Raw genomic sequence first — 228,540 nt, 5'->3', positions numbered from 1 at the left:
TCCTGGCCGGACGTGCCGGGCCGGGCGCGGGCAGCCCCGGCTGCGCATCGGCCGATGGAGCGCGCACGCCATCGGCGGCGGATGACGACTGGCCAACAGGAGCGACAGGTTTCACGCGCCACGCCCAGTCTGCTCTGACACGGCGCCGCACGGCGCATGCGCCGCACGGCACCCGATGCCCGGCCGCGCGCCATCGCGCTTGGGCATACGCGGGCCGAAGCCCGGCCGGGCCCGATGGCGGTGCCTCACGTCTTGAGCACGGCCAGCGTGGTGCTGGCCTCCAGTGCCCGCATGCCCGCTTCGCCGATCCGGTTAGCGCCGACATTGAGCGTGGCCAGCCGGGTGTTGTCGGCCAGCGCCAGCGCGCCCGGGTCTCCGATCCAGTTGGCGCTGGCATCCAGGGTGACGAGCGTATCGTTGGCAGCCAGGGCCTGCGCACCGGCATCCCCGATCCGGTTGCTGCCGATGTCCAGCGCGGTGAGCGTGGTGCTGGCCGCCAGCGCTCGCGCCCCTGCCTCCTCGATGCCGTTGTTGGCGACACTCAGCTTGACGAGCGTGGCATTGGCGCCGAGGGCCCGCGCCCCCGCGTTGCCGATACCGTTGTTGCCGATGTCGAGCTCGGTGAGCGCGGCACTGGCTGCCAGCAGCGCCGCGCCCGCGCTCCCCAGCGCATTGCCGCAGACGTTGAGGCTGGTGAGCCGGGGATTCGCGGCCAGCGCCTCGGCCCCCCCGACCCCGATCTCGTTGTAGCACAGGTCCAGTCGGGTGAGCGTCTGGCTGGCGGCCAGTGCCCGGGCGCCCTCGGGGCCGATCCCGCAGTCGCCGGCATCGAGTTTGTTCAGCTTGGCGCTGCCGGCCAGCGCCCGCGCGCCCGCATCGCCGATCCTGTTGTCGCTGATATCGAGCTTGGTCAGCCCGGCGCAAGCAACCAACGCGCGCGCGCCGGCGTCACTGATCCCGTTGCGGCCGACATTGAGCGAGGTCAGCTTCGGGTTGGCCGCCAAGGCAGCGGCACCGTCGTCGCCGATCGCGTTGCGGGAGATGTTGAGCACGGTCAGCGTCGGGTGGCTCGCCAGCAGCCGCGCGCTTTCGGCATCCAGCCCGCAGCCGCTGACATCCAGCCGTTCCAGCGGCAGCGCCAGCAGGCGGGCGATCCCGACGGACGTGATCGGGCCCTCGCATCGGCTCAGGTCCAGCGCCGTGAGGGAAGCCGGCAACCTCTGCAGGTAGGCATCCGTGAAATGGCCGACGAGCGTCAGCCGATTCAGCTCTAGGCAGCCGGCCACGGACGGCGGCCTTTTGCCGCTGTCCCGGTGCGTGATGGTCAGTTGCGGGATGCTGGCCTCGGCGCCCATCTTCACCGCCCGGCTGACGGCGCGCAGGCTTTGAATGTCCGCGGGCTTGGTGCCGCGCGCGATTTCCGTCCAGATCTCCGGTGGAAAGAATGGCACCGGCGGTGCCACCCACCGCGCCCGCAGGCGCGCCAGGCCCCGCAGGATCGATGACCCAGCCGGCGCCCGGGCCGGCCTTGCCGGCTGGGACGCAGGCGCGCCCGCCTGCGGTGCCGATGTCGAAGCCTGCGCGCTGTCGGCGACGGACGTTGGCCGCCAGCCGGCCCAGAAGTGGTATCCCATTGCGAGTCGCGAGTCCGGAATGAAAACGGCAGCGTAGGTATGGCCCCGGGGTCGGCTGTCACCGGAAACGAAGCCCTGCCTCCGGCAGCGAACGGCGAAGCGATGCCGCCCGCCGCCGCCGCGTGCCGGTCACGTCCGCTTCACGTTGCCGGGCCAGGGCTGCGGGCCGGCTCGGCCCGCCTGGGGCCTAGTGCGCCGCTTCCAGGTCCGCGATCGTCGCGGCCAGGAACCGCGCCGCCTCGCCGCCGGTCACCACCCGGTGGTCGAAGGTCAGGCTCAGCGGCAGCACGCGGTGCACCGCCGGGGCGCCGGCGGCCGCCACCACCTGCTCGTGGATGCGGCCCGCGCCCAGGATCGCCACGGTCGGCGGCACCACCACCGGCGCCGCGTACTTGCCCGCGATCATGCCGAAGTTCGACAGCGTGATGGTGTTGCCGCGCAACTCCTCCGGCGGAATCTTGCGTGCCCGGATGTCGGCGCGCATGCGGTCCAGCCCGGCGCGCAGATCGGCCGCGTCGCGGTGCGCGACATTGCGCAGCACCGGCACGAACAGCCCGTCCGGCAGATCGACGGCGATGCCGAGGTCGATCTTCTCCAGCACGTGGCGCCGCCCCGCATGCCCGTCGAACCAGGCGTTGAGCCCCGGCTCGGCGCGGCAGCCGGCCACCAGCGCGCGGATCAGCCGGATGGTCACATCGGTGCCGGGCGGCCAGGCGTGGATGTCGGCATCGTCAATGACGGTGGCGGCGGCCACTTCGCTCTGCGCGCGCGCCATGTTCTGCGCCATGGCGCGCCGCACGCCGCGCAGCACCTCGGGCGGCCCCAGTTCGGAGAACACCTTGGCCACGCGCTCGACATCCGCCGCCGTGATGACCCCGTCCGGCCCCGAGGGCGTCGCCATCGACAGGTCCACGTCGAGCTTGCGCGCCAGCGCCCGCACCGCCGGCGTCGCCTTGATGCCGCCGGCGGCCGCCCCGGGCGCGGCGGCCAGCACGGCCGGCGCCTCCCGCACCACCTGTTGCCCGACCTGCATCTGCCCGACCACGGTGCCCGCATCCGCTTCACCGCCGCCCGCCCCTTCGAACGCGACCAGCGGCGCGCCCAGGTGCACGATGTCGCCCGGCTGGCCGAACAGCCTGGCGATGCGGCCGGCCTGCGGCGACGGGATCTCGACGATGGCCTTGGCGGTCTCGACCGAGACCAGCGGCTGATCGGCCTCGACGGTGTCGCCGGCCTGCACGTGCCATTGCACGATCTCCGCCTCCTGCAGCCCTTCGCCGAGATCCGGCAGTTTGAAGACGATCATCGTCAGGCGGCCTCCAGGGTCTTCCTGACCGCGGCGAGGATGCGCTCGACGCCGGGCAGGTATTGGTTCTCCAGCCTGGGCAGCGGCATGACCACGTCGTAGCCCGTCACCCGCTGTACAGGCGCCAGCAGCGAATACAGCCCGTGCTCGGCCAGGTTGGCAGCGATCTCCGCACCGAAGCCCGACGTGCGCGGCGCCTCGTGCACGATCACGCAGCGCCCGGTCTTGGCCACCGAGGCCAGGATGGTTTCCATGTCGAGCGGCTTGAGCGTGGCCACGTCGATCACCTCGGCCAGCACGCCGTCCTGCGCGAGCTGGTCGGCGGCGGCCTGCGCGGCCTGCAATGCTCCGCCCCAGCTCACCAGCGTCACGTCGGTGCCGTCGCGCAGGGTGAAGCAGGTGTCCAGCGGCAGCGCCTCGCCGTTGTCCTCCACCGGCTGGCGGAACACGCGGTACAGGCGCGTCGGCTCGAAGACGATCACCGGGTCCGGATCGCGGATGGCCGCCAGCAGCAGCCCGTATGCCCGCGCCGGCGACGACGGAATCACCACCCGCAGCCCCGGCATGTGCGCGAACAGCGCCTCCGGGCTCTCCGAATGGTGCTCCGGCGCGTGGATGCCGGCGCCGCACGGCGAGCGGATCACCAGCGGGCACGACAGCCGCCCGCGCGTGCGATGCCGCAGCCGGGCCGCGTGATTGAGCACGTGGTCGATGGCCGGATAGATGAAGCCGCTGAACTGGATCTCGACCACCGGCCGCAGCCCCATCGCCGCCATGCCGATGGCGGCGCCGGCCAGCGCGGTCTCGGCCAGCGGCGTATCGATGACGCGCTCGGCGCCGAAGCGTGCCTGCAGCCCGACCGTGGCGCGGAACACCCCGCCGTTGACCCCGATGTCCTCGCCCAGCAGCACCACTGACGGGTCATGCTCCAGCGCATGCGCGAGCGCCAGGTTCACCGCCTCGACCAGGTTGACGTCAGCCATGGCCGCCCTCCCCGCCCTGCGGCGCAAAGGCCAGCGCCATGGCGCGCTGCGCCTCCAGCGCGCGCGGCAAGGCGGCATACAGGTGGTCGAACATCGCCGAGGGGCCGGGCTGCCCGACCGCCAGGTACGCCGCCACCGCCTCCTCCACCTGGGCATAGCAGGCGCGGCCGAGCTGCTCTTCCTGGGCCTTGTCCCAGGCACTCAGGCGCATCAGGTAGTTGCGCAAGCGCAGGATCGGCTCGCGGGCCCAGGCCTGCTTGACGCTGTCCGGATCGCGGTAGCGCGTGGCGTCGTCCGCCGTGGTGTGGTCGCCCAGCCGGTAGCTGAGCGCTTCGATCAGCGTCGGGCCGCCGCCCGAGCGGGCCTTGTCGAGGGCGTCCTGCGCGGCCTGCCGCACGGCGATCACGTCGTTGCCGTCCACCTGCCGCCCGGCGATGCCCGCGGCGATCGCCTTCTGGGCCAGGGTCTGCGCGGCGGTCTGGCGGCTGCGCGGCACCGAGATCGCCCACTGGTTGTTGTTGACGATGAGCACCAGCGGCGCGCCCCACACGCCGGCCAGGTTCATCCCTTCATAGAAATCGCCCTTGGAGGTGCCGCCGTCACCGAACACCGCGACGGCGACACGCGGCTCGCGGCGCAGCTGGAACGCGTAGGCGGCCCCCGCCGCGTGGCAGACCTGGGTGCCGATCGGCACGCAGTTCGGGAAATCTTCGCGCACCGCGGCAAAGCAGCTGCCGCGCTCGTCGCCGCCCCAGTACAGCAGGCTCTCGGCCATGCTGACGCCGCGCAGCAGCTGCGCGCTGTGGTCGCGGTAGGACGGGAACAGGACGTCTTCGGCCCGCATGGCGCTGGCCACGCCCACGCCGATCGCCTCCTGGCCGACCGACGAGGCAAAGGTGCCGAGCTTGCCGGTGCGCTGCAGCGCGATGGCCTTGGTGTCGAACGCGCGCGTCAGCACCATGGCGCGATACAGCGCGAGCAGGGTCGGCACGTCTTGCGCAAACGCCGGCAATGGCTGGACCGGCTGGCCCTCGGGGTCAAGGTACTGCGTGTAGTCGATCTGAAAGCTGCCGACCGTGCTCATGACTGCAGCCCCCTTTGTTCTTCTTGGGAAGGGGCGCGTGCGGCGTCACCCGCGCGCGTCTGGTTCAACACTAGACGCTTCGCGGGCGAAAACAAGTCGGGCGTAGCCCTGCCCTGGGCGGATGCCCGGGGGCGCCAGGGCCGGCGGCCGGAACGCCACATCCTGCGGGCCGATGCCTCGAAGCACCGGGCATCGCAGCCCCGGCTGTTGAACACCATTCAGACCGGAACTTCCGGAGGGCGCCCTGTCGGGTGACTTGCCCAGAGTCCCGCGTGCAACAAGGTCGGGATCGTCCGGCGGCAACTGAAATACCGCTGGCAGCGCTCCGTCACCTGGACCCCGGAAACCATCGACGCGGCGCCGGCCGACCTGCCTGCCGGTTGTCAGCCAATGTCTCATGAACGCGGTTCTTCGCTGTTTGTATTCGAAGTTTCGTCGCTCGCATTGCAGCCCGATAACGGAACCTTTTTCCGACGGACGTGCTCCACGCTGAGACCGAATTATTTTTCCGGCGAATTGGGCCGCTTTTACCTTGTGTGTGAAATACGAAAACAAAGAGCGACTAGATGAGTGAAAAAAATACACAGCCAGATGCAGTCGTGTACCCGGGGCGCCGCCATTTTCTGGCGCGGACACCGATCTGGTCAGCGAGCACACTGGTATTGCCGCTTGCAGGATGCGAAAGCAGTCTCGCGCAGGAAGCACAAAATGCGGAATACACCATCGATGCATCGATTCAGTCGCCAAACCAGGATTCGCGCGTGCGCACGCTGGTATTGCACTACACCGCCGAATCGCTCGCTGATTCCATCGCATCGCTGACCGATCCACAGAAGCAGGTCAGTTCGCACTACCTCGTACCGGATGCCGCCAATGGCGGCGAGCGGTTCCGAATCTATTCACTCGCGCCGGAATCGCGTCGTGCATGGCATGCCGGCGTGAGCTACTGGCAGGGCGAGCGGATGCTCAATGCGAGTTCCGTCGGCATTGAGGTGGTCAATCTCGGTTTTCCCGCGCAGGACGGAAACGCACCCCTGATGAATCGCCGCTGGTATCCGTACCCCGATGCACAGATTGCAGTGGTCGGCCGACTTGCGGCTGACATCGTCGCGCGGCACGCAATCTTGCCGCGGAAAGTCGTCGGCCACGCCGATATCGCACCTGGGCGCAAGCTGGATCCGGGCCCCCTGTTCCCGTGGAAAACGCTGTATGAACAGTTCGGGATCGGCGCATGGCCTGAAGCGGAAGCCATCCACTATTACCAAAGCCATCAGCCGTTCCGCGGCAACGTCGCCGAGCTGCAGGCGAAGCTGCTCGCCTATGGCTACGACACGCCGCAGACCGGCGTGCTCGACACGCAAACCATCAACGTTGTTGCCGCCTTCCAGATGCATTTTCGGCCCGACCGATACGATGGCGCGCCGGATATCGAAACCGCGGCGATCCTCGATGCCCTGCTGGAAAAATATGTCCGCCGCGGACGACGCGCGCAGCAACGCCAGGCGGTGCCCGGACAGCTCAGCCCCCGGGGTGAGAAAGGCGACGATATGTGGCCCACGCCAGACACGACCGGGCAGTCGAGCTCACCATCCTTTTAAAACCGGAACGGCGTCATTTTGGAGAACCGGGCGATTGGATCACCACCAGCCGAGATTCCATGGCATTTCAGGCTTGAATCCGCGCAGAGCGTCAAAGCCCGGAGAGGAATGCGCACGCAGTTCGAAGTCGGCCGAGCACGCCGCGCGCAAGCCCTTGATCCAGCTCGGGCGCGGGTATGGCCGGTGGCCTGTGGACACCGGCCAGGGCCTGCATCAATCGATCAGGCGCCCGTCCGGCTCGAAGAACGGGTGCGGGCCGTCGAACGTGCCCACGTAGGCCAGATGGCTCACCAGGCCCTGCCCCGGCACCCAGGCGTGCACCCGGTAGGCGGGCGGCTCCATGACGAAGCCCGGCGCGCCCTCCGGATCGAGATCCAGCGCCACCTGGTGCGCCGGCGACGGGCAGGTCGACGCCACCGTGCCCGCGAAGCGCACGTCGATGGCGCGGTGCAGGTGCCCGCACAGGATGCGCTCGACGTTGCCGGCGGCGCGCACGATCTGCGCGAAGGCGGGGATGTCCTCGGCGGCCAGCGACTGCACGTCCATGTGGCCGATGCCGGTGGCGAACGGCGGGTGATGCATGGCGATCACCACCGGCCGCGCGGGCTCGGCTGCCAGCGCATCGTGCAGCCAGTCCAGCCGCGGCACGCCGAGCCGGCCGCCGGGGGCGCCGGTATCCAGCGTGTCCAGCACGATCAGGCGCACCTCGCCGATGTCGGTCCAGTACTGGAAGGCCTGTGGGTCCCGCGCCTCGGCCGGGATGGGGGCGAGCCAGTCGGCGAAGGCCTCGTGCGCGGCCGCGCGGGCATCGTGGTTGCCGAGCACCGGCAGCATGCGGATGCCGGCGGCGTCGAGCGGCGCCAGCAGCGCGCGCAGGTGCGCGTATTCGTCCGGCGCGCCGGCGTCGACCAGGTCGCCGGTCAGCACGATGGCATCGGGGCGCGCGGGCTGCGCCAGGATGTGCGCGACGCAGCGCGACAGGTAGGCGGCCGTATCGACGCGCCGGTAGGCCAGGCGGCCGGGCGGCTTGATGTGGAGGTCGGTCAGTTGCAGGAAGTGCATCAGGCTTGCAGGGTCAGGAGGCGGTCGGCGGCAATCTCGATGCCGACCGCGTGGCCCGGCGCGAACTGCTGGCGGCCGGGCACATCGATGAACAGCGGCGCGTTCGACACGCCCGCCACGCGCACGCGGGTGCGGAAACCGAGGAACACGGCGGATTCGACCACGCCCTTGAGCGCGGCCTGGGCCGGATCGGCCAGCACGGCATCCTCCGGCCGGAAGAACAGCGCATCGGCCGCGCCACCGCCCGCCGGCACCGCCACGCGGCCGCCGGCGCAGACGAACGCGCCGCCCTGCCGCTCGCCGTCGAGCCGGTTCATGATGCCGATGAAATCCGCCACGTGCCGGTTGGCCGGCTGGAAGTAGATCTCGCGCGGTGTGCCGATCTGGGCGATGCGGCCGGCGTCCATCACGACGATGCGATCCGCCAGGGCCATGGCCTCTTCCTGGTCGTGCGTGACGTAGACGGTGGTGATGCCGAGGCCGCGCAGCAGGCGGTCCATCTCGGCCCGCACGGATTCGCGCAGCTTGGCGTCGAGCGCCGTCAGCGGCTCGTCGAGCAGCAGCACGCGCGGCTCGGGCGCCAGCGCGCGGGCCAGGGCCACGCGCTGGCGCTGGCCGCCGGAGAGCTGGCCGATGGCGCGCTCGGCGTAGGGCGTCAGGTGCATCATGTCCAGCAGCGCATCGGCCCGCGCGCGGATCTGCGCGTCGGACAGCCGGTTGCGCCGGCGCTGGATGCGCAGGCCGTATTCCACGTTGCCGCGCACGCCCAGGTTGGGAAACAGCGCATAGTTCTGGAACACCATGCCGACGCGGCGGCGCTCGATCGGGTGCGCGGTGACCTCCTCGTCGCCAAAGCGGACGCTGCCGCCGGCATCGGGCGCCTCCAGCCCCGCGACGATGCGCAGCGTGGTGGTCTTGCCGCAGCCGGACGGGCCCAGCAGCACCAGCGTCTCGCCGGCGCCGATGTCGAGGTCGAGCGGGTCCAGCACGCGCTGGCCGCCGAAATGCTTGCCGCAGCCGCGCAACCGGATCGGCACGGGGGCGAGATGCAGGGGTTCGGGACTCGGTTCGGTACTCATCGGGAAGGGTTTCCGTTGGTCGTGCGCAGGCCACCGAAGCGCTGCATCAGCACCAGCAGCGGCACGATCATGACGAAGAAGATCAGCGTGTAGGCGCTGGCGATCTCCAGCCGCATCGACGCATAGGTATCGGCCAGGCCCACCGGCAGGGTCTTGGTCTGCGGGGTGTGCAGCATCCAGGTCAGGTTGAACTCGCCCACCGACAGCGTCACCACCGTCAGCGCCCCGGCCAGGATGCCGGGCCGCGCATTGGGCAGCACGATGGTGCGAAAGCGCTGCCAGAACGTCGCGCCCAGGCTGGCCGCGCCCTCCTCCAGCGTCTTCAGGTCCTGCGCGGCGCAGACCGCCGCCACCGCGCGCACCATGAACGGCAGCGTGAACACCACGTGCCCGCAGACGATGAACCACACGCTCTCGCGGAACGCACCCACGCCGCCGTACGCGATGATCAGGCCGAGCGCAGTCGCCAGGCCCGGCAGCGCCACGGGCAAGGTCAGGCACTCCTCGACCAGGCGGCTGGCGCGGCTCTGGCGGCGCGCCAGCACATAGCCGGCCGGCACGCCCGCCGCCAGCACGATCGCCAGCGTGCACAGCGCCACCAGCAGCGACATCCAGATCGACGCGTGATAGGTCTCCCACACCTGGGCGACCCAGTCGAAGGTCCAGCCGCTCTTGAAGCCGCGGATGTAGTTGCGCGTCAGCCCCACGGCCATCGACAGCGCCACCGGCACGATCAGGAACAGGCACAGCAGCAGCGTCACCAGCCACTGCGCCATCGGCAGCAGGCGCTTCATGCCGCGGCTCCCGCCTGCCCGCCGCTGGCCACGCGGGCCGCCGCCAGCACCAGCCACGTCACCGCGCCCAGCACCACCGACAGCGCCGCCGCCATGGCCATGCCGGCGTTGAGGGTGAATTCGGTGTAGATCGTCATCGGCAGCACGTCAATGTCGGTGGCGAGCGTGAAGGCGGTGCCGAACGCCCCCATCGAGGTGGCGAAGCAGATCGCGCCGGAGGCGATCAGCGCGGGCGCCAGCCCCGGCACCAGCACGTCGCGCGTCACCTGCCACGACGACGCGCCCAGCGAGCGCGCCGCCTCCTCCAGCGAGCGGTCGAGCTTTTCCGCCGCCGCCATCACCGTCAGCACCACGCGCGGGATGGAGAAATACAGGTAGCCGAGAAACAGCCCGCCGATCGAATAGGCGAACACCCATTTCTCGCCGGCCAGCCGCAGCGTCAGGTCGCCCAGCAGGCCCTGGCGCCCGGCCAGCAGGATCACCATGAAGCCCACCACCACGCCGGGAAACGCCAGCGGAAAGGTCAGCATGGCCGTGATCAGCCGCTTGCCCGGCACCGCGTGGCGCACCAGGAACAGCCCGGCGACGCTCGACAGCACCAGCGTCGCCAGCGTCACCGCCGCCGACAGCACCACCGTCGAGACCAGGCTGCCCAGGTAGCGCGGCGTGGTCAGCGCGGCGGTGTAGGTGGCCAGCAGCCCCTCGCTGCCGCTCACGCGCAGCAGCGCCGCCATCGGCAGCAGCCAGAAGGCGCAGAACAGCGCGACGGCGGGCGCGAGCAGCGCCGCCCGCCACCGCGCGGGCAGCACGGCGTCGTCCGGCAGCGAGCGTGCGGCGGCGGCCATGCTCAGCGCACCTCGTCCAGGTAGCGCGTGCCGAAGGCCTGCTGGCGCGCCGCCATCTGGTTGAAGTCGACCGTCTTCACGCGGGCGTACTCGCTGGCCGGCAGGAAGCGCGCGGCGGCCTCCTTCGACATCGCGCCGGCGCGCACCGGGCGCAGGTAGGCGTTGGCCCACAGCGCCTGGCCTTCATCGGAGAGCACGAAGTCGAGCACCTTCTTCGCATTGTCCGCATGCGGCGCGCCGGCCACCAGGCTCATCACGTACGGCACCGCGATCGAGCCCTCCTGCGGGATCACGAATTCCACGTTGGCGTGGTCCTTGTACTTGGCGCGGTAGGCGTTGAAGTCGTAGTCGAGCAGGATCGGGATCTCGCCGGCCACCACGCGCGCGTAGGCGGTCTGCTTGGGCACGATCGGCGCGTTCTTCTTGAGCTGCTTGAACCAGTCGATGCCCGGGCCGAAGTTGTCGAGCGTGCCGCCCAGCGCCTGGTTGACCGCCACGGCGCCGACATAGCCGACGAAGGCGCTGCTCGGGTCGAGGTAGCCGACCATGCCCTTGTACTCGGGCTTGAGCAGGTCCTTCCACGAGCGCGGCACCGGCTTGCCTTCCAGCGCGTCCTTGTTGACGAAGAAGCCCAGCGTGCCGGAGTGGATCGAGAAGAACGCGCCGTCCGGGTCCTTCATGCCGGCCGGGATGTCGTCCCAGTGCTTGGGCTTGTAGCCGGCGACCAGGCCCTTCTCCTTGGCCTGGTAGGCCGAGGTGATGCCCAGGTAGGCCACGTCGGCCACCGGGTGCCCCTTCTCGGCCAGCATCTGCGCGATGGCCTGGCCGGAGTTCTTGTTGTCGAACGGCACGGCGATGCCGGTCCGGTTCTTGATGGCCTGGATCTGGCCGGCCCAGTCGGCCCATTCCGGCGGGCAGTTGTAGCAGATGGCGACCTGCTGGCCCGCGGGTTGGGCATGCAGCGGCGCCGCCATGGCCAAGGCGCCGGCCGCAACGAGGCCGCATGCACGCAGCCAATGGATCAGACGTTTCATCGAGACGCTCCTTGCGTATCAGACGTGGGGAAAAAACCGGTGGAATCGGAATCTGGATCGGCCGACGTGGCGGGCGCCTCGGCCAGCGTGCCGCCGGGCAGCAGGCGGTGCGGCAGCGTGATCGGCGGCACGGTCTCGCCGGCGATGCGCCGGGCCAGCGCCTGGGCCGCATCGATGCCGATCTGCCGGTGCGGTTGCGCCACCGTCGCCAGCGTCGGCGACAGCCACTGGCCCATCGCCAGGCCGTCGAAGCCGATCACGCTGAGGTCTTCCGGCACGCGCAGGCCGCGCGTGCGCAGTGCGCCGATGGCCAGCAGGGCCAGCCGGTCATTGCTGCAAAACACGGCGGTGGGCCGCGGCGCGGCCAGCAGGCGGTCCAGCTCGGCGCTTGCCAGGGCTTCCGCGTTGAAGTCGATCTCGACCGGCGGCTGCGCGGCGATGCCGGCGGCCTCCAGCGCGTCGCGATAGCCGGCGTGGCGCAGCGCGGCCCGGTCGGAAGCGGCCAGCGTGCCGGTCAGCATGCGGATGCGCCGGTGCCCCCGCCCCAGCAGCGCGCGGATCGCGTCGCGCGCCGCGGCGCGGTTGTCGACCGTCACGCTGCAGCGCGCGGGCATGCGCGGCTGTCCCTGCGTGTCGTTGTAGACCAGCACGTAAGGCACGCGCTCGGCGTCCAGGCGATCCAGGTGGGGGTTGGCGGCGGCATCGGCCACCGTCAGGACCAGGCCGTCGACGCGCTGCTGCAGCAGGGTCTCGATGGCGCGGGCCTCGCGCTCGCGGTCGTAGGCCGTGGTCATCAGCATCACGCGCTGGCCGCTCGCCGCCGCGCCCTCGTCGATGCCCTGCAGACATTCGGCGAACACCGGGTTGGCCAGCGACGGCAGCACCACGCCCACCAGGCCGGTGCGCACGGCGCGCAGCTGGCGGCCCAGCGCGTTCGGGCGGTATTGCAGCGCGTCCATGGCGGCCTGCACGCGCGCCAGCGTCTCGGGGCTCACGCGCTCCGGCGCGTTGACGGCGCGCGAGACCGTGGCAATCGAGATGCCGGCGTGCGTCGCCACGTCCTTGATGCTGCTCGCCATTGCCGGCGCCTCCGCAGGGCTTGTAAACGTTTACATCGTAGGCGCCGGCAGTGAAGCTTTGATGACAGCCGATGCGGCACCGCGCCCGCAACACCGCATGCCCCGCGTCGCGAATAGCAAACTTACAAAGCTCGCATATGCTTCTTACGAAATCGGGGAAAGCGTGGCGCGCCGTCCGCACCGTAGCGGCTGGCCTGCTTGCTGCTGTGCCATCCCCGCGACCCGACTGGAGACGCCATGCGTGTATCGCCCGTATTCGATGTGCCCGCCGCCGCACTGCCCGCACTGCTGCTGCAGTACGACGCGGTCCGGGCGCAATCCCTGGCGCTGGCCGCGCCGCTGTCCGACGCCGACGCCACCGTCCAGTCGATGGACGACGCCAGCCCCGCCAAGTGGCACCTGGCCCACACCACCTGGTTTTTCGAAGCATTCGTCCTCGGCCCCAACGTGCCCGGCTACCGCTCGCCGGATGCACGCTACCGCTACCTGTTCAATTCGTACTACGAGGCCGTCGGCGCCCGCCACCCGCGGCCGCGCCGGGGCATGCTGACGCGGCCCACGCTGGACGAGGTGCTCGCCTACCGCGCCCATGTGGACGCGGCCATGCAGCGCCTGCTGGCGGGCGGCGTTCCGGAGGCGGTCGGGCGGCTCGTCACGCTGGGCCTGCACCACGAACAGCAGCACCAGGAGCTGCTGCTGACCGACGTGCTGCACCTGTTCGCGCAGAACCCGCTGTGCCCGCCCTATGCCGCCCCCCGGCCTACCTCGGCCGTCCGTGACGCGCCCCACACGCCCGGCTGGGCCGACTTCGGCGGCGGCCCAGTGCAGATCGGCCGGACCGACGACGGCACCGCGTTCATGTTCGACTGCGAAGGGCCGCGCCACACCGTCTGGCTGGAGCCGTACGCGCTGGCCACGCACCCCATCACCAACCGCGAATGGCTGGCCTTCATGGAAGACGGCGGCTACCGCCAGCCCACGCTGTGGCTGTCGGACGGCTGGGCCTGGGTGCAGCGCGAAGGCATCGATGCCCCGCTCTACTGGCGCGCGGACGAAGCGGACAGCGCGAGCGGCTGGCGCCGGATGTCGTTGCACGGCCTGGTGCCGGTCGACCCCGATGCGCCGGTCGCGCACCTGAGCTTCTACGAGGCCGACGCCTACGCCCGCTGGGCAGGCGCCCGCCTGCCGACCGAGGCGGAGTGGGAGCATGCCGCCGAGGGCCTGCCGGTGCAGGGCAACTTCGCCGGACGCGGCGCGCTGTGCCCACTGCCCGACGACGGCATCGCCCCGGCCAGCAGCCTGCGGCAGATGTTCGGCGATGTGTGGGAATGGACCGCCAGCCCGTACGGCCCCTATCCGGGCTTCCGGCCGGCGGCGGGGGCGGTGGGCGAATACAACGGCAAGTTCATGTGCAGCCAGATGGTGCTGCGCGGCGGCTCGTGCGTGTCGCCCGAGGGGCACCTGCGGGCGACGTACCGCAACTTCTTCTATCCGCACCAGCGGTGGCAGTTCACCGGGGTGCGGCTGGCGCGGGCGGCCTGAGCGGCCTGAGTGGCCGGCGCGCCGCGCCGCCGCGCATCCGGCCTCAATTGCCGCGCAGGTCCGGCGGCGGAACCGTCTTCTGGTCCGACAGCGAGCCCGGCAGGCCGCTGGTGGCATCGCGGTCGATGGCGGACCCGGGTGCGCGTGGCGCCGGCATCGGCGCGGGCACGTCCGGCACCACGGGCGCGGCGGGCCGCATCCCCGCAGGCGCCGCCGGCTGCCGCGCGGGCACCGGCTGCGCGCCCGGCTCGGCCAGCTTGCGCCGGCGCGACTCCAGCCCGGCGGCGATCTCGTCCTGGTGGTAGCGCTTGGCGAAGTCGATCACGTCCATCTTCTGCTGGTTGCGCAGGTTCATGTCCGCGCCTTCGTCCAACAGCAGCTTGACGGTGGTGATCTGCCCGCCCATGGTCGCCATCATCAGCGGCGTGGTGCCGTTCGGGCTTTCGGCGTCGATATAGGCCCCATGGTCGAGCAGGTACTGGACGATGGCGTCATGGCCGTTGGTGGCGGCATAGTGCAGCGCGGTCCAGCCGGTCTTGTTGACCTCCACGTCGTAGGTCTCGACCATCAGCCGGACCAGCGGCAGCAGGCCCTGGTAGGCAGCCATCATCAGCGCGTTCTCGCCGGCGGCGTTGGCGCGCTCGAAGTCGAGCCCCTTGGCGCGGATCAGCGCCTCGGCCACGTCGATGTTCTTGTCCTTGAGCGCATCCACCAGCAGCGGCGTGCCGTCGCGCGTGTCCAGATTCGGGTCGACACCCTGTGCGACGAGCTTCTGCACCAGCGCCGGCCGGTTGTATTCGACCGCGGAGCGCAGGTCATCCTGCGGCGTGGCGCGGACGGCGCACGACATCGTCATCAGCAGCCCGGCCGCCAGCGCGGCCTGCTTCAGGCTCCGCTTGAGGTTATCTCGGTATCGCATTGAATAGACGGAAGAAATTCTCGGTTGTCGCGCTGGCGATGTGCTCCAGCGGCTCGCCGCGCAGCGTGGCGAGGCATTCGCCCACGTGCCGCACGTAGGCCGGCTCGTTGGTCTTGCCGCGGAACGGCACCGGCGCCAGGTACGGCGAGTCGGTCTCGATCAGCATGCGGTCCAGCGGTACCTTCCTGGCGGTTTCCTGCAGATCGGCCGCGCTCTTGAAGGTGACGATGCCCGAGAACGAAATGTAGAAGCCCAGGTCCAGCGCGGCCTTTGCCACGTCCCACGTTTCCGTGAAGCAGTGCATGACGCCGCGCGCGGCCTCGGCGCCCTCTTCCCGCATGATGGCCAGCGTATCGTCGGCCGCCGAGCGGGTGTGGATCACCAGCGGCTTGCCGGTCTGCCTGGACGCGCGGATGTGGGTGCGGAAGCGCTCGCGCTGCCATTCCATGTCGGCCACGGAGCGCCCGTTCAGGCGGTAGTAGTCCAGCCCTGTCTCGCCGATGCCGACCACGCGCGGATGGTCGGCCAGCGCCAGCAGGCGCTCCAGCGTGGGCTCTTCGATGCGCGTGCCTTCCTCCAGGTCCGCCTCGGCGTCCGGGTGCACGCCCACGGTGGCGTAGATGTTCGGTTCCTGCTCGGCGATCTCCAGCACGCTGGGGAAGTCCTCCAGCGTGACCGAGATGCACAGCGCGTGCGTGACCCGGTTCTCGCGCATGTGCGCCAGCAGCTCCGGCAGGCGCGCGCGCAGATCGGGGAAATTGATGTGGCAGTGGGAATCGACAAACATCGAAGAATCAGCGCATTACGGCGCCCTTTTCAGGCGCCGTATCAGGATGGGATCAGAGTGTCTGCGTGGGCCGCGAGCTGCCGATGTTCTTGCCCAGCAGTTCCTCCACCACGCGGCGCAGGTTGCGGCCGGGCTCGTCCTCGCCCAGGTGCACGCCGATGCCGGGCGTCCGGCTGGGCGTGCCCACCGGCGTGATCCAGGCCACCCGGCCCGCGACCTGGTACTTCTGCGGCCGGTCCAGCAGCGACAGCACGAGGAAGACCTCCTCGCCGATGCGGTACGGGCGCTGGGTCGGCACAAAGATGCCGCCGTTCTTCAGGAACGGCATGTAGGCGGCATACAGGCCGGCCTCGTCCTTGATCGCCAGCGACAGGATGCCGGGGCGCGTCGTCGCGGGCGGGGCCATGCCCGGTGCGGCGGGAGTGCCGGGGGCGGCCGGCATGCCGGGCGTGCCCGGGGTACGGATAGGTGCAGTGCTCACAGAGGTTCCAAACGTTGAAGTTCAGGCAGCCGGAAAGAGCTGCCGGTAATCCAGCAAAAGGCTTTCGATGACGACCCGCGCGGCCAGCGGGTGCTGTTCGGTGCGCCGCCGCTCGGGCAAGGCCCGCGCGAACCGCTCCAGGCGCTCCAGCGGGATGGCGCCCGCGCAGCGCAGCAGGGCATCGCGCTGCGCGGGGAAATACCGCGGACGGCCCGCCAGCCTCGCCGCCATCAGATCGAAGATCCACCGGTGCATGGTACTGAGAACCGCCGGAACCGACAATTTCTGCAGGTGGTCGGCCGTTGCCAGCGCATCCAGCCTGGCACCCTGGGCCAGCTGTTCCAGCAGGAATTGCAGCAGCGGGCGCTCTTCCGATTCGGCGGCCTGCAGGGCGGCCAGCGGCGCGTTGCCGAATTCCGCCAGCAGGCTTTGCGCGTGCGGCACGCCCTGCCCCTCCAGCCACTGCCGGGCGGCCTCGGGCTGCGGCGGCTGCAGCGGAAATTGCCGGCAGCGCGACAGGATGGTCGGCAGGATGCGGTCGATGCGGTCCGTCACCAGCAGGAAAACGGTGTCCTGCGGCGGCTCCTCCAGCGTCTTCAGCAGCGCATTGGCGCCCTCGGTCTGCAGCGCATCGAGGGGATACAGCACCACCACGCGCAGCCCGGCCCGGTGCGTGCCGACCCCGATGGCCTCGATCAGCTGCCGCACCTGCTCCATGCGGATGATCTTGCTGGGCGCCTTCTTCTTGCCTTCGGCATCCTTTTCGGTGTCGGGTGAGTCTTCCATCGCCTCGGGACGCACCAGGTGGAAGTCCGGGTGGTTGCCCTGCGCGAACCAGTTGCAGGCGGCGCAGGTCTGGCACGGCCGGCCGTCGGCGGTGGGCGTGTCGCACAGCAGCCCCTGCGCGAAGTGCATGGCGAAATCGCGCTTGCCGGTGCCGGCCTGGCCGCTGAGCAGGATGGCGTGCGGCAGCTTGGCCCGCATGGCCTGCAGGCGCGTCCAGTCAGCGGATTGCCATGGATAAAGCATCATGCATCAATGGGTTGCGCAGGACTCTTCAAGCAGAATCTTGCCGTGGAACCATTATTTCGGTGACCGAAATTGCCTGCGGCATCAAAGGCTTGCAAGCAGTTTCTCCAGGTCTTTCCGGATATCGTCGCGCGCGCGGGCGGCATCGATGATAACGAAACGCCCCGGTTCGGCGGCGGCGCGGCGCAGGTACTCGGCGCGCGTGCGGACGAAGAACTGGGCCGACTCCGCCTCAAACTTGTCGGGCGTGCGCGCATCGGCCAGCCGGGCCGCGGCAACCTCCGGCGCCAGATCGAACAGCAGTGTCCTGGTCGGCTGCAGGCCCTGCTGCACCCACTGCTCCAGCGCCTCCAGCCGCTCGATCGCCAGCCCTCTGCCCCCGCCCTGGTAGGCGAAGGTGGCATCGGTGAAGCGGTCGGAGATGACCCAGTCGCCGCGCTCCAGCGCCGGCTGAATCACTTCGGCGATGTGCTCCCGGCGGCTGGCGAACATCAGCAGCGCCTCGGTCTCCAGGTGCATGCGCTCGTGCAGCAGCACTTCGCGCAGGCGCTCGCCCAGCGGCGTGCCGCCCGGCTCGCGGGTCACCACCACCTTCCTGCCCTGCGGCGCCAGCCGCGCTTCGAGCTGCTGGGCGAACCACGCCAGGTGCGTGCTCTTGCCCGCGCCGTCGATGCCTTCGAATGTGATGAACTTGCCGGTCATGGTTGGCCGCGCTGGTATTTGTTGACGGCCCGGTTGTGGTCCGTGAGGTTGGTCGAGAACTGGCTGGTGCCGTCGCCGCGCGCGACGAAGTACAGCGCATCGGACGGCGCCGGATTCATCGCCGCGTCCAGCGAGGCCATGCCCGGCAGCGCGATCGGCGTGGGCGGCAGGCCGATGCGGGTGTAGGTGTTGTACGGCGTGTCGGTCTGCAGGTCGCGCTTGCGCAGGTTGCCGTCGAAGCCGGCGCCGATGCCGTAGATGACGGTCGGGTCGGTCTGCAGCAGCATGTTCTTGCGCAGCCGGTTGACGAACACCGATGCCACCATCGGGCGGTCCCGCTTCTGGCCGGTTTCCTTCTCGATGATGGAGGCCATGGTCAGCGCCTCGTAGGGCGTCTTGTACGGCAGGCCCGGCGCGCGCCTGGCCCACGCCTCGGCCAGGCGCTTCTGCATGGCCTGGTAGGCATGGCGGAACAGGTCGACGTCGCTGCTGCCGCGCGCGAACAGGTAGGTGTCGGGGAAGAACAGGCCCTCCGGCGTGGCCTCGGTCGCGCCGATCCGGCGCATCAGCTCGGTGTCCGGCAGGCCGGCGGTCTCGTGCCGCAGCGCCGGCTCGGCGTCCACCGCCGCGCGCATCTGGCGCATGCTCCAGCCCTCGATGACGGTGACGACGTAGTGCGTGACCTCGCCGCGCGCCATCTTGTCGAGGATCGACAGCGGGGTCGCGCCGGCTTCCAGCTCATAGCCGCCCGCCTTCAGGCTGGTCGCCTTGCCCACGGCGCGCGCCACCAGCGAAAACAGCTGCGGCTGCACGTCCACGCCGCCGTGCTCGAGCTGCCGCGCGACCGAGAGTACGCTCGAGTTGGGCTTGATCACCACTTCCAGCGGCGACGCCGACAGGCTCACCGGCTGCCGGGCCCACCACACCACGCCGCCCGCGGCGGCCAGCCCGACCAGGATCGCCAGCAACAGCAAGCGCTTGAGAAAAGAAAGCATCGAAATTCGGATGTTGCCCACGGAACCGGCTTCCGCCGGTCTTGCCCGCACTTGAAAGAGGGTTGAGCGCGCCCCAGATGCACGCCGAACAGCCCCATATAATACCGGGTCAATCTCCGGCCGCCTGCATACCATGAATGACGTCTTCCAGGATTTCGTCGATACGCTCAGCTTTCCCCCGCTCGACGTGCAGTTCACCCATGCCGCGCAAGGCAGCGTGCTGTGCGCGCCGACCAACCTGGCCCGCATTGCCGTCGAAGGCGCCGATGCGGCCGAATTCCTCCACAACCAGCTGACCAACGCGGTCACCGGCCTGGGCCTGACACAGGCGCGGCCGGCCGGCTACTGCTCGCCCAAGGGACGGCTGCTGGCCACGCTGCTTCTGTGGCGCCAGGCCGACACCATCGTGCTGCAGACCGACAGGCTGGTCGCGCCCGCGATCACCAAGCGCCTGTCGATGTTCGTGCTGCGCGCCAAGGCCAAGCTGCGCCCGATGGACGAGTTCATCGCCATCACCGTCGCCGGGCCGGACGCGGCCGATGCGCTGCGCGCGGCCGGCGCCGTGCTGCCCGAATCCGATGCGCCCTATGCCGTCGCGCAGCAGTCCGCCACGGTGGGCCAGCAGGTCGGCGCGGTGGTCCGCCTGCCGGATGCCGGCAACCGGGCGCGCTACCAGTGGCTGGTGCACGCGGAGCACTTCCAGCACGCCTGGAAGACGCTGTCGTCGCGGCTGGCGCTGATCGGCACCGAAGTGTGGGACTGGCTCGGCCTGCAGGCGGGTGTGCCATCGATCACGCTGTCGACGCAAGAGCAGTTCGTGCCGCAGATGGTGAACCTGGAGCTGATCGGCGGCGTGGATTTCCGCAAGGGCTGCTATCCGGGCCAGGAGGTGGTGGCGCGCAGCCAGTACCGCGGCACGCTCAAGCGGCGCATGCAGCGGGCGCACGTCGATGCGCCCACCTCGGCCGGCGCCGAAGTCTTCAGCGCGGCCGACCCGAACCAGCCGTGCGGTATGGTGGTCAACGCCGCGATGGCGCCGGACGGCGGCACCGACCTGCTGGTCGAGCTCAAGCTGGATGCGCTCGACACGGTCATCCACCTGGCCACCGCCGATGGTCCGGTGCTGACGCTGCAACGCCTGCCGTACGCGATTCCCGTCGCGGAAAGCGCCTGACAGCCGACACGCATCGCGAGCCGCCCATGGCCGACCATCTGTTCGTCTACTTCCGCATCGCCGAGCGCGATGCCGCGGCCGCCCTGCCGCGCTGGCAGCGCTGGCTCGACACGGTGGAAGAGGCCACCGGCGTGTCCGGCGCGCTGATGCGCCGGCCCGAAGTGCGCGACGGCCTGGCCACGTGGATGGAGTGCTACCACGACATCCCGCCCGCCTTCGCCGCCACGCTGGCCGGCCTGTGGGAGACCGGCGGCCCACGCGAATTCGTCGCGGGCGAGCGGCACGCCGAGTGCTTCGCCGAGTTCGACAACAACTGACGCCGCACCTCGCCCGCAATCGTCGCTGCAAAGTTCCGGCAGGCTGCTATGCTTGGCCGGAGGTCGCGCAACGCGGGTCATCACATGGCCCCGAGCGCGGCGTGTTCACAAGGATGTTCTCATGTGCCTGATTCTCACGGCCTGGCACGCGCACCCTGCCTATGCGCTGGTGGTGGCCGCCAACCGGGACGAATTCTATGACCGCCCTGCCGCGCCGCTGGCGTGGTGGAGCGATGCGCCCCACGTGCTGGCCGGGCGCGACCTGGCCCAGGTGGTCGGCCACGCGGGCACCTGGATGGGCATGACGCGCGACGGACGCTTCGCCGCGCTCACCAACTACCGCGCCCCCTCCGAGCGGCGGCCCGATGCCCGCTCGCGCGGCGAGCTGGTCGCCAATTTCCTGGCCGCCGAAGACGCCTCGATTCCGGCCTACCTCGACCAGCTGAAGGCCCGCAACGGCGTCTACAACGGCTACAACCTGCTGACCGCCACGCGCGACGAACTCTGGTGGACCAGCAACCGCGCCAAGGCGCCGCGCCAGCTCGCGCCCGGCGTGTACGGGCTGTCCAACGCGCTGCTCGATACGCCGTGGTTCAAGGTACGGCACCGTGTCGCCGCCTTCGCCGAGGCGCTGGCCGCCGATACCGGCCGCCACGGCAACGCCATCGACGTGGCGCGCTACCTCGACCTGCTGGCCGAGACGCGCGAAGCCCCCCTCGGCGCCCTGCCCGCCACCGGCGTGGCGCCGGAATGGGAAAAGCTGCTGTCGGCCGCCTTCATCCGCTCCCCGCGCTACGGCACGCGCGCCAGCACCGTGCTGCGCATCCGCCACGACGGCTGCTTCGACGTGACCGAGCGGCGCTTCGACGCGCAGGGTCAGATCGGCGAGACGCGCTACCTGGGCGTGCTCGACGCGGTGACCCAGGCCGATACGCCGTAACGGCGCGCCGGCCCGGGAGGGTGCGCTGGCGATATCGGGTCAAGCCGCTGAAGGGCGCTGCGATTGCGATGCATGGCATGCCGTGCCCGCGCAGGCTGCCATCGCATGCGGGATATGGCGGAACGGCCCGATGCATCTGAAGAGCGCTTGACCAGGTTACGCGGCCAATCACGCCAATTTGCCCTGTCCGAAATCGGCGCCGGTGTGCCTGCGCATCCGGAAAAGAACTGCGCGACAGGTACCCTCCGCCGCCGAGAACGCTTCGCACTTTTGAGTGCGTTCCACCGCCCTAAAATTCGACACCCACCTGCGCCATCACCGCCGGCCGCTCGGTGCGGAAGCCCGCCGGCTTCGACAACGGCCAGCCGAACGACAGATCGTAGTTGACCGTCGCATAGCGCCCCGACGGCACCCGCCCGCGCACACCGATCACGGCACCGACCAACTGCTCGCCGAGCAAGGATTCGGCGCTCGGGCCGTGCACCTTACCCACATCGATGCCGCCGTAGATGGCCTGTCCGGCCACACGCCACGCCAGCTCGTTGCGCCAATACCAGCCGTCCTCGGCCGCCAGCGTCAGTTGGCCGTCGAAACCGCGTACGGTGTAGCGGTTGCCGATCGTGAAGTAATCGCTCGGCAGCACGCGCGTGCGGGCATGCTGAATGGCCCAGTTGCTGCTGAACTCGAACACCTGGCTGGCGACCTTGAAGGGCCAGTACAAGCTTGCATTCGCGGTTTCGATCTGCGAGCGGCCGCCGTAGGTGGGATCGCCCACCACCACACCCGGCACGTTCGAATGGTCAGGCAGCGTTTCGCGCCACGCGATCCCGCCATCGAGCGCCACGGGGCCGAGGTAGTGCCGGTGCGACATCGACGCCTCATAGCCCACCACGTCGCGGCGCTGCACCTCGATCTCCGTGTCGTCCAGGTAGTTGCGGTTGATCTTGCGGAAGACCTTGAATTGCGCGCCGGTGCGGGACGTGGCATCGCGATGCAGCACCCCGCTGATCCCCAGGTTCACCTCGGAGCTCTGCCCGCTGTAGACGATCGGATCTTCGAACCCGGCCACCGTCTGGCGATAGCGCGACCGGTTGGCTCCCACGAACACCGTCGCATAGCCGACCGGCACGCTCCAGTTGATGCTGTACGAACGCGTGCCCTGCGTCGCCGCGCCACGGTCCGTATTGGACGACGCGGAAATCGCCAGCTGGTCATACAGGTGCAGCGGCGAATCGATGACCAGCGAGCCGCTCATCTGGTACTTGCCGGTGTTCTTCATGCCGGTGTTGTCCGCCGACAGTGTGGCGTGCCAGCGCTTCTCGGTGCCGGGCTTGAGCACGATGTCCGACTCGCCGACATGCGCACCGGGCACGATGTCGAAACTCGCCTCCGACTGGCCCGGCAGGCGGCGGACGGTTTCCAGCGCCTGGTCCAGATCGCGCTGATTGAGCAGATCGCCCGGCCCGGCCAGCAGCGCCATGCGCGCCCAGCCGATGTTGTCGTCCGAGGCGTTGCGGATAGCGCCGATGCGGCCCGGCAACACTTTGAGCCGCAGCGTGCCTGAGGCTAGGTTCTGCTGCGGGATCAGCACGCGCGAGGTGACATAGCCGTGCTCGATGAGCGCGTTGTTGGCCTGAAGCTCGATGGCCTCCAGCGCCTGCTTGCCGACACACTGGCCGTTCACGGGCTGGAGCAGGTAGGGCAGCCAGTTGAAGACGTTGTCTTCGAGGACGATGCCTTGGATAGCGAAACACGGCGTTTCCTTGGGCAACGCAGACAGTGTGATCGGCTGCGCAGGGGCAGGCGCCGTGAAGACGTCGGGGCGGGCGTTGGCGCGGTCGCGGGCCTGGTCGAGTTGTTGTTCTTGCAAGCGCTGGACTTCCGGTCCAGGACTGATTTGTGGTGGAATGACCTGGGCAATGGCGAGCGAACTCGCCGCGCCGGCCCAAAGGGCTGCGGCGCGTGAAACAGCAGACAGCATGGTGAGGAAGTAGTGGCGGGCGAGCCTCAGTTACTGAGGTTGGCGAGGGCTGAGTTGTAGGAAAGTCAAGAATGCCGACGGGTGGAGATGACCCTGCTCGCCGCTGGATGGTTACTTGTTGGCTTTCGAGAAGCCCGGTTGATATTTAGGGTTCGGCATGAACTCGCCGGTAAGGTTGCCATGTGCATCAACCCTCCATGCCCCGACAATCGCCTCTGGTGGAACATATTCTGTTGGCCCATATGTTCCCTCGATTTTGTACACCCAACCGTTGGGGTTCTCTCGGCCAGCCTGTATTACTTCAGGCGTGATTTCATGTTCTGCATTGCCGCTCATCTCAAACTCCTGATCCATGCGTCATAAGAGGCTCGTTGTTCCGCCACCGTGCAAACTTGCTCGATGGTTGCCGCACCAAAGATGTCCACCAAGTCTTGCCGTGAGGTCTGCCTCCCAGGCTGCAGTAGGTAGATTTTCCGACCACCACCCATTTCCAAGATCATCTGTGACGGATACGCGTCCCTACGGGCACCATTGCACAGAAGAAGATAGCCATCCTGCTCAAGTCGGCGGCGATATGCTGACATTGCAGCAAACAGGTTGTCATCGGTGAACGATAGCGCGCCGAAGCGCGCGCTGCGGACGCACAGCGTGCCCGGCACGCCTTGTGTGAATTCGATCTCGCAAGGCTCTCGCTCACCAGAGAAGGAGGCGATTTCCACACAAACACTTGCCATGACTAGAGTCACCGATATCCAGGATTTTTGATGAACGGCCCAACAAAGGTGCCATTAGGTCCGACTTGGCGAGCCCCCATGATGTCAAACGGACTAATACCTCCAGGGACAGCAATCTCCAACTCATCGGGATGCGGACTTCGCGGACCAAGTATCGCATTTACGTCAAGACCTTGGCGCTGGCCACGAATGGTGTACACATACCCCTCTCCTTGCATATCTGCAAATTCACGAGCGACGTTCGGCGATTTCGAGGTGGGCACAAAAATGCTGGGCTCGTTCTCGCTCGCGTACTTGTACAGGTCAGTGTTCGTACCTCGGGGTACGAAGCCTTCGTTGAAAGCCACGCCCGGTAAACGACCATCTCCACGGAAGAGAAACCCGGACTTCGGAGCACTACTAGTGGCTGTGTCAGCGGCGGTTGCACTGTTTGGTGCAGAGTTTGCAGCTTCTCCTGACACACGCCCCGGCACCACATCCGCAGCCGAATACCCCGGCCCAGCACGCACAGTAGTGACCGGTGTCCCCGCCCCCGCCGAACTCTGCGAGTATGCCCCACCATTCGCCGTCCACGTCGGCGTTTCACCAGCCCGCGCGGCATTCGCCGCATCAGCAGCCCGCCCGGTCGCCGCAGCCGTATTCGCATCGGCGGCAGCTACACTCCCACGCACCCCAAACGGCGCCGCCATGACCGCCGTTGCCCCCGCAGCTGCACGCTCTTCCTCTGTCATCGGAATCAGCGGCATCGACACGTCCGGACCAAACGGGCCACTGACGATCGCCATCCCCTTGTTGAGGGCCTCGATGGCGGTGTTGGCCAGGGACTTGGCATTGCCCGTCACCAGCGGCATCAGATTCACCCGATTCGGGCTGATGGTCCCCGGGATCGGCGTGCGATTGGCGGCCGCGTAAATATCCGGATTCATCAGTTTCGTGCCGGCATACAGGGTGGAATCGTTGTACTCCGCCTGTGTCGCCTGGAACAACGGCATGTGGTTGAACCCTTCCGGGTTCTCCGCCTTCAGTTGGTTCAACCACGCCTGTGCCTGCATGTCCACGCCCGGATGCGCGGCGGCATACGCTGCATCGACATCCCGCAATGCCTGCGAGGACAAGCGCTCAAGGGCGTCGTCGTAGCTGATGCCTCCCGCGGCTGCGAGCTGCCGGGCCTTGTTGCGGATGACGCTGGTTTCCTTCTCGTGCAGTTGGCGGTTATACCGATCCACATTGCTGCCCATGAACGCCCCGGAGCCCCCACCAACCGACCCAACCGCCCCCGCCGCCACGTTCGCCACCACATTGCCCGCCATCTGCCCAGCAACCCCGCCGCCCACGGACGACGCAACCTTGTCCGCCAGTTCAGTCAGCTGCGGCGCAGCGAGCGATGCCGCTCCGGCGCCGATCGCACCGCCGATCGCACCGCCGATCGCACTGCCACCGCCCAGGCCGGCCACCAGCGCGCCGCCCGCCATGTGCAGCCCGGCGCGATACTCCCCGCCCTCCTTCCACTGGTCGGCTTCAGCCCGGTACTTGTTGGCCAGTTCCTCATTGCCCGCCTTGTGAGCCTTGTCGGCCTCGGCCAGCGCGTCGTCGCGCTTGCTGTCTGCGATGTCGCCGATGGTCCGCGTCACCGCCTCGCCCGCTGCGCTCGCCGCCTTTTGCAGCTCGGCCTGCCGGCTCAGGATCTCGCCCAGGTCCGGGTTCTTGTCCAGCACCGTGTTGGTGTTCGACGTGTCCCGGCTCAGCGTGGCGAGGTCCTGCTTCTGCTGTGCCTGGTTGGTAATGCGGATGGTGCCTTCGGCCACCGCGCTGCGCGTGGTGCTGTCCGCGCTACCGGATGACATCAGCGGCAGCATCGGCGAGAAGCCGCCCGGGGCGGCCTTCTTGCGGGGCTCCTCCGATTCCGCTTTCGACGTCTCGCCCGATTTCTTCTCCGACTGGTAGCCAACGCCGCCGCTCAGCCCGAAGCTCGATGCGCTGTACTCCGAATGGTTGTGGATGTCCGAGAAGCTCAGCGTGCCGGTGGTCAGGGTGTTCTTGTCCGGCGTGGCCGCGCTGGCGATCACCGCGCCCTTCAGGTCGGTATTGCCCTTGACGTTGATGTCGAAGCCGCCCTTGCCCGCATAGATGCCGGTCTGCTCCTGCACGCCCTTGTAGTCGCTGTGGCCGTTCTGCGTGGTGAAGCTGGCGCTGGCACTGCCGCCCCCCTGGCTGATGCTGAAGCCGCCGCCCATACTCTGCTGGTGCGACGAGGCCTTGGTGGTGTCCTGCTGCGAGGCCAGGTTCAGGTTGCCGCCCACGTTGGCCACGACCTTGCCGCCGTTGACCTGCGCGCCGAGCAGGTTGGTATCCCCGCCCGACACGATGGTCACGCTGTCGCTGCCCGTCACGTGGGTGTTGTTGTGGATGACCGCATCGCTGTTGGAGTCACCATGAGCCTTGCTCATCGAGGCGGACACACCGAAGCCCTTGGTCCCATACGAGATACCCACACTCGCCGACGACGAACTGTTTTCGCTGCGCGTCTTATCGGTGTCCTGGCTGGCGACCAGGTTGACTGCGTTGGCCGCCCCCAGCACCACGTCCTTCGCCGAGACGCCGCTGCCGGCAATGGTCAGGTTGCCTGTGCCGGCCACCGGGTTGCCGTTGGCGTCCTTGGCGCCGGTGGCGATCAGCGTCGCCTTGCCGCCTGCCATCAGCGTGCTGCCCTGGTTGCGGGTGGCGTCTTCGGTCGAGGTGCTCTTGCTCTGGCTGGTGCCCCACGAAAGCGTTACCGAGACCTCGTCCATCGGTTTCTTGCCGCCCAGGATGTTCCCTGCGTCGTACAGGCTGCGGCCCATCGCCATGCCGTTGAGCACCGAGGCTCGCGCATCCTTGGCATCGGCCGCGTCCTGCATCTGCGACGAGGCCGCCTGCATCAGCCCCGCCGCGCCGCCGGACAGGCCAAGCGTGAACCCGCTGCTCTTGGTGATGTGCGTTTCGTCGTGATGCGTCGTGCCGGCCGCCGCGTCGATCGTCACGTTGCGGCCGATCGCGGTCAGGTCGCCGCCGGCCACGGCCTGGCTGCCGGTCAGGTGCAGGTCGCCGCCAGCCTTGAGCGTAACGTTGCCGTTGGTGCTGCCGATCAGGCTGCCGGCATAGGTGTTGGCGTTGTCGTTGGCAATGTCCGTCTGCTGTTTGTTGCCGTAGGACAAACCGTTACCCGTGGCGCCGAAGCCGCTCTTCTTCTCCTCGCGGTAGTGCGATTCGCTGCTGCTGGTCTGCGTGGTGGTAACGGTTAGATCGTTGCCCGCAGCCAGGCTGGTGCCGTTGGTGCTGGCCACCGTGCTGCCCGCCACGGTCAGGTTGTGGCCCGCCTGGACGGCGACGGTATCGCCCGAGAGGGTGGTACCGGCCGCATCGGTCCGCGATACCGAATCGATGGTGTGTGTCGTCTTGGACGACATGAAGCCGGTTTCCTTCTGGAAGTGCTCATCCCGCACGTCCTGATGGCTTTGGCCGGCGTTGAGATGGACGTCCCGCCCGGCCACGACCTGGATGCTGCCGGTCGCGTTGGCGTAGGCCGCCGTGGCGTTCACATCCTGCCCGGCGCCGATCGCGAGCTTGCCGCCCGACTGGATCTGCGTGCCGGTATCCGCATACGACGAGCGGTCCGAGCGGTTCTGGTTGCCCCAGTTGATGTGCTCCTCGCTCGATTGCCGCAGCGCGTTCAGGTTGACGTCGCGGTTGGCCGTGATGGTGGCGTCGCCTGATGTGTTGATGGCTGCCGCCGTCAGGTTGGCGTCCCGCCCGGCTTGAATCGACAGCGCGCCAGCCGCGACGCTCGCCACTTGGCTGATGTTGGTGCCGAGGGTGGTGGCGTTCGCGGTGGACGTGCTGGTGCTGGTCAGGTTCACATCACGCCCGGCGCTCAGCAGCACCTGGTCGCCCTGGATGTGGCCGCCGAGGTTGTTGATGTCTTGTGCAGCCTGCGCCAGCAACGTCTTGCCCGCCAGCGTACCGGTATTGACGATGTTGTCGCCGGTGACAACGGTCACCCTGCGGCTGGCGATGGTGCCGCTGTTGGTGACGTCGCCCTTGGCCTGGAACGACACGTTGTTGCCCGCCATCAGCGTGCCGCCGCCGGTGAGGTCGGTGTCCTTGGCGCGCAGGTAGACCTGCGGCACCAGCACCTCTTGCCGGCTGCCGTCGGCCAGTGTCACGGTCTGCTTGACCATCCATACGATGTCGGTGGTCAGCCGCGCCATCTGCTCGTCGGTCAGCGCGGTGCCGACGTTCAGCCCGAACGTCTTGCCGGCGGCGACACCGGCGGCCAGCAGCGCCTTGTACTCGTCTTCGTTGCTGGTGTAATCGCCGATGAAGCGCTGGCCGGTGGCGCGGATGATCTGCTGCTGGATCAGCTGCTGCTCGTAGAAGCCGTCGCCGATGCGCTTGAGCGTGGCGCCCGGGTCATTGCGGAACTGCGACAGCATTGCGTCGCTGGACGTCCACTGGCGGAAGTTGGTGAAGCGCGGATCGGTTTCCACCAGCACGCTGCTGCCCGGGTCGCGGACGACGCGGTACAGGGCATTGTTGGGCAGCGTCAGGTTGGGCACCACGGTGCGGATGACGGCCCCGCTGTTCGGAACGGTCACGGCGGCGGTGCCGGCACTGACCGTGCTGCCGGCCGGCGCGGCCACGGTGGACGTCACGGCATGGATGGCGCCGCCCGTCGGCACGGCGACGGAGGCCGTGCCGCCCGCAATCGTCATGTGATCCGCGACTGCCGTGGCGCCGCCGTTGCCTTGGCCGGCCGTGGCTGCGACCGCGACGGATTTGACGGTGTGCTGGCTGTTCGGGCCGGTGCCGCTGGTGGCGCTAACATCCAGCTGGAATTGGGTCTGCTGGGTCTGGCCCTGCCACGGCTGCGCATCGTTGACGCGATCGCGGTCATCGACGTGCGTATAGATCGCCTGACCCGTGGTGGTGACGGTCTGCGTGCCCTGCATGCCGACGTTGTTCGGGCGCGTGCCGATAACGTTGTTGCCGGTCAGGTCGCCCCCCGCCACGATCTGGCTGGCGACGTTGTTCACCACACCGGCGTTCAGCGTCATGCTGCCGCCGGAGGTAATGGTGCCGGGGTCGCTCTGGGTCACGACGGTGCGGGTGACCTGCTGGGTGCCGTCGTAGATGGTGAAGTGGTCGACCTGCCGGTGACTGAAGTCCCGGTTGAACGCGGCGATGGCGTTGTTCAGCTGCTGGTATTGCGGAAGGGCGGCATCATGCCGCTGCTGCCAGGCAGCATGATCGGCGTCGTACTGCCATCTCCGGGCACCAAAATAGTCCTCCCGGATGGGCTCCGGCCCGATCTCCTGCGGCCGCGCGATACCGAACACATCCCAGATGCGGTCGCTCGCGGAGTAGACGAAGTGCTCCGGATACTCGCTCACCGTGCAGTTGTCGCCGGAGCAGACACCACCCGGGCTGTAGGCGGCGCCGATCGGGAAACTGAGCGGTGCGCCGATCATGGCCACCTTCGATGCCTCCTTGCTGTAATCGAACGGCGGGCCGTAACGCTCGAACGGGTATTGCGCCGAGGGCATCACCATGACCTTGTAATCGTCGTCGCCAAGCCATGGCCAGTCGGCGCCGGTGTGCCACTCGCCGGTGTTCTGGTGAAAGAGCCAGACCGTGGACGGATCGATGTTCTGCAGCGAGCCGTCGAGCCGGTAGAACGTGACATGGCTGCCCGCCGAGGTTTGGTCCGCGGTCGCGAAGTGATTGTTCCGGTTGTTGATCTGCGCGGCGGCGATGGTGAGGTTGGCATCGGCGTTGATGGTGGCCGAACCGTTGGTCACGCTTTGCGCCGAGCCGGTGGCGCGGTTGCCCGCATCCAGCGCCCCGCCGATGCGCAGATTGCCCACCGTGTAGATGAGCGCGTGCTCCTGGTTGTTGAGCGCCTGCACGCCCAGGTCCATGTCGCTACGGCTGGCGATGACGCCGGCCACGCCGCTGGCGTTCACGGTGTTGGTGAGCGTATTCGCCTGGATCGCCACCGTGTCGCCATACAGGCGGCCGGTGTTGACCACCGTGTTCGCGCGCACCACGGTGGCACCGCCATCGATGAGGCCATCGTTGGACAGCGTGCCCCGCGCGGTCAGGGTGTTGGACACGGCGCCGATCAGCTGCCCGCTCTGCGTGTTCGTGATGTTGTTGGCCGAGACCGCCAGGTTACGCCCGGCGGACAGCGTGCCCGAGTTGGTCACGTTACCGGTCGTCGTGACCGAGACGTCCTGGCCGGCCGCGACCGTGCCGGTGTTGACGTAGTCCGATTGCAGGTCGAGCGACACGCTGCCCTGGGATTGCACCGTGCCGTCGCCGCTCATGCGGCCGGCCGCGACCGCCACGCTGCGGGTGCCGGTGAGGTTGCCCCGGGTGTTGGTCAGCGCCCCTGCCGCCTTGGCGCCGACCGTGCCGGCCGACTGGATCGCGCCCTGCGTGTTGTCGATGGCCGGCGCGGTGATCTGCGTGCTTTGGTCCGAGCGGACCGCGCCGGCGGTGTTGTCGAAGGACGCGGTGGCGGTCAGCGCCACGTTGGCGCCTTCCATGCCGGTGCCGGCCGTGCTGGTGTTCTTGTTGAGGACACTCGCGCCGTTGACCGACAGCGTGCCGCCCGCGTGCATCAGGCCGGCGCTGTTGTCGAGCGTCGTGCCGCTGAGCGTGACGTCCGCGTTGGAGGCGATCTGGCCGCCGGCATTGGTGACGGTGTCGTCGTGGATCGTCAGGGTGCCATTGGAGACGAGCTTGCCCTGCGCGTTGTTCAGCGACTGGCCTTGTACATCCAGCGTGGTGGCCGATGAAATCGTGCCCTGCCGGTTGGCGAGCGTGCCGCTGTTGACCGACACGGCGTTGCCGATCAGCGCGCCGCTCGTGTTCGTCAGGGATTGGCTGTGCGCGGTGAGCGTGGCGCCGGCCTGCAGCACGCCGTTGGCGTTCGTGACGGCGGCGGCGGTCGCATCGAGCGCCGCCGCAGCCGCGATGGCGCCACCGGTGTTGTCCAGCGCGCCAGTGCCGGTGTTGACCGTGACATTGCGCCCGGCCACGGTGCCGGCCTGGTTGCCCAGGCTTGCTGCCGACAGCGCAATGTCCTGCGCGGCGAGCAGCTTGCCGCTTGCGTTAGTGACATTGCCGGCGCTAGTGACCGTCAGGTTGCCACCGCTGGAGCCGAGCACGCCGCCGACCGTGTTGTCGAGGCCGGCAACGGTGGCGTTGAGGTTGCCGGCGGCGGCCACCGTGCCGCCCTGGTTGACCAGGTTGCCGGCCTGGATCGTCGCCGCGCCCGATGCGGAAACGGCGCCGCGGGTGTTGTCGAGCGTGCCCGAGCCCGTATTGAGATTCAGGCCGCGCGCCGAAATCGCGCCGCCCTGGTTGCCGAGGCTGGTGGCGGTGAAGGTGGCGTCCTGCGCGGCAATGAGCTTGCCCTTGGCGTTGGCGATACCGCTTGCACTGTTGATGCTCAACTTGCCCGCGCTGGAGCCGAGCGTGCCGCCGGCATTGTCCAGGTTGGCCACGCGTGCGGTCACGTCGCCCGCCGCAGCCAGCGTGCCGCCGTGGTTGACGAGGCTGCCCGTGGTCAGGTCGACCTGACCGGAGGCGGAGACCAGCCCATTGCTGTTGTCGAGCGTGCCGGCGCCGGTGTTCACCCGCAGATTGCGCGCCGAGAGGGTGCCGCCCTGGTTGCCCAGGCTCGTGCCGGTGAGCGACGCATCCTGCGCGGCGACCAGCTTGCCGCCCGCATTGTCGATGGCGCCGGCACTGGTCACGTTCAGGCCGCCCGACTGCGAGCCGAGCCCGCCGCCAGTGTTGTCCAGCCGGCCGACGTTGGCTTGCACATCCGCCACCGCAACCAGCGTGCCCCCTTGGTTGATCAGGCTGCCCGCATCGACCGTCGCCGTGCCAGCCGCGGATACCGTGCCCTTGGTATTGTCGATGGCGCCGGTTCCGGTGTTCAGCGACAGGTTGCGCGCCGAGATCGTGCCGCCCTGGTTGCCCAGGCTCGCTGCGTTGAGGGTGGCATCCTGCGCGGCCACCAGCTTGCCGCCCGCGTTGTCGATGGCGCCGGCACTAGTCACGTTCAGGCCGCCCGACTGCGAGCCGAACGCGCCGCCGGTGTTGTCCAGGCTGCCGACGTGTGCGGTGACGTCGCCCACCGCGACCAGGGTGCCGCCCCGGTTGACGAGGTTGCCGGCGGCAATCGTGGCAGCCGCTCGGGCGGACACCGTGCCGTTGGTATTGTCGACAGAGCCGGTTCCGGTGTTCAGCGACAGGTTGCGCGCCGAGATCGTGCCGCCCTGGCTGTTCAGGCTGGCGGCCGCGATCGAGGCATCCTGTGCGGCGACCAGCTTGCCGCCCGCATTGACGACATCGCCAGCACTGTCCAGCTTCAGGCCGGCCGTCTGCGAGCCGAGCGCACCCGAGGTGTTATCCAGGCGGCCGACCTTCAGCGCCACGTCACCCACGGCAGCCAGCGTGCCGCCACGGTTGACCACGGCCCCCGCACCGATTGCAGCCGTACCGGCGGCGGACACCGTTCCGCCGGTGTTATCGATCCCGCCGGTCCCCGTGTTGATTGACAGATTGCGCGCCGACACCGTGCCGCCCTGGTTGCCCAGGCTCGTGCCGGTGAGCGACACATCCTGCGCGGCGACCAGCTTGCCGCCGGCGTTGGCGATGGCGCCCGTGCTGTTGACGTTCAGATGGCCCGTCTGCGAGCCGATGGTGCCCGCGCCGTTGTCCACCGAACCGGCCGTGACCGCCACATCGCCGACCGCCCCCAGCAACCCGCCCTGGTTGGCCACGCGCTGCGCACCCACCTGCATGCCCGTGGTCGACCACAGGCTGCCGGCCGCGTTGTCGAGCGTGCCGCCGGCCTGGATTGCCACGCTGTTGGCCGAAACGGCCGCGCCCCGGCTCGACACATCGCCCGCCGCCGTCAGCGTGACCGCGCCACGCGCGTTGACGCTGCCGTTGCCGGTATCGATGCTGCCGGCGCTCACGCCGATATCCTGGCCCGCCAGCAGGCTGCCGCCATTGCGCACGGTGCCCGCTGCATTGAGCGCGACGCTGCCGGCCTGGGTCACGCCACCGTTTGCATCGACTCCCGCGCCGATGGTGCCGGTGTTCGTGATCTGCGGCCCAGCGATCGCCACGTTGCCGCCGGCAACCACGCTGCCCGTATTGGCCGTGCTACCGGAGATGGACACGTTGCCCGGCGTGCTGATCGCGCCCTGGTTGGTGACGTTCGGCGCGGCAATCGCCAGATCGGCGGCACTCTGCACGCGGCCGGTGGGCGTGATGGTGACGTCGCCGTTGGCCGACAGGTCCAGCCGCCCGGTCAGCGCGGCCAGGTTGCCGCCGATGTTGACGCCCAGCCCTTGCTCGGTACCAATCAGACGGGTCGCGCCACCGCCATACATGCTGCCCAGTTGCCCGACATCGATAGCGACCTGCGGCGCTGGCCCCGTGCCCGCGATGGCCGTGGGCGTGACGCTGCCATAGTCGACGCTGTTGGCGCCGGCCACCGCGTTGAGCCGCTCGGCCCATACCGCGCCATTGATGGCCATGGCGCGCGACAGCAGATCGAGCTGCGCGCCGCGCGCATCGAGCCCCGCGCCGTTGACGGTGATCTGGCCCTGCTGGACGGACAGACTGGAGATGTTGCCCAGCGCATCGAAGTTCGGCGTGCCGGTGGTCAGCGTCACCCGGGGGGCCTGGATGAATGAACACCCCGAACAGATGATCCCCGCGGGATTGGCCACGATGAGGTTCGCCCGGTTGCCGGCGATCTCGGTCGGCCCCGCCAGCGTGGACGGATTGCCGCTGGTGACCTGGTTCAGGATCACGCGCGCGCTGTTGTTGCCCAGGAACGGGTTGCCCTGGACCCAGCCGGCGATCTGCGTCTGCGAATTCTGGCCGCTGTTGTTGAGCACGACGCCGGCCTGGCCGACGTTGTAGTGCGTGAACGCATTCGAGCTGACGCCAGCGGCCGAGGGTGCATTGATGTTCACCACCGGGGTGCCGTTTGCCGCCACGCCCACCACCGGATGCGGCCCGGGAACACTACGGTCCGGCGTCAGCGATTGTGCGTTCAAGCCCGGCGCTGCCAGCGCCGCTGCGGCGGTCAATGTCAGCGCGGACGCGCGCCGACGGCTCGCCCGGCTGCCCGCGCCGCGCCCCTTGCCCGTGCTCCTGGCCGACTCCTCCACGGCCACCAGCATGCCCCGTGCAGCGTTGAAGACGGTTCGATAGCACTTCGCGTTCATGACAACCCAGGCTTTGCAATTTTTACCAAGGCCGGGATTCTAAGCGGCGACTACCTCATATAAGTTACTTGAAATTCACTTTTTGAACATTTTTGAGCAAACCACTGATCACATCAATATTGAGCGACCTAGTTGTTGCAGAACCCTGATCATTCGGGCCAGCCTGGCGGGCAATGCCGTTCAGCTCAAGCAAAACAGGCTGCTCCGACGTCGATCGGAGCGGCCTGTTTCCTGGTTGTTGACTCGGTTCGCGTTGCCGCGAGCCGGCCAAGTCATGAAGGGCATGACTGCCCGGAAGGGGCCGCCACCCAGCCCCGATCCCAAACAGATCGCCGCCATCCTCGGCGCAACCATTGGGCTCACAGCACGCGGCGCATGGTCCGGTGCGCAATGCCGGCCTCCTCGAACTCGTCCCCCTCGGGCGTGAAGCCGGCGCGCGCATAGAACGGCATGGCGTGGGTCTGCGCGTTGAGGATCAGCTGCGTGTAGCCCAGTGCCCGGGCCTTGTCGATCAGCGCCTGCAGCACGTGCGCGCCGATGCCGGTGCCACGCGCCTCCTTGCGCACCGCCATGCGGCCGATGTGGCCGTCGGGCAGCAGCCGGCCGGTGGCCACGGCGCGGCCCGAGGCGTCGCGCGCCACGGCGTGCCAGGATCGGGCGTCGTCGTCGTCCCATTCCAGTTCGACAGGCACGTTCTGCTCAATGACGAACACGTCGTAGCGGACGGCGCCGGCCTCGTCGCGCAAGGCGTCCCAGCGGTCGACTTGTACCGCGGCGGGCGGGTGGGCGGATTCGGGAGGGGTCATGTTTCGGGCTTCAGGACTTCAAAATCGACGATGCGCTCACGCAGCCTGGCGGGCACGGGCACGGACGTCTGCGTGGCCGGATCGGCGCACACATAGATGACCTCGCCGGTGACGAGGTGCGCTCTGTCGTCGCCCTCGCCGCGATAGATCTCGATGATAAAGCGCAGGCTGGAGCGGCCCAGGCGCGCCACGCGGCAGCGCAGGTCGAGCACGTCGTCGAAGCGCGCGGAGGCATGGTATTCGAGCGTGGACTTGACCACGTAGAAATCGACGCCGAACGCCTCCACCACCTCGGTCGGGTAGCGCACGCCGATGGCGCGCCAGTACTCGGTGATGCACACGTCCGCATACAGCAGGTAGTGGCCGTTGAAGACGATGCCCTGGGCATCGACCTCGGCCCAGCGCACGCGCAGCGGCGTGCCGTGGCGGAAATCCTCGATCGCCATGGGTCGGGCTCCTCCTATCCGGCCTGCGTGCCGAAGGCGCGGCGCAGCGCGTCGGCGGCCTCGTAGTGGGCGTCTTCGACCGCGGGCACGAAGCGGCCGAGCTTGAAGAAATCGTGGATCATGCCCTCGTACATCTTCAGCGTCACCGGCACGCCGGCCGCGCGCAGCTTGTCCGCGTAGCCGATGCCGGCGTCGCGGATCGGGTCGAAGCCCGCCACGGCGATCCACGCCGGGCACACGCCCCGCACGTCGGCGCCCTGCCCGCCGCCGTCCAGCGGGGCGAAGCGCCAGTCGTCGCGGTCGGCGTCGCTGCGCAGGTACTGGGCGAAGAACCAGGCGATCATGGCCTGCGTCAGCAGGTAGCCTTCGGCGAAGGCGTGATGCGATGGCGTGGTCTCGCGCGCGGTGGTGCCGGGGTAGATCAGCAGCTGCAGCACGGGCGCCAGGCCGCGGTTGCGCGCCTCGATGGCGGTGATCGCCGCCAGCGTGCCGCCCGCGCTGTCGCCGCCGAAGGCGATGCGGGCCGGATCGGCGCCGATCGTGGCGGCCTCGTCGAACACCCATTGCAGCACGTCGAACGCGTCGTCGGCCGCGGTCGGGAATTTCCAGTCGGGGCCGAGCCGGTAGTCGACCGACAGCACCATCGCCCCCGACTTGGCCGCCAGCGAACGGCACAGCGCATCGTGCGTCCGGATGCTGCCGACGGTGAAGCCGCCGCCATGGAAATACACCAGCAGCGGCAGCGGATCGGCCCAGCTCGCCTCGCGCGCGGCGTAGGTGCGCACGGGAATCGCGTAGCCGTCGCGCGCGGGCACGGTCAGGTCGTGCACGTGGTCCAGCGGGATGGGCGGGATGTCGACGATGGGACTGCTTTTCTCGTAGGCGATCTTGGCGTCGGCGGGCGCCAGGTGGTGCAGCGGCGGACGCTTGGCACGCGCCACCAGATCGAGCAGCTGGGCGACGTGCGGGTCGAGGGACGGCATGGGACGTAACTGAACGATCGTTCTTATTTGACTATCATCGGAGTATCCATTGAACCACGTCCGCAAGACAAGACGGACGGCTCCGGAGACGCCCCATGGCCCTGATCTTCTACCTCACCCACGTCCACCTCGGCTTCGGCACGCTCGGCGAGCTCGGCAGCGAATGCGCGCGGGTCGGCATCCGCCGGCCGCTGGTCGTCACCGACCGCGGCGTGGCGGCCGCCGGCCTGGCCCAGCGCGCCATCGACGCCACCGGCGGCCTGCCCGTCACCGTGTTCGACGAGACGCCGTCCAACCCCACCGAGGCGATGGTCAGGAAGGCCACGGCGCAATACCGGGACGCCGGCTGCGACGGGCTGATCGCCATCGGCGGCGGCTCGTCGATCGACCTGGCCAAGGGGATCGCCATCACGGCGACGCACCCCGGGCCGCTCACCGCCTACGCCACCATCGAAGGCGGCAGCGGCAAGATCACCGACGCGGCCGCGCCGCTGATCGCCATCCCCACCACGGCCGGCACCGGCAGCGAAGTGGCGCGGGGCGCGATCCTGATCCTGGAGGACGGCCGCAAGCTGGGCTTCCACTCCTGGCATCTGCTGCCGAAATCGGCCCTCTGCGACCCCGCGCTTACGCTCGGCCTGCCGCCCCTGCTGACGGCCGCCACCGGGATGGACGCCATCGCGCACTGCATCGAGACCTTCCTCGCGCCGGCCTTCAACCCGCCCGCCGACGGCATCGCGCTCGACGGCTTGGAGCGCGCCTGGGCCCACATCGAGCGCGCCACGCGCGACGGCGCCGACCGCGAGGCCCGGCTCAACATGATGAGCGCCTCGATGCAGGGCGCGATGGCGTTCCAGAAGGGGCTGGGCTGCGTGCATTCGCTGTCGCACCCGCTGGGCGGCGTGAAGGTGGACGGCAAGACCGGGCTGCACCACGGCACGCTCAACGCGGTGGTGCTGCCGGCGGTGCTGCGCTTCAATGCGACGGCGGAATCGGTGGTGCGCGAGCATCGCTACGCCCGCATGCGCCGCGCGATGAACCTGCCGGCCGACGCCGACCTCGCCCAGGCCGTGCACGACATGACCGCGCGGCTGGGCCTGCCCACCGGCCTGCGCCAGATGGGCGTGCCGGAAGACGCGCTGGAGCACGTGGTGCGCGGCGCCCTGCTCGACCACTGCCACAAGACCAATCCGCGCGAGGCCACGGCGGACGATTACCGCCGGATGCTGGCGGAGTCGATGTAGCCGGCGGCGGCTATTCCACGAACGGCCGGATCAGCGCCGTGATGCGCTCCGGCTGCTCATGCACCACCCAGTGCGTGCCGTTGGGAATGCGCTCGATGCGCAGGTCGGGAATGAAGCGCTCCAGCCCGTTGAGGAGCGCGGCCGGCAGCGCCATGTCCTTCTCGCCCCAGATCACGAGCGTCGGCACCTTCACGACAAAGGCTTCGGGCGGCATCTGGTCGATGCGCACCGGTGCCTGGCCTTCGGCCGGCGGGTGCAGCGGCGAAGCCCGGTAGTAGTTGATCCCGCCGGTCAGCCCGTGCGAGCCGCCCTCGCCCGGCCGGCTCCAGGCGGCGTGGTAGCGCGCGCGCACGTCGGGGGTGAACCACTCGGCCACCGGCTGGCCCATGCCATTGAAGAAGCCTTCGAGCTTGTCGAAGCCGTCGGCGGCCAGCACGTCCTCCACCCCCGGCTGGCGCAGCCAGTTCATATAGGCCGACGCGGCCTGCTGCGCCGGGTCGCTCAGCAGCGCGTTGGCGAACACCCACGGATGCGGTGAATTGACGATCACCAGCCGCGCCACGCGCTCGGGATGCTGGATCGCCAGGTTCCAGCAGATCGCCCCGCCCCAATCGTGCGCGACCACGATGGCGCTGTCATAGCCCAGTGCGGCGATGAACTGCTCCAGGTCCTGCACCAGCGGCTTGGGCCGGTAGGCATCCACCTCTGCGGGCTTGCTCGACAGGTTGTAGCCGCGCATGTCCGGCGCCACCGCAAAGTGCGTGTCGCCGAACGCCGCGAGCTGCGCCTCCCACGCGTACCAGAACTCCGGAAAGCCGTGCACAAACAGCATCAGCGGCGCGCCGCGCCGGCCGGCGCTGGCGTAATGCAGCCGCGTGCCGTTGGGCAGGTCGGCGAACTGCGGATGCGTGATGGCGGCAACGGGGGTGGCGGTGGCAGCGGTCATATCGATCTCCAGGTTTCGGGGGGCGTCGGCAGGCGGCGTGTCCGGTCAGCCGCGCAGCGACTCGACCAGGCGCGCCCGCACGTCCGGCTTGCCCTCGAACGGATCGGACGGGTTGCGCTGCGAGACGATGTCTTCAAAGCGGTGCTGCACCGGCGCCAGCGCGTGCGGATGCGAATAAATATAGAAACGTTCGTCCCGGATGGCATCGAACGTCATCTGGCCGACCTGCTCGGCGCTCACCTTGCCGGCGCTGACGGCCTTGTCGGTCATGGCCTGGGCCACCAGCTGCGACCGGGTGGGCGGCGCGGCATTGGCCAGGTCCTGCGGGCGGTTGCGATGCGACTGCGTGATGCCGGTCGGCACGAAATACGGACACAGCACCGAGCAGCGGATCTGCTCCGTCACCAGGCTGAGGTCCTGGTAGAGCGACTCCGTCAGCGCCACCACGGCGTGCTTGGAGACGTTGTAGATGCCCATGGCCGGCGCATTGAGCAGCCCCGCCATCGACGCCGTGTTGACGATATGGCCCGCGTAGGACGGGTCCTTCGCGGCTTCGGCCAGCATCAGCGGCGTGAAGATGCGCACGCCGTGGATCACGCCATGCAGGTTGACGCCGAGCACCCAGTCCCAGTCCTGTTGGGAGTTCTCCCAGATCAGGCCGCCCGCCCCGACCCCGGCGTTGTTGAACAGCAGGTTGACCTTGCCGAAGGTCCGGATGGCCGCATCGGCCAGCGCCTGCACGTCCGCCTCCCTGGACACGTCGACGCGCACGCCGATGACCTCGACGCCCTGCGCCCGGAACCCGGCCACGGCGGCGTCCAGCGCGTCCTGCTGGATGTCGGCCAGCACCAGCTTCATGCCCAGTCCGGCGCCGAGCCTGGCGAATGCCTTGCCGAAGCCCGATGCACCGCCCGTGATGACGGCCACGCCGCCCGCGAATTGCTTCATACGTGTCTTCCTCGTGTTGTCGTCATGGACCCGGATTGTGGAAAGCGATCGGGGCGGCCGGGTCAGCCGGCCGGCTCGACCTTGCGCACCGCATAGCCGACGCGCGGGAAATGCACCGCCACCTGGCCGACGCGCGGATCGTCGCGCAGCACGCCGACGGCATCGCGCGTGGAGACGACCAGCTCGCCTTCGACCGGATCGATGGCGTAGTCGGTGGCCGACACTGTCACGCGCGTGCCCTTGGGCAAGCCGTAGCGTTCATCGAAGCCGGCCCCGGTCTCGGTCAGCGCGCGCGGCGTGGCCGCCCTGGCGATGTCCAGCGCCTCGGCCGGCGTCATCGGCTGCGCCTGCGCGTGGCCGAAGCCGGCCACGCGGTGCATCCAGGCCACCACCTCCGGGTGCGCGTCGAGGATGCCGGCCACCGCGGTCGCGCGGCGGATGAACCACAGGGCGTGGTAGACCGAAAAATCGGCGATGGTCGGCTGCTCGCCGAACAGGAAGATGTGTTCGCCGGTGGCGAACTGGCGCTCCAGCTGCGCCAGGAAGACGTGCAGCGTGGACACCGCCTCCGGCAGCGGCGTGCGCAGCCCCGTGCCGCCCGCGCGCATCGCCTTGCGGTCTTCGACGAAGGCCTTGGCGAAGTCTTCCGGCAGGCCCGCCATCAGGCTCTTGAAGCCCTCGGGCTGGCCGACGAACGCGGCCGCCGCCCAGAACAGCGTGGTATCGGCCCACTGCGCCATGGCGAACGCGGCCGCCGCGCGATCGGCCGGGTACAGCGTCGGCACTGGATGGATCGACTCCAGCACCTGCGCGATCAGCGCGGTATCGCAATAGATGTCCGCGCCGATCTGCAGGAATGGCGTGCGCCGGTAGCCGCCGGTGAGCGGCATCACCTCCGGCTTGGGCAGGATCACGGGCACCGTGACGGACTTCCACGGTTGGTCCTTGTAGCCGAGGATCAGGCGCACTTTCTCCGAGAACGGCGAGGTGGCGTAGTGATGCAGGATCAGGTCCGTCATGGGGGCTCCGAGGGTCGCTGTTCAGTCCAGCAGGTCGGGTTGTTCCTTGACGATGCGCGCATACAGCGGCTGGAACTGGAACCACCCCGCCTGCGCCGTGCCGACGATGGAATACGCCTGCCGCGCCGCCGCCTCGGAAATCAGGCGCAGCGGCTCGCTGGTGCGCGCGGCGGCGGCCTCGGCCAGCAACTGCACCTGGCACGAGCGTTCCATGGTGATGAACCACCAGGCCGCCTCGTCCACCGTCTTGCCGACTGTCAGCAGGCCGTGGTTCTGCAGGATCGCGGCCTTGTTGCCGCCGAGCGCCTGGGCAATGCGCTGGCCCTCATCCAGCTCGACCACCACGCCGCCGAAATCGTCGTACAGCGCGTGGTCTTCGTAGAAGGCGCAGACGTCCTGCGTGAGCGGATCGAGCTTGCGGCCGAGCGTCGACCAGGCGCGCCCGTAGATGCTGTGCGAATGCGCCGCCGCCACCGCGTCGGGCCGCGCCTGGTGCACGCGCGAGTGGATGGCGAAGGCCGCCGCGTTGACCGGGTAATCGCCCTCCACCACGTTGCCATGATGATCGCAGCGGATCAGGTTGGACACCTTCACCTGGCTGAAATGCACGCCGAACGGGTTGACCCAGAAGCTGTCCAGGACCTCCGGATCGCGCGCGGTGATGTGCCCGGCCACGCCCTCGTCGAAACCGAACTTCGAGAACAGCCGGAACGCCGCCGCCAGCCGCTGCTTGCGGTGCAGGCGCTCCTGCGCCACGGTGTCGAACCGGGGCGGACGCGGCAGGTTGCGGTATTTCTCGCGGACCTCGGGGCTGAGGTTGGCCGCCATCTCGTCGGGCCGCTTGGCCTGTGCGGTGTCGGGTGCGTTCATGGTGCCTCCTTCGCGCTGTCGTCGTGGCTGGGTCATTCCGTTGCGGCCCGTGCCCGGCGGACTGTCAACGGCCTGACAGTCCGCACACTTCCCAACTTAGACCAGCTTCACCAGCTGCTTGCCGAAATTCTTGCCCTTGAGCAGGCCGATGAAGGCCTCCGGCGCGCTCGCCAGCCCCTGCGCCACGCTCTCGCGGAACTTCAGCTTGGCGCTTGCCACGCAGCCGCCCAGCTCGCGCAGTGCCTCGGGCCACACATCCATGTGCTCGGACACGATGAAGCCCTCGACGGTCAGGCGCGAGACCAGGATCAACTGCGGGTTCTGCAGCGGCAACGGCTGGCCGTCATAGCCGGCGATCATGCCGCACATGGCGATGCGGCCGAACGGGTTCATGCGGCGCAGCACGGCGTCCAGGATGTCGCCGCCGACGTTCTCGAAATAGGCATCGATGCCATCCGGCGTGGCCTCCTTGAGCATCGCGTACAGTTCCTTCGGGTCCTTGGCGGCCTTGTAGTCGATGCAGGCGTCGAAGCCCAGCTCATTGACCACGTAGTCGCACTTGTCCTTGCCGCCGGCAAAGCCCACGGCGCGGCAGCCCTTGAGCTTGGCGAGCTGGCCGACCACGCTGCCGACCGCGCCGGAGGCCGCGCTCACCGCCACGGTCTGGCCGGGCTTGGGGTGCATGATCCGGTTCAGGCCGTACCACGCCGTCACACCCGGCATGCCGACCGAGCCCAGGTAGGCCGACAGCGGCACGTGGCGCGTGTCCACCTTCTGCATGCCGCGCCCGTCGGAGATGCCGACCTCCTGCCAGCCGAACATGCCGACCACGTTGTCGCCCACGGCATACGCCGGGTTCCTGGACGCTTCCACCACGCCCACCGTGCCGCCGATCATCACCTCGCCCAGCGGCTGCGGCTGCGCGTACGATTTGCTGTCGTTCATGCGGCCGCGCATGTACGGATCGAGCGACAGGAAATGGTTGCGCACCAGCACCTGGCCGTCCTGGAGCTCGGGGATCTGCGCCGTTTCCAGCCGGAAGTTGTCCGGCGTGACGGCCCCCTCCGGACGGGAAGCCAGGACGATGCGTTGATACGTGTTCGACATGAGTAGCGCTCCTAGAGATCGGGATGGGTCACTTGTGCTGCATCAGGAAGTCGGCCAGCGCGCGGTAGGCCCGGTGCGTGACCGGATCGTTGACGGCGTTGGCGGCAATCGGGTGCGAGGCATAGCGCACGATGGTCATCTGCGCCACGGGATCAATATAGATGCGCTGGCCGTGAATGCCGCGCGCCTCGAACGTATGGTGGTCGTCGCCGGAGACCCACCACATGTCGCGGTACGAGTAGCCCGGCAGGGTCGCATACCCCGCCTGTGCGAACCTGGCCGGGTCGCCGCCGCGGCGGATGTCGTCGATGACGACCCTGGGCAGGATCTGACGGCCGTTGAAGCGGCCGTCGTTGCGCAGCATTTCCGCAAAGCGGGCGAGATCGGCCAGCGTGGTGTTGAGCCCGCCGCCGCCCGACTCGGTGCCGATGCTGTCCAGCGTGAAGTACGCATCGCCCTGCGCGCCCATCGGCTGCCAGATGCGCGCCGACAGCAGCGCCGGCAGCGACTGGCCCGAGGCGCGCCGGACGATCCAGGCCAGCACCTCGGCGTTGACGGTCTTGTCGGCGAAGGCGGCGCCATGCTCGCCCTCCTTGCGTAGCGTCTTCAGGTAGTCGTAGAGGTTGGCCGGACCGGAGTCGCCGGCCGGGCGCGGCAGCATGCCGCCGGCGCGGGCGTAGCGCCACACGTCGGCATCCGGATCAGCGTCGTTCTCGGAGTAGCGCACGCCGACGGTCATGTCCATCACCTGGCGCACGGTGGCGTCGCCGTAGGCGCTGTCCTTGAGTTCGGGCACGTACTGCGTGACGGGCGCGGCCGGGTCCAGCCTGCCGTCAGCCGCCAGCATCGCCGCCAGCGTGCCGACGAACGATTGCGTCACCGACATGGCGATGTGCGGCGTGTGCGCGTCCAGCGCGCCAAAATAGCGCTCGTAGACCACCTGGCCCCGATGCATGACGAGAATGCCGTCGGTGTACGTCAGCGCCAGCATGTCGGCGAAGGTGCGGCGCCGGCCGTCGGCGTCGGTGAAGGGCGCGCCGCCGATGTCGCGCTCCGCGCGCGGCAGCCGGCTGACCGGGCCGTCGCCGCGCCACACGGTGCGCGTCGGCATGAACTCCCGCATGTGGCTGAAGCTGTAGCGCGTGCGCGGAAACAGGTTGCCGGCCAGATCGAAGCGGATGATGCGGTCGGGCGCCGGCGGGAACCCCCGCATCCAGCCCATCCGGACCGGGTCGGACTCGGCTGCGGTCAGCGGCCGCTGCTCCGGCACGACCGGAGCGGGCGGCACCGGCGGCACCTGCGCGGTGGCCGGCCCCGCCGCGGCGGGCGAGGCGCCGCCTTCCAGGGGCATGATCCATCCTGTGCAGCCAAGCAGCATGGCGGCCAGGGCCGGCAGGCGCGAACGCCACCGCGCCGTTCCCTCGGCCTGCGTGCTCTGATGCATCGTGTCCTCCGTTCCTGCCGGTCTTGTTCGGGTCCGGGCCATGCCCGGCGTGCAAGGGGTCCTGCTGTCGTGCCGCAGGCTCAGCCGTCCACGCCCGGCTCCGGGGTGCGTGGCGGCGGCATGCGCTTGACGAACTTGAACGTGCCCGAGCCGCGCGCCACCAGCTTGCCGTCGGCGTCGCGCACCTCGCCCTCGCAGAAGGCCATGGTGGTCGACTGGTGCACGCAGCGCGCATGGGCCCGCAGCGTGCCGCGACCGGGCTGCATGAACGCCGTCTTCATCTCGATCGTCACCACACCGCGTCCGTGCGTGTCGGCCGAGCGGCCGGCCATCGCCATCGACACATCGAGCAGCGTCATGGTGACGCCGCCGTGCGCCATCTCCCAGCTGTTCATGTGGCGCGCTTCGAGCGGCAGCTCAACGATGCCCTCGCCGTGCGCCACCTTCAGGCAGCGCACGCCCAGCCATTGCAGGAAGGGGATGTTGATCGGGAAACCGTGGTTGTCTGCGTTCATGCTGCGTCCAGTTCAATGCCAGGCAGCCCGCATTACACCACGCTCACGCCGCCGTCGACCGCCAGGATCTGCCCGGTGATGTGCTTGGAGGCGTCGGAAGCGAACAGCGCGGCCACGCCCTTGAGGTCCTCCTCGTCGCCGAGGCGGTGCAGCGGGGATTTTTCGGTCAGCTTGTCGACGCCGAGCTTCTCCAGCGAGCCGCGTGTCATCTTGGACGGGAAGAAGCCCGGGGCGATGGCATTGACGGTGATGCCGTACTTGCCCCACTCGCCCGCCAGCGCGCGCGTGAAATTGACCACGGCGCCCTTGCTCGTGTTGTAGGCGATGGTATCGAGCGTGCCCGGCGGGTTGCCCTTCAGGCCGGCGATCGACGCCACGTTGACGATCTTGCCGTATTGGCGCGGAATCATCGAGCGCTTGCCGATCTGCTGCGTGAGCAGGAACAGGCCGCGGATGTTCAGGTTCATCACCTTGTCCCAGGCTTCGACCGGGTGGTCCTCCGCCGGCGCGCCCCAGGTCGCCCCGGCGTTGTTGACGAGGATGTCCACATGACCGAGCTTGGCGAGCGCCTCGTCGGCCAGGCGCTGGATATCGGCCTCCACCGCGCCGTCCGCCGCGATCCAGTCGGCCGCGATGCCCAGCGACAGCAGATGCGCCTGCGCGTCTTTCAGCTCATCGGCCTTGCGCGCCGACAGCACGATGCGCGCGCCCTGCTCGCCCAGGGCCTCGGCAATCTGCAGGCCCAGCCCGCGCGAGCCGCCGGTGATCAGCGCGGTCTTGCCGGAGAGGTCGAAAAGATGCTTGAGCGTGCCCATGTGTGTCTCCTGTGTCGTTGTGTTGCATGGAACGTCGGAACGCCAGAACTTCAGAACCAGGCGTCCTGCATGTCCAGCGTGGTGGTGTCGAGCGAGGCCAGCAGCGCCAGCTGCGGACCGGTCTTCGGCAGCTCCCACTGGAAGAAATAGCGCGCGGCCTGCAGCTTGCCGCGATAGAAGCCGGCATCGTCGCCCTGGGCGCCAGGCAGGGCCCGCGCGGCGGCGAGCGCCTGCTCCAGCCAGATCCACGCGATGACGACGTGGCCGAACGCCTCCAGGTAGACCGAGGCATTGGCCAGCGTCACGCGCGGATCGCCTGCCGCCCACAACTGCTGCGTCACCTTGGCCAGGCTCTGGGCGGCCATGCCGAGCGCGCGGCCCCAGCCGGCCAGCGCCGCATCGCCGCCGTCCAGCGCGCGGCCCACGGTGGCCTGCACGCGCCGGCCCAGCGCGGCGAAGGCGGCGCCGTCCTGCATCACCACCTTGCGACCGAGCAGGTCCAGCCCCTGGATGCCGTGCGTGCCTTCGTGGATCGGGTTCAGGCGGTTGTCGCGATAGAACTGCTCGACGTTGTACTCGCGCGTGTAGCCGTAGCCGCCATGCACCTGGATCGCCAGGCTGTTGGCCTCCAGGCACCACTGCGACGGCCAGCTCTTGGCGATCGGCGTGAGGATGTCGAGCAGCAGGCCGAGCGTGGCGCGCGCGTCGGCGTCGCCCTCGCTTTCCGCGCCGCGCTCCTCGTCGACCAGCTTGGCGCAATACAGGTTCAGGCCGAGCGCGCCTTCCACGTAGGCCTTCTGCGCCAGCAGCATGCGGCGCACGTCGGCGTGGTCGACGATACGGACCTGCGGCGACGCGGCATCCTTGCCGGCCGCGCCGATCGGCCGGCCCTGCGGACGATTGCGCGCGTAGTCCAGCGCGTGCAGGTAGCCGGTGTAGCCCAGCATGGTCGCCCCCATGCCGACACCAATGCGCGCCTCGTTCATCATGTGGAACATGCACGCCAGCCCCTGGTGCGGCTCGCCGACCAGGTAGCCGATGGCGCCGGCGCGCGGCTGGCCGGCCGGCCCCTTGGGGCGGAACTGCGTGCCTTCGCCGAAGTTGAGCAGGCAGTTGGTGGTGCCGCGGTAGCCCATCTTGTGGTTCAGCCCGGCGAGCGCCACGTCGTTGCGCTCGCCCAGCGCCCCGTCCGCGCCGACAAGGAACTTGGGCACGATGAACAGCGAGATGCCCTTCACGCCGGGGATCGGCTTGCCGTCCGGGCCGGGAATCTTGGCCAGCACCAGATGCACGATGTTGTCCGACAGCGCGTGCTCGCCGGCCGAGATCCACATCTTGTTGCCGGTCAGCCGGTACTGCGGCCCCAGCGGCGATTCGCCCTCGTATTCGGCGCGCGTGGCGATGTCCGACAGCGACGACCCCGCCTGCGGCTCCGACAGGCACATCGTGCCGTAGAAGCGCCCCTCCAGCTCGGGCTGCACGAACGTCTCGATCTGCGCGGGCGTGCCGTGCGCCAGCAGCAGGTTGGCATTGCCGATGGTCAGGAACGGATAGGAACTGGTGCCGACATTGGCCGCCTTGAAGAAACCGAAGCCGGCCTTCTCGACCACGGTGGGCAGTTGCATGCCGCCGCGCTCGAAATCCTGCCCCGCGGCCATCAGGCCCGCCTTGTTGAAGGCGTCCAGCGCCGTCTTCACCTCGGGAATGATGTGGACCGTGGTGCCGTCGAAATGCGGCTCCTGCTGGTCGTTCTTCTTGTTGTGCGGCGCGAACAGGTCGGTGGCGATGCGCTCGCAGGTATCGAGCGCCGCATCGAAGGTTTCGCGGGAGTGGTCGGCATAACGCGGAAAGCGCGTAAGCGCCTCCACGTCGAGCCATTCGTAGAGCACAAAGCTCAGGTCGCGGCGCGACAGCAGCAGAGAGGACATGACGATGCGGGAGGGTGGGTTCCGGACAGGCGATCCATGCCGCCCCTGCGCCGAGCGGCCGCGCACGGGGCGACGAAGCGAAGCGGGCTCCCGCGCAGCGCGGGAGCGTGGGGCCTCAGAGCACCTCGAACAGGCCCGCCGCGCCCTGGCCGCCGCCGATGCACATGGTCACGACCACGTACTTGACGCCGCGGCGCTTGCCTTCGATCAGGGCGTGGCCGACCAGGCGCGCGCCCGACACGCCGTAAGGATGGCCCACGGCAATGGCGCCGCCGTTGACGTTCAGGCGATCCATCGGAATGCCGAGCGTGTCGGCGCAATACAGCACCTGCACGGCGAACGCCTCGTTCAGCTCCCACAGGCCGATGTCCTCGACCTTCAGGCCCGCCTTCCTGAGCAGCTTGGGCACGGCGAACACCGGGCCGATCCCCATTTCATCCGGCTCGCAGCCGGCCACCGCGAAACCGCGGAACACACCCAGCGGCTGCAGGCCGCGGGCGGCCGCCACCTTGCCGTTCATCACCACGGCCGCCGAGGCACCGTCGGAGAACTGGCTGGCATTGCCGGCGGTGACGACGCCGCCCGGCATGGCGGTACGGATCTTGGACACGCCTTCGAGCGTGGTGTCCGGGCGGATGCCTTCGTCGGCGGAGAGGGTCACCTCGCGCGTGCCGAGCTGGCCGGTCTTGGCGTCGGCCACGCCCATCGTCACCGTGATCGGCACGATCTCGTCGTTGAACTTGCCCGCGGCGGCGGCGGCGGCGGCGCGCAGCTGGCTCTGCACGCCGTATTCGTCCTGGCGCGCCTTCGAGATGTTGTAGCGGCGGGCGACGGTCTCGGCGGTCTGCAGCATGCTCCAGTAGATCTCGGGCTTGTGCCGGTTGAGCCAGCCCTCGGTCATCATGTGGCGGTTCATCTCCTGCTGCACGCACGAGATGGACTCCACGCCGCCGGCCACGAAGATGTCGCCTTCATCGGCGATCACGCGCTGCGCGGCCATGGCGATGGTCTGCAGGCCCGACGAGCAGAAACGGTTGACGGTCGCGCCCGGCACGGTGACGGGACAGCCGGCGCGCAGCGCGATCTGGCGCGCGATATTGGCGCCGGTCGCGCCTTCCGGGTTGGCGCAGCCCATCAGCACGTCCTCAACTTCGCCCGGCTCGAGCTTGGCGCGCTCGATGGCGTGCTTGACCACGTGGCCGCCCATGGTGGCGCCGTGCGTCATGTTGAAGGCGCCCTTCCAGCTCTTGGCCAGGCCCGTACGTGCGGTGGAAACGATCACTGCTTCGGTCATGGTGGTGCTCCTCGTATCTGGTGGCGGCGCGCTGCGTTCGCAGGCGCGCTCTGGTATTCCGTTATCCGTTCAAGACGTCGCGCGACTGCAATCGCGCGATGCCGGCGTCCGTCATGCGCTGCCAGGCCTGCGCCAGCGAGCCGTCCAGGTCGATGGCGCGGCAGGCGTCCTCGATGACGACCACCTCCAGCCCCGCCGCCCGCGCATCCAGCGCCGACCATGCCACGCAGAAGTCCGTGGCCAGCCCGGCGCAGAACACGCGCCGGATCCCGAGCTCGCGCAGATAGCCGAGCAAGCCGGTGGGCGTGGTGCGGTCCGCCTCGAAGAAGGCGGAGTAGCTGTCGATGTGCCGGTGATAGCCCTTGCGCACGATCAACTGCGCATGCGGCACGTCCAGCGCGTCGGCCAGCGCCGCGCCGGTGCTGTGCTGCACGCAGTGCACCGGCCACAGCACCTGCTGTCCGTACGGCAGGTCGATCGTGCCGAACGGCTGCGCGCCGGGGTGGTTGGCGGCGAACGACACGTGGTCGCGCGGGTGCCAGTCCTGCGTCAGCACCACGCGCCCGAACGCCCGGGCCAGCCGGTTGATGACCGGGATCACCCGGTCGCCGTCCGGCACGGCCAGCGCACCGCCGGGCAGAAAGTCGTTCTGCACGTCCATGACCAGCAGGCAATCGGTGGCGGTGGGATGCATGGCGTGCTCCGTGGCGGGTGGCTCGGCCGTTCAGCCGTTGAAGCCCTGGCCGGCGTCGGCCAGCTTCTGCAGCAGCGGCGCCGGCTTCCAGGCTTCGCCGTGGTAACCCTTGCCGTAGCGGCGCATGGCCTGGGCGACGTTGTACAAGCCCACGGTGTCGGCGTAGAGCATCGGGCCGCCCCGAAACAGCGGGAAGCCGTAGCCGGTCAGGTAGACCATGTCGATGTCCGACGCCTTGGAGGCGATGCCCTCTTCCAGGATCTTCGCGCCCTCATTGACCAGCGCGAACACCAGGCGCTCGACGATCTCCTCATCCGAGATCTTGCGGCGCGTGATGCCCAGATCCTTCGAGTGCTGGATGATCATGTCGTTGACCTCCTGCGACGGATACGGCTTGCGGTCGCCCGCCTTGTAGTCGTACCAGCCGGCGCCGGTCTTCTGGCCGTAGCGGCCCTTCTCGCACAGCAGGTCGGCGGTCTTGGAGTAGACGATGTCCGGCTTGTCCACCGCGCGGCGCTTGCGGATGGCCCAGCCGATGTCGTTGCCGGCCAGGTCGCCCATGCGGAACGGGCCCATGGCAAAGCCAAATTTCTCGACGGCGCGGTCCACCTGTTCGGGCAGCGCGCCTTCGTCCAGCAGGTAACCGGCCTGGCGGCTGTACTGCTCGATCATGCGGTTGCCGATGAAGCCGTCGCACACGCCCGAGACCACGGCCGTCTTCTTGATGGCCTTGGCCAGCTTCATGACGGTGGCCAGCACGTCCTTGGCCGTTGCCTTGCCGCGCACGACTTCCAGCAGCTTCATCACGTTGGCCGGGCTGAAGAAGTGCATGCCGACCACGTCCTGCGGGCGCTGGGTGAAGCCGGCGATCCGGTCGACATCCAGCGTGGAGGTGTTCGATGCCAGGATCGCGCCCGGCTTGGCGACCGCGTCCAGCGTCTTGAACACGGTCTCCTTGACGCCCATGTCCTCGAACACGGCCTCGATGACGAGGTCGGCGTCGCGGATGTCGTCGTACGAGAGCGTCGGCTTGAGCAGCGCCATGCGCGCTTCGACCTTCTCCGGCGTCAGCTTGCCCTTCTTGGCGCTGCTCTCGTAGTTCTTGCGGATGGTGGCGATGCCGCGGTCCAGCGCTTCCTGCTTGGTCTCCAGAATGGTGACCGGGATGCCCGCGTTCAGGAAGTTCATCGCGATGCCGCCGCCCATGGTGCCAGCGCCGATCACGGCCACCGTTTCCACCTTGCGCACTGGCGTGTCTTCCGGCACATCGGGAATCTTGCTGGCGGCGCGCTCGCCGAAGAAGGCGTGGCGCAGCGCGCGCGATTCGGTGGTGTTCACCAGTGCGATGAACAGGTCGCGCTCGAACCGGATGCCATCGTCGAAGCGCTTCTCGACGGCGGCCTGCACGGCGTCGACGCACTTGCCCGGCGCCGGGAAGTTCTTGGCCACCGCCGCCACGGTATTGCGGGCGAATTGCAGGAAGCCTTCGGGGTTGTCGTGCTCGACCTTGCGGTCGCGCAGCTTCGGCAGCTTGCCTTCGGCCGCGGCCTTGAGCGCGAAGCCGATCGCGCCGGCCATCAGGTCGCCCTCGATCATCTGGTCGAACAGGCCGCTCTTGGCCAGCTGTTCCGACGGCACGGCCGTGCCCGAGACGATCATGTTCAGCGCCGGCTCCAGGCCGATCGCGCGCGGCAGGCGCTGCGTGCCGCCCGCCCCCGGCAGGATGCCCAGCTTCACCTCGGGCAGCGCGATCTGCGCGCCCGGCGCGGCCACACGGTAGTGGCAGCCCATCGCCAGCTCCAGCCCGCCGCCCATCGCCACCGAATGGATGGCCGCGACCACCGGCTTGCCGCTCGACTCCACCGCCTGGATGACGGCATGCAGCGTCGGCTCCTGCATGGCCTTGGGCGTGTTGAACTCGCGGATGTCGGCACCGCCCGAGAAGGCCTTGCCGGCACCGGTGATCACGATGGCCTTGACGTCGGGGTCGTCACCGGCCCTGACCATGCCCTCGACGATGCCGAGGCGCGTGGCGTGGCCCAGACCGTTGACCGGCGGGTTGCTGAGCGTGATCACGGCAACGCCGTCCTGGACCTTGTACTCCGCTGTCATGCTGGTTCCTTTGGTGGTGCGGGGGACGGCAAACGGCACGCCGGGCCTCGCGGTTGCACTGTCTCGCAGATCGGATTGTTATCTCGCGCGGCGCTCGCCGCGACCCGATAGAGAATACACAAAATAGCACGGTCGTTCAATTTCTATTTGAGGGCGGCGCGGCGCGCCCTGGCGGCCGGCTCCCGGCGTCAAACGCGCGTATGCGTATCCCGATTTTTTACCCGCGGGATGACGGTTTTGATAGAGTCGCGCCTTTCGTCCCGTGGCACCTACCGGGCAGCGGGAACGCTCCATCACATTAGACGGATTTCGTTCGCGATCCGATCGGAACCGTCCGATTCTGCATCCATGTCAGAACACACCACCGCGTCCGCCGGGACGCCGGGCTTGCGCCGGACTTTGCGTGCGCGCCACCTCACCATGATCGCCATCGGCGGGTCGATCGGCACCGGGCTGTTCGTCGCCTCGGGCGCGTCGGTGTCGCAGGCCGGCCCCGGCGGCGCACTGGCCGCCTACGTGCTGATCGGGACGATGGTCTACTTCCTGATGACCAGCCTCGGCGAGTTCGCCGCCTACATGCCGGTGCCGGGCTCGTTCGCCACCTACGGCGCGCGCTACGTGGACGAAGGCTTCGGCTTCGCGCTGGGCTGGAACTACTGGTACAACTGGGCGGTGACGATCGCGGTGGAGCTGGCCGCCGCGCAGCTGGTCATGCACTACTGGTTTCCCGAGGTGCCGGGCGTGCTGTGGAGCGCGGGCTTCCTGGCGGTGATGTTCCTGCTCAACGCGATCTCCGTGCGCGGCTTCGGCGAGGCGGAATACTGGTTCGCGCTCATCAAGGTCGTCACCGTGCTGTGCTTCATCGCGATCGGCCTGGCGATGATCTTCGGCATCATCAAGGGCGCGCCGGCATCGGGCCTGCACAACCTGACCCTCGGCGAGGCGCCGTTCGTGGGCGGGCTGCCGGCGATGATCGGCGTGACGATGATCGCCGGGTTCTCGTTCCAGGGCACCGAGCTGATCGGCGTGGCGGCGGGCGAATCGGCCGACCCGGCGCGCACCATTCCGCGCGCGGTCCGGCAGGTGTTCTGGCGCATCCTGCTGTTCTATGTGCTGGCGATCTTCATCATCGGCGCACTGGTGCCGTACACCGATCCGAACCTGCTGTCGACGGAGGTCGCCAACATCGGCGTGAGCCCGTTCACGCTGGTCTTCCGCCATGCCGGCCTGGCCTTTGCCGCCGGGCTGATGAACGCGGTGATCCTGACGGCGGTGCTGTCGGCGGGCAATTCGGGCATGTATGCGTCCACGCGCATGCTCTACAACCTCGCCACCGAAGGCCGCGCGCCGCGCCTGTTCGCGCGGCTATCGAAGAACGGCGTGCCGCGCAATGCGCTGCTGGCCACCACCGCCGTGGGCGCGCTGTGCTTCCTGAGCTCGCTGTACGGCGACAAGACCGTCTACCTGTGGCTGCTCAACACCTCGGGCATGACCGGCTTCGTCGCGTGGCTGGGCATCGCGACCAGCCATTACCGCTTCCGCAAGGGCCTGGTGCTGCAGGGCCACGACCCGGCGCTGCTGCCCTACCGCTCGCCGTTCTTTCCGTACGGCCCGCTGTTCGCGTTCGGGCTGTGCCTGGTCATCACCCTGGGCCAGAACTACCAGGCCTTCGCCAGCGGCCGGGTCGACTGGGCCGAGGTGACCGCCACCTATATCGGCATCCCGATCTTCTTCGCGGTCTGGCTAGGCTACCGGCTGGTGCGCGGCGGCGGCATCATCCGCTACCAGGACATGCGCTTCCCGCGCCCGCCCGTCACGCGCGACCCGCCGGGCGAAGCGCCCGCCGCCCCCGGGCTGCCGGCCGCCGCGACGAGCCCGCAGCGTTGAGGTTCCGGCCAGCCGGGTGCCCAGGTGCCCGGCTGGCATTTGATTGATGGACGTCCCGCAGAGGCGCCACCCACTATGCATACACCGATCACCCCCACCGGCCTCGAGGGCCAGTCCGAGCTGCGCCGGCGCCTGCGCGCGCGCCACCTGACGATGATCGCCCTCGGCGGCGCCATCGGCACCGGGCTGTTCGTCGCCTCCGGCGCCTCCATCGCGCAGGCCGGCCCGGGCGGCGCCCTGTTCACCTACACGCTGATCGGCGTGATGGTCTACTGCCTGATGACGAGCCTCGGCGAGCTGGCGGTGCACCTGCCGGTGTCGGGCTCCTTCGTCACGTACAGCCGGCTGTACGTGGAGGAAGGGTTCGGCTTTGCGCTGGGGTGGAATTACTGGTTTGCGCTGGCGGTGTCCGTGGCGGTGGAGCTGGCGGCGGCGCAGCTGGTGATGAAGTACTGGTTCCCCGGCGTCTCGGGCATGGTCTGGAGCGCCGCCTTCCTGCTGCTGATGTTCGTGCTCAACGCGTTCTCGGTGCGCGGCTTCGGTGAGGCGGAATACTGGTTCTCGATGATCAAGGTGGTGACCATCGTCGTGTTCCTGCTGATCGGGCTGGCGATGATCTTCGGCATCATGAAAGGCGGGCCGCAGTCGGGCTGGCACAACTTCACGGTGGGCGACGCGCCGTTCGTGGGCGGACTGCCGGCGATGATCGGCGTGGCGATGATCGCCGGGTTCTCGTTCCAGGGCGTCGAGACCATCGGCGTGGCCGCCGGCGAGGCGGAGAACCCCGCCCGCACCATTCCGCGCGGCATCCGCCAGACCTTCTGGCGCATCCTGCTGTTCTACGTGCTGGCGATCCTGATCATCGCCGTGCTGCTGCCGTACACCGATCCGAACCTGCTGCGCAACGAGGCCACCGACATCGGCGTAAGCCCGTTCGCGCTGGTGTTCCAGCATGCCGGCCTCGCCTTCGCCGCCGGCATGATGAACGCGGTGGTGCTGACCGCGCTGCTGTCGTCCGGCACCTCGAGCCTGTATGTCTCGACGCGCATCCTCTACGACCTCGCGCTCGAAGGCCAGGCGCCGCGGTGGTTCGCCAGGGTCTCGGGCAACGGCGTGCCGCACCGGGCGCTGCTGGCCACCTCGGCGGTGGGCGCGCTGTGCTTCTTCAGCTCGCTCTTCGGCGACCAGGTCGTGTACCTGTGGCTGCTCAATACCTCGGCGGTGACGTGCTTCATCGCCTGGTTCGGCATCGCGCTGGCGCACTACCGCTTCCGCAAGGGCTTTCTGCATCAGGGCCACACGGTCGATCAGCTCGAATACCGCTCGCCCTTCTTCCCGTTCGGGCCGATCCTGGTGGCCGCCCTGTGCGTGATCATCATCCTCGGACAGAACACCAAGGCGCTGTTCGCGCCGATCGACAACTTCGGCGCCTTCGTCGCCACGTATTGCGGGGTGTTTCTGTTCGTGGCGATCTGGCTGGGGTACCGGTGGCGCTACAAGACGCGGTTTGTGCGGTACGAGCGGATGCAGTTCAGCCCGCGGCACATCCGGGCTGCGCAGGCCGGGGATGGCGGGGCCGCGCTGCCGGGCGTGGCCGCGGATTAGCCTGCCGAGGCGCGGCGCGCCACGCGCCGCGCGGCTGCCGTCATTGACGCCGGGCCCTGGCCGGCACCGCGCGCCAATCGGAGCGGGCGGCGCCAGGCCGGCACCGGGGCTCAAGGCCGGCCATCGGCAGCGCGACTAGGGCGCCGGCTTCACGTTGCTGAAGGTCAGCCCGGAAGCGTCGCGAATCGACCAGGGCGTCGCCGCTGTGCCCCAGTTCGTGATCGTCACGTCCTTGAAGGTACTGTCCTTGAGGCGGCTGATGCTGGCGGGCTTCGCGCGGGTGATGCTCACCGTGTCGAACAGCACGTTCTCGTGGAACGTTTCGGGATAGCCCAGCGACGGATCGGTGCCGTCATAGCCGTCCACCGAGATCATCGCCCCACCGGTGCCCGGATTGCCGTTGTCGATCGTCACGCGATTGACGGTGATATCGCGGAATTGGGCCGCGGCGGCTGCGTTGTTGAACACGTTGCTGCCGGCGCTATACGACAACGTGAGAATGAACGGGCTGCCATTGGTGTTGTTGGCGAAGGTCTGCCCCCCTGCCGACACGCTGTTCTTGGTGCCGACCTCCCGCATGGCGGTGTCGCGGAATACGATGCGCCGCGCGCCGCCGCCCGTGGCCGGCGTGCTCTTGAGGCGCAGCCCGTTGTCGGTCATGAACATCACGTTGTCCTCGGCGAGGATGTCCTGGATCCACGCGCCGGTATGGCTGCCGGCCACCACACCCCCGTGGCCCTCGCGCATGTAGTTGTTGAAGATCCATGCGTACTGCTGGGGCGTGCCCCCCTCGTAGTTCTTGCCCTGACCGGCGGCAAAGTTGATGTTGTCGTCGCCGCTGTCGATGAAATTGTTGAACACGACGGCGTTGCTGCTGTTGCCGAATTCCACGCCGTCCGCGTTGTTGATATCGAACGTCTGCGTGACCGTGTTGGCGAACACCATGTTGTCGCTCTCGATGAACATGACGCCATGGAGCGCCGGGTTGGTCAGCGTCAGATCGCCGAAATAGAGGTTGCGCGTGCCGCGAAAGGTGGCAAGGCTCGATCGGCGGTTGCTGTAGTAGTTCGCGTTCTGGGTCGAGTCGAGCGTGCCGCCGGCTTCGGCCTGGGCCGCGAGCATCTGGCGCTTGGCCAGCACGCCGAGGGTGCTCCACTTGCTGGCATTGCCGGGCGCGAAGCTGGCGAGACGGTTGCCGACCTCATCGATCGTGTCGGTGCCGCGGCGCACCCATCCGCTGCCGTCCAGCGTGCCCTTGCCGGTGACCCGGATGTTGCTGAACACCCCGCGCCTGTCGTCGTAGCCCTGGTGGTCGGCCAATGCCGTCGCGCCGTTCATGTGCGCGGGACTGAGCGTATTCAGCAACGACGGCGGACGGCGATCGTCCGTCACGTTGGTGAAATAGCTGTACAGCTGGTACCCCTTGGCGAGCGGGTAATCCGCCGCGTCGGCGGACCCGCGCAACGTCGCGCCCTTGGCAACCTCCAGTGTCATGTTGCTTCTGAGGAACAGGGCGCCGCTCACAAACACGGCGCCGCCCGCATCGTCGGCGGGAATCAGCACTTTGCACCCGTACGCCGTGGTGGACGTGCCGGCGCAGTCGTCGATCGCCTTCTGGATGACGGCCGTATTCAGCGTCGCGCCATCGCCCCTGGCGCCCAGTTTCGCCACGTCGTAGACGCGCGTGAAAGCGGCGGCGGTCTTGTGCACGACGGGCACGCTGTCGGCGGATTCCTTTCCGGAACGATCCACCGACCGGATGGTGAAGGTATAAGCCGTATCCGGCGCCAGCCCCGTCACGCGAAAGCTGTGAAAGGTCATTCTGGTGTGAAAACCCGCCGTGTCCTCCGCATAAAAGCGATCGATATAGCGTTTCGCGACGGAATGCACCGCATTGTTTTCCGATGCGCTGCCGAGTTTCGTCCCGTTCATGTAAACGTTGTAATCGGCCACATCGGCATAGATGTCCGGCTTGTTCCAGGCCAGCGTGATGCTGGTGTCGTCATAGGCGAGCGCCGGAACGCACGGATGCTGCGGCACGGTCGAGCGGGTGCCGCTGGTCGCCCGCACATTGACCGGGGAGCAGGTCGAGCCGGCCGTCTGCGCGGTCGTCTGCGCGGTGCCGCCTGAAACGGACAAGCCGGAAGCGCTATCGCCCTCGCCCGAGCCGCAGGCTACCAACGCACCGGCCAGCATCGCCGCCAGCAGCAGGGCAGCACCACGCCCCATTTTTCTTTGTCGCATTGCACTTCTCCACTTTTCAAAACAGGATGCGGCCGCAATGGGCGATGCGGGATCATCCGGATGTCTTGCCACCCGCATTGACCGCAGCCATTGCATTCGCGCTGGATAATCCCCCCATTATCACGAGTGGAAATCAAATTCCACGCCCACCCTATCGAAAAGGAAATCATAAGATTTTCCTTAAAATGGATTTAGGCAGTCGCAAGGTACCGTCGAATTAATGGCCCCAGCAAGCTCGCATGAGGAAATTTGATCATCCATGCGGCGCCTCAATTTCCGCGACAACCCGATATTCCATATGGAATGCGCAAGGCATCAAACCGATGCCGATGCCCGTGTGTATTTCATGAATCGGATTGCAGTCATCGACATTGCGCCGCTCACCGGCACGGCTCGCGATGCGGCAGGGCTCGACCTGCCAGGCCCGGCACGAGTGGACGCGCGGCACGACGTGCCGCCGGCGCGCGAGTCAGCCGGACTGGACAGCAGGACGGTACGGTTGACCGACGAACGCCGCCTCCTGCGGTTTCGTCGCTTGCTGAAAACGCACAGGCCGGCCGTCGTGGAGTGGGAAAGCCGACGCCTCCAGTGATGCGGGCGCCCCGGGGCACGGATCGGCCCCCGAACGCCGTGCCGGGAACTGAGCATGCCCGCGGCAGGGTGCCCGGTTCGGGCCACGCGCGCGGCAGGTTGATGCGCCCGCGCCGGGACGCATCCGCTTCCCGCTACGCGGCCGGGCCTGCCGGATCGGGCAGCGTGCGGGGCTCCTCTCCCGCTAGACCTCCAGCCACTCCTGCCGAACCCGCGCATCCGCCTTCAGATCGGCAGGCGTCCCCTCGAAGACGATCTGGCCATGCCCCATCACATACACCCGCTGCGAGATATCGAGCGCGATGGCCAGCTTCTGCTCGACCAGCAGCACCGAAATGCCCCGCGCCTTGAGCGTCTTCAGGTATTCGCCAACCTGCGCGACGATCAGCGGCGCCAGCCCTTCGGTCGGCTCGTCGATGATGACGAAATCCGGGTCGCCCATCAGCGTGCGGCAGAGCGTCAGCATCTGCTGCTCGCCGCCGGAGAGCACGCCGGCCGGCGTGTGCTCACGCTCCTTGAGGCGAGGGAACAGGCGGTACATGTCGTCGAACTGCCAGCGCGGCCTCGGCTGGCGCGGGTTGCGCTTCTCCCCCAGCAGCAGGTTCTGGCGCACGGTCAGGGTCGGGAAGATGTCGCGGTTCTCGGGCACGTAGCCGATGCCCCGGTGCGCCACCTCGAAGGTGCGCAGGCCGCGCACGTCCTTGCCGCGCAGCAGGATGTGCCCCTCGCAGCGGACCATGCCCATGATGGACTTGGCCAGCGTCGAGCGGCCCACGCCATTGCGGCCGAGCAGGGCGACGATCTCGCCCTCCCCCACGTGCAGGTCGACGCCGTGCAGGATGTGGCTCTTGCCGTAGTACGCGTGCAGGCCGCGCACTTCGAGCATGGGCGTGGTGGCTGCCATCAGTGCGCTCCCGCCGATTCGGCTTCATTCGCGGCTTCATTCGCATCCAGCGTGGTGCCCAGGTAGGCCTCCTTCACGCGGCGGTTGTTGCGGATGGCCTCGGGCGTGTCGGTGGCGATCACCTCGCCGTAGACCAGCACCGAGATGCGGTCGGCCAGGCCGAATACCACGCTCATGTCGTGCTCCACCATCACCAGCGTCTTGCCGACCGTGACCTTGCGGATCAGGTCGACGGCATGGTCGGACTCCGAGCGGCTCATGCCGGCGGTCGGCTCGTCGAGCAGGATCACGTCGGCGCCGCCCGCGATGGTGATGCCGATCTCCAGCGCACGCTGCTCGGCATACGTGAGCGTGCCGGCGGCGGCATCGCGCCGGTTCGTCAGGCCGATCTGCTCGAGCACCGCCTCGGCCAGCTCGCGCGCGTCGCGCAGCTCGGCCAGCCGGTGCCAGAACGAATACTGGTAGCCCAGCGACCAGAGCACCGCGCAGCGCAGGTTCTCGAACACCGACAGCCGGTGGAAGATGTTGGTGATCTGGAAGCTGCGCGACAGGCCCCTGCGGTTGATCTCGTACGGCGCCAGTCCGGCGATCTCTTCGCCGTTCAGGCGCACGCTGCCCGCGCTCGGCGCAAAGCGGCCCGAGATCAGGTTGAAGGTGGTCGACTTGCCGGCGCCGTTCGGGCCGATCAGCGCGTGGCGCTCGCCGCGGCCGATGGTCAGGTTCACGCCCCGGATGATTTCGGTCGCGCCGAAGCGCTTGCGGACGTCGCGCAGTTCCAGCGCGGGAATCGGTTGGCTCATGGCTGACGCTCCTGCAAGGCGAGATCCCAGGCGGCGCGCAGCCGGCCCGCCGCGATGCGCAGGCCGCCCCCGCCCGCCGCCCACAGCACGGCGGTGACGGCCCACGGCGTCCAGGTGGCCGGCTGCACCGACAAGCCGAACAGCGTCGCCACGCCACCCGCGCTGTCGTCCTGCACGGCGTAGATCATTTCCACGGTGGCGATCAGCGCGGCCAGCAGCACCAGCGCCGGCACGATCGCCACGCCGTAGGCCGGCAACAGCGTCCCCAGCTTGCCGCGCCGCAGAATCGGCGCATGCATGGTCAGCAGGCTGGCGATGCCGCCCGGCGCGTACATCACCATCAGCACGAAGAACAGCCCCAGGTACAGCAGCCACGCCTTGGTGATGCCGGACAGCGCCACCGTGAAGAACACCGTCAGCACCGCGCCGATGATCGGGCCGAAGAACGTGCCCATGCCGCCGATAAAGGCCGCCAGCAGCACCGCCCCCGAACGCACCGCCGACACGTTCTCCGCGGTCACGATCTCGAAGTTGATGCACGACAGCGCCCCCGCGATGCCCGCGAAGAACGCCGACAGGATCACCACCAGGTAGCGCACCCGCTGCGGGTTGTAGCCGACGAACGCCACGCGCTCGGGGTTGTCGCGCACCGCGTTGGCGAGGCGGCCCAGCGGCGTCTGCGTCCAGGCGTACATCAGCGCCATCGAGATCAGGCACCACACGGCGATCAGGTAGTAGACCTGCCGCGCCGGCCCGAAGCTGATGCCCAGCAGCGGCTCGCCGATGCTGCGGTTGGTCGACACGCCGCCCTCGCCGCCGAAGAAGTCGGGGAGCATCAGCGCGCTGGCGAACACCATCTCGCCGATGCCGAGCGTGATCATCGAGAACGTGGTGCCGGCCCGCCGGGTGGTAACGTAGCCGAACAGCACGCCGAACAGCGCCCCACCCAGCCCGCCCGCGACCGGCAGCAGCGCCACCGCCAGCGGCCCGCCGATGCCGAGCGCCGGCGCCGCGCCGATCCGGTTGAGCAGATGCACCGCCACGAAGGCGCCCAGGCCGGCGTACACCGCGTGCCCGAACGACAGCATGCCCGCCTGCCCCAGCAGCATGTTGTACGACAGCGCGAAGATGATCATGATGCCCATCTGCGAGAGCAGCGTGATGGCGAAGCCCTGCGGCCAGATCAGCGGCAGCACGAGCATCACCAGCGCGGTGGTGCCCCAGATCAGCCAGCGCGCGAGGTTGAGCGGCTTGAACCGCATGGTGCGGGCGCGATCGTTGGCGGGCAACGCCTGTTGTTGCGACATGACGCGGTCCATTTGCGCTTATCCCTCCCGCGTGCCCATCAGCCCGCGCGGGCGGAAGATCAGCATCAGCACCAGCAGCAGGTACGGCAGCACCGGCGCCACCTGCGCGATGGTCAGGTTCCACACGGAGATCAGCGGCACGTCCGGGTTGAGCGCGACGCCGAGCTTGCCCAGCAGGCTCGTCACCGACACATCGAGCGTGACGGCAAAGGTCTGGATGCAACCGATCAGCAGCGAGGCGATGAAGGCGCCCACCAGCGAGCCCATGCCGCCCACCACCGCCACCACGAAGACGATCGACCCGACCGCCGCCGCCATCGACGGCTCGGTCACGAACGCGTTGCCGCCGATCACCCCGGCCAGCCCGGCCAGCGCGCAGCCCCCGCCGAACACCAGCATGAAGACGCGCGGCACGTTGTGGCCGAGCGCCTCGACCATGTCCGGATGCGTCAGCGCCGCCTGGATGACCAGCCCGATGCGCGTGCGCGTGAGCAGCAGGAAGATGCCCACCAGCATCAGCAGCGACACCAGCATCATGAAGGCGCGGTACTTCGGGAAGGACGAGGTGAACAGCGTGAACAGCGGCCCGTCCAGCGCCTCGGGCACGCGGTACGGCACGGCCGGCAGGCCCCACACCAGCTTCACGCCCTCTTCGATCAGGTAGGCCAGGCCGAAGGTGAACAGCAGCTCGGCGACATGGCCGTAGCGGTGCACCGTGCGCAGGCCGAAGCGCTCGACCAGCGCCCCCAGCGCGCCCACCAGCAGCGGCGCCACGATCAGCGCGGCCCAGAAGCCCAGGTATCCGCTGACGACGTAGGCGAAGTACGCGCCCAGCATGTAGAAGCTGGCATGCGCGAAGTTGAGGACGCCCATCATGCTGAAGATCAGCGTCAGGCCCGACGACAGCATGAACAGCAGCAGCCCGTAGCTGATGCCGTTCAACAGGTTGATGACTAGGAATTCCACGCTGCAGCCCTCTCGGCGCGGCATGGGCATAGGCCAACGGTGCCGGCCCATGCCCCCGCCCGTTTCAAACATCGCCGCACGATAGCACCGGGCGGCCGTTCGGCACACCACCCGCCGTCTGATTTCAGGTCAGGGGCGCTTCATCTGGCAGGAGGTCGGCTGCGACGCGATGTACTGGTCGAGCACCGCATCGGTCCTCCAGCCGTAGCCGGTGTTCTCCTGGTCGAAGCGCACGGTCTTGCCGTCGGTCTTCTTCCAGGTGGCGATATAGAGCGGCTGCTGGCCCTGGTGGTCGGAGGCGCGCATCTCGAACGGGCCGTTCAGGCTGTCGACCTTCATCCCCTCCAGGGCCCGGGCGACCTTGCCCGGCTCGGCGGACCGGGCCTGCTTGACGGCCTTGGCCAGCAGCGCGATGCCGGTGTACGACGCCATCAGGTAGTAGTCGTCGTTGTACTTCTTCTTGTAGCCCTCGACGATGTCGGCGCCCTTGAAGCCGTCGTTGTTGACGTTCCAGTAGCCGACGTACTTGACGTGGTCGGCGCCGGCGGGGCCCATGGCGGTCGGCACGCCGGTACTCGAGGCGTAGTAGGTGTAGAAATTGGCGTTCAGGCCCGCGTCCTTGCCGGCCTTGATCAGCAGCGCCAGGTCGCTGCCCCAGTTGCCGGTGATGACGGTATCGGCGCCCGACGCTTTGATCTTCGACACGTACGGCGAGAAATCCTTCACCTGCGCCAGCGGATGCAGGTCTTCGCCGACGATCTCGATGTCGGGGCGCTTGCGCTTGAGATACGCCTTGGCCGCGCGCGCCACCTGGTGGCCGAACGAGTAGTTCTGGTTGATCAGGTAGACCTTCTTGACGCCCGGGTCCTTGGCCAGGTAGCTGGTCAGGGCCTCCATCTTCATGTCGGAGTTCGCGTCCAGGCGGAAGTGCCAGTAGTTGCACTTGCCGTTGGTCATGTCCGGGTCGACCGCCGCGTAGTTCAGGTAGACGATCTCCTTGCCCGGGTTGCGCTCGTTGTACTTGGCGACCGCGTCCTCCAGCGCCATGCCCACGCTGGAGCCGTTGCCCTGCGCGATGTAGTGGATGCCCTGGTCGGCCACCTGCTTGAGCACCGTCAGGCTCTCCTGCGGCGAGAGCTTGTTGTCGAAGCCCACCACCTCGAACCGGGTGCCGTCGCCGGCCCAGTTCTTCTGCGTGGCCAACTCGGCGATGTACTGCCAGCTGCGCAGCTGATTCTGGCCCAGCGCGCCCATCAGGCCGGAGAGCGGATCGATCCAGGCGATCTTGACGGTCTCGGCGGCGGATGCGGCGGCGCTTGCCAGCCCCCCACCGATTGCCGCGACACTTGCAACGGCCACGATCAACGGACGGAACTTCGTCATGCGTGTCTCCTTCAGGTGGTGGAGTCGCCGACGAGTCACTCTCCGGCGCGCCACCGCTGCGGGCACGCCGGCTCTTGACGTCTCCAGGTTGCAACGCGCCCGGGGCTTCGTCCCGCCACATTGCGGCGCGGCGGCCGGCCCTGATCCGGTTGTCTTCCGTCTTCCGTCCGCCGTCCTCGTGCCCGGGTGGTGCCGGTGCGCGGGCGGCGGTTTCTGTCCTGCGCGCTAAGCCTGCGCGAGCGGCAACTGGTAGTCGCGGAACTGCTCGCGCAGCTTGAGCTTCTGCATCTTGCCGGTGGCCGTGAGCGGGATCTCGGTGACGAACACCACGTCGTCCGGAATCCACCACTTGGCGACCTTGCCCTCGAAGTAGCGCAGCATCTCGTCGCGCGTCAGCTCCGCGCCCGGTTTCTTCATCACCACCAGCAGCGGGCGCTCATCCCACTTCGGATGCCGGCAGGCGATGCACGCCGCCATGTGCACGGCCGGGTGCGCGGCGGCCACGTTCTCCACGTCGATCGATGAGATCCACTCCCCGCCCGACTTGATCACGTCCTTGCTGCGATCGGTGATCTGCATGTAGCCGTCGGGGTCGATGTTGGCGACGTCGCCGGTCGGGAACCAGCCGTCGACCAGCGGCGACTGGCCGTTGCGGTAGTAGCTGGCGATGGTCCACGGCCCGCGCACATGCAGGTCGCCGAAGGCCTTGCCGTCCCACGGCAGCTCGTGGCCGTTGCCGTCGACGATCTTCATCTCCACGCCGTAGATGGCGCGGCCCTGGCGCTCGAGCACCTGCTGCCGGGTTTCGTCCGGCAGGCCATTGTGCTTGCTCACCAGCTTGCAGGTGGTGCCCAGCGGCGACATCTCGGTCATGCCCCAGGCGTGGATCACCTCCACGCCGAGCGCATTGAGCGTGCGGATCATGGCCGGCGGGCACGCCGAGCCGCCGATCACCGTACGGCGGAACGACGAAAACTTCAGGCCCTTGCCCTGCACGTGCTGCAGCAGGCCGAGCCACACCGTCGGCACGCCGGCGGAGAAGCTCACCTGCTCCTGCTCGAACAGTTCGTACAGCGAGGCGCCGTCCAGCTTCGGCCCCGGAAACACCAGCTTGGCGCCCACCAGCGGCACCGAATACGGCAGGCCCCAGGCATTGACGTGGAACATCGGCACCACCGGCAGGATCACGTCCTGCGCCGAGCAGCCCAGCGCATCGGGCAGCGCCGACCCATACGAATGCAGCACGGTGGAGCGGTGCGAATACAGCGCCCCCTTCGGATTGCCGGTCGTGCCCGACGTGTAGCACAGGCTGGAGGCGGTGTTCTCGTCGAACAGCGGCCAGGTGTACTCGGCGCGCTGCGCGGCCAGCAGGTCTTCGTAGCACAGCATCGGCACGCTGGAGGCCGGCATGTGCGCGCGGTCGGTCATCGCCACCCAGCCCTTGACGTTCGGGCAATGCGGCGCGAGGCCCTCGACCAGCGGCACGAAGGTCAGGTCGAAGAAGACGTACTGATCATCGGCGTGGTTGACGATGTAGGCGACCTGGTCGGGGAACAGGCGCGGATTGATGGTGTGGCACACCGCGCCCGAGCCCGACACGCCGTAGTAGATCTCCAGGTGCCGGTAGCCGTTCCAGGCCAGCGTGCCGATGCGCTCGCCGGGCTGCACGCCGAGCGCGGCCAGCGCATTCGCCAGTTGCTTGGCGCGATCGCGCACGGCCGCGTACGTGGTGCGATGGAGCTCGCCCCCATCGCCCTCCACGCGGCGCGACACGACTTCGGTCGAACCGTAGTTCCGCGCGGCATGTTCGATGATGGTCGAGATGAGCAAGGGCGCGCTCATCATGTGTCCCATCAGGGCCATGGTGTCTCCTCGAAAAACTGAACAACCGTTCTATTTTTCGGCCGATTGTTCCCGCGATCCAGGAGCGCGTCAACGGGATTCCGTTGTGCGCCGCCACATCCGCCCACCTGCCGGGGCAACCCCCTGCGCCCCCCTGCGAACCGTTGCAGCGCAAGGGTTCGCGGCCAGCAGCTTTGCCTGCTCGCAAGTACAATACGCGATAGCGTTGCTGCGTCTCAACATGGCGTTTTCCCCTACGTAGAACGGGCTCTGCCGCGCCGATGCACGCGCGGTTCCCGCCGATCCGGCACCGTTCTTGCGCGGCTTCCCGTGCCAATCGATTCCCGTCCGACATGCCCACTTCCGCCGCCGTCCAGACTGACGATTCCCTTGCGAGCCCGTTCGACTGGCCGGGCCGCCCGCACGCGGCGCCCGGCTTCGCCCGCCTCGGCGAGCGCTTCCTGACCCGCCTGCCGCCCGTGCCGATGCCGGCCGCGCCCTACCTGGTGGGCTTCTCGCCGGAAGCCGCCGCGCCCCTGGGCCTGTCGCGCGCCGGGCTCGATACGCCGGCCGGGCTGGATGTCTTTGTCGGCAACGCCATCGCCGCCTGGAGCGACCCGCTCGCCACCGTCTATTCGGGCCACCAGTTCGGCGTCTGGGCCGGCCAGCTGGGGGATGGCCGCGCGCTGCTGCTGGCCGAGCTCCAGACCGCCGACGGCCCCTGCGAAGTGCAGCTCAAGGGCGCCGGCCTCACGCCCTACTCCCGCATGGGCGACGGCCGCGCCGTGCTGCGCTCGTCGATCCGCGAGTTCCTGTGCTCGGAGGCCATGGCCGGGCTGGGCATCCCGACCACGCGCGCGCTGTGCGTGATCGGTGCCGATGCCCCGGTGCGCCGCGAGACCATCGAAACCGCCGCCGTGGTCACGCGCCTGGCGCCCTCGTTCGTGCGCTTCGGCCACTTCGAGCACTTCGCCGCCAACGAGAAGCTGCCCGAGCTGCGCACGCTGGCCGATTTCGTCATCGACCGCTTCTACCCGGCCTGCCGCGCCGAGCCGCAGCCCTACCTGGCCTTGCTGCGCGAGGTCGGCCGCCGCACCGCCGCGCTGATCGCGCAATGGCAGGCCGTCGGCTTCTGCCACGGCGTGATGAACACCGACAACATGTCGATCCTGGGCCTGACGCTGGACTACGGCCCGTTCGGCTTCCTGGACGGCTTCGACGCCAACCACATCTGCAACCACTCCGATACCGGCGGCCGCTACGCCTACGCCCAGCAGCCGCAGATCGCCTACTGGAACCTGTTCTGCCTGGCGCAAGCGCTGCTGCCGCTGTGCGGCAGCGACCCCACTGCCTTCACCGACCTGAGCGACGAGGCCCAGGCCCAGCCCGCCATCGACGCTGCACAGGAGGCACTGCTGGTCTACCGCGACACCTACGGCGAGGCCTTCTACGCGCGCTACCGCGCCAAGCTGGGCCTGACGCAGGCGCACGACGGCGACGAGGCCCTGTTCGGCGATCTCTTCAAGCTGCTGCACACCCAGCGCGCGGACTACACCCGGTTCTTCCGCCACCTCGCCGACGTGCGCCGCGACGACACCCCCGCCCAGGCGCAGGCCCGCACCGTGCGCGATGTCTTCTTCGACCGCGACAGCGCCGACGCCTGGCTGGCCGCCTATCGCCAGCGCCTGCAGACCGAACCCGCGCCGGACGCCGCGCGCGCCGAGGCCATGCGCCGCGTCAACCCGAAGTACGTGCTGCGCAACCACCTGGCCGAGATCGCCATCCGCCGCGCCGGCGAGAAGGACTTCTCCGAAGTGGAGAACCTGCGCGCCGTGCTGGCCCGCCCCTTCGACGACCACCCCGGCTTCGAGCACTACGCCGGACCGGCGCCGGACTGGGCCGCCTCGCTCGAAGTGAGCTGCTCGTCCTGAGGCCGTGCTCTAATCCCGGCCTGTCAGGATCGCCGCCGCCGCCCGACCAAACCACGTCGGCCGCCCATGCAGCGGCCGGCGGAACCCGCAAGGAGCCTCTTCCATCATGACCATCGAGAAAACCGACGCCGAATGGCGCGACCAGCTCTCCGACATCGAATACCGCGTGACCCGCGAGGCCGCCACCGAGCGCCCCTTCACCGGCCGCTACTGGGACCACTGGGCGCGCGGCATCTATCACTGCGTCTGCTGCGGCACGCCGCTCTTCGAATCGTCGACCAAGTTCGACGCCGGCTGCGGCTGGCCGAGCTATTTCGCCCCCATCAACGGCGAGGTCATCGCCGAGAAGACCGACCATTCGCACGGCATGGTGCGCATCGAAGTGCAGTGCAAGCAGTGCGGCGCGCACCTGGGCCACGTCTTCGAAGACGGCCCCGCGCCGACCGGCCTGCGGTATTGCATCAACTCGGCTGCGCTAAAATTCGGCGATTGATCTTTCGCGTGGCACACCCTGCATGAAATTCCTGTTCGATCTGTTCCCGGTCATCCTGTTCTTTGCCGCCTTCAAGGTGGCGGGCATCTATGTGGCGACCACGGTCGCGATGGTCGCCACCGTGGCGCAGATCGCGTGGGTGTGGTTCAAGCACCGCAAGGTCGATGCCATGCAGTGGCTGTCGCTGCTCATCATCGTGGTGTTCGGCGGAGCGACGCTGATCTTCCACAACGACACCTTCATCAAGTGGAAGCCGACGGTGCTGTACTGGATGTTCGGCGTGGTGCTGCTGGGCAGCGCCGTGCTGCTGCGCAAGAACCTGATCCGCGCCATGATGGAGCAGCAGGTGTCGCTGCCCGAGCCGATGTGGGGCCGGCTGAACCTGGTCTGGAGCCTGTTCTTCCTCGCCATGGGCGGCCTCAACCTCTACGTGGCCTACCACTTCGACACCGACGTCTGGGTCAATTTCAAGCTGTTCGGCTCGATGGGCCTGATGGTGGTGTTCATCCTGGTGCAGAGCGTCTGGCTGGCGCGCCACATGCAGGAGCGCCCCGCCGGCGCCAACCCGCAGGACGACCGCTGATGGCCGCCAACCCGGGCGAAATGCGGCGCGAAATCGAGCGCCTGCTGCGCGAGGCCTTCCAGCCCATCCACCTCGCCGTCGAGGACGACAGCGCCCGGCACGCCGGGCATGCCGGCGCGGCCTCCGGCGGCGGGCACTACAACGTCGACATCGTCAGCGCCGCCTTTGCCGGCAAGAGCCGCGTGGCGCGCCACCGCATGGTGTATGATGCGCTGCGCACGCTGTGGCCGGCCGCCATCCATGCCCTGGCGATCCGCGCCGTGACGCCCGAAGAAAACACGTAAGCGCATCACACGCTCACTCGTCCTTCCTTTCAACGCATCCCATGAAAGTTTCCAGCCTTACCGCCAGCCTGATGGCTGCCGCCCTCCTTGCGACCGCCGCTCCCGCCATGGCGCAGAACGCCGCCATGGTCAACGGGCACGCCATCCCGAGCGCCAAGGTGGACGCACTGATCAAGAAGTCCGGCCAGCCCGAATCGCCGGAGCTGCGCAACCGCGCCCGCGACATGCTGATCGACCGCGAACTGATCGAGCAGGACGCCACCAATCGCGGCCTGCTGGGGCGTGACGACGTGCAGGAGCAACTGGCCCAGGCGCGCCTGAACGTGCTGGTCGCCGCCGAATTCGAGGACTACGTCAAGAACAGCCCGACCACCGACGACGACCTGCGCAAGCAATACGAGAAGATCAAGGCCCAGTTCGGCAACGGCAAGGAATACCACGCCCACCACATCCTGGTGGACAAGGAAGCCGACGCGAAGGCCATCATCGCCAAGCTCAAGGCCGGCGGCAATTTCGAAGAGATCGCCAAGGCGCAGTCGAAGGACAAGGGATCGGGCGCCAACGGCGGCGACCTGGATTGGGCGAACCCGGGCACCTACGTGCCGGAGTTCTCCGCCGCCCTGACCGGCCTGAAGAAGGGCGAGGTCACCCAGACGCCCGTCAAGACGCAGTTCGGCTGGCACGTGATCCGCCTGGACGATACGCGCGACGCCAAGATTCCGGCCTTCGAAGACGTCAAGCCGCAGCTGCTCGAGATGATGATGGGCGACCAGAACTGGCAGCGCGCCAAGTTCCAGGCCATGCTGAAGGATCTGCGCGAAAAGGCGACGATCAAGTAAGCGGATGACCTGCCGAGCGAGGCAGGAACAGAAAGACGCCATGCGCCGGATGCCGTTCAGTCGAGACTGAACGGCATTTTTCATTGGGGCGGCGAAGCGGCTGTCAACGGCGAGGCGAGCTGCTGGCATCCCGGCCGCAATGCTTGCCAGCGCCCCACATGCCCACGCCCCGTGCGGCCGGGCGCGCCAGAGAATCCGGGAAGCACCGATTGGGAAGCACCGATTGCTCGCAACCTGATTCGCCGTGAGATCGCCTGCACCGCTCAGGCGGCCATGCAACCAGGCTCGCGCCGACCGACATCACCGACTTCACGCGTGCCCGGCATACGAGCCGATCGCGCAATGTTCTGCGCGGCGAGCCGCCCGGCTTCGCGCGTGCCCGACACACGATCCGGCATGAAAGGCTGTGGGCAGCGCTGCCCACAGCCTACGCAGAGGGGCCCGACTGCCTCGGGCGCTTGCGTGAACGATTCAAGTCCCTGCCCACCGAAAAACGGCCCGGCCACGCTTGCGACGGGCTCGTCAAGTCTCGCCCCGAGACTCAACCCGACACATCGAACGGAACCTTGGCTGAACGGGAAAGGGGCGTTGCGCGCCTTTTTCCGCCCCCGGCCAACGCAGCCTTGAAGCGGCGTCGCCATCCTATCGGGTATACCCGATGTTGCAAGCTGGTTTGCGCATGCCGATACTATGCAAATATATTTGCCTTATACAAATTTACGCAAATCCACTTGCCTCGCCGAAGGCACCCCCGCTTCAGAAGGCCCTCATGAACTTCGCTGCAAAACGGGGCATGGCCGTGCCCGTCGGTGCGTCCTTTGCGGGGGCGCGTGATGCCATCCCTCGCGGAGGAAGGCATGGCGATGGCCGTGCTCACGCACGAGATGGCCTTTGCGCGTAAGGTCGGCACCCGCCTCATCTTCATGGCGCACGGTTACATCACCGTCGACGGCCCGTCGGCGGACACACGCGATGCGCCGCCCAACCGGCGCTTGCGCGATTGCCTTCAACACGTCGAAGACTCCCTGACACATGCCGTCACTCGCTTTAGTCAACATTTCCGGCGCGCCGTTTGAAGCGGGCCAACAACTGGGCCAGTTTGGCGCCGCCGCCGTTCACCGGCACCTGTTGCATACCGACGCCTGGCACAGCGTGATGCGCTGGCGCGGCAGCGCCATGACGGATGCCATGGCGGCGCTCGTGCGCGTGCGCTTTCCGCGCGTCTGGGCTGAACTGCGGGGCTTGGCGGACGGACTGCAGGTGCCGTTCGACGACGTCTTCCTGTGGAACTGCCGCGGCGACGTCTGGGCCACCACCAGCGACGGCTGCACAACGGTGCTGCTGCCGGGCAAGGGCCGCCGGCAGATCGCCCACAACGAGGATGGCGACCCCGGCTTCGCCGGACATTGCGCGCTCGCGCAGTGCTGCATCGACGGCGGCCCGGGCTTCGCCGCGTTCGTCTATCCGGGCTCGCTGCCGGGCCACACGTTCGCCGTGACCGACGCCGGTCTGGCGATGACGGTGAACAACCTGCGCCTGCGCGAAGCGGTGGCCGGCGTGCCGCGCATGGTGCTGACGCGCGCGGTGCTGGACGCGGCCAGCCTCGACACGGCCGTGGCGGTGCTGCGCGAATCCCCGCGCGCGGGCGGCTTCCATCTCACGCTCGGGCATTGCGCGCACCCTGCGCTGCTGAGCGTCGAGTTCGGCGCGCACGGCTGCTCGGTGCGCGAGATCGCGGAGCCGGCCTTGCACGCCAACCATGCGACGCATCCGCCGATGCGCGATGCGCCGCAGATCGTGACCGACTCTTCGCGCCACCGGCAGGCGCGCGGCGATGCGCTGCTGGCGCAGGCGCGGGCCGCCGGGCAGCCCATCGATCCGCTCGCGATCCTGGCCGACCAGGAGGATGCCTCCCTGCCGATCTATCGTGCCGACCCGCACGACCCCGACGACGAAAACACGCTGGCCACCGCCGACATCGCCATCCTTCCGGCTCACATAGAATGGGCGGTTTATGAACGTCCCGGGAGCCCGGCCCGGTATCGGATGGTCAATGGACACCCGCAAACAGAGGTCACGCCGTAAGACGGAACAGGCGCCGGCCGGCACGCCATCGACCGCCCAGCCGCCGCGCAGCGTCGACGGCCTGCGCGAACTGGCGCTGCGCATCGGCCGCGACGAGGCCGACGTCTCGCTCGGCGGCAAAGCGCATACCGTGCTGGCCAAGCTGATCGAGCGCCCGGAAGAAGTCGCGGTGCGCACCATCACCGATCTGGCCGCCTCGCTCGGCATCAACGCCTCCACGTTGACGCGCCTGGCCACCAGGCTGGGCTATGCCGGTTTCGCCGACTTCCAGAACGTGTTCCGCGACACCATGGCGCAGCGTCATCGCCATTTCTACAGCCAGCAGGCCGAGCGGCTGGTGGCGGGCAAGAAGACGCGGGCGCGGGGGCACCAGGCCGGCAGCGCCGCACCGGAAGTCGAGACGGTGGCCCGGCTCGCGCGGGAGTCCATCGGCAACATCGAGCGGTGTCTCACGCAGCTCTCGCCGACAGCCCTGCGCGAAGCCGCGCACCTGCTCGCCAGCGCCCGGCGCGTGCGCATTCACGGCCTGCGGCAATTCAGTGCGCTGGCAAGCTTCCTCTGCTATGGCCTCGGCATGATCCGCGCCGATGTCGCGCTGCTCGATACGCAGGGGCTGGGCGTGGCGGAAGGCCTGGCGCAACTGCAGCCGGGCGACGTGATGGTGGTCACGAGCGTGGCGCCGTACACGCGCAGCGTGGCCGCGGCCGCCGCGGCCGCCAAACAGGCCGGACTGTCGGTGATCGCGCTGACCGACACGCTCGCCTCGCCGCTGGTACCGCCCGCGGATTACGCCTTTCTCATTGCGCACGAGAGCAGCTTCTTCAGCAACAGCATGGGCGCGTATCTCGTCTTCTGCGAAGGGCTGCTCAACCTGGTGGCGACGCAGCTCGGCAAGCGTTCGCTGCAGGCGCTGGAGCGGCGCGAGCGCCTGATCACGGCGCTGGGTATCGAAATGTCGTCATGACAACAGGGCACTCGGCCCGATGCCGTTCGGTTCAGGCCCCCAAGGGCCGCTCCAATGGATGCCGGACCGGCCCTTTCCATGGTCATTGCCTGTGATGTGGCTCGAGCCAGCGCGAGCCAACCGGACCACGGTCGACTGAACGGCATGGGGCCATGCGCCCCTTTCCGATGGGCTGCGCCGGACACACCCCGCCGGCGTTCCGGCGTCCAGCCGTATTTTGAAGTGTTTGCAGAAAAGCACCGCAATTTGTCTCATAATGTGCCCCCGCGCGCGCCAACGTTGCACTTGGCCTGTGCATCCGACGGCACTCGATCAGCGCCACACCGGTCGCGGCCCCTCCCGTCCGCGTCCAGAGCGAAACCACCAAAAAAGGAACCGGAGATCCGTATGTCCCGCTTCACGCACGTCTTCCGCCCCGTCGCGCTGGCCGCCCTGGCCGCGCTGCCGATGGCGCTTCTGCAAGCCACGCCCGCCCTGGCGCAAGCCGCCAAGTCGGTCGAAGTGCTGTCGATCGTCGAACACCCGGCGCTCGACGCCATCCGCGACGGCGTCAAGGAAGAGCTGAAGGCCCAGGGCTTCGACGCCGGCAAGAGCCTGAAGTGGGAATACCAGAGCGCGCAGGGCAGCGCCGCCACCGCCGCGCAGATCGCCCGCAAGTTCATCGGCGACAAGCCGGACGCCATCGTCGCCATCACCACGCCGGCGGCGCAGGCCGTGGTGGCGGCCACCAAGACCGTCCCGGTGGTGTATGCCGGCGTGACCGATCCGGTGGCCGCGCAACTGGTCAAGAGCTGGGAGCCGTCGGGCACCAACGTGACCGGCGTATCCGACAAGTTGCCGCTGGACAAGCAGATCGCCCTGATCAAGCGCGTGGTGCCGCACGCCAAGCGCGTCGGCATGATCTACAACCCGGGCGAGGCCAACTCGGTGGTGGTCGTCAATGAACTGAAGAAGCTGCTGTCGGCCCAGGGCCTGACGCTGGTGGAATCGGCCGCGCCGCGCACGGTCGATATTGCCCCGGCAACCAAGAACCTGATCGGCAAGGTGGACGTGATCTACACCAGCACCGACAACAACGTGGTGTCGGCGTACGAATCGCTGGTGAAGGTGGCCAACGAGGCCAAGATTCCGCTGGTCGCCGCCGACACCGACAGCGTCAAGCGCGGTGCCATCGCGGCGCTGGGCATCAACTACTACAGGCTCGGCCGCCAGACCGGCACCGTGGTCGCGCGCATCCTGAAGGGCGAGAAGCCGGGCGCGATCGCCTCGACCGGCAGCACCGACCTGGAACTGTTCGTGAACCCGGGCGCGGCCGCCAAGCAAGGCGCCACGCTGTCGGCAGACCTGCTCAAGGACGCCAAGGAAACCGTCAAGTAATCCGGCTCCGATCGTCGTACGGCGCCGGTCGCCTATCCTTGCAGGAGCGGCCGGCGCGGGAGACGGCGCGCAGAACGCGGTGCGCGGCCACCCGCCGCAAGCCTGCCTGAGCGCCCACGCTCGACCCGCAAGCGTCCCCATTCACTGCACCGTGGCGTGGCGGCCAGCCGCCGCGCCCCACTCTGTCATGTCATTGTTTTCATTGCTCGGCGCCCTGGAGATCGGCCTGGTCTTCAGCCTCGTGGCGCTCGGGGTGCTGATCTCCTTTCGCATCCTCAACTTCCCCGATCTCACCGTCGACGGCAGCTTCACCATGGGCGGCGCCGTCTCGGCCACGCTCATCGCCGGCGGACACGATCCGTTCATGGCCACCCTGTGCGGCCTGCTGGCCGGCGGCGTGGCGGGCTTCATCACCGGCTGGCTGAACGTGCGCCTGAAGATCATGGACCTGCTCGCCAGCATCCTGATGATGATCGCGCTGTACTCGGTCAACCTGCGCATCATGGGCCGCCCCAACGTGCCGCTGATCTCCGAGGCGACCGTCTTCACGGTGCTGCAGCCCGACTGGATGCCCGACTACGTGGCGCGCTCGGTGCTGCTGGCCGTGGTGGTGGTGGTGGCCAAGCTGCTGCTGGACTGGTTCTTCTCGACGCAGGTCGGCCTGTCGCTGCGCGCGACCGGCGCCAACCCGCGCATGGCGCGCGCCCAGGGCATCGCCACCGGCCGCGCCACGCTGGCGGGCATGGCGCTGTCCAATGCGCTGGTCGCGCTGGCCGGTGCCCTGTATGCGCAGACGCAGGGCGGCGCCGATGTCTCCATGGGCATCGGCACCATCGTGATCGGCCTGGCCGCCGTCATCATCGGCGAGACCGTGCTGCCGGCGCGCCGCCTGATGCTGACCACGCTGGCCGTGGTGGTGGGCGCGGTCCTCTATCGCTTCTTCATCGCCCTGGCGCTCAACAGCGACTTCATCGGCCTGCAGGCGCAGGACCTCAACATGGTGACCGCCGCGCTGGTGGTGATCGCCCTGGTGCTGCCCGGCATGCGCCGCAAGGTGTTCGGCGCGCTCTCCCGCGGCAACGGCAACAAGGGGAACTGACATGCTGAGCGCACAAGGACTCACCCTCACCTTCAACGCCGGCACGCCCATCGAGACGCGCGCGCTGCGCGGCCTGTCGCTGGAGATCCCGACCGGGCAGTTCGTCACCGTGATCGGCTCCAACGGCGCCGGCAAATCGACCTTCCTGAACTCCATCAGCGGCGATCAGATGGTCGACGCAGGCCGCATCACCATCGACGGCATCGACGTCACGCGCAAGACGGCGTGGCAGCGCGCCAACCTGGTGGCGCGCGTGTTCCAGGACCCGATGGCCGGCACCTGCGAGAACCTGACCATCGAAGAGAACATGTCGCTGGCCATGTGCCGCGGGCAGCGGCGCGGGTTCGGCTTCGCCACCAACCGCAAGTGGCGCGAGGTCTTCCGCGCGCAGCTGCGCCGGCTCGACCTCGGCCTGGAGAATCGCCTGACCGACCGCATCGGCCTGCTCTCGGGCGGCCAGCGCCAGGCGGTAAGCCTGCTGATGGCCTCGCTGCAGCCGTCGCGCATCCTGCTGCTGGACGAGCACACCGCCGCGCTCGACCCGAAGACGGCCGCCTTCGTGCTGGAACTGACCGCCAAGATCGTCTCGGAGAGCAAGCTGACGACGATGATGGTCACGCACTCGATGCGCCAGGCGCTCGACTACGGCCAGCGCACGGTGATGCTGCACCAGGGCAACGTGATCCTCGACGTGCAGGGCGGCGAGCGCGCCGGCCTGGACGTGCCGCACCTGCTGCAGAAGTTCGAGGAAACGCGCGGCGCCAAGGTCGACGACGACGCGCTGCTGCTGGGCTGACCCGGCACGCACCATGAAAAACGGGCACCTTCGGGTGCCCGTTGTCGTTGTGCCGGGCTACCCCGGCAGCGGTGCGATCAGAAGCGGTGCTGCAGGCCCGCCGTCACGCCGACCTGGCTGTTGCCGAAGCCGGCCACGTCGCGCGACAGGCTTACGTTCTGGCCGTTCCTCGCCTTGGCGTAGCCGCCGGCCAGGTAGGCCGTGGTGCGCTTGGACAAGGCGTATTGCGCGCGCAGCGAGAACAGGATCGGGTCGGCATCGGTGCCGCCCTTGATGTTCTGCTTGTAGACCGCGCCGAACAGCGTGAACGCCGGCGTGAAATCGTAGCTGGCGCCGGCCCAGTACATATCGCTGCGCTGCGTGGCCGCGGCCGTGGTGAAGGCGCGCTTGTAGTTGCGGTAGCCCGCGAACAGCTTGAGCGCGCCGAAGTCATAGCTGGCGCCGGCGTGGATGCCCTGGATGTAGTCGGTGGTGTCGGCCGGCGTGGTGCTCGTGCCGGCGCCGTTCTGGCGGTCCCACGTGGCGGCCGCCGAGAAGCCGCCCGCGCTGTAGCCGATGCCCACGTCATACTTGGACGAGCTCTTGAAGTTGCCCGCCACCTCGCCAAAGCCGACCGTGGCGCCGAGCTTCAGGCCGCCGAAGGTGCCGTCGTAGCGCACCGCGTTGGAGGCGCGCGAGAACAGGCCGTCCTTGCGGTCGCCGGTGGCCGTCGACGAGGTCGCCCACGAGTAGTTGGGCGCATAGCCCATCGGGTCGTAGGGCAGCATGAAGTCGTAGGTGGTGGTGAAGGTGCGGCCGAACACCACCTGGCCGAAGCTGCCCGCCAGACCGACCACGGCGCGGCGGTCGAACAGCGTGTTGTCGGTGTCGAGCCGGCCGGTATCGATGGCGATGCCGCTCTCGAGGTTGAAGATGCCCTTCAGCCCGCCGCCCAGGTCTTCGCTGCCGCGCAGGCCCCAGCGCGAGGTGTTCTTGCCGCCCGACACCAAGCGGGCCGCGCCGCCGCCGTTGGCGCCGGCGTGGTTCACGTATTCGATGCCGGCATCCATGATGCCGTACAGGGTCACGTTGGATTGGGCCGCCGCGGTGCCGGCGGTCGCCAGCGCGGCCGCCGCCAGCGCCATCGAGGTGATTTTCATCGGGTCTCCCTTGTGATTGTTCTGCCGCGCTTGCGCAGCGCCAGGCATCGTAGAAGAGGCGCACTTTCAGTTCACTTTCGATCGGCCGCCATTTGCGCCGCCCGTAGCGCGCTGGCGCCAGGGGGTTTCCCTAGCTTCAAAAGCCGCGCGGATGCGGTATTTCTCTGCGCCTTGGTCGAAGACGTTGGAAGCAGCAAGCGATGCGCATCCTGTTGGTGGAAGACAACCCGAAGCTGGCCGGCACGCTGGAGGAAGCCCTGGGCCAGGCCGGCTTCACGGTCGACTGCGTGCACGACGGCCACGCCGCCGACCTGCTGCTGACCACGCAGGACTACGCCCTGCTGCTGCTCGACCTCGGCCTGCCCCGGCTCGACGGGCTCGAAGTGCTGCGCCGCCTGCGCCTGCGCCGCAATCCGCTGCCGGTGATGATCCTGACCGCGCACGGCGCCGTGGAAGAGCGGGTGCGCGGCCTGAACCTCGGCGCCGACGATTACCTGACCAAACCGTTCGACCTGACCGAGGTGGAGGCGCGCGCCCGCGCGCTGATCCGCCGCAGCCACGGCCACGAGCGCACGCAGCTGCAATGCGGCCCCCTGCACTACGACGGCACCAGCGGCGCCTTCACCCTGCGCGGCGAGGCGCTGGCGCTGACCGGCCGCGAGCGCGCGGTGCTGGAAGTCCTGATGCTGCGCGATGGCCGCGCCGTCAACAAGGCCGCCATCTCGGAGAAGATCTTCGGCATCAACGAATCGGTCAACGCCGACGCCATCGAAATCTACGTGCACCGGCTGCGCAAGAAGCTCGACGGCAGCGGCGTGGCCATCGTCATGCTGCGCGGGCTGGGCTACCTGCTCGAGGCCGTGCCGCAGGCGCCGGCCGCCGTCGGCCGATGAGCGCCCCCAGCCTGCGCCGGCAACTGCTGCTGTGGCTGCTGCTGCCGTTGCTGGGCCTGCTGGCGCTCGATGCCTGGCTGACCTACGGCCGCGCCATGGCCGCCGCCCACCACGCCTTCGACCGCACGCTGCAGGGCTCGCTCAAGGCCATGCGCGAAGGCATCCGGCTGCGCGACGGGCAGTTCGCCATCAACCTGCCCTACCTGGCCCTGGAGATCTTCGAATCGGAGGCGGGCAGCAGCATCTTCTACCGCATCCTCGACGCGCGCGGCACCACCCTGACCGGCTACGACGAACTGCCCCTGCCGCCCACCCGGCCGCCCGAGCCCTACCGCACGGCGTTCTACGATGCCGTGCTGCGCGACATGCGGGTCCGGGTGGCGGCACAGCGGCTGCCGGTGCGCGACGCCGCCTCCGCGCAGATTCAGGTGGTGTGGGTGCTGGTGGGCGAGTCGGTCGAGCCGCGCGAAGCCCTGGCGCACGACATGCTGACGGGCTCGCTGCTGCAGGAGGGGCTGCTGGTGCTGCTGGCGCTCGGCATCGTCTGGCTGGGCGTGCGGCGAGGCCTGCGGCCGCTGCGCCAGCTCAGCGCCAGCGTGGCCGCGCGCCATGCCGACGAGCTCGCCCCGCTGCCGCAGCACGGCCTGCCGGCCGAGGTGACCCCGCTGGTGGCCGCCATCAACCAGTATGTGGCACGGCTGCTGCGCATGCTCGACGCCCGCAAGCGTTTCTTCGCCGATGCGGCGCATCAGCTCAAGACGCCGCTGGCCGTGATCCAGGCCCAATCGGAGCTGGCGCTGCGCGAGCCCGACGGCAACCGCATCCGCCGCCACCTCGCGCCGCTGCACGACACGGTGCGGCAGGCGGCCAAGGGCGTGCAGCAGCTGCTGTCGCTGTCGCGGCTGGAGCCGGACAGCGGCTATGCCCCGTCGCTGCAGCCGCTGCGGCTCGACACGCTGGCCGGCGAGGTGGCGCTGGAACTGGCGCCGGTGGCGCACCGCGCCGGCATCGACCTCGGCTTCGAGGGCGAGCCCGTGACAGTCGCGGCCGAACCGCAATGGCTGCAGGAACTGGTGGGCAATCTGCTCGACAACGCGATCCGCTATGCCGGCCGCGACGCGCGCGTGACGCTGCGGGTCGCGCGGCAGGCGGCGCCCGGCCAGGACACCGGCGCGCTGCTGCAGGTGGAAGACAACGGCCCCGGCATCGCCGAGGCGGAGCGCGACGCCGTCTTCGGCCGCTTCTACCGGGGCAGCACCGCCCAGGCCCAGGAAGGCAGCGGGCTGGGCCTGGCCATCGTGCGCGAAATCGCCCGTGTGCACGGCGCCACCGTCGCGCTGTCGGACACCGCGGGCGGCGGCCTGACCGTCAGCGTGCGCTTCGCCGAGGCCGACCGCGCGCCAGCCGGCTGAAGCAACCGCCCCGCACGTCTTCAGGTTGCTGCGGGACAACAAGACACGCGGGCCATGCCGAGGCCCGGCCGGCGACGCGCCATCGCGGCGCACCGTCTTCGGGAATGCGCCTTGCACCAGATCCGCCCACGCCGTCCGGCCCGCCGGCACCATCGCCATCGGCTGTATCGGGCGCCCCATGTCTTGACGCACGGCCCTCGATGGCGGCCTACACTGGCTACGTCGTCGCCCCTGCCCCGACACCGCGCCGCGCCTGCCTGGGCAAGGCATCGGGAGTTATCCCTATTGTGGTGCCGGCGGGTGCATCGCCACATGGCAAACACGTGGGAGCGGGCAAAAATGGCTCCATCAAAAAACCCGGATTGGGTCCAAGTGGTAAGACCATGAGCCGCTATATTCCATCCACGATCCGACACCCCAGCGCGATGCTGCCGGTGCCGGCCCGAGCAAGGAACGGTGGGAGGAAGTGATGAAGACCGACGACGTGATCGTCAGCTTTCGCGGTGTGCGCAAGACCTACGACGGCGAGACCCTGGTGGTCAAGCACCTGGACCTGGACATCTATCAGGGCGAGTTCCTGACGCTGCTCGGCCCGTCCGGCTCCGGCAAGACGACCTGCCTGATGATGCTGGCCGGCTTCGAGTTTCCGACCGGCGGCGAGATCCGCCTCGAAGGCACCCTGCTCAACACCGTGCCGCCGCACAAGCGCAACATCGGCATGGTGTTCCAGAACTACGCGCTGTTCCCGCACCTCACGGTCGCGCAGAACGTCGAGTACCCGCTCACCGTGCGCAAGCTTGCCGCCGCCGAGCGCGCCGAGCGTGTCCACCATGCCCTGAAGATGGTGCGCATGGAGGGCTTCGCCAAGCGCTATCCCGCGCAGCTCTCCGGCGGCCAGCAGCAGCGCATCGCCCTGGCGCGCGCGCTGGTGTTCGAACCCAAGCTGGTGCTGATGGACGAGCCGCTCGGCGCGCTGGACAAGCAGCTGCGCGAGCACATGCAGTACGAGCTGAAGTCGCTGCACGAGAAGCTGGGCGTGACCTTCGTCTACGTCACGCACGACCAGGGCGAGGCGCTGACCATGTCCGACCGCGTGGCCGTGTTCGACAAGGGCGTGGTGCAGCAGCTCGACACGGTCGACCGCCTCTACGAATCCCCCTGCAACGCATTCGTCGCCAACTTCATCGGCGACAGCAACACGCTGCGCGGCACCGTCGTCGGCCTCGACGGCGACTACTGCCAACTGCAATTGAACGACGGCGCGCGCGTGATCGGCCGCAACGTCGCCGGCGCGCCGGTCGGGGCCGCCGCCGTCGGCTGCATCCGGCCCGAGCGCATGCGCCTGGCCGAGCCCGCCGATGCCGGCGCCGGCAACGCGCTCGCCGGCCAGACGCGCGGCCTGGTGTATTTCGGCGACCACGTCCGCATGCGCTGCGCCCTGCCCGAGCAGGCGGAGTGCTTCGTCAAGGTGCCGCTCGGCACGCGCGCGCTCGAATCGTTCGCGCCGGGCGCGCCGATCCGGCTGGAATTCGCGCCCGAGCACCTGCGCGTCTTCACCTGAATCACCGGGCGCGCGGGGCGGCGGCCCCGGGGCCCATCGACCACAGCAGCAACCACACGCCAAAGCCAAAAGAGAGGAGCCAACATGAAACCCATCGCGAAGACGCGCCTGAGCTTGCTCGCCGCAGCATTCGCCGTCGCCTGCGGCGCGCACGCGGCGGAGGTCACCGTCGTCAACTTCGGCGGCGCCAACGGCGACGCGCAGAAGGCCGCATTCAACAAGCCGTTCGAGGCGCAGACCGGCAACAAGGTCACCGCCGTCGAGTACAACGGCGAGCAGGCCAAGATCAAGGCCATGGTCGAAGCCAAGCACGTCAACTGGGACGTGGTCGAAGTCGAGTCGGGCGACATCGGCCGCGGCTGCGACGAGGGCCTGTTCGAGAAACTCGACTGGTCCAAGATCGCCAAGAAGGCCGACCTGGTGCCCGAGGCGCCGCACACCTGCGGCGTCGGCTTCTTCGTCTGGTCGACGGCGCTGGCCTACAACGCCGACAAGCTCAAGGCCGCCCCCAGCGGCTGGGCCGACTTCTGGGACGTGAAGAAATTCCCGGGCAAGCGCGGCATGCGCAAGGGCGCGCGCTACAACCTGGAGTTCGCGCTGATGGCCGACGGCGTGCCGGTCAAGGACGTCTACAAAGTGCTCGCCACCAAGGACGGCCAGAACCGCGCCTTCAAGAAGCTCGACCAGCTCAAGCCCTACATCCAGTGGTGGGAAGCCGGCGCGCAGCCGCCGCAGTTCCTGGTGGCCGGCGACGTGGTGATGTCCACCGCCTTCAACGGCCGCATCGACGCCGCGCAGCGCGAAGGCAAGAACCTCAAGGTGGTCTGGAACGGCAGCATCTACGACCTGGACTACTGGGCGATCCCCAAGGGCACGCCGAACAAGGCGCTGGCCGAGCAGTACATCGCCTACACGCTGTCGCAGAAGGCCCAGCAGGAATACGCCAAGCACATCGCCTACGGCCCGGCCAACCTGGCCGCGATCAAGGCGCTCGATGCGAAGACCCAGGCCAACCTGCCCAACTCGCCCGAGAACGGCAAGAGCGCGGTGCTGCAGAACCTGCAGTTCTGGACCGACCACGGCGATGAGCTGGAGCAGCGCTTCGCCTCGTGGGCATCGAAGTAAGCAGGCCGCCCGGGCCGGCGCGCTCGCATGCTCCGGCATGCCCCGGCGCCGGCCCGACATGAAGGGTGCAGGACACGGCAGGTGCAGAATTGAACACCATGACGATCACGGCTGACACGACCCCCGATTCGACAGCCAGACTCAAACGCGAGCTCAAGAGCGCGGAAGCGCGCCGGCGCGCCATGGCGCTGGCCCTGGTGGCGCCGCTCGCCCTCTTCCTCTTGCTCATCTTCGTGGTGCCGATCGGCGCGCTGCTGACCCGCGCGGTGCAAAACCCCGAGGTGGCGGATGCCCTACCCAGGACGGTCGCCGCGCTCAAGAGCTGGGACCGCAGGACCCCGCCGGCCGACGCCGCCTACGCCGCCCTCGCCGACGACCTGACCGCCACGCAGGCCGGCGAGGCGATGGGCGCCCTGGCCCGCCGCCTGAACACCGAAATCTCCGGCTTCCGCTCGCTGGTCGCCAAGACCGCGCGCGCCATGCCGCTCGCCGACGAACAAGGCCATGCGCTGGCGCCGGCCCAGACCCGCGCCCGGCTGGTCGAGCTCGACGAGCGCTGGGCCGACACCGCCTACTGGCAGGCCATCGCCAAGAACAGCAGCCGCACCTCGCCGTTCTACCTGCTGGCCGCGCTCGACCACCGCCAGGACGCCTTCGGCCATATCGAGGCGACCGACCCCGACGAGCAGATCTACGTCACCGTGTTCGGCCGCACCTTCGTCATCAGCGCCGTGGTCACGCTGCTCACGCTGCTGCTGGGCTACCCGCTGGCGTACTGGATCTCGACGCTGTCGGAGCGCCGCGCCAACCTGGTGATGGTGCTGGTGCTGATTCCGTTCTGGACCTCGATCCTGGTGCGCGTGGCCGCGTGGATCGTGCTGCTGCAGAGCGAGGGCCTCGTCAACCATGCGCTGATGGGCCTGGGGCTGATCCGCGAGCCGCTGGCGCTGCTGTTCAACCGCATTGGCGTCTATATCTCGATGACGCACATCCTGCTGCCGTTCATGATCCTGCCCCTGTACAGCGTGATGAAGTCGATCCCGTCCACCTACCAGCGTGCGGCGGTGTCGCTGGGCAGCCATCCGTTCGCGGCGTTCTGGCGCGTGTATGTGCCGCAGACCTACCCGGGCGTGGGTGCCGGCGCGCTGCTGGTGTTCATCCTCGCGCTCGGCTACTACATCACGCCCGCGCTGCTGGGCGGCCCGAACGACCAGATGGTCAGCTACTACGTGGCGTACTTCACCAACGTCACCATCAACTGGGGCATGGCATGCGCGCTGGGCGCGCTGCTGCTGGCGGCCACGCTGGTGCTGTACGGCGTCTACGGCCGCTTCACGCGCGCCAAGGCCAACGCGCGCTGAAGAGAGGAGCCGATCATGAAATTCGCCAGGCCGATGTTCGCCCCGCACACCTCGCTCATCGAGCGCATCTGGTACTTCGCGCTGCGCGGCCTGGCCGTGCTGACGCTGCTCTACCTGGTGCTGCCGGTGCTGGTGATCGTGCCGCTGTCGTTCTCGTCGAGCACCTTCCTCGCCTACCCGATCCCCAGCTACTCGCTGCGCTGGTACCAGAACCTGGTCAGCTCCGAAGAATGGCGCATGGCCGCCAAGAACAGCTTCATCGTGGCGCCTGCCGCCACGCTGGTAGCGACCGTGTTCGGCACGCTGGCCGCCATCGGCCTGAACAAGGCGGAATTCCGCGGCAAGGCGCTGCTGATGGCGATCCTGGTCTCGCCGATGATCGTGCCGGTGGTGGTGGTCGGGGTCGGCATGTACCTGTTCTTCGCGCCGCTCGGGCTGGCCAACACCTACATCGGCCTGATCCTGGCGCATGCGGCGCTCGGCGTGCCCTTCGTGGTGACGACGGTGCTGGCGACGCTGCAGGGCTTCAACCACAACCTCGTGCGCGCCAGCCTGTCGCTGGGCGCCAACCCCGTCACGACGTTCTTCCGCATCACCCTGCCGGTGATCGCGCCGGGCGTGATTTCCGGGGCGCTGTTCGCCTTCGCGACCTCGTTCGACGAAGTGGTGGTCACACTGTTCCTCGCCGGCGCCGACCAGGTCACGCTGCCGCGCCAGATGTTCACCGGCATCCGCGAGAACATCTCGCCGACCATCGCCGCGCTCGCCACCATCCTGATCGTGTTCTCCACCTGCCTGCTGCTGACCTTCGAATGGCTGCGCGGCCGGGCCGCGGCCAAGGCGGTGGCCTGAACGCGCCACCGCCGCCGGCGTCGGGCCGGCCTGAAGGGCCTGAAGGGCCTGAAGGGCCTAGAGGAACATCCCGCCCGACGCCTCGATCCGCTGTGCGTTGATCCAGCGGTTGTCCGGCGCCAGCAGCGACGCCACCACCCCGCCGATATCGTCCGGCAGGCCCACGCGGCCCAGCGCCGTCTGCGCGGCCACCATGGCGTTCAGGTTTGCGTCATCGCGCACCCGGCCACCGCCGAAGTCGGTCTCGATCGCCCCCGGCGCCACCACGTTCACCGCAATGCCGCGCGGGCCGAGTTCCTTCGCCATGTATTTCGTCAGCACCTCGACCGCGCCCTTCATCGCCGCGTAGGCGCCGTAGCCCACGAAGGCAAAGCGCGTCAGCCCCGACGAGATGTTGACGATGCGCCCGCCATCGGCAATCAGCGGCAGCAGCGCCTGCGTCAGGAAAAACACGCCCTTGAAGTGCACGTTCATCAGCGCATCGAACTGCGCTTCGGTCATCTCGGCCAGACTGGCGTGGATGCCGATGCCGGCATTGTTGACGAGCGCGTCGATGCGCTCGCGCTGCCATTGCGCCAGCACGCCGCGCACCGCATCGGCGAATGCGGCGAAGGTGGCGATCTGGCCGGCGTCCAGCTGCAGCGCGGCGGCGCGGCGTCCGAGCGCGGCCAGTTCCGCGACCAGCGCCTGCGCCTCGGCCTGGTTGCTGCGGTAGGTGAAGATCACATCGGTGCCGCCGCGGGCCAGCTTCTGCACCATGTTCCTGCCGAGGCCGCGGCTGCCGCCGGTGACCAGGGCGATGGGGGTGGGGGATTGGGGTTGGGTCATGTCGCGCTCCTGTGATGGCGGGTGCCGGGCACCTTGAACACCTGCATGTTATTGGGCGATAAACACGGAATAAATCTCGATTATTCTATTGCTGTGTTTTTAATCCAATAACAATCCCCATCCTTGCCCGCCATGTCCAACCCGCTGGAAGCGATGCAGATCTTCATCCGCGTGGCCGAACTCGCCAGCTTCACGCGCGCGGCCGAAAGCCTGGGAATTCCCAAGCCGGCCGCCTCCGTGGCGGTGCAGCAGCTGGAGACGCTGCTCGGCACGCGCCTGCTGCATCGGACCACGCGCAAGGTCCAGCTCACGCAGGACGGCCAGGCCTTCTTCGAGCGCAGCCAGGACCTGCTGGCCGACATGGAGGAGTTGCAAACGATGTTCCGCCAGAGCCCGCAGGCGCTGCGCGGCCGGCTGCGCGTCGACATGCCGGCGGGCGTCGCGCGCAAAGTCGTCATCCCCGCCCTGCCCGCCTTCCTGGATGCCCATCCGCAGCTCGAGATCGAGCTCTCCAGCACCGACCGCCGCGTCGACCTGGTCCGCGAAGGCTTCGACTGCGTGCTGCGCATCGGCACGCTCGGCGACAGCAGCCTGATCGCCCGCCCGCTCGGCCAGCTGCCGCAGATGAACTGCGCCAGCCCCGCCTACATCGCGCGCTACGGCATGCCGCGCTCGCTGGACGACCTCGACCATCACCGCCTCGTCCACTACGTGCAGACCCTGGGCACCAGGGCGCCGGGCTGGGAATACCGCATCGACGGACGGACGGCCCATCGCCCCATGCCGGGGGTGGTGACGGTCAGCACGGCCGAGAGCTACGAAGCCGCCTGCCAGGCCGGGCTGGGGATCATCCAGGCGCCGGTGTCCGTGCTCGCGCCACAGGTCGCGCGCGGCGAGCTGGTGGAGGTGCTGCCGCAGTACCGGCCGGCGCCGATGCCGGTGTCGCTGGTGTATCCGAACCGGCGCAACCTGCCGGTGCGAGTGCAGGTGTTCATGCACTGGGTGGCCGAACAGCTCGCGCCGCACCTGGCGCCGATCACGCCGGACGCTTAGCGGCCAAGCGTGTGGAAGGCCGCATCGCGGCTAAACATGCGCACGCGGTCTCTGCTCGGCGACGATGTTTTCTAGTGAAGGTTTCCACCGCACCGGTTCTTCCGGCCCGATGCCATCCTCGCGGCGCTTTTGGCCGCAGTCGCTGTTCCATTCTTCAGGAAACGTCGGCCACTTGCATAGGCGCTCGGCTAAACAGTGCAGCGGTGCCCAAAGAAACGTCATCAGGAAGGCAAACTGCGTTTGCGCGGAGTTGTGACCACGGCCTCCGAGATCATCCAGCGCACGCGAGGCGGACAGTTCCGTCTCCTCCAGATGCTGCCCTGGCGTATGGAAGCCCTTGCGCAGCCATTCGTATTCGTTTGGTTCCGGCACCTTGTCCATGCCTTCTTCCATGAAGGTGCGGATGTATTGCCAGAGTGGCTCGCCGGCGAGTTTGGGGCCGACCCAAAGGACATCCTCGCCCTTGCGCTCCGGGTCGTCCGGGTCCAGCGGCGGCCAGTACAGCACCAGCCCGCGCACACTGAAAGGACCTCCGCCGTCCTCCTGACGAAGCGTGCGCGCAAACTTGTCGTCGATTTGGTCGGGAGTCATTTCTCGCGGGGCGCACCAGTTCACGTGTGCCTTGACGCGATCCCAGTCAAGGATGACGTTTCCGCCATATCGCTTTGGGCGTAGGACATACACCTTGCGTGTGGTGCGATTGAAGCGGTAGCGAGGGCGAAGGTAAGTGAAAAAAGTCGGGGCGATGGAGAGAGGCCAAAATAGCGCACAAAATCCGACCATTGCAACAAAAAGTCCGCCCATAAATAAATGATTTGTGATCTTGATGGAATAATACAAACCCTCCAAAAAAAACACTGCCGCAATAATTGGCAAGGACAGCAAAAGAAGTGCCAGCAAGAACTCCAAAGACCTATCCTCTTCCCCCATATTGGAAAGCTCGATGAAATGCTCATTGCGGTCAAAGAGTGTCCGCGACCAAACGAGGCTTGGCCCGTAGGGCTTCCTCCCGTCTTTCCCGGAAGGCAGATGAAGCACCGTGTGCCGATTCACATCAGCGATATATTCAACCGCTTCTCGCCTACTATGCTTTTTTCGGTGCTGATGAAACGCTGCCTCGCAAGCAAACATATGTTCCCCAGATTACCCATCAATTTCAGCCAACGCGTCCGCCAGGTCTCTCGCCATTTCGACTTCACTCTTATGGGGAGTTTTTTTACTGCCTGCTTTATGGAACGGCTGCGCCTGCAACCAGTTCTCCCAGGCCTTACCTTTGATTTTTGCAATCAACAGTGTTAGGGCCACCGTAGCAACAGCACTCCAAAGATTCAGGCGCAGCAGCCACTGTGGCGCTGTGATATATCTGGCGGCCCCAAATGTTCCGAATACGGATAGACCGCCAGCTATAGCACGGGCGCCATAAGCCATGGCTAGATCATCGTTTCCCTCTTGTAGCGCAATCTCCCTATCCACGACATCTACGACAATTGCAACAATCGTCCCTGCCACCACATACCGCGCAGCCCCCGCCTTCAGCGCTAGCAATTCCCTTTCCGCAACCACGGTCACACTCGTCTTCTGTGCTTGCCGCGCCAACACATCCGGCACCTTCTTGAACACCGCCTTCTCGTAAAAATCCGCCCGCACCTGCTTGAGCGAGCCAACCAGCGCCGACGCTGCACCGGTCAAATCCGCCAGCGAGCGCGGATCTTGGCGCGAATAAGCGCGAGCCAGCGCGGGCAGGACCGCCAATGTATTCACCCCGCACAGGACATAGCCCACGCGCATTTCCTGCGCCGCGCTGTCCGCCCCACTTCGATTGAAAAGATTCCTGATCTTCTTCTGGATCGATGTCGTCAGGTACTGGAACACATCCTTGCGCTGCTGGTTGCTGAGCTTGGCCTGCTGCTGCTCCACGATATATGCCGCAGCCTTCGCCCCCAGCCCGTTCGCCAGCAGCAACGCCTGCGCCCTGGCCAGCGCCGCTTCCCACTTCATGGCCGGCGCCGACCGGACCTTGCCCATGACGGCCGCCAGCAGCACGGCCGAGCGGCTCTCCAGTGCCGCCTTGCGGATCTCCGCCAGCGAGTCCTTCCCCTTGGTGATGGCGGCCGCCTTGTCTTTGCCGGCCTTGTAGTCGTCAATCGCCGCCATGATCTTGGCCGCTTCCTTGTTGATCTTGTCGGCGTTCTTGATCGTCTTGCCCATTGCCTTGATGGCGGCCAGTGCGTCGGCGTAAGCCTTCTGGTCGTTCGCGGTGTCCCGGGCATCGGCCGGCACGGAATCATCCGGCGGCAGCGCCCGGTTCAGCTGCTTGAGCGCACCCTCCATTTCCTGGCTGATCTCCCGGTTGTTCAGGCTCAGCATGCGCCATACCAGATTCTTCTTGTGCGGCGTGAACAGGTCCAAGGCCTCGTACCAGGCACGCCCTTTCGGGCTGGTATCCAGTTGCAGCAGGACCATGCACAGCTGGCTCGCGCAGCGCATGCCGTCTTCTGCCGCGTCGGACGAGACGTTCTCGTTGTACAGCCCCAGTGCCCTCTCCGTCAGGCTGTCCGATTTGATCCACGCAATGAGGTCTTCGGCGATGTGGTCCATCTCCGCGTCGCGCTGCTTGAGCTTTTGCCGGTGTATGGTGTCGAACGCGTTGACCGCATCCATGTTGCAAAAGGTCGTCACGCTGGTCAGCGCCGCGCCGCTGGCGTTTTCGACTGCCTTCGGGCGCGTTGCGGTCCGCTGCTCGATCTGCTGGTTCAGCTTCGCAATGCGTCGCCGGTTCAGCTCCTGGACGGTGATCGTTTCGTAAGTGCCGTCAGGGCGGCGCAGCCGGATCGGCTCCTGGCTGTCCGAACCCGGGTAGTGCCCGCCCATGACCTCGCGCGCGCCGCGCAGGTTATCGATTGAGCTGTCATAGTCCGCGACCGCCTTCTTCTCCAACGCAGACTTGATGGCGTGGACGCTGCGGCTGGCACTGTCCTTCCAGGCATTGCTGACGCCCTGCCCGTCCGTGTCCTTGAGCCACTTGATGTACGGGATCGCAGCCGTCAAATGATGCAGGCTCAACTCCTGGCCGATTCCGAGCGCATCTTCGCAGGCGACGACCGCACCCTTGTTGTCCAGAAGGAACTTGCGCATGGCCTCCAATCGAGTGCCGTGCTTCTGCTGATACGTCGGCTGCGTAATGAGAACGGTGCGCACATCGTCGATGACCACGGGGGGCGCATCCGGCACCGCGATGAATTGCTGCTCGTTCTCCTCGGTCTCATAGTTCCCCCAGGCCCGCTCCTGCGGCGTCATGCCCATCAGGCCAAAGCACTGCTCATTGCCGACCATCTGCACCTGTTCATCGCTCAGCGCCGCGAATTCGAGCACCTGCTTGTCCAGCTGCGCCGGTTCCAGGCTATCGGCCTGGCTCGTACTGCCGACCTGCCAGCCCGCCACGTCGAAACGCTGCATGTACTTGGCCGGGTTCGGCTCGATCTCGCGCTTGAGGTGCTGCGGGTCGATGGGGTCGGGGTGGAACGCGTACCACAGCGATTTGACGTTCTTGGCGTCCTTGATCCAGATCAGGCTGTTGTTGGCCTGCCGTGCATCGCGCTCGCAAGCGATCCGTGCCTCGCCGTTTGCCGGCAGCATCACCGGAAACTGCTGAAGATAGCCATGCGGATGCACGGCATACCCCTCCCACTCCAGCAAGCCACGTCGCTCGATGCGCAGATACAGATAGCCAGCGCGCAGCATCCGCACACCGTAGCGCGCGGTCTTGATCGGCACGCCGCCCGGCTGTGCCTGCAAGCGCCCGGCCGGCCTGAATTTTTCGAGGATGGACAACCCTTCCGGCCGTGAGCTATAGCCAGCGGAATAGCGCGTGAACAGGATCGGCAACCCCTTGCGGTTGCATTGCTCACATGGGGTGGTGCAAGCCATGCGCGTCTTCTCCGGAATTCAGGTAGGCATCAAAGGTGCTGATAAAACGCGCGTCGGAATCGGCGCGCAGCACTTGCAGCGTATGCTCCAACGCGCGTGACCAATGGGGGACTCGCCAGTCGATCGCGGGCGGCGCTTCGCGGTAGCGGACGCTGCACCAAATGAAATCTTCGAGGTTCTGCTCGTCCAGCCCATATGACACGCCAGTTGCCAGCAGTTGCTGCATCAAATCTGCGTCGGGTAGCTCATCGGCGCCGCAGCCGTTCTCTGCAAAACGCATCCACACCCGATTGCCCACCGGCGCCGAATGCGCTCGCCCCCACTGCTCGGCATTCATCAACCGGCTGAGCACCAGCATCCCGGACTGCCCATCCGGCACCATGGGCCGTTCGGCCTTGAACCATGGCGGCGCGGGAACAGTCGCATCCGCTGGCGCAACCAAACCTTCCATCGCCCAAGGCCCCCAGGGTTGCGTCAGCGACCACCATCCCTCCACGGCGCCCAGCCACATGCCTTGTTGCGCAGCCGACAGCGCCGGCCACACCCGCTGCATCACGCGCGGGTCCTGATAGCGGAACAACCGGGCAGTGCTGCTTTCCGGCGGATATTGGAACCCCAATGAGGCGAGATATCGGGCGACCCACGCGGCCGAGTCCGGGCTGAAGAGAATGGCACAGAAGTGCTGCCACACCAGCCGCTGACTCGCTTGCCGGCTCGCGTCTTCCAGCCAACGGGCCAGGGTTTCCTGCGCGCGCACCTGTGCCAGTGTGTCGGTGCCGCCGTGCGGCAGCACCTCGTCAGGAAGCGGCACCACGCACGGCGCCTCGTCTTCGCGGCCTGCGTAAAAGTCATCGGGCACGGCTGCGCGTGCGGCAGCGGCCTCGGGCCATGTCTCGGACAGTGCTTCGGCAAGAGGGTTGCCGTCCCAGATGTCCAGCAGCAGGTAAGCGCGCAACGGGCGCTCGTCGGGTGCCTGCCGCTGTCTCAGCGCATGGTAGCCGGCGGCCAGCTCGCGGCACCGCTCGATATAGTCGGGATGGGGTGCCGAGGCTTCCGTGCTATCCGGATCGCGTAGCGTCTGCTCCAACGTCAGCAAAATACAAGTCGTCATGCCGTCAGCTTCCTTGTTCAAGGCGAACGAATTTGAGTGTCATTCAGTTCATATCTGCAGTAAGGCGTTGGGGCGCGCGATCTTTCTGTTTTTCTGGCCGGCCATCCTAATGTGAGTCTGCGCCCGCAAGGTTATGACTTGGTAATCAAGACCATTTCACCTATTGAAAATGGCACAACCGATGGCGTCGCCACCGCTCAGCCTGCTTCCAGTTCGCGGCGATGATCGAGGGGAGGCTCTGACCGTTCTTGAGGCTTGCGCCAAGCAGTGTGCTTGAGTTCAGCCTGGGCATCGGGACAGAAGTTGGCCAGCGCTTGCCGCTTGAGCCAAGCCCACAAGTATTCGACCGGGTTCAGGTCCGGGCGTAAACGGGCAGCAGCGCCATCTGTGTGGCGCCTCGCGTGCTATCGAGGTATTTGCGCACAACGCGGCTGTTGTGCCGCACCGTACTGTCCCACACAAGCAGCGACTTGTGCTTGAACTGCGCACGCAGCGCTTTAACGAACCCGACGCTCTGCGCGCTTGATTGCGCCGTCTCGTACAGCCGGAACATGAAGTTCGTGATCGTGAGGCCGGCAATGGCCGAGACCGGCTTCCAGTTGAAGTGAACTGGATGAGCGGCGTACGCATCCGGGCACCCAGATGCGTACGCGCGTGGGGCGCTCCGACAGGCCTGTCAGGCGTCCCCGAACGTCGAGGCCGGCAGTCCCAGCAGTTGCTCAAGCTGGTTCACCACCGCCCGCCGCCGCTGCGCTTCCTGGCGATGCGCCTGCGCCCCCGCCTCGACATCCGCGCCGCAATGCGGACACGTCTGCTCGTGCGGATAGATGTAGCTGTTGCAGCTGCGGCAGAGGCTCAGTTGCGGTGGCACCCGCCCGACCTCCGGCGCACGCTTGCCCTTGTGCTTCCACGCCAGCTCGACGATCTGGCCGGAGCGCACGATGCTGGCCACGGGCGTGCCGTCCGCGATGCGCTCCGTGACCAGGTCGAAGCGCCCGACCGCGAAGGAGGCGCCGGCGGCGTCCTGCTCCTTGACGATCCGCTCGCGCAGCCCCTGCTTCTGCAGCTCCAGCACACGATAGTGGCAATACGGGTTGTTGCCCGGCTTGCCGAGCAGCGAATGCGAGGTCCAGGTGCAGCCGCCCCGGCAGGCATCGGCGTAGTAGCAGGTCCGGCAGAAGCCCCACAGATCGTCCACCGAGCGCAGGCGGCCGAAGTGGATGGCCTCGCTGGTGCGCCAGATGTCTTCCAGCGACAGGTCGCGGACATTGCCCCCGGCAAAGCCCACCGTCGCCAGCGAGGGGCAGCCCTTCACGGTGCCGTCCGCCTCCAGCGCGATCACCGTCTGGCCCGCCGCGCAGCCGTTCCAGTGCACGCGCTCGTCGCCGAAGCCGCGCCACAGATGCTCATAGGGGCCGTAGTAGCCGATGTTGTTGCCGACGTTCATCAGCAGCCCGCGGCTCACGCCCTCCTTGTAGAGCCTGGCGAGCAGCGGCATCAGCTCCTGCAGCTGATACGGCTGGAGCAGCAGCGCATCGTTGTCGACCGCATTGCCCATGGCGACCGTCAGCTGGATCTGCCAGTGCGTCGCGCCCAGCTCGATGATGGTGTCCATCAGGGCCGGGAGGTCCGGCATGGTCTGCGCGCCGATCTGGGTGTTCACACTGATGGCCAGACCCGCCGCGCGTGCGCGCCTGAGCGTATCCACGGCCCGGTCGAACGAGCCCGGCACGTTGCGCACCTTGTCGTGCAGCGGCGCCAGCCCGTCGAGCGAGACGCCCACGCCGTTGAGCCCGGCCTCGACCGCCTGCTCCAGCCGCTTGGGCGTCAGGTTGCGCCCCCCGGTCTGGACCGCGCAGTACATGTCGTGGGAACGGATCGCCCGGATCAGCTCGGTCCAGTCCTTGCGCAGATACGCTTCGCCGCCGATCAGCGAGACCTCCCGCGTGCCCAGCCGCGCGAGCGATTCGATGACTTCCAGGCACTCCGCGGTATTGAGCTCGTCGGGTCGCCGTCGTCCGGCGCGGGAGCCGCAATGCAGGCATTTGAGGTCACAGGCCAGGGTGATTTCCCAGACCACGTGAACGGGAACGTAGCGCTTGAAATCGTCCGCATGCAGGTAGCGGGCCGGCTGCGGGGTCTGCAGGCTCATATCGCCTCGCTGTCTTGTTCTTTTCTTATGGGGAATTGGGCCGCATGCCCGGCCGGCGGCCAGGGCATGCGGCGGCAGGCCGGTCTCGCGCGAGACTCAGGCGCGGCCTTCGAGCTTGGCGATCTCGGTATGCAGCTTGTCCAGCTCCGCCTTGATCTGCGGCGCGTCGGCCAGCTGCTTCTCGGCCAGGCTGGCCAGCGCCTTCATCTGCCCCAGGTCGCCGGAAGCCTTCGCCTGCTGCAGGCTCACGGCATACATGGGCATGACGGGCTGGTGGGGCGGCTGAACGCGTTGCTCGACGGTCATGACCGCATGCTCGACCGCATGCCAGCGCCCGCCTTCCTCATAGCGATAGCTGGCCTGACCGGTTTGCCAGTTGCTGCTCAGGATGCCGTGGAGGTGGAAGGTCTCGGCGATCATGCTGGTCTGGCCGCTCGGGTTGCCGTCCAGGGTCAGGATGATGGAGGCCTCGGCGCCCTCCTCCACCCGCAGCTGGCTGAACGTCCCCCAGACATCGGCATGGAACACCAGCGGCGGATTGGTCGACTGGGTAATCTTGGCGATGCCCGATACCTTCTTGGCCGGCGTATTGACCAGCAGGGACAGGGTCAGCACCGGCGCGCCGATGGCGGGCGTCGCGACAACGTAGGTGACGGGAAACAGACCGGTTTGGCTCATGAAATCACTCCTGGAAGAAAGGTGAACACTGCTTGCGGGTGGCCGCTGGAATCACTGCCGGCCTTCGAGCTTGCGGATTTCGGCGTGCAGCGCCGCATGGGCGCTGACAATTTCCTGGTGGCTGTCCAACTGCTGCTGCACATACGCGGCGAGCGTCTTCATGTGGGCCAGGTCGCCGGATGCCCTGGCGCGCTGAATCGCCGGGCCGTACAGCGTGCGGCCGATCGTCAGCGCATTCAGCGTCTCGGGAATCACCGGCCCCGGCTCCAGCGGCACGAATTCGTGGTCGACGCGCGCCGGCACGCTTTCCACCTCGTGCCACTGACCGTTGCTCCAATAGCTGTAGCTGGCGATGCCGGCCTGCCAACCGGCGCCCACCACCATGTGCAGCCGGAAGGTCGTCATGGCATTCGAGGTCGGCCCGCCGCTGTTGCCCTGCACCGTCACCAGGATGCGGGTGCCGTGCGGCGGCATCAGGGCCATGTACGTGAATTCGCCCCAGACATCGACATGCAGGTCGAGCGGTGGCGACACCGCCTGGGTAACCGTCGCATTGCCGACCACCTTGCGCCTCGGCGTATCAACCAGCAGGTTGAGCCTGAGCGTCGGTGCGCCGGGCAAGCCGGTGCCGACCACATAGCTCACGGGGAACAGGCCTACCGCGTTATCTGCGGACATACGTCCTCCTTGTTGAGGGATGGATCAGAATGGAATGTGGAATGCTGGCGTGCGGCGCCAGCCGGATCAGCCGCGCTCGGCCTTGGCGATTTCGAGCCTGAGCAGCTCAACGGCGGTGCGCAGATCCCCCTGCTCGTCCAGCACGGCTTCGGCACGCGAGAGCAGCGCCTTCATCGTCCGCAGATCGCCATCGATGATGGCGTCATGGATGGCCACGCCATAAGGCGGAATGACTGCTTGCCGGGATTCCTGGTTCATCGCTTGCCCTCGCTCGTTCGATCGTCGTGGATGACGGACGCCGGCCCATGCAGGACCGATCGCCCTGAGATACGGGGAATACGTGCTTTAAAAGGCGCCTTCAATCGAAGCGCGTAAAATATCCACCTTCCAGCAACGCCCAGCGGCTGGCGGATCATGCATCGCCCGGATGAAGTCTTCAGACAGGATAATCAAGTCATCAGCGCACAGCCGTGAATGGCCGGCCACATTCGAGGATGCCGATGATTTGCAACCCTCGATAACAAATGCGGCACGCCAATCCCAGCGAGAAACGCCGAGACACCCCCTCGCGTCTCCAACATTTTTAGAAAAATTCACACAACAGACATCTGCTCTGCTGCTGTACGCGGCCATCCGATGCCTGACCGGCGCCGTGCTCACGTTTTATAGTTTTCATCGAAACCGGTGTCAAACCATCTTGCACCGATCAATCGACAGCGCCCCAAAGAAAAAGAAAGCGGCGCAGAAAAAATCAAATCGGAGAATAAAGACAAATCTGCAGCGCAACAAAATCCATATTCAACCGATTCGGTTCGACTTATGTGAAAAACGGATCAGAAAAAAATTTCAAATCCGCCGCGCCGTGCGCTGATTCTAGTAATCGCCTCAAAAAAGTCCACGCGAGAAGATGCTGAAATGAATTTAGATCAGAAAATCGCTGCCCTTACTTCTTGCCTCGATCCATCGTATTCATTCCCTGCAAATGATGTAAGCCTCCATCAAAGAGCGGATTCCGTACGGTGTAGGCGCCCCCCCCTCCGCGAAGCATGCCGAGGCCGCTCGCACCCGGTGCGCCGCAAAGAAAAAGCGCGCCGGAGTTTCCCCCGGCGCGCCTGGCGCTTGCCGCTTGGCGTGGTCGCTCAGCCCATCTGCTTGCGGGCGTTGCGGAACATGCGCATCCACGGGCTGCTGCCGTCGCCGGCGGCCGCCCAATCCTTCGGATGCCAGCTCATCTGCACCGCACGGAACACGCGCTCCGGGTGCGGCATCAGCACGGTGAAGCGGCCGTCGTGCGTCGTCACCGAGGCGATGCCCTGCGGCGAGCCGTTCGGGTTCAGCGGGTACGTCTGCGTGACCTCACCGCGGTTGTCGACATAGCGCAGGCCCACGGCCACCTTGCCGATATCGCCCTGCTGGGAGAAGTCCGCATAGCCCTCGCCGTGCGCCACGACGATGGGGATGCGGCTGCCTTCCATGCCCGCGTAGAAGATCGACGGCGAGGCCTCGACCTGCACGGTCACCAGCCGCCCCTCGTATTGCTCCGACTGGTTGCGCGTGAACTTCGGCCATGCGCCGGCGCCGGGGATGATCGGCGCGAGGTTCGCCATCATCTGGCAGCCGTTGCACACGCCCAGCGCGATCGAGTCGGCGCGGTTGAAGAAGGCCGCGAATTGCTCGGCCAGCATGCCGTTGAACAGGATCGTCTTGGCCCAGCCCTCGCCGGCACCCAGCACGTCGCCGTAGCTGAAGCCGCCGCAGGCCACGAAGCCCTTGAAGTCGGCGAGGCGGGTGCGGCCTGCCAGCAGGTCGCTCATGTGCACGTCGTAGGCGTCGAAGCCGGCCTTGTCCATCGCGTAGGCCATTTCCACCTGCGAGTTGACACCCTGCTCGCGCAGGATCGCCATGCGCGGACGCGCACCCGCGGCGATGAACGGCGCAGCCACATCCTCGGCGAGGTCGAACGTGAGGTTCGGCGAGATGCCGGGGTCTTCGGCGTCGAGCAGGCGGTCGTACTCGCTCTGCGTGCACTCGGGGTTGTCGCGCAGGCTGGCGATGCGCCAGGAGACGTCCGTCCAGGCGCGCTGCAGCTCGATGCGCGGGGCGCTGAAGACCTTCTTGGCGTCGCGCCAGATCTCGATCTGACCGCTGGCGTTCGGCGCGCCGATCACGTGGCTGCAGGCCGCCAGGCCGTGCTCGCGCAGCACCGCGAAGACGGCATCGCGCTGGGCCGCCGGCACCTGGATCACGGCACCCAGTTCTTCGGCGAACAGCGCGCGCAGCGTCATGTCGGCGCGGCGGCCGGAGACCTGCTGCGCCCAGTTCTTGGCATCGCCGTAGTCCGACGCGTGCGCGCCGTCGAGCGTGAGCATGTCGACGTTGATCGACACGCCGCAGTGGCCGGCAAAGGCCATCTCGCACACCGTCGCCCACAGGCCGCCGTCGGAGCGGTCGTGGTAGGCCAGCAGCATGCCGGCCGCGTTCAGCTGCTGGATGGCGGCGAAGAAGCGCTTGAGGTCTTCCGCGTCATCCACGTCCGGCACGCTGTTGCCGATCTGCTGCGTGACCTGCGCCAGGATGCTGCCGCCCAGGCGGTGCTTGCCGTGGCCGAGGTCGATGACGATCAGCGTGGTGTCGGCAGCCTCGCCGGCCGACGCCACCGGCTTGAGCTGCGGCGTGAGCGTCTTGCGCACGTCCGTCACCGGCGCGAAGGCCGAGACGATCAGCGAGACCGGCGCCACCACTTCCTTGGCCTCGCCCGCGTCGTTCCACTTGGTGCGCATCGACAGCGAATCCTTGCCGACCGGAATGCTGATGCCCAGTGCCGGGCACAGCTCCATGCCGACCGCCTTGACGGTGTCGTACAGGCGCGCATCCTCGCCGTCCACGCCGCACGCGGCCATCCAGTTGGCCGACAGCTTGAGCTGCGCGAGCGAGGCGATCGGCGCCGCCGCGATGTTGGTGATGGCCTCGCCGATCGCCATGCGGCCCGATGCCGGCGCGTCGATGACGGCCAGCGGCGTGCGCTCGCCCATCGTCATGGCCTCGCCGGCGTAGCCCTTGTAGTCGAGCGTGGTGACGGCCACGTCGGCCACCGGCACCTGCCACGGGCCGACCATCTGGTCGCGCGTGTTCAGCCCGCCCACGGTGCGGTCACCGATGGTGATCAGGAACGACTTGCTGGCGACGGTCGGATGGCGCAGCACATCGCGCGCCACGGTTTCCAGATCCAGGCCCGTCACGTCGACTTCCGGCAGCGCCTGCGCCACGCGGCGCACGTCGCGGTGCATGCGCGGCGGCTTGCCGAGCAGCACGTCCATCGGCATGTTGACCGGGAAGTGCTCAACGGCATCGGCCGGAGCATCACCGTCGACCACCTGCAGTTGCTGTTCCTCGGTGGCGAAGCCGACCACCGAGAACGGCGCGCGCTCGCGCTCGCACATGGCCTGGAAGCGCGGGAAATCGCCCGGGGCGATCGCCAGCGTGTAGCGCTCCTGCGATTCGTTGCACCAGATCTCGGCGGGGCTCAGGCCCGACTCTTCCAGGTGCACCTGGCGCAGGTCGAAGCGCGCGCCGCGGTCGGCGCCATCCACCAGTTCGGGGAACGCGTTGGAGATGCCGCCCGCGCCCACATCGTGGATCGACAGGATCGGATTGTCCTCGCCCAGCGCCCAGCACGCGTTGATGACTTCCTGCGCGCGGCGCTGCATTTCGGGGTTGCCGCGCTGGACGGAGTCGAAGTCCAGATCGGCCGTGTTGGTGCCGGTCGCCATCGAGCTGGCAGCACCGCCGCCCATGCCGATGCGCATGCCCGGGCCGCCCAGTTGCACCAGCAGCGTGCCGGCCGGCAGCCCGTGCTTGTGGGTGTGGCCGGCGTCGATGTTGCCGATGCCGCCGGCGATCATGATCGGCTTGTGGTAACCGCGCACGGTGCCGCCCACGTTCTGCTCGTAGACGCGGAAGTAGCCGCCCAGGTTGGGCCGGCCGAATTCGTTGTTGAACGCGGCGCCACCGATCGGGCCTTCGATCATGATCTGCAGCGGCGAGGCGATGCGATCCGGCTTGCCGACCGGGCCCGGTGCGGTGTCGCCCGGGTTGCGCTGCGCGGCGGGCTGCGCCGTGTCGCGGGCGTTTTCCCACGATTGCACGGCTTCCGGCAGCAGCAGGTTCGACACCGTGAAGCCGGTCAGGCCCGCCTTGGGCTTGGCACCGCGGCCGGTCGCGCCCTCGTCGCGGATCTCGCCGCCCGCACCGGTGGAAGCGCCGGGGAACGGGGAGATGGCGGTCGGGTGATTGTGCGTCTCGACCTTCATCAGCGTGTGCGTGAGCGCTTCGCGGCGGCCGTACTGCGGCACACCGGTCTCACCGTCGGTGCCGGCGTGCGGGAACCAGCGCTCGGCCATGCCGCCTTCCATGACGGCGGCGTTGTCCGAATACGCCACCACCGTGCCCTGTGGGGCCAGTTGGTGCGTGTTGCGGATCATCGCGAACAGCGATTTGTCCTGCGTCTCGCCGTCGATGGTCCAGTCGGCGTTGAAGATCTTGTGGCGGCAGTGTTCGCTGTTGGCCTGCGCGAACATCATCAGTTCGACGTCGGTCGGGTTGCGGCCGAGCTTGCGGTAGGCGTCGACCAGGTAGTCGATCTCGTCGTCGGACAGCGCCAGGCCCATTTCGGTGTTGGCGGCGTCCAGCGCGCCGCGGCCCGCGGCGGCATCGCCGCTGCCCAGGTCGACGAAGCGCAGCGCCTTGGCCGGCAGCACGTCGAACAGGCCGTAGCCGGCTTCGCGCGTGGCGACCACGATCTCGGTCATGCGGTCGTGCAGGTGCGCGGCGACGGCGGCGCGCGTGGCCTCGTCCAGTTGCTTGCGGCCGCCGGTCAGGCCACGCAGGAGGCCCTTCTTGCAGGTGACGGTGAACTCCACGCCGCGCTCGATGCGGTGGATCTGCGGCAGCGCGCAGTGGCGGGCGATTTCGGTCGCCTTGCTGGCCCACGGCGAGATCGTGCCGAAGCGCGGAATCACCACGAAGCGGTCGCCCTCGGTCTCGGCCGACGCGGGCGAGCCGTAGGTCAGCAACGCCTGCACGCGCGCCGCGTCATCGGCCGACAGCGGCGCATCGGCGGCGACGAAGTGCAGGTACTGGGCACTGACGGCATCGATCTCCGGATCGATGCGCTTGAGGGTGGAGAGCAGGCGTTGCTGGCGGAACGCAGACAGCGCGAGAGCGCCGGGAAAGCACGAAAAATGCGCCATGGTGGGCAAGGCAGGCAGTAGCTGGGGAGAGGGGTTTCCCGGCGTGCGCGGGAAAACCGCTATTGTACCTTGCCCAGCCCGCCGCACCGACGCCCCGATCGGCCCAAAATGTGCCGCCGCCGGCCCGAACGGGTGTTTTACAGCGAGGTGGCCGAACGCGCCGCCTGCTCGTACAGCCCCGTCAGCACGCGCATCAGCCGCGCCAGCTCGCCGATCTCGGCGTTTTCCTCGCCGCCCGGCGAGATGTTGCTGGTCAGGCACTGCTCGCGGATCTCCCGATAGCGCGCGCAGGCCGTCTCGCCGGTCGCCGTGGTGGTGTAGGTGACTTCCTTGCCGTTGCGGGTGCCCTCCACCAGCTCCAGCGCCTGCAGCTTCTTGAGCGAATAGGTGACGAGGTGGGTGTCCTCCACGTTCAGCACGAAGCAGATGTCGGCCAGCCGCTTGGCGCGGCCCCGGTGGTTCACGTGATGCACCACCAGCACATCGAGGAAGGTCAGGTCGCGCACGCCGGCCGCCGCCATGCAGCGCACGCACCAGCGGTGATAAGCGTTGTAGGCCGTATTGAGCGCGAACTCGAACTCCGACAGTTCCGGGCTGCGCGCCGAAACCAGGTGGGCCGATGACACGATCGCCCCGCTTTTTCCGCCTTCATTGGCGGCAGCTTCCGGCAAATCGACTTTCGAAGAGGACGACGACTTGGACATGCGTGACTCGCGGGCAGAAAAGGATGGCAACGCCAACTATTGTAAGAGAATCGATCGCCATCTCCGCCCCCCATTATGTCCGCTCACCCTACCTGGCGCGACGTCCTCACGGACGGCATCCTCGCCGAACGCCATGGCGCCGACCTGCTGTTCGGCAGCGCCGCTGTCCGCGCGCTCGAAACCGCCGCCTACCGCGCGCTCGCGCCCTTCACGCTGATGGCCCGCGCCGGCGAGGCCGCCGCCGACTGGCTGCAGGCGCGCGCGCCGCGCGGCCATCTGCTGCTGGTTGCCGGCCCAGGCAACAACGGCGGCGATGCGCTGGTCGCCGCCACCGCGCTGCACGAGGCCGGGCGCACCGTCACGGTCTGGCTTGCCGCCGACCCGGCCCGCCTGCCCGACGACGCCCGCCGCGCCTGGACCGAAGCCCGCGCGGCCCACGTCCCGATCGAAATCCTGCACGCGCCCGCGTCTGTCCCCGCCACCGTCACGGCCATCGTCGACGGGCTGTTCGGGATCGGCCTGGCGCGGCCGCTCGCCGGGCTGCATGCCGCGCTGGTCGAAACCCTCAACGGCAGCGGACTGCCCGCCTACGCGCTCGACATCCCGTCCGGCCTGTCCGGCGACACGGGCCAGCCACCCGCGCCGGATTCGCCGGTGGTGCGTGCGCGCGCCACGCTCACTTTCCTGGTCGCCAAGCCCGGGCTGCTCACCGGCGCGGGCCGCGACGCCACCGGCGATCTCGCCCTGGCCGACCTGCTGGCCGCCCAGCCCGCCTACGACGGCGTGGTGGAGGCCGACGCGCTGGTCAACGCACCGGCGCGCTGGCTCGCTCACCTGCCGCGGCGGCGCCACGGCGGCCATAAGGGGACGTACGGCAGCGTCGCCGTCGTCGGCGGCGCGCACGGGATGGTCGGCGCGCCGCTGCTGTCGGCGCGCGGCGCGCTGCACCTGGGCGCCGGCAAGGTCCACGTGGTCTCGCTGGCCGACGACGCGCCGCGCGTGGATTTCGCGCAGCCCGAACTGATGCTGCACACGTGGGGCACCCTGGACCTGGGTGGCATGCAGGCGCTCGCCGTCGGCCCCGGCATGGGCACCGGCAAGGACGCCTACGAGGCGCTGGACCACCTGCTCGACCGCATGCTGCCCGCGCGCATCGCCGCCGTCTTCGACGCTGACGCGCTCAACCTCTTTGCCCGCGCCCCGGCCCTGCTCACCCGCCTGACGCGGCTTGCCTCCGGCGGCGCGCCCGTCGTGCTGACACCGCATCCGCTCGAAGCCGCGCGCCTGCTCGACACCGACGCCCCCACCGTGCAGCGCGATCGCCTGGCCGCGGCCCAGGCCCTGGTCAACCGCTGCGGCGCGGTGGTCGTGCTCAAGGGCTCGGGCACCGTCGTCGCCGCGCCGGGCGTACCGCCGACCGTCAACCCCACCGGCAACGGCAGCCTGGCCACCGGCGGCACCGGCGACGTGCTGACCGGCATGATCGGCGCCTTGCTGGCGCAGGGCGTGCCGGCGCGCGAAGCGGCGCTGGCGGCCGTCTGGCTGCACGGCCGCGCCGCCGATGACCTCGTCGCCGCCGGCGAAGGCCCCATCGGGCTCCATGCCGGCGAGCTGTGCGCACCGGCGCGCCGCGCCCTCAACGGGCTGCTGAAATCAGACGCCTACCCATAGAGCGCCCGCGCGGTGCGCCGTTATACTGCGCATTCGTTTTCCCACGCCGACCCGCCGTATGCCCACCGCCCTTCCCGCCTGGCAGTCCCTGTCGCAACATGCTCAAGCGATCCGCGCCACCCACATGCGCGATTGGTTTGCCGCACCGGACGCCGAGCAACGGGTGCACGCCTTCACCGTGGAAGCCGCTGGGCTCACGCTCGACTACGCCAAGAACCGCATCACCCCCGAAACGCTCGCGCTGCTGTTCCAGCTCGCAGACGAAGCCGGCGTCCTCGCACTGCGCGATGCCATGCTGCGCGGCGAGCGCATCAACAACACCGAGCACCGTTCCGTCCTGCATGCCGCCCTGCGCGGCCACGCCGAAGACGGCTACCGCGCCGACGGCGCCGCCGTGATGTCCGACGTGCTGCGCGTGCGCGCCCAGATGCGCGATTTCGCCCAGCGCGTGCACAGCGGCACCTGGACCGGCCATGCCGGCCAGCGCATCACCGACGTGGTCAACATCGGCATCGGCGGCTCCGACCTCGGCCCCCGCATGGTGTGCCGCGCGCTGGCGCACCTCGCGGTGCCGCAGGTGCGCGTGCATTTCGTCTCCAACGTCGACGGCACCGACCTGGCCGAGACCCTCGCGGGCCTCAACCCCGACACCACGCTCGCCATCGTCTGCTCCAAGACCTTCACCACGCTGGAGACCATGGCCAACGCGCACAGCATGCGCCGCTGGTTCGTCGAGCACGGCGTGCCCGAGGGCCGGCTCAAGCAGCACTTCGTCGCCGTTTCGACCAACCGCGACGCCGTGGTCGCGTTCGGCATCGATCCGGACAACATGTTCACCTTCTGGGACTGGGTCGGCGGACGCTTCTCGCTGTGGTCGGCCGTCGGCCTGTCGATCGTGCTGGCCATCGGGCCGGAGCAGTTCGAGGCCATGCTCGACGGCGCCCGCGCGATGGACCGGCACTTCGCCTCCGCGGCACCGCGCGAGAACATGCCGCTGATCCTCGGCCTGCTGTCGGTCTGGTATCGCGGCTTCTTCGGCGCCGCCAGCGCCTGCACGGTGCCCTACTGCGCCCCGCTGGAGCTGCTCACCGATTTCATGCAGCAGTTGGAGATGGAGAGTAACGGCAAGTCCGTCCAGCGCAACGGCGCGGCCATCGGCACCGACACCGGCCCCATCGTCTGGGGCACCGCCGGCACCAACGGCCAGCACGCCTATTTCCAGCTGATCCACCAGGGCTCGCAGATCGTGCCGGTGGATTTCATCACCACGCTCGAACCGGTGCGCAGCCTGCCGGGCCACCACACCAAGCTGCTGGCCAACTGCTTTGCCCAGGGCGAAGCGCTGCTGCGCGGCCGCACGGCGGAAGAAGTGCGCGCAGACGGCATCACCGACGCGGCGCTGGTGCCGCACATGGTGTTCGAAGGCAACCGGCCGAGCAACACGATCCTGATGCAGCGGCTGGACGCCGCATCGCTCGGCGCCCTGATCGCCTGCGCCGAGCACCGCACCTTCGTGCAGGGCGCGGTCTGGAACATCAACTCGTTCGACCAATGGGGCGTCGAACTCGGCAAGAAGCTCGCCAAGCCGATCCTCGAAGAACTGGAAGGCGCGCCGGCCTCGGTGGCGCACGACGCCTCGACGGCGGCGCTGATCCGCCGCGCCAAGGCCGCGCGCTAAGGCGCCACAGGCTCAGAGCTCGGTAACGGTCTCATCGCCAACCAGGTGGCCGGCCTCGATGGTCAGGATGCGACTGCATCGCGCCGCGACCGAGCGGTCGTGGGTGACCAGCACCAGCGTCGAGCCGGCACTGCGGTTGAGCGCGAACATCAGCGCGATCACGGCTTCGCCGGTGGCGGTGTCGAGGCTCCCGGTGGGCTCATCGGCGAACAGGATGTCGGGCTCTGTGACAAACGCGCGCGCCAGCGCCACGCGCTGCTGTTCGCCCCCCGACAGCGTCTTCGGATAGTGCGACAGCCGCGCCCCCAGGCCGACGCGCTCCAGCAGCACGGTGGCGCGACGCTGCATGTCGGCGGCGCCCACGTCGCCCTGCAGCTCCAGCGGCAACATCACGTTCTCCAGCGCAGTCAGGTGCGGCAACAGCTGGAACGACTGGAACACGAAGCCGACATGGCTGCCGCGCACCGCCGCGCGACCGTCTTCGTCGAGGCCGAACAGATCGTGGCCAAGCAGCCTGACCGAGCCCGAGGTCGGCAGGTCCAGCCCCGCCAGCAGCCCCAGCAGGGTCGACTTGCCCGAACCCGAGGCACCAACGATGGCCAGCGTCTCCCCGGCTTCCACACGAAACCCGACATCGCTCAAAATAGGCAACTCGCCGGTGGCGTCGCGCACGGTCTTGTGCAGCGAATCGACTTCAATCACCCAGGTAGCGGAAGACGACATGATCGGACGACAAGGTAGTAGAAGGCGCAGCGTAAAGGGACTGGTGGGACTCGCAGCCGCACTCGGCTGCGCGATGATCGGCGTCCTGCCGATGACGCCCGCTGCGGCGGCGCAGGGCACCGCAGCGGCGCCGCGCCGCGTGGTGGTGCTGGGCGACAGCCTGTCAGCGGGATACGGCCTGGCGCAAGGCACCGGCTGGGTCACACTGCTGGGCAATCGCCTGAAAGAACGGAAGCTCGATTATAGCGTCGCCAATGCCAGCATCAGCGGCGACACCACCGCGGGCGGCCGCGCCCGTCTGCCTGCCGTGCTTGCGCGCGAAAAGCCCACCGTGGTGGTACTCGAACTGGGTGCCAACGATGCGCTGCGCGGGCTGTCGCTGTCTGCGAGCGAAGCCAACCTGAAAGCGATGATCGATGCCTCGCAGGCCACCGGCGCCAGGGTGCTGCTGGTCGGCATGCGCATCCCGCCCAATTACGGCCCGGACTACAGCGAGCGCTTCTTCGCCATGTTCGGCAGGCTGGCGCGGCAATACCGGCTGCCGCTCGTGCCCTTCTTCCTGGAAGGCGTGGCCCAGCGGCCCGACTGGTTCCAGGAGGATCGCATCCACCCGGTCGCCGCGGCACAGCCGACGCTGCTCGACAATGTCTGGCCCAAGCTTGAACCTCTGCTCAAGGGCCGGGTCGGAGGATGACCACCCTTTGCCCGCAGGCGTCCGATGCCCGGGCACCCGGGCTCAAACATCAATATGCATTACGGGGAGAAACACAATGAAGCTGCTGGCGAAATCACTGAAAGCGGCACGGGACAACAAGCGGTTCCTGGTCGGCATGTCGCTGCTGCTCGCATTCCGGGCCTGCGTCGCCGACTGGTCGGTCGTGCCGAGCGGCTCGATGAACCCGACGCTGATCGAAGGCGATTTCATCCTGGTGAACCGCCTCGCCTATGGCATCCGGGTGCCGGCCACCACCGTCTGGCTCAAGCGCGGCAATGAACCGCGCCGCGGCGACGTCGTCGTGTTCTCATCGCCCGAGAACGGCACCAAGCTCGTCAAGCGCCTGATCGGGTTGCCGGGCGATGTGGTCGAGATGCGCGGCGAAGCGCTCTACATCAACCACCAGCGCCTGGCCTACACGCCGCTGCCCGATGTCGCGCCCGGCGCCCTGCCGCAGGCAACGGCCGCCCAGCCCCACGACCTGTGGACCGAGGCCCTGCCCGACCACCCGCACCCGGTGATGGTGCTACCCAAGGTGGCCGCGCTGCGCAGCTTCGGCCCCATCGTCGTGCCGGCCGATCAGTACCTGATGCTCGGCGACAACCGCGACAACAGCCGGGATTCCCGCTACTTCGGCCTTGTGCCACGGCAGAACCTGATCGCGCGGGCATCGCACGTGGCGGTATCGTTCGATCCCGATCACTGGTACCTGCCGCGCCTCGCGCGCATCGGCCGGCCGCTCGACTGAGCGCCGATAACAAAAAGCCCCCTCATCGAGGGTAATGCCGTTCAGTTAAGGTCCCGTTTGATGTATCGGACGGAGTAACGAGAAGGGCGAGATTTGACGACCCGGTTGCAAGCGCGGCCGGGTCGTTTTTCGTTGGGCAAGGACTTGAGCCGTTCGCGCAGGCGCTTGAGGCAGTCGGGTAGCTTGGCGTATGCGGGGGTCAAGGCGGCCCACATCATTTCGTGCTGGATCGTGTGCAAGGCGCGCACGAAGCTGATGTCGGCCGGTGCGAGCTTGGCCTCCTGAGCGGCACAGGCGATCTCCCGGCGAATCAGGTTGTAGGCGATCAGCGCGCCCCAGATTTCCTGATACACCCGCTCGACCGTGCGGCTGCGCAAGGTCAACTCCATGCCGAGCATGGACTGTTTCAGTTCCTGATAGCTGGTTTCGATCTGCCAGCGGCGGCTGTAGCAGGCCGCCAGATCGGATGGTTTGAAGCGCCGCCGATCGGTCAACGAGGTCAGCAGCACCCGCTCGCGCCCGCGTGCATCGATGGTGCGCACCGCCCGCGCGTCCCAGTATTCGGGCAGTTGCGGGCACTTCTTGCGCGCTTGCGGCGAGGTGCGCATGCGCACCATCGCATCTTCCGCGCTGCCGGCGATGACTTCCCAGCGCGTGTTGGACTTGGCGGGAATCAGGAAGTGGCGGTTGCGGCCGTTCATCGTCAGGCTGCACAGGATCTCGGCGCTCACAAAGCCGCGATCGAAGACCGTCAGGGAATCGTCCGGAATCTCGGGCAGCAGGTCCTTGGCATACACCATCTCGTTGGTGTCATAGCGGCCGAAGCGGATGTCGGCCACCAGATGCGTCGGGATGGCGGTGAGCGTGACCGCCCGTACCTGCGGATAGCTGGCCACCTTGCCGCTGGCATAGCCTTGCGCGCCGAAGTGCTCGCGGTTGGCGGGGCTGTCGGCGGTGCGCAGCGTAGTGCCGTCGATCGCCCACAGGCTCAAGCCCTTGATCGCATGACGGGCTCCATCCTGCAGCGTCCATGCTTGCGCCGTCCGCTTGAACAGCCACGCCAGCGGTGCCTGGCCAATCCGCTCGCGCGCTTGGGTGATTGCGCTCTTGCTGACAAAGGCGGCGCTCTCGTTGGGCAGGGCCAGATCAAGGCTGTCTACCACTTCGCTGATCGACCAGTGACGGTACATCGCCAGGGCAATCACCAGCCAGACTACTTGCTCGGCGGGCAAGCGCCGGCGCCGGATGCTTGCCGTGCCTGTCGCTGTCACCGCGCGCTCGATCCACTCGTAGGGCAGATGCTCTGCCAGCCGGCTCAGATCGGCCGGCTGTTGTGCTTCGAGCAGATAGGTGAGGTGGCTGGCAAGCATCGCAGCCGAAACGTTAACAGCCCAACTCGCCGTTTACAACCACTTCGCCTCCTCCAATGAAAAATGCCGTTCAGGCTTAACTGAACGGCATTACCCTCATCGAGGGGGCTTTTTTCTTGTACCTGCCGAACCGCTCAGGAACCGTCGTCCGACGAAGCCGCAGGCTTGGCGGCGTCGACCACCGAGCCGTTGATCTTCACCTTCGAGCGCGCCTTCAGCGCTTCATAGTAGGCGTTGAAATCCGCCTGTCCGGCTGCCTGCGTCAGTTGCTGTGCATCGGCCGCTCGCCGCGCCGGGTCCACATTGGCCGGCGGCAGCACCTTGTTGATGCGATACAGCGCATAGCCCTGCGCCCCCAGATCCACGCCGATGGTGACCGGCAGCTTGGCCGCATCCGCGCGCAGGATCGCAACCAGCGCGGCCGGCGGCGTGCCCTGCGCCTGCTGGCGCGAGAGCGTCTGCGCCGTGCCAAAGCCCTCGGCGCTGTTGCTCTGCTTGAGCGCGGCAAGCTTCTCTTCGCCCGCCTTCTTGGCCAGCGCCGCCGACTGCTCGGCCAGCACCTTGGCCTTCACCTGCTCGCGCACATCGGCCAGCTTCTTGACCGTGGCCGGCCGATACTCCACCGCACGCGCCGCCACCAGCGTGGTCGGCCCGACCTGCACGGCCTGCGTATTGCGATGGTTCTTGGTCACGTCGTCGGCGAACAGCGCCTTGAGCACCTTCTCGTTGTTGACCGGGCTGTTGCCCAGGGCCGGATTCGGCACGCGCGTGACATGGTCGGCCGTCTGGATCTGCAGCTTGAGCTTGTCGGCGACCGGCTTCAGGCTGTCGGACTGGTCCTCCACCCCGTTGGAGAAGGCATCGGCCAGCTCGGTGTACTTCTTGTTGGCCAACTGCGTGCGCACCTCGCGCTCCAGCTCCGGCTTGACGGCGTCCAGCGACTGCACGCCACCGCCCTTCACGTCTTCCAGCTTGATGATGTGGAAGCCGAAATCGCTCTCCACCACATCGCTGATATCGCCCGGCTGCTTGAGCGCAAACAGCGCATTCTCGAACGGCGGCACGGTCGCGCCCTTGGCGAGGAAGCCCAGCTCACCGCCCTGCGCGGCCGAGCCCGGATCCCCCGAATACTTCTTGGCGAGCTCTGCGAAACTGCCCGGGCTCTTGCGCACTTCGGCCAGCACCTCTTCCGCGCGCTTCTTGGCTGCGTCCTTGTCGGCGGGCTTGGCGTTGTCCGGCAGCTTGATCAGGATGTGCGCGGCGCGGCGTTGCTCTTCGGTCTTGAAGCGCGCGGCGTTCTGGTCGTAGTACTCCTTGAGCTGCTCGGGCGTGACGGGAATCTGCTTCATCATCTCCTCGCCCGAAAACACCACGTACTCGGCCTTGACCTGCTCAAGCACCGCGAATTCCTGCTGGTGCGCGTCGTAGTAAGCCTGGATGGCCTTGTCGTCGACCGTCACCTTGGCCGCGTAATCGGCCGGCTTGAACAGCAGCGCCTGCACTTCACGCTGCTGGTCGCGCGCCTCGATCAGGCGATCCACCAGCGACTTGGGCACGAAGGCACTCGAAACGATCGACTGCGGAATCTGCTGCAGCACGAGCTCCGAGCGCAGGCGCGCATCGAACTGCTCCGGCGTCATGCCCTGGGCGGCCAGCAGCTTGATGTAGGCATCGGTATCGAACTTCCCATCCGGCTTGCGCAGCTGCGCGACCGCCGGGATCTGCTCGATGGTCTCGCGGACCTTGCTGTCCGCCACCGACAGATTGGCCCGCGACGCCTCATTGACCATCACGCGCTGCTGGATGATGCCGTCCAGCACGTCGCGGCGCATCTGCGGGCCCTCGAACTGGCGCGGATCGTACTGCGCGCCCAGCATCTGGCGCAGACGCTCGGTCTGCTCGCGGACGCGCGTATCGAGCTCGCTGGTGGTGATGACGGTATCACCCACCTTGGCAGCGTCGTGCGAGCCATCCATGAAACGCGAGTAGCCCTGCACACCAAAGAACACGAACGACGGAAACACCAGAATCAGCAGCACCAGAAACATCAAGCGCCGATGCGTACGTACGAAATCAAGCATGCTGGACCGGAGACGAGGAGAAGATGGAAAATCCGGCGATTCTATCAGGTGCGGCGGGCTTGCCGGAGAATCTCGCCGCGATGCGCCGGCACGGCGACACCATTCAGCGCGGCAGAAAAGACAAAGGCCCGAACGCATCGGGCCTTTGAGGAATGTTGGCGGAGCGGACGGGACTCGAACCCGCGACCCCCGGCGTGACAGGCCGGTATTCTAACCGACTGAACTACCGCTCCAGTTTTTGGTTCAGACCGCACGGCACCTGATCGGCAATGCAAACGTGGTGGGTGCTGAGAGGCTCGAACTCCCGACCTACGCCTTGTAAGGGCGCCGCTCTACCAACTGAGCTAAGCACCCGTTCGCACTGCCGGCGCAAGCCGGACTGTCCGGCGCCTGCGGTAGTCAGTCGCAAGCACCAAAGCCTGCTAGTTTAGTGCATCTTTGAGCGCTTTGCCAGGTTTGAATTTCGCAACCTTGGCGCCCTCGATTTTGATGGTCGCACCGGTGCGCGGATTGCGCCCGGCACGCGCCGAACGCTGGCCAACCAGGAACGTTCCGAACCCCACCAAGGTCACCGACCCGCCGTCGCACAGCGCATCCTTGATCCCGCCGATCAGCGCATCGATGGCGCGCCCGGCTGCCGCTTTCGACATGTCGGTCTGCGCTGCCACATGGTCGATGAGGTCTGTCTTGTTCATTGCCGCCTCCCCGTTCGCCGTCGGTCGATTCCATTAAAGTGGCCGCCAATCGACGTGTCAAGGCGCGGAAACCGCCGCAGCCGGCGGCGGGCACATGGATTGCGCGCGCCCAAAGAAAAGGGCCCGAACAAGTCGGGCCCTCCTCGGGCTAGCCCGGAAAGCGCATCACCTCATCAGTGGTGCACCATCTCGTGCGCGTCGCCGCCTTCGGTCTTGCCGGCTTCCGGCGCCGGCTTCGGCTCCTCTTCCGGCAGCGGCTCGGGCTTGCGCACCAACGCGAGCTCCAGCACCTTGTCGATCCAGCGGACCGGCATGATCTCGATGCTGTTCTTCACGTTGTCCGGAATGTCCGCCAGGTCCTTGACGTTCTCTTCCGGAATCAGCACCAGCTTGATGCCGCCACGGTGCGCGGCTAGCAGCTTCTCCTTCAGGCCGCCGATCGGCAGCACCTCGCCGCGCAGCGTGATCTCGCCGGTCATGGCCACATCGGCACGCACCGGGATGCCGGTCAGCACCGACACCAGCGCGGTCGTCATGGCAATGCCCGCGGACGGGCCATCCTTGGGCGTCGCGCCTTCGGGCACGTGGATGTGGATGTCGCGCTTCTCGAACATCTCATCCTTGATGCCCAGGCGAGCCGATCGCGAACGCACCACCGAGCGCGCCGCCTCGACCGACTCCTTCATCACGTCGCCCAGCGAACCCGTGCGGGTGATGTTGCCCTTGCCCGGCATGAGCGCGGCTTCGATGGTCAGCAGGTCGCCGCCCACTTCCGTCCAGGCGAGGCCGGTCACCTGGCCCACCTGGTCTTCCTTGCCGGCCAAACCGAAGTCGAAGCGACGCACGCCCAGGAACTTGTCCAGGTTGTCCGAATCGACCTTCACCGACGCGCCGGCTTCCTTCTTCAGCAGCAGTTGCTTGACCACCTTGCGGCAGATCTTCGAGACCTCGCGCTCCAGCGACCGCACGCCGGCTTCACGGGTGTAGTAGCGGATGATGTCGCGCAGCGCGCCTTCCGCCACCTCGATCTCGCCACCCTTCAGACCGTTGTTCTTGGTCTGCTTGGGCAGCAGGTAGCGCTGGGCGATGTTGACCTTTTCGTCCTCGGTGTAGCCCGACAGCCGGATCACTTCCATCCGGTCGAGCAGCGGCGCCGGGATGTTCAGCGAGTTCGACGTCGCCACGAACATCACGTCCGACAGGTCGAAGTCCACCTCGATGTAGTGGTCCTGGAACGTGTGGTTCTGCTCCGGGTCCAGCACTTCGAGCAGCGCCGACGACGGATCGCCGCGGAAATCCGCACCCATCTTGTCGATCTCGTCGAGCAGGAACAGCGGGTTACGCACGCCGACCTTGGTCAGGCTCTGCAGGATCTTGCCCGGCATCGACCCGATGTAGGTCCGGCGGTGACCGCGGATTTCAGCCTCGTCACGCACGCCGCCCAGCGCCATGCGCACGAACTTGCGGTTCGTCGCACGCGCCACCGACTGCCCGAGCGAGGTCTTGCCGACACCCGGCGGCCCCACGAGGCACAGGATCGGCGCCTTCAGCTTGTCGACGCGCTGCTGCACTGCGAGATATTCAAGGATGCGCTCCTTGACCTTCTCCAGACCATAGTGATCTTGATCCAGCACCTGCTCGGCGTTCGACAGGTCGTTGTTGACCTTGCTCTTCTTGCGCCACGGCAGACCGACAAGCGTGTCGATATAGTTGCGCACGACCGTTGCCTCGGCCGACATCGGCGACATCAGCTTGAGCTTCTTGAATTCCGAGTCGGCCTTCTTCTTGGCCTCCTTGGGCATGCGCGCGGCCTTGATCTTCTTGTCCAGCTCTTCGAGATCAGCGCCCTCTTCGCCTTCGCCCAGTTCCTTCTGGATGGCCTTGACCTGCTCGTTCAGGTAGTACTCGCGCTGGCTCTTCTCCATCTGGCGCTTGACGCGGCCGCGGATGCGCTTTTCCACCTGCAGGATGTCGATCTCGCCTTCCAGTTGCGACAGCAGGCTCTCCAGACGTTCGGTCACATTGAACATCTCGAGGATCTTCTGCTTCTGCTCAAGCTTGATCGGCAGATGCGCGGCGATGGTGTCGGCCAGACGACCCGGCTCGTCGATGCCCGACAGCGAGGTCAGGATCTCCGGCGGAATCTTCTTGTTCAGCTTCACGTACTGGTCGAACTGCGACACGATGGCGCGACGCAGCGCCTCGGTCTCGGCCGACTCGGTCGGCTCCGGGCCGATGGGCATCGCTTCGCAATGGAAGTGCGACTCGTCGTCGGTCACGGACAGGATGTTGGCACGCTGCGTGCCTTCGACCAGCACCTTCACGGTGCCGTCCGGCAGTTTCAGCATCTGCAGGATGTTGGCGATACAACCGACCTCGTAGAGATCCTTGTCGGTCGGCTCATCCTTGGCGGCCGTCTTCTGGGCAACCAGCATGATGCTCTTGCCCGCTTCCATCGCGGCTTCCAGGGCCTTGATGGATTTGGGGCGCCCCACGAACAGCGGAATCACCATGTGCGGGAACACCACCACGTCGCGCAGCGGCAACAGCGGCAGGCGAATCTGCTCAGCGGGTAGGAGTTGGGTTCCGGACATTATTTTCCCCAGAAAGTCATGTAAGGGCTAAATTGGGTGCCGCGACAGTTTTACAAGACCGCCGCCGCAAGTCGCGTGCCGGCCCGGTTTCCCGAAGCAAAAAAAGCCGCTCGCGTGCGAACGGCTTCCTGCATGGGATGCATACGGCGCATCCCGGCCAGTCATTCGCGTCAGTTGGAACCTGCAACCTTGGGTTGCTCTTCGTACATCAGCAAGGGCTTGCCGTCGCCGGCGATCGTGCTCTCGTCGATCACCACCTTCTGCACACCCTTGTGGTTGGGAAGGTCGTACATCACATCCATCAGCGCGTGCTCGACGATGGAGCGCAATCCGCGCGCCCCCGTCTTGCGCTTGATCGCCTTGCGGGCAATCGCCGTCAGCGCGCTCGGACGGATTTCCAGCTCCACCCCTTCCATGGCCAGCAGTTTTTGATACTGCTTGACGATTGCATTCTTCGGCTCGACCAGGATCTCCATCAGCGCGGCCTCGTCCAGCTTGGCCAGCGTCGCCACCACGGGCAGGCGGCCGATCAGTTCGGGAATCAGGCCGAACTTGATCAGGTCTTCCGGCTCTACCTGCGGCAGCACTTCGTTGACGTCCCGCTCTTCCTTGCTCTTGACCTCGGCGCCGAAGCCGATGCCGGACTTGTCCGAGCGCTGCGTGATGATCTTCTCGAGACCATCGAACGCACCGCCGCAGATAAACAGGATATTGGTAGTGTCGACCTGGAGGAAATCCTGGTTCGGGTGCTTGCGCCCGCCCTGCGGCGGCACCGAGGCCATCGTCCCTTCAATCAGCTTCAGCAGGGCCTGCTGCACGCCTTCCCCGGAAACGTCGCGGGTGATGGACGGGTTGTCGGACTTGCGCGAAATCTTGTCGATCTCATCGATGTAGACAATGCCACGCTGTGCCTTGTCGACCTCGTAATTGCAGTTCTGCAGCAGCTTCTGGATGATGTTCTCGACGTCCTCGCCCACGTAGCCGGCTTCGGTCAGCGTGGTGGCGTCGGCGATGACGAACGGCACGTTCAGCAAGCGAGCCAGCGTCTGCGCCAGCAGCGTCTTGCCCGAGCCGGTCGGCCCGATGAGCAGGATGTTGCTCTTGGACAGCTCGACATCATCCTTCTTGCCGAGATGCTTCAAGCGCTTGTAATGGTTATAGACCGCAACCGCCAGGATCTTCTTGGCCTGCTCCTGGCCGATCACGTATTGATCCAGGCTCTGGCGAATCTCGTGCGGGGTCGGCAGGTCGGATTTGACCGCCAGCCCGCCCTCCTTCTCGGAGATCGCGGCCTCGTCCCGGATGATTTCATTGCACAGGTCGATACATTCATCGCAGATGAAGACCGAGGGGCCGGCAATCAGTTTCTTGACTTCATGCTGGCTCTTGCCGCAGAACGAGCAGTACAGCAGCTTTTCGCCAGTCGAGCCTTTCTTGTCCGCCATAACGATAACCAGTAGTTCCTGACCGCATCATACGCCAAATTGCCTGGCGACGATCCGCAGGTGTTGCACATAGCAAAAACGAGGCGCGAGGCCTCGTCTTTGACAGCTTGAGACGTCCGGCACGCTGCGACCGGTGTGCCGTCCGGCGCACCGGCCACAGGGTGTTCAGGCACCCCGCCGAGCCAGCACCTTGTCGATCAGGCCGTACTCCTTGGCCTGATCGCCGCTCATGAAATTGTCGCGGTCCGTATCGCGGGCGATCTTGTCCACGGGCTGGCCGGTGACTTCGGACAGGATCGTGTTCAGACGTTCGCGCAGGTACAGGATTTCACGCGCCTGGATCTCGATATCCGAGGCCTGGCCGCGCGCACCGCCCAGCGGCTGGTGAATCATGATCCGCGAGTTCGGCAGCGCATAGCGCTTGCCCTTTGCGCCGGCGGCCAGCAGGAACGCGCCCATGCTGGCGGCCATGCCCATGCACAACGTGGACACGTCGGGCTTGACGAACTGCATCGTGTCGTACATCGCCAGGCCCGCCGACACCGAACCGCCCGGCGAGTTGATGTACAGCGAGATGTCCTTGTCCGGATTCTCGCTCTCCAGGAACAGCAACTGCGCCACCACGAGATTGGCAGTCTGGTCGTTGACCTCGCCCACCATGAAAATCACGCGCTCCTTGAGCAGACGCGAGTAGATGTCGTAGGCGCGTTCGCCGCGGCCCGACTGCTCGACCACCATCGGCACCAGTCCGAGGCCCTGCGTTTCGAGCGCGGAAGCCTGGGTGCGGGCGAGTTGGTCGATCAGTTCATTGCGGATCATGCGGTTCTCCGGTGCGTGGATCGGTCGAATCAGCCTTGCGCGCCCTGGGTGGCGGTCAGCTCTTCGAACGACATGGCTTTGTCAGCGACCTTGGCCTTGTCGCACACAAAATTTACCACGTTGTTTTCGAGCACGTAGGCCTCCATTTCGGCCAGGCGCTGCTGGTCGCCGTAGTACCAGCGGATGACTTCCTTCGGATCTTCGTAGCTCTTGGCGAACTCTTCGATCTCGGCCTTGATCTGCTCCGGCTTGGCTTCCAGGGCGTTGACCTTGACCACCTCGGCCAGCACCAGGCCCAGCTTCACGCGACGCTCGGCTTGCTGCGCGAACATCTCGGCCGGGATCGGCATGTTCTTCACGTTGGGCATGCCGCGCGCTTCCAGATCGCGGCGAGCCATCTCGACCAGGCGCTCCTGATCCTGCTCGATCAGCGACTTCGGCACGTCCAGCTCGGCCACCTTCAGCAGCGCGTCCATGACCTGGTCCTTGAGCAGCGCGTGGGTGCGGCGCTTGACTTCGCGCTCCAGGTTTTCACGGATGTCGGCGCGCATCTTGTCGAGGCTGCCGTCAGCGATGCCCAGCGATTGCGCAAAGGCCTCGTTGATCTCCGGCAGGTGTGCCCACTCGACCTGCTTGAGCGTGACGGTGAACTCGGCGGTCTTGCCGGCGACGTCCTTGCCGTGATAGTCGGCCGGGAACGCCAGCGGGAACACCTTGGATTCGCCCTGCTTCAGGCCCAGCGTCGCCTGCTCGAACTCCGGCAGCATGCGGCCCTCGCCCAGCACGAAACCGAAGCCCTCGGCCTTGCCGCCCGCGAACTCGACGCCATCGATGGTGCCGACGAAATCGACCGTCACGCGGTCACCGTTCTGGGCGACGGCTTCGCCGCCGTCACCGTGGTCGCCGGCTTCGCCGCGCGGATGGTAGTGCACACGCTGCTTGCGCAGGATGTCGATGGTCTTGTCGATCTCGGCGTCGGTGATCTCGGTCTTGGTGCGGGTCAGTTCCGCGCCGGCCAGGTCACCGATCTTGACTTCCGGGTACACCTCGAAGGTGGCGTCAAAGGCGAACTGGTCATCGGCCACGCCTTCGCTCTTGAGCTCGAAGCGCGGCTGGCCCGCGACCTTCACGCCCTGCTCGTTGGTGATGTCGAAGAACTGGCGGGCAGCCTTGTCGAAGCGCACTTCCATTTCGACTTGCTGACCGTACTGCTTCTCGACCATCTTCATCGGCACCTTGCCCGGGCGGAAGCCGGACATCTTGACGGTCTTGGACAGACGCGCAAGGCGGCTTTGCTTTTCTTGTTCCACTTCGGCCTTCGGGACGGCCAGGGTCACCTTGCGATCGAGTTTGCCGAGGTTTTCAATGACAGTCGACATGGTCGTAATTCCAAATCCAGAAGAAGGTTGCGTCGAACGGCGCAGCGCCAGCAGCAGCCGTGGTTCGGTTCTTGGTCTTGCCGCGCTGCGCGAACGCCACGCGGAAGCCGCATTGGCGGCACAACCGGCGCGTTCAGGCTGGCAAACGCAAAACGCATATTATGGCATGGAACGCTCGCCAGCCCTGACTTTTTGGGGGTGGCAGCCCGGCAAACCGCTTCGGCCGCACTTCGTCAATCGATGGCTGTGGGCAATCATGCCGCGTGCTTGCCGTGGCGCAACGCCCGCATCAGGAAACGACCGGGGTCCAATGCGGCTGCCAGTTCGGATTCGAGCGGAAGCGGGCCGCCGTCGATCTGCGCCGCGAGCAGCTCCGCGCCCAGCACCGACCACGTGAGGCCGCGTGAGCCATAGGCCAGCGCGGCATAGAGCCCAGGCACGCGCGGCAGCGCGGCATGCGGTCCGCGCAAGCGGAAGCCGGGCGCCATGATCGCTGCCTCGTCCGCCACGGCGCCAATCAGCGGCAACCGGCTGGCGGAGACGCAGCGCACGCCCACGTAGCCATGGAGCCGCGCCGGGTCCACACGGGCCAGGGCGGAGGCATGCGCGGGCTGCAGCCCGGCCAGCCGGCGCAGGTTGGCGGCATGGTCGGCGGTACGCGCATCGGGATCGGCCTCGCCCGGCTGGAAAGAGGAACCGACGCGCACCGTCGGGGCTCCGCGCTCCCGGGGCAACAGATAGCCGTCGCCGCAGACGACGGCGCGAGGCCATGGCACGCCGTCTTCGAGCGCGGCAACCGGCACATCCGTCAGTTGGCCGCGCACCGGCTTGAGCGCGGCGGATGCCAGCGGCGCCAGCCGGACCGCATCCAGACTGTTGGCGAGCACGACGACCGGTGCGCGCGCAATCACGTTGCCCTGCGCGTCGCAGGCCTGCCACCCGGCGTCATGCCGCAGCAGGGATTCAACCCGGGTGCGCCACCGCAGTTCGACGGCCTCACCTGCCGCGGCGAGGGCTGCGCGGCAGATGTCGGGCGGCGCCACCCAGCCGGCCTGTGCGAACCACCAGCCCCCCTGCGGCACGCCCGCGCCGACACGATCGGCCGCGCGGGCGGCGTCCAGCCACGCGATGAAATCGGCCGGGAAACCGAGCGCCTGGACGATGCGCTGCTGCTCGGCGGCATCGTCGGCGTGCTCGGCCAACTGCAGCACGCCGGTCGGGTGGAAACCGGTGGCAAAGCCGGCGCGGTCGAGCGCCTCCCAATGGCGACGCGCCAGCAGGTTGCCCGCGCGGGACAGGCGCGAGAGCACGCTGTCATCGATCGACACGTGCGGATGCATGGCCGCCGCCCGGTGCGCCGAGGTGCCGCCTGCCGGCGCCTCGTGCTCGTCGATCAGGGTGATGCGCCAGCCGCGCGCGGCCAGCCGCTCCGCCACCGAGCAGCCCGCCAGCCCGGCGCCCAGCACGATGGCGTGGCGCTCCGGCCAGACCGGTGCCTCCGCCGGCCCGCGCCGGGTCCGCCAGTGCGTCGGGAATGCGGCGACGGTCATGTCGCGCTTGCGGCCGAAGCCGGGCGCCTTGCGCACCTCGAAACCCGCCTCGCGCAAGCCGTGGCGCACGGCGCCGGCCGCCGTATAGGTTGCCAGCGTCGCACCGCCGCGCGCGATGCGGGCGAGCTGCTTGAACACGCCCGGCTGCCACAGATCAGGGTTCTTAGCGGGTGAGAAGCCGTCCAGGTAGAAGGCATCGGCGGCGCAGGACAGCTGCGGCAGCAGCGTTTCCGCGTCCCCCAGCATCAGGGTGAGCGTCACACGCCCCGCATCGAAGACGAGGCGGTGCACGCCCGGCACCGGCACCGGCCACGCCTGACGCAACGCCTCGGCGAGCGAGGCCAGCGCGCCCTCCTGCGGGTGCACGAGGGCCAGCCCGGCGCGATCGAACGGGTGCTTTTCGACCGAAACGAAATCGAGACGCCCGCAGCGCTGCGGATCGTCGCGCCAGGCCGCCCAGGTGGCCAGGAAGTTCAGGCCCTGCCCGAAGCCGGTCTCCACGATGGTGAAGCTGCGCTTGCCCTGCCACCCGCCGGGCAGGCCGTTGCCGCCCAGGAACACGTGATGCGCCTGCGCCAGGCCGCCTTCGGTGCTGTGGTAGACGTCGTCGTACCGGGCGGAGAACAGCGTGCCGTCCGGGGTCAGTTGAGGTGTGGCGAGAATGAGGCCGCGAGGCATGGGCAATCCGTCCGGGAAGCGCCGGATTGTATCGCCCTCCCCCGAGGCCTCGGCTTGATCCGCCGCAACGGCTAGTCGGCATCGCCACGGGTGTGGCGACGCCATACCAGCAAGGCCAGCCCGAGCGCGGCAATCGACAATCCGATCGCCGCGCCGACCAGCCGCTCGGTGCGGTGAGCCCGCGCGGACTGCTCGCGCAAGGCGATCGCGTCACGCACGGCAGCCCAGAACTGCTCGCGATGCTCGTTCTCGTCGAAGATCGTCATGGCGCGCGCCCCGCTCGTACCGTTGTGTCGACGGCTTCATCGTAGGGAATGCGTGCGCCCGGCGCCTATCCGCGCTATGGCGTAAGGCGGCCGCCTTTGGGCGGCTGACCGGACACGATGCCGGGTGTGGGTGGTGCGAGGGAGGGGACTCGAACCCCTACACCATTGCTGGCGTCAGGACCTAAACCTGGTGCGTCTACCAATTTCGCCACCCTCGCTGGATGGACTGCGGCGCCCGCAAAGGGGCGCCGGCAAGGAAGCCCGCGATTGTAGCGCAGTCGATCGCGGGTTGCCAGCCCTGGGCGGGCGCCCCGCCGGGGGGTCAGGCGGTCGGCGCGGCCGCCTCGGCTTCCGGGCGCTTGACGCGGAACCATGCGGCATACAGCGCCGGCAGGAACAGCAGCGTCAGCACCGTGGCGACGATCAGGCCACCCATGATGGCCGCCGCCATCGGCCCCCAGAACACGCTGCGCGACAGCGGGATCATCGCCAGCACCGCCGCGGCCGCCGTCAGGATGATGGGACGGAAGCGCCGCACCGCCGCCTCGACGATGGCGGTCCAGGTGGGCACGCCGGTCGCCACATCCTGCTCGATCTGGTCGACCAGGATCACCGAGTTGCGGATGATCATGCCGATCAGCGCGGTGATGCCCAGCTGCGCCACGAAGCCCATCGGCGCACGCAGCAGCAGCAGCGTCGCGGCCGCGCCGATCAGCCCCAGCGGGCCGGTCAGGAACACCATCACCGAACGCGAGAAGCTGTGCAGCTGGAGCATCAGCAGCGTGAAGATGATGAAGATGCACAGCGGCATCTGCGCGACGATGGAGGCGCCCGCATTGGCGCTCTCCTCCTCCGCCCCGGCGATCTTGATCTGGTAGTCCGGCGGCAGGTCGGCGCGGATCTTGTCGAGCAGCGGGTTGATCTGCGCCGTCACGGTCGGCCCCTGCACGCCGTCCACCACGTCGGACTGCACGGTGATGCCGTAGTCGCGGTTCTCGCGCCAGATCACGCCCGGTTCCCACGCAAAGCCCACGCGCGCAACCTGCGTGAGCGGCACCACCCGGCCGCTGGCGGTCGGCACCTGCACGTTCTGCAGGGCGTCGAGCGTGTTGCGCTCGCGCTCCTGCGGGCGCATCACGATGTCGAGCAGCTTGTCGCCGTCGCGGTACTGGGCGATGGGCGCGCCGGACATCACGGTCTGCGTCACCTGGGCGATCGAACCGGTGGTCACGCCGAGCGCGCGCGCCTTGTCCTGATCGATATCCAGGCGCAGCAGCTTGACGTTCTCGTTCCAGTTATCGTTCACGCCCACGGTGTTGGGATTGGCCTGCATGATGGCCTTGACCTGGTCGGCGATCTTGCGCACGCCGCCGATGTCCGGCCCCATCACCCGGAACTGCACCGGATACGGCACCGGCGGCCCGTTCGGCAGCAGCTTGACGCGGCCGCGCAGCTGCGGGAACTGCGACTTCAGCAGGCCGATGATCTCCTGCCGCACGTCCTCGCGCGTCTCCAGCGAAGTCGGCATCACGATGGCCTGCGCCACGTTGGTCTGCGGCAGGATCTGGTCCAGCGGCAGGTAGAAGCGCGGCGCACCGGAGCCGATGAAGAACGCCACGCTCTCCACGCTTTTCTGCTGGCGGATCAGCGCCTCGAAGCGCTTGGCCTCGGCCTCGGTCTGGCCGAAGCTGGCGCCTTCCGGCAGCCACAGCTCCACCATCAGCTCGGGCCGGCTGGAGTCGGGGAAGAACTGCTTCTCGACATACTTGAAGCCGAACACGCCCAGCACGAAGGCCGCCAGCGTGATGACGATCACCGTCTTGCGGTATTCCACGCACCAGTTCACCCAGCCGCGGAAGCGGTTGTAGAACGGCGTGTCGAACAGCTCGTGATGGCCGCCGTCGCCCACGTGCGATTTCGTATGCAGCAGCAGGTAGCCCAGATACGGCACGAACACCACCGCCGCGACCCACGACAACACCAGCGCCAGCGCCGTCACCGCGAAGATGCCGAAGGTGTACTCGCCCACCGTCGAGCGCGCCAGGCCCACCGGCAGGAAGCCCGTGGCGGTGATCAGCGTGCCGGTCAGCATCGGCATGGCAGTGGAGGTGTAGGCGAAGGTGGCGGCCTCCATCTTGGAGAAGCCCTCCTCCAGCTTGCGCACCATCATCTCGACCGCGATGATCGCGTCGTCCACCAGCAGGCCCAGCGCGATGATCAGCGCGCCCAGCGAGATCTTGTGCAGCCCGATGTCGAAGATGTTCATGAACAGGAACGTCACCGCCAGCACCAGCGGGATCGTCAGGCCCACCACCAGCCCCGGCCACACATCGATGCGCAGGCGCGGTTTGGTGTGCAGGCCCAGCGACAGGAAGCTCACCGCCAGCACGATCACCACCGCCTCGATCAGCACGTGGACGAACTCGCCCACGGAGTGCTGCACCGACTGCGGCTGATCCTGCACCTGCTGCATCTCGATGCCGACCGGCAGCTTCGCGCGGATGCGCTCCACCGTGGCGCGCAGGTCCTTGCCGAGCTGGATGATGTCGCCGCCCTTGGCCATCGAGATGCCCAGCCCGATCACCTCCTTGCCGTTGAAGCGCATCTTGGCGCGCGGCGGATCGATGTAGCCGTGCCGGACGGTGGCGATGTCGCCCAGGCGAATATTGCTGGTGCCGCCGGGGCCGCGCAGGGTCAGGTTCTCCAGGTCGCGGATGTCCGAGAACTGGCCGGACAGGCGGATCTGCACGTTGTCCGTCGGCGTGACCAGCACGCCGCTGGGGCCGATGTTGTTCTGCTGCGCGATCTGGTTGGCGATGCTGTTGATGTCCAGCCCCATCTGCGCGAACTTGGCCTGCTGGAACTCGATGTAGATCTTCTCGTCCTGGTCGCCGAGCAGGGTGACCTTGGCGACGTTGGGCACGCGCAGCAGTTGCTGGCGGATCGCATCGGCGTAGTCGTTGAGCTGGCGGTAGGTGAAGCCGTCGGCGGACAGCGCATAGATGGAGCCATACACATCGCCGAAATCATCGTTGAAGTACGGTCCACGCACGCCGGTCGGCAGCGAAGACGCGATATCGCCCACCTTCTTGCGCACCGTGTACCAGAGCTGCTGCGTATCCTTGGTCGGCGAGGTGTCGGCCAGCTGGAAGGTGACGAGCGTCTCGCCGGGCTTGGAATAGCTGCGGATCTTCCAGGCGTATGGCACTTCCTGCAGCGCCTTTTCGATCTTGTCGGTCACCTGGCGCGACATCTGCTCGGCGGTCGCGCCAGGCCAGAACGCCTGCACCACCATCGCGCGGAAGGTGAAGGGCGGGTCTTCGTCCTGACCGAGTTGGGTATAGGCGAAGATGCCGCCGAGCAGCAGCGCCACCAGCAGGAAGCGGGTCAGCGGCTGATGCTCGAGCGCCCAGCGTGACAGGTTGAAACGGGAGTGTTCCATGCGCGCAATGAGGCGAAATTGGGCAGAGGGCCGGAAGCGGCGAAACGTGGCTCGGAAGCTTGGCGCTCAGCGCCGCGGCGTGATGGCCGACTGGGCCGACGGCTGGTCCGCCGCCGCCATCGGCATCACGTGCTGGCCGGCCTTGAGCAGATGCACGCCCGCCGTAACGATGGTCTGGCCGGACGACAGGCCGCCGGTCACCAGCAGCACGTTGTCGCGCGGCGCGCCCACCGTCACCGGCACCGGCTTGACCGTCTGCGACGCCGCGTCATAGAGCCACACCACGTTTTTGCCCTGCTCCTGCAGCAAGGCCGTGATCGGTACGCGCACGCCCATGCCGCCGCTGTCCGCGCCGCCGCCCGGACGCACGAAGGTGGCCACCGCCGTCATGCCCAGCTTGAGATCGGGCGGCGGATTCGGCACGGTGATCTTCACGGTGTATGTCCGCGTGACGGGGTCGGCCGCCGGCGCGATCTCGCGCACCTTGCCGGGCAGGCTGCGCGACGGGTCGGCCCACAGCTTGACGCGCACGTCGGGCGACTTGCGCAGCGCATCGACCTGGTCTTCGGGAATGCCGACCACCACCTCTTTCTCGGCCGTCTGCGCCACGCGCACCACCGGCTGGCCGGCGGAGACCACCTGGCCGACCTCGGCATCCACGCTCGTCACCACGCCATCGGCGTCGGCTTCCAGCGTGGCATAGGCCGCCTGGTTGGACTGGTTGCGGTAGCCCGCGACCGCCTGGTCGTAGCGCGCCTGGGCTGCATCGTAATTGGCCTGGTGGCGCTGCTGCTCGGCCGCGCTGATGAAGCCCTTGGCGAACAGTTCGGAAAAACGCTTGAGGTCGGACGCCGCCAGATCGCGGTCGGTCTTGGCCGCCTGCAACTGCGCCTGGGCGGATTGCTGCGCCAGCGCCAGGTCGGTCGGGTCCAGCCGCGCCAGCACCTGGCCTTTCCTGACCGTGGCGCCAACGTCCACCAGCCGCGCGATGATCTTGCCCGGCACTCGGAAACCCAGCCGCGACTCGACGCGCGGGCGCACATCGCCGGAGAATTCGACGGTACCGGCGGCCTGCTCGCTGACCACGGTCATGGTCCGGACCGGCCGCACCTCGGGTGCCTTGGGTTGCTCTTTGCCGCACCCCGCCAACAGCAGCGCGCCCCCCAGGAGAAGCGCCCCGGAAACAGCAGGAAAAGCGCGCCTGCGCGGCAGAAACGGCGCGGAAAAAGAACCGGTGGAGTCGGAATGCGGGTACGGCAGGCGCAACACGGGCATGACACGCTCTCAGTAAATAACTGACCGGTCAGTAATGTAACCACCGGCTCGCGAAGGGTCAACGAGGAAGATGCCATCGACCGGTTCGCCCACTGACTTTAGGCGGTGGCCCTGCTGCCCCGAGGCCCCATGTAGAATGGCCGCCCTGTCCGTCCCGCCCTGCATTCCGTTTTCCGTGACTCCCGACGACTACTGCGCCGACAAGGCCGCCCCCGCCGGCAGCGATCTGTATTACAGCGTGCTGTTCCTGGCGCCCGAACGCCGCCGCGCGACCGTCGCCCTCGAAGCGGTGCGCCGCGAGCTGGAAGACGCGGTGCGCGATGCCAGCGATCCGGCGGTGGTGCAATCCAAGCTGCAATGGTGGCGGCAGGAACTGGCGCGGCTGTTTGACGGGCGGCCCGAGCATCCGGCCACCAAGGCACTGCAGCCGCACCTGGCCGCCTACGACATCGGCGCCGTGCACCTGGGCGAGCTGTTCGCCGGCGTCGAAGCCGATGCCATGCAGAATCGCTACCTGGACTGGCCCAACCTGCGCCGCCACGGCGACCAGGTCGCCGGCGTGGCGGGCCGGCTGGCCGCGCGCATCGCCGGCCATGCGCAGGGGCGCACGCTGGAATTCGCACGCCTGCTGGCACTGGCCGAGCAACTGGTGCATTTCATCCGCAACCTGGGCGACGACGTGCGCAACAACCGCGTCTACATCCCCGTGGACGAACTGCAGCGCTTCAATGTCCCGGCGGCCGACCTGTTCAACCGCCGCTACTCGGACGGATTCAAGGCGCTGATGGGATTCCAGGCCGAGCGCGCCCGCGCCACGCACCGGGAAGCGCTGGCCGCGCTCCCCGCGGAAGACCGCCGCGCCCAGCGGCCGGCGCTGATCCGCGGCGTGCTGGCGATGCGGCTCCTGGACGAACTCGAGGCCGACGGCTTCCAGGTGCTGACCCAGCGCACCGACCTGACGCCGCTGCGCAAGCTGTGGCTGGCCTGGAAGACCCAGCTCCGCGCCTGATCAGGCCTTGATCAGATCCAGCGGTGCGAAGCGGCCGGCCAGCACCGACCGCGAATCCATGCCCCACCAGCGCTCCAGCACGGTCGCGTAGAGCGAGCGGAAATCGACCGACGGCTCCAGGTTGCCGCTGCCGTCCAGCCGCTCGAGCACCGGCCCCTGCCCGGCCAGCCCGCCCCTGGCCCGCCCGCCCGCCACGAAATGCGCGGAGGCGGTGCCGTGGTCGGTGCCGTTGTTCAGGTTCTCGCGCGGGCGGCGGCCGAATTCGGAGTAGGTGACGATCAGCGTATCGTCCCAGCGCCCGAGCTCCGTCAGCGCGCTCTTGAGCGTCGCGATGCCATCGCCGAGCTGCCGCAGCAGGTTGTTCTGCGCCACCAGCTGGTTGGTGTGGGTATCGAAACTGCCCAGCGACAGGCACACCGCCGCCACATCCGAGCCGCCGCGCCCGGGGGCCGCCACCACCTGCATGGCGGCCTTGATGGCGTTGCCGAAGGCGGTCTCCGAAAAGCGCGTCTTGAAGTCGAACTTGCCGCCCTTGGGACGCAGGCCATCGGCAGCCTTGACGATGTCCGCCTCGACCTTCAGCACGTGCGCGAGCGTTGCATTGCCCGTGGCGTTCGACGGCATCGCCAGCCTGGCTTCGTTGAGGAAGGCATCCGGGCTGGCCAGCGCCACGGCGCGGGCGCCGCCGTCCAGCGGGCCGAGATCCGCGCTGCCGATGATGACGCCATCCGCGCCGAACGAGGCGGGCACCGGCCGGGCTGCGAACGCCCGCGTCAGCCACCCTTCGTGCAGATACTGGTCGGCGCGCGAGGCGGTGTCCCAGATCTCGATGGAGCGGAAATGCGACAGATTGGGCTGCGGATACGACACCCCCTGCACCACCGAGAGCTCGCCCGCCTGCCACAGCGGCATCAGCGGCTGCAGGGACGGATGCAGGCCATAGCGATCGTCGAGCTGCAGCACCTGCTCGCGCTTGATGGCGATGCGCGGGCGCAGCGCGTAGTACTGCGCGCTGGTATACGGGACCACGGTGTTGAGCCCGTCATTGCCGCCCTTGAGCTCGATCAGGATCAGCAGGTTGCCGTACCCATTGCGCTTGCCCCGCCCTTGCGCAAAGACAACGCCCGGCAGCGCGCCACCCATGCCGAGCATCGCACCCGCTTTCAGAAAATCGCGACGTTCCATGATGTCCTCCGACGCTTGCGGTGAGGGTCACTTGAGTTGATAGGCCGGATCCATCAACAGTGTGCGCAGATAAGCGGCACCGGCCAGCTTGACGGGAATCGGCACCGTGGGGTCGACCGGCAGCACGGCATGCTGGATGGACAGGCGCGGCCCCAGCTGGGGCGGATCGTTGGCCTCGGCGCCGAACTGGGCCAGCCACCTGGCCGCATTGAACGACACCATGGTCTGCGACTGCGCCAGCTTGAAGCGGCCTTCCGGGCCCATGCCCTTCAATGCCGCGCCCAGGCCCGGCACGGGGCCGCCCTGCTTCAGGTCCTCGCGCATGGCCGCCATCATCACGCCGGGCTTCTGCGCCTGCGCCGGCGGCGCCTTCATCTCGGTGGAGCGGAACAGCTGGTCGAGGAACTGCTTGCGGCCCAGCAGCGTGTTGGAGTTGATCCACGCATCGCCGCCCGGCCAGCCCTTCACGTTGGGCGGGGCGAACAGGTTCTGCCCCAGCTGCGCGGACTTGATCGCGAACGGCGCCGGGTCCGAATACTGCACGTTGAACTGCTTGAGCGTACCGACGATCATCTCCACCGGCGACTTCACCAGCGTCGCGCGCGTCTGCGGCGCCCAGAACGCCTGCGTCATGAAGAGCTCGCGCAGCGCCACCTTGATGTCGTAGCCGCTGGAGCGGAAGGCCTCGGCGACGTGCGCGACCTGCGCCGCGTCCGGATCGGGCGAGACGAACTCGCGCCACAGCTTGGTCACGATGAACACGGCGGTTTCCGGCCGCGCCAGCAGGACATCGAGCATCTGGTCGCCGTCGTAGTCGCCGCTGCGGCCGAACACCGTCTTGGTGCCGGTATCATGCAACTGCGGCAGCCAGACATAGGCGTAGTCGTGCTCGCGGTCCACGCTCCAGCCGGTGTAGGCGCGCGCGGCTTCCTTGATGTCTTGTTCGGTGTAGTGGCCCTCGCCCAGTGTGAAGAGCTCCATCACTTCGCGGGCGAAGTTCTCGTTAGGCTTGCCCTTGCGGCTCGAGGCGGCGTCCAGGTAGACCAGCATCGCCGGGTCCTTGCTGACGGCATGCAGCATCGTCCCGAAGTTGCCGACCGCGTTCTGCCGCAGCAGCACGTTCTGCCGATACATCAGCTGCGCGAACACCACCTTCTGCGAGCTGGATACGAAATGGTTGTGCCAGAACAGCGTCATCCGCTCGGTCAGCGGGGACGGCGTCCGGATCATCTCGCTGATCCACCAGCCGCGCATTTCGAGTTCCCGCGCGAGATTCTTCTGCCGGGCCACCTTGCGGGCCTCGTCATTGGCCTGCTTGTCGTCCGTGACGATCGGCTCGTTGATCCATGCCGGCAACGGCTGGGTGGCGACGGTGCCGGTCTGGGCCAGCACGCGGTCGACGGCCTCGCGGCGGGTCAGGCCGGCGTAGGCGTCGAGCTCGCTCTCCGTGGGCGAGAAACCGGTGCGGGTCAGGAAGAAGCGCGCGTCGTCACGGTCCAGGCGCTGCGCCTCGACGGCCTGCGCCGTGGCGCGGCTGGCCCGGTGCTCGTGCCGCGCTGGAACCTGCGCCTGCGCCGGCAGGTGGGCCAGAACGCCGGCCACCGCCAGCGCCATCGGAATCGTCGTCCAGCCAGAAATTCGCATATCCGTCCCCTACTTCGACCCCGGACGCATCGGCCGGATGCCGTGACGATGCACGGCGGCCAAGCGCCCGACTAACCGCCACGGTGATAGATATCGCGCGTGACGTCGTAGATGTTCTGACGCAGTTGCTTGCGTTCCTCGGGAGACAGCTTGCGTTGCGGGGGTGGCCGGTTATCGGTGTTCTCGGCGCGCCGGCGTTCCATCGCGGCGGCTCGGCGGCTGCGTTCCTCGCCGCCGTTGCCGCGCGCGGCGCCCGGCCCGCCTCCCCGGTTCGGCCCGGCGGCTTGCATCGCATGCCCGCCGCCAAAACCACCGAATCCGCCGAAGAAGCCGCCGCGCTCGCTCCGGGCGTGCGCCGGCGTCCCGGCCAGGCACAGGGCGAACGCACAACCCAGCAGCGTCAGCTGCCGGTGGAACATCATCGACCGATCCGAAAAAGGGAATTGAGAAGCCACGTCCATGTTGCTGGAAACCGATGCGCCATGCATCATTGCGCGACAATCGATATCAGGCAACCGCATCGCACGCCAGTCCCCTTCGCGAGGGTCGACAAGGATGACATCCGCGCGAGGAACTGCCAAGGCAGTGTAGTCCGCCGTCCTGCCGACTGTTCGCGGGACCGGGTAAATAATGTAACCGTCTGTTTCAATTGGGGTGATGGACCGCTTCAGGCCCGTGTTTTTGTCGTTACCATTAGCGCCATGGAAAATTCCGGTCACAAGATTCTCGTCGTCGACGACGATCCCCGCCTGCGCGACCTGCTGCGCCGCTACCTTGGGGAACAGGGCTTCACCGTGCTGGTGGCGGAAAACGCCACGGCCATGAACAAACTCTGGCTGCGCGAGCGCTTCGACCTGCTGGTGCTCGACCTGATGATGCCGGGCGAAGACGGCCTGTCGATCTGCCGACGCCTGCGGGGCGCCAACGACCAGACACCGATCATCATGCTCACCGCCAAGGGCGAGGACGTGGACCGCATCGTCGGCCTGGAGATGGGCGCCGACGACTACCTGCCCAAGCCGTTCAACCCGCGCGAGCTGATCGCCCGCATCCATGCCGTGCTGCGCCGCCGCGGTCCGGCCGAGATTCCCGGCGCCCCGTCGGAGACGCCCGAGACCTTCGCCTTCGGCGACTTCGTGCTGAACCTGGCCACCCGCACGCTCAAGAAGAACGACGAGGAAATCACCCTCACCACGGGCGAATTCTCCGTGCTCAAGGTGTTCGCGCGCCACCCGCGCCAGCCGCTGTCGCGCGAGAAGCTGATGGAGATGGCGCGCGGCCGCGAGTACGAGGTCTTCGACCGCAGCCTGGACGTGCAGATCTCGCGCCTGCGCAAGCTGATCGAGCCGGACGCGAGCAACCCGCGCTTCATCCAGACGGTCTGGGGCCTGGGCTACGTGTTCATCCCGGACGGCGCCAAGTAACGCGCGGCACGCCTCCAACCCTTCTTCCGCCCACGACTTGCGCATTCCGCGTCCGGCCGCGCTGCGGCGCCTGCTGATCAGCGTATTCGGTTCGCTGTTCTGGCGAACCTTCATGCTGATCGCGTTGCTGATCGCGATCTCGCTCGGGGCATGGTTCCAGAGCTTCCGCATTTTCGAGCGCGAGCCGCGCGCGCAGCAGATCGCCATGCAGATCGTCAGCGTGGTCAAGCTGACGCGGGCGGCGCTGCTCTACTCCGATCCGGCGCGGCGGCGCTTCCTGCTGCTCGACCTGGTGCAGAACGAGGGCATCAAGGTCTATCCGCGCGAAAAGGAAGACGAATACCGCACGCCGCAGGCCAATCCCTACCTCACGCAGCTGGTCCAGCGGGAGATCCGCAACCGCCTGGGCCAGGACACCGTGATCGCCACCGCGGTCAACGACATCCCCGGCGTGTGGGTCAGCTTCCAGATCGAGGGCGACGACTACTGGGTCGCCATCAGCCCGGACCGCTTCGAGCACGTGCCGGGGCTGCAATGGCTGTGGTGGTCGATCGCGGCGCTGGTGCTGTCGGTGCTGGGCGCGGCCTTCATCACCTCGCGCGTCAACCAGCCGCTCAAGCGGCTGGCCGATACCGCGCGCGCCATCAGCGCGGGCGATGATCCGAAGTCGCTGCCCGAGGGCGGCGGCACGGAAGTGGCCCAAGCGAATCACAGCTTCAACCAGATGGTGCGGGACCTCAAGCAGCTGGAGGCCGACCGCGCCGTGATGCTCGCCGGCATCTCGCACGATCTGCGCACGCCGCTCACGCGCCTGCGCCTGGAAACCGAGATGAGCCCGGTCGACGACCAGACCCGCGAGCTGATGGTGGCCGACATCGAACAGATGGACGCCATCATCGGCCAGTTCCTGGACTATGCGCGCCCCTCCGGCGAGATGCTGGAAGCCGTCGACCTGACCGAACTGGTGCGCGATACCGCACCGGTCTATTCCGCCCACGACGACATCGACCTCACGCTCAAGCTGGCGCCCGAGGCCATCGCCCGCTGCAACCGGATGGAAACCCAGCGCATCCTCGACAACCTGATCGAGAACGCGCGCCGCTACGGCAAGACGCACGACACCGGCCGCGCAGAGATCACGGTCAGCACCGCGCTGCGGGGCAACGAGGTGGTGCTGTGCGTGGCCGACCGCGGCGCCGGCGTGCCGGCCGACCAGCTGGCGCTGTTGACGCGGCCGTTCTACCGGCTGGAATCCGCGCGCAGCGAGGCCAAGGGCGCGGGCCTCGGCATGTCGATCGTGAGCCGGATCCTGCAGCGCAGCGGCGGCCGCCTCACGCTGGAGAACCGCACACCGCCCGAGACCGGGCTGGTCGTCAGCGCCTGCTACGCACGCGGCTGAGCCGCCCCGCCTGCGTCGTCCATGCGGCCGGGCACGACGGATGCTCGGCCGATTGCAGCACATTCACCCATCGTTGCCGGCCGCGCCGCGTCCGCCCGCCGCTTGCCTGCCTGGCCGGCGCGCTTCTTGTTTGCAGGACGCCGTCCGCTGCACCCCCTCAGGAGAAAGCCCATGAAGACCATTGGTGACAAGCTCGAGCCGTTCAAGGTGATCGGTGTCAAGCCGGGGTTCAACCGCCATGAGGAAAACGGCCAGTCGGCGTTCGAAGACATCACTGAGGCATCGTTCCCGGGCAAGTGGAAGGTCATCTATTTCTACCCGAAGGACTTTACCTTCGTGTGCCCGACCGAGATCGTCGCCTTCGCCAGGCTGAATCAGGACTTCGAAGACCGCGACACCGTCGTGCTGGGCGGCTCGACCGACAACGAATTCGTCAAGCTGGCCTGGCGCCGCGAGCACAAGGACCTCGACCGGCTGAAGCAGTGGTCGTTCGCCGACACCACCGGCGCGCTGATCGACCAGCTGGGCGTGCGCGAGCACGAAGCCGGCGTCGCGCTGCGGGCCACGTTCATCGTCGATCCGGACAACGTGATCCAGCACGTCTCGGTGAACAACCTGAACGTGGGCCGCAACCCGGATGAAGTCCTGCGCATCCTCGACGCCCTGCAGACCGACGAGCTGTGCCCGTGCAACCGCGCCGTCGGCGGCGCCACGCTCTGAGCGCGGGCACCTGCCACCCCGCGCAGCCACCTTCGGCCGCCGCTCATGGGAGAACCGGATGGACTTCCTTCAAGCGATCAAGGCGCGCATTCCCGACTACGCCAAGGACATCCGCCTGAACCTGGACGGCACCCTCGCGCGCTCGTCGCTGCAAGGCAGTGACGCCATGGGCGTGGCGCTGGCGGCGGCCTTCGCGGCCCGGAGCAAGGTGATCGCCGATGCCATCCGCGATGCCGGCGTGCTGTCGCCGGAGGAAGTCAACGGCGCTCTGACCGCGGCCGCGCTGATGGGCATGAACAACGTCTGGTACCCCTACGTCGAGATGGCGGACGACGCCGACCTCGCGCAGCAGCCGGCCGAACTGCGCATGAACGCCTACGCCGGCAGCGGCGGCGTCGACAAGCGCCGCTTCGAGATGTATGCGCTGGCCGCGTCCATCGTCGGCAAGTGCCATTTCTGCATCCAGTCGCACTACGCGCAGCTGAAGCGCCACCAGGACATGACGACGCAGCAGTTGCGCGATGTCGGCCGGATCGCGGCGGTGATCCACGCGGCGGCACTGGTGATCGCGGCGGAATCGGCGTAAGCGTCGCGGCCCGCCCGAAAGACAACGGCCTCGCCGGAGCGATCCCGGCGGGGCCGTTTTCCGTCGGACAACGCTCGGCTCAGTCCTGCTCGGCGGCTTCGGCGCGGTAGATCAGCACGGCAGCCTGGGCAACGATACCGTCTTCCCGCCCCTCGAACCCCAGCTTCTCGTTGGTCTTGGCCTTGACGTTGCAGCGCCCGGGCGCGATGCCCAGGTCGGCCGCGAGGTTGGCCACCATGCCGGGCACGTGCGGCGCCAGCTTGGGCTTCTGCGCGATGACGGTGGCGTCGACGTTGCCCACGTCGTAGCCCGCCTCGCGCACGCGGCGCACCGCCTCGCGCAGCAGCACGCGGCTGTCGGCGCCGGCGAACGCCGGGTCGGTGTCGGGAAAATGCCGGCCGATGTCGCCCAGGCCGGCCGCGCCGAACAGCGCGTCGGTGATGGCGTGCAGCAGCGCATCGGCGTCGGAATGGCCGAGCAGGCCGCGCGTGTGCGGAATCTCCACGCCGCCCAGGATCAGCTTGCGGCCCTCCACCAGCGCGTGCACGTCGTAGCCCTGGCCGATGCGGATGTCCATCCAGTTCATGCTTGCGAATCCTCCTGGGTCGGTGCGGCGCCCGCGAGGATGGCCTCGGCGAGCGCGAAATCGTCGGGATAAGTCACCTTGAAGTTGCGCAGCGCGCCGGCCACCAGCAAGAGCCGGTGACCGGCGGCCTCGATGGCGCTGGCCTCATCGGTGACGATGCGCTGTGCGGTCAGGGCCTCCGACAGGGCGCGCTGCAGCAGGCCGAGCGGAAACATCTGCGGCGTCTGCGCCTGCCACAGGCCGCCGCGCGGCACGGTCTCGGCGATGTGCTGCCCGGCATCGGCGCGCTTGAGCGTATCGGCTACCGGCAGCGCCAGGATGCCGCCGACCGCCTGCCCGCCGTCGGCCTCGACGGCGCCGACCAGCCGCGCGATCAGGGCAGGCGTGAGGCCCGGGCGGGCGGCATCGTGCACGAGCACCCAGTCGTCTTCGTGCGCGCCGAGGCCACGCAGCGCCGCCAGGCCGTTGGTGACCGAGGCATGGCGCGAATCGCCGCCGCAATCGACCTCCACCAGCCGGGCCGCGTCGAAGCCCAGGCCGGGAAAGCGCGCCGCCAGCGCCGGCGCGCCCGGCGAAGTCACCACCACCACCCGGTCGATCGCCGCGCTGGCCAGGAAGGCCTGCACGGTATGCCACAGCATCGGGCGGCCGGCGATGGGCTGGTACTGCTTGGGCAGATCGCCGCCGGCACGCGTGCCGGTGCCGGCGGACGGGATCAGCGCAAACCGGCGTCGGCCGGGACGGGAGGAAACGGACATGCGGCAAGCGGAAAAATGGCGTGAGCGCAGCCTTTTGGTCGGGAAATTTCCCGTCGGCCAGCGCGCGACTGGCGCGGATTTTATAATAGCGGCCAGTACCACGACACCCCGCCTGCCCGCGCAGGCGGGGTGTCGTGCTTTGCCTTGCCGACCGATTCCCCAACGTTTCTCATGTCCGATCTCTCGCTTTCCGCCCTGCCGATCGTCAAGCCCGGCCAGCGCTTCGTCTTCAGCGGCCTGCAGGGCTCGGCCGATGCGCTGCTGCTGGCGCGCTACCTGGCGCAGCACCGCGACGCCGTGCCGATGCTGGCGGTGGTCTGCGCCAACGCCGTCGATGCCCAGCGGCTGGCCGACGAGCTGCGCTGGTTCGCCCCGCAGGCGCGCGTGAAGCTGCTTCCGGACTGGGAAACGCTGCCGTACGACAACTTCTCGCCGCACCAGGACCTGATCTCCGAGCGCCTGGCGACGCTGCACGACCTGCAGGGCGGCGCGTGCGACCTCCTCCTGGTGCCGGCCTCCACGGCGCTGCAGCGGATCGCGCCGCCGTCGTTCCTGGCGGCCTATACGTTCTTCTTCAAGAAGGGCGAGCGGCTGGATGAGGCCGCGCTCAAGGCGCAGTTCACGCTGGCCGGCTACGAGCACGTCAGCGCCGTGATGCGGCCCGGCGAATACAGCGTGCGCGGCGGCCTGATCGACCTGTTCCCGATGGGCTCGCCGATGCCCTACCGGCTCGACCTGTTCGGCGACGAGATCGACACCATCCGCGCCTTCGACCCCGACACGCAGCGCAGCCTGTACCCGGTGAACGAAGTGCGCCTGCTGCCGGGCCGCGAATTCCCGATGGACGAGGCCGCGCGCACCGCCTTCCGCGGCCGCTGGCGCGAAGTGTTCGAGGGCGACCCGACGCGCGCGCCCATCTACAAGGACATCGGCAACGGCGTGCCCTCGGCCGGCATCGAGTACTACCTGCCGCTGTTCTTCGAAACCACCGCCACGCTGTTCGACTACCTGCCGGCCAGCGCGCACCTGGCCCTGGTCGGCGACATCGAAAGCGCGGTGCGGCGCTTCTGGGCCGACACCACGCAGCGCTACGGCTTCATGCGCCACGACCGCGACCGCCCGCTGCTGGCGCCGTCCGCGCTGTACCTGGACGAAGAGGCCTTCTTCATCGCCGCCAAGCCGCATGCCCGGCTGGTGCTGCGCACCGAGCCGGGCGAGGCGCCGCTGTCGCTGCCGCTGCCCAGCGTGGCCGTCAACCGCCGCGCGGAAGACCCGCTCGTCAACCTCGAATCGTTCCTGACGCGCGGCAACTGCCGCGTGATGATCTGCGCCGAATCGGCCGGCCGGCGCGAGACGCTGGCGCAGATGCTGGCCGCCAGCGGCCTGCACCCCGAAGGCGTGGCCGACTGCGCCGACCTGATGGGCGGCGACGCCCGCTTCGTGCTCGGCGTGGCGCCGCTGTACCAGGGCTTCATCCTGGGCGACGAGCGCATCGCCTTCATCACCGAGACCGAGCTGTACGCCCAGGCCGTGCGCCGCGGCGGGCGCCGCAAGCAGGAGCAGGCCACCGCCGTCGACGCCATGGTGCGCGACCTGGCCGAGCTGAAGATCGGCGATCCGGTGGTGCACAGCGAGCACGGCATCGGCCGCTACCAAGGCCTGGTCTCGATCGACATGGGCAACGGCGAGGAAGAGTTCCTGCACCTCGACTACGACAAGGGCAGCAAGCTCTACGTGCCGGTGCACCAGTTGCACGTGATCTCGCGCTACTCGGGCGCCGATCCCGATACCGCGCCGCTGCACCAGCTCGGCTCCGGCCAGTGGGACAAGGCCAAGCGTAAAGCCGCGCAACAGATCCGCGACACCGCCGCCGAGCTGCTGAACCTGTATGCCCGCCGCGCCCTGCGCCAGGGCTTCGCCTTCCCGCTCGCGCCCAACGACTACGAGGCCTTCGCCGAGAGCTTCGGCTTCGACGAGACGCCCGACCAGGCCGCCGCCATCACCGCCGTGATCGCCGACATGACCTCGGGCAAGCCGATGGACCGGCTGGTGTGCGGCGACGTCGGCTTCGGCAAGACCGAGGTCGCGCTGCGCGCTGCCTTCGTGGCCGTGATGGGCGGCAAGCAGGTCGCCATGCTGGCGCCGACCACGCTGCTGGCCGAGCAGCACTACCAGACGCTCGCCGACCGCTTCGCCGACTGGCCGGTGCGCATCGCCGAGATCTCGCGCTTCAAGAACAAGAAAGAGATCGACGCCGCCATCGAGGCCATCAACGCCGGCACCATCGACATCGTGATCGGCACGCACAAGCTGCTCTCGCCCGACGTGAAGTTCAACCGGCTGGGGCTGGTCATCATCGACGAGGAGCACCGCTTCGGCGTGCGCCAGAAGGAGGCCCTCAAGACGCTGCGCGCCGAGGTCGACGTGCTCACGCTGACCGCCACGCCGATCCCGCGCACGCTGGGCATGGCGCTGGAGGGCCTGCGCGACTTCTCCGTGATCGCCACGGCGCCGCAGAAGCGGCTGGCCATCAAGACCTTCGTGCGGCGCGAGGAAGACGGCGTGCTGCGCGAGGCCATCCTGCGCGAGCTCAAGCGCGGCGGCCAGGTCTACTTCCTGCACAACGAGGTCGAGACCATCGAGAACAAGCGTGCCAGGCTGGAAGAACTCGTGCCCGAGGCGCGCGTGGCGGTCGCCCACGGCCAGATGCACGAGCGCGAGCTGGAGCGCGTGATGCGCGATTTCGTTGCCCAGCGCGCCAACATCCTGCTGTGCACGACCATCATCGAGACCGGCATCGACGTGCCGACCGCCAACACCATCCTGATCCACCGCGCCGACAAGTTCGGCCTGGCGCAGCTGCACCAGTTGCGCGGGCGCGTCGGGCGCTCGCACCACCAGGCCTATGCCTACCTGCTGGTGCACGATGCGGACGGCCTGACCAAGCAGGCGCAGCGCCGGCTGGAAGCCATCCAGCAGATGGAGGAGCTCGGCTCCGGCTTCTACCTGGCGATGCACGACCTGGAGATCCGCGGCGCGGGCGAGGTGCTGGGCGACAAGCAGTCGGGCGAGATCTCCGAGATCGGGTTCCAGCTCTATACCGACATGCTCAACCAGGCGGTGAAGTCGCTCAAGGCCGGCAAGGAGCCCGACCTGATGGCGCCGCTGGCGGCTACCACCGAGATCAACCTCGGCACCCCCGCCCTGCTGCCCAGCGACTATTGCGGCGACGTGCAGGAACGCCTGTCGCTGTACAAGCGCCTGGCCAACTGCGAATCGGGCGAGACCATCGACAACATCCAGGAAGAGCTGATCGACCGCTTCGGCAAGCTGCCGCCGCAAGCGCAGTCGCTGATCGAGACGCATCGGCTTCGCATCGCCGCGGTGCCGCTGGGCATCCGCAAGATCGACACCGGCGCCGATGCCGTCACGCTGCAGTTCGTGCCGAACCCGCCGGTCGATGCCATCAAGATCATCAACCTGGTGCAGAAGAACCGCCAGATCAAGCTGGCCGGCCAGGACCGCCTGCGCATCGAGAACATCCCCGCCGAGACCGCCGCGCTGGCGCAGGCCATCCGCCAGACCATGCGGCAGCTGACCTGACCGGACCGCCCGCCCGCCCGCCCTCACCCGCAGGACACCACCATGAGCACCACCGCCACCGCACTTTCCACGCTCGACTGGACGCGCAAGCTGGTCAGCTTCGACACCACCAGCCGCGGCTCCAACCTGGCGCTGATCGAAACCGTGCGCGACCACCTGCACGGCCTGGGCCTGCAGACGCATCTGTCGTACAGCGACGGGCGCGACAAGGCCAACCTGTTCGCCACGGTCCCGGCGGCGGACGGCGGCGTGCAGGGCGGTATCGTGCTGTCGGGCCACACCGATGTGGTGCCGGTCGACGGGCAGCGCTGGAGCAGCGATCCGTTCGCGCCCGAAGTGCGCGACGGCAGGCTGTACGGGCGCGGCACGTGCGACATGAAGGGCTTCATCGCCGCGTCGCTGGCGCTGGTGCCGTCGGTGCTGCGGGCGCGCCTGCGCGAGCCGATCCACTTGGCGCTGTCATACGACGAAGAAGTCGGCTGCATGGGCGCGCCGCGCATGATCGAAGACCTGATCGCGCGCGGCATCCGCCCCGCCGGCTGCATCGTCGGTGAGCCGACCGGCATGCGCCCGATCGTCGCCCACAAGGGCATCAACGCCTACCGCTGCCGCGTGCACGGCCGCGCCGCGCATTCGTCGCTGACACCGCGGGGCGTCAACGCCATCGAATACGCCGCCCGCATCATCTGCTTCGTGCGCGACCTGGCCGACGAATTCCGGGCCCGGGGGCCGTTCGACGCGGCGTTCGATGTGCCGTTCACCACCGCCTCCACCGGGCTCATCGACGGCGGCATCGCGCTCAATACCATTCCCGCGCTGTGCGAATTCGTCTTCGAGTTCCGCAACCTGCCGGGCATCGATGCGCCGGCGATCCGCGCGCGCGTGGAGCACTACGTGCGCGAGACCATCGAGCCGGCCATGCGGCGCGAGCATCCGGAGGCCCGCATCGAACTGGACGAGATCGCCGCCGCCCCGTCGCTGGACGCCTCCGAACAGGCCGCCATCACGCAGCTCGTGCGCGCGCTGACCGCGGACAGCGACCTGCGCAAGGTCGCCTACGCCACCGAGGCGGGCCTGTTCCAGCGCGCCGGCATCCCGGCTGTTCTATGCGGCCCGGGCCACATCGAGCAGGCGCACAAGGCCGACGAATACGTCGAACTGGCCCAGCTCGACGCCTGCGACCGCTTCCTGGCCAACGTGGCGCGCAGCCTGATGCTGGAGCCCGCCTCGGCCTGAGCATCGCCTTCTGGTGGCGGCCCGCCTGTCGGTGGGGCGCCATCCCGGCGGGGGCGTTCGCTACAATAGCGGGCTTCCTCGGCGCTTCACTTCCCGTTTTTCCGCCTCTCCATGCCCGTCGTCCTGCAAAGCCTGTCGCCGCTGTCCTCCAGCGATATCGAATCCGTCCGCGGCCTGTTCGGCCACGCCACGTACGCAATGCGCGCGCCCAACGTCGCCGTCATCGAATGGGTGCACGAACTGCCCAGCGAACTGCGCGTGCAGCTCGACGCCATCTGCGCCAACCTGAAGCTGGACTACGCCTGGATTCCCGACGAGTGGACCTTCGGCGACTTCCGCGTGCTGGCGATGGACATGGACTCGACCCTCATCACCATCGAGTGCATCGACGAGATCGCGGACTTCTGCGGCCTCAAGCCCCAGGTGGCGGCCATCACCGAAGCCTCGATGCGCGGCGAGATCAAGGATTTCAACGAAAGCCTGACGCGCCGGGTGGAGCTGCTCAAGGGCCTGGACGCGAACGTCCTGGAGCGCGTCTACGCCGAACGCCTGCAGCTGTCGCCCGGTGCCGAGCGCATGCTCAAGGCCGTGCAGGCGCTGGGCATCCGCACCCTGCTGGTGTCGGGCGGCTTCGATTTCTTCACCTCGCGCCTGCAGGAGCGCCTGGGCCTGGACCGCACGCGCGCCAACACGCTGGAGATCGTCGACGGCAAGCTCACCGGCCGCGTGCTCGGCGAGATCGTCAATGCGGATGTGAAGGCGCAGACGCTCAAGGCGTTCTGCCACGACCTGGGCGTGACGCCGCAGGAAGCCATCGCCATGGGCGACGGCTCGAACGACCTGAAGATGATGGGCGCGGCGGGGCTGTCGGTGGCCTTCCGCGCCAAGCCCATCGTGCAGGCACAGGCCGACGTGGCGTTCAACGTCGTCGGCCTGGACGGCCTGCTCAATCTTTTCCCGCAGCCGTAAGCGCCACGGCAACGCCCTGCGGGCCGCTCAGGCCGCCCGCAGGTGCGCTTCCATCGCCTGCTTCAGGTCGGCGATCAGGTCGCGCGGGTCTTCCAGGCCGATGTACAGGCGGACCAGGCCGCCCGCGTTCTCCCAGCCCGCCGGCGGCCAGACCGTCGCGGTGCGCATCGACGGGACGCTGTACGGCAGCGCCAGGCTGTTCGCCCCGCCCCACGAAAAGCCGATCGCGAAATAGCGCAGCGCCTCGACAAAGGCGTCGATCTGCGCCGGCGTATAGCGCGTGTGCAGCACGATCGAAAACAACCCGCTCGCGCCGGTGAAATCGCGCTTCCAGTACGCGTGCCCCGGACAGTCGGGCAGCGCCGGATGCAGCACGCGCACCACCTCGGGCCGCTCGGCCAGCCATTCCGCCACTTCGCGCGCGTGGGCGTCGTGCGCCGCCAGCCGGGCCGGCAGGCTGGGCAGCCCGCGCAGCACCAGGAAGCAGTCGTCCGCCGACACACCCCAGCCCATGCGCATGCGCGTGGACAGCAGCGTGTGGTGCAGCGCTTCGTCGTTGGTGATGGTGGCCCCCATCAGCACGTCGCTGCCGCCCGACTGGTACTTGGTCAGCGCCTGGACCGAGATGTCGATGCCGTGCGCGAACGGCTGGTAGTACAGGCCGCCGCTCCAGGTGTTGTCGATCGCGGTGATGGCCCCGGCCGCGCGCGCCGCCTCGGCGATGGCGGTGCAGTCCGGCACCTCCATCGTCACCGAGCCGGGCGCTTCCAGCCACACCAGCCGCGTGTTATGGCGGATCAGGCCGGCGATGCCGGCACCGATCATCGGATCGTAATAGCGCACCGTGATGCCGAACTGGCGCGCCATCCATTCGCCGTGGTCACGGGTCGGGCCGTAGGCGTTGTCCGGGATCAGCACGTCGTCGCCCGACTTGACCAGCGCGAAATACACCAGCGAAATCGCCCCCAGCCCCGACGGCAGCAGCAGCGCGTGCCTGCCGCCTTCGATCTGGGCCAGCGCCTGGCACAGCGTGTCGGATGTCGGCGTGGCATGCAGGCCGTAGCGCCAGTGCACCACGCTGCCGTGCCCGAAGGCACGCATGTCGGCCAGGTTCTTGAAGACCACCGTGGAAGCACGGTGCGTGGCGTGCGAGAACGCCGCGAATCCGGGCGGGATGTGCAGGTCCGGATGGACGGCCTGCGTGGCGGGGAATGGGGGCGGGAGCTTGGTTTCGTCGGTCACGGAGGCGTCCTGGGAAGTGGCGCGGGGCAACTGCCCCGCAGCTTACCAGCGCGCGCCGGAGCGCGCGGGATTGACGGGCGGCAGCACCGGGGCCGGCGACACCTGCCCGGGCGCGGCAGGCACCATCGGCGTGGCGGCCACCGCGGCATTGCTGTTGGCGGCCCCGTCATACGGCGGAATCACCACCACGGCGACCGGCCGCAACATGAACGGCAGCGTGCGGCCGTCGTGGGCGGCATCCGTCCACGTGCCGCGCACCGCGCCGTGCGCATCGATGGCGCCCTCCCAGGTGCCGGTGACGTGCGTGCCGTCGTCCGACTCTTCCATCAGGAAGCCGCCGTTTTCATACTCGCCGGTGACCAGCCGCACGCCCGGGCCCTTGCCGGCGACGTATTCGCCGTGGACGCTGTCGATCTCGCCGGGCTTGGCGCCCAGGCGCATGTGGATCGGCACCTCGCCGAGCATGCCGGTGTAGACCGGGTACTTGGCATATTCGGGCTGCGGCTGCAGCACGCGCGCCTGGGCGGTCTGCACGGCAACGCCGTTGTCGGCCCCGGTGCCCCGCCGCCGCTCGCCATCGGCGACGGCGCGGTTCAGGCCCAGGTCCGCCGACGGCGCGCTGATGGCGCCGGTGGACACGTCGTAACCGTTGGAAGCCTTGGCCGGCGTCTGCGCGACCGCCGGCGCCCCGGCCAGCTGCAGCGCGACCAGCGCGCCGGCCGCCCAGGCGAAGCGCCCCGCCGGAAACATGCGTTCAGATGCGTTCGAACACCGCGGCAATGCCTTGTCCTCCACCAATGCACATGGTCACCAACGCGTAGCGACCGCCGATGCGCTGCAGCTCGTGCAGCGCCTTCACCGTGATCAGGGCGCCGGTCGCGCCGATCGGATGGCCGAGCGAAATGCCCGAGCCGTTCGGGTTGACTCTGGCCGGGTCCAGGCCCAGCTGCTGCGTCACCGCGCAGGCCTGGGCCGCGAAGGCCTCGTTGGCCTCCACCACGTCCAGGTCCTTGACCGTCAGCCCGGCCCGCTCCAGCGCCTTGCGCGTCGCCGGCACCGGGCCGATGCCCATCACCTTCGGGTCCACGCCCGCGTGGCCGTATGACACCAGCCGCGCCAGCGGCTTCAGGCCACGCCGCTCGGCCAGCGAGCGCTCCATCAGCACCAGGGCCGCGGCCGCATCGTTCAGGCCCGAGGCGTTGCCCGCCGTCACGGTGCCGTCTTCCTTCGCGAAGACCGGCCTGAGCTTGGCCATGTCCTCGAGGGTCGCATCATGGCGGACATGTTCGTCGGTATCGAACTGCACATCGCCCTTGCGCGACTTGATCGTCACCGGGACGATCTGGTCCTTGAAATAGCCGGCCTGGATGGCGCGCGACGCACGCCGATGCGACTCCACCGCGGTCTGGTCCTGCAGTTCGCGACCGATGCCGTACTCGCGGGCGACGTTCTCCGCCGTCACGCCCATGTGGATCGCCTGGAACGGGTCGTGCAGCGCGCCCAGCATCATGTCGACCAGCCCGGCGTCGCCCATGCGCGAACCCCAGCGCGCCGCCGGCGCCAGGTACGGCGCGCGGCTCATGCTCTCGGCGCCGCCGCCAATGGCGACGTCGACATCGCCCAGCAGGATGGTCTGCGCGGCGCTCACCACGGCCTGCAGGCCGGAGCCGCACAGGCGGTTGACGTTGAACGCGGGCGTCTCGGCCGGCACGCCGCCTTCCAGGGCGGCCACGCGCGACAGGTACATGTCGCGCGGCTCGGTATTGATGACGTGGCCGAACACCACGTGGCCGACCTCCTCGCCCCCGACCTGCGCGCGCGCCAGCGCCTCGCGCACCACCAGGGCGCCCAGCTCGCACGGCGCCACGTCCTTCAGGCTGCCGCCGAACGTCCCGACCGCGGTGCGGACACCGCTGACCACCACCACTTCACGTGCCATTGCTGTCTCCAAGGCAATTGATCGTCAATGGCAGCCAGTATAAGCAAACGATCGTTCGAAAATGGCCTGGCCTGCTGGAGGCCCGCCTCGACGGATCAGACCTCGCCCCACAGGTCGTGGCCATCGGCGCCGGTGATCTTCACCGACACGAAGTCGCCCGCCTTGTAGCGCTTGTACGGCTTGGACGGCGGCGCAATGTAGACCAGGCCGTCGATCTCCGGCGCATCCGCCGACGAGCGGCCGATGCCGCCATCCTGGTTGACCTCATCCACCAGCACGCGCAACGTCTTGCCCACTTTGCGCTGCAGGCGGCGGGCCGACACGCGCTCGGCCACTTCCATGAAGCGCGCGCGGCGCTCCTCGCGCACCTCGTCGGGCAGCGCGCCCGGCAGATCGTTGGCGGTCGCGCCCTCCACCGGGGAGTAGGCGAAGCAACCGACACGATCGAGCTCGGCCTCGGCGATGAAGTCGAGCAGCGTCTGGAACTCTTCCTCCGTCTCGCCCGGGAACCCGGCGATGAAGGTGCTGCGGATGGTCAGCTCCGGGCAGACCTCGCGCCAGGCGCGGATGCGGTCCAGCGTCTTCTCCGCGTTGGCCGGGCGCTTCATGCGCTTGAGCACTTCCGGATGGGCATGCTGCAGCGGCACGTCGAGATACGGCAGCACCTTGCCCTCGGCCATCAGCGGCATCACCTCGTCCACGCTCGGATACGGGTAGACGTAATGCAGGCGCACCCAGGCGCCATACTGGGCCGCCAGTTCGCCCAGCGCGCCGACCAGTTCGGTCATGCGCGTCTTGAGCGGCCGGCCGTTCCAGAAGCCGGTGCGGAACTTGACGTCGACGCCGTAGGCGCTGGTGTCCTGCGAGATTACCAGCAGCTCCTTCACGCCGGCCTTCAGCAGGTTCTCCGCCTCCAGCATCACTTCGGCCACCGGGCGCGAGACCAGGTCGCCGCGCATCGACGGGATGATGCAGAAGCTGCAGCGGTGATTGCAGCCTTCGGAAATCTTCAGATACGCGTAGTGCTTCGGCGTGAGCTTGATGCCCTGCGGCGGCACCAGGTCGATGAACGGATCGTGCGGCTTGGGCAGGTGCGTATGTACCGCCTCCATCACCTCGCCCAGCGCATGCGGACCGGTCACGGCCAGCACCTTGGGATGCACGCTGGTGATGATGTCCTGGCCGGCGGCGTCCTTCTTCGCGCCCAGGCAGCCGGTGACGATCACCTTGCCGTTCTCGGCCAGCGCCTCGCCGATGGCGTCCAGGCTTTCCTGCACGGCCTCATCGATGAAACCGCAGGTGTTCACGACCACCAGGTCGGCCCCGCCGTAGGTGCCGGAAATCTCGTACCCCTCGGCGCGCAGCTGGGTGATGATCTGCTCGGAATCCACGAGGGCTTTGGGACACCCAAGCGATACCATTCCTATACGTTTCGAGCCAGCCGGCTTTTCCATGTCACAACTCTGCGGGGTATATGTCAAAGGCAAGAGTTTACAGCTATCTACGGTTCAGCGACCCCAAACAGGCCGCCGGCAGTAGCGCTGACAGGCAAATTGAGTATGCGCGGCGCTGGGCCGCCGAGCGTCAGCTCGCCCTCGACGATTCCCTATCCCTTCGCGATGAGGGCCTGTCTGCGTACCACCAAAAGCACGTGAAACAGGGGGCACTGGGCGTTTTTCTTTCTGCTGTCGAGGACGGGACGATACCGATGGGCTCCGTCCTGATCGTGGAAGGGCTGGACCGGCTCAGCCGTGCCGAGCCTATCCAGGCCCAGGCCCAGGCGCAGCTCGCCCAAATCGTCAATGCTGGCATCACTGTCGTGACTGCCAGCGACGGCAAGGAATACAACCGCGAACGCCTGCGCGCGCAGCCGATGGACCTGGTCTACAGCCTGCTCGTCATGATCCGCGCGCACGAGGAATCGGACACCAAGAGCAAGCGGGTCAAGGCCGCGATCCGCAGGCAATGCCAGGGTTGGATTGCTGGCTCTTGGCGGGGCATCGTGCGCAACGGCAACGATCCGGCTTGGGTAGCCCCGGTCGATGGCAAGTTCGAGCTTGTGCCCGAACGCGAGGCAGCGGTGCGCGCTGCCATCAGCATGTTCAATCGTGGCTACGGGGGCGTGCGGATCGTGCGGGAGCTGACCGAAAGCGGCCTTCAGCTTACCGGCCAGGAGAACGGCGGCCAACATCTCTACAAGCTGCTGCGCAACCGGGCACTCGTCGGCGAACGGGTCTTGACGGTCGACCGCGAAGAGTTCGTTCTCAAAGGCTACTACCCCGCCATCCTGACGGAAGAAGAGTTCGCCGGGCTTCAGCACTTGGCGTCCAAGCGTGCCGGCCGCGCGGTGCGCGGGACGATTCCCAGTGTGGTCACCGGTACAGGCATCACTTTCTGTGGGTATTGCGGTCGCCCGCTTGCGAGCCAGAACCTCACCAACCGCCGCCGCCGGCCAGACAACTCGCTCGCAGACGGGCACCGGCGAGTCCTGTGCACGTCATACGCGAAGGACTCAGGCTGCCCTGTGGGCGGGAGTTGCAGCGTAGCGCCGATCGAGCGCGCCATCATGTCATTCTGCGCTGACCAGATGAACCTGACCCGCCTGCTGGATGGCGACAACGGCGCTTCGGTCATTGCAGGCAAGCTCTCCGTAGCTCGCCTGAAGGTCACAGACATCGAGGCACAGATCCGCCGAATCACCGACGCCCTACTCTCGGATGATGGGGAAGCACCTGCCGCGTTCATGCGCCGCGCGCGCGAGCTCGAGGAGAGTCTCGCCGACAAGCAGAAGGACGTGGCCGCCCGGGAATCCGAACTTGTCGTTGCCAGCTCGACTGCAACGCCGGCCGCAGCCGAGGCCTGGGCCGCGCTCGCCGAAGGGGTCATGAATATCGACCACGAGGCGCGAGTCCAAGCTCGACAGCTCGTTGTCGATACCTTCAGTCGCATCACGGTCTTCCATCGTGGCTTCCGACCTGACGACGAGGACGGCAGCTCTATTGGCACTCAGTTGATCGCGAAGCACGGCAACATGCGCCTCCTGAACGTGGATCGCCGCAGCGGACGCTGGCGCGCAGCCGAGGACGTCAACGTGGCGGCGCTGGGATTCACCGCATAGAGATTGGCCAACAGCCGCACAGCGGGTTTGGTGTGCGCGATGAAGCATGTCAGATTTGTCGCCGTTGACCTGATCAGTGGCAATGGATACTGTATATATATCCAGTGTCCGCGCATCATGGAAACGCCCGTTCCACACAACATCGTCCACCGCTACAAGTTCTTCGACTCACGTACAGGTCGCTGGAAAACGACCCAGCACCACATGAGCGCAGAGGCTGCTGCGTTCTTGTCGTACAGGCTGGGATAGCTGCACACCGCGCGCAGGGTGGACACATCCATCGGCGCGGCCCCAGATGCGGTGACCGCGGCAAGGGACAGCTTAGCCCCCTGCTCAACCGTCGAGTTCGTGTACTGGAACGCAAATGGCGAGCCGGCGGCCAGGCTGATCTGCCCAGAGCAGAGAGTGGTGGTGACCGTGAACACCTCGCCGGCCACCGGCTGGTAACCGGCAATGCCATCGGCCCCGAGCACGAGGAACAGCGCGCCGGTCTCGTCCGACTCGATGTTGTACGTGCGCTGCCCCACCGCCACGTTCACGAAGTCGGGCAGGTATTCAAAGACGTTGCTGTTCGCGTCCGTCAGCTCAACCCACGTGATGTACTTGCCGGTCGGCGCCTGCGGAACCGGGATCTGGTAGAACGCGCTGACCACGCCCACGGTGTGCTGGAACGAAGTCTGCTCCTGCTGGACAGCCGTGACTGTCCCGCTCGCCCCGGGCGCCACGGTCGCGCCGGCAGTCACCACGTAGCTGTTCCCCTGGGTGTCGTATAGCGGTCGGCCCGTGAGAACCGGCAGCGGAGTCGTTGTGGACGGGTTGGCGATCGTGACGGTGGCGGTCCCGGATTGCCCGAATGGGAGCACGCCTTTCGCAGCAGCATCTGCCAGAACAGTCAGATCGCGCGCCTTGGTGAACGGCTCCATCGCCTGGACGTCCTGCTCTGCCGACTTCATGGCGAGCATGGTGGCCATCGCGTCAAGGCTGGCCAGGAGACGCGGATCTCGCGCCTGAAAGAACTGGGCCGCCGTCGGATAGTTGCTGATGGCTGCGGCGATTTGCGCCTGGTAGTCGGCTTTCGTGTACGCCATGCTCAGACCATGTTGTTGATGGTTTCGTCGAGCGAGACCGTCGCCCCACCGACTTGGATGAACAGATCCTTGGCGTCAATGGTGCCGCCACGGTTCTGCCAGTAGAGGTTGCCGTCGATCAGTGGCATGGGTGTCGGCGGCGGCAACGATTACCTGGCCGTGTTGTTCTGGTTCGATGCCGGGAGCAATTTCAATGCTCGTACCAATAGCCTGGGCCAGCAGACCGGAACGTTCGATATTGCCCAGGTCCAGTTGGAAGCGGGTGTCGCGGCCACACCGTTCGAGTTGCGCCCGTGGGTGGCAGAGACCCTCCTGTGCCAGCGTTACTACCAGAAGTACCCTGGGTTCCAACTGTGCGGGTAGCGTACGGATTCGCTAGCCCGACGATCCCCACTGCGCCGCGTGGTGGTGTAACCGCGCTGACTGTCTCGGTGCCTGCCGCTCCACCCGTCACAACTCAGCTTGGCAGCAACACCCGCAGTACCACGACGGCGGTGGTGCAAGCACCGCGTGAGGTTGGCCAGAACCCGTCCGAGCGCTCCATCGCGCTGATCGCCACGGGTGGCCTGGGAAGCTACCAGTAAGGACGCGACATGCAGAACCTTGTCACCGTTGAAGAGATCCAGGGAATGGTGAGCCACTGGCTTCGCACGCCCGTGAACGGCTATTTGGGCTCCGACTATGGCCAGGACATCCTGGCGATGCTTCAGGGGCCGATGCAGTCGGATGCGGGCGATGCGTTCATCGACAAGCTTGTGTCGGACGTGCCGCTCCTCACGGCACTGCCGGCGGGCGCGGTCAGGCGAGCCATCTGGGTGACGGTCAGACGCTCGTTGAAGCGCTCCCCCGTTGAAACGACGAATCCGACCGTCTTGCCGCCTTGCTCATACGGCTGCACGAGCGGCGGGAACACGAGTTCGTCAATGTAGACGTCGGTGACGCCGACACCCTTGCGCGAATAGATGCGACCGTAGGCATCGCCGAACTCACAGCCCTTGAGCGCGATCGGTGCGGCGATCTTGTTGAAGATGGGGCTCAGCGTCTTTTGCAGATCCTCGACGATCGCATTGACGCCCTTGTCACCCTTCTTGGTGCGCTGGTTCCCGCTACACGCCCACACATGACAAGGCGCTGGAGCTGTTCGGGCGTATCGGCAAGCCGCTGACCTGGATCGCCCAGCACTCTGGCATCAGCTACAACCGGGTGCGGATGCTCAAGGCTGGGTTCAGGGAACGGCCGGCCACCACCGGAGCGCCGGCCCGCGAGCCGGTTGCCCTCAAGTACCCGGAGCAGTACGTGCTGGAAATGCTCGCCGCCCATGTAGAGCTGGCGCGCATGGTGAACGGCTAGGTGCTCTCTTTTTTTCGGCGCTGCTAAGATGATCCACACATCTCCCACCCAAGCGATGGAGGCAGCGAGCATGGCAACAACGATGTTTTTCGAGGAAACCCTGAAGGATGCCGCCCGGTCGGGCAACTCGGTGGAGGTCGAGGTTGGCCGCTCATCCTTCCTCCACGGCCAAAACTTGGTCTACCTGGTCATCGACGGCAAAACCGTGATCCTGAACGAGACGATGGGCCGCAAGTTCTGCCAGGCAGTCAACGAGCTTGGCCACTACCTGAATTACACAAGCTAGGCTCCGTGAGCGACCTCGACGCCCCGCTGGCGCTCGACCCAAAGCACGTTGCTGCGTTCGTGGCCATCGTCTGCCGCGACCCGCTCTTCGATCCTGAGTATCCCGCGCACGAAGACGCCATCGCATGGCTCTACGCCCATCGGTACGCGCGCGAGACGTTTCTGGGCCCCGTCCCGACTGAATTCGGAATCGCCTTCTATCGCATTGCCCAGCTCGACCACGGCTGGCCGGACATACCATGACGCGACCAAGTCTGACGCACAGATCGCCTTATCTCCCCAGATCGCGGTAGTCCTGACTCTCTACACACCCGCCTCCCACGTTTTGGGGATGGCGGGCGGGCAGACTGCCCCCTACTGTCGCCCTGCGCAGTCTGCGCAACAACAGGGAGGGATGCATGAAACGAACGATTGCACTGCTGGCTTTGTTGGCCGCGACTACGGCATACGCCAGTGACAGCGTGAAACCTGTGAGCCCAGGCTCGAAATCGGGCACATCCACGTCAGGCAACTCAAAATCTGGCGGCGGTGGAGCGGATAGCGGGGGCCGTGGGTCAGAAGGCGGCACCCATAGCGGCGGAGGAAAGACAACCGATCCTGCTGTACGCGTGGACATCAGCGGCAACCGCCCCGAACGGCAAGGCGGCTACAACAATAGGGGCGAGAACTTGGAACGCCCCAAGGACCCAGTCGGCCCGATCCGCTCAGGAGGCGGCGGTGGCACTGCAACCTCGCCGAAGGTCAAGGAACCCAAGGACGGTTGATTGCCGAGCGGCGGTGACGCAGACGGAGGCTCAGACGGCGTTACTGTCGCGCCGCCCCCCCACTTGATACCTACGGATTGGGGATGGTAGTTCCCCCGTCTGCCACCTAGATTGGCTGAAGCGCGGTCCGCGCTGCTATCAAAGGGGGAAAATCATGAGAATGTCGACCGTTGGGCGGCGGTGGTCCGCCCTTCTGGCACTCGGGGCCACGGTATCCGTGCTCAACGGATGCGCGTGGCTGCAGGTTGCAAGCATCGAGCGCAATAAACACCCAGCCAGCGATCAAAGTTCGGCTGGCATGACTGTCGTGCTCACTAGCAGTTCGGAGCTTGGCAAAGGCGTTCTAACAGAAGAGCAAACACAGCTTCGCAACTACGCAATAAAGCATTGCACACCGCCTTCCACGGAGATCGCCACAGTCAGTAGGAACGAGCGGCAGGCGTTCGTCCTCACCGTAGCGGCCCTCGCCTTTATCGAGATGGGGGTCAGTGTCGTGGCCTCCGAGGCCAGCAACGCGATGCAGGCATATGCGGACAAGGAGAAAGCCAAGTTCGCACCCAGCCCCCAAACAGCATCTATCCCCATCGACTATCTCTGGGCGCCGCGTGGCGCTCCGGCTTTTGACTGCGTGATTGCCGGGACGCGAAGGGCGGACTACCAAGCGAAAGCCGCCAATGGAACGCCAGGTGGTGACCCCGAACAGTGGGATCTTGTTTTTGTGGCGGTCCTTAACCAATCTCCGGCGGATGTGAAGCCAGTCGCTTACCGGTTCACTCCCACCTACTTCAGCCTCGCTCGCAGCACGGCGCTGACGACACTCAACAGCAACACCGGTGCCACCGGCTCTTCGTCCCCACCCACCGGCCAGATCACGACCACCTTGAAAATCGGTATTGCAACACCTACCAACAATGGTAAAGGGGCCGTTGACGCAAAAATCGTGTTACCAAAGGTCGATCTCCCTACATGCACTGCCAGCGCCTGCGCAGGCGCGAAGACACTCGACCTTTCAACGCGGGACGGAGCGCGCAAGCTGCTCGCCAGTCAAACACCGTGGTTTCAACTGCCTGAACCCACTGACACTGACGAAAACAAGCGGCAACTTTGCAGGAATGACGCAAAGTGCATCCCAGCTTATGTGACCGTTTCCCTCGCGCAGGCTGGGAATGGAAGTCCGGACTTTGATAGAGCGAAATCTGAGCTAGAAAGCGGGACAAAAGAGCTTGTCAGCGCGCTCGACAAGATCCTCGAATCGAAATCCGCAAAATAGCGACCCACGGGCGGTCACGACCCGCCCTACACGCAACGCCCTGAATCGCCCCGGCCTAAGTAGACACCTGTGAGCCTCAAACTAGAGGTTAGACAGGAGGTGCGATGAGCGCGAAGAGATACACCGAGGAATTCAAGGTCGAGGCGGTCAATCAGGTTTTGGACAGAGGTCACAGCGTTGCCGAGGTCGCGCAGCGGCTGGGCGTGAGCCAACACAGCCTGTACCAGTGGATCAAACAACGACGCCAACCCGTGGCGCAACCGCAAGGGCAGGTATCGCCATCCGACGAGGTACGCAGGCTCAAGGCCGAGCTCAAACGGGTGACCGAGGAGCGCGACATCCTAAAAAAGGCCGCAGCGTACTTTGCCAAGCAGTCCGGGTGAGGTACGCCTTCATCAAGGCGCACGCGGGTCAATACAGCGTGCGCCGTCTGTGCAAGGCGATGTCGGTGCATCCCAGTGGTTACTACGCATGGCACGCAAATCCCTTGAGCCCACGCGCGAAGGACAACCAACGCCTGCTGGGGTTACTCAAGCAGGCCTGGCTGGAGAGCGGCGGGGTCTATGGCTATCGCAAGCTCACCTTGGACATGCGCGATTTGGGCGAGCGCTGCGGCAAGCACCGCGTGGCGAGGCTACTCAAGGCCGAGGGACTGCGTTCGCAATCAGGCTACCGTCGACGTCCTGCTGGGCGTGCCGGCAAGCCGGCGGCGGTCGCGCCCAATCACCTGCAGCGGCAGTTCACGGTCAACGGCCCGAACCAGTCCTGGGTGACCGACATCACCTATATCCGCACGCACGAAGGCTGGCTGTACCTGAGCGTGGTCATCGATCTGTGGTCACGCATGGTCGTCGGCTGGTCCATGGGGCAGCGCATCGATACCCAGTTGGTGCTGGATGCCTTGCTGATGGCACTATGGCGACGCCGTCCGCACCAGCAGGTGCTGATTCACTCGGATCAGGGGTGCCAGTTCACCGGCCACACTTGGCAGAGCTTCCTGCGCGAGCACAACCTGCTGTGTAGCATGAGCCGGCGCGGCAACTGCCACGACAATGCCGTGGCTGAGAGCTTCTTCCAGTTGCTCAAGCGCGAGCGAGTGCGGCGGCAAATCTATGTCACCCGGCAGCAGGCCAAGTCCGATGTCTTCAACTACATCGAGATGTTCTACAACCCAACACGGCGACATTCGAGCGCCAACGGACTATCGCCGGTAGAGTTCGAACAACGCCATTCCCAACGGCTCGCGGGTGTCTAGAAAAACCGGGGCGATTCACCCTGCGGCCAGACTGTCAAAATTCGCTACGCCGCCGGCGCTGCGCCACGTGTATCCCTACGATCGGGGAATGCAACGGTCAATCGCAATCGAGCGCCGCACCCGCCATTCGAGCGCGTACCCCACCGCCTTTGCTGCCTTCTCCAACAATTCGCGATCCGTCATAACTCCCTCACGCGGCACGCGGCAAAGTCCACCTCGCTCCAACCACCGCAGGTGGGGTGCTGGTACTGCTTGGAACGGCCCCCAGAATCCCCGGACACAGTCACCCACTTAAACTACGGGTAGGCATACGACTGTGTTTATGACTAGCAGCAACCAAGAAGTGATGGAAGTGTTGACGGGCCCGGAGCGTCGCCGGCGGTGGTCGGTGGAAGAGAAGCTTGCGATGGTCCGAGAGAGCTTTGAGCCGGGCAAGACGGTCTCGATGGTGGCGCGCCAGCACGGCGTGAATCCGAATCAGGTGTTCCAGTGGCGCAAGCTGTACCAAGACGGGAGCCTGTCGGCAGTGACCGCGGGCGAGGAAGTGGTGCCGGCCTCGGAGCTGGCCGAAGCGCTCAAACAAGTCCGTGAGCTGCAGCGCATGCTCGGCAAAAATGGTATGGACGCCTCCGCCGCAGCAATAATGGTGCGTCACCACCTTTCCAGGGAGAGCGGAAATGGAACCGACCATCATTGGCGTTGACATTGCGAAGCAGGTCTTTCAGTTGCACTGGATTGACCGCGAGACGGGGGAAGTGGTTGACCGGCAACTCAAGCGAGGTGCCTTCTTGGAACATTTCGCAAATCGTGAACCCTGTCTGATTGGCATGGAAGCGTGTGGCAGCTCACAACACTGGGCACGGCGGTTAAGCGAACTTGGACATCAGGTCAAACTGATGCCGGGCAAGCTGGTCAAGGCGTTTGTGACAGGCAACAAGAACGACGTTGCTGACGCGCGCGCCATCTGGGCTGCAACGAGTCAACCTGGCATCAAGACAGTGGCAATCAAGACCGAAGCGCAGCAGGCCGTTCTAGCGCTGCATCGCATGCGCCAGCAGCTAGTGATATTCCGGCGCTCTCAATCGAATTGCTTGCGTGGACTGCTGAGCGAGTACGGCGAAGTCATGGCATTGGGGCGGGCCGCGATGAGCCGAGCGATGCCCGACGTGCTCGCACGGCTGGAGTCGCGATTGCCGGCAGTCCTGATAGATTCCCTCAGAGAGCAATGGCAACGTCTGAGCAACATGGACGAGGAGATTGCCCGTATCGAGCGGCGCTTGAGGGCATGGCTACAGGAAAGCGATGCGTGCAAGGCAATTGCGGATATTCCAGGCGTCGGCTTCTTGACTGCGACTGCGGCAGTGGAGTTGCCCCTGTAACTCAGGACACGCGAACACCGTTAGGTTGATGACGCGGCAGCACGCCTGAACTCGCGAGGCGAGCGGTATTTCAGGGCTTTGTGCGGGTGACGCTCGTTGTAATGCTCAAACGCAACAGCCAGACGCGAGAGCGCCGTTGGCGCATCGGGCTTGTCCATATAGGCGACGTAATTGTGCTTCATGGTCTTCACGAATGATTCGGCCATGCCATTGCTCTGCGGCGAACGCACGGGCGTGGTCAGTGGCTCCAGGCCCAGCTCGCGCGCAAAGCGGCGCGTGCGGTGGTCGATGTAGGCCGAGCCATTGTCCGTCAGCCATTCGATGGGCTGAGTAGCCTGCGTGGTGCCGAAACGCTGTTCCACCGCAGCCAGCATCACGTCACGCACTACGTCACCGCTATGTCCGCCTGTGGTTGCCGCCCAGCTAATCGCTTCTCGGTCGCAGCAGTCCAACGCGAACGTTACGCGCAGCGGCGTGCCATCGTCGCAACGGAATTCGAAGCCATCCGAGCACCAACGAGCATTGCTCCGGTCCACGGCTACCCGACCGTCGTGTCGCCGCTTGTCTCGACGCACGCCAGGACGGCTCAGCAGCAACTGATGCTCGCGCATGACCCGATAGACGCGCTTGTGGTTGATGCACGGCGCGCCGACTATCTCACGACTGCGTCGCAGCAGCGCCCAGATGCGCCGGTAGCCGTAGGTCGGCAAGTGCGCCACATGGGCCAGGATTTCCTCGACCAGTTCCGTGTCGTCGGTCAGCTTGGCACGGCGACCATCTTGCCAACCGGACGAGCGAACCTGCTTCACCGCCACGCCAGAGCGCGCCACGCCGAGAACTTCGCAGACCGTTTTCAATGGTCGTCCCCCGGCAACAAGGGCGAGCGCGCAATCAGGTTTTTTGACCGACCCCACTCGACGGCTTCTTTCAGGATTTCGACTTCCATCGTTTTCTTTCCGAGTAGCCGCTGCAGTTCCTTGATTTCCTTGATGGCTGCGGCCAGCTCCGATGCAGGCACAACGGTTTCGCCCGCTTGCACTGCCGCCAGGCTGCCTTCCTGGTATTGCTTGCGCCAGCCGAACACCTGGTTCGGGTTCACGCCGTGCCGCCGCGCAACGGCAGACACCGATGCGCCCGGTGCCAGCGTTTCCTGCACGATGGCGATTTTTTCCTGTGCCGTGCGCCGACGACGGCGCTCCGGCTCGGTCAGAACTTCGATGGATTCCACGTAATGACTAGGCTTACTGATAGGCACAAGACTATCCCTTATTTTAAGAGTGTCCTTGTGTCCTCAGATACGTGGGGCCGCTCCAGGCAGTTGCCGCAATGGGCAATGCGAAGGCCTTCAAATCTGGTCGTGAGTTTGCAGCTTGGCTCGGCTTGGTGCCAGCGCAGATTGGGACGGGAGGGAAGGTGCGCCTACTTGGAATCAGCAAACGAGGCGACCGCTACTTGCGCACCTTGCTCATTCACGGGGCGCGCTCGGTCATGAAGCACGTGAAAGATGCAGAGTCATGGGCAGCAAAGCTCAGGCAGCGGCGACCGCTCAACATTGTGATAGTGGCCTTAGCAAACAAGATGGCGCGGACGATTTGGGCATTGCTTGCGCACCGATGCTCATACCGAGCTGACTATACGGCGGCAATTGCATGACGGCACCATGTATGGCATCCGGATGCCCTTGATGTTGCACTGAACGCGAACTTCCCAGGTTGCGCAAGGTATCGATTGTGATGGCAAACAGGTTAGACCGGGGCTCACCAAACCTGCATCGTCTTCTGGACATCATGGTCCGTGGCAAAAATGAGGCGTGAGTCAGCGGATTCCATAGGGGCCAGCGGGGTTCGTCCTGTATAGGCCGGATATAAAACCGCAGCCTTCTTACTTGTTCGACAACTCATCGACATCTTGCCAAACAGGAGGCGTCCATATAAAGACGATGGAGAACGAGATTCTTCGCGAAGCCGTGGAATACGGTCGGGCAAAAAAGTGGATAGCGCGCTCGCCATCGTTGCCGGGGGACGACCAGTGAAGCTAGTTTGCGAGGTCCTCGGCGTAGCGCGCTCAAACGTGGCGGCCAAGCGGGCCCGGCCGGGTGATTGGCGCGACGGGCGCACAGCTCGGCAAACCGACGACGCTAGCTTGGTCGACGAAATCCGGCGCACCATCGCCGACTTGCCGAGCTATGGCTACCGGCGGGTCTGGGGCAGATTGCGGCGCGAACGTGAGCGTCAATGCGAAGCGCCGATCAATGCCAAGCGTGTCTATCGGGTCATGCGTGTGCACAGCTTGCTGCTTGAGCGCAGGCCGACGCCACCGCGTCCACCGCGCCGGCATGACGGCAAGGTCGCCGTGGCCAAGAGCAACCAGCGCTGGTGCTCCGATGGCTTCGAGTTCCGCTGCGACAACGGCGAGCCGCTGCGGGTGACGTTCGCGCTGGATTGCTGCGACCGCGAGGCGATGAGCTGGGTGGCGACGACCGGCGGCTACAGCGGCGACGTAGTACGCGACGTGATGCTGGCGGCCGTCGAGCAGCGCTTCGGCAATGTTCCGAAAGCGCCAGCGGAAATTGAATGGCTGACGGACAACGGCTCAGGCTACATTGCTGGGAAGACTCGCGAGTTCGCCACGGACATTGGCTTGAAGCCATTGACGACACCGGTTTGCAGCCCGCAGAGCAACGGCATGGCCGAGAGCTTCGTGAAGACGATGAAGCGCGACTACGTCGCCTTCATGCCCAAGCCTGACGCGGCCACAGCGACGCGCAACCTCGCCATCGCGTTCGAGCATTACAACGAGCAGCATCCCCATAGCGCACTGAAATATCGCTCGCCACGCGAGTTCAGGCGCAGGACGGAATCATCAACTCAAGTGTGAGGCGGTGTCCGGAGATGCGGGGGCAAATCCACTGCTCACCTCGCGGCGTGCCATCATCGCCTTCGTCAACGCCAAAGATCCTCCCACAATGGCCGCACCTGATGGCCCAATCGCCGCCGTCTTTCATGTAGCTGCGGACGGTCTTGATCTCGGTCGGTTCACCCATGGCTCTGCTCCTCCTGCGAGGCGGCGACGGTGCGCGCCTTCTTCTCCTCCAGCTTGTGCTGGGCGACGAGGATGTCCCACTCCTCCTGTTCAATCCGGCGACAGCCCTCGAACTCCAGCTTGAACGACTTGGCCGGCTCGGCGACGGCGTAGCCTTTGGCTTCGTCTCGCGCAACCGCGCCAGGAACGTCGGGGAACTGCGGTGAATCCGTGCGCACGGTAGCCGACGGTGGCATCCACAGGCCACGCCGGAACGCGTAACCGGCACGCTCATCTTGTGCTGGGTGGCACACCGCTCAGGGGGCAATCAGCTCTATGGCGCTATGTCGCGCGTCAGACCATCCGCACCAGGCGCCGCAGGGACAATCGTTGCTGCGGCCTCTTGCTCCTGCCGTTTGTTGATCGCAGCACGCAGAGCCGTGCCGACACTTCCCTCCTTGGCACCCCGCGGCTCCAACCGGGGCACTACGAAAAGGTCGGCTGTCGAACGCTTCAGATGCCTGTCAAAGACATTGACGCTCCAATGTGTTTCCACTCGGAACTGCAATTTTTTGACACGTTTGGTATAGCGACGCCGGATGTCAAGATCGCGGCCATTGACGTGCACACCACTGACATGTCCAAAGCAGTACACAGATGACGCCATGGGGAACAACAGCGCGGAACAAAGTACGTCAGTAATCTGCAGTCCAACGTGATTGTTCGAGACGCCAAACGTCGGCAGCTCCAACACACGATCGAAAGGATCTCCCTTCGCCCTATATTTCTGCGTGAAGATCGAATGAGCGACCTGGTCGTTTAGCTGTGTCGTCCGAAAGTCAGCAACCATGAATCCGCTTGCGGCTTGGCTGGCCAAGTAGGCCTGGAACGCCTTGCACGCATGCTGCACAGACTGGGTGTAGGTCTCGCGCGGCTTGAATGGCATGCCGACACCCTTGACCCAAATGGTTCCGAGGATGCGACAACCCAGCCGCTCCAGCAGTCCGAGAGTGTCATCAATGAAGCGCAGTTGAGTCGTCGCACGGGGACCTTTCTTGCGGATCACGCTGCGAAGGTCGGAGCCTTTGATTTCCTCCCTTACATCATCCAACAGATGCTGGGATTTGAAGGACCCTGGGAAGTATTTGCGCTTCAGCTTCAGGAATTCGGTCGTGAGTTCGGAAAGTGACTCCTGCCGCACGATCAGCCCGGCGATCACAAGCACCGGCTGAATGTCAGTCTTCTTTGTAGGCAATGGCGCACTGCACCCTGCCTCATCGATGTAGCAGATGTACCCCACTCCGTCCCCCGAAATGAAAACAGCCGCTTGAGCGGCTGTTTGGCGGTCTAGGACCGTATTTGTCGCCAGGTTGCCCCGTTCGACGAGCGATTAGGAATACCTAATCGTGCCCGGATGTTAGATGTTATTAACGGTACGGTCAACCGTATCTTTGTATCGAATTTGTACCGAGAACAGTGACGCTCCGATCACCGCATCTCCCACAAGGCAGCGTTCAACTCCCGAGTTTTCCAAGTCTGGCGCGGCGTTTGACCGCTGAACTGGGGAGTATAGATTCGTTGCGTTAAGGGCAACCGAGGCTGACGAACCCCACCTTGGGGCTCTGGGTACTGACGTCGGACATGGGAACAACCTGATGTGGGGAGAGGATCTGTGCCGCGCGCGCGTGGCAGCGGCGCGGACGCGCATTTTACCCTGCCGGCGCGCTCTGCTGGCCAATCCGGGCCAGCGCATGTTCGATCACGCCCAGGATCTCCGCGGAGTCCTGCAGACGGCGGATCGCGTCGTGCAGCTCCGCCGCCTGCGGCCAGGTCCGCTTCAGGTAGCCGAGCCACAGCTTGACGCGGCCATGCTCGTGGTGGATGGCGATGCGCGCGCGCAGCTTCTTGAGGTAATCGGCGAGGCAGCCCAGCACGAGCGGCCATTCCGCGTCGGACGGCTGCCGTGCCATCTGCCCGCGGATGCGCAGGGCGAGGAACGGATCGGACACCGCGCCCCGCCCGATCATCACGTCGTCGCAGCCGCTCACCGCCCGGCACCGCGCCCAATCGTCGACGGTCCAGACTTCGCCGTTGGCGACCACGGGCACGCGCACGGCATCGGCAATCCGCGCGATCCAGTCCCAGTGGGCCGGCGGCCGGTAGCCGTGGTCACGCGTGCGGGCATGCACGACCAGCGAAGCCGCCCCGCCCTCCGCCAGCGCGGTCGCGCATGCGATGGCCAGCGAGGTATCGGAGACGCCGAGCCGCATTTTGGCGGTCACGGCAATCCGGGCGGGAACCGCGGCACGCACGGTGGACACGATCCGGTGCAGCAGCTCGGGCGTGGCCAGCAGCATGGCGCCGCCGCCGTGCCGGTTGACGACCTTGGCCGGACACCCGAAATTCAGGTCGATGCCATGCGGCGAGACGGTGGCGGCCTGCGCGGCGTTCCGGGCCAGCCACTCCGGGTCGCTGCCGAGCAGCTGGATCACCATCGGCGTGCCGCTGGCGGTGTAGCCGCCGTTGCGGATTTCCGGGGTTTCCCGCTCGTAGGTGCGCGCGGGAAGCAACGAGCCCGTCACCCGGACGAACTCGGACACGCATCCGTCGTAGCCGCCGACGCTGGTCAGCACGTCGCGCATGACAAAGTCCGCAACCCCTTCCATCGGGGCGAGCAAGAGCCGGCTCATGCGAAAGCGAATGCCGGCCGGCGCTGACGCCGGACGCTGACGTCGGACATGGTGACAACCGTGAAGAGGAGACAAGGATCTGCGGGAACGGGCGCCACGCCCATGCACCGCCGCTGCGGACGCGCATTCTACCGTGCCGCCGCCCCGCGCACGGCGCCCTATGCGCGCCCCAAACAAAAAGGCGAACCGCCATGCGATTCGCCTTGTCTGCCGGACCTGCCGCCGCGGGATTACTTCTTGTCGGTCGGCTGGTTGAACGGGAAGGTCCCGAACATGTTCTTGGCCTGGTTCTGCATCTGCTCCTGCATCTGCACGAACAGGTTCTTGCTCTGCTCGATGTAGTTGCTCATCATGCCCTGCATCATCGGCCCCTGCATGTTCATGAACTGCGACCACATGTCGGGGTTGAAGGTGTTGCCGCTGTAGAGGTCCTTCGAATTCTCGGCCAGCTTGCTCTGGATGTCGACGAACGCCTGGATGTTCTTTTCCAGGTACGTGCCCATCATGCCTTGCATGGCATTACCGTAGAAGCGGATGATCTGCGCCAGCATCGAACCGGAGAACATCGGCACGCCGCCGGTCTCCTCTTCCAGGATGATCTGCAGCAGGATGCTGCGGGTCAGATCCTCACCGCTTTTCGCGTCGACCACGCGAAATTCCTCGGTTTCCATCACGAGCTGCTTGACGTCTGCCAGCGTGATGTACGTGCTGGTCTGGGTATCGTAGAGCCGGCGATTGGGATATTTCTTGATCAGCCGTTCGGCGCCCTTCTTGCTGGTGGCCATCGTGCCTTTCCATGGTGGCGATGCTGCTGCGATGCAGCCGATGCAGTGCGAAATCGGTGCAGCAAAACGCGCGGCCGCGCGGCTGGACCGATCTGCGTGCGACTGCGGCAACGCAGCGGCATCCGGTTATGATCGGACGCCCCGTGTCTCCTCCGGAGCGCCTCCGTGATTCGATTCTATGCGGATCGCCCGGTAAAGAAAAGGCGACCTCCCCCGGTAGAAACCCGCAGCATTTCGGCACGCGAAAGCGCTTGGAAAACAGCACCGGCGGGCGTGCACCTGCCCTGCTGCGGCGCATCCAAGCGGCGCAGCACCGGAGGGAAAAAACGGGAAAAATTGCTGCACCCATGCTGCAGCATCGCCGCAGCATGGGTGCGGGCGGTCAGCCCATGTGCAGGCCGCCGTTGAGCGAAAAGTCCGCGCCGGTCGAGAAGCCGGATTCCTCGGAAGCCAGCCAGGCGCAGATCGAGGCGATCTCATTCGGATCGCCCAGGCGCTTGACCGGAATCGTGCCGATGATCTTGTCGAGCACGTCCTGCCGGATCGCCTTCACCATGTCGGTGGCGATATAGCCCGGCGACACGGTGTTGACCGTCACCCCCTTGGTCGCCACCTCCTGCGCCAGCGCCATGGTGAAGCCGTGCAGGCCGGCCTTGGCGGTGGAGTAGTTGGTCTGGCCGAACTGGCCCTTCTGGCCGTTCACCGACGAGATGTTGACGATGCGGCCCCAGCCCCGGTCGACCATGCCGTCGATCACCTGCTTGGTCACGTTGAACAGCGACGTCAGGTTGGTGCCGATCACCGCGTCCCAGTCCGACCGGGTCATCTTGCGGAACACCACGTCGCGGGTGATGCCGGCATTGTTGATCAGCACATCGACCTCGCCGACTTCGGCCTTGACCTTGTCGAACGCGGCCTTGCTCGAATCCCAGTCCGCGACGTTGCCTTCCGAGGCGATGAAATCGAAGCCCAGCTCGCGCTGCTGCTCGAGCCATTTGTCCTTGCGCGGAGAATTCGGGCCGCACCCCGCGACGACGATGAAATCGTCGCGCGCCAAGCGCTGGCAAATCGCCGTACCGATCCCGCCCATGCCGCCGGTGACGTATGCGATGCGTTTGGTCATGTCTGCTCCTGATCGTTGTTGTTGGCGCCGCCCGGTGCTTGCCGGATGGCGGTGCTTCAGTGTCTGGGGCCGGCGCGCGGCGGGCTCATTCCACCGCGTGCCGGTTCTTCACGCAAAACTCACGGGCGCTCGACCGCCAGCGCCACACCCATGCCGCCGCCGATGCACAGCGAGGCCAGGCCCTTCTTCGCGTCGCGCTTCTGCATCTCGTGCAGCAGCGTCACCAGGATGCGGCAGCCCGACGCGCCGATGGGGTGACCGATGGCAATCGCGCCGCCGTTGACGTTGACCTTGGCGGTGTCCCAGCCCATCTGCTGGTGCACGGCCAGCGCCTGGGCGGCAAACGCCTCGTTGATCTCCATCAGGTCCAGGTCGCCCACCGACCAGCCGGCGCGCGACAGGCAGCGCTTGGAAGCCGGCACCGGGCCCATGCCCATCACCTTCGGGTCCACGCCGGCATTGGCGTAGGCGCGGATGGTGGCCAGCGGGGTCAGACCCAGTTCCTTGGCGCGGGCGGCCGACATGACCACCACGGCGGCGCCGCCGTCGTTGAGGCCCGAGGCATTGGCGGCCGTCACCGTGCCGGCTTTGTCGAATGCCGGCTTCAGGCCCGTCATCGATTCCAGCGTGGCGCCATGGCGGACGAACTCGTCCTGCGCGAAGGCGATCGGGTCGCCCTTGCGCTGCGGAATCAGGATGGGAACGATCTCGTCATTGAAGCGGCCGGACTTCTGCGCGGCTTCCGCCTTGTTCTGCGAAGCCACGGCGAATGCGTCCTGGGCCTCGCGCGTGATGCCGTACTGCTTGGCGACATTCTCGGCGGTGATGCCCATGTGGTACTGGTTGTAGACGTCCCACAGCCCATCCACGATCATCGAGTCGATGAGCTTGGTGTCGCCCATGCGGAAGCCGTCGCGCGAGCCGGGCAGCACGTGCGGCGCGGCGGACATGTTCTCCTGCCCGCCGGCCACGACGATGTCGGCATCCCCCGCGACGATGGCGTTGGCGGCCAGCATCACGGCCTTCAGGCCCGAGCCGCACACCTTGTTGATGGTCATGCCCGGCACCATGTCGGGCAGGCCGGCCTTGATCAACGCCTGGCGCGCCGGGTTCTGGCCCGAACCCGCGGTCAGCACCTGGCCCATGATGACTTCGCTGACCTGATCCGGCGCCACCTTGGCGCGCGACAGCGCTTCGCGGATCACGGCCGCACCCAGCTCAGGCGCGGGGATTTTCGCCAGCGAACCGCCAAACTTGCCCACGGCGGTACGGACCGCCGATACGATCACTACATCGGTCATTTGCTTTCCTTCCACGATCTCAAAAAGGTTGGGGGAAGCGCTGTCCGCGCGCAATCCGCGCCACGGCGTGGCGCGCGCGCTATTACGCTTTCTGTTTGACGTAGCGGCCCGGTGCCGGCTCGATCACCGGATGGTCCGCATTGCCGTAGTGCTTGGGAGCGGCCTTCTGCGCCCCGGCGTGCTTGGCCAGCCACGCGGACCAGTCCGGCCACCAGCTGCCCGGATGCTCCTTCGCGCCGTCCAGCCAGGCCTGGGCCGAATCCGGTAGCCCGGCGTTGATCCAGTGCGCGCGCTTATTGGCCGCCGGCGGGTTGATGACGCCCGCGATGTGCCCCGAGGCGCCCAGCACAAAACGCCGCTCGCCCTTAAGCAGCTGCGTCGAAGCATAGGCGGATTTCCAGGGGACGATGTGATCTTCGCGCGAACCGTAGAGATAGACGGGCACCTCGATCCGGCCGAGATCGACCGGCTCGCCGCAGACCGTCAGCCTGCCCGGCGCCATCAGGTCGTTCTGCAGGTACGTGTGGCGCAGGTACCAGCAGTACCACGGGCCGGGCAGATTGGTGGAATCGCCGTTCCAGTACAGCAGGTCGAACGGCGCGGGCGTCTTGCCCTTCAGGTAGTTCTCGACCACGTAGTTCCACACCAGGTCGTTCGGACGCAGGAAGGAGAACGTGTTCGCCAGCTCCACGCCGCGCAGCAGGCCGGGGCCGGCCGGGGCCGCGCTGCCGATGGTCTGCTCGCGCATCTCCACCTGGGCCTGGTCCACGAACACGTCGAGGATGCCGGTGTCGCTGAAATCCAGCAGCGTGGTCAGCAGGGTCAGGCTGGCCGCCGGATGCTGGCCGCGCGCGGCCAGCACCGCCAACGCCGTGGAGAGGATCGTGCCGCCCACGCAGAAGCCGAGCACGTTGATCCGGTCCTGCGCGGCAATCTCGCGGGCCACCCGGATGGCCTCGATCGCGCCGCCCTCGATGTAGTCATCCCAGTTGCGCGCGGCCATGCTGGCATCCGGGTTGCGCCACGACACCAGGAACACCGTATGCCCCTGCTCCACCGAGTAGCGCACCAGCGAGTTGGCCGGCTGCAGATCCAGGATGTAGTACTTGTTGATACAGGGCGGCACCAGCAGCAGCGGGCGGGCATGCACCTTGGCCGTCAGCGGCTTGTACTGGATCAGTTGGAAGTAGTCGTTCTCGAAGACCACCGCACCTTCGCTGTTGGCGACGTTGCGGCCGATCTCGAACGCGGTCTCGTCCGTCTGCGAGATCTTGCCGCGTTCCATGTCCTGCAGCATGTTGAGGATGCCGGCGCGCAGCGACTCGCCGCGCGACTCGATCAGTTGCTTCTGCGCCTCGGGGTTGGTCGCCAGGAAGTTGGACGGCGACATGGCGGCGGTCCATTGCGACACGGCAAAGCGCACGCGCTCGCGCGTCTTGGCATCGGCCTGCACGGCATCGGCCATGTCCATCAGCGTGCGCGCATTGAGGACATAGAAGGCCGCGGCATAGCCATACAGCGGACTCTTGCGCCAGGCGTCGTTGGCAAAGCGGCGGTCGGAGGGGGCCACGGTCTCGGCGCTGTCGCCGGCGCTCATGTGCCCCCAGATCTGGAGCCACGCTTCGAGGTACTTCTGCTGGATCTCGGCCAGCCGCTCGGGCGGGATCAGCGCAAACGGCATCGCGCCCTCGCCCGTCGGCATGCCGCCAGCCGGTCCGAACCCGGTGGAGCCCGGTGCGCCGGACTGCGCGAACGCCCCCGCCATGGACTGCCACTGCCTGAACTGCTCCGCCCACTGGGCAGGATCGGCCAAGCCATGCCACGCTGGCTGGGCCTGGGATCCGGTTGCATGGGAAGATGCCTTGTGACGCGATGCCATAGTGTCCTCGATGCGGGCGACGATGCCGACCCGGCTGAATATAGGGCGTCCGTCGCAGTTGCGGGGCATTGTTGCCTCGCGATTTCACGGCTGTCAATCAGACGGCGTCGGACACCTGCCGCAACGCGAGCACTGGCGCGGGTTTCGAGCGGATACACCATCGCGGCCACCCCGCAATGGCTAAGTGAAGCATCAGGCTATGTGCCTGCCGGCGCGATTTCGTGCGAGACTGCGCCGTTGCGCCGGCGGCGGGCACGTCCGCCCCGCCCCGCCGCCATTCCATGTACATCGTTGCCATCGCCTGGCTCTACGTCGTCCTGATGATGTCCCTGACGGAGCAATCGTGGATTGCCGGCATCGGCACGTTCATCCTGTACGGCGTGGCGCCGCTGTCGCTCTTTCTCTGGCTCGCGGGCACACCGGCCCGCAAGCGGCGCCGCAAGGAGCAGGAGCGGCAAGCGGCCGGGCAATCCGCGCACGGCAACCCGCACGGCGGCGACGGCCCGCCCTGACGCTCGACTGGCCCACGCAAGCCGGATGCCCCGGCCACATCAGGCCGCCCGCCAGATCAGCGTTGCCATGCGCCCGGTCGTACGGTCGCGCCGGTAGGAGTAGAAGCGCTCGACATCCGTCATCGTGCACAGGCCGCCGCCATGGACATCACGGCAGCCCGCGCGGGCAAGGCGCAGCCTCGCCAGGGCGTAGAGATCCGCCAGGAACTTGCCATCGGCCGCCCCTTCGGCGAAAGCCGCGCGGGTCGCCGGCAGCTCGTCGGGCCGGGCGGCGTCGATGAAGGCCTGGCGCACCTCCGCACCCACCTCGAAGCAATCGGGGCCGATCGCCGGACCGAGCCAGGCCAGCCAGGTCGGGTCCGCCTCCTGGCCACATGCGCGCAGGGCATCGGTCATGCGCTCGACCGTCTGCTCGATCACGCCCGAACACAGGCCCCGCCAGCCGGCGTGCGCCGCCCCCACCGTCACGCCGCGCGCGTCGCACAGCAGCACGGGCAGGCAATCCGCCGTCATCACCACGCACACGCGCCCCGGCGAAGCCGCAATCGCCGCGTCGGCGACCACCGGCGCGGGCAGCGGCTGATCCAGATCGGCCACCACGGTGCCGTGCACCTGCTCCATCCACGCCGGCTCGGCCGGGAGCACGGCGCGCAGCAGCCGGCGGTTCTGCGTGACGGCATCCGGCCCGTCGCCCACGTGCCGGCCCAGGTTGAGGCCGCCGGGCAGTCCGCCGGCCAGCCCATAGGGTCCCGTGCTGACCCCGCCCTGCCGCGTGGTCGACAGCGCGCGCACGGACGGCGGCGCCGGCCAGTCCGGGACAATCCAGTCAGACGAGATCGACATCGGGGTCCATCTCCAGTGCGTCCATCAGTTCGGCCAGGTCGTCGGGCACACCGGCATGCCAGTGCACCGACTGGCCCGACGCGGGATGCACCAGCCCCAGGCGCACCGCATGCAACGCCTGCCGCGCAAACGGTGCCGGCAGCGGCGCCTTGATCGTCTGCGGCCGGCCCCGGCGGAAGTTGCGCGTATAGACCGGGTCGCCCAGCAGCGGGTGGCCCTCGGACTCGAAGTGCACGCGGATCTGGTGCGTGCGCCCCGTTTCCAGCTGGCACTGCACCAGCGACACCTGCGCGCGCCCGAGGTCGACCACGTCCAGCATCTTGAAATGCGTGCGCGCCGGCTTGCCGCTGGCGGTCTCGATGATGGCCATGCGGGTGCGGTCGCGCGGGTCGCGCCCGATCGGGGCATCGATGGTGCCGGCCTCGGGCGTCTCACCCCAGACCAGCGCCAGGTAGGTCCGCTTGACGGTGCGGGCCTGCAACTGGCGTACGAGATCCGTCTGCGCGGGCAGCGTGCGGGCGACCACCATCAACCCGGAGGTCTCCTTGTCGAGCCGGTGGACGATCCCCGCGCGCGGCAGGCCGGCCGCCTGCGGATAGCGGTGCAGCAGCCCGTTGAGCACGGTGCCGCTCCAGTTGCCGGCAGCCGGGTGGACCACCAGGCCGGCGGGCTTGTTGATCACCAGCAGCGTGTCGTCTTCATAGACGACATCCAGGTCGACGGGCTCGGCGACGAAGGCGTTCTCGTCGTCGGCGCGCTGCGGGACGACCTCGATGCGGTCGCCGCCGCAGACCGCCGCGCGCGGCCGCACCGCAGCCCCGCCCACGCGCACGGCGCCGGCGTCGATCCATTGCTGCAGGCGGCTGCGGGAGTAATCGGGCAGCAGCTTGGCGAGCGCCTTGTCGAGCCGCTCGCCGTGCAGCGCCTCGGGAATCTCCACGATGATGGGTTCGATGGCCTGCCCCGCGCCGGGCGCGGACAGGTCGAGCGCCTCGTCGTCGAGCGTATCGTCGGCGTCTTGCGAGGCGGCTGGGAGGTCGGCCACTGCGTCGTCGGACACAGGGCTTGGGCTATAATGCTTGATGCGATTTTTCATTCAGACAAGGTGCCCATGTCGGTCACGAGCATGAAGCTGGCGCGCATTCGCGCGCGAATCGGAGCGGTATTGGCGGCGGGCGTTGCATGCCTCGCGATCTCGGCCTGCGGCATCATGCCGGAACAACAGGACGAGACCGCAGGCTGGTCGGCCAACAAATTATATTCGGAAGCGAAGGACGCGCTCGACGGCGGCGACTACAGCAAGGCCGTCAAGTACTACGAAAAGCTCGAGAGCCGCTATCCGTTCGGGCCCTTTGCCCAGCAGGCGCAGATCGAAACCGCCTACGCCAATTACAAGGACGGCGAAACCGCCGCCGCGCTGGCTGCGGTCGATCGCTTCATCCAGCTGCACCCGAATCACCCCAGCGTCGATTACGCCTACTACCTCAAGGGCCTGATCAACTTCAACGACAACCTGGGCTGGCTGGGCCGCTTCTCCAACCAGGACCTGAGCGAGCGCGATCCGAAGGCGGCCCGCGCCGCCTACGATGCGTTCAAGACGCTGATCACGCGTTTCCCGAACAGCAAGTACGCGCCGGACGCCGCGCAGCGCATGCAGTACATCGTCAACGCGATGGCCGAGCATGAAGTGCAGGCCGCCCGCTACTACTACCGCCGCGGCGCCTACCTGGCCGCCACCAACCGCGCGCAGGAAGCCATCAAGGATTACGATCGCGCGCCGGCCGTGGAAGAAGGGCTGTACATCATGATGAAGTCCTACGAAGCGCTTGGCATGAAAGACCTGCGCGACGACACCGAGCGCATCATCAAGCAGAACTATCCGAACAGCGATTTCCTGCTGTACGGACAGCGCAAGAAGGCCAAGCCGTGGTACCAGTGGTGGTAAGCCACGCGTGAACAGCGCCATCGCGCAATCAGGAAGCCCGGTCGATTGACCGGGCTTTTTTTCGCCCGCGCGCGGCGTCAGGCGGAGGTGTCGGCCGGAAACGCCGCCGATTCAGCCTGACCCAGCGAACGCAGGAACCCCGCCGCCGTGTCCGCCTCGCGGGTGCGCTTGAACGGCGGCAGGCTCTGCCAGATCTGCCGCCCATACGACTTCTCCACCAGGCGCGGATCGCAGATCATCAGCACGCCGCGATCGCTCTCGGAGCGGATCAGCCGGCCCGCGCCCTGCTTGAGCGTGATGACGGCATGCGGCAACTGATGGACGGCGAACGGGCTCAGGCCCTTCTTTTCCAGCGCTTCCATCCGGGCGCTGAGCACCGGATCGTCGGGCGGCGCGAACGGCAGCTTGTCGATGACGACCAGCGACAGCGCCTCGCCCCGCACGTCCACGCCTTCCCAGAAACTCTGGCTGCCGACCAGCACCGCGTTGCCGAGCGCGCGGAAGCGCTCGAGCAGTTCCGTGCGGCTGGCCTGGCCCTGCACCAGCAGCGGAAAATCCCAGCCGCGCTGCGCGAACTCGTCGGTCAGCCGCTCGGCGGCGCGGTTGACGGCGCGCAGCGTGGTGCACAGCACGAAGGTCTTGCCGCCGGCCGCTTCGATCATCGGCAGGGCGGCGTCGAGCACCGCATCGGTGAAGCGCGGATCGCTCGGCTGCGGCAGATCGCGCGGCACGTACAGCAACCCCTGCGATGCGTAGTCGAAGGGACTGTCGAGCGTCATCGACCGGTCACGGTCGAGGCCCAGCTGCGCGGCGTAGTGCGTGAAATTCCCGCGCACGGAAAGCGTCGCCGACGTGAAGATCCAGGCGCGCGGCTGCCCGGCCCGCTGGCGCGAGAAGATCGGCGCGATCGACAGCGGCGTCAGGTGCAGCTGCACGGCATTGGCGAAGACTTCGACCCAGCGCACCCGCTCATCGACGGGTGCCTCGGCCTCGAGCGCCGCCTCGCCATCGGCCTTGGCGGCCGGCGCCGGCCTGGGGGCGGCCCAGGCCTCGAGCTTGTCGCACAGCGCCACCGCGCGGCGATGGCATTGCTCGATGGTCTCGGCGCGCTCGGCCTGCGCCTCCAGCGCACCGGTAAAATCGGACAGCGCCTGCTCCAGCTTGGGCAGGACTTCGTAGAACGGCTTGCTGAGCGCCGCATCGCTATCGATCTGCTTCATCGACAGGCGCGCGCCGTCCTGGCGGAATACCAGGCGCAGGTCGCGCGCGGCGCGCTCGAGCGGCGCGGCGATGGCCACCCAGTCCACCGCATCGCGCGCATGCGACAGCCCCTCGGCCACGCTGTCCCGCGCCAGTTCCAGCAACTGGTTGGTGGAGATCGTCTCGCCGAAGAACAGCGTCGCGGTCTCGGGCAGCTGATGCGCTTCGTCAAAGATGACGGTGTTCGCGGCCGGCAGCAGCTCGGCCATGCCGGTGTCCTTGAGCATGACATCGGCGAAGAACAGGTGGTGATTGACGACCACCATGTCGGCCTGCTGCGCCTCCTTGCGGGCGCGCATGACGAAGCAGTCCTTGTAGTACGCGCACTCCGAACCGAGGCAGTTGTCGCGCGTGGACGTGACCAGATTCCACACCGGCGCGTTCTCGGGCACGGCGGAAAGCTCGGCCTTGTCGCCCGTCTTGGTGGTCTTGAGGAAGCGGTTGATCTCGCGCAGCCACGCCGCGTCCTGCCGCGACGACAGCCGCCCGTTCTGCGACGTGCGCTCCAGGTGGTAATGGCAGACGTAGTTGGCCCGCCCCTTCAGCAGCGCCACCGACACCGGTGCATTCAGGGCCTTGCGCACGGTCGGGATATCGCGCAGGAACAGCTGGTCCTGCAGGTTCTTGGTCCCGGTGGACAGGATCACCTTGCCGCCCCACAGCATCGCCGGAACGAGGTAGGCGTAGGTCTTGCCCGTGCCGGTGCCCGCCTCGACGATCAGCGAATCCGCCGCCTCGATGGCATTCGCCACCGCCTGCGCCATCGTCAGCTGCGATGTGCGCGGCCGGTACGACTCGATGCCCTGCGCCAGCGTGCCGTCATCGGCGAACAGCGTCGCCAGTTCGGCATGGTGGAGGTCGGTGGGCGGCGCGTCGGGAAGCGCGGCGGCATCGCCATTGCCGGCATCGGCCGACGGCTCGGCGAGTGGGGAAAGCGAAGTCAAGGAAGAAGCGTCCTGGAGGGCGGATGGCGGACGCCGCACGTGGCGGCGGCGTCCCAGGATCGGGCGATCGGGGCAACGCTCAGGCGGGCACGTCCGGCTCAAGCTGCAACTGTAGCAGCGTAATGGTGTCCTTGAGCTTGAGACGGCGTTTTTTCAGACGGCGCAACTGCAGTTCATCGTGGTCGGGCTCGGCCGAGAGCCGGTCGATCAGAAAATCGAGATCGCGGTGCTCGATCTGCAGCTCGATGATGCGACGCGAGATCGTGTTCAGGTCGCTATCCATCCATCCTCCCGAAATCACCCGCCTAAGCCAAGGTCAAGTTTAGAACCCCAGCGGGCTGGTGTTGCTCTTGTTTTGCTCGTTGCGGCGCTTGCTCTGCTCGCGGCGCTCTTCCAGCTCCTTCTGGCGCTGCTGGGCATCCTGCTGCTTCTGTTGATACAGCTTCGCGTTCTCGGCGCGCTTAGCCGCGTTGGCGGCCCCCTGCGCCTGCGCGGCCTTCAGCCTGGCGTCGTAGTCGGACTGCTTCTGGGCATGGGCCTGGGCATTGGCGGCGCGCTGCGGCGCTTCGGCCTGGCGCTGCGCTTCGTTCAGGCGCTGCTGTTCCTGCTTCTGCTCGAAATCGCCGCGGTTCTTCTGTTCGCTGGCCTCGCGCTGCGGGCGCTCGGCCTCGTACTGCGCCTGGCGGACGGCACGATCGCGATCGCGGCGCTCGGCGCGGTCGGCGCGCTCGGCCTCGTCCAGCGCCAGCTCGCGCTCACGGATGGCATGGAGTTCCGTGCGGCGCACATCCTTGGCCTTGTCGATACAGTGCGTGATGAAGAAGGTGTCGTAGCAGGCGCGCTCGGCCTGCTCATAGCGGTATTCGGCCCACGCGCGGGCGCTGCTGATGCGGTCGTGCTCCGGGCCGAAATCAGGCGGCGTATCGGCCGACGATGCGGACGCGACCGGCGCGGATGCCGCCGCCGGCTGGCTCCACGCCGGCGCCGCGCACAGCACAGCCGCCAGCGGAACCGCATGGGACACATGGAAAACACGGCGCATCACGCAGCACACACGGGCGCAACGACGGGCAAAAGACAGGAGCATAGGCATACCGCGCATTTTATCACCGCGCCTGTGCAGCCCACGCCATGCCGCGGCGGGATGCCGTCCGGAGTGGACCGCGCGTTATGGCAAAATGCGCGCCTTTCCATCGCACTCCCTGGAAGCAATGACCGATTCCGTGCTGCAAAAGATCGTCTCCCGCATCGCCGCCGAGCTGTCGGTGAAACCGCAGCAAGTCGCCGCCGCCGTGCAGCTGCTGGATGAAGGCGCCACCGTGCCGTTCATCGCGCGCTACCGCAAGGAAGCCACCGACAACCTGGACGATACGCAACTGCGCAACCTGGAAGAGCGCCTGCTGTACCTGCGCGAGCTGGAAGACCGCCGCGCGGCCATCCTGGCTTCCATCGAGGAACAGGGCAAGCTGACCGACCCGCTGCGCGCTGCCATCGAGGCAGCCGAGACCAAGCAGGTGCTGGAAGACCTCTACCTGCCCTACAAGCCCAAGCGCCGCACCCGCGCGCAGATCGCCCGCGAATGCGGCCTGGAGCCGCTGGCCCAGGCGCTGCTCGCCGATCCCACGCTCGCCCCGCAGGCCGAGGCCACCAAGTTCGTCAACGGCCAGCCGACCGCGGAAGGCGGCGTGCCCGACGCCAAGGCCGCGCTGGACGGCGCGCGCGACATCCTCTCCGAACAGTTCGGCGAGACCGCGGAGCTGCTCGGCAAGGTGCGCGACCACCTGTGGAACCAGGGCGTGATCGCCTCCACCGTGGTCGAGGGCAAGGAAACCGCCGAGGAAGAGAAGTTCCGCGACTACTACGCCTACAGCGAGCCGATCCGCAACGTGCCGTCGCACCGCGCGCTGGCGCTGTTCCGCGGCCGCAATGCGGGCGTGCTGTTCGTCAAGCTGGGCCTGGGCGAAGAGCAGGACGCGATGAGCCCGCATCCGTGCGAAACCATGATCGCGCGCCATGTCGGCATCGAGAACAAGGGCCGCGCGGCCGACAAATGGCTGTCGGACGTGTGCCGCTGGTGCTGGCGCGTCAAGGTGCAGCCGCACATCGAGACCGAACTGCTGACGCAGCTGCGCGAATCCGCCGAAGCCGAGGCCATCAAGGTCTTTGGCCGCAACCTGCACGACCTGCTGCTGGCCGCGCCCGCCGGCCCGAAGGCGGTGATGGGCGTCGACCCCGGCATCCGCACCGGCTGCAAGGTGGCCGTGGTCGATCACACCGGCAAGCTGCTGGAAACCGCCACGATCTATCCCCACGAGCCGCGCCGCGACTGGAACGGCTCGCTGGCCACCCTCGCCCGCCTGGCCAAGCAGCACGGCGTGGCGCTGGTGTCGATCGGCAACGGCACCGCCAGCCGCGAGACCGACAAGCTGGTGCAGGACCTGATGCATCACCTGGCCAAATCAGCACCCGAAATGAAGCTGACCAAGATCGTGGTGAGCGAGGCCGGCGCATCGGTATATTCGGCCTCCGAGCTGGCGGCCAAGGAATTCCCCGACCTGGACGTGTCGCTGCGCGGCGCGGTGTCGATCGCCCGCCGCCTGCAGGACCCGCTGGCCGAGCTCGTGAAGATCGACCCGAAGTCGATCGGCGTGGGCCAATACCAGCACGACGTCAATCAGCGCGAGCTGGCCCGCGCGCTGGACGCCGTGGTCGAGGACTGCGTGAACGCGGTCGGCGTCGACGTCAACACAGCCTCGACCGCGCTGCTGGCGCGCGTGTCGGGGCTCAACGCGATCCTGGCCAAGAACATCGTCGAATACCGCGACGCCAACGGCGTGTTCGCCAACCGCGAAGCCCTCAGGCAGGTGCCGCGCCTGGGCGACAAGACCTTCGAGCAGGCCGCCGGCTTCCTGCGCATCAACAACGGCGACAACCCGCTCGACCGCTCCTCGGTGCACCCGGAAGCGTATCCGGTGGTGCAGCGCATTCTCGAGCGCATCAAGAAAGGCATCGGCGACGTGCTCGGCAACCGCGAGGCGCTGCGCGGCCTGACCGCGCTGGAGTTCACCGACGACAAGTTCGGCCTGCCGACCGTGGTCGACATCCTGGGCGAACTCGAGAAGCCCGGCCGCGATCCGCGCCCGGAATTCAAGACCGCCACCTTCCAGGACGGCGTGGAAGACATCAAGGACCTGCAGCCCGGCATGGTGCTGGAAGGCGTGGTGACCAACGTGGCGGCCTTCGGCGCGTTCATCGACATCGGCGTGCACCAGGATGGGCTGGTGCACGTGTCGGCCCTGTCGACGAAGTTCGTGCGTGATCCGCACGAGGTGGTCAAGCCCGGCCAGATCGTCAAGGTCAAGGTGATGGAGGTGGACGTCAAGCGCAACCGCATCGGCCTGACGATGCGACTGACCGACGAGCCGGGCCAGGTGCCCGCGCGCAGCGGCGGCGACCGCCCCGCCGGCGGCAACCGCAACGGCGGCCAGCAGCGCCGCGCACCGGAACCCGCCGGCGCCATGGCCGCGGCGTTCGCCAAGCTCAAGCGCTGACGCCCTGCCCGCCCCGTGGTCAACGGCCCGCCCGGTCTTCGGACCCGGCGGGCTTTTTCATGGCGCCGATGTGCCCGTTACAAGTCCTTACGCGCCTGGAACTTTCCTAACACTCGCCCGTCATCACGCCGCCGCCCCGCCTCGTTAAGGGAAGACACAGGCACGCTGCGCCTGGCCCCACGAGGAGAACTCCATGAAGACGAGCCGCACCCTGATCGCCGCCCTGTTCGCCGTTGCCGGCACCGCTGCTTTCGCCCAGGCCACGCCGCCCGCGGCGCCGGTGTCGCCGGTCACGCAAGTGCAGCAGGACAACCAGCAGATCCGCCAGGACACGCACGACATCCGCCGCGACAACCGCGACATCCGCCAGGACAACCGCCAGATCCGCCAGGACCGTGCCGACATCGGCCGCGACAAGGCCACGCTTGCCGATGCGCGCGCCGAGCGCCAGGCCGACCAGCGCCGCGAGAACCGCGACCTGGCCAACGGCAACGTCAAGGGCGCCGACTACTGGAACCGGCAGCGCGCCCGGGAACAGCACCAAATCAACGCCGAGCGCCACGACCTGCACCAGGACCGCCAGCAGCTGCACAGCACCATCAAGGACCGCAACCACGACGTGCGTGATCGCAACCATGACGCGCACGCCCGCCGCGACGAAGTGCGCGAGCGCAACCAGGCCGCCTCGAAGATCTGAGCGCAGCGCACCCGCGCCGCCAAGCAAAACGGCCCGTGCATTCGATGCACGGGCCGTTTGTTCTTGCCGGAAGCGACGGGTCAGATCTCGACCTTGGTCCCCAGCTCCACCACGCGGTTGGCGGGGATATGGAAGAAGTCCGAAGGCTTGGCGCCGTTCTGATGCATCCACGCAAACAGCCGCTCGCGCCACATCGACATGCCCGGCAGCTTGGACGGCACCACCGATTCCCGCGCGATGAAGAACGACGTATCCATCAGTTCGCAGCGCGAGCCGATCTGCGGCTGGCCCAGCTCCAGCACACGATAGACGTCCGGCGTTTCCTTGAACCCATATTCCGCCTTGACGAGGTAGATGCCGCTGCCGAATTCGCGCACGGTCACGCGGCGCCTGTCGTCCACGTAGGGGATGTCGCGCGTGACGAAGCTGATGAAGATCACGCGCTCGTGCAGCACGCGGTTGTGCTTCAGGTTATGCAGCAGCGACACCGGCACGAAGTCGATATTGGCCGTCAGGAATACCGCGGTGCCCTCCACGCGGTGCGGCGGGTGCGCCAGCAGGCCGGCGAGGAACGGTTCGAGCGGAATGCCGTCTTCCAGGCTGCGTGCGCGCACCAGCTGGCGGCCCTTGTACCACGTCATCAGCAGGAAGAACACCGCGCCGCCCAGCATCAGCGGGAACCATCCGCCGTCGCGAATCTTCAGCAGGTTGGCCGAGAAGAACGCCATGTCGACCACCAGGAAACCCAGGCTCACCAGCGTCACTAGCACCGGATTCCAGCGCCAGACCGAGCGCATCACCACCGCGGCCAGTACGGTCGTGATGACCATCGTGGTGGTCACGGCGATGCCGTAGGCGGCGGCCAGGTTGTCGGACTTCTTGAACGCCAGCACCACGCTGATCACCAGGATCAGCAGCATCCAGTTCACCACCGGCACGTAAATCTGGCCGATCTCGGCTTCCGACGTATAGCGGATGCGCATGCGCGGCACAAAGCCCAGCTGGATGGCCTGGCTCGTCAGCGAGAAGGCGCCGGAGATCACCGCCTGCGATGCGATCACCGTGGCCGCCGCCGCCAGCACCACCATCGGCAACTGCAGCGCTTCGGGCACGGCGCGGTAGAACGGGTTTTCAACCGTGCTCGGGTCGGTCAGCAGCATCGCTCCCTGGCCGAAATAGTTCAGCAGCAGGCTCGGCGCCACGATGAAGAACCAGCCCCAGCGGATCGGCCGCGCACCGAAGTGCCCCATGTCGGCATACAGCGCCTCGGCGCCGGTCAGCACCAGGAACACCGAGCCCAGCACGACGAACGCCTGCAGCGCATGCTCATGCAGGAACGCAATCGCGTACACCGGGTTGACGGCCACCAGGATCTGCGGCGCCTTCATCAGATTGACCAGGCCCAGCGCGGCCAGCGCGGCGAACCAGACCAGCATCACGGGCCCGAACAGCTTGCCCACCACCGACGTGCCCCCGCGCTGGATCAGGAACAGCGCCGCCAGGATCACCACCGTGATCGGCAGCACGAACGGAGACAGCGACGGTGCGGCAATCTCCAGGCCCTCCATGGCCGAAAGCACCGAGATGGCCGGCGTGATGACGGCATCGCCGTAGAACATGCAGGCGCCGAACACGCCCAGCATGGTCAGCAGCGCCATCCGCTTGGACTGCTTGTTCGCGGTGCGCAGCGACAGCGCCATCAGCGCGAGGATGCCGCCTTCGCCGTTGTTGTCGGCGCGCATGACGAACAGCACGTACTTGAGCGACACCACGATCACCATCGCCCAGAACAGCATGGAGATGATGCCCAGCACCGCGGCGGTGGAAAACGGAATGCCGTGCTCGGGACTGAAGCACTCCTTGAGCGCGTACAGCGGACTGGTGCCGATGTCGCCGAACACCACGCCCACGGCGCCGACCACCATGGCGCGCAGGTTCACGTTGGATTGCGAGGATCCCGTTGCTGTAAGAGCTTGACTCATGCCTTGTCGTCGGCCGCGACTGCCGGCCGCTTGAAAATCGTGCAATGCACAATGAGGCGCGATTGTACTCTTGGGCCCTCGCTCGCCAACCCCTCGAACGCCTGTCCGTTGCCCTGCCGCATCACACAAAACGGCGCCGGGCAACGCGCTTGCCGTGGCACCTTTTTACTGCCTGAGCAAGCAAGAAATTGGCACCTGGGCACCTGAAACTGCCGTGAACGCATGCAGACCGGACCTCGTGCCATCCGCTATGCTGTACCGCACAGATCCCGGCGTAGGACCCTCACGGACAGAACTTTGTAGGAAAATGGCCGACAAATATGAATTGCAAACTTTCGCTGCAGCGGCGCCTGACGGCCGCCCGGCGAATCCACCAGGACCCGCCTTGCCCTATTCCACCCTCCGCGCCTCGGGACGTGCCCAGACTTCACTGGTCGCACTGATCGCGCTGCTGGCCGTGGCCGCGCTGCTGCTGGCCATTCCGCGCGTGATCCTGCCCTGGGCGCAATCGTCCGCATCGCCGCATTTCGATCCCGCGCTGTGGGCCGACTATGCCGGCCCATACGACTTCGCCGCCGCCGTGGTGGCGGTCAGCGCGGTCGTCATCTATCTGCTCCGGCGCCGATAGCGCATCGGCTCAGCGTGCCAGGGCGCGCGCGCACTCGGCCACCAGGCCCGGGCCGCGGTAGATCAGCCCCGTGTAGAGCTGCACCAGCTGCGCGCCGGCGTCGATCTTCTCCCGGGCATGCTCCCCGGCCAGGATGCCGCCCACGCCGATGATGGGCACCGCATCGCCCAGCAGACCGCGCAGCGCGCGGATGACGCGCGTCGAGCCCTCCCGCACGGGCTGCCCCGACAGCCCGCCCGCCTCCTCCGCATGCGGCAGGCCGGCCACGGCTTCGCGGCGGATCGTGGTGTTGGTGGCGATCACGCCGTCCATCCGATGGCGCAGCAATGCGTCGCCAATATTGGCGATCTGCTCATCGTCCAGGTCCGGCGCGATCTTCAGCACCACCGGCACGTAGCGCTTGTGCTGGTCGGCCAAGCGCTGCTGCGCCCCGCGCAGCGTGCCGAGCAGGCTATCCAGTTCGCTCGCGCCTTGCAGCTGGCGCAGGTTCTTGGTGTTCGGCGACGAGATATTGACCGTCACATAGCTGGCGTACGGGTAGACACGCTCCAGGCAGTGCAGGTAGTCGTCGACGGCGCGCTCGATCGGCGTGTCGGCGTTCTTGCCGATGTTCAGGCCCAGCACGCCGCCCGCCTCGCGCCACTTCGACGCCTGCACATTGCGGATGAACGCATCGACGCCACCGTTGTTGAAGCCCATGCGATTGATCAGCGCACTCGCCGCCGGCAGCCGGAACATGCGCGGCCGCGGATTGCCCGGCTGCGCGCGCGGCGTCACGGTGCCCACTTCGATGAAGCCGAAGCCGAGCGCGCCCAGCGCATCGATGTAGGCGCCGTCCTTGTCCAGGCCCGCCGCCAGCCCGACCGGGTTCGGGAACGCGATGCCCATCACCGTGCGGGGCTGCGGCGCCACGCGCGCGCCGATGCAGCCCGACAGCCCCAGCGCATGCGCGCGCTTGAGCTGGTTCAGCGTGAAGTGGTGCGCGTCTTCGGGGTCCATCGAAAACAGCAGCGGGCGGGCAAGCGGATACAGGGCGTTGAGCACGATCGTGAAAACGTAGGAAGGCGAAAGGCCGCATTGTAAACGGACGGCGTCGCCGGACGAGCGCGCGCATCTGACAGCGCACCCGAACATCGCGGACGCAGGCTGGTCTAAGAATCAGGTGCAGCCTGCTCTCGCAGGAAGCATCAGCCACACGTCCCGCCCCATCATGAAGCGGGATGAATCAAAAAAGTGTTGCATCACAGCAAGGACTCCGATAAAGTCTCGTTTTCGACGGACGCGGGGTGGAGCAGTCTGGCAGCTCGTCGGGCTCATAACCCGAAGGTCGCAGGTTCAAATCCTGCCCCCGCAACCACAAAGCAGTCGAATGGCTCGCTCCAAGACCTGAGCCATCACAAATAAAGTAGTCTTGTTTTCGACGGACGCGGGGTGGAGCAGTCTGGCAGCTCGTCGGGCTCATAACCCGAAGGTCGCAGGTTCAAATCCTGCCCCCGCAACCACAAAGCAGTCGAACGGCTCGCTCCAAGACCTGAGCCAACAGCAAGCAAAGCCCGCACAAGCGGGCTTTTTGCTTTTCTGCGCATGCCAAGCACCGCCGCCCCAGGGCCGGGAACCGGGTCGGCTCGGTGATACACTGAAGCATTCCATCTGCGGATGCGTCCATGAAATTCTGTTCCAACTGCGGTCAGCCGGTCGTCTCCCGCATTCCCGCCGGAGACAACCGCCTGCGCGACGTCTGTGACCACTGCAATACGATTCACTACGTGAATCCGCGCAACGTGGTCGGCACCGTGCCCGTGTGGAACGATCAGATCCTGCTGTGCAAGCGCGCCATCGAACCACGCTATGGCTTCTGGACGCTGCCCGCGGGCTTCATGGAGATCGGTGAAACCACCGCCCAGGCAGCCTCGCGCGAGACGCTGGAGGAGGCCGGCGCCCGCGTCGAGATCGGCGAACTCTTCTCGGTACTCAACGTGCCGCACGTTCACCAGGTCCACCTGTTCTATCTGGCCAGGCTGACCAACCTCGACTTTGCCCCCGGCGAGGAAAGCCTGGAGGTCGCGCTGTACAACGAGGCCGACATTCCCTGGGACGACCTCGCCTTCCCGACCGTCATCCACACGCTGCGCTGCTTCTTCGCCGATCGCGCCGCCGGCCGCCTGACCGACAACAGCTTCCGCCTGCATACGCTGGATATCGACAAGCCGATGCGCCCGGTCGCAATCGACTCGCCCGCGACCACGCCCTGAATCGGACCATCGCGCGCACCATGATCGCCTGGTTGGATCCGCACGATCCCTTCCCGCCCGTCGATCGCGCGCTCGGCCCCGACTCGGAGGCGCCGGGCCTGCTGGCCGCGAGCGCGGACCTATCGCCGCAGCGGCTCCTGATCGCGTACCGGCAAGGCATCTTTCCGTGGTACGCCCAGGGCCAGCCGGTGCTGTGGTGGAGCACTGACCCCCGCATGGTGCTGCGGCCGGAGGACTTCCGAGTCTCGACCACGTTCCGCAAGACGCTGCGGCGCGTGCTCGACGACCCGACCTGGGAGATCCGCATCGATCACGCCTTTCGCGACGTGATGGTCGACTGCGCCACCACCGCCCGCCCCGGCCAGCACGGCACCTGGATCACCGAAGACGTCATCCAGGCCTATACCGCCCTGCACCGCCGCGGCTACGCGCACAGCGTGGAAACCTGGCATGGGGGCCGGCGCGTCGGCGGCCTGTACGGCGTTGCGCTGGGCCACATGTTCTACGGCGAATCGATGTTCGCGCACCGCACCGATGCCTCGAAGATCGCGCTGGCGGCGCTGTGCGCCTTCCTCGGCAGCCGGGGCGTCGCGATGATAGACTGCCAGCAGGAAACCGAGCACCTGGCTTCGCTGGGCGGTGCGCCGGTGCCGCGCGCGGCGTTTCTCGCCCACGTGCGCGAAGCGGCCAGCGCACCGGCCATCGTGCCATGGCACTTCGACAAATCCGTGCTTCGCCGGTGGACCGGCCGCAATGAGCAAGCTTAAGGAACTCCCACTCTCGGCACTGCAGTTCTATGCCACCGCGCCTTACGCGTGCAGCTACCTCGAAGGGCGGCTGGCGCGTTCGCAGGTCGCCACGCCCGCGCACCTGATCAATGCCGACGTCTATTCCAAGCTCGTGCGGGCCGGTTTCCGGCGCAGCGGCATCTTCACCTACCGCCCCCATTGCGACGACTGCCATGCCTGCACACCGTGCCGTGTGGTCGTCGCTCCGTTCGTACCGTCGCGTGCGCAGCGCCGCGCGGCCGAGCGGCACCAGTCGCTCGAAGCCCTGGTGGCCCCGCTGACCTACGTCGAAGAACATTACCAGCTGTACCTGCTCTACCAGTCCGTGCGCCACGCGGGCGGCGGCATGGACCACGACAGCCGCGACCAGTACGAGCAGTTCCTGCTGCAGAGCCGCGTGAATTCGCGGCTGGTGGAATTCCGCGAGCCCCCCGAGTCGGAATCGGCCGGACGGCTGCGCATGGTCAGCATGATCGACGTGCTGGAAGATGGCCTGTCGTCGGTCTACACCTTCTATGATCCGCTCGAACGCAAGGCCAGCTACGGTACATACAACGTGCTGTGGCAGATCGCCCAGGCGCAGGCGCTGGAACTGCCCTACGTCTACCTCGGCTACTGGATCGAGCAGAGCCGCAAGATGGCCTACAAGGCACAGTTCCAGCCGCTCGAGTTGCTGGTGAACGGCGAATGGCGGCGCTTCGAGGACGTGGCGCCGGCTGCCGCCAGACCGGCGGAATAGCCACCGGAACCGGCATCAGCGCGAGGTGCGCTCCACGCCGACATCGACCACCCCGTAGGTGCTGATGCCGGAACTCTGGCTGTAGGCCTCACGCGAAGTCGTGCAGCCCGTCAGGCCCACGCCGACACAGGCCAGGCCCGCCATCCACAGCGCGGCTCGCGCGCACCATGTCTTCAAGTGCATGGCATCCGTGCTCCAATCAAGAGGCAGCCGACAGCCGCTCGGCAAGCATCGTGTTATATGCGCGGACCATGCCGGGAATCAGGAACAGGTCCACCAGCACCCACAGCCCGCCAAGCACGCCGAGCACCCAACCCGCCGTATTGCCGCTATCCAGGATCACCAGCCATGTACCGCCGACATTGGCGATGGCCTGGGCGACGGCACTCCCGACCCGGTTCACATAGAAGCGATGCGCCCCCAGGAACCCCAGGAGGAACCACCACAGGAACGCGACACCCGCGCTTTTCTTGTGGGCGTCGTAGAGCATGATTTCGCGAGCGGTTTCGTTCATGGCAGGACGTCAGGTCAATGTGCATCAGACCACGGCAAGATGGCCACGTTCCGGGTCTTGCATCGATTACATCCGGGCGAGCGCCGCCTCGGCCTTGTCGAGCCACGACCGCAGCTCGGCAAGCAGCGTGGCGGGCGAAAAGGAGCAGCTCTCTTCGCCGAACGCCGCGGCCATGTCGAGCCGCTGCAGCAATGCGCGACGCACCTGATCGTAGGCCGGCGGCAGCACGGCGAGCGGCGCCAGTGCGGCATCGTCGCGCCAATGCTTGAGCAGGCGCGGCAGATCGGGCGAGCGCGCATGCTGCCCGAGTGCCTCGCGCAGGACTTGCAGGGATTCGGCGGCGGTCATGTGCGTGCCCGCTTCTCGCGGTACAGCTCGCGAAAGGTCTTGCCGACAGGGGCCGGCATGTCGCGCGTATCGGTCCAGCCCTTGCCGACGGGCAGCGAGCGGATCAGTTTCCTGTCGCCGCCCATCCAGCGCAGCACGCGTGCGGCCACCCGGCTCCCGGCCGCATACAGTGCCGGCCGACGGGCCATGAAGCCCCACAGGCGCAGGCCGAGGCGCTCGGACGGCGGCCGTAGCTCGCGCTCCATCTGTTTCTCCCGCAGCGTGCGCAGCAGGTCCGACAGCGGAATCGACGCGGGGCAGACCCGGTTGCACTCACCGCACAGCGTGGCGGCCTGCGGCAGATCGATCGCATTGGACAGGCCGACGTAGCTCGGCGTCAGCACGCTGCCCATCGGCCCGGGATACACCCAGCCGTACGCGTGCCCGCCGATCTTCTGGTACACCGGGCAATGGTTCATGCAGGCGCCGCAGCGGATGCAGCGCAGCATCTCCTGGAACTCGCCGCCGATCAGCCCGCTGCGGCCACCATCGACGATCACGAAGTACATGTGCTCGGGGCCATCCTGCTCGCCCGCGGCGCGCGGCCCGGTCAGCAGCGAAAAGTAGTTCGAGATCGCCTGCCCGGTCGCCGACCGCGGCAGCAGGCGCATCACCGTAGCCAGATCCTCGAGCGTGGGCAGCACCTTCTCGATGCCCGTCACGGCCACATGCACGCGCGGCATTACGGTGCACATGCCCTCGTTGCCCTCGTTGGTGACGAGCGCCACCGACCCCGTCTCGGCGATGATGAAGTTGCCGCCGGTCACGCCCATGTCGGCGGACAGGAATTCCGGGCGCAGCACCTCGCGCGCCTCGCGGGTCATCTGCGGGATGTCGGTCAGGCGCGGCCGGTTGTGCGTTTTGGCGAAGAGGTCGGCGATCTCCTCCTTGTCCTTGTGCACCACCGGCGCGATGATGTGCGACGGCGGCTCGCTGTCGTTGATCTGCAGGATGTATTCGCCGAGATCGGTCTCGATGCTCTGCACGCCCATCTCGCCGAGCACCTGGTTCAGGCGCATCTCCTCGGTCACCATCGACTTGCTCTTGATGACCTTCCTGACGCCATGCCGACGAGCGATCTCGGCCACCAGCCGGGCGGCATCCGTCGTGGTTTCCGCAAACAGCACCCTGGCGCCCCGCCGCGTCGCTTCGGCTTCGAAGGTGGCCAGCCAGACGTCGAGGTTCTCCAGCGCGCGGTCGCGGCGCGCCTTGAGCGCCTCGCGCGTGGCCGCGAAGTCGATCTCCTGGATGGCCGCCGCACGCGCGGTGACGAACTTGGTCGAGAGCTTGGTGAGGTTCTGCTGCAGGCGCTTGTCGGCGAGCTTCTGCCCCGCCCGCGCCTTGAATTCCATGCTGTGCACTTGCATGCGGTTGCGTCTCCGTCGTGTTCCGTGCGGCGCGGCGGGTCAGGCGTCGCCGGCCAGGACCTGTGCGATATGCAGTACGCGTGTCTGCGTGTCGCCGGTGCGGCGCAGGCGGCCTTCGATATTGAGCATGCAGCCTAGGTCGCCGAGCACCACGGCATCGGCGCCGCTGGCCCGGATGTTGGCGCATTTCTCGTCGGCGATGGCCGTGGAGATGTCGCCATACTTGATCGAGAACGTCCCGCCGAAGCCGCAGCACGCCTCGCAGGCCGGCATCTCGGTCAGCCTGACGCCCGGCAGCTTGGCGAGCAGGTCGCGCGGCTGCGTCTTCACGCCCAGCTCGCGCAGGCCCGAACAGGCATCGTGGTAGGTCACATGCCCCTGGAATGCGGAATCGAGCGAGGCGATGCCCGCTACGCTGACGAGAAAGTCGGTCAGCTCGTACACGCGCGGCGCCAGGCGCTCGTAGCGCCCCGCGAGTTCGGGATCGTCGCGGAAGAGATCGGCGTAGTGCTTGCGGATCATGCCGCCGCACGAGCCCGACGGGACGACGACATAGTCGAACTGTTCGAACTCCTTGAGTGTCTTTTCGGCCAGATCGCGCGCCAGCGGACGATCGCCCGAGTTGTAGGCGGGCTGGCCGCAGCACGTCTGTGCCGGCGGCACCACCACCTCGCAACCAGCCTTCTCCAGCAGCTTGAGCACCGAGAAACCGATATCGGGCCGCATCAGGTCAACCAGGCAGGTCACGAAGAGGCCAACGCGCATGGGGAGAGTCTCTTATGGTTCTCGTCAAGCCGCCATTATGCGCCGGATGCCCACCCACCACGGCTTTCGCGGCACGGAACGTCTTCATGCCGCCGGTGAGTGCGCTTCACGATGCCGTGCCCGGCGTTGCGAAACCGGACCGAGCACGCCTTCGAAAAAGCCGGGAATCCTGCATCGGGAGGGTGCGCATTTTCACATCGTGGGATAGAATTTTGCATCGCATTCCACCCCCTGCACCCATGGCAGAAGCAGACAAGGAGCCCGGCAAGACATCCATCCAGGTCATCGAGCGCATGATGCTGCTGCTCGATGCGCTGGCGGGGCATGCCGACCCCGTCAGCCTGAAAGCATTGTCCGCCAGCACCGGCCTGCACCCGTCCACGGCCCACCGCATTCTCAACGACATGGTGGCCTGCCGCTTCGTCGATCGCTCCGACCCCGGCAGCTATCGCCTCGGCATGCGCCTGCTGGAGCTCGGCAACCTGGTCAAGGCACGGCTGTCCGTGCGCGAAGCCGCGCTGGCGCCGATGCGTGCCCTGCACCGCCTCACCGGCCAGACCGTCAATCTATCGGTACGCCAGGGCGACGAGATCGTCTATATCGAACGCGCCTACAGCGAGCGCTCGGGCATGCAAGTGGTGCGCGCTATCGGCGGCCGTGCGCCACTGCATCTGACGTCGGTCGGCAAGCTGTTCCTGGCCGCGGACGAGATCGGCCGCGTGCGGGCGTATGCCACGCGCACCGGCCTGTCCGGTCACACCCGCACGTCGATCACCGACCTGCCCAAGCTGGAGCGTGAACTGAGCTGGGTCCGTACCAACGGCTATGCGCGCGACAACGAAGAACTGGAGCTGGGCGTGCGCTGCATCGCCGCCGGCATCTACGACGACTCGCGCCACCTGGTGGCGGGGCTGTCGCTGTCGGCGCCGGCGGACCGCCTGCAAGACAGCTGGCTCGACAACCTGAAAGACACCGCCCTGCAGATCTCCAAGGGCATGGGATTCATCCCCGAGGAACAGCCGGTGCTGCGCGCGGAATGATCCGACGCGCGCGTCGCCCAACAAAAAAGCGCGTCATGGACGCGCTTTTTTGTTGGGACCGAAACAGACACAACGATCAGGTACCGTGCGTCTGCTCGGAAGCCAGCACCGTCGCCGGCTGCGACACCGGTACGTTGCGCAGCGGTGCGGCAGCCTGCGTTGCCGCTTGCGCCTCGCCATGCGGGGCGCGCTCGAGCCAGTTGCGCACGCGCACGGCGTCGGCAAAACGTGTCAGGTTGCCCGCGGAATCCAGGAACACCATCACCACATTGCGGCCGTGCACATTGGCCTGCATCACCAGGCAGCGGCCGGCTTCGTTGATGAAGCCGGTCTTCTGCAGGCCGATGTCCCACTCGCCGCCGCGCACGAGGCGGTTGGTGTTGACGTAGTGCAGCGTGCGGCCGTTGGCGTTGACGGTGTGCTCGGCGGTGGTGGTGAACTGGCGGATCAGGGGCACCTTGTAGGCAGCCATGACGATCTTGGCCAGGTCCATCGCGCTGGAGACATTGCTGCTCGACAGGCCGTTCGAATCGACATAGTGCGTGTCGGTCATGCCCAGTTCGTGCGCCTTGCGGTTCATCGCGGCAACGAAAGCGGGGCGACCGCCCGGATAGCTACGGCCCAGCGCCGAGGCGGCACGGTTTTCCGACGACATCAGTGCCAGCAGCAGCAGGTCTTCGCGCGTGAGCATCGTGCCGTAGCGCAGGCGCGAGCCGGTATTGCGCTCGAAGTCGCGGTCGTCTTCGGTGATCTCCAGCAACTCGTCCATCGGCTGGTGGGCATCCGTCACGACCAGCGCGGTCATCAGCTTGGTGATCGAAGCGATCGGCAGCACGGCCGAGGCATTCTTCTGGAACAGGACGTCGCCGGAACCCTGGTCCATCACCAGCGCCACCGACGAGCGCAGCGCCAGCGCATCCGGCGTGGCGCGCAGGCCCATCGCCTCGCCGAGCGTCGGCGCGGCCGGCACGTACGCGGCGCGCATCGGGCGGGCACCGCGCTCAACCAGGATCACATGGCGCTTGCCCCTCACGGTCACGACCTTGCGGATCTTGGCGCCGGCACCATCATCGGCGGCGGCCTGCGTCGAGGCTTTGCGGATCTTGCTCTTGGACTTGCCGGATTTCTTGGCGGAAGCGGAAGCCTTGTCGGCCGCAACGGCATGGGACGAGGCAACGGAGGCGGCGGTGAACGCGACGGTCATCAGCGAAACGAGGCCGATGCGCCTGAAAAATGAGGAAACAGACCGTGACATGATTCGATCACCCGCGCGTGAGATGGCGCAAGTGTAGGCAAAAACAAAATTCTTAGCAAGATGAAGGACTTAGCTCACGGCCTTAAAGTTTGACCTTGCGAGCCTTATCATTCGGACATTATTTCGACGCAATTCCCTGCTAGCGGAAGGCGCGAATCGCTGAAAAAGTTGCGCAAAAGGCACTTTCAAAAAAGTGCCGGACGGCAACGTTAGCCCTCCATCCGGGGACGCTTTGCCGGCCACTCGGGCCCGGCATCGATGGCGACCATCATGGTTGCCAAGCGCCCGAACACTTCCCCGTCGTGCTGTCAATCAGACAAGCTGACTGCCTGATGTCAGTCTAACGATACAAAGCGGATTCTGTTGACATATCTCAATGACTTTTCGGACTCAATTCGAGCTTTGGCACCGACGTGCGCACGCGAAACCTCATTCGAGAAAGCGGGTGAACTCGGCGACAGGCGCACGCTCGGTGACGAGTGTGTTCTCGATCGCATCCGGGTCCGCATAGCCCATCGACATGCCGCACACGACCATCTCTTCCGGCGGCATCGACAACTGCCCGGCAATGATGCGGTGAAATTGCGTGAACGCCGCCTGCGGGCAGGTATCGATGCCGCGGGCCCGCGCCGCCACCATCACGGCTTCGAGGAACATGCCGTAGTCGAGCCAACTGCCCTGCTCCATCACGCGATCGATGGCGAAGATGAGGCCGACCGGCGCATCGAAGAAGCGGAAGTTGCGCGCGTGCTGGGCACGCATGCGCGCCTTCTCCGCGCGACCGATGCCGAGCAGGCCGTAGAGATCCCATCCCACCTTGCGGCGGCGGCTCTGGTACGGATCGACCCAGGTGCGCGGATAGTACGGGTATTCCTCGCGGTGCAGCGTGTCCGCATCCGGCTGGTCGTAGGCCTCGCCGATGGCCTCGGACAGGCGTGCCTTGGATTCGCCCGTCAGCACATAGACCCGCCACGGCTGCGTATTGCTGCCCGACGGCGCGCGCCGCGCCACATCGAGGATCGCTTCGATGTCCGCGCGGGCCACCGGCCTCGGCAGGAACGCGCGGATGGAACGGCGCGACGTGACGGCGCGGTCGACCCGCTCGACTTCGTCCGGACTCGGATGACGATCATTCATGACTGGGCAATCAGGCGGCGACGCTGGCGACAAGCGGATCGAGCGCGGCGCGCAGCGCGGGCGGCAGCGGCACCGGCCGGCGCGTCTGCCGGTCCACATAGACGTGGATGAAATGCCCTTGCGCGGCCGCCTCGCGCGCCTCGCCGCCGAACAGGCCGACCTCGTAGCGCTCGCTGGTGTGGCCCAGCCGCGCCACGCGCAGGCCCGCGGTGACCCGATCGGGAAACGACAGCGGCGCGAAATAGTTGCACTGGCTTTCGACGACCAGGCCGATGGTCTCGCCGACCGTCGGGTCCAGCACGCCCTGCCCGATCAGGTAGGCATTCACCACGGTGTCGAAGTCGCTGTAGTAGACGACGTTGTTGACGTGGCCGTAGATGTCGTTGTCCATCCAGCGGGTGGTGACCGCTTGGAAATGGCGGTAGTCGTCGCGCGTCTGTCGGGGCATGCTCATGCTGGCGGGCGAGCCATGGACGGCATGGGAAATGCTGCGAGGATACGCCAGCCGATCATCTGCGGATGACCAGCGCCACGCCGCATGCGGCGATCACCATGCCCAGCGCCGCCAGCGGCGGAAAGCGCTCACCGAACAACGCCCAGGCCATCGCGGCGGTCGTGGGCGGCGTCAGGTACAGCAGCGAAGTCACCTTGGTCGCGGCCCCCTGGCGGATCAGCATGAACAGCAACGAGATCGCGCCGATCGACAAAGCCAGCACCGACCACACCAGCGCACCGATCATCGGGCCGGTCCACTGCACCGCGCGCGTCTCGAAGGCGAACATGAACGGCAAGCACAGCAGCGCCGACGCGCCGAACTGGATGCATGCACCCATCCGCAGGTCGAACACCGGGCAGAAGCGCTTCTGGTACAGCGTACCGGCCGTGATCGACAGCAGCGCCCCCACGCAGAAGCCCAGCGTCGTCACGTTGACGCCCGCCAGGTGCAGCTTGTTGGCCACCACCAGCCCGACCCCGGCGATGCCGAACAGCAAGCCCAGCCATTGGCGCGGTGACACGCGCTCGCCGCGCATCGAGACGTAGAGCGCGGTCAGGATCGGCTGCATGCCGACGATCAGCGCGCTCATGCCGGCCGGCATGCCGAGCTTGATCGCCTCCCACACGCCGCCGAGGTAGCCCCATTGCATCAGCACGCCCGCCACGGCCAGGTGGCCGATGGTCCGCCAGTCGACCGCGTCCGCGCCGGCGCGACGCGGCAGCGGCACGCGCGCGACCCACACCAGCGGCAGCAGGCACACCAGCACGCCAACGAAGCGCAGGAACAGGAAGGTGATCGGCTCCGCATATGGCATGCCGAACTTGGCCACGACAAAACCCGTGCTCCAGATCAGCACGAACAACCACGGCATGGCAGCCACGAACAGGGAATCAAGGGCCGGCATGCGTGCGGCCGAATACGCTTGGGTCATGCGGAAAGCGGCAAAGAAGAGGAAGAGACCGACGTGGCAGCCTCCCCGGCAGCCCAGCGGGCGGCATGCAGGGCCGCCAGCGCAATGGTCTGTGCGTGGACGGCCACGGTGTCGTCGATGTTGTTGCCGTAGCCGCCCGCCATGGTAACGGCAATCGGAATCCGCCGCAGGAAGGCGAAATCGAAGACCTGCCGGTCACGCCGGGCCAGGCCGTCCATGGTCAGCCTGAGGCGGCCGAGACGGTCGCCCTCATGCGGATCGGCGCCGGCGAGATAGATGATCAGGCGCGGTGCAAAACGCGCGGCCAGGGTGTCGAGCGCGCCCGCCAGCGCCTCCAGATAAGCCGCATCGCCGCAGCCGTCCGGCAGACCGACATCCAGGTCGGAGGCTTCCTTGCGGAACGGGTAATTCTTTTCACCGTGCACCGACAGCGTAAACACCGAAGCATCGTCGCGCAGAATCGAAGCCGTGCCGTTGCCCTGATGCACGTCCAGGTCGACGATGGCGACGGGGAAGTGCTCCGGTGTCCGGCCCGGCCGGCGCTGCATCCAGCGCGAGGCGATGGCCGCGTCATTGAAGACGCAGAAGCCACCGCCCTTGTCCGCGTATGCGTGATGCGTGCCGCCGGCCAGGTTGACCGCGATGCCATCGGCCATGGCGGCCTCGCATGCCGCCATGGTCGCCCCGGCGGAACGGCGACTGCGCTCCACCATTTCCGGCGACCACGGAAAGCCGATCTCGCGCTGCCTCGCCGGATCCAGCCTGCCGGCGCCGACGGCACTGACGTAGTCTGGCGCATGGGCCAGCAGCAGCGCGTCGTCCCCGGCACGCGGCGCCTCGTGCATGACGAGTCCGGGCACCTCGGCCAAGGCGCGTTCGCGCAGCAGGCTGTATTTGCGCATCGGAAACCGATGACCCGGCGGCAGCGGAAGGACGAAGTGATCGGTATAGAAGGCCTGCATGAGCATGCTTGATCGCACTGCAGCGAAAAATTGGCGGACGGCAGAATCGTAACCTAGGCTATTGCAACGTTTTTCTGTAGCTGGCGCGGCCTGAAAGCAGCCCCCGGGCCGAGCACCGCACAAAGCGGCGCACGCATTGGCTACAAAAGCTGCGCCAAACGGTTGGCGGCGCAATTCTTGGGCACGAAAAGTCCGCGAATTTTGATTTTTGTGCAACGCACAAAAACAGCTTGACACCCCGCTACCGCTCAACAACAATGAGTTTGTTGCGATGCACCATCCCAAGCATCGCAATGTCGCCTGGAAGGCTCGACGCTGACCGTCATGCTTTGTACATCCGGGCGAATTATTTTTGATTCCCCGTCCACCCTTGATTGCATTGGAGAGACAACATGCTGACTCAGGAACAGATCGCTGCGGCGCAGAAGGCCAACCTCGAGACCTTTTTCGGCCTGACCAACAAAGCGTTTGAAGGCGTCGAAAAGCTGGTCGAATTGAACCTGCAAGTCGTCAAAGCGACCCTGGCCGAGAACGTCGAACACAGCAAGAAGGCGCTGTCCGCCAAGGACGCACAGGAGCTGCTGGCCGTGCACACCGCTGCCGTGCAGCCGCTGGCCGAGAAGGTCCTGGCTTACAACCGTCACCTGTACGAAATCTTCTCGGATACCCAAACCGAGTTCGGCAAGGTCGCCGAGACCCAGATCGCCGAAGGTAGCCGCAAGCTGCAAGCGCTGATCGACAATGTCTCGAAGAACGCGCCGGCTGGCTCCGAGTCCGCCGTGGCGCTGGTGAAGTCGGCTCTGTCGGCTGCCAACAACGCCTACGACTCGGTGCAGAAGGCCACCAAGCAAGCGGTGGAACTGGCAGAAAGCAACTTCCACGCTGCGGCCAACGCCGCCAGCAAGGCAACGGCCCAGGCTGCCGCCCAAGCGCGCGCTGCCACCAACAAGAAGAGCACGAACGCCGCGGCCTAATCGGCTCCGGTTGCTTGCCGCTTGAGCGGGCCTCCTTCGGGAGGCCCGTTTTCGTTGGATCGCCGCTTGAGTGCCCCGCCCTCCCGAGCCCGGCCCGGAGGTCAATTGCGCTGTTCGCGCACAGTTGCGGGAACCGAACGGCGGGTCGGCGGGTCCATTTCACCGGATATGCAAGGTTGTTTCCTCGGTACCGCGAAGAAGACCTGTCCTCAGTGGTGATCAGTGAGTAGCTTTTGAACCCGGCTTCGGCCGGGTTTTTTGTGCGCGTATGCCGCCATACCCGTCACATTGCGAACTTTTGCGAAGCTCGAACGCTCCATTCTGTATTGCGGCATGCCGCCCCCCCCCCCCGGACCGACCCCGATGTCCCGCGAAGCCCTGGCCAGACGCAGCCTGATTGTCCTGGCCGCCTTGATCCTGCTGTTCGAAGAGTGGATCTGGAACGCCATGCTCCGCGCCACCGCGCGACTAGTGGCGCATCCGTGGGTGCAAGCGGCCGAGCGGCGCATGGCGGAACTGGAGCCGATCGAAGCACTCTGCGCCTTCATGCTGCCGATGCTGGCGCTGCTGCCCTTCAAGCTCGCCGCAGTCTATATGCTGGCGCGCGGCCATTTCCTCGGGGGGGCTGCGGTGCTGGCGCTGGCAAAGGTCGTCAGTACGACGCTGGGCGCGCGCATCTATGTCGTGGTACGGCCGCAGTTGCAGCAGATCAGCTGGTATGTGCGGCTGGAATCGCGCTTCCTGAACTGGAAGCATCGTGTTGTCGCGGCGCTGCGCGCCACGCCGACCTGGCAGACGCTGCAAGCCCGCCTCGCCGCCTGGCGCGTGCAGCGCCACGGCCTGCTGCGCCAGGGGTGGCGCCGGCTGGTGGCCGTGCTGCGCCTGATGCGCCGGCACCGCACCGTCAATCCACCGCACTGATCCGCCGCCAAATCAAAAGAGCCGCCCATGGGAGCGGCTCTTTCTTTGTCAGCCAGGGCTCAAGGTCGACTCGAAAACCTGGCGGTTAATTGCATTTCAGCGCTTGCGAGCCGGCGGCACGTCCGTGCAGACGCCCTCGTAGATTTCCGCCGCCATGCCAACCGACTCGCCCAGCGTCGGGTGCGGGTGGATGGTCTTGCCGATGTCGATCGCGTCCGCGCCCATCTCGATCGCCAGGCAGATCTCGCTGATCAGGTCGCCTGCATGCGTGCCGACGATGCCGCCGCCGATGATCCGGTGCGTCTCTTCGTCGAAGATGACCTTGGTGAAGCCCTCATCGCGGCCGTTGGCGATGGCGCGGCCCGAAGCGGCCCACGGGAACACGCCCTTGCCGTACTTGATGCCCTGCGCCTTGCACTGGTCTTCGGTCAGGCCGGCCCAGGCCACTTCCGGATCGGTGAAGGCCACCGACGGAATCTGCTTGGCATCGAAGTAGGCCTTCTCGCCATGGGCGGCCTCCGCCGCGACGTGGGCCTCGTGCACCGCCTTGTGCGCCAGCATCGGCTGCCCGACGATGTCGCCGATCGCATAGATATGCGGCACGTTGGTACGCTGCTGCTTATCCACGTCGATGAAGCCGCGGTCGGTCACGGCCACGCCGGCCTTTTCCGCGCCGATGCGCTTGCCGTTCGGGCTGCGGCCCACGGCCACCAGCACCATGTCATAGCGCTGCGGCTCGGCGGGCGCCTGCTCGCCCTCGAACCTGACGTAAATGCCGTCCGGCTTGGCCTCGACACCCACCGTCTTGGTCTTGAGCATGACCTTGTCGAAGCGGGACTTGTTCATCTTGTCCCACACCTTGACGAGATCGCGGTCGGCGCCGTTCATCAGGCTATCGAGCATCTCCACCACGTCGATGCGCGCACCCAGCGTGCTGTAAACCGTCGCCATTTCCAGGCCGATGATGCCGCCGCCGATGACCAGCATCTTGCCCGGCACCTGGCGCAGCTCCAGCGCGCCGGTGGAGTCGACGATGCGCGGGTCTTCCGGAATGAACGGCAGCTTCACCGACTCGCTGCCGGCGGCGATGATGGCCTTGGCGAAGCGGATGACCTTCTTCTCGCCGGTGGCCTGCTTGCCTTCACCGCTGGTCAGCTGAACTTCCAGATGGTTCGGGTCGAGGAATGTGCCCACGCCGCGCACGACTTGCACCTTGCGCGACTTGGCCATGCCGGCCAGGCCGCCGGTCAGCTTGCCGACCACGGTTTCCTTGTGCTTGCGCAGTTGGTCCAGATCGACCTTCGGCTCGCTGTAGACGATGCCGTGGCTGGCCATCGCCTTGACTTCGTCCATGATGGCCGCCGTGTGCAGCAGCGCCTTGGACGGGATGCACCCCACATTCAGGCAGACGCCGCCCAGCGTGCCGAAGCGTTCGACCAGCACCGTGTTCATGCCGAGGTCGGCGCTGCGGAAAGCGGCCGAGTAGCCGCCCGGGCCGGAGCCCAGGACGAGCATGTCGCATTCGAGATCGGCGCTGCCGCCGTGCTTCGCGGCCTGCGGCGCGGGCGCCGAGGCGGCCGGAGCGACAGCGGGTGCGGCCGCCGGAGCCGGGGCTTGCGTGGGCGCGGGCGCCGCGGCACCGGCTTCCACCGTGGCGATGACGGTGCCCTGGCTGGCCTTGTCGCCCACCTTAATCTTGACCTCGACGATCCTGCCTGCCACGTCGGCCGGCACGTCCATGGTCGCCTTGTCGGTCTCCAGCGTGATCAGCGACTGGTCGACGGCGACGACGTCGCCCGCCTTCACCATCACTTCGATGACGTCCACGTCCTTGTAGTCGCCGATGTCCGGCACCTTGATTTCCACCACGCTCATTCCTGACTCCTTGTTCCTGTCACCGGCGCCCAGCCCTCGCTGCAGCTGCCGGCGCTATCCATCCTGAAGGCGCACCGTGTGCACCTCGATCGGGCCGCCTGAACTCTTGTCGAACTCCACGCCCGCCGCCACGCCGACCTGCGCGATGTCGGCCGCCGTCCGGCCCGGCAGGTCGTACACCGCCGACATCGCCCCCAGCGCGAAATTGCGCCCCGAGCCGATGCCCCAGAAGCGGTCGAATGCAAACACCTCGCGGTACGAATACACGCCGTAGATGCCGGTGGGGTTGGCGATCAGGCAGGTGATCTGCGATGACTCGTAGGGATCGTCATCGTCTTCCTTGGTGTTGACGAAATACTCGTCCTTGAGCTTTTCGTGCACCTTGAGAAAGGTCCGGAAGACATCGTCCCGCGAGCCGAGCCGGCATTCGTCGGCCAGGCCCGCCAGCAGGCTGCGCATCACCGGAAAGTGGGCCGTCGTGCCCGCCAGCGCGATCAGCGATTCGCCCACCTGGAAGATCTTCTGGTTCTGCTCGTAGCCGCGCGCCAGGCGCGTGTCGCCGAACGTCACCAGCGAATCCGCCGCGATCGCCACCTCGCCGTCTTTCTTGACCACCACGCACGTCGTCATGTCGTCCTCGCGAAAAGTCCGCCGGCCGCCTTCTGCCCATGGGCCGGCACGCCCCGGCCCGCAGCCGGATGCGTGCCATGCCGCCAGCGGCTTACAGCAGCACGCGGCGGAAGTCCGCCAGCACGGCCGCCAGGTACGCGTTGAAGCGTGCGGCCTCCGCGCCGTCGATCACGCGGTGATCGTACGACAGCGACAGCGGCAGCGTCAGGCGCGGCACGAACTGCTTGCCGTCCCACACCGGCTTCTGATAGCCGCGCGACAGGCCCAGGATGGCCACTTCCGGCGCATTGATGATCGGCGTGAAGTGCGTGCCGCCGATGCCGCCCAGCGACGAGATCGAGAAGCAACCGCCCTGCATCTGGTCCGGCTTGAGCTTGCCCTCGCGCGCTGCCTTGGACAGCTCGGCCATTTCGCGGGCGATGTCCACCACGCCCTTTTTGTCGGCATCGCGGATCACCGGCACCACCAGCCCGTTGGGCGTGTCGGCGGCGAAGCCGATGTGGTAGTACTGCTTGAAGACCAGGTTGTCGCCGTCCAGGCTGGCGTTGAAGGTCGGGAACTTCTTGAGCGCGCCCACGACCGCCTTGATCACGAACGCCAGCATGGTGAACTTCACGCCGGCCTTTTCGTGCTCCTTGTTCATCTGCACGCGGAAGGCTTCCAGCTCGGTGATGTCCGCTTCGTCATTGTTGGTGACGTGCGGGATCATGACCCAGTTGCGGTGCAGGTTCGCGCCGGAGATCTTCTTGATGCGCGACAGCGGCTTGGGCTCGACCGGGCCGAACTTGGTGAAGTCGACCTTCGGCCACGGCAGCAGGTTCAGTTCGCCGCCGCCGGCCGGTGCCGCCGCAGCGGCGGCCTTGCCCGGCGCAGCTGCCTGGCCGGTCATCACGCCCTTGACGTAGCGCTGCACGTCTTCCTGCGTGATGCGGTTCTTCGGGCCGGTGCCGCCGACCAGGTTCACGTCCACACCCAGCTCGCGCGCGTACTTGCGCACCGAGGGGCTGGCGTGCGCGGCCTTGCCGATCGTGCCGACGGTGTCGGCGGTATACGTGGCAGGCGCGGCGGCCGGGGCTGCGACGGGTGCGACAGCGGGCGCCGGGCTCGGGGCGGCAGCCGCCGGCGCGGGCGCCGGAGCCGGCGCAGCTGCGGCCGCACCGCCCGCGCCTTCCAGCACGACGATCAGCGTGCCTTCGGACACGGCGTCGCCCACCTTCACGCGGATGTCCTTGACCGTGCCGGCGGCCGGCGACGGCACATCCATCGTGGCCTTGTCGGATTCGAGCGTGATCAGCGACTGCTCGGCTTCCACCTTGTCGCCCACCTTCACGCTGATCTCGATGACCGGCACATCCTTGTAGTCGCCAATGTCCGGCACCTTCACTTCGATCGTGCCGCCGCCCGCCGCGGGCTGGGCCGCCGGCGCGGACACGGGAGCCTGTGCAGCCGGCGCGAGGGCCGCAGCCACCGGGGCCGGCGCGGGCGCGGCCTGAGGCGCCGGAGCCGCCGTGGCGCCCTGCTCTTCGAGCAGCAGCACCAGCGAGCCTTCCGACACGGCGTCGCCCACCTTGATCTTCACTTCCTTGACGACGCCGCTCTTGGGCGACGGCACATCCATGGTCGCCTTGTCCGACTCCAGCGTGACCAGCGAATCCTCGGCGCTGACGGTATCGCCCGCCTTGACGTGCAGCTCGATGACCGGCACGTCCTTATAGTCGCCGATGTCCGGCACCTTGATTTCTACGACTTGACTCATTCTTCTGTCTCCAGAGGGGCTGGCGGCGCTGCACGCCTGCGCGGCGGACACGCGGTCGCCCGGCAGGCTACCGCATCGTGCCGTCAAATGCACTATGCAGGCAGCCTGGCGGGGCCGGTGCCCGGCCGGACGCACGCAGCGCGCCCGGCGGCTCCGTTATACGGTCATCGGGTTGGGCTTGTTGGGATCGAGGTTGTACTTCTTGAGCGCCTCGGCCACCTTTTCGCGCGGCAGCACGCCTTCGTCGGCGAGCGCCTTGAGCGACGCGACCGTCACCCAGTAGCGATCCACCTCGAAGAAGTGGCGCAGCTTCTCGCGGGTGTCCGAGCGGCCGAAGCCGTCGGTGCCCAGCACCACGTAGCGGCGCGGCACGAAGGCGCGGATCTGCTCGGCGAAGGTGCGGACGTAGTCGGTCGAAGCAATGACCGGGCCGCGCACGCCCTTGAGCATCTTCTCGACGTGCGATTCGCGCGGCGCGTCGGTCGGGTGCAGCAGGTTCCAGCGCGCTGCGGCATTGCCTTCGCGGGCCAGCTCGGTGAAGCTCGGGCAGCCCCACAGATCGGACTCGACGCCCCAGTCCTTCTTGAGCAGCTCGGCCGCGGCGATCACCTCGCGGAAGATCGTGCCCGAGCCCAGCAGTTGCACGCGCGGCGCGTTGCTGTTCTCGACGCCCTTCTTGAACAGGTACATGCCCTTGATGATGTCGGCCTCGGCACCCGCCGGCATTTCGGGGTGCTCGTAGTTCTCGTTCATCACCGTCAGGTAGTAATAGACGTCTTCCTGTTCGACGTACATCCGGCGCAGGCCGTCCTGCATCACGACCGCCAGTTCGTACTGGAAGGTCGGGTCATACGAGATGCAGTTCGGGATGGCGGCGTGATAGACGTGCGAGTGGCCGTCTTCGTGCTGCAAACCCTCGCCGTTCAGCGTGGTGCGGCCTGCGGTGCCGCCCAGCAGGAAGCCGCGCGAGCGCATGTCGCCGGCGGCCCAGCAGAGGTCGCCGATGCGCTGGATGCCGAACATCGAGTAGTAGATGTAGAACGGGATCATCGCCACGCCGTGCGTCGAGTACGACGTTGCGGCAGCGATCCAGTCGCACATGGCGCCGGCTTCGTTGATGCCCTCCTGCAGCACCTGACCCGTCTGCGATTCCTTGTAGAACATCAGCTGGTCGTGGTCCTGTGGCACGTACTTCTGGCCTTCCTGGTTCCAGATGCCGACCTGGCGGAACAGACCTTCCATGCCGAACGTGCGCGACTCATCCGGGACGATGGGCACGACGTGCTTGCCGACGTTCTTGTCCTTCAGCAGGATGTTCAAAATGCGCACGAAGGCCATCGTGGTGGACACTTCGCGGCCTTCACCAGTGGCCTTGAGCAGCGCGTCGAACGCAGCCAGCGCCGGCACTTGCAGCGCGTCGGCCTTCTGGCGGCGGGCCGGCAGGTAGCCGCCCAGGTCCATGCGCGCGCGGCGCATGTATTCCAGTTCCTTCGAGCCTTCTTCGAACTTGACGTACGGAACGTGCTCGAGCTGATCGTCGGCAACCGGAATGTTGAAGCGGTCGCGCAGCTTGCGGATGGCGTCCACCGGCATCTTCTTCTGCTGGTGGGCGATGTTCATCGCTTCGCCGGCCTCGCCCATGCCATAGCCCTTGATGGTCTTAGCGAGGATGACGGTCGGCTGGCCCTTGTGCTCGGTGGCCGACTTGAAGGCGGCGAAGATCTTGTGCGGATCATGACCGCCGCGGTTCAGCGCCCAGATGTCGTCGTCGGACCAGTCGGCCACCATGGCCTTGAGTTCCGGCGTGTTGAAGAAGAACTCACGCACATAGGCGCCGCTCTTCGACTTGAAGGTCTGGTACTCGCCGTCGACGCATTCCATCATGCGGCTCATCAGCAGGCCCTTGGTGTCGCGGGCGAGCAGTTGATCCCAGCGGCTGCCCCAGATGACCTTGATGACGTTCCAGCCGGCGCCGCGGAATTCCGATTCCAGCTCCTGGATGATCTTGCCGTTGCCGCGCACCGGGCCGTCCAGGCGCTGCAGGTTGCAGTTGATCACGAAGACCAGGTTGTCCAGCTTCTCGCGGCCGGCCATGCCGATCGCGCCCAGCGATTCCGGCTCGTCGGTCTCGCCGTCGCCCAGGAAGGCCCAGACCTTGCGGTTCTCGAAGTTCTGGATCAGGCCGCGGCTGGCCAGGTACTTGGTGAAGCGCGCCTGGTAGATCGCCATGATCGGGCCCAGGCCCATCGACACGGTCGGGAACTGCCAGAAATCCGGCATCAGCCACGGGTGCGGATACGACGAGATGCCCTTGCCGTCCACTTCCTGGCGAAAGCTGTCGAGCTGATCTTCGGACAGGCGGCCCAGCAGGAACGCGCGCGAATACACGCCCGGTGCCGAGTGACCCTGCACGAAGACCATGTCGCCGCCATGCTTGTCCGACGGGGCATGCCAGAAATGGTTGTAGCCGACGTCATACAGCGTGGCGGCCGAGGCGAACGACGAGATGTGGCCGCCGACGTTGGTGTCCTTGTTGGCGCGCAGGACCATCGCCATGGCGTTCCAGCGCGTGAACGAGCGGATGCGGTGCTCGATTTCCTGGTCGCCGGGAATGCGCTCCTGGTTCTCGACCGGGATCGTATTGATATAGGGGGTTTCCGCATGCAGCGGCGAGGTCACGCCGTTGATGCGCGCGTATTCGAGCTGCTTGTCGAGCAGGAACGCTGCACGGTCCGGGCCTTCCGCGCCGATGACGCCCTGCAGCGCCTCCAGCCATTCCTTGGTTTCCTGGGGATCGACGTCGCTGGCGCGCGTGGCGCCCAGGACTTGCTCTGGTACGGCCGACATGGCGGTCTCCTTGGTGCAATAAGGGTTGCGTCTGTTGAGGCGGGCGCCCTTTTGCAAGCTGCACGAACGCGCGGCGCAGCAAAGCCTGCCCGACTTTTGCGCTGAATTCTATGAGGACACGCAAATGCAGCACAAGCTGAATTTTCAAATTGCGATATGGTTTTTTATAATGCGGAATATTGCGGCGGTGCAAAATAAGCCGCGCTTTCCGCTGCAATGCAGCATCCGCACGGCCGCCATCCGCGCGCCACCAGCGGTTTCCCCAAGCGACCGGCCGATCGAATGCCGCTACACTTGATTTTGCGCAGTTGCACAGATGTCCATCGACCCTCGTCCGCAGAATTCCGGCGTTCGCCCGCCCATCATGCTCTCCCCCTCCCACGCCACGCCGGAGCCGGCCGACCCCGCGACGCAACCGCCGGCCGCCGCGATGCCCGTTCCCGTACCGGCGCCCGAACTGCCGCCGGAAGACGGCGTGCGCCCGAACGTGCCGCGCGGGCTGTGGATCACGCGCCTGGGCCGGCTATGGACCACCAACTGGTTCATGTTCATTCCGCTGGTGGCCATCGTGCTGTTCGCCGGCGCGATGATCTTCATCCTCTACCAGCTGCATGCCACCGAGGTGCAGCAGCAGCGCGACGCTCTGTACCGCGACGCCGCCTGGGCCGAGCAGAAGGTGCGGTTGTCCCTGCAGAGCAACCAGGACCAGGTGGCGGCGCTGGCGCGCGACATCGGCGCCGCGCAGCTGGACCCGAGCGCCTATCGCGATGCCGCGCGGCAACTGCTGCGCGAGAACCCCGAGGTGGTCTTCATCAACTGGCTGGATGCCACGCGCCGGCCGCGCTGGGCCTTTCCCGCCAATTCGGAATTCGCGCAGCGCGTGCGCGAGACGCGCGACCATCCGCTCGAGGCCGAGATCCAGTCCGCCTATGATGCCGCGCGCGAGACCCAGCGCGCGGTCTACTCCCGCCCCATCCAGAACGAGCGCGGCGAGAGCTTCATGCTGATGGAAGTGCCCATCGTCCGTGACAACGAGTTCCTGGGCACGGTCGGCGCGATGTATTCCGTGACCGGCATCCTCACACAGCTGCTGCCGGGCGAGCTGACCGACCGCTACCGCTTCTCGCTGGTCGACAAGGACAATGTGGTGCGCGCCAGCACGTCGCTGCGGCCGGTGCCCAAGGCGGCCGCGTCGTACGAGGTGCTGCTGGACCCGCCGGGGCATTCGCTGTCGCTGCGGGCAGAGGCGTATCCGGCGCTGTCCAACCTGCCCAACAACATGCTGATGTGGCTGGTGGCGGGGCTGTCGTGCTTCGTGATCTGGAGCCTGTGGAGCGTGTGGCGCCATACCAGCCGTCGCTCCGAGGCCCAGCGGGCGCTGCTGGCCGAGACCTCCTTCCGGCGCGCCATGGAGAACTCCATGGTGATCGGCCTGCGTTCGCTCGACCTCAACGGCCGCATCACCTATGTCAACCCGGCCTTCTGCCGCATGATCGGCTGGACCGAGCAGGAGCTGGTCGGCCGCATGCCGCCCTTCCCGTACTGGCCGGCCAACGAGATCGGCGAGATGCAGAAGTACATCGAGTTGACGCTGCGCGGCAAGGCGCCGGCCAACGGCATGGAACTGCGCATGGTGCGCCGCGACGGCACCAGCTTCTATGCGCGGATGTACGTCTCGCCGCTGATCGATGCGCGCGGCCGGCACACGGGCTGGATGAGCTCCATCACCGACATCACCGAGCCCAAGCGCGCGCGCGAAGACCTGGCCGCCGCGCACGACCGCTTCACCACGGTGCTCGAGAGCCTGGATGCCGCCGTCTCGGTGCTGTCGACCGACAAAGCGGAGCTGCTGTTCGCCAACCGCTATTACCGGCAGCTGTTCGGCTGGGAGGCCTCCGGCCACCTTCAGTTGTCGGGCACCGATGTCAACACGGAGGACGTCTCCAGCGATGCGCTCGACCTGGTCGACGGCTTCGCCGGCCTGCCCGCCTCCGAGCTCACGCCGCACGCCGCCGACGCGCGCGAGGTCTACCTGCCGTCGATGCAGAAATGGTTCGAGGTGCGCCGCCGCTATATCCAGTGGGTGGACGGCCACCTCGCGCAGATGCAGATCGCCACCGACATCACTGTGCGCAAGGCGGCTGAAGAGATGACGCGCCAGCATGAAGAGCGCCTGCAGTTCACCAGCCGCCTGACCACCATGGGCGAGATGGCGTCGTCGCTCGCGCACGAGCTGAACCAGCCGCTGGCGGCCATCAACAACTACTGCATGGGTGCGGTCGGGCGCCTGAAGAGCGGGCGCAGCACGCCGGAGGAGCTGATCCCGGTGCTGGAGAAGACCTCCGCCCAGGCGGTGCGCGCCGGCACGATCATCCAGCGCATCCGCGGCTTCGTGAAGCGCAGCCAGCCGCAGCGCCGCGAAGCCGACCTGCGCGAGATGGTGGCCGACGCGGTGGGCCTCGCCGAGCTGGAGGCCATCCGGCGCGGCGTCACCATCCTGACGCGGCTGCCGGCCGGCCTGCCGCACCTGTATGTCGACCCGGTGCTGATCGAGCAGGTGCTGGTCAACCTGCTCAAGAACGCCGTCGAAGCCATGGCGGCCCATCCGCGCCTGCGCGCCGCCGCCGTGCTGCGCCTGCACGCCAGCCTGGTCAGCGACCCGGAGAACTCCGTGCTGATCGAGGTCATCGACCAGGGCCCCGGCGTGGACGACAGCACCAAGGAGCGCCTGTTCGAGCCGTTCTTCAGCACCAAGTCCGACGGCATGGGCATGGGACTCAACATCTGCCGCTCCATCATAGAATCCCACCTCGGGCGGTTGTGGGTGGAAAACAATCCCGACGGCATCGGCTGTACGTTTAAAATCACCCTTCCGCTGCATCCGGTCTAACCGGCTTCAATCGTTTTCAGAACGTAGATTCAGAACGTAGAACGAGGACTCTCCATGAGTGCAACGCCCGCCGCGGTCGCTCCGCGCAACGAAACCGTGTTCGTCGTCGACGACGACGAAGCCATGCGTGACTCGCTGACGTGGCTGCTCGAAGGCAATGGCTACAACGTGCGCACCTACCGCAGCGCCGAGGAATTCCTGGTCGACGACAAGCGCGGCGAAGGCGTCGGCTGCCTGATCCTCGACGTGCGCATGCAGGGCATGAGCGGCCCGGAGCTGCAGGACCGCCTGCTGGCCGAGAACAACCGCATGCCCATCGTCTTCGTCACCGGCCACGGCGACGTGCCGATGGCGGTGTCGACCATGAAGAAGGGCGCGGTCGACTTCATCGAAAAGCCGTTCGACGAATCCGAGCTGCGCGAGCTGGTCGAGCGCATGCTGAGCAAGGCCCGCACGGAAGACTCCGCCGCGCGCGAGCAGAAGGCCGCCAATGACCTGCTCAGCCGCCTGACCACGCGCGAGCAGCAGGTGCTGGAGCGCATCGTCGCCGGCCGCCTGAACAAGCAGATCGCCGACGACCTGGGCATCTCCATCAAGACGGTGGAGGCGCACCGCGCCAACATCATGGAAAAGCTCAACGTCAACACCGTGGCCGATTTGCTGCGCCTGGCGCTGTCGCGCGCATAGCCGGCGCCGGCCGGGCGGGCTCCCGGCGCGTCACTTCGGCGGCGGAAGAGCGGAGCGGCGATTTATAATCGCGCTTTGCTTTTTCTCCCTCCTCCGCCCTGCCATGACCGCCCAACTCATCGACGGCAACGCGCTTGCCAAGCAACTCCGCACCGAAGCCGCCCAGCGCGCCGCCGCCCTCACCGCGCGCGGCCACCAGCCCGGCCTCGCCGTCATCCTGGTCGGCGACGACCCGGCCAGCCAGGTCTACGTGCGCAACAAGATCAAGGCGTGCGAAGACAACGGCTTCCTGTCCATCTTCGACCGCTACCCGGCCGACCTGACCGAGGCCGACCTGCTCGGCCGCATCGACGCGCTGAACCGCGACCCGCGCATCCACGGCATCCTGGTCCAGTTGCCGCTGCCCAAGCACATCGACAGCCACAAGGTGCTGGAGGCCATCGCGCCCGAAAAGGATGTCGACGGCTTCCACGTCGCCAATGCCGGCGCGCTGATGACCGGCGCACCGCTGTTCCGTCCGTGCACGCCGTACGGCTGCATGAAGATGCTCGAATCGATCGACTACCCGGTGCGCGGCGCGCGTGCCGTGGTGGTGGGCGCCTCGAACATCGTCGGCAAGCCGATGGCAATGCTGCTGCTGCAGGCCGGCGCCACCGTCACCATCTGCAACAGCAAGACGCGCGACCTGGCCGCCCACACCCGCGAGGCCGACATCGTCGTGGCCGCCGTCGGCCGCCGCAACATCATCACGGCTGACATGGTCAAGCCGGGCGCGGTCGTCATCGACGTGGGCATGAACCGCGACGACGCCGGCAAGCTGTGCGGCGACGTCGACTTCGCCGGCGTCAGGGACGTGGCCGGCCACATCACGCCCGTGCCGGGCGGCGTCGGTCCGATGACCATCACCATGCTGCTGATCAACACGCTGGAAGCGGCCGAGCGCGCCGCCGAAGACGCCGCACTCGCAGCATAAGATTGAGGATTGCGACCCGGTCGCAGCCATTGGAAACCGGAAAAGCGTCCCAACCTGCCTGACTGGACGCTTTTTCGATGTCCACTCCTCCCGTTTTCCGAGCCCGCCATGACCGTCACCTCGCCTGAAGTCGCCACCCCGGCTGCCAACCCGCTTCTCGATTTCTCCGGTCTGCCGCGCTTTGCGGAGATCCGCCCCGAGCACATCACGCCGGCGCTCGACGTGCTGCTGGAGCGCGCCACCGCCGCCGTGGTCCGCATCAAGGACCCGGCCACGCCATCCACCTGGGACCATGTCGTCGCGGCACTGGAAGACGCCACCGAGCCGCTCGGCCGCGCCTGGGGCATCGTCAGCCACCTGAGCTCGGTGGCCGATACGCCGGCGCTGCGCGAGGCCCACGCCGCCAACCTGCCCCGCGTGACCGAATTCTGGTCGGCCCTCGGACAGGATCTGGAACTGTTCCAGAAGTACAAGGCGATCGCCGAAAGCGCCGAATACGCCACGCTGACGGCGCCGCGCAAGCAGCTGCTCGACAACGAACTGCGCGGCTTCCGCCTGGGCGGCGCCGAGCTGCCGGAAGACCGCAAACCGCGCTTCGCCGCCATCCAGGAGCAGCAGGCGCAGCTGACCAAGGCGTTCAGCGACCACGTGCTGGACGCGACCAACGGCTACGCGCTGCGGATCGACGACGAGGCGCGCCTGTCCGGCCTGCCCGAAGATGCCCGGCAAGCCGCGCACGAAGCCGCCCGCCGCAACGATCCGGCCAGCACCGGCTGGAAGTTCACGCTGCACTTCCCGTCGTACTTCCCGGTGCTGCAGTACGCGAACGACCGCGCGCTGCGCCGCACGCTGTACGAGGCCAACGTCACGCGCGCCTCGGAGCTGGGGCCCCAGCACGGCAGCGGCAAGCCCGAGTGGGACAACACCGCCAACATGGCCGAACAGCTGGCCTTGCGCACCGAAGAGGCGCACATGCTCGGCTACCGCAATTTCGGCGAGGTGTCGCTGGTGCCCAAGATGGCCGACTCGCCCGAAGCGGTGCTGCGCTTCCTGGGCGAGCTGGCCGACCGCGCCCGCCCCTTCGCCGAGAAAGACTGGACCGAGCTACAGGCGTTCGCCAAGACCACGCTGGGCATCGACAAGCTCGAGCCGTGGGACATGGCCTACGCCTCCGAAAAGCTGCGCGAAGCCCGCTATGCCTTCTCCGAGCAGGAGGTGAAGCAGTACTTCCCGGAGCCGGCCGTGCTGGACGGCCTGTTCAACGTCGTGCAGACGCTGTTCTCCGTGCAGATCCGCCCGGAGCCGGCCGAGGTGTGGCACCCCGACGTGCGCTTCTTCCGCGTCGAATCGGCGCAGGGCGAACTGCTGGCGCAGTTCTACATCGACCTGTACGCCCGTGACGGCAAGCGCGGCGGCGCCTGGATGGACGACGCCCGCGGCCGCAAGGTGCTGGCCGACGCCGGTGTGCAAACCCCGGTGGCCTACCTCACCTGCAACTTCTCCGGCCCGGTCGGCGACAAGCCTGCGCTGTTCACGCACGACGAGGTCATCACCCTCTTCCACGAATTCGGCCACGGCCTGCACCACATGCTCACGCAGGTGGACGAACTGGGCGTGTCGGGCATCAACGGCGTGGAATGGGATGCGGTAGAGCTGCCCTCGCAGTTCATGGAGAACTTCTGCTGGGAGTGGGAAGTGCTCTCGCGCATGACCCGCCATGTCGAGTCCGGCGAGCCGCTGCCGCACGCGCTGTTCGACCGCATGCTGGCCGCCAAGAACTTCCAGAACGGCATGGCGACGCTGCGCCAGATCGTGTTCTCGACGTTCGACATGCACCTGCATACCGACTTCGATCCGAAGGGCGCGACCTCGGTGCTGGAGCTGTCGCGGCAGATCAACAATCGCTTCCATGTCGTGCCGCAGGCGGTGCTGTCGCGCTGGCCGAACACCTTCAGCCACATCTTCGCGGGCGGCTACGCGGCGGGCTACTACAGCTACAAGTGGGCTGAAGTGCTGTCGGCCGATGCCTACGCGGCCTTCGAGGAAGCCGGCAAGCTGACCGGCTCGGTGCTCGATGCCGAGACCGGCGCGCGCTACCGCCGCGAGGTGCTGGCCGTCGGCGGCAGCCGCCCGGCGATCGAGTCGTTCAAGGCCTTCCGCGGCCGCGCGCCAAGCATCGACGCGCTGCTGCGCCATGGCGGCATGGTGGTGACGGCCGAACCCGCCTGAGCCTGGGCCGGCTGACCGCCGCACAGCACGCCGCTTCGCGCCCCGCGCCGAAGCGGCGTTTGTCTTTCAGGCGAGCCGAAAATCGACGCGTGGCGCTCTCCCCGGCAGCGACAGCACGGCATGCGGCGCGGGCGTGCGCGCCACCACCCGGCCCCGCCGCATCACCAGCGTGCGCGCCGCGCGCAGGCGGATTGCCTCGATCGGATCTCGCGCATCGAGCATCACCAGATCGGCATGGCAGCCCGGCGCGATGCCGTAGCCTTCCAGGCCGAGGATGCGCGCGGGCGTTTCGGTCACGGCGGCAAAGCACTGGCGCATCGCCGCCTGGCCGGTCATCTGGGCCACGTGCAAACCCATGTGGGCCACTTCCAGCATGTCGCCCGAGCCCAGGCCGTACCACGGGTCCATCACGCAGTCATGGCCGAAGGCGACGTCGATGCCGGCGGCCAGCAGTTCCGGCACGCGGGTCATGCCGCGCCGCTTCGGATAGGTGTCCGAGCGGCCCTGCAGCGTGATGTTGATCAGCGGATTGGCGATCGCCGCGACGCCGGCCTCGCGCATCAGCGGAAGCAGCTTGCTGACGTAGTAGTTGTCCATCGAGTGCATCGAGGTCAGGTGCGAGCCGGCCACGCGGCCGTGCAAGCCGAGGCGGTGCGCCTGCGCCGCGAGCGTCTCGACATGGCGCGACAGCGGATCGTCCGACTCGTCGCAATGCATGTCGACGCGCAGGCCGCGCTCGGCGGCGAACTCGCACAGCAGCCGCACCGATTCCGCGCCGTCGGCCATGGTGCGCTCGAAATGCGGAATGCCGCCGACCACATCGACGCCCATGCCGATGGCGCGCCTGAGGTTGTCGAAGGCGCCCGGACTGCGCAGCACGCCGTCCTGCGGGAAGGCCACGAGCTGCAGGTCGAGGTAAGGCGCCACCTGCCGCTTGACGTGCAGCAGCGCCTCGACCGCCAGCAGGCGCGCATCGCACACGTCCACGTGCGAGCGGATCGCCAGCAGGCCGCGCGCGACCGCCCAGTCGCAGTAGCGCAGCGCACGCTCGATCAGCGCCTCCTGCGTCAGCGCGGGCTTGAGCTCGCCCCACAGCGCGATGCCTTCGAGCAGCGTGCCGGACCGGTTCACGCGCGGCAGCCCGTATGACAGCGTCGCATCCATGTGGAAATGCGCATCGACGAACGGCGGCGACACCAGTGCGCCGGCGGCATCGACCTCCTCCGCGCCGCGTGCCGGCAGGCGCTGCTGCACCGCCTCGATACGGCCCGCTGCGATGCCGATGTCGATACCGGCGCGCCCGTCGGGCAGGCTCGCATTGCGAATCACGAAATCCATGGATGCTCCCGTGCGGTCGATTCTCATCAATCTACCGCATGCGGGACGCCGTCGGATGCCGGGCGGAGGCTTGGTGGCACAATAGCGCTCCATCCGGGCGGCGCTGCATCGGCACCGCCGTCATCTTTTTTGCCTGAACCGATTTCCCCATGCGTGTCGCCACCTGGAACGTCAACTCCCTCAAAGTCCGCCTGCCGCACGTCCTGCAATGGCTGGGCGAGCGCGAAGCCGACGCCACGCCCATCGACCTGCTCTGCCTGCAGGAACTGAAGCTGCCCGATGACCGCTACCCGCTGGCCGAGCTCGAGGCCGCCGGCTATGCCTCGCTGTTCACCGGCCAGAAGACCTACAACGGCGTTGCCATCCTCGCGCGCAAGGCGGCCATGCCCGAGGGCCGCGACGTGGTCAGGAACATCCCGGACTTTGCCGACGAGCAGCAGCGCGTCGTGGCTGCCACGTACGATGTGGCCGGCGGCCCGGTGCGGGTGATCTCCGCCTACTTCCCCAACGGCCAGGCGCTCGATTCCGACAAGATGGTCTACAAGATGCGCTGGCTGGCCGCCCTGCAGGACTGGCTGCAGGCCGAGATGGCCGCGCACCCGCGCCTGATGCTGCTGGGCGATTTCAACATCGCCCCCGACGACCGCGACGTGCACGACCCGAAGAAGTGGGAAGGCATGAACCTCGTCTCGCCGGAGGAGCGTGCCGCGTTCCGCGCGCTGGAAAGCGCCGGGCTGGTCGACGCCTTCCGCATGTTCGAGCAGGAAGACAAGCTGTTCTCGTGGTGGGACTACCGCCTGTTCGCGTTCAGGCGCAATGCCGGACTGCGCATCGACCACATCCTGCTGTCGCCGGACCTGGCCCGGCTGTGCGAGTCGTGCCATATCGACCGCGTGCCGCGCGGCTGGGAACAGCCTTCGGACCATACGCCCGTGGTCGCCGCCCTGCGTGACGCCTGAGCCCGCGCGATCCGCATGGTTTCGACCTTCAAGCGCCGCAACCTACCGCACTTGCTGCTGCGTGCCCGCGAGACGCTCATGGCGCGTTTCCGGCCCATCCTGCGCGAGCACGGCATCACCGAGCAGCAGTGGCGCGTGCTGCGTACCCTCAACGACACCGGCGACATGGAGCCCAACCAGCTCGCCGACGCCTGCCTGATCCTGAGCCCGAGCCTGACGCGCATGCTGGCCGCGATGGAGCAGGCCGACATGATCGTACGCACGCGCTCGTCGGTGGACCAGCGCCGCCAGGTCATCTCGCTGACCCCCAAGAGCCGCCGGTTCCTGGCCGACGTCGAACCGCAGGTGGACGCGACGTACGCAAACATCGAGAGCCAGCTCGGCCGCCCGCGGCTGGAGGCGCTCTACCGCGTCATCGACGAGGCCATCCAGTTGATGGAAGCGCCCGCCACGGACAAACGCCTCCCGGCCGACGACTGACCGCCCGCCCGCCCGCGATACCGAGACGTCAGTACACCGCGCCGGCCTGCCCCGGCACGGGTGCGCCCGCGCCGGCGAACGACCGCGCCAGCTGCTCGGCGCTGCGGGCCAGCAGCGTGACATCCGACCCCACGGCAACAAAGGTCGCCCCCAGCGACAGGTAGTGCCGCGCCTGCGCCGGATCGGCCGACAAGATACCCGCCGCCTTGCCCGCCGCAACGATGCGCCGGATGGTGCGATCGATGGTCTGGCGCACCTCCGGATGGCCCGGCTCGCCCAGGTGCCCCATCGACGCAGCCAGGTCGCCCGGCCCGATGAAGACACCGTCGACACCCGCCACAGCCAGGATGGCGTCCAGATGCTCGACGCCGCGCGGCGTTTCCACCTGCACCAGCGTGCACATCTCGGCGTCGGCGCGGCGGACGTAGTCGTCCACGCGGTTCCAGCGCGATGCCCGCGCCAGTGCGCTGCCCACGCCCCGGTTGCCGTGGGGCGGATAGCGCATCGCCGCCACGGCCGCGCGCGCCTCCTCCGCGCTCTGCACCATCGGGATCAGCAACGTCTGTGCGCCGATGTCGAGCAGGCGCTTGATCTCCACCACGTCGTTCCACGCCGGCCGCACGATCGGATGCGCGGGATACGGCGCCACCGCCTGCAGTTGCGCCAGCGTCGACTGCAGCTGGTTGGGCGCGTGCTCGCCGTCGATCAGCAGCCAGTCGAAGCCGGCCCCGGCAACGATCTCGGCGGGGTATGGATGCGCCATCGCCAGCCACAGGCCGATCTGCGGGCGTCGTTCGGCCAGCGCGCGCTTAAAAGGGTTCACCGGAAGCTGCATCGCGGACGGCTCCTCCACGGAATGTAAAACAGTTGGACAAGCGGGACGACGTGGCAGCCGATGCTGCCCCGGGGACACCATGTCACCGGCAGGTCTCACCGGGGCGTACCGACGCCGGCCAGGCAAGCCGCCGCGCAGAATGATCCTGCGTGGTTCCGGCGCCTGCCGGATGCCGTCCAGCTGGGAATCACGACAAGGCAACGAAAAAGCCGGTCATGAAGACCGGCCTTTCGTGGGGTCGGCGGACCACGTCCGCCGTGTGCGGGCATCAGGCAAACTGGCACCCGCGAGGACAGGCGATCGCGATCACGCCGACGCGATATGCGCGCGCTTGACCACCACCGGCTGCGGCAAATCCTGCAATCCGGAACGCTGCACACCATCAGCGATGAGCACGCGGGCAGCATCCTGGATGCGCGCCTGGCCCGCCTCGAAGGCCGCCTGCAGCGACACGACCTGGTCACCGCTCAGTCCTTCCCACAGCGCTTCGCGCGTGGCCACACAGGTCACCTTCTCGCCATCGACGAGCGCATCGAACAGCAGGCCCTCGTTGTTGATGGCGTACTCCTGTTTCGATTCGAACTTGATTTCCATCTCACAGCCCTCCGATTGCAATGAACAACAAAGCACACGCCGCGAGGCGTGGAAATCGTGCGGGGGGGCCGGCACGATTTCGTGGATCTGCGAGGCTCATTTTAACCACAGGTTGCCCCGGGTGTGCGATCCCCTTCGTCAATCCCGATCACCCGGGGTTCCCGGCGAGGCGCGATCCCAGTCCCCGCCATGGTTTGCCGGCTGCTCGCCGCACACGTATTTTTTTGTCAGGATGATCCTGTTTGCCCGACTGAAGCCATGCCGGGGCCACACAGGCCTCGCTTTCCCACGGAGTGCATCATGGGACTCAACCGACGGTTATTGCAAGGATGGGGGGCGCTGACGCTGCTGGCGCAGGCCACGCATTCCGCTGCCGCGAGCGATTGCAGTTCGTTGCATGCCAAGAGCCCGCCGCATACCGTGGCGGTCGTGGAGCTGTACACCTCGGAGGGCTGCAACAGCTGCCCTCCGGCAGACCGCTGGCTGTCGCGCACCGCGGCCGACCCGCAGCGCTGGATTGCGCTGGCGCTGCATGTCGACTACTGGAACGGCCCCGGCTGGAAAGATCCATTCAGCCGCGCGGCCTTCACCGGGCGACAGCGCGCGCTGGGCGATGCCGCCCATGCCTCGACGATCTACACCCCGGAAGTGTTCGTCTCCGGACGCGAACTGCGCCGCTGGGCGGACCCGACCGATTTCTCGCGTGCGATCGAAGCACGGAATGCCCGCCCGGCGCAGGCGGAGATCACCCTGGATGCCACTGCGGGCAGCACACAGCGCATGGCCCTGCAAACGCGCGCACGCTTCACGCTGCGCCCCCTTGGCAGCGGCGCCGAGCCGGCGGTCGCATGGATCGCGCTGACGCAGAACGGCCTCGTCAGCCACCCGAGCGGCGGCGAGAACGGCGGCGTGGAACTGCATCACGACCACGTCGTGCGGGAATGGATCGGCCCGATCCGGCTGAACGAACCGACCACGACCTGGCAAGGCGAGATTGCACTGCCCGCCGATGCGCGGCCGGCCGATGTGGGACTGGCCGCCCTCATAGAGCGGCCCCGCGACGCGGAAATCCTGCAGGCGACCGCCGCGCCGCTGTGCCGTTAAGCGGCACCCCGGTCAGTGCGCCGCTTCGGAGCCCGGCACCGCCGCACGGTCCGGCGCATGCAGCAGCGACCGGCTGCGCGCATAGCCGAAATACACCAGCAGGCCGATCACCATCCAGACCACGAAGGCGATCCAGGTCAGGGCCTGCAGCTGGCTCATCAGGAACACGCACAGCACGACGGCCGCCGCCGGCACGAACGGCACGCCCGGGCAGCGGAAGCCGCGCGGCAAGTCCGGGCGCTTGCGGCGCAGGACCAGCACGGCGATCGCGATCAGCGAAAACGCGGCCAGCGTGCCGATGTTGATGAGCTCGGCCAGCACGTTCAGCGGCACAAAGGCGGCGATCAGCGCAAACACGATGCCGACCAGCCAGGTATTGAAGAACGGCGTCGCATAGCGCGGGTGAACCCGCGACAGGCGCTTGGGCAGCAGGCCGTCGCGCGACATCGCAAAGATGACGCGGGTCTGCCCATAGCCCATCACCAGGATCACCGTCGTCATGCCGATGATGGCGCCCAGGTCCACAAACCCGGCCACCCACGTCTCGCCACCCATCTGCAGCGCCAGCGACACCGGGTGGTCAACGCCGGCGAACTTGGTGTACGGCACGATGCCGGTCATGATGGCGGCCACCACCACGTAGAGGATCGTGCAGACGCCCAGCGAGCCGATGATGCCGATCGGCAGGTCGCGCTCGGGGTTGCGCACCTCCTCCGCGGCGGCAGTCACCGCGTCGAAGCCGATGAAGGCAAAGAACACGAGGGCCGCGGCACCAAACACGCCCGACATGCCGAACGGCATAAACGGCTGCCAGTTGGCCGGCTGCACGTGCCGCACGCCGACGACGATGAACAGCACCACCACCGCCACCTTGATCGCCACCATGATGTTGTTGAACCGCGCCGACTCGCGCACGCCGAGCGACAGCACCGCCGTGATGATCAGCATGATCAGCAGCGCCGGCAGGTTGAACAGCGTCTGCACGCCCGGAATCGCCCCCGGTGCGGCCATCAGCGCCGCCGGCAGATGCAGGCCGAAACCCGCCATCAGCGACTGGAAATAGCCCGACCAGCCCACCGACACGGCCGAGGTCGCCAGGCCGTATTCGAGCATCAGGTCCCAGCCGATGATCCAGGCCACCAGTTCACCCAGCGTGGCATAGGCATAGGTATAGATCGAGCCCGACACGGGAATGGTCGAGGCAAATTCGGCGTAGCACAGCGCCGCAAACCCGCATGCCAGCGCCGCAACGACGAACGACAGCGTCAGCGCGGGCCCCGCGGTCAGTGCACCGGTGCCGGTCAGCACGAAGATGCCGGTGCCGATGATGGCGCCGACCCCCAGGAAGGTCAGATCCAGCGGTCCGAGGACTTTCTTCAGGCCGGTATCGCCCTGGCCGGTGCGGATCATGTGATCCAGGTTCTTGGTACGGAACAAACTCATCAAGGCGTCTCCTGTCTGCGCGCATGTCCGGAGTGTGACGGAATGCGCTGTCGCGCACGTGTGGCGCGCGGCGGCGGATTATGCAAAAAAGCGGGCATTTTACCCGTTGGCGACTGCCGCCCTTCTATCGCTCAATGCAGACGAAAACATAGGATAAATCGCACCGACTGGCGCGCTCGGCAAGGCAGGCCCCCGTAGCCGGGTCAGGCGCCGGGCGGCAGGTCCTCGGCAAACAGCGCCTGCTGGCGCGCATGGGCATCCGTCTCATGCAGGCGCACGCCCACGCCAAGCAACCGCACCGGTATGCGCCGCCGCTCGAAACCCTGTGCCAGCAGCCGGTTGAAGACCGGCAGCGCCACCTGCGGATAAACGCACTCCACCGTGGTGCCACGGAAATCCGCGAAGCGCAGCTTGACGAAGGTCTTGTGGATCATGCCGCCGGCACGGGCCCGCTCCACGCGCGCGGCGAGCTGGTCGACCAGGATGGTCAGTTCGCGCTGGCAGTCGTCCAGCGTGCGCAGGTCCGTCGCATAGGTTTCCTCCACGCTCACCGACTTGCGGATCTGTGACGGCTGCACCTGCCGGTGATCGATCCCCCGGCACAGGTCATGCAGCCGGAAGCCGAAGCTGCCGAAATGCTGCTGCAGCCGGTCGGCGCCCCAGCCGCGCAGATCGCCGCAGGTCTGCGCGCCCAGGCGCCGCAGCTTGGCGGCCGTCACCTTGCCCACGCCGAACAGGCGCTCGACCGGCAGGGCCGCCACGAAGGCATCCACCTGCTCCGGCCGGACCACGAACAGGCCGTCGGGCTTGTTCCAGTCGCTGGCGATCTTGGCGATGAACTTGTTGGGCGCCACGCCCGCCGACACCGTGATGCCGATCTCCTCGCGCACGCGACGGCGGATGTCCTCGGCGATGCGCGTGCCGCTGCCGGCCAGCATCGGGCTGTCGGTCACGTCCAGGTAGGCCTCGTCGAGCGACAGCGGCTCCACCAGCGGCGTGTAGCCCTGGTAGATGGCGAAGATCTGCCGGGCGACCTGGCGGTACTTGTCCATCGCGGGCGGCACGATCAGCAGGTCGGGACAGCGCTTGACCGCCTGCGCCATCGGCATCGCCGAGTGGATGCCGAACTTGCGCGCCTCGTAATTGCAGGTGGCGACCACGCCGCGCCGCTCGGGGCGCCCGCCCACGGCCAGCGGCCGCCCCACGAGTCGCGGATCGTCGCGCATCTCGATGGCCGCGTAGAAGCAGTCACAGTCGCAATGGATGATCTTTCGCACGGCAGGCCGCCGCATCGAGCAGGCAGGCGTCGTTCAGGAGGAACGCAAGCGTACCAGCTTCCGCAGGCCGTGCACGGCGCCGGGCCGGGCGGCGCCGCAACAGGACGTTTCGATCATACCGCAATGCAGCATGACCAGGCCGGCGCGATCAGCGATTGATGTCGCGCGACAGGCCAGCGAGCTCTTCGTTGAGCGCGCGCTGCTCGTCGCCGGACAGGCCGCCATAGTGCTGGCTGGCCATGTCGCCGGCTTCCTGGCGGATCCGGCGCAAGCGGTCGCGCAGGCCGTCGGCGCGGTACGGATCGATGTAGCCTTGCTGCTGGCGCACGTCGATGCGATGCGACTCCTCGGCGAGGCGCCCCTGGACCTGCTCGAAGCGGGCACGCGGATCCACCGGAGCAGGCGCCGGCGCCACGGGACGGGGTTGCGGCGGCGGCGCCACCACGCAACCGGCCATCGAGGCCGCCAGCACAGCGCACAGGGTCAAGCGTGGAAGAATCGACATAGCAGGGCTCGGTTCGTTGACGTCAGAAGGCGCCGGTCGCGCGGGAAAAACTCGCGCTATCTTACAAACCGGCCATCGCAAAGCTGTGACGATTGGTAACAGCTCACTCAGGCACGATAGACCATCTCCGCCTCGGGTGGCTCGACCGGGGGCGGCACCTCGTCAGGCGACGGCAGGTCGGGAGGAATCCCCGGCGGCGCGGGCTCATCGGGCGGTGGTACGGTATGGAAGGGACAGGCCCGGATGCCCGACCCGCCGGCTAGATACAAAGACATGGTTTTCCTCCCGGCAAAACGCATCGACAATCTAGACCGTAGTACGCGATTCCCATACCAACAAGGCACCGCCTCCGCTGCCATGCTCGACCTTCCGACTGCCCGCTTCCAAGAACATACCCTCGTGCGCATCGGCGACGACCGCACCGGTGGCTCCATGCTGCTGCTCGCGCCCGAAGCCGGCGGCCGGCTGGTGCGCTGGCGCCATCGCGGCGAAGACATCCTGTACTGGCCGAACCCCGCCGACTGGTCGACCCCCGCGAAGATCCGCGGCGGCAATCCGGTGCTGTTTCCGTTCATCGGCCGGCACTTCGTCGACGGCGAGCCGGGCCGCTGGCGCGATGCCGGCGGCCAGGTCCATGCGCTGCCCCAGCACGGCTTCGCGCGCGACCTGCCGTTCGAAGTGGAGAGCGCCGACCGCTCACACATCGTCCTGCTGCTGCGCGACGGACCGCAGACGCGCGCCGGCTATCCCTTCGCGTTCGAGTTCCGGGTCAGCTACCGGCTGCTCGAAGACGGGCTGGAAGCGACGTTCGCCATCAAGCATGCTGCCGAAGGCGACACGCATGCGCCAATGCCCTTCTATGCCGGGCACCACTTCTATTTCGCGCTGCCCGCCGTGCTGCGCCACGCGGCGACATTGCAGATGCCGCCCTCGCGGCTGTCGCGGCAGCTGGCGGACGGCAGCCTCGACGCGCCCCAGCCCGGACACACGCTCTACACGCTCGACAACCCCGCGCTGCAGGACCGCTACCACCTGCTCGACGCCGCGGGTGCGGCGGTGCTCGATATCCCGCCCTATCCCGACGCGCCCCTGGGCCGCCGCATCCGCATCGAAATCGACGGCGCACTGATGCCGTGGCACGCCATCACCACCTGGACGGAAAGCGCGACCTCCGACTTCTATTGCATCGAACCGTGGATGGGCCTGCCCAACGCGATCCACCACGGCGAGGGCTTGCACCTGCTGGCACCCGGCGACACGCGGCAAGCGACCTGCCGGCTGCGGGTCGTGCGCTGAGCCTCTTCCTGTCCGGGTCTGCTGCACAGTGCCCTGGCGCACTTCGACCGCGCCCGCCGCTCATCGCTGCCGCAAACGGACTGCAGGCGCCAGGCTGCGTGACCACGCTTCAGAGCATGTTGGCGCGAGGTCACCGTACCGCCAATAAAAAACCCGCTTGGCTCAACACCAAGCGGGTTCTTTCTGTCTGGTCGGGGCGAGAGGATTTGAACCTCCGACCACCTGCACCCCATGCAGGTACGCTACCAGGCTGCGCTACGCCCCGAAAGCGTGAAAGTATAACAGAGTGATATCGTCCGTGACTAGTGGGTCGCAACAACCCTTACGATTTGCTCGCCTGCAAGATATCCAGCACCGCTTGCAGCGCGAGGCGCAACGCGGGCACGTCGATGGTGCCACTGCTGGCAGCCGCCACGGGCTCGGCAGTCGCAGCGACAATCTCGGCCGGTGCTTCAGGCGCTTCGGCCGGAGCACTGCCTCCGCCATGCCGCAGCTCATCCAACCGATTGCGCGCGCCGTTGATCGTGAAGCCCTGCTCGTACAGCAGCTCGCGGATACGGCGGATCAGCAGGACCTCGTGGTGCTGGTAATAGCGCCGGTTGCCGCGCCGCTTGACCGGCTTGAGCTGCGTGAACTCCTGCTCCCAATAGCGCAGCACGTGCGGCTTCACCGCGCACAGGTCGCTCACCTCACCGATGGTGAAGTAGCGCTTGGCAGGAATCGGCGGCAGATTGATCCGCTCCGTGTGTTTATCGGCGACCATGGTGGCGCAAGCGAAGACGCGAAATTACGCAGCGCTGGCGGGCATCGGCTCGACGCGCTCCTCGACGAGCGCCTTGAGCTTCTGGCTCGCGTGGAAGGTGACGACACGGCGCGCCGTGATGGGAATGATCTCGCCGGTCTTCGGATTGCGCCCCGGACGCTGCGGCTTGTCGCGCAGCTGGAAGTTGCCGAAGCCGGACAGCTTGACGCTGTCGCCCTGTTCGAGCGCCTCGCGAATCACGTCGAAAAAAGCTTCGACCATGTCCTTCGACTCACGCTTGTTCAGGCCGACCTGCTCGAACAGCATCTCGGCGAGCTCGGCCTTGGTCAGCGTCGGCACGTCCTGGCCGCGCGCGGCATCGCGCGCATCGGCCAGGGCCGCCGAGGAAGAACCGAGCGCGTCGCCCAGCGAAGCCGCCAGCGAGGATGCGTGTTGATCGTTCATAGGATTCGCTTGCGTGGTCGATCCGAATGCGGAGGTTCGTTCGAGCGGTCTGAGCGCGGCGCGGACGTCAGGCACGCAGACGCGCACCGAATGCATCGCCGGCCGCACGAATCAGCTGCTGCGTGGCGGCCTCGACGAGATCGTCCTGAAGGGTGCTGTCAGTATCTTGCAACGTAATCCTGAAGGCAAGGCTTTTCTCCTGCGCCCCGATCGCGGCCGTCGCGGCCTTCGGACGGAACTCGTCGAACAGCACGACGCCCTGCAGGTAACGCTGCCACGGCATGCCGGCCGCCGCCTTCTCGAACGCATCGACGAGGTCCTGCACGCCCACGTCCTGACGCACGACCAGCGCGATGTCGCGCGTCACCGCCGGCACGCGCGGCACTTCGCGATAGGCCGGCAGCCCGACGGCAGTGATGGCGTCCAGGTCCAGCTCCCACACCACCGGCGCGGTGGGCAGCTCGTACTTCTGCAGCCAGCGCGGATGCAGCTCACCGATCCAGCCGACGGCGCGGCCGTCCAGCACCACGCGGGCAGCGCGGCCCGGATGCAGCGCCGAATGCTCGGCACGCTCGAAGCGCGCCTGCAGCGGCCACAGCAGCGACTCGACATCGCCCTTCACATCGAAGAAATCGACAGCGCGCGCCGGCACGCCCCACTGCTCTTCCGCGGCCGGGCCGTAGGCAATGCCGCCCACCCGCATCGGCTGCGCATAGCCGGCCACGGACAGGCCGCCGTCGGCCACCTCCGCATCGCGGCGGAACACGCGGCCCACCTCGAACAGGCGCACGCGCGAAGCCTTGCGGTTCAGGTTATAGCGCACCTTGTCGAGCAAGCCGCCGATCAGCGTGCTGCGCATCACCGAATACTGGCTGGCGATCGGGTTCAGCAACGGGATCGGCTGCGTGTTGCCGGCAAAGTCGGCTTCCCATTCGGTCTCGACGAAGGCGAAGTTCACGACCTCGTGGTAATCGCGCGCGGCCACGGCGTGACGCACGTCGTGCATCGTGCGGCGTGCCTCGTTGGTCGGGCGCATGGCGTTTTCAGCAACCGGCGGCTTGGCCGGGATCTGCTCGAAACCGTAGATGCGGGCGACCTCTTCGATCAGATCTTCCTCGATCTCGATGTCGAAACGGTACGACGGCGGCTCGACCACGAACACATCGCCGTCCACGCTGAACGTGAGACCGAGGCGCTTGAACACATCCGACACGACTTCGTGCGACAGCGGAATACCGAGCACACGCGCGGCACGCGCCACGCGCATGCGCACCGGCTCGCGCTTGGGGCAATTGACGATCTGATCGTCGATCGGGCCGGCCTGGCCGCCGCAGATATCGAGGATCAACGCGCTGATGCGCTCGATGTGTTCGACGATGGTCGCATAGTCGACGCCGCGCTCGAAGCGGTGGCCGGCGTCGGTCGAGAAGTTGTAGCGGCGCGCGCGCCCCTGGATGGCGGCGGGCCACCAGAACGCGGCCTCGACGTAGATGTTTTGCGTGTCGAGCGTGACGGCGGTCTTGTCGCCGCCCATGATGCCGGCCAGGCTTTCGATGGCCTGCTCGTCCGAGATCACGCCAACCTTGTCATCGACGGTGACGGTGTCGCCGTTCAGCAGCTTCAGCTGCTCACCGGGCTTGCCCCAGCGCACCGTCAGGCCGCCATGAATCTTGTCCAGGTCGAACACGTGCGACGGACGGCCCAGTTCCAGCATCACATAGTTGGAGATATCGACCAGCGCCGACACGCTGCGCATGCCCGCGCGCTCGATGCGCGACACCATCCATGCCGGCGTCTTCGCACGCGCATTGACGCCGCGGATGATGCGACCCGCAAAGCGGCCGCACAGGTCCGGCGCCTCCACCTTGACCGGCAGCTTGTCGGAGAGCGTCACTGCCACCGGCGCCATCGTCGGCAGCGTGATCGGCGCGCCCGTCAGCGCGGACACCTCGCGCGCCACGCCGTGGATCGACAGGCAGTCCGCCTTGTTGGGCGTGAGCTTGATGATGAAGATCTGGTCGTCCAGGTCCAGCACCTTGCGGATGTCCGCGCCCACCGGCGTGTCTTCCGGCAGGATCAGCAGGCCGCCGTGCTCTTCCGACAGCTTCAGCTCGCGCGCCGAGCACAGCATGCCGTAGCTCTCCACACCGCGCAGCTTGCCGATCTTGATCTTGAACGGCTTGCCGTCGTCGCCCGGCGGCAGCTCGGCGCCCACCAATGCGCACGGCACCTTGATGCCCACCGACACATTCGGCGCGCCGCAGACGATCTGCAGCAGCTCGCCCGTGCCGGCATCCACCTTGCAGACGTTCAGGCGATCGGCGTCCGGGTGCTTGTTCACCTCGACCACGTGGCCGACAACGATCTGCGAGAACGGCGGCGCGACGGGATCGACCTCTTCCACCTCGAGACCGGCCATCGTCAGGCGATGGGAGAGCTCAGCGGTGGCGATCGGCGGATTGACGAAACTGCGAAGCCAGGATTCCGGAAATTGCATGGCGCGACAGAAAAAGGAATTCGGTGAACAGGGAAACGGCGAACCCGCGGACGGCAGGCGTCCGCGTTACGCGAACTGGCGCAGGAAGCGCACGTCGCCCTCGAAGAACAGGCGCAGGTCGTTGATGCCGTAGCGCAGCATGGTCAGGCGCTCCAGGCCCGAGCCGAACGCAAAGCCGATATAGCGCTCCGGATCGAGGCCCATGTTGCGCACCACGGTCGGGTGCACCTGGCCGGAACCGGAAATCTCCAGCCACCTGCCGTTGCCGAAGGCCATGTCGATCTCGGCCGACGGTTCGGTGAACGGGAAGTACGACGGGCGGAAGCGCACCTGGATATCGTCGCTCTCGAAGAACTTGCGCAGGAAGTCGGTGTAGACGCCCTTGAGATCCGCGAAGCTGATGTTGTCCGCGATCCAGAGGCCTTCGACCTGATGGAACATCGGCGAGTGCGTGGCATCGCTATCGACGCGGTAGGTGCGGCCCGGCGCGATCACCTTGATCGGCGGGATGCGATCGAGGTGCTTGTATTTCTCGACATGCATGCGGGCATAGCGCACCTGCATCGGGCTGGTATGCGTGCGCAGCAGCAGGAGCTTGTCGTCGCTGTCGCGGCCGTCGATGTAGAAGGTGTCCTGCATCGAGCGCGCCGGATGGTTGTCCGGGTTGTTCAGCGCCGTGAAGTTCATCCAGTCGGTTTCGATCTCGGGGCCATCGGCCACGTCGAAGCCGATCGAGCCGAAGATCTGCGCGACGCGCTCCCAGGTGTTCATCACCGGGTGCAGGCTGCCCTCGGCCACATCGCGGCCGGGCAGCGTCACGTCGATCGCCTCGGCGGCCAGGCGCGCGTTCATCAGCGCATCAGCCAGCGCCTGGCGGCGGTCGTTCAGGGCCGCTTCGACGCGGCTCTTGGCCAGGTTGATACGCGCGCCTTCCGACTTGCGCGTCTGCGGATCGAGCTTGCCCAGTCCCTTGAGCAAGTCGGTCAGCACGCCGGACTTGCCGAGAAAGCGCGCCTTCTCGTTTTCCAGCGAAGCGTTGTCCTCCACAGAGGCAAACGCAGTTTGGGCATCGGCGACGACTTGGTCCAGATCCAGTGACATGGGAAGGCGAGCGTGAGAATTCGGGAATTCGGAATAAAAAACGGGGCTCGGTGAGAGCCCCGTCAGGGTGATCGGCCGACAAACCGCGGAACGGACTGACCGGCCAATCAGACTCAGGCGACGTTGGCTTTCACCTGGTTCACGATGGCGGCAAACGCCACCTTGTCGTGAATGGCCATGTCCGACAGCACCTTGCGGTCCAGTTCGATGGACGCCTTCTTCAGGCCATTCATGAACTTGCTGTACGACAGACCGTGCTCGCGCGCACCAGCGTTGATACGTGCAATCCAGAGTGCACGGAACACACGCTTCTTGTTGCGACGATCGCGGTAGGCGTACTGGCCAGCACGCATGACCGCCTGCTTGGCGATGCGATAGACGTTATTGCGACGGCCGCGGTAACCCTTGGCAGCGTCAATGACTTTCTTGTGACGGGCCCGCGCTGTGACCCCACGTTTAACTCGAGGCATGGAACTCTCCTTTCGTAGTTAGGGGTTAGGCGTACGGCATCATCGCGCGAACGGACTTCAGGTTCGTCTCATGGACGCCCTCGGTACCGCGCAGCTGACGCTTGTTCTTGGTGGTCTTCTTGGTCAGGATGTGACGCTTGAAGGCTTGGCCACGTTTGATCGTGCCACCAGGACGGGCAGTAAAGCGCTTGGAGGCGCTTTTCTTCGTCTTCATCTTCGGCATGGAACAACTCCGTTTTGACATGAAGCCAGGTGGACGGCTGACGCCGACACTTGCAAGACCCGGATTCACTTGTTGTGTCGCGGCAGGCGATGAAACCCGCCGCGCTTTCCGACTTCGCATGCCGCCGACGCGCGACAACCTGCTTCTGTCCGAAATGCTGGGCAGCGGCCGGAGTGCCTCCGGCCGCTGCCCGTATCACTTGCGCTTCTTCGGCGCCAACATCATCACCATCTGGCGACCTTCCATCTTCGGCATCTGCTCGACTTGGCCGAACTCTTCCAAGTCCGTCTTCAGACGATCGAGCATGCGTGCGCCGATTTCCTGGTGCGCCATCTCGCGGCCCCGGAAGCGCAGCGTGATCTTGGTGCGATCACCTTCATCCAGGAAGCGCTTGAGATTGCGCAGCTTGACCTCGTAGTCGCCGTCGTCGGTACCAGGGCGGAATTTCACTTCCTTCACCTGGATGACCTTCTGCTTCAGCTTGGCCTCGTGGGCCTTCTTCTGTTCCTGATACTTGAACTTGCCATAGTCCATCAGGCGGCAGACAGGCGGCTGCGCGGTCGGCGCGATCTCGACCAGGTCGACGTCCTTCTCTTCTGCCAGACGCAGTGCGTCGAACAGTTTGACGATGCCGAGCTGTTCCCCTTCAACCCCGGTCAGCCGGATTTCCGGCGCGGTGATCTCGCGGTTGATGCGGTGAGATTTCTCAGTAGCGATGTTGAATGTCCTCAAAGAAGCAAAAAACAAGCCGTGCCCAGCTCATGACTTGTTGGCGAAATCGTTCTGCAGTCGCTCAACGAACGTGGATACCGGCATCGAACCGAGATCGACGTTGCCACGGGCACGCACGGCCACCTGATTTCCGTCGCGCTCCTTGTCGCCCACCACAACGAGGTAGGGGACCTTCTGCAAGGAGTGCTCGCGGATTTTATACGTAATTTTCTCGTTCCGCAAATCGGCGGACGCCCTAAACCCTTGTTTTTGCAGGGATTGCGCAACGGATTCCGCATATTCGGCGTGGGCATCGGCGATGCTCATGATCACCACCTGCTCCGGCGCCAGCCACAGCGGCAGCGCGCCGGCATGGTTTTCCAGCAAAATGCCCAGGAAGCGCTCGAACGAGCCCAGGATGGCGCGGTGGAGCATGACCGGGCGCTTGCGGCTGTTGTCTTCCGCGACATACTCGGCACCCAGTCGCTCGGGCAGCACCAGGTCGAGCTGCAGCGTGCCGCACTGCCACGAACGGCCGATGGCGTCCTTGATGTGGTACTCGACCTTCGGGCCGTAGAAAGCGCCCTCGCCCGGCAACTCTTCCCATTCGACGCCGCAGGCGCGCAGCGCCGTGCGCAGGCCTTCCTCAGCGTGATCCCAGATTTCGTCCGTGCCGGCCCGCTTGTCCGGACGCAGCGCCAGCTTGACGGCGACGTTCTCGAAGCCGAAGTCCTCGTAGATGCTGAAGGCCAGGTCGTTGAAGTCCTTGGCCTCGGCCATGATCTGGCCTTCCGTGCAGAAGATGTGCGCATCATCCTGCACAAACCCGCGCACGCGCATCAGGCCATGCAGCGCGCCGGACGGCTCATTGCGATGGCACGCGCCGAACTCGGCCAGGCGCAGCGGCAGGTCGCGATACGAGCGCAGGCCGTGGTTGAAAATCTGCACATGGCCGGGACAGTTCATCGGCTTGATCGCGTATTCGCGCTTTTCCGATTCCGTCACGAACATGTTCTCTTTGTAGTTCTCCCAGTGGCCGGAGCGCTCCCACAGGCCGCGATCCATCACTTGCGGCGTGCGGACTTCGCTGTAGCCGGCGCCGGCCAGGCGGCCGCGCATGTATTGCTCGACGGCCTGCCAGATCTGCCAGCCCTTCGGGTGCCAGAACACCATGCCGGGCGCTTCTTCCTGCAGGTGGAACAGGTCAAGCAGCTTGCCGAGCTTGCGGTGGTCGCGCTTCTCGGCCTCTTCCAGCATGTGCAGGTAGGCCTCCTGGTCTTCCTTCTTGGCCCAGGCCGTGCCGTAGATGCGCTGAAGCATCTCGTTGTTGGAGTCGCCGCGCCAGTAGGCGCCGGCCACCTTCATCAGCTTGAAGACCTTGAGCTTGCCCGTGGACGGCACGTGCGGGCCACGGCACAGGTCGACGAAATTGCCTTCGCGGTACAGGCCGATTTCCTGATCTTCCGGAATCGAGGCGATGATCTCCGCCTTGTACTTCTCGCCCATGCCCTCGAACAGCTTGACGGCGTCGTCGCGGCTCCAGACTTCGCGCGTGACCTTTTCGTCCTTTTTGGCCAGTTCGGCCATCCGTTTCTCGATGGCGACGAGGTCTTCAGGCGTAAAGGGACGCTTGTAGGCGAAGTCGTAGTAGAACCCGTTTTCGATGACCGGGCCGATCGTGACCTGGGCCTCCGGGTACAGCTCCTTGACGGCATAGGCCAGCAAGTGCGCCGTCGAGTGGCGGATCACGTCGAGGCCGTCCGTATCCTTGTCCGTGACGATGGCCAGGTCGACGTTCTGCTCGATCCTGAAGCTCGTGTCGACCAGTTGCCCGTCAATGCGGCCGGCCAGCGCGGCCTTGGCCAAGCCCGCGCCGATGCTCTGCGCCACTTCGGCCACCGTCACCGGGCCGGGAAACTCGCGCCGGGAACCGTCCGGCAACGTAATCGCGATCATGCTTGCTCCTGTGGAGGCTCCGTCGCGCGGGTGCGTATGCGCGGCGGTTATCATTCTGTCGTGCGCCGCACCAGGCAGGTGCGGCATTCTGTCGGGCCGGATGCTTCGAAGCGATTTCAGCCGGATCGCCACGCGCAACACAAAACGCGGACGAAAAAAAACGCGGCCAAGGCCGCGTTTTCATTTGCGCTGAACTGCCGCTTGGGCAGACCGCAAAGGGCGAAACCGCACCTTGACTACTGTCGCTCCGAAGCGGTGGTAGTTCGCGGTGCCTGGATCATGTTTCGCCTTATATGCTGCAGTTGTACGGGACGCAACCCGAAGGTGACGGCTTGGACACCCTACCCGACGCGTCCTGCTAAATGCGTTGGTAGGCTCGATTGGACTCGAACCAACGACCCCCACCATGTCAAGGTGGTGCTCTAACCAGCTGAGCTACGAGCCTGCCGAAAGACGAAACTATACCATCACTTTCGCCGCGCTGACAATACCCCAGTAACTTCCTCGATTAATATCAGCGCCCGTTGCAATTGTGTCGCTTCTGATACCTCGGCCGTGAACTGCATCTTGGCGACGCCCTTGCTCGACAGCGTGCGCACGCCGGTCACGTTGATCTTCTCGCGCGAGAGGATTTCCGAGATGTCGCGCAGCAGCCCCTGGCGGTCCAGCGCCTCGACGTGGATATCGACCGGATAGACCGCCTCGCCGCGGTTGCCCCACTCGGTCTGGATCACGCGACCCGGCGCGCGCGCCGCCAGTTGCTGGAACGTCGCGCAATTCTGCCGGTGGATCGACACGCCGCGCCCACGGGTCACGAAACCGACAATCAGGTCCGGCGGCGCAGGCTTGCAGCAGCGCGACATCTGCGTGAGCAGCGAATCGACCCCCACCACCAGCACGCCGCTCTTGGCGCCGCGGGCCACGCTGGTGGCGCGGCTCTTCTTGGTGATCGACGCCTCGTCGTCGGCCGGCGCGGGCGGCGCGCCATCCGTGCGCAGCACCGCCTCGACGTGGCGCAAGCTGAACTCATCCTTGGCCACCATGGCGTACAGCTCGTCCGGCGTCTTGAAGCCCAGCTTGGCGGCGAGCTCCTCCAGGTTGACGGCGGTCTTGCCTTCGCGCTGCAAGGTCTTGTCGATCAGGATGCGGCCCTGGGCGAGCGTTTCTTCCAATTCCAGCGCGTTGAACCACGCGCGCACCTTGGCACGGGCCCGATTGCTCGCCAGATAGTGCAGTTCGGGGTTGAGCCAGTCGCGCGACGGCCCACCCTGCTTGACGGTGACGATCTCGACCGTCTGCCCGTTCTTGAGCGGCGTGTTCAGCGGCACCATCGTGCCGTCGACGCGCGCGCCGCGGCACCGGTGGCCGAGATCGCTGTGCAGGTAGTACGCGAAATCGACCGGCGTGGCGCCCTGCGGCAGCGCGATCACGCGCGCCTGCGGCGTCAGCACGTAGATGTGGTCATCGAGCTCGGTATGCTTGAGCTGCTCCCACGGCGAGTCTTCCTGGGCGACGGTGTGCTCGGCATCGTCCTTCCAGGCCAGCAGCTGGCGCAGCCAGGCGATCTTCTCGTCGTAGCGCTCGCTGGCGGAGAACTGGCCGGCGTAGCCCTTGCTGCCGGCCTCCTTGTAGCGCCAGTGCGCGGCCACGCCGTATTCGGCGAAGTGGTGCATTTCGCGCGTGCGGATCTGCACCTCCAGCGCGCGGCCGTCGTCACCGATCACCACCGTGTGCAGCGACTTGTAGCCATTGGTCTTGGGACGCGAGATGTAGTCGTCGAACTCCTTCGGGATCGGCTGCCACATGTGGTGCACGAAACCGAGCACGGTGTAGCAGTCCTTGATGTCGTCGACGATGACGCGGAAGGCGCGCACATCGTACAGATCGGCGAAGTCGAGGTCCTTACCGCGCATCTTCCGCCAGATGCTGTAGATGTGCTTGGGGCGGCCGCTGACCTCGGCGTGGATGCCCGCGTCGCGCAGTGTCTGCTGCAGCCTGGCGATCGCCTCGCCGATGAACTGCTCGCGCTCGATGCGCTTTTCGTCCAGCAGGCGCGCGATGCGCTTGTAGGTATCGGGGTCTTCGAAGCGGAAGCCCAGGTCTTCGAGTTCCCACTTCAGCTGCCAGATGCCGAGCCGGTTGGCGAGCGGCGCGTAGATGTCGAGCGTCTCGCGCGCCATGCCCTCAGGGGCGGGCAGCTTGTTCTGGGCCAGCCAGCGCAGCGACTGCAGCCGCGACGCCAGGCGGATCAGCACCACGCGGATGTCCTGCGCGAAGGCCAGCAGCATCTTGCGCAGCGCCTCGACCTGGGCGCGGCGCGCCTCGGCTTCGTTCTTGCGGGTGACGCCCGCCTCGGCCGGGCTGGCCATGCCGGCGATCGCGCCGATGCGCAGCAGCTGCCGCACGTCGTGCACCAGCCGGGCCACCTCGCCGCCGAACGCCGGCTCGATCGCCTTCTCGTTGTCGGTGGCCAGGATCGGCAGCAGGAACAGCGCCGCCGCCTGCAACGACGGCGCGTCGACGCGCAGCCCCTCGAGGATCGCCACCGTGCCGCGCGCGTGCGACACCAGCGGCTCGCCGGTCAGCGTCTGGTGGTCGCCGGCATGGTCGGCCAGGCATTCGAGCGCGCGCGCGACGGCCGCCTCGCGCGCCGCCCTGTCGGCCGTCGCGCCGGCGCCCTCTGCCGGACGGTCGGTCTTGCTGTTCATAGTGCGTCTTGCAAACGGATGCGGATCAGCCCTTGCGCGCCGCCGTCACGACGATCTCGATGCGGTACTTCGGATTGGCCAGCGCGGCCTCCACGGTGGCGCGCGGCGGCGCGTTGCCCGGCGCGACCCACTGGTCCCAGACCGCGTTCATCGCACCGATCTCGGCGATGTCCTTCAGGAAGATCTGGCACATCAGGATGCGCGTCTTGTCGCTGCCGTTGGCGGCCAGCACGCGGTCGATGGTGGCAAGCACCTCGGCGGTCTGCGCGGCGATGTCGCCGTCCAGGGTGGTTTCCGGCACCTGGCCGGCGACATAGACCACGCCGTTGTAGACCGCCGCGTCGGAGTAGCGATGTTCGACGTTGTAACGCTTCAGTTCAGTGCTCATCTTGAAAATCGGGGGAATCCATCGGGTCGTCATTGACCGAGAAAGAATTGGCGCGCGATCGCGACCTGGTCGGGCTGCACGAAGGTCGGCGCGTGGCCCACGTCGGGAATCTCGACCGTGCGTACATGCTGGCCGCGCTGCCGCATGGCCTCTAGGGTCTCGCGCGTGAGCAGGTCGGACTGCGCGCCGCGCACCACCAGCACCTCGCCGGGATTCGCCTCGAACAGCGTCCAGAGCTGGCTCTCGCCGGCTTCGATCAGTTCCGGCGTGGCGCTCTTGAACGGTTCGGCCAGGCGCGGATCATAGTGCAGGATCCATTCGCCGCCCTGCGGCTTGAGGATGGCGGTGTTCAGCGCGCGCCACTGCTCGGGCGTGTGCGGGCCGAACGATGCGCTGATCGTCTTCAGGTACGCCAGCCCCTCGTCGAAGGTCTTGAAGCGGACGTCCAGCCCCACGTACGCGCCGATGCGCGACAGCGAGGTCTGCGTCACGCGCGGGCCGACATCGTTGATCAGCAGCTTGCGGATCGGCGACTTCGGCAGGCCGGCCAGGCTCATGCCGATCAGGCCGCCCATCGAGGTGCCGAACCAGTCCACCGATTCCACGTTGAGCCGCGCCAGCAGCGTCACCATGTCGGCCACGTATTGCGGAATCACGTAGCCCCGCGGATCGGCCAGCCAGTCGGAGCGACCGCGCCCGACCACGTCGGGGCAGACCACGCGGTAGTCGTTGCACAGCGCCTGGGCCAGCACGTCGAAGTCGCGGCCGGTGCGCGTCAGGCCGTGCACGCAGACCAGCACGCGCGGGTTCTGCGGGTCGCCCCATTCGTGGTAGGCCATCCGGTGCAGGCCGGATTGGCTCAGGCACTGCACGGACGCGAGACGCGGCGAAACGGGCATGAACGACTCCTGCGCTTGATGACAGAGGAAAAAAACCGAAGCCCGATTGTACGCCGTGCCCGGCGCGATGCGCCCGCGCACCGGGCCGCGCACCGGCAACAAAAAGGCCTCGCAACCGCGAGGCCTGTTCGCCGATGACGAGGCGTCTTACTGCGCGACCCAGCCGCCGTCCATGCTCCACGCCACGCCGCGCACCTGCTCGGCGGCCTCGCTGCACAGGAACACCGCCAGCGCGCCGAGCTGCTCGGGCGAGACGAATTCGCCGGAGGGCTGCTTCTCCATCAGCAGTTCCTTCTTGGCCTGCAGGACGGGAATGCCCTCTTTCTCGGCACGCGCGTCGATCTGCTTCTGCACCAGCGGCGTCAGCACCCAGCCCGGGCAGATCGCGTTGACGGTAACGCCGGTCTGCGCGGTCTCCAGTGCCACCGCCTTGGTCAGGCCGACGATGCCGTGCTTGGCCGCCACGTAGGCCGACTTCTGCGCCGACGCCACCAGCCCGTGCGCGGAGGCGATATTGACGATGCGGCCCCAGTTCTTGCGCTTCATGCCCGGCACCGCGAGCCGCGTGGTGTGGAACGCCGACGACAGGTTGATGGCGAGGATGGCGTCCCAGCGCTCGGCCGGGAAGTCTTCCACGTTGGCCACGTACTGGATGCCGGCGTTGTTGACGAGAATGTCCACGCCGCCGAATTCGGCATCGGCGTAGGCGAACATCGCCTCGATCTCGGCGGGCTTGCTCATGTCGGCGCCGTGGTAGCCGACGCGGACGGCATCCTTGCCGGCCCCGGCGATCCGGGCCTTGGGCCCGTCCACGTCGCCGAAGCCGTTCATGACGATGTTGGCGCCCTGCGCCGCGAGCGCGCAGGCAATGCCCAGGCCGATGCCGCTGGTGGAGCCGGTCACCAGGGCGGTTTTTCCTTGCAGCATGACGTTCTCCGGTTTACAGCAGGTTGACGCCCGTCTTCGACTGGATGTCCTCGCGCGAGACACCCGGTGCGGCCTCCACCAGCTTCAGGCCATGCTCGGTCACGTCGATCACGCCCAGGTCGGTGATGATGCGGTCGACCACGCCCACGCCCGTCAGCGGCAGCGTGCACTTGGGCAGGATCTTCAGGTCTTCGGAGCCGTCCTTCTTCTTGGCGGTGTGCTCCATCAGCACGATCACGCGCTTGACGCCCGCGACCAGGTCCATCGCGCCGCCCATGCCCTTGACCATCTTGCCCGGGATCATCCAGTTGGCCAGGTCGCCCGTCTCGCTGATCTGCATCGCGCCCAGGATGGCCAGGTTGATATGCCCGCCGCGGATCATGGCGAACGAATCCGCCGAGGAGAAGATCGACGAGCCCGGCAGCGTCGTCACGGTCTGCTTGCCGGCGTTGATCATGTCGGGATCGACCTCGTCGTCGGTCGGGAACGGGCCGATGCCGAGCAGGCCGTTCTCCGACTGCAGCCACACCTCCATGCCGTCCGGCACGTGGTTGGCGACCAGCGTCGGCAGGCCGATGCCCAGGTTCACATAGAAGCCGTCCTGCAGCTCCCTGGCTGCGCGCGCAGCCATTTCATCACGCGTCCATGCCATGTTCGGTCTCCTGATCGTCCTGGTTATTTGGCGCGCACGGTGCGCTGCTCGATGCGTTTTTCCGGATGGGCGTTCAGCACGATGCGCTGCACGAACACGCCCGGGGTGTGGACCTCGTCCGGGTCGAACGTGCCGGTCTCGACGATCTCTTCGACTTCAACGATGGTGATGCGGCCGGCCATGGCACACATCGGGTTGAAGTTGCGCGCGGTGCGGTGGTACTTCAGGTTGCCGGACTTGTCGGCCTTCCACGCCTTGACCAGGGCCACGTCGGCGATCAGGGAGCGCTCCATGACGTACTGCTCGCCGTCGAATTCGCGCACCTCCTTGCCGTCGGCCACCACGGTGCCGACGCCGGTGCGGGTGAAGAATGCCGGGATGCCGGCGCCGCCGGCGCGCAGCTTCTCGGCCAGCGTGCCCTGCGGGGTGAATTCCAGCTCGAGCTCGCCGGACAGGTACTGGCGCTCGAACTCCTTGTTCTCGCCCACGTAGGACGAGATCATCTTCTTGATCTGGCGGGTTTCCAGCAGCCGCCCCAGGCCGAAGCCGTCGACGCCGGCGTTGTTGGAAATGCAGGTGAGCCCCTTGGCACCGGAATCGCGCAGCGCGCCGATCAGCGCCTCCGGGATGCCGCACAGGCCGAAGCCGCCCACGGCGATGGTCTGGCCGTCCTTGACGATACCCGCGAGCGCCTCGGCGGCGCTGGCGTAGATTTTGTTCATGCGTGCTCCTTCCTTGGTGATCCAACGAATCCGGCGGGGTTTTGACCGGGCGCACAGACGGGCTTGCGCGGCGCGGTGCCGGAAAATTGTAACGGTACAATCCGCCGAGAATACGCAAGCGCTGCGCGACGCAGCAATACGTAGGACTACATATGCCCGCTCTCGACTACCAGACCGCGTTCCAGCTTGCTCCGGTCGGCATGGTGATGTCGCGCGAACGTGTCATGGTCGACGTCAACGAAGAGGCCGCGCGCATCTTCGGCCATCCGCGCACGGCGATGATCGGGCAGTCGTTCGAGCTGCTCTATCCCACCCACGACGAATACGAGCGCACCGGCGCGCGCATCGTGCCGATCATGAACGCGCGCGGCAGCTATTCCGACGAGCGCATCATGAAGCGCGCCAACGGCGAGCTGTTCTGGTGCCATGTCACCGGCCGCGCGCTGGACCGCACCCGGCC

Annotated in this window: 198 protein-coding genes, 7 tRNA genes and 6 pseudogenes (2 of these 211 only partly in view); 75 read left to right on the top strand and 136 right to left on the bottom strand. The window is 67.1% G+C overall.

Features of this window, described 5'->3' with window-relative positions; all coding sequences use genetic code 11:
• The 5 genes from GO999_RS08645 to pdhA all read right to left on the bottom strand — a co-directional run.
• Positions 1–67 carry the beginning of a leucine-rich repeat domain-containing protein gene (locus GO999_RS08645; protein ID WP_211906773.1) on the bottom strand. The gene continues 1,502 nt to the left of window position 1, outside the view, so the window shows 67 of its 1,569 coding nt (coding positions 1–67); the start codon lies at positions 65–67; the stop codon falls past the left edge of the window.
• 178 nt (positions 68–245) lie between these two features.
• Positions 246–1,451, bottom strand: a complete 1,206-nt coding sequence (locus GO999_RS08640; protein ID WP_211906124.1) for a leucine-rich repeat domain-containing protein — start codon at positions 1,449–1,451, stop codon at positions 246–248.
• A 370-nt stretch (positions 1,452–1,821) separates the two neighbouring features.
• Positions 1,822–2,940 carry a dihydrolipoamide acetyltransferase family protein gene (locus tag GO999_RS08635; RefSeq protein ID WP_011001737.1) on the bottom strand — a complete coding sequence of 373 codons (1,119 nt, stop codon included), beginning with the start codon at positions 2,938–2,940 and terminating at the stop codon, positions 1,822–1,824.
• A gap of 2 nt (positions 2,941–2,942) precedes the next feature.
• Positions 2,943–3,923 (bottom strand): alpha-ketoacid dehydrogenase subunit beta, encoded by a 981-nt coding sequence (locus tag GO999_RS08630; RefSeq protein WP_011001736.1) that lies wholly within the window; start codon positions 3,921–3,923, stop codon positions 2,943–2,945.
• Positions 3,916–5,007: a pyruvate dehydrogenase (acetyl-transferring) E1 component subunit alpha gene (gene pdhA, locus GO999_RS08625; RefSeq protein WP_011001735.1), complete on the bottom strand. Its 1,092-nt coding sequence runs from the start codon at positions 5,005–5,007 to the stop codon at positions 3,916–3,918. The genes GO999_RS08630 and pdhA overlap by 8 nt, the downstream gene beginning before the upstream one ends.
• Before the next feature lie 566 nt (positions 5,008–5,573).
• Here pdhA and GO999_RS08620 point away from each other — a divergent pair.
• A complete protein-coding gene (locus GO999_RS08620; RefSeq protein ID WP_043897722.1) occupies positions 5,574–6,605 on the top strand; it encodes an N-acetylmuramoyl-L-alanine amidase in 1,032 nt (343 codons plus the stop codon).
• Positions 6,606–6,818: 213 nt separating this feature from the next.
• Here GO999_RS08620 and GO999_RS08615 read toward each other — a convergent pair whose 3' ends face one another.
• The 6 genes from GO999_RS08615 to GO999_RS08590 are packed head-to-tail and all read right to left on the bottom strand — an operon-like array spanning position 6,819 to position 12,498.
• On the bottom strand, positions 6,819–7,667 hold the full coding sequence (locus tag GO999_RS08615) for a phosphodiesterase (protein ID WP_019718787.1): 849 nt from the start codon (positions 7,665–7,667) through the stop codon (positions 6,819–6,821).
• Positions 7,667–8,746, bottom strand: a complete 1,080-nt coding sequence (locus GO999_RS08610) for an ABC transporter ATP-binding protein (protein ID WP_011001732.1) — start codon at positions 8,744–8,746, stop codon at positions 7,667–7,669. The genes GO999_RS08615 and GO999_RS08610 overlap by 1 nt, the downstream gene beginning before the upstream one ends.
• Positions 8,743–9,540 (bottom strand): ABC transporter permease, encoded by a 798-nt coding sequence (locus GO999_RS08605; protein WP_011001731.1) that lies wholly within the window; start codon positions 9,538–9,540, stop codon positions 8,743–8,745. The genes GO999_RS08610 and GO999_RS08605 overlap by 4 nt, the downstream gene beginning before the upstream one ends.
• Positions 9,537–10,385: an ABC transporter permease gene (locus GO999_RS08600; RefSeq protein WP_011001730.1), complete on the bottom strand. Its 849-nt coding sequence runs from the start codon at positions 10,383–10,385 to the stop codon at positions 9,537–9,539. Before GO999_RS08600 ends, GO999_RS08605 begins: the two co-directional genes overlap by 4 nt.
• A gap of 2 nt (positions 10,386–10,387) precedes the next feature.
• Complete coding sequence (locus GO999_RS08595) at positions 10,388–11,419, bottom strand: ABC transporter substrate-binding protein (RefSeq protein WP_011001729.1); 1,032 nt, start codon at positions 11,417–11,419, stop codon at positions 10,388–10,390.
• A complete protein-coding gene (locus GO999_RS08590) occupies positions 11,416–12,498 on the bottom strand; it encodes a LacI family DNA-binding transcriptional regulator (protein WP_021156091.1) in 1,083 nt (360 codons plus the stop codon). The genes GO999_RS08595 and GO999_RS08590 overlap by 4 nt, the downstream gene beginning before the upstream one ends.
• A 237-nt stretch (positions 12,499–12,735) precedes the next feature.
• Between GO999_RS08590 and egtB the strand changes: the two genes are divergently transcribed.
• Entirely contained in the window at positions 12,736–14,040 is a 1,305-nt protein-coding gene (gene egtB, locus GO999_RS08585; RefSeq protein WP_021156090.1) for an ergothioneine biosynthesis protein EgtB, read from the top strand.
• Positions 14,041–14,083: 43 nt separating this feature from the next.
• Here egtB and GO999_RS08580 read toward each other — a convergent pair whose 3' ends face one another.
• The 6 genes from GO999_RS08580 to mltG form a co-directional block, all read right to left on the bottom strand.
• Positions 14,084–14,959: an ankyrin repeat domain-containing protein gene (locus GO999_RS08580; protein ID WP_069079602.1), complete on the bottom strand. Its 876-nt coding sequence runs from the start codon at positions 14,957–14,959 to the stop codon at positions 14,084–14,086.
• A complete protein-coding gene (locus GO999_RS08575; RefSeq protein ID WP_011001725.1) occupies positions 14,943–15,746 on the bottom strand; it encodes a TatD family hydrolase in 804 nt (267 codons plus the stop codon). Before GO999_RS08575 ends, GO999_RS08580 begins: the two co-directional genes overlap by 17 nt.
• A 52-nt stretch (positions 15,747–15,798) precedes the next feature.
• Positions 15,799–16,188 (bottom strand): PilZ domain-containing protein, encoded by a 390-nt coding sequence (locus tag GO999_RS08570; RefSeq protein WP_011001724.1) that lies wholly within the window; start codon positions 16,186–16,188, stop codon positions 15,799–15,801.
• A gap of 60 nt (positions 16,189–16,248) precedes the next feature.
• Positions 16,249–17,259, bottom strand: coding sequence for a DNA polymerase III subunit delta' (locus tag GO999_RS08565; RefSeq protein WP_011001723.1), 1,011 nt, complete (start codon positions 17,257–17,259; stop codon positions 16,249–16,251).
• An 81-nt stretch (positions 17,260–17,340) separates the two neighbouring features.
• A complete protein-coding gene (gene tmk, locus GO999_RS08560) occupies positions 17,341–17,958 on the bottom strand; it encodes a dTMP kinase (RefSeq protein WP_064049445.1) in 618 nt (205 codons plus the stop codon).
• Complete coding sequence (gene mltG, locus GO999_RS08555; RefSeq protein WP_019718777.1) at positions 17,955–18,953, bottom strand: endolytic transglycosylase MltG; 999 nt, start codon at positions 18,951–18,953, stop codon at positions 17,955–17,957. Before mltG ends, tmk begins: the two co-directional genes overlap by 4 nt.
• A gap of 133 nt (positions 18,954–19,086) precedes the next feature.
• On the opposite strand from mltG, the gene ygfZ reads away from it, so the two are divergent.
• From ygfZ to GO999_RS08540, 3 genes are all read left to right on the top strand, one after another.
• A complete protein-coding gene (gene ygfZ / locus GO999_RS08550) occupies positions 19,087–20,127 on the top strand; it encodes a CAF17-like 4Fe-4S cluster assembly/insertion protein YgfZ (protein WP_211906123.1) in 1,041 nt (346 codons plus the stop codon).
• A gap of 26 nt (positions 20,128–20,153) precedes the next feature.
• Positions 20,154–20,444, top strand: a complete 291-nt coding sequence (locus GO999_RS08545) for a DUF4936 family protein (RefSeq protein WP_118872215.1) — start codon at positions 20,154–20,156, stop codon at positions 20,442–20,444.
• Positions 20,445–20,565: 121 nt separating this feature from the next.
• Entirely contained in the window at positions 20,566–21,384 is an 819-nt protein-coding gene (locus tag GO999_RS08540; protein WP_211906122.1) for an NRDE family protein, read from the top strand.
• Between the two features lie 289 nt (positions 21,385–21,673).
• Here GO999_RS08540 and GO999_RS08535 read toward each other — a convergent pair whose 3' ends face one another.
• The 8 genes from GO999_RS08535 to GO999_RS08505 all read right to left on the bottom strand — a co-directional run bounded on the left by GO999_RS08535 (position 21,674) and on the right by GO999_RS08505 (position 36,635).
• Positions 21,674–23,365, bottom strand: a complete 1,692-nt coding sequence (locus GO999_RS08535) for a ShlB/FhaC/HecB family hemolysin secretion/activation protein (protein WP_211906121.1) — start codon at positions 23,363–23,365, stop codon at positions 21,674–21,676.
• Positions 23,366–23,476: 111 nt separating this feature from the next.
• Positions 23,477–23,701, bottom strand: a complete 225-nt coding sequence (locus tag GO999_RS08530) for a hypothetical protein (protein ID WP_081365237.1) — start codon at positions 23,699–23,701, stop codon at positions 23,477–23,479.
• Positions 23,698–24,084: a hypothetical protein gene (locus GO999_RS08525; RefSeq protein ID WP_071508607.1), complete on the bottom strand. Its 387-nt coding sequence runs from the start codon at positions 24,082–24,084 to the stop codon at positions 23,698–23,700. Before GO999_RS08525 ends, GO999_RS08530 begins: the two co-directional genes overlap by 4 nt.
• 23 nt (positions 24,085–24,107) lie before the next feature.
• On the bottom strand, positions 24,108–34,400 hold the full coding sequence (locus GO999_RS08520; protein ID WP_211906120.1) for a hemagglutinin repeat-containing protein: 10,293 nt from the start codon (positions 34,398–34,400) through the stop codon (positions 24,108–24,110).
• Positions 34,401–34,464: 64 nt separating this feature from the next.
• The gene (locus GO999_RS24960) at positions 34,465–34,593 is read right to left on the bottom strand and encodes a hypothetical protein (RefSeq protein WP_020832038.1); all 129 of its coding nucleotides are present in this window, start codon (positions 34,591–34,593) and stop codon (positions 34,465–34,467) included.
• 166 nt (positions 34,594–34,759) lie between these two features.
• Positions 34,760–35,206 carry a GNAT family N-acetyltransferase gene (locus tag GO999_RS08515; protein ID WP_016724599.1) on the bottom strand — a complete coding sequence of 149 codons (447 nt, stop codon included), beginning with the start codon at positions 35,204–35,206 and terminating at the stop codon, positions 34,760–34,762.
• Positions 35,203–35,652, bottom strand: coding sequence for an acyl-CoA thioesterase (locus tag GO999_RS08510; protein ID WP_011001711.1), 450 nt, complete (start codon positions 35,650–35,652; stop codon positions 35,203–35,205). The genes GO999_RS08515 and GO999_RS08510 overlap by 4 nt, the downstream gene beginning before the upstream one ends.
• Positions 35,653–35,666: 14 nt before the next feature.
• Positions 35,667–36,635 carry an alpha/beta hydrolase gene (locus tag GO999_RS08505; protein WP_016726867.1) on the bottom strand — a complete coding sequence of 323 codons (969 nt, stop codon included), beginning with the start codon at positions 36,633–36,635 and terminating at the stop codon, positions 35,667–35,669.
• Positions 36,636–36,730: 95 nt separating this feature from the next.
• Here GO999_RS08505 and gbd point away from each other — a divergent pair, with 95 nt between their 5' ends.
• Complete coding sequence (gene gbd, locus GO999_RS08500) at positions 36,731–37,879, top strand: 4-hydroxybutyrate dehydrogenase (RefSeq protein WP_071624152.1); 1,149 nt, start codon at positions 36,731–36,733, stop codon at positions 37,877–37,879.
• A gap of 10 nt (positions 37,880–37,889) precedes the next feature.
• On the opposite strand, the gene GO999_RS08495 is transcribed toward gbd, so the two are convergent.
• The 12 genes from GO999_RS08495 to GO999_RS08440 all read right to left on the bottom strand — a co-directional run bounded on the left by GO999_RS08495 (position 37,890) and on the right by GO999_RS08440 (position 51,571).
• The gene (locus tag GO999_RS08495) at positions 37,890–38,825 is read right to left on the bottom strand and encodes an alpha/beta fold hydrolase (protein ID WP_016724589.1); all 936 of its coding nucleotides are present in this window, start codon (positions 38,823–38,825) and stop codon (positions 37,890–37,892) included.
• Positions 38,826–38,870: 45 nt separating this feature from the next.
• Positions 38,871–39,773: an SDR family oxidoreductase gene (locus tag GO999_RS08490; RefSeq protein ID WP_011001707.1), complete on the bottom strand. Its 903-nt coding sequence runs from the start codon at positions 39,771–39,773 to the stop codon at positions 38,871–38,873.
• Positions 39,774–39,835: 62 nt separating this feature from the next.
• Positions 39,836–40,792: a glutathione S-transferase family protein gene (locus GO999_RS08485; protein ID WP_211906119.1), complete on the bottom strand. Its 957-nt coding sequence runs from the start codon at positions 40,790–40,792 to the stop codon at positions 39,836–39,838.
• Positions 40,793–40,813: 21 nt separating this feature from the next.
• Entirely contained in the window at positions 40,814–41,662 is an 849-nt protein-coding gene (locus GO999_RS08480) for a class II aldolase/adducin family protein (protein WP_016724587.1), read from the bottom strand.
• A gap of 96 nt (positions 41,663–41,758) precedes the next feature.
• Positions 41,759–42,769, bottom strand: coding sequence for an NADP-dependent oxidoreductase (locus GO999_RS08475; RefSeq protein ID WP_016726872.1), 1,011 nt, complete (start codon positions 42,767–42,769; stop codon positions 41,759–41,761).
• A gap of 28 nt (positions 42,770–42,797) precedes the next feature.
• A complete protein-coding gene (locus tag GO999_RS08470; RefSeq protein WP_172833516.1) occupies positions 42,798–44,120 on the bottom strand; it encodes a serine hydrolase domain-containing protein in 1,323 nt (440 codons plus the stop codon).
• Between the two features lie 173 nt (positions 44,121–44,293).
• The gene (locus GO999_RS08465; RefSeq protein WP_058908126.1) at positions 44,294–44,728 is read right to left on the bottom strand and encodes a PaaI family thioesterase; all 435 of its coding nucleotides are present in this window, start codon (positions 44,726–44,728) and stop codon (positions 44,294–44,296) included.
• Positions 44,729–44,760: 32 nt separating this feature from the next.
• On the bottom strand, positions 44,761–45,543 hold the full coding sequence (locus GO999_RS08460; protein WP_011001701.1) for an SDR family oxidoreductase: 783 nt from the start codon (positions 45,541–45,543) through the stop codon (positions 44,761–44,763).
• Between the two features lie 50 nt (positions 45,544–45,593).
• Positions 45,594–47,471: an acyl-CoA dehydrogenase gene (locus tag GO999_RS08455; RefSeq protein WP_058908127.1), complete on the bottom strand. Its 1,878-nt coding sequence runs from the start codon at positions 47,469–47,471 to the stop codon at positions 45,594–45,596.
• Between the two features lie 115 nt (positions 47,472–47,586).
• Positions 47,587–48,765, bottom strand: a complete 1,179-nt coding sequence (locus tag GO999_RS08450) for an acetyl-CoA C-acyltransferase (RefSeq protein ID WP_058908128.1) — start codon at positions 48,763–48,765, stop codon at positions 47,587–47,589.
• A gap of 61 nt (positions 48,766–48,826) precedes the next feature.
• The gene (gene pncA, locus GO999_RS08445; RefSeq protein WP_016724584.1) at positions 48,827–49,459 is read right to left on the bottom strand and encodes a bifunctional nicotinamidase/pyrazinamidase; all 633 of its coding nucleotides are present in this window, start codon (positions 49,457–49,459) and stop codon (positions 48,827–48,829) included.
• 30 nt (positions 49,460–49,489) lie between these two features.
• Positions 49,490–51,571 carry a 3-hydroxyacyl-CoA dehydrogenase NAD-binding domain-containing protein gene (locus GO999_RS08440; RefSeq protein ID WP_058908129.1) on the bottom strand — a complete coding sequence of 694 codons (2,082 nt, stop codon included), beginning with the start codon at positions 51,569–51,571 and terminating at the stop codon, positions 49,490–49,492.
• 348 nt (positions 51,572–51,919) lie between these two features.
• On the opposite strand from GO999_RS08440, the gene GO999_RS08435 reads away from it, so the two are divergent.
• Together GO999_RS08435 and GO999_RS08430 are read left to right on the top strand one after the other, a co-directional pair.
• Positions 51,920–53,458 (top strand): amino acid permease, encoded by a 1,539-nt coding sequence (locus GO999_RS08435; protein ID WP_211906118.1) that lies wholly within the window; start codon positions 51,920–51,922, stop codon positions 53,456–53,458.
• 75 nt (positions 53,459–53,533) lie between these two features.
• Positions 53,534–55,063, top strand: a complete 1,530-nt coding sequence (locus tag GO999_RS08430; protein WP_211906117.1) for an amino acid permease — start codon at positions 53,534–53,536, stop codon at positions 55,061–55,063.
• A 135-nt stretch (positions 55,064–55,198) separates the two neighbouring features.
• Here GO999_RS08430 and GO999_RS08425 read toward each other — a convergent pair whose 3' ends face one another.
• On the bottom strand, positions 55,199–57,307 hold the full coding sequence (locus GO999_RS08425) for a glycosyl hydrolase family 28 protein (protein WP_211906116.1): 2,109 nt from the start codon (positions 57,305–57,307) through the stop codon (positions 55,199–55,201).
• Positions 57,308–57,566: 259 nt separating this feature from the next.
• On the opposite strand from GO999_RS08425, the gene GO999_RS25085 reads away from it, so the two are divergent.
• The gene (locus GO999_RS25085; protein WP_104071392.1) at positions 57,567–57,899 is read left to right on the top strand and encodes a transposase; all 333 of its coding nucleotides are present in this window, start codon (positions 57,567–57,569) and stop codon (positions 57,897–57,899) included.
• 183 nt (positions 57,900–58,082) lie between these two features.
• Here the strand turns inward: GO999_RS25085 and GO999_RS08415 are convergent, their stop codons facing one another.
• The 6 genes from GO999_RS08415 to GO999_RS08390 form a co-directional block, all read right to left on the bottom strand.
• A complete protein-coding gene (locus GO999_RS08415; protein ID WP_011001692.1) occupies positions 58,083–58,802 on the bottom strand; it encodes an ABC transporter ATP-binding protein in 720 nt (239 codons plus the stop codon).
• On the bottom strand, positions 58,802–59,602 hold the full coding sequence (locus tag GO999_RS08410) for an ABC transporter ATP-binding protein (protein WP_211906115.1): 801 nt from the start codon (positions 59,600–59,602) through the stop codon (positions 58,802–58,804). Before GO999_RS08410 ends, GO999_RS08415 begins: the two co-directional genes overlap by 1 nt.
• On the bottom strand, positions 59,599–60,921 hold the full coding sequence (locus GO999_RS08405; RefSeq protein WP_071895505.1) for a branched-chain amino acid ABC transporter permease: 1,323 nt from the start codon (positions 60,919–60,921) through the stop codon (positions 59,599–59,601). The genes GO999_RS08410 and GO999_RS08405 overlap by 4 nt, the downstream gene beginning before the upstream one ends.
• A 6-nt stretch (positions 60,922–60,927) precedes the next feature.
• Positions 60,928–61,875, bottom strand: coding sequence for a branched-chain amino acid ABC transporter permease (locus GO999_RS08400; RefSeq protein ID WP_011001689.1), 948 nt, complete (start codon positions 61,873–61,875; stop codon positions 60,928–60,930).
• A gap of 129 nt (positions 61,876–62,004) precedes the next feature.
• Positions 62,005–63,258, bottom strand: coding sequence for a branched-chain amino acid ABC transporter substrate-binding protein (locus GO999_RS08395; RefSeq protein WP_011001688.1), 1,254 nt, complete (start codon positions 63,256–63,258; stop codon positions 62,005–62,007).
• Between the two features lie 225 nt (positions 63,259–63,483).
• A complete protein-coding gene (locus GO999_RS08390) occupies positions 63,484–65,121 on the bottom strand; it encodes a 3-(methylthio)propionyl-CoA ligase (RefSeq protein ID WP_211906749.1) in 1,638 nt (545 codons plus the stop codon).
• A gap of 332 nt (positions 65,122–65,453) precedes the next feature.
• Here GO999_RS08390 and GO999_RS08385 point away from each other — a divergent pair, with 332 nt between their 5' ends.
• The 11 genes and pseudogenes from GO999_RS08385 (at position 65,454) to GO999_RS08335 (ending at position 75,551) form a co-directional block, all read left to right on the top strand.
• A complete protein-coding gene (locus GO999_RS08385) occupies positions 65,454–67,031 on the top strand; it encodes a protein adenylyltransferase SelO (RefSeq protein ID WP_211906748.1) in 1,578 nt (525 codons plus the stop codon).
• A 106-nt stretch (positions 67,032–67,137) separates the two neighbouring features.
• Positions 67,138–67,524, top strand: coding sequence for a peptide-methionine (R)-S-oxide reductase MsrB (gene msrB, locus GO999_RS08380; protein WP_011001685.1), 387 nt, complete (start codon positions 67,138–67,140; stop codon positions 67,522–67,524).
• A 22-nt stretch (positions 67,525–67,546) separates the two neighbouring features.
• A complete protein-coding gene (locus GO999_RS08375) occupies positions 67,547–68,107 on the top strand; it encodes a septation protein A (protein WP_011001684.1) in 561 nt (186 codons plus the stop codon).
• The gene (locus tag GO999_RS08370) at positions 68,107–68,391 is read left to right on the top strand and encodes a BolA family protein (RefSeq protein WP_011001683.1); all 285 of its coding nucleotides are present in this window, start codon (positions 68,107–68,109) and stop codon (positions 68,389–68,391) included. Before GO999_RS08375 ends, GO999_RS08370 begins: the two co-directional genes overlap by 1 nt.
• A gap of 41 nt (positions 68,392–68,432) precedes the next feature.
• Positions 68,433–69,230 carry a peptidylprolyl isomerase gene (locus tag GO999_RS08365; RefSeq protein ID WP_016724571.1) on the top strand — a complete coding sequence of 266 codons (798 nt, stop codon included), beginning with the start codon at positions 68,433–68,435 and terminating at the stop codon, positions 69,228–69,230.
• Positions 69,231–70,051: 821 nt separating this feature from the next.
• Positions 70,052–70,306 (top strand): annotated as a pseudogene (locus GO999_RS08360) (hypothetical protein); the annotation flags it as partial.
• Positions 70,263–71,315, top strand: coding sequence for a C45 family autoproteolytic acyltransferase/hydrolase (locus GO999_RS08355; protein WP_211906747.1), 1,053 nt, complete (start codon positions 70,263–70,265; stop codon positions 71,313–71,315). The pseudogene GO999_RS08360 and the gene GO999_RS08355, both read left to right, overlap by 44 nt.
• Positions 71,284–72,279 carry a MurR/RpiR family transcriptional regulator gene (locus GO999_RS08350; protein ID WP_165591370.1) on the top strand — a complete coding sequence of 332 codons (996 nt, stop codon included), beginning with the start codon at positions 71,284–71,286 and terminating at the stop codon, positions 72,277–72,279. Before GO999_RS08355 ends, GO999_RS08350 begins: the two co-directional genes overlap by 32 nt.
• 387 nt (positions 72,280–72,666) lie before the next feature.
• Entirely contained in the window at positions 72,667–73,656 is a 990-nt protein-coding gene (locus GO999_RS08345) for an ABC transporter substrate-binding protein (protein ID WP_016724568.1), read from the top strand.
• Positions 73,657–73,843: 187 nt separating this feature from the next.
• Positions 73,844–74,755, top strand: coding sequence for an ABC transporter permease (locus tag GO999_RS08340; RefSeq protein ID WP_211906746.1), 912 nt, complete (start codon positions 73,844–73,846; stop codon positions 74,753–74,755).
• Position 74,756: 1 nt separating this feature from the next.
• Positions 74,757–75,551 (top strand): ABC transporter ATP-binding protein, encoded by a 795-nt coding sequence (locus tag GO999_RS08335; RefSeq protein WP_011001676.1) that lies wholly within the window; start codon positions 74,757–74,759, stop codon positions 75,549–75,551.
• A gap of 77 nt (positions 75,552–75,628) precedes the next feature.
• Here the strand turns inward: GO999_RS08335 and GO999_RS08330 are convergent, their stop codons facing one another.
• Positions 75,629–76,690: a porin gene (locus GO999_RS08330; protein WP_020832061.1), complete on the bottom strand. Its 1,062-nt coding sequence runs from the start codon at positions 76,688–76,690 to the stop codon at positions 75,629–75,631.
• 200 nt (positions 76,691–76,890) lie between these two features.
• Here GO999_RS08330 and GO999_RS08325 point away from each other — a divergent pair, with 200 nt between their 5' ends.
• From GO999_RS08325 to GO999_RS08300, 6 genes are all read left to right on the top strand, one after another.
• On the top strand, positions 76,891–77,583 hold the full coding sequence (locus GO999_RS08325; protein ID WP_011001674.1) for a response regulator: 693 nt from the start codon (positions 76,891–76,893) through the stop codon (positions 77,581–77,583).
• Positions 77,580–78,995, top strand: coding sequence for a sensor histidine kinase (locus GO999_RS08320; RefSeq protein WP_211906745.1), 1,416 nt, complete (start codon positions 77,580–77,582; stop codon positions 78,993–78,995). The genes GO999_RS08325 and GO999_RS08320 overlap by 4 nt, the downstream gene beginning before the upstream one ends.
• A gap of 469 nt (positions 78,996–79,464) precedes the next feature.
• Positions 79,465–80,556, top strand: a complete 1,092-nt coding sequence (locus GO999_RS08315) for an ABC transporter ATP-binding protein (protein WP_011001672.1) — start codon at positions 79,465–79,467, stop codon at positions 80,554–80,556.
• A gap of 84 nt (positions 80,557–80,640) precedes the next feature.
• Positions 80,641–81,681, top strand: a complete 1,041-nt coding sequence (locus GO999_RS08310) for an ABC transporter substrate-binding protein (RefSeq protein WP_011001671.1) — start codon at positions 80,641–80,643, stop codon at positions 81,679–81,681.
• Between the two features lie 98 nt (positions 81,682–81,779).
• A complete protein-coding gene (locus tag GO999_RS08305) occupies positions 81,780–83,042 on the top strand; it encodes an ABC transporter permease (protein WP_019718754.1) in 1,263 nt (420 codons plus the stop codon).
• A 15-nt stretch (positions 83,043–83,057) separates the two neighbouring features.
• Positions 83,058–83,894: an ABC transporter permease gene (locus tag GO999_RS08300; protein ID WP_016724561.1), complete on the top strand. Its 837-nt coding sequence runs from the start codon at positions 83,058–83,060 to the stop codon at positions 83,892–83,894.
• A 57-nt stretch (positions 83,895–83,951) separates the two neighbouring features.
• On the opposite strand, the gene GO999_RS08295 is transcribed toward GO999_RS08300, so the two are convergent.
• Positions 83,952–84,722 (bottom strand): SDR family NAD(P)-dependent oxidoreductase, encoded by a 771-nt coding sequence (locus GO999_RS08295; protein WP_011001668.1) that lies wholly within the window; start codon positions 84,720–84,722, stop codon positions 83,952–83,954.
• Positions 84,723–84,854: 132 nt separating this feature from the next.
• Between GO999_RS08295 and GO999_RS08290 the strand changes: the two genes are divergently transcribed.
• Positions 84,855–85,775 carry a LysR family transcriptional regulator gene (locus GO999_RS08290; RefSeq protein WP_058908136.1) on the top strand — a complete coding sequence of 307 codons (921 nt, stop codon included), beginning with the start codon at positions 84,855–84,857 and terminating at the stop codon, positions 85,773–85,775.
• 30 nt (positions 85,776–85,805) lie between these two features.
• On the opposite strand, the gene GO999_RS08285 is transcribed toward GO999_RS08290, so the two are convergent.
• From GO999_RS08285 to GO999_RS08250, 8 genes and pseudogenes are all read right to left on the bottom strand, one after another.
• The gene (locus tag GO999_RS08285; protein WP_311134508.1) at positions 85,806–86,684 is read right to left on the bottom strand and encodes an MFS transporter; all 879 of its coding nucleotides are present in this window, start codon (positions 86,682–86,684) and stop codon (positions 85,806–85,808) included.
• A 234-nt stretch (positions 86,685–86,918) separates the two neighbouring features.
• Positions 86,919–89,702 (bottom strand): T6SS effector BTH_I2691 family protein, encoded by a 2,784-nt coding sequence (locus GO999_RS08280; RefSeq protein WP_123203654.1) that lies wholly within the window; start codon positions 89,700–89,702, stop codon positions 86,919–86,921.
• The gene (locus GO999_RS08275; protein WP_197368717.1) at positions 89,680–90,813 is read right to left on the bottom strand and encodes a DUF4123 domain-containing protein; all 1,134 of its coding nucleotides are present in this window, start codon (positions 90,811–90,813) and stop codon (positions 89,680–89,682) included. The genes GO999_RS08280 and GO999_RS08275 overlap by 23 nt, the downstream gene beginning before the upstream one ends.
• A gap of 160 nt (positions 90,814–90,973) precedes the next feature.
• A pseudogene (locus tag GO999_RS24665) lies at positions 90,974–91,490 on the bottom strand (transposase); the annotation flags it as partial.
• Positions 91,490–92,965, bottom strand: a complete 1,476-nt coding sequence (locus GO999_RS08265) for a GDL motif peptide-associated radical SAM/SPASM maturase (protein WP_011001666.1) — start codon at positions 92,963–92,965, stop codon at positions 91,490–91,492. The gene GO999_RS08265 and the pseudogene GO999_RS24665, both read right to left, overlap by 1 nt.
• 96 nt (positions 92,966–93,061) lie before the next feature.
• Positions 93,062–93,643, bottom strand: a complete 582-nt coding sequence (locus GO999_RS08260; RefSeq protein ID WP_011001665.1) for a DUF1842 domain-containing protein — start codon at positions 93,641–93,643, stop codon at positions 93,062–93,064.
• Positions 93,644–93,694: 51 nt separating this feature from the next.
• Complete coding sequence (locus GO999_RS08255; protein ID WP_211906744.1) at positions 93,695–94,321, bottom strand: DUF1842 domain-containing protein; 627 nt, start codon at positions 94,319–94,321, stop codon at positions 93,695–93,697.
• Between the two features lie 66 nt (positions 94,322–94,387).
• Entirely contained in the window at positions 94,388–94,579 is a 192-nt protein-coding gene (locus GO999_RS08250; RefSeq protein WP_011001663.1) for a DUF1843 domain-containing protein, read from the bottom strand.
• A 169-nt stretch (positions 94,580–94,748) separates the two neighbouring features.
• Here GO999_RS08250 and GO999_RS08245 point away from each other — a divergent pair, with 169 nt between their 5' ends.
• A complete protein-coding gene (locus tag GO999_RS08245) occupies positions 94,749–95,192 on the top strand; it encodes a hypothetical protein (RefSeq protein ID WP_127591852.1) in 444 nt (147 codons plus the stop codon).
• A 268-nt stretch (positions 95,193–95,460) separates the two neighbouring features.
• Here the strand turns inward: GO999_RS08245 and purL are convergent, their stop codons facing one another.
• Both purL and GO999_RS08235 read right to left on the bottom strand, forming a co-directional pair.
• Positions 95,461–99,570 carry a phosphoribosylformylglycinamidine synthase gene (gene purL, locus GO999_RS08240; RefSeq protein ID WP_211906743.1) on the bottom strand — a complete coding sequence of 1,370 codons (4,110 nt, stop codon included), beginning with the start codon at positions 99,568–99,570 and terminating at the stop codon, positions 95,461–95,463.
• A 137-nt stretch (positions 99,571–99,707) separates the two neighbouring features.
• The gene (locus GO999_RS08235) at positions 99,708–100,274 is read right to left on the bottom strand and encodes a winged helix DNA-binding protein (protein WP_011001660.1); all 567 of its coding nucleotides are present in this window, start codon (positions 100,272–100,274) and stop codon (positions 99,708–99,710) included.
• Positions 100,275–100,349: 75 nt separating this feature from the next.
• Here GO999_RS08235 and GO999_RS08230 point away from each other — a divergent pair, with 75 nt between their 5' ends.
• Together GO999_RS08230 and pgi are read left to right on the top strand one after the other, a co-directional pair.
• Positions 100,350–101,945 (top strand): NAD(P)H-hydrate dehydratase, encoded by a 1,596-nt coding sequence (locus GO999_RS08230; protein ID WP_020832081.1) that lies wholly within the window; start codon positions 100,350–100,352, stop codon positions 101,943–101,945.
• A 58-nt stretch (positions 101,946–102,003) separates the two neighbouring features.
• Positions 102,004–103,623, top strand: a complete 1,620-nt coding sequence (gene pgi / locus GO999_RS08225) for a glucose-6-phosphate isomerase (protein WP_019718745.1) — start codon at positions 102,004–102,006, stop codon at positions 103,621–103,623.
• A 12-nt stretch (positions 103,624–103,635) separates the two neighbouring features.
• On the opposite strand, the gene GO999_RS08220 is transcribed toward pgi, so the two are convergent.
• Positions 103,636–104,346 carry an ABC transporter ATP-binding protein gene (locus GO999_RS08220; RefSeq protein ID WP_211906742.1) on the bottom strand — a complete coding sequence of 237 codons (711 nt, stop codon included), beginning with the start codon at positions 104,344–104,346 and terminating at the stop codon, positions 103,636–103,638.
• A gap of 73 nt (positions 104,347–104,419) precedes the next feature.
• On the opposite strand from GO999_RS08220, the gene GO999_RS08215 reads away from it, so the two are divergent.
• Positions 104,420–105,040 carry an arylesterase gene (locus GO999_RS08215; RefSeq protein ID WP_211906772.1) on the top strand — a complete coding sequence of 207 codons (621 nt, stop codon included), beginning with the start codon at positions 104,420–104,422 and terminating at the stop codon, positions 105,038–105,040.
• Between the two features lie 76 nt (positions 105,041–105,116).
• Positions 105,117–105,809, top strand: a complete 693-nt coding sequence (lepB, locus tag GO999_RS08210) for a signal peptidase I (protein WP_011001655.1) — start codon at positions 105,117–105,119, stop codon at positions 105,807–105,809.
• A gap of 41 nt (positions 105,810–105,850) precedes the next feature.
• Here lepB and GO999_RS08205 read toward each other — a convergent pair whose 3' ends face one another.
• A complete protein-coding gene (locus tag GO999_RS08205) occupies positions 105,851–107,179 on the bottom strand; it encodes an IS4 family transposase (protein WP_020831502.1) in 1,329 nt (442 codons plus the stop codon).
• 134 nt (positions 107,180–107,313) lie between these two features.
• A complete protein-coding gene (locus tag GO999_RS08200) occupies positions 107,314–109,260 on the bottom strand; it encodes a SurA N-terminal domain-containing protein (RefSeq protein ID WP_011001654.1) in 1,947 nt (648 codons plus the stop codon).
• 23 nt (positions 109,261–109,283) lie between these two features.
• Here GO999_RS08200 and GO999_RS24955 point away from each other — a divergent pair, with 23 nt between their 5' ends.
• Positions 109,284–109,409, top strand: coding sequence for a hypothetical protein (locus GO999_RS24955; RefSeq protein WP_255322135.1), 126 nt, complete (start codon positions 109,284–109,286; stop codon positions 109,407–109,409).
• Between the two features lie 7 nt (positions 109,410–109,416).
• Here the strand turns inward: GO999_RS24955 and GO999_RS08195 are convergent.
• The 12 genes from GO999_RS08195 to GO999_RS08140 all read right to left on the bottom strand — a co-directional run bounded on the left by GO999_RS08195 (position 109,417) and on the right by GO999_RS08140 (position 123,403).
• Positions 109,417–109,493: transfer RNA gene (locus tag GO999_RS08195), tRNA-Asp, on the bottom strand.
• 45 nt (positions 109,494–109,538) lie between these two features.
• Positions 109,539–109,614: transfer RNA gene (locus tag GO999_RS08190), tRNA-Val, on the bottom strand.
• Positions 109,615–109,682: 68 nt separating this feature from the next.
• Entirely contained in the window at positions 109,683–109,955 is a 273-nt protein-coding gene (locus GO999_RS08185) for an HU family DNA-binding protein (RefSeq protein WP_003267811.1), read from the bottom strand.
• A 173-nt stretch (positions 109,956–110,128) separates the two neighbouring features.
• The gene (gene lon / locus GO999_RS08180; RefSeq protein WP_011001653.1) at positions 110,129–112,549 is read right to left on the bottom strand and encodes an endopeptidase La; all 2,421 of its coding nucleotides are present in this window, start codon (positions 112,547–112,549) and stop codon (positions 110,129–110,131) included.
• Between the two features lie 170 nt (positions 112,550–112,719).
• Positions 112,720–113,994 (bottom strand): ATP-dependent Clp protease ATP-binding subunit ClpX, encoded by a 1,275-nt coding sequence (gene clpX / locus GO999_RS08175; RefSeq protein ID WP_011001652.1) that lies wholly within the window; start codon positions 113,992–113,994, stop codon positions 112,720–112,722.
• Positions 113,995–114,159: 165 nt separating this feature from the next.
• Positions 114,160–114,813: an ATP-dependent Clp endopeptidase proteolytic subunit ClpP gene (clpP, locus tag GO999_RS08170; protein ID WP_003267806.1), complete on the bottom strand. Its 654-nt coding sequence runs from the start codon at positions 114,811–114,813 to the stop codon at positions 114,160–114,162.
• 29 nt (positions 114,814–114,842) lie between these two features.
• Positions 114,843–116,192 carry a trigger factor gene (gene tig, locus GO999_RS08165; RefSeq protein ID WP_016721979.1) on the bottom strand — a complete coding sequence of 450 codons (1,350 nt, stop codon included), beginning with the start codon at positions 116,190–116,192 and terminating at the stop codon, positions 114,843–114,845.
• A gap of 254 nt (positions 116,193–116,446) precedes the next feature.
• Positions 116,447–118,420, bottom strand: coding sequence for a bifunctional tRNA (5-methylaminomethyl-2-thiouridine)(34)-methyltransferase MnmC2/FAD-dependent 5-carboxymethylaminomethyl-2-thiouridine(34) oxidoreductase MnmC1 (mnmC, locus tag GO999_RS08160; protein WP_211906741.1), 1,974 nt, complete (start codon positions 118,418–118,420; stop codon positions 116,447–116,449).
• Positions 118,421–118,491: 71 nt separating this feature from the next.
• Positions 118,492–118,686, bottom strand: coding sequence for a hypothetical protein (locus tag GO999_RS08155; RefSeq protein ID WP_011001649.1), 195 nt, complete (start codon positions 118,684–118,686; stop codon positions 118,492–118,494).
• Positions 118,687–118,817: 131 nt separating this feature from the next.
• Positions 118,818–118,904, bottom strand: a tRNA-Leu gene (locus GO999_RS08150).
• A gap of 104 nt (positions 118,905–119,008) precedes the next feature.
• Positions 119,009–122,128 (bottom strand): efflux RND transporter permease subunit, encoded by a 3,120-nt coding sequence (locus tag GO999_RS08145; RefSeq protein WP_019718736.1) that lies wholly within the window; start codon positions 122,126–122,128, stop codon positions 119,009–119,011.
• Positions 122,129–122,194: 66 nt separating this feature from the next.
• A complete protein-coding gene (locus tag GO999_RS08140) occupies positions 122,195–123,403 on the bottom strand; it encodes an efflux RND transporter periplasmic adaptor subunit (protein ID WP_211906740.1) in 1,209 nt (402 codons plus the stop codon).
• A gap of 136 nt (positions 123,404–123,539) precedes the next feature.
• Here GO999_RS08140 and hpnD point away from each other — a divergent pair, with 136 nt between their 5' ends.
• Positions 123,540–124,412: a presqualene diphosphate synthase HpnD gene (gene hpnD / locus GO999_RS08135; protein ID WP_011001593.1), complete on the top strand. Its 873-nt coding sequence runs from the start codon at positions 123,540–123,542 to the stop codon at positions 124,410–124,412.
• Here hpnD and GO999_RS08130 read toward each other — a convergent pair whose 3' ends face one another.
• From GO999_RS08130 to GO999_RS24660, 3 genes are all read right to left on the bottom strand, one after another.
• A complete protein-coding gene (locus GO999_RS08130) occupies positions 124,413–125,597 on the bottom strand; it encodes a DUF1501 domain-containing protein (RefSeq protein ID WP_016721804.1) in 1,185 nt (394 codons plus the stop codon).
• A 27-nt stretch (positions 125,598–125,624) separates the two neighbouring features.
• Positions 125,625–127,241 (bottom strand): DUF1800 domain-containing protein, encoded by a 1,617-nt coding sequence (locus GO999_RS08125; protein ID WP_016726951.1) that lies wholly within the window; start codon positions 127,239–127,241, stop codon positions 125,625–125,627.
• A 71-nt stretch (positions 127,242–127,312) separates the two neighbouring features.
• Positions 127,313–127,960, bottom strand: coding sequence for a hypothetical protein (locus GO999_RS24660; protein WP_223259739.1), 648 nt, complete (start codon positions 127,958–127,960; stop codon positions 127,313–127,315).
• Here GO999_RS24660 and ompR point away from each other — a divergent pair.
• The 4 genes from ompR (at position 127,943) to GO999_RS08100 (ending at position 131,370) form a co-directional block, all read left to right on the top strand.
• Entirely contained in the window at positions 127,943–128,665 is a 723-nt protein-coding gene (ompR, locus tag GO999_RS08115) for an osmolarity response regulator transcription factor OmpR (protein ID WP_003267785.1), read from the top strand. The two genes, GO999_RS24660 and ompR, sit on opposite strands and share 18 nt — an antisense overlap.
• A gap of 37 nt (positions 128,666–128,702) precedes the next feature.
• The gene (locus GO999_RS08110; RefSeq protein WP_019718730.1) at positions 128,703–130,064 is read left to right on the top strand and encodes an ATP-binding protein; all 1,362 of its coding nucleotides are present in this window, start codon (positions 128,703–128,705) and stop codon (positions 130,062–130,064) included.
• Between the two features lie 171 nt (positions 130,065–130,235).
• On the top strand, positions 130,236–130,784 hold the full coding sequence (locus tag GO999_RS08105) for a peroxiredoxin (protein ID WP_016721800.1): 549 nt from the start codon (positions 130,236–130,238) through the stop codon (positions 130,782–130,784).
• A 58-nt stretch (positions 130,785–130,842) separates the two neighbouring features.
• On the top strand, positions 130,843–131,370 hold the full coding sequence (locus tag GO999_RS08100; RefSeq protein WP_028860609.1) for a carboxymuconolactone decarboxylase family protein: 528 nt from the start codon (positions 130,843–130,845) through the stop codon (positions 131,368–131,370).
• 79 nt (positions 131,371–131,449) lie between these two features.
• Here GO999_RS08100 and ispF read toward each other — a convergent pair whose 3' ends face one another.
• Entirely contained in the window at positions 131,450–131,956 is a 507-nt protein-coding gene (gene ispF, locus GO999_RS08095; RefSeq protein WP_011001586.1) for a 2-C-methyl-D-erythritol 2,4-cyclodiphosphate synthase, read from the bottom strand.
• Positions 131,953–132,714 carry a 2-C-methyl-D-erythritol 4-phosphate cytidylyltransferase gene (ispD, locus tag GO999_RS08090; protein ID WP_211906739.1) on the bottom strand — a complete coding sequence of 254 codons (762 nt, stop codon included), beginning with the start codon at positions 132,712–132,714 and terminating at the stop codon, positions 131,953–131,955. The genes ispF and ispD overlap by 4 nt, the downstream gene beginning before the upstream one ends.
• Positions 132,715–132,885: 171 nt before the next feature.
• Between ispD and mfd the strand changes: the two genes are divergently transcribed.
• The 3 genes from mfd to serB all read left to right on the top strand — a co-directional run bounded on the left by mfd (position 132,886) and on the right by serB (position 138,522).
• Positions 132,886–136,317 carry a transcription-repair coupling factor gene (gene mfd / locus GO999_RS08085; RefSeq protein WP_028860607.1) on the top strand — a complete coding sequence of 1,144 codons (3,432 nt, stop codon included), beginning with the start codon at positions 132,886–132,888 and terminating at the stop codon, positions 136,315–136,317.
• A gap of 42 nt (positions 136,318–136,359) precedes the next feature.
• On the top strand, positions 136,360–137,553 hold the full coding sequence (gene argE, locus GO999_RS08080) for an acetylornithine deacetylase (RefSeq protein ID WP_019718727.1): 1,194 nt from the start codon (positions 136,360–136,362) through the stop codon (positions 137,551–137,553).
• Positions 137,554–137,664: 111 nt separating this feature from the next.
• Complete coding sequence (gene serB / locus GO999_RS08075) at positions 137,665–138,522, top strand: phosphoserine phosphatase SerB (RefSeq protein WP_019718726.1); 858 nt, start codon at positions 137,665–137,667, stop codon at positions 138,520–138,522.
• Between the two features lie 27 nt (positions 138,523–138,549).
• On the opposite strand, the gene GO999_RS08070 is transcribed toward serB, so the two are convergent.
• The 4 genes from GO999_RS08070 to rimO all read right to left on the bottom strand — a co-directional run bounded on the left by GO999_RS08070 (position 138,550) and on the right by rimO (position 143,157).
• On the bottom strand, positions 138,550–139,764 hold the full coding sequence (locus tag GO999_RS08070; protein WP_019718725.1) for a cystathionine beta-lyase: 1,215 nt from the start codon (positions 139,762–139,764) through the stop codon (positions 138,550–138,552).
• A gap of 42 nt (positions 139,765–139,806) precedes the next feature.
• A complete protein-coding gene (locus GO999_RS08065; RefSeq protein ID WP_211906738.1) occupies positions 139,807–140,514 on the bottom strand; it encodes a hypothetical protein in 708 nt (235 codons plus the stop codon).
• A gap of 4 nt (positions 140,515–140,518) precedes the next feature.
• A complete protein-coding gene (gene bktB, locus GO999_RS08060) occupies positions 140,519–141,703 on the bottom strand; it encodes a beta-ketothiolase BktB (protein ID WP_197360173.1) in 1,185 nt (394 codons plus the stop codon).
• 95 nt (positions 141,704–141,798) lie between these two features.
• Positions 141,799–143,157: a 30S ribosomal protein S12 methylthiotransferase RimO gene (gene rimO, locus GO999_RS08055; protein WP_211906737.1), complete on the bottom strand. Its 1,359-nt coding sequence runs from the start codon at positions 143,155–143,157 to the stop codon at positions 141,799–141,801.
• A 20-nt stretch (positions 143,158–143,177) separates the two neighbouring features.
• On the opposite strand from rimO, the gene GO999_RS08050 reads away from it, so the two are divergent.
• Positions 143,178–144,821, top strand: coding sequence for a recombinase family protein (locus GO999_RS08050; RefSeq protein ID WP_211906736.1), 1,644 nt, complete (start codon positions 143,178–143,180; stop codon positions 144,819–144,821).
• A gap of 152 nt (positions 144,822–144,973) precedes the next feature.
• Here the strand turns inward: GO999_RS08050 and GO999_RS08045 are convergent, their stop codons facing one another.
• Positions 144,974–145,909, bottom strand: coding sequence for a hypothetical protein (locus tag GO999_RS08045; RefSeq protein ID WP_211906735.1), 936 nt, complete (start codon positions 145,907–145,909; stop codon positions 144,974–144,976).
• Positions 145,910–145,911: 2 nt separating this feature from the next.
• Positions 145,912–146,037 (bottom strand): hypothetical protein, encoded by a 126-nt coding sequence (locus GO999_RS24950; RefSeq protein WP_277615474.1) that lies wholly within the window; start codon positions 146,035–146,037, stop codon positions 145,912–145,914.
• Between GO999_RS24950 and GO999_RS08040 the strand changes: the two genes are divergently transcribed.
• A complete protein-coding gene (locus GO999_RS08040) occupies positions 146,036–146,272 on the top strand; it encodes a hypothetical protein (protein WP_211906734.1) in 237 nt (78 codons plus the stop codon). The genes GO999_RS24950 and GO999_RS08040 overlap by 2 nt on opposite strands.
• Before the next feature lie 343 nt (positions 146,273–146,615).
• Here GO999_RS08040 and GO999_RS08035 read toward each other — a convergent pair whose 3' ends face one another.
• Positions 146,616–147,029, bottom strand: a complete 414-nt coding sequence (locus tag GO999_RS08035) for a hypothetical protein (protein ID WP_211906733.1) — start codon at positions 147,027–147,029, stop codon at positions 146,616–146,618.
• Positions 147,030–147,118: 89 nt separating this feature from the next.
• On the opposite strand from GO999_RS08035, the gene GO999_RS08030 reads away from it, so the two are divergent.
• The 7 genes and pseudogenes from GO999_RS08030 to GO999_RS08000 all read left to right on the top strand — a co-directional run.
• On the top strand, positions 147,119–147,259 hold the full coding sequence (locus tag GO999_RS08030) for a hypothetical protein (protein ID WP_211906732.1): 141 nt from the start codon (positions 147,119–147,121) through the stop codon (positions 147,257–147,259).
• A gap of 70 nt (positions 147,260–147,329) precedes the next feature.
• Positions 147,330–147,545 carry a hypothetical protein gene (locus GO999_RS08025; protein ID WP_211906731.1) on the top strand — a complete coding sequence of 72 codons (216 nt, stop codon included), beginning with the start codon at positions 147,330–147,332 and terminating at the stop codon, positions 147,543–147,545.
• A 5-nt stretch (positions 147,546–147,550) separates the two neighbouring features.
• A complete protein-coding gene (locus tag GO999_RS08020; RefSeq protein ID WP_211906730.1) occupies positions 147,551–147,787 on the top strand; it encodes a hypothetical protein in 237 nt (78 codons plus the stop codon).
• Positions 147,788–148,462: 675 nt separating this feature from the next.
• Positions 148,463–149,578: a hypothetical protein gene (locus GO999_RS08015; protein WP_211906729.1), complete on the top strand. Its 1,116-nt coding sequence runs from the start codon at positions 148,463–148,465 to the stop codon at positions 149,576–149,578.
• A 104-nt stretch (positions 149,579–149,682) separates the two neighbouring features.
• Positions 149,683–150,833, top strand: a protein-coding gene (locus GO999_RS08010; protein ID WP_086005422.1) for an IS3 family transposase whose coding sequence is annotated in 2 segments (ribosomal slippage) — positions 149,683–149,926 and positions 149,926–150,833 — 1,152 coding nt in all. Because the reading frame shifts where the segments join, the coding sequence is not laid out codon by codon here.
• Positions 150,834–151,179: 346 nt separating this feature from the next.
• A pseudogene (locus GO999_RS08005) lies at positions 151,180–151,458 on the top strand (transposase); the annotation flags it as partial.
• A gap of 52 nt (positions 151,459–151,510) precedes the next feature.
• Positions 151,511–152,197: pseudogene (locus GO999_RS08000) on the top strand (IS110 family RNA-guided transposase); the annotation flags it as partial.
• Between the two features lie 35 nt (positions 152,198–152,232).
• Here GO999_RS08000 and GO999_RS07995 read toward each other — a convergent pair.
• A protein-coding gene (locus GO999_RS07995) for an IS3 family transposase (RefSeq protein ID WP_197362529.1) occupies positions 152,233–153,431 on the bottom strand; the annotation gives its coding sequence in 2 pieces (ribosomal slippage) (positions 152,233–153,116 and positions 153,116–153,431; 1,200 coding nt in all).
• Between the two features lie 95 nt (positions 153,432–153,526).
• Here GO999_RS07995 and GO999_RS07990 point away from each other — a divergent pair.
• Positions 153,527–153,865: pseudogene (locus GO999_RS07990) on the top strand (transposase); the annotation flags it as partial.
• A 280-nt stretch (positions 153,866–154,145) separates the two neighbouring features.
• Positions 154,146–155,089 (top strand): annotated as a pseudogene (locus tag GO999_RS07985) (IS3-like element ISRso10 family transposase); the annotation flags it as partial.
• Here the strand turns inward: GO999_RS07985 and GO999_RS07980 are convergent.
• From GO999_RS07980 to phaC, 8 genes are all read right to left on the bottom strand, one after another.
• Positions 155,055–155,255 (bottom strand): hypothetical protein, encoded by a 201-nt coding sequence (locus GO999_RS07980; protein WP_211906728.1) that lies wholly within the window; start codon positions 155,253–155,255, stop codon positions 155,055–155,057. The pseudogene GO999_RS07985 and the gene GO999_RS07980 overlap by 35 nt on opposite strands.
• Positions 155,248–155,490, bottom strand: a complete 243-nt coding sequence (locus GO999_RS07975; RefSeq protein ID WP_211906727.1) for a hypothetical protein — start codon at positions 155,488–155,490, stop codon at positions 155,248–155,250. The genes GO999_RS07980 and GO999_RS07975 overlap by 8 nt, the downstream gene beginning before the upstream one ends.
• Before the next feature lie 77 nt (positions 155,491–155,567).
• Entirely contained in the window at positions 155,568–156,488 is a 921-nt protein-coding gene (locus GO999_RS07970) for a DUF3800 domain-containing protein (protein ID WP_249215060.1), read from the bottom strand.
• A gap of 454 nt (positions 156,489–156,942) precedes the next feature.
• Positions 156,943–157,923: a tRNA dihydrouridine synthase gene (locus GO999_RS07965; protein ID WP_011001577.1), complete on the bottom strand. Its 981-nt coding sequence runs from the start codon at positions 157,921–157,923 to the stop codon at positions 156,943–156,945.
• Positions 157,924–158,153: 230 nt separating this feature from the next.
• Positions 158,154–158,708: a polyhydroxyalkanoate synthesis repressor PhaR gene (gene phaR, locus GO999_RS07960; protein WP_011001576.1), complete on the bottom strand. Its 555-nt coding sequence runs from the start codon at positions 158,706–158,708 to the stop codon at positions 158,154–158,156.
• Positions 158,709–159,090: 382 nt separating this feature from the next.
• On the bottom strand, positions 159,091–159,831 hold the full coding sequence (locus GO999_RS07955) for a 3-ketoacyl-ACP reductase (RefSeq protein WP_011001575.1): 741 nt from the start codon (positions 159,829–159,831) through the stop codon (positions 159,091–159,093).
• Positions 159,832–159,950: 119 nt separating this feature from the next.
• A complete protein-coding gene (locus GO999_RS07950) occupies positions 159,951–161,132 on the bottom strand; it encodes an acetyl-CoA C-acetyltransferase (RefSeq protein ID WP_011001574.1) in 1,182 nt (393 codons plus the stop codon).
• 82 nt (positions 161,133–161,214) lie between these two features.
• Positions 161,215–163,011 carry a class I poly(R)-hydroxyalkanoic acid synthase gene (phaC, locus tag GO999_RS07945; protein WP_011001573.1) on the bottom strand — a complete coding sequence of 599 codons (1,797 nt, stop codon included), beginning with the start codon at positions 163,009–163,011 and terminating at the stop codon, positions 161,215–161,217.
• Between the two features lie 281 nt (positions 163,012–163,292).
• Here phaC and GO999_RS07940 point away from each other — a divergent pair, with 281 nt between their 5' ends.
• The gene (locus GO999_RS07940; RefSeq protein ID WP_016721791.1) at positions 163,293–163,523 is read left to right on the top strand and encodes a hypothetical protein; all 231 of its coding nucleotides are present in this window, start codon (positions 163,293–163,295) and stop codon (positions 163,521–163,523) included.
• 39 nt (positions 163,524–163,562) lie between these two features.
• Here GO999_RS07940 and pgeF read toward each other — a convergent pair whose 3' ends face one another.
• Together pgeF and GO999_RS07930 are read right to left on the bottom strand one after the other, a co-directional pair.
• Complete coding sequence (gene pgeF / locus GO999_RS07935; RefSeq protein WP_019718721.1) at positions 163,563–164,366, bottom strand: peptidoglycan editing factor PgeF; 804 nt, start codon at positions 164,364–164,366, stop codon at positions 163,563–163,565.
• A complete protein-coding gene (locus tag GO999_RS07930; RefSeq protein WP_211906724.1) occupies positions 164,350–165,462 on the bottom strand; it encodes an RluA family pseudouridine synthase in 1,113 nt (370 codons plus the stop codon). Before GO999_RS07930 ends, pgeF begins: the two co-directional genes overlap by 17 nt.
• Positions 165,463–165,477: 15 nt before the next feature.
• On the opposite strand from GO999_RS07930, the gene bamD reads away from it, so the two are divergent.
• Positions 165,478–166,311 carry an outer membrane protein assembly factor BamD gene (gene bamD / locus GO999_RS07925; RefSeq protein WP_016721789.1) on the top strand — a complete coding sequence of 278 codons (834 nt, stop codon included), beginning with the start codon at positions 165,478–165,480 and terminating at the stop codon, positions 166,309–166,311.
• A 77-nt stretch (positions 166,312–166,388) separates the two neighbouring features.
• On the opposite strand, the gene yoaA is transcribed toward bamD, so the two are convergent.
• The 3 genes from yoaA to GO999_RS07910 form a co-directional block, all read right to left on the bottom strand.
• Positions 166,389–168,515 carry a DNA repair helicase YoaA gene (gene yoaA / locus GO999_RS07920; protein ID WP_118872189.1) on the bottom strand — a complete coding sequence of 709 codons (2,127 nt, stop codon included), beginning with the start codon at positions 168,513–168,515 and terminating at the stop codon, positions 166,389–166,391.
• A 79-nt stretch (positions 168,516–168,594) separates the two neighbouring features.
• Complete coding sequence (locus GO999_RS07915) at positions 168,595–168,798, bottom strand: DUF465 domain-containing protein (protein ID WP_011001567.1); 204 nt, start codon at positions 168,796–168,798, stop codon at positions 168,595–168,597.
• A 39-nt stretch (positions 168,799–168,837) separates the two neighbouring features.
• Positions 168,838–169,557, bottom strand: coding sequence for a hypothetical protein (locus tag GO999_RS07910; RefSeq protein ID WP_049842184.1), 720 nt, complete (start codon positions 169,555–169,557; stop codon positions 168,838–168,840).
• 169 nt (positions 169,558–169,726) lie between these two features.
• Here GO999_RS07910 and GO999_RS07905 point away from each other — a divergent pair, with 169 nt between their 5' ends.
• Both GO999_RS07905 and GO999_RS07900 read left to right on the top strand, forming a co-directional pair.
• A complete protein-coding gene (locus GO999_RS07905; RefSeq protein ID WP_211906723.1) occupies positions 169,727–172,066 on the top strand; it encodes a Tex family protein in 2,340 nt (779 codons plus the stop codon).
• A gap of 193 nt (positions 172,067–172,259) precedes the next feature.
• The gene (locus GO999_RS07900; RefSeq protein ID WP_011001564.1) at positions 172,260–172,763 is read left to right on the top strand and encodes a hypothetical protein; all 504 of its coding nucleotides are present in this window, start codon (positions 172,260–172,262) and stop codon (positions 172,761–172,763) included.
• 80 nt (positions 172,764–172,843) lie between these two features.
• On the opposite strand, the gene GO999_RS07895 is transcribed toward GO999_RS07900, so the two are convergent.
• Positions 172,844–174,745: a potassium transporter Kup gene (locus GO999_RS07895; RefSeq protein ID WP_016721785.1), complete on the bottom strand. Its 1,902-nt coding sequence runs from the start codon at positions 174,743–174,745 to the stop codon at positions 172,844–172,846.
• A 385-nt stretch (positions 174,746–175,130) separates the two neighbouring features.
• Here GO999_RS07895 and GO999_RS07890 point away from each other — a divergent pair, with 385 nt between their 5' ends.
• Complete coding sequence (locus GO999_RS07890) at positions 175,131–175,373, top strand: hypothetical protein (RefSeq protein ID WP_011001562.1); 243 nt, start codon at positions 175,131–175,133, stop codon at positions 175,371–175,373.
• A 9-nt stretch (positions 175,374–175,382) separates the two neighbouring features.
• Here GO999_RS07890 and GO999_RS07885 read toward each other — a convergent pair whose 3' ends face one another.
• Positions 175,383–176,417 carry a quinone-dependent dihydroorotate dehydrogenase gene (locus tag GO999_RS07885; RefSeq protein WP_211906722.1) on the bottom strand — a complete coding sequence of 345 codons (1,035 nt, stop codon included), beginning with the start codon at positions 176,415–176,417 and terminating at the stop codon, positions 175,383–175,385.
• A gap of 236 nt (positions 176,418–176,653) precedes the next feature.
• On the opposite strand from GO999_RS07885, the gene GO999_RS07880 reads away from it, so the two are divergent.
• The 5 genes from GO999_RS07880 (at position 176,654) to GO999_RS07860 (ending at position 179,152) form a co-directional block, all read left to right on the top strand.
• A tRNA-Met gene (locus GO999_RS07880) sits at positions 176,654–176,730 on the top strand.
• Between the two features lie 68 nt (positions 176,731–176,798).
• Positions 176,799–176,875, top strand: a tRNA-Met gene (locus GO999_RS07875).
• A 162-nt stretch (positions 176,876–177,037) separates the two neighbouring features.
• Positions 177,038–177,625, top strand: coding sequence for an NUDIX hydrolase (locus tag GO999_RS07870; protein WP_019718716.1), 588 nt, complete (start codon positions 177,038–177,040; stop codon positions 177,623–177,625).
• Positions 177,626–177,645: 20 nt separating this feature from the next.
• Entirely contained in the window at positions 177,646–178,392 is a 747-nt protein-coding gene (gene aat / locus GO999_RS07865; RefSeq protein ID WP_211906721.1) for a leucyl/phenylalanyl-tRNA--protein transferase, read from the top strand.
• On the top strand, positions 178,379–179,152 hold the full coding sequence (locus tag GO999_RS07860) for an arginyltransferase (protein ID WP_011001558.1): 774 nt from the start codon (positions 178,379–178,381) through the stop codon (positions 179,150–179,152). Before aat ends, GO999_RS07860 begins: the two co-directional genes overlap by 14 nt.
• A 15-nt stretch (positions 179,153–179,167) precedes the next feature.
• Here GO999_RS07860 and GO999_RS07855 read toward each other — a convergent pair whose 3' ends face one another.
• The 5 genes from GO999_RS07855 to GO999_RS07835 all read right to left on the bottom strand — a co-directional run bounded on the left by GO999_RS07855 (position 179,168) and on the right by GO999_RS07835 (position 182,185).
• Entirely contained in the window at positions 179,168–179,335 is a 168-nt protein-coding gene (locus GO999_RS07855) for a hypothetical protein (RefSeq protein ID WP_011001557.1), read from the bottom strand.
• Between the two features lie 16 nt (positions 179,336–179,351).
• On the bottom strand, positions 179,352–179,666 hold the full coding sequence (locus GO999_RS07850; protein WP_011001556.1) for a TM2 domain-containing protein: 315 nt from the start codon (positions 179,664–179,666) through the stop codon (positions 179,352–179,354).
• A gap of 66 nt (positions 179,667–179,732) precedes the next feature.
• A complete protein-coding gene (locus tag GO999_RS07845) occupies positions 179,733–180,014 on the bottom strand; it encodes a hypothetical protein (protein WP_111374620.1) in 282 nt (93 codons plus the stop codon).
• Positions 180,011–181,420: a LutB/LldF family L-lactate oxidation iron-sulfur protein gene (locus GO999_RS07840; protein ID WP_016721781.1), complete on the bottom strand. Its 1,410-nt coding sequence runs from the start codon at positions 181,418–181,420 to the stop codon at positions 180,011–180,013. The genes GO999_RS07845 and GO999_RS07840 overlap by 4 nt, the downstream gene beginning before the upstream one ends.
• A gap of 39 nt (positions 181,421–181,459) precedes the next feature.
• On the bottom strand, positions 181,460–182,185 hold the full coding sequence (locus tag GO999_RS07835) for a (Fe-S)-binding protein (protein WP_011001553.1): 726 nt from the start codon (positions 182,183–182,185) through the stop codon (positions 181,460–181,462).
• A 239-nt stretch (positions 182,186–182,424) separates the two neighbouring features.
• On the opposite strand from GO999_RS07835, the gene GO999_RS07830 reads away from it, so the two are divergent.
• Positions 182,425–183,225: an IclR family transcriptional regulator gene (locus GO999_RS07830; RefSeq protein WP_011001552.1), complete on the top strand. Its 801-nt coding sequence runs from the start codon at positions 182,425–182,427 to the stop codon at positions 183,223–183,225.
• Positions 183,226–183,301: 76 nt separating this feature from the next.
• Here the strand turns inward: GO999_RS07830 and pbpG are convergent, their stop codons facing one another.
• From pbpG to GO999_RS07805, 5 genes are all read right to left on the bottom strand, one after another.
• Positions 183,302–184,480 carry a D-alanyl-D-alanine endopeptidase gene (gene pbpG / locus GO999_RS07825; RefSeq protein ID WP_020832125.1) on the bottom strand — a complete coding sequence of 393 codons (1,179 nt, stop codon included), beginning with the start codon at positions 184,478–184,480 and terminating at the stop codon, positions 183,302–183,304.
• A 429-nt stretch (positions 184,481–184,909) separates the two neighbouring features.
• A complete protein-coding gene (locus GO999_RS07820) occupies positions 184,910–185,617 on the bottom strand; it encodes a nitroreductase (protein WP_011001550.1) in 708 nt (235 codons plus the stop codon).
• Between the two features lie 10 nt (positions 185,618–185,627).
• Positions 185,628–186,071: an acyl-CoA thioesterase gene (locus GO999_RS07815; RefSeq protein WP_211906720.1), complete on the bottom strand. Its 444-nt coding sequence runs from the start codon at positions 186,069–186,071 to the stop codon at positions 185,628–185,630.
• A gap of 55 nt (positions 186,072–186,126) precedes the next feature.
• A complete protein-coding gene (locus GO999_RS07810) occupies positions 186,127–187,044 on the bottom strand; it encodes a DMT family transporter (RefSeq protein WP_028853098.1) in 918 nt (305 codons plus the stop codon).
• A complete protein-coding gene (locus tag GO999_RS07805; RefSeq protein ID WP_016721776.1) occupies positions 187,041–188,012 on the bottom strand; it encodes a histone deacetylase family protein in 972 nt (323 codons plus the stop codon). Before GO999_RS07805 ends, GO999_RS07810 begins: the two co-directional genes overlap by 4 nt.
• Before the next feature lie 386 nt (positions 188,013–188,398).
• Between GO999_RS07805 and GO999_RS07800 the strand changes: the two genes are divergently transcribed.
• Positions 188,399–188,980, top strand: coding sequence for a phasin family protein (locus GO999_RS07800; protein ID WP_011001547.1), 582 nt, complete (start codon positions 188,399–188,401; stop codon positions 188,978–188,980).
• Positions 188,981–189,343: 363 nt separating this feature from the next.
• Positions 189,344–189,901 (top strand): hypothetical protein, encoded by a 558-nt coding sequence (locus GO999_RS07795; RefSeq protein WP_016721775.1) that lies wholly within the window; start codon positions 189,344–189,346, stop codon positions 189,899–189,901.
• Between the two features lie 96 nt (positions 189,902–189,997).
• Here the strand turns inward: GO999_RS07795 and lpdA are convergent, their stop codons facing one another.
• The 4 genes from lpdA to aceE form a co-directional block, all read right to left on the bottom strand.
• Positions 189,998–191,776 carry a dihydrolipoyl dehydrogenase gene (lpdA, locus tag GO999_RS07790; protein WP_211906719.1) on the bottom strand — a complete coding sequence of 593 codons (1,779 nt, stop codon included), beginning with the start codon at positions 191,774–191,776 and terminating at the stop codon, positions 189,998–190,000.
• A 54-nt stretch (positions 191,777–191,830) separates the two neighbouring features.
• Complete coding sequence (locus tag GO999_RS07785) at positions 191,831–192,406, bottom strand: Ntn hydrolase family protein (protein ID WP_011001544.1); 576 nt, start codon at positions 192,404–192,406, stop codon at positions 191,831–191,833.
• 91 nt (positions 192,407–192,497) lie between these two features.
• Positions 192,498–194,162, bottom strand: coding sequence for a dihydrolipoyllysine-residue acetyltransferase (gene aceF, locus GO999_RS07780; RefSeq protein ID WP_043897734.1), 1,665 nt, complete (start codon positions 194,160–194,162; stop codon positions 192,498–192,500).
• A 156-nt stretch (positions 194,163–194,318) separates the two neighbouring features.
• Entirely contained in the window at positions 194,319–197,009 is a 2,691-nt protein-coding gene (gene aceE / locus GO999_RS07775; RefSeq protein WP_016721772.1) for a pyruvate dehydrogenase (acetyl-transferring), homodimeric type, read from the bottom strand.
• A 124-nt stretch (positions 197,010–197,133) separates the two neighbouring features.
• Here aceE and GO999_RS24655 point away from each other — a divergent pair, with 124 nt between their 5' ends.
• The 5 genes from GO999_RS24655 (at position 197,134) to GO999_RS07750 (ending at position 203,788) form a co-directional block, all read left to right on the top strand.
• Complete coding sequence (locus GO999_RS24655; RefSeq protein ID WP_020832132.1) at positions 197,134–197,307, top strand: hypothetical protein; 174 nt, start codon at positions 197,134–197,136, stop codon at positions 197,305–197,307.
• 18 nt (positions 197,308–197,325) lie between these two features.
• Positions 197,326–199,899 carry a PAS domain S-box protein gene (locus GO999_RS07765; protein WP_019718707.1) on the top strand — a complete coding sequence of 858 codons (2,574 nt, stop codon included), beginning with the start codon at positions 197,326–197,328 and terminating at the stop codon, positions 199,897–199,899.
• A 54-nt stretch (positions 199,900–199,953) separates the two neighbouring features.
• Positions 199,954–200,586: a response regulator transcription factor gene (locus tag GO999_RS07760; RefSeq protein WP_011001539.1), complete on the top strand. Its 633-nt coding sequence runs from the start codon at positions 199,954–199,956 to the stop codon at positions 200,584–200,586.
• A gap of 103 nt (positions 200,587–200,689) precedes the next feature.
• Positions 200,690–201,559, top strand: a complete 870-nt coding sequence (gene folD / locus GO999_RS07755; RefSeq protein ID WP_011001538.1) for a bifunctional methylenetetrahydrofolate dehydrogenase/methenyltetrahydrofolate cyclohydrolase FolD — start codon at positions 200,690–200,692, stop codon at positions 201,557–201,559.
• 108 nt (positions 201,560–201,667) lie between these two features.
• Entirely contained in the window at positions 201,668–203,788 is a 2,121-nt protein-coding gene (locus GO999_RS07750) for a M3 family metallopeptidase (RefSeq protein ID WP_019718706.1), read from the top strand.
• Between the two features lie 66 nt (positions 203,789–203,854).
• Here the strand turns inward: GO999_RS07750 and GO999_RS07745 are convergent, their stop codons facing one another.
• Positions 203,855–205,126, bottom strand: coding sequence for an amidohydrolase family protein (locus tag GO999_RS07745; protein ID WP_118872181.1), 1,272 nt, complete (start codon positions 205,124–205,126; stop codon positions 203,855–203,857).
• A 149-nt stretch (positions 205,127–205,275) separates the two neighbouring features.
• Between GO999_RS07745 and xth the strand changes: the two genes are divergently transcribed.
• A complete protein-coding gene (gene xth / locus GO999_RS07740) occupies positions 205,276–206,085 on the top strand; it encodes an exodeoxyribonuclease III (RefSeq protein ID WP_016721769.1) in 810 nt (269 codons plus the stop codon).
• Positions 206,086–206,100: 15 nt separating this feature from the next.
• Positions 206,101–206,565: a homoprotocatechuate degradation operon regulator HpaR gene (hpaR, locus tag GO999_RS07735; RefSeq protein ID WP_011001534.1), complete on the top strand. Its 465-nt coding sequence runs from the start codon at positions 206,101–206,103 to the stop codon at positions 206,563–206,565.
• 28 nt (positions 206,566–206,593) lie between these two features.
• Here the strand turns inward: hpaR and hpaI are convergent, their stop codons facing one another.
• Together hpaI and GO999_RS07725 are read right to left on the bottom strand one after the other, a co-directional pair.
• Positions 206,594–207,400, bottom strand: coding sequence for a 4-hydroxy-2-oxoheptanedioate aldolase (gene hpaI / locus GO999_RS07730; RefSeq protein ID WP_028853092.1), 807 nt, complete (start codon positions 207,398–207,400; stop codon positions 206,594–206,596).
• Positions 207,401–207,706: 306 nt separating this feature from the next.
• Positions 207,707–207,994: a DUF1488 family protein gene (locus GO999_RS07725; RefSeq protein ID WP_011001532.1), complete on the bottom strand. Its 288-nt coding sequence runs from the start codon at positions 207,992–207,994 to the stop codon at positions 207,707–207,709.
• 300 nt (positions 207,995–208,294) lie between these two features.
• Here GO999_RS07725 and GO999_RS07720 point away from each other — a divergent pair, with 300 nt between their 5' ends.
• Positions 208,295–209,098 (top strand): DUF1223 domain-containing protein, encoded by an 804-nt coding sequence (locus GO999_RS07720; protein ID WP_211906717.1) that lies wholly within the window; start codon positions 208,295–208,297, stop codon positions 209,096–209,098.
• Between the two features lie 12 nt (positions 209,099–209,110).
• Here GO999_RS07720 and bcaP read toward each other — a convergent pair whose 3' ends face one another.
• The 4 genes from bcaP to GO999_RS07700 form a co-directional block, all read right to left on the bottom strand.
• Positions 209,111–210,541 (bottom strand): branched-chain amino acid transporter BcaP, encoded by a 1,431-nt coding sequence (bcaP, locus tag GO999_RS07715; protein WP_071012154.1) that lies wholly within the window; start codon positions 210,539–210,541, stop codon positions 209,111–209,113.
• A 203-nt stretch (positions 210,542–210,744) separates the two neighbouring features.
• Positions 210,745–211,833 carry a DNA polymerase IV gene (gene dinB, locus GO999_RS07710; protein ID WP_118872178.1) on the bottom strand — a complete coding sequence of 363 codons (1,089 nt, stop codon included), beginning with the start codon at positions 211,831–211,833 and terminating at the stop codon, positions 210,745–210,747.
• 133 nt (positions 211,834–211,966) lie between these two features.
• Complete coding sequence (locus tag GO999_RS07705; RefSeq protein WP_118872177.1) at positions 211,967–212,323, bottom strand: hypothetical protein; 357 nt, start codon at positions 212,321–212,323, stop codon at positions 211,967–211,969.
• A gap of 107 nt (positions 212,324–212,430) precedes the next feature.
• Positions 212,431–212,598 carry a hypothetical protein gene (locus GO999_RS07700; protein ID WP_162903490.1) on the bottom strand — a complete coding sequence of 56 codons (168 nt, stop codon included), beginning with the start codon at positions 212,596–212,598 and terminating at the stop codon, positions 212,431–212,433.
• A gap of 82 nt (positions 212,599–212,680) precedes the next feature.
• Here GO999_RS07700 and GO999_RS07695 point away from each other — a divergent pair, with 82 nt between their 5' ends.
• The gene (locus tag GO999_RS07695; protein WP_011001527.1) at positions 212,681–213,619 is read left to right on the top strand and encodes an aldose epimerase family protein; all 939 of its coding nucleotides are present in this window, start codon (positions 212,681–212,683) and stop codon (positions 213,617–213,619) included.
• A 188-nt stretch (positions 213,620–213,807) separates the two neighbouring features.
• On the opposite strand, the gene GO999_RS07690 is transcribed toward GO999_RS07695, so the two are convergent.
• From GO999_RS07690 to GO999_RS07615, 16 genes are all read right to left on the bottom strand, one after another.
• Positions 213,808–213,884, bottom strand: a tRNA-Pro gene (locus GO999_RS07690).
• Between the two features lie 57 nt (positions 213,885–213,941).
• On the bottom strand, positions 213,942–214,382 hold the full coding sequence (locus GO999_RS07685) for a MerR family transcriptional regulator (RefSeq protein ID WP_011001526.1): 441 nt from the start codon (positions 214,380–214,382) through the stop codon (positions 213,942–213,944).
• Positions 214,383–214,406: 24 nt separating this feature from the next.
• Positions 214,407–214,826 (bottom strand): integration host factor subunit alpha, encoded by a 420-nt coding sequence (locus tag GO999_RS07680; protein ID WP_016721764.1) that lies wholly within the window; start codon positions 214,824–214,826, stop codon positions 214,407–214,409.
• Positions 214,827–214,893: 67 nt separating this feature from the next.
• Positions 214,894–217,323, bottom strand: a complete 2,430-nt coding sequence (gene pheT / locus GO999_RS07675) for a phenylalanine--tRNA ligase subunit beta (protein WP_011001524.1) — start codon at positions 217,321–217,323, stop codon at positions 214,894–214,896.
• A gap of 66 nt (positions 217,324–217,389) precedes the next feature.
• Positions 217,390–218,424: a phenylalanine--tRNA ligase subunit alpha gene (pheS, locus tag GO999_RS07670; protein ID WP_011001523.1), complete on the bottom strand. Its 1,035-nt coding sequence runs from the start codon at positions 218,422–218,424 to the stop codon at positions 217,390–217,392.
• Positions 218,425–218,537: 113 nt separating this feature from the next.
• Complete coding sequence (gene rplT, locus GO999_RS07665; RefSeq protein ID WP_003264301.1) at positions 218,538–218,894, bottom strand: 50S ribosomal protein L20; 357 nt, start codon at positions 218,892–218,894, stop codon at positions 218,538–218,540.
• Positions 218,895–218,919: 25 nt separating this feature from the next.
• Positions 218,920–219,117, bottom strand: coding sequence for a 50S ribosomal protein L35 (gene rpmI / locus GO999_RS07660; RefSeq protein ID WP_011001522.1), 198 nt, complete (start codon positions 219,115–219,117; stop codon positions 218,920–218,922).
• Positions 219,118–219,312: 195 nt separating this feature from the next.
• Positions 219,313–219,864: a translation initiation factor IF-3 gene (gene infC, locus GO999_RS07655; RefSeq protein WP_003267563.1), complete on the bottom strand. Its 552-nt coding sequence runs from the start codon at positions 219,862–219,864 to the stop codon at positions 219,313–219,315.
• 12 nt (positions 219,865–219,876) lie between these two features.
• Positions 219,877–221,784 carry a threonine--tRNA ligase gene (gene thrS / locus GO999_RS07650; protein ID WP_011001520.1) on the bottom strand — a complete coding sequence of 636 codons (1,908 nt, stop codon included), beginning with the start codon at positions 221,782–221,784 and terminating at the stop codon, positions 219,877–219,879.
• Between the two features lie 368 nt (positions 221,785–222,152).
• A tRNA-Val gene (locus GO999_RS07645) sits at positions 222,153–222,229 on the bottom strand.
• Between the two features lie 22 nt (positions 222,230–222,251).
• Positions 222,252–224,492 carry a RelA/SpoT family protein gene (locus tag GO999_RS07640; protein WP_011001519.1) on the bottom strand — a complete coding sequence of 747 codons (2,241 nt, stop codon included), beginning with the start codon at positions 224,490–224,492 and terminating at the stop codon, positions 222,252–222,254.
• A gap of 25 nt (positions 224,493–224,517) precedes the next feature.
• Complete coding sequence (locus GO999_RS07635; RefSeq protein ID WP_016727379.1) at positions 224,518–224,880, bottom strand: RidA family protein; 363 nt, start codon at positions 224,878–224,880, stop codon at positions 224,518–224,520.
• 29 nt (positions 224,881–224,909) lie between these two features.
• Positions 224,910–225,779 (bottom strand): 3-hydroxybutyrate-oligomer hydrolase PhaZc, encoded by an 870-nt coding sequence (gene phaZc / locus GO999_RS07630; protein ID WP_020425249.1) that lies wholly within the window; start codon positions 225,777–225,779, stop codon positions 224,910–224,912.
• Positions 225,780–225,926: 147 nt separating this feature from the next.
• Positions 225,927–226,706, bottom strand: a complete 780-nt coding sequence (locus tag GO999_RS07625) for a 3-hydroxybutyrate dehydrogenase (RefSeq protein WP_028853086.1) — start codon at positions 226,704–226,706, stop codon at positions 225,927–225,929.
• Positions 226,707–226,719: 13 nt separating this feature from the next.
• Positions 226,720–227,358: a CoA transferase subunit B gene (locus GO999_RS07620; RefSeq protein WP_011001515.1), complete on the bottom strand. Its 639-nt coding sequence runs from the start codon at positions 227,356–227,358 to the stop codon at positions 226,720–226,722.
• A 23-nt stretch (positions 227,359–227,381) separates the two neighbouring features.
• The gene (locus tag GO999_RS07615) at positions 227,382–228,080 is read right to left on the bottom strand and encodes a CoA transferase subunit A (protein ID WP_011001514.1); all 699 of its coding nucleotides are present in this window, start codon (positions 228,078–228,080) and stop codon (positions 227,382–227,384) included.
• Positions 228,081–228,232: 152 nt separating this feature from the next.
• Between GO999_RS07615 and GO999_RS07610 the strand changes: the two genes are divergently transcribed.
• Positions 228,233–228,540 carry the 5' portion of a LuxR C-terminal-related transcriptional regulator gene (locus GO999_RS07610; RefSeq protein WP_011001513.1) on the top strand. 238 nt of this gene lie beyond the right edge of the window, so 308 of the gene's 546 nt are visible here — the first part of the coding sequence; the start codon lies at positions 228,233–228,235; the stop codon falls past the right edge of the window.

It is taken from the genome of Ralstonia nicotianae (assembly GCF_018243235.1).
GTDB lineage: Bacteria > Pseudomonadota > Gammaproteobacteria > Burkholderiales > Burkholderiaceae > Ralstonia > Ralstonia nicotianae.
Note: the sequence above shows the minus strand (reverse complement) of the source record. Positions and strands in the feature narration are given on the sequence as shown.

What these genes read in the sequence shown, in the direction of transcription:
- GO999_RS07975 (WP_211906727.1), bottom strand. Translation starts at nt 155,490, where the DNA reads ATGCCACCGTCGGCTACCGTGCGCACGGATTCACCGCAGTTCCCCGAC.
- bktB (WP_197360173.1), bottom strand. Translation starts at nt 141,703, where the DNA reads ATGGCACGTGAAGTGGTGGTGGTCAGCGGTGTCCGCACCGCGGTCGGG.
- hpaR (WP_011001534.1), top strand. Translation starts at nt 206,101, where the DNA reads ATGGTTTCGACCTTCAAGCGCCGCAACCTACCGCACTTGCTGCTGCGT.
- GO999_RS08530 (WP_081365237.1), bottom strand. Translation starts at nt 23,701, where the DNA reads ATGAGCGGCAATGCAGAACATGAAATCACGCCTGAAGTAATACAGGCT.
- GO999_RS08100 (WP_028860609.1), top strand. Translation starts at nt 130,843, where the DNA reads ATGGACTTCCTTCAAGCGATCAAGGCGCGCATTCCCGACTACGCCAAG.
- GO999_RS07905 (WP_211906723.1), top strand. Translation starts at nt 169,727, where the DNA reads ATGACCGATTCCGTGCTGCAAAAGATCGTCTCCCGCATCGCCGCCGAG.
- bamD (WP_016721789.1), top strand. Translation starts at nt 165,478, where the DNA reads ATGTCGGTCACGAGCATGAAGCTGGCGCGCATTCGCGCGCGAATCGGA.
- GO999_RS08590 (WP_021156091.1), bottom strand. Translation starts at nt 12,498, where the DNA reads ATGGCGAGCAGCATCAAGGACGTGGCGACGCACGCCGGCATCTCGATT.
- ispD (WP_211906739.1), bottom strand. Translation starts at nt 132,714, where the DNA reads ATGTCCGTTTCCTCCCGTCCCGGCCGACGCCGGTTTGCGCTGATCCCG.
- GO999_RS08145 (WP_019718736.1), bottom strand. Translation starts at nt 122,128, where the DNA reads ATGGAACACTCCCGTTTCAACCTGTCACGCTGGGCGCTCGAGCATCAG.
- GO999_RS08545 (WP_118872215.1), top strand. Translation starts at nt 20,154, where the DNA reads ATGGCCGACCATCTGTTCGTCTACTTCCGCATCGCCGAGCGCGATGCC.
- GO999_RS07835 (WP_011001553.1), bottom strand. Translation starts at nt 182,185, where the DNA reads ATGCGCGTTGGCCTCTTCGTGACCTGCCTGGTTGACCTGATGCGGCCC.
- pgi (WP_019718745.1), top strand. Translation starts at nt 102,004, where the DNA reads ATGCCCACCGCCCTTCCCGCCTGGCAGTCCCTGTCGCAACATGCTCAA.
- GO999_RS08350 (WP_165591370.1), top strand. Translation starts at nt 71,284, where the DNA reads ATGGACACCCGCAAACAGAGGTCACGCCGTAAGACGGAACAGGCGCCG.
- GO999_RS08600 (WP_011001730.1), bottom strand. Translation starts at nt 10,385, where the DNA reads ATGGCCGCCGCCGCACGCTCGCTGCCGGACGACGCCGTGCTGCCCGCG.
- GO999_RS08030 (WP_211906732.1), top strand. Translation starts at nt 147,119, where the DNA reads ATGCTCAAGGCTGGGTTCAGGGAACGGCCGGCCACCACCGGAGCGCCG.
- tig (WP_016721979.1), bottom strand. Translation starts at nt 116,192, where the DNA reads ATGTCGACTGTCATTGAAAACCTCGGCAAACTCGATCGCAAGGTGACC.
- GO999_RS08340 (WP_211906746.1), top strand. Translation starts at nt 73,844, where the DNA reads ATGTCATTGTTTTCATTGCTCGGCGCCCTGGAGATCGGCCTGGTCTTC.
- GO999_RS08390 (WP_211906749.1), bottom strand. Translation starts at nt 65,121, where the DNA reads ATGGCCCTGATGGGACACATGATGAGCGCGCCCTTGCTCATCTCGACC.
- GO999_RS07760 (WP_011001539.1), top strand. Translation starts at nt 199,954, where the DNA reads ATGAGTGCAACGCCCGCCGCGGTCGCTCCGCGCAACGAAACCGTGTTC.
- GO999_RS07700 (WP_162903490.1), bottom strand. Translation starts at nt 212,598, where the DNA reads ATGTCTTTGTATCTAGCCGGCGGGTCGGGCATCCGGGCCTGTCCCTTC.
- GO999_RS08495 (WP_016724589.1), bottom strand. Translation starts at nt 38,825, where the DNA reads ATGACCGCTGCCACCGCCACCCCCGTTGCCGCCATCACGCATCCGCAG.
- GO999_RS07870 (WP_019718716.1), top strand. Translation starts at nt 177,038, where the DNA reads ATGAAATTCTGTTCCAACTGCGGTCAGCCGGTCGTCTCCCGCATTCCC.
- GO999_RS08345 (WP_016724568.1), top strand. Translation starts at nt 72,667, where the DNA reads ATGTCCCGCTTCACGCACGTCTTCCGCCCCGTCGCGCTGGCCGCCCTG.
- GO999_RS08205 (WP_020831502.1), bottom strand. Translation starts at nt 107,179, where the DNA reads ATGCTTGCCAGCCACCTCACCTATCTGCTCGAAGCACAACAGCCGGCC.
- GO999_RS08365 (WP_016724571.1), top strand. Translation starts at nt 68,433, where the DNA reads ATGAAAGTTTCCAGCCTTACCGCCAGCCTGATGGCTGCCGCCCTCCTT.
- GO999_RS08450 (WP_058908128.1), bottom strand. Translation starts at nt 48,765, where the DNA reads ATGACCGAAGCAGTGATCGTTTCCACCGCACGTACGGGCCTGGCCAAG.
- hpnD (WP_011001593.1), top strand. Translation starts at nt 123,540, where the DNA reads ATGGCCGCCCTGTCCGTCCCGCCCTGCATTCCGTTTTCCGTGACTCCC.
- GO999_RS08505 (WP_016726867.1), bottom strand. Translation starts at nt 36,635, where the DNA reads ATGCCGTCCCTCGACCCGCACGTCGCCCAGCTGCTCGATCTGGTGGCG.
- GO999_RS25085 (WP_104071392.1), top strand. Translation starts at nt 57,567, where the DNA reads ATGCGGCGCCTCAATTTCCGCGACAACCCGATATTCCATATGGAATGC.
- xth (WP_016721769.1), top strand. Translation starts at nt 205,276, where the DNA reads ATGCGTGTCGCCACCTGGAACGTCAACTCCCTCAAAGTCCGCCTGCCG.
- GO999_RS07845 (WP_111374620.1), bottom strand. Translation starts at nt 180,014, where the DNA reads ATGACCGCCGCCGAATCCCTGCAAGTCCTGCGCGAGGCACTCGGGCAG.
- GO999_RS08570 (WP_011001724.1), bottom strand. Translation starts at nt 16,188, where the DNA reads ATGCCGGCCGCCCCCGGCACTCCCGCCGCACCGGGCATGGCCCCGCCC.
- serB (WP_019718726.1), top strand. Translation starts at nt 137,665, where the DNA reads ATGCCCGTCGTCCTGCAAAGCCTGTCGCCGCTGTCCTCCAGCGATATC.
- GO999_RS08250 (WP_011001663.1), bottom strand. Translation starts at nt 94,579, where the DNA reads ATGAACCAGGAATCCCGGCAAGCAGTCATTCCGCCTTATGGCGTGGCC.
- mfd (WP_028860607.1), top strand. Translation starts at nt 132,886, where the DNA reads ATGTCCGATCTCTCGCTTTCCGCCCTGCCGATCGTCAAGCCCGGCCAG.
- GO999_RS08235 (WP_011001660.1), bottom strand. Translation starts at nt 100,274, where the DNA reads ATGTCCAAGTCGTCGTCCTCTTCGAAAGTCGATTTGCCGGAAGCTGCC.
- dinB (WP_118872178.1), bottom strand. Translation starts at nt 211,833, where the DNA reads ATGCGGCGGCCTGCCGTGCGAAAGATCATCCATTGCGACTGTGACTGC.
- rplT (WP_003264301.1), bottom strand. Translation starts at nt 218,894, where the DNA reads ATGCCTCGAGTTAAACGTGGGGTCACAGCGCGGGCCCGTCACAAGAAA.
- GO999_RS24955 (WP_255322135.1), top strand. Translation starts at nt 109,284, where the DNA reads ATGGAAAATCCGGCGATTCTATCAGGTGCGGCGGGCTTGCCGGAGAAT.
- GO999_RS07980 (WP_211906728.1), bottom strand. Translation starts at nt 155,255, where the DNA reads ATGGGTGAACCGACCGAGATCAAGACCGTCCGCAGCTACATGAAAGAC.
- GO999_RS08265 (WP_011001666.1), bottom strand. Translation starts at nt 92,965, where the DNA reads ATGAGCCTGCAGACCCCGCAGCCGGCCCGCTACCTGCATGCGGACGAT.
- GO999_RS08535 (WP_211906121.1), bottom strand. Translation starts at nt 23,365, where the DNA reads ATGCTGTCTGCTGTTTCACGCGCCGCAGCCCTTTGGGCCGGCGCGGCG.
- GO999_RS07720 (WP_211906717.1), top strand. Translation starts at nt 208,295, where the DNA reads ATGGGACTCAACCGACGGTTATTGCAAGGATGGGGGGCGCTGACGCTG.
- lpdA (WP_211906719.1), bottom strand. Translation starts at nt 191,776, where the DNA reads ATGAGCGTGGTGGAAATCAAGGTGCCGGACATCGGCGACTACAAGGAC.
- argE (WP_019718727.1), top strand. Translation starts at nt 136,360, where the DNA reads ATGAGCACCACCGCCACCGCACTTTCCACGCTCGACTGGACGCGCAAG.
- GO999_RS08475 (WP_016726872.1), bottom strand. Translation starts at nt 42,769, where the DNA reads ATGTCGAACACGTATCAACGCATCGTCCTGGCTTCCCGTCCGGAGGGG.
- purL (WP_211906743.1), bottom strand. Translation starts at nt 99,570, where the DNA reads ATGGCGCATTTTTCGTGCTTTCCCGGCGCTCTCGCGCTGTCTGCGTTC.
- bcaP (WP_071012154.1), bottom strand. Translation starts at nt 210,541, where the DNA reads ATGAGTTTGTTCCGTACCAAGAACCTGGATCACATGATCCGCACCGGC.
- aat (WP_211906721.1), top strand. Translation starts at nt 177,646, where the DNA reads ATGATCGCCTGGTTGGATCCGCACGATCCCTTCCCGCCCGTCGATCGC.
- GO999_RS08025 (WP_211906731.1), top strand. Translation starts at nt 147,330, where the DNA reads ATGGCAACAACGATGTTTTTCGAGGAAACCCTGAAGGATGCCGCCCGG.
- GO999_RS08255 (WP_211906744.1), bottom strand. Translation starts at nt 94,321, where the DNA reads ATGTCCGCAGATAACGCGGTAGGCCTGTTCCCCGTGAGCTATGTGGTC.
- GO999_RS08480 (WP_016724587.1), bottom strand. Translation starts at nt 41,662, where the DNA reads ATGAACGCACCCGACACCGCACAGGCCAAGCGGCCCGACGAGATGGCG.
- GO999_RS08520 (WP_211906120.1), bottom strand. Translation starts at nt 34,400, where the DNA reads ATGAACGCGAAGTGCTATCGAACCGTCTTCAACGCTGCACGGGGCATG.
- GO999_RS08490 (WP_011001707.1), bottom strand. Translation starts at nt 39,773, where the DNA reads ATGAAGCAATTCGCGGGCGGCGTGGCCGTCATCACGGGCGGTGCATCG.
- GO999_RS07725 (WP_011001532.1), bottom strand. Translation starts at nt 207,994, where the DNA reads ATGGAAATCAAGTTCGAATCGAAACAGGAGTACGCCATCAACAACGAG.
- GO999_RS08140 (WP_211906740.1), bottom strand. Translation starts at nt 123,403, where the DNA reads ATGCCCGTGTTGCGCCTGCCGTACCCGCATTCCGACTCCACCGGTTCT.
- GO999_RS07900 (WP_011001564.1), top strand. Translation starts at nt 172,260, where the DNA reads ATGAAGACGAGCCGCACCCTGATCGCCGCCCTGTTCGCCGTTGCCGGC.
- GO999_RS07950 (WP_011001574.1), bottom strand. Translation starts at nt 161,132, where the DNA reads ATGACCGATGTAGTGATCGTATCGGCGGTCCGTACCGCCGTGGGCAAG.
- GO999_RS08410 (WP_211906115.1), bottom strand. Translation starts at nt 59,602, where the DNA reads ATGAGCCAACCGATTCCCGCGCTGGAACTGCGCGACGTCCGCAAGCGC.
- GO999_RS08105 (WP_016721800.1), top strand. Translation starts at nt 130,236, where the DNA reads ATGAAGACCATTGGTGACAAGCTCGAGCCGTTCAAGGTGATCGGTGTC.
- GO999_RS08375 (WP_011001684.1), top strand. Translation starts at nt 67,547, where the DNA reads ATGAAATTCCTGTTCGATCTGTTCCCGGTCATCCTGTTCTTTGCCGCC.
- lon (WP_011001653.1), bottom strand. Translation starts at nt 112,549, where the DNA reads ATGTCCGGAACCCAACTCCTACCCGCTGAGCAGATTCGCCTGCCGCTG.
- rpmI (WP_011001522.1), bottom strand. Translation starts at nt 219,117, where the DNA reads ATGCCGAAGATGAAGACGAAGAAAAGCGCCTCCAAGCGCTTTACTGCC.
- mnmC (WP_211906741.1), bottom strand. Translation starts at nt 118,420, where the DNA reads ATGCCTCGCGGCCTCATTCTCGCCACACCTCAACTGACCCCGGACGGC.
- GO999_RS08325 (WP_011001674.1), top strand. Translation starts at nt 76,891, where the DNA reads ATGCGCATCCTGTTGGTGGAAGACAACCCGAAGCTGGCCGGCACGCTG.
- GO999_RS08465 (WP_058908126.1), bottom strand. Translation starts at nt 44,728, where the DNA reads ATGAACGCAGACAACCACGGTTTCCCGATCAACATCCCCTTCCTGCAA.
- GO999_RS07620 (WP_011001515.1), bottom strand. Translation starts at nt 227,358, where the DNA reads ATGGCATGGACGCGTGATGAAATGGCTGCGCGCGCAGCCAGGGAGCTG.
- GO999_RS08305 (WP_019718754.1), top strand. Translation starts at nt 81,780, where the DNA reads ATGACGATCACGGCTGACACGACCCCCGATTCGACAGCCAGACTCAAA.
- GO999_RS08315 (WP_011001672.1), top strand. Translation starts at nt 79,465, where the DNA reads ATGAAGACCGACGACGTGATCGTCAGCTTTCGCGGTGTGCGCAAGACC.
- GO999_RS07860 (WP_011001558.1), top strand. Translation starts at nt 178,379, where the DNA reads ATGAGCAAGCTTAAGGAACTCCCACTCTCGGCACTGCAGTTCTATGCC.
- GO999_RS08155 (WP_011001649.1), bottom strand. Translation starts at nt 118,686, where the DNA reads ATGACGATCTTCGACGAGAACGAGCATCGCGAGCAGTTCTGGGCTGCC.
- folD (WP_011001538.1), top strand. Translation starts at nt 200,690, where the DNA reads ATGACCGCCCAACTCATCGACGGCAACGCGCTTGCCAAGCAACTCCGC.
- GO999_RS07795 (WP_016721775.1), top strand. Translation starts at nt 189,344, where the DNA reads ATGTCCCGCGAAGCCCTGGCCAGACGCAGCCTGATTGTCCTGGCCGCC.
- GO999_RS08485 (WP_211906119.1), bottom strand. Translation starts at nt 40,792, where the DNA reads ATGACGGACCTGATCCTGCATCACTACGCCACCTCGCCGTTCTCGGAG.
- GO999_RS08440 (WP_058908129.1), bottom strand. Translation starts at nt 51,571, where the DNA reads ATGACAGCGGAGTACAAGGTCCAGGACGGCGTTGCCGTGATCACGCTC.
- egtB (WP_021156090.1), top strand. Translation starts at nt 12,736, where the DNA reads ATGCGTGTATCGCCCGTATTCGATGTGCCCGCCGCCGCACTGCCCGCA.
- hpaI (WP_028853092.1), bottom strand. Translation starts at nt 207,400, where the DNA reads ATGCAGCTTCCGGTGAACCCTTTTAAGCGCGCGCTGGCCGAACGACGC.
- aceE (WP_016721772.1), bottom strand. Translation starts at nt 197,009, where the DNA reads ATGTCGGCCGTACCAGAGCAAGTCCTGGGCGCCACGCGCGCCAGCGAC.
- GO999_RS07940 (WP_016721791.1), top strand. Translation starts at nt 163,293, where the DNA reads ATGTACATCGTTGCCATCGCCTGGCTCTACGTCGTCCTGATGATGTCC.
- msrB (WP_011001685.1), top strand. Translation starts at nt 67,138, where the DNA reads ATGACCATCGAGAAAACCGACGCCGAATGGCGCGACCAGCTCTCCGAC.
- GO999_RS08280 (WP_123203654.1), bottom strand. Translation starts at nt 89,702, where the DNA reads ATGGCTTGCACCACCCCATGTGAGCAATGCAACCGCAAGGGGTTGCCG.
- GO999_RS08565 (WP_011001723.1), bottom strand. Translation starts at nt 17,259, where the DNA reads ATGATGCTTTATCCATGGCAATCCGCTGACTGGACGCGCCTGCAGGCC.
- pncA (WP_016724584.1), bottom strand. Translation starts at nt 49,459, where the DNA reads ATGCATCCCACCGCCACCGATTGCCTGCTGGTCATGGACGTGCAGAAC.
- GO999_RS08065 (WP_211906738.1), bottom strand. Translation starts at nt 140,514, where the DNA reads ATGTTTCCGGCGGGGCGCTTCGCCTGGGCGGCCGGCGCGCTGGTCGCG.
- GO999_RS08630 (WP_011001736.1), bottom strand. Translation starts at nt 3,923, where the DNA reads ATGGCTGACGTCAACCTGGTCGAGGCGGTGAACCTGGCGCTCGCGCAT.
- GO999_RS08125 (WP_016726951.1), bottom strand. Translation starts at nt 127,241, where the DNA reads ATGCGAATTTCTGGCTGGACGACGATTCCGATGGCGCTGGCGGTGGCC.
- GO999_RS07705 (WP_118872177.1), bottom strand. Translation starts at nt 212,323, where the DNA reads ATGTCGATTCTTCCACGCTTGACCCTGTGCGCTGTGCTGGCGGCCTCG.
- GO999_RS08310 (WP_011001671.1), top strand. Translation starts at nt 80,641, where the DNA reads ATGAAACCCATCGCGAAGACGCGCCTGAGCTTGCTCGCCGCAGCATTC.
- GO999_RS08455 (WP_058908127.1), bottom strand. Translation starts at nt 47,471, where the DNA reads ATGTCCTCTCTGCTGCTGTCGCGCCGCGACCTGAGCTTTGTGCTCTAC.
- GO999_RS07695 (WP_011001527.1), top strand. Translation starts at nt 212,681, where the DNA reads ATGCTCGACCTTCCGACTGCCCGCTTCCAAGAACATACCCTCGTGCGC.
- GO999_RS08460 (WP_011001701.1), bottom strand. Translation starts at nt 45,543, where the DNA reads ATGGGCACGCTCAAGCATCTTTTCGACCTCTCCGGCAAGACCGCGCTG.
- GO999_RS08635 (WP_011001737.1), bottom strand. Translation starts at nt 2,940, where the DNA reads ATGATCGTCTTCAAACTGCCGGATCTCGGCGAAGGGCTGCAGGAGGCG.
- GO999_RS08335 (WP_011001676.1), top strand. Translation starts at nt 74,757, where the DNA reads ATGCTGAGCGCACAAGGACTCACCCTCACCTTCAACGCCGGCACGCCC.
- GO999_RS07685 (WP_011001526.1), bottom strand. Translation starts at nt 214,382, where the DNA reads ATGGTCGCCGATAAACACACGGAGCGGATCAATCTGCCGCCGATTCCT.
- GO999_RS07840 (WP_016721781.1), bottom strand. Translation starts at nt 181,420, where the DNA reads ATGCAAGTGCACAGCATGGAATTCAAGGCGCGGGCGGGGCAGAAGCTC.
- GO999_RS08295 (WP_011001668.1), bottom strand. Translation starts at nt 84,722, where the DNA reads ATGACCCAACCCCAATCCCCCACCCCCATCGCCCTGGTCACCGGCGGC.
- GO999_RS07810 (WP_028853098.1), bottom strand. Translation starts at nt 187,044, where the DNA reads ATGACCCAAGCGTATTCGGCCGCACGCATGCCGGCCCTTGATTCCCTG.
- GO999_RS07815 (WP_211906720.1), bottom strand. Translation starts at nt 186,071, where the DNA reads ATGAGCATGCCCCGACAGACGCGCGACGACTACCGCCATTTCCAAGCG.
- GO999_RS24655 (WP_020832132.1), top strand. Translation starts at nt 197,134, where the DNA reads ATGCAGCACAAGCTGAATTTTCAAATTGCGATATGGTTTTTTATAATG.
- GO999_RS07895 (WP_016721785.1), bottom strand. Translation starts at nt 174,745, where the DNA reads ATGAGTCAAGCTCTTACAGCAACGGGATCCTCGCAATCCAACGTGAAC.
- GO999_RS07680 (WP_016721764.1), bottom strand. Translation starts at nt 214,826, where the DNA reads ATGAACGATCAACACGCATCCTCGCTGGCGGCTTCGCTGGGCGACGCG.
- GO999_RS08300 (WP_016724561.1), top strand. Translation starts at nt 83,058, where the DNA reads ATGAAATTCGCCAGGCCGATGTTCGCCCCGCACACCTCGCTCATCGAG.
- clpX (WP_011001652.1), bottom strand. Translation starts at nt 113,994, where the DNA reads ATGGCGGACAAGAAAGGCTCGACTGGCGAAAAGCTGCTGTACTGCTCG.
- GO999_RS08395 (WP_011001688.1), bottom strand. Translation starts at nt 63,258, where the DNA reads ATGACGAAGTTCCGTCCGTTGATCGTGGCCGTTGCAAGTGTCGCGGCA.
- pheS (WP_011001523.1), bottom strand. Translation starts at nt 218,424, where the DNA reads ATGTCACTGGATCTGGACCAAGTCGTCGCCGATGCCCAAACTGCGTTT.
- GO999_RS08330 (WP_020832061.1), bottom strand. Translation starts at nt 76,690, where the DNA reads ATGAAAATCACCTCGATGGCGCTGGCGGCGGCCGCGCTGGCGACCGCC.
- GO999_RS08470 (WP_172833516.1), bottom strand. Translation starts at nt 44,120, where the DNA reads ATGCCCCTGGAAGGCGGCGCCTCGCCCGCCGCGGCGGGGCCGGCCACC.
- GO999_RS08045 (WP_211906735.1), bottom strand. Translation starts at nt 145,909, where the DNA reads ATGGCGTACACGAAAGCCGACTACCAGGCGCAAATCGCCGCAGCCATC.
- GO999_RS08595 (WP_011001729.1), bottom strand. Translation starts at nt 11,419, where the DNA reads ATGAAACGTCTGATCCATTGGCTGCGTGCATGCGGCCTCGTTGCGGCC.
- GO999_RS08355 (WP_211906747.1), top strand. Translation starts at nt 70,263, where the DNA reads ATGCCGTCACTCGCTTTAGTCAACATTTCCGGCGCGCCGTTTGAAGCG.
- clpP (WP_003267806.1), bottom strand. Translation starts at nt 114,813, where the DNA reads ATGATCCGCAATGAACTGATCGACCAACTCGCCCGCACCCAGGCTTCC.
- pbpG (WP_020832125.1), bottom strand. Translation starts at nt 184,480, where the DNA reads ATGTCACGGTCTGTTTCCTCATTTTTCAGGCGCATCGGCCTCGTTTCG.
- GO999_RS07785 (WP_011001544.1), bottom strand. Translation starts at nt 192,406, where the DNA reads ATGACGACGTGCGTGGTGGTCAAGAAAGACGGCGAGGTGGCGATCGCG.
- GO999_RS08050 (WP_211906736.1), top strand. Translation starts at nt 143,178, where the DNA reads ATGTCAAAGGCAAGAGTTTACAGCTATCTACGGTTCAGCGACCCCAAA.
- phaR (WP_011001576.1), bottom strand. Translation starts at nt 158,708, where the DNA reads ATGGCCACCAGCAAGAAGGGCGCCGAACGGCTGATCAAGAAATATCCC.
- GO999_RS08130 (WP_016721804.1), bottom strand. Translation starts at nt 125,597, where the DNA reads ATGGAACGTCGCGATTTTCTGAAAGCGGGTGCGATGCTCGGCATGGGT.
- GO999_RS07915 (WP_011001567.1), bottom strand. Translation starts at nt 168,798, where the DNA reads ATGGATAGCGACCTGAACACGATCTCGCGTCGCATCATCGAGCTGCAG.
- GO999_RS08615 (WP_019718787.1), bottom strand. Translation starts at nt 7,667, where the DNA reads ATGCACTTCCTGCAACTGACCGACCTCCACATCAAGCCGCCCGGCCGC.
- GO999_RS08200 (WP_011001654.1), bottom strand. Translation starts at nt 109,260, where the DNA reads ATGCTTGATTTCGTACGTACGCATCGGCGCTTGATGTTTCTGGTGCTG.
- GO999_RS08385 (WP_211906748.1), top strand. Translation starts at nt 65,454, where the DNA reads ATGCCCACTTCCGCCGCCGTCCAGACTGACGATTCCCTTGCGAGCCCG.
- pgeF (WP_019718721.1), bottom strand. Translation starts at nt 164,366, where the DNA reads ATGTCGATCTCGTCTGACTGGATTGTCCCGGACTGGCCGGCGCCGCCG.
- ygfZ (WP_211906123.1), top strand. Translation starts at nt 19,087, where the DNA reads ATGAATGACGTCTTCCAGGATTTCGTCGATACGCTCAGCTTTCCCCCG.
- GO999_RS07805 (WP_016721776.1), bottom strand. Translation starts at nt 188,012, where the DNA reads ATGCTCATGCAGGCCTTCTATACCGATCACTTCGTCCTTCCGCTGCCG.
- aceF (WP_043897734.1), bottom strand. Translation starts at nt 194,162, where the DNA reads ATGAGTCAAGTCGTAGAAATCAAGGTGCCGGACATCGGCGACTATAAG.
- GO999_RS08245 (WP_127591852.1), top strand. Translation starts at nt 94,749, where the DNA reads ATGAAGTCTTCAGACAGGATAATCAAGTCATCAGCGCACAGCCGTGAA.
- GO999_RS07625 (WP_028853086.1), bottom strand. Translation starts at nt 226,706, where the DNA reads ATGCTGCAAGGAAAAACCGCCCTGGTGACCGGCTCCACCAGCGGCATC.
- phaC (WP_011001573.1), bottom strand. Translation starts at nt 163,011, where the DNA reads ATGGCATCGCGTCACAAGGCATCTTCCCATGCAACCGGATCCCAGGCC.
- GO999_RS08610 (WP_011001732.1), bottom strand. Translation starts at nt 8,746, where the DNA reads ATGAGTACCGAACCGAGTCCCGAACCCCTGCATCTCGCCCCCGTGCCG.
- GO999_RS07800 (WP_011001547.1), top strand. Translation starts at nt 188,399, where the DNA reads ATGCTGACTCAGGAACAGATCGCTGCGGCGCAGAAGGCCAACCTCGAG.
- GO999_RS08320 (WP_211906745.1), top strand. Translation starts at nt 77,580, where the DNA reads ATGAGCGCCCCCAGCCTGCGCCGGCAACTGCTGCTGTGGCTGCTGCTG.
- GO999_RS07850 (WP_011001556.1), bottom strand. Translation starts at nt 179,666, where the DNA reads ATGAACGAAACCGCTCGCGAAATCATGCTCTACGACGCCCACAAGAAA.
- GO999_RS07955 (WP_011001575.1), bottom strand. Translation starts at nt 159,831, where the DNA reads ATGACCAAACGCATCGCATACGTCACCGGCGGCATGGGCGGGATCGGT.
- GO999_RS07855 (WP_011001557.1), bottom strand. Translation starts at nt 179,335, where the DNA reads ATGCACTTGAAGACATGGTGCGCGCGAGCCGCGCTGTGGATGGCGGGC.
- GO999_RS08415 (WP_011001692.1), bottom strand. Translation starts at nt 58,802, where the DNA reads ATGGCAGCCACCACGCCCATGCTCGAAGTGCGCGGCCTGCACGCGTAC.
- phaZc (WP_020425249.1), bottom strand. Translation starts at nt 225,779, where the DNA reads ATGCCCGTTTCGCCGCGTCTCGCGTCCGTGCAGTGCCTGAGCCAATCC.
- GO999_RS07910 (WP_049842184.1), bottom strand. Translation starts at nt 169,557, where the DNA reads ATGCGCCGTGTTTTCCATGTGTCCCATGCGGTTCCGCTGGCGGCTGTG.
- GO999_RS08260 (WP_011001665.1), bottom strand. Translation starts at nt 93,643, where the DNA reads ATGAGCCAAACCGGTCTGTTTCCCGTCACCTACGTTGTCGCGACGCCC.
- tmk (WP_064049445.1), bottom strand. Translation starts at nt 17,958, where the DNA reads ATGACCGGCAAGTTCATCACATTCGAAGGCATCGACGGCGCGGGCAAG.
- GO999_RS08605 (WP_011001731.1), bottom strand. Translation starts at nt 9,540, where the DNA reads ATGAAGCGCCTGCTGCCGATGGCGCAGTGGCTGGTGACGCTGCTGCTG.
- pdhA (WP_011001735.1), bottom strand. Translation starts at nt 5,007, where the DNA reads ATGAGCACGGTCGGCAGCTTTCAGATCGACTACACGCAGTACCTTGAC.
- GO999_RS08425 (WP_211906116.1), bottom strand. Translation starts at nt 57,307, where the DNA reads ATGCGACAAAGAAAAATGGGGCGTGGTGCTGCCCTGCTGCTGGCGGCG.
- GO999_RS07820 (WP_011001550.1), bottom strand. Translation starts at nt 185,617, where the DNA reads ATGAATGATCGTCATCCGAGTCCGGACGAAGTCGAGCGGGTCGACCGC.
- GO999_RS08515 (WP_016724599.1), bottom strand. Translation starts at nt 35,206, where the DNA reads ATGACCCCTCCCGAATCCGCCCACCCGCCCGCCGCGGTACAAGTCGAC.
- GO999_RS08510 (WP_011001711.1), bottom strand. Translation starts at nt 35,652, where the DNA reads ATGGCGATCGAGGATTTCCGCCACGGCACGCCGCTGCGCGTGCGCTGG.
- GO999_RS07615 (WP_011001514.1), bottom strand. Translation starts at nt 228,080, where the DNA reads ATGAACAAAATCTACGCCAGCGCCGCCGAGGCGCTCGCGGGTATCGTC.
- pheT (WP_011001524.1), bottom strand. Translation starts at nt 217,323, where the DNA reads ATGCAATTTCCGGAATCCTGGCTTCGCAGTTTCGTCAATCCGCCGATC.
- GO999_RS07640 (WP_011001519.1), bottom strand. Translation starts at nt 224,492, where the DNA reads ATGAACAGCAAGACCGACCGTCCGGCAGAGGGCGCCGGCGCGACGGCC.
- ispF (WP_011001586.1), bottom strand. Translation starts at nt 131,956, where the DNA reads ATGAACTGGATGGACATCCGCATCGGCCAGGGCTACGACGTGCACGCG.
- GO999_RS07965 (WP_011001577.1), bottom strand. Translation starts at nt 157,923, where the DNA reads ATGAGCCGGCTCTTGCTCGCCCCGATGGAAGGGGTTGCGGACTTTGTC.
- GO999_RS08405 (WP_071895505.1), bottom strand. Translation starts at nt 60,921, where the DNA reads ATGGACCGCGTCATGTCGCAACAACAGGCGTTGCCCGCCAACGATCGC.
- GO999_RS07635 (WP_016727379.1), bottom strand. Translation starts at nt 224,880, where the DNA reads ATGAGCACTGAACTGAAGCGTTACAACGTCGAACATCGCTACTCCGAC.
- ompR (WP_003267785.1), top strand. Translation starts at nt 127,943, where the DNA reads ATGGAAAATTCCGGTCACAAGATTCTCGTCGTCGACGACGATCCCCGC.
- GO999_RS08275 (WP_197368717.1), bottom strand. Translation starts at nt 90,813, where the DNA reads ATGACGACTTGTATTTTGCTGACGTTGGAGCAGACGCTACGCGATCCG.
- mltG (WP_019718777.1), bottom strand. Translation starts at nt 18,953, where the DNA reads ATGCTTTCTTTTCTCAAGCGCTTGCTGTTGCTGGCGATCCTGGTCGGG.
- GO999_RS07830 (WP_011001552.1), top strand. Translation starts at nt 182,425, where the DNA reads ATGGCAGAAGCAGACAAGGAGCCCGGCAAGACATCCATCCAGGTCATC.
- GO999_RS08435 (WP_211906118.1), top strand. Translation starts at nt 51,920, where the DNA reads ATGTCAGAACACACCACCGCGTCCGCCGGGACGCCGGGCTTGCGCCGG.
- gbd (WP_071624152.1), top strand. Translation starts at nt 36,731, where the DNA reads ATGGCCCTGATCTTCTACCTCACCCACGTCCACCTCGGCTTCGGCACG.
- GO999_RS07765 (WP_019718707.1), top strand. Translation starts at nt 197,326, where the DNA reads ATGTCCATCGACCCTCGTCCGCAGAATTCCGGCGTTCGCCCGCCCATC.
- GO999_RS08185 (WP_003267811.1), bottom strand. Translation starts at nt 109,955, where the DNA reads ATGAACAAGACAGACCTCATCGACCATGTGGCAGCGCAGACCGACATG.
- GO999_RS08040 (WP_211906734.1), top strand. Translation starts at nt 146,036, where the DNA reads ATGGGTGTCGGCGGCGGCAACGATTACCTGGCCGTGTTGTTCTGGTTC.
- GO999_RS24950 (WP_277615474.1), bottom strand. Translation starts at nt 146,037, where the DNA reads ATGCCACTGATCGACGGCAACCTCTACTGGCAGAACCGTGGCGGCACC.
- GO999_RS08230 (WP_020832081.1), top strand. Translation starts at nt 100,350, where the DNA reads ATGTCCGCTCACCCTACCTGGCGCGACGTCCTCACGGACGGCATCCTC.
- GO999_RS07750 (WP_019718706.1), top strand. Translation starts at nt 201,668, where the DNA reads ATGACCGTCACCTCGCCTGAAGTCGCCACCCCGGCTGCCAACCCGCTT.
- GO999_RS08580 (WP_069079602.1), bottom strand. Translation starts at nt 14,959, where the DNA reads ATGCGATACCGAGATAACCTCAAGCGGAGCCTGAAGCAGGCCGCGCTG.
- GO999_RS08540 (WP_211906122.1), top strand. Translation starts at nt 20,566, where the DNA reads ATGTGCCTGATTCTCACGGCCTGGCACGCGCACCCTGCCTATGCGCTG.
- GO999_RS08620 (WP_043897722.1), top strand. Translation starts at nt 5,574, where the DNA reads ATGAGTGAAAAAAATACACAGCCAGATGCAGTCGTGTACCCGGGGCGC.
- lepB (WP_011001655.1), top strand. Translation starts at nt 105,117, where the DNA reads ATGAAGCTGCTGGCGAAATCACTGAAAGCGGCACGGGACAACAAGCGG.
- thrS (WP_011001520.1), bottom strand. Translation starts at nt 221,784, where the DNA reads ATGATCGCGATTACGTTGCCGGACGGTTCCCGGCGCGAGTTTCCCGGC.
- GO999_RS07745 (WP_118872181.1), bottom strand. Translation starts at nt 205,126, where the DNA reads ATGGATTTCGTGATTCGCAATGCGAGCCTGCCCGACGGGCGCGCCGGT.
- GO999_RS08290 (WP_058908136.1), top strand. Translation starts at nt 84,855, where the DNA reads ATGTCCAACCCGCTGGAAGCGATGCAGATCTTCATCCGCGTGGCCGAA.
- GO999_RS08575 (WP_011001725.1), bottom strand. Translation starts at nt 15,746, where the DNA reads ATGTTTGTCGATTCCCACTGCCACATCAATTTCCCCGATCTGCGCGCG.
- GO999_RS08015 (WP_211906729.1), top strand. Translation starts at nt 148,463, where the DNA reads ATGAGAATGTCGACCGTTGGGCGGCGGTGGTCCGCCCTTCTGGCACTC.
- GO999_RS08215 (WP_211906772.1), top strand. Translation starts at nt 104,420, where the DNA reads ATGATCGGCGTCCTGCCGATGACGCCCGCTGCGGCGGCGCAGGGCACC.
- GO999_RS07930 (WP_211906724.1), bottom strand. Translation starts at nt 165,462, where the DNA reads ATGAAAAATCGCATCAAGCATTATAGCCCAAGCCCTGTGTCCGACGAC.
- GO999_RS08220 (WP_211906742.1), bottom strand. Translation starts at nt 104,346, where the DNA reads ATGTCGTCTTCCGCTACCTGGGTGATTGAAGTCGATTCGCTGCACAAG.
- GO999_RS08430 (WP_211906117.1), top strand. Translation starts at nt 53,534, where the DNA reads ATGCATACACCGATCACCCCCACCGGCCTCGAGGGCCAGTCCGAGCTG.
- GO999_RS08370 (WP_011001683.1), top strand. Translation starts at nt 68,107, where the DNA reads ATGGCCGCCAACCCGGGCGAAATGCGGCGCGAAATCGAGCGCCTGCTG.
- rimO (WP_211906737.1), bottom strand. Translation starts at nt 143,157, where the DNA reads ATGGAAAAGCCGGCTGGCTCGAAACGTATAGGAATGGTATCGCTTGGG.